The organism is Pseudomonas sp. YQ_6 (genome assembly GCF_043103245.1).
GTDB classification, from domain to species: domain Bacteria; phylum Pseudomonadota; class Gammaproteobacteria; order Pseudomonadales; family Pseudomonadaceae; genus Aquipseudomonas; species Aquipseudomonas alloputida.
This window is the reverse complement of record NZ_JBICJR010000005.1, coordinates 1-210,881: the sequence shown is the minus strand read 5'-3', so window position 1 is coordinate 210,881 and position 210,881 is coordinate 1. Positions and strand designations below refer to the sequence as shown.

The 210,881-nt window shown below is 61.6% G+C and carries 200 protein-coding genes, 5 tRNA genes and 2 pseudogenes; 120 read left to right on the top strand and 87 right to left on the bottom strand.

Going from position 1 to position 210,881, the window contains the following annotated elements; genetic code table 11:
• Positions 1-121: 121 nt before the first annotated feature.
• Positions 122-913: a dienelactone hydrolase family protein gene (locus tag ACF8FG_RS01760; protein ID WP_014589980.1), complete on the bottom strand. Its 792-nt coding sequence runs from the start codon at positions 911-913 to the stop codon at positions 122-124.
• Between the two features lie 129 nt (positions 914-1,042).
• On the opposite strand from ACF8FG_RS01760, the gene ACF8FG_RS01755 reads away from it, so the two are divergent.
• The 4 genes from ACF8FG_RS01755 to ACF8FG_RS01740 all read left to right on the top strand — a co-directional run bounded on the left by ACF8FG_RS01755 (position 1,043) and on the right by ACF8FG_RS01740 (position 5,537).
• Positions 1,043-1,648, top strand: a complete 606-nt coding sequence (locus ACF8FG_RS01755; RefSeq protein ID WP_010952338.1) for an outer membrane beta-barrel protein — start codon at positions 1,043-1,045, stop codon at positions 1,646-1,648.
• A gap of 194 nt (positions 1,649-1,842) precedes the next feature.
• Positions 1,843-2,520: a response regulator gene (locus ACF8FG_RS01750; RefSeq protein ID WP_004576835.1), complete on the top strand. Its 678-nt coding sequence runs from the start codon at positions 1,843-1,845 to the stop codon at positions 2,518-2,520.
• Entirely contained in the window at positions 2,517-3,863 is a 1,347-nt protein-coding gene (locus tag ACF8FG_RS01745; RefSeq protein ID WP_014589982.1) for an ATP-binding protein, read from the top strand. Before ACF8FG_RS01750 ends, ACF8FG_RS01745 begins: the two co-directional genes overlap by 4 nt.
• Positions 3,864-4,214: 351 nt before the next feature.
• On the top strand, positions 4,215-5,537 hold the full coding sequence (locus ACF8FG_RS01740; protein ID WP_010952341.1) for a dicarboxylate/amino acid:cation symporter: 1,323 nt from the start codon (positions 4,215-4,217) through the stop codon (positions 5,535-5,537).
• Between the two features lie 130 nt (positions 5,538-5,667).
• On the opposite strand, the gene tsaA is transcribed toward ACF8FG_RS01740, so the two are convergent.
• From tsaA to rimO, 5 genes are all read right to left on the bottom strand, one after another.
• Positions 5,668-6,360, bottom strand: a complete 693-nt coding sequence (tsaA, locus tag ACF8FG_RS01735) for a tRNA (N6-threonylcarbamoyladenosine(37)-N6)-methyltransferase TrmO (RefSeq protein WP_014589983.1) — start codon at positions 6,358-6,360, stop codon at positions 5,668-5,670.
• 6 nt (positions 6,361-6,366) lie between these two features.
• The gene (locus ACF8FG_RS01730) at positions 6,367-6,828 is read right to left on the bottom strand and encodes a DUF1456 family protein (protein WP_010952343.1); all 462 of its coding nucleotides are present in this window, start codon (positions 6,826-6,828) and stop codon (positions 6,367-6,369) included.
• A gap of 49 nt (positions 6,829-6,877) precedes the next feature.
• Positions 6,878-7,588, bottom strand: a complete 711-nt coding sequence (locus ACF8FG_RS01725) for an rRNA pseudouridine synthase (protein WP_010952344.1) — start codon at positions 7,586-7,588, stop codon at positions 6,878-6,880.
• A 119-nt stretch (positions 7,589-7,707) separates the two neighbouring features.
• A complete protein-coding gene (locus ACF8FG_RS01720) occupies positions 7,708-8,163 on the bottom strand; it encodes a GNAT family N-acetyltransferase (RefSeq protein WP_014589984.1) in 456 nt (151 codons plus the stop codon).
• A gap of 157 nt (positions 8,164-8,320) precedes the next feature.
• A complete protein-coding gene (gene rimO, locus ACF8FG_RS01715) occupies positions 8,321-9,652 on the bottom strand; it encodes a 30S ribosomal protein S12 methylthiotransferase RimO (RefSeq protein WP_004576169.1) in 1,332 nt (443 codons plus the stop codon).
• Between the two features lie 235 nt (positions 9,653-9,887).
• Between rimO and ACF8FG_RS01710 the strand changes: the two genes are divergently transcribed.
• The gene (locus ACF8FG_RS01710; protein ID WP_019438840.1) at positions 9,888-11,798 is read left to right on the top strand and encodes a potassium transporter Kup; all 1,911 of its coding nucleotides are present in this window, start codon (positions 9,888-9,890) and stop codon (positions 11,796-11,798) included.
• Between the two features lie 48 nt (positions 11,799-11,846).
• On the opposite strand, the gene ACF8FG_RS01705 is transcribed toward ACF8FG_RS01710, so the two are convergent.
• The 5 genes from ACF8FG_RS01705 to ACF8FG_RS01685 all read right to left on the bottom strand — a co-directional run bounded on the left by ACF8FG_RS01705 (position 11,847) and on the right by ACF8FG_RS01685 (position 16,540).
• A complete protein-coding gene (locus tag ACF8FG_RS01705; RefSeq protein ID WP_019438839.1) occupies positions 11,847-13,139 on the bottom strand; it encodes a virulence factor family protein in 1,293 nt (430 codons plus the stop codon).
• Positions 13,139-15,781 carry a bifunctional lysylphosphatidylglycerol flippase/synthetase MprF gene (gene mprF / locus ACF8FG_RS01700; protein ID WP_318079004.1) on the bottom strand — a complete coding sequence of 881 codons (2,643 nt, stop codon included), beginning with the start codon at positions 15,779-15,781 and terminating at the stop codon, positions 13,139-13,141. Before mprF ends, ACF8FG_RS01705 begins: the two co-directional genes overlap by 1 nt.
• A gap of 260 nt (positions 15,782-16,041) precedes the next feature.
• Positions 16,042-16,118: transfer RNA gene (locus ACF8FG_RS01695), tRNA-Met, on the bottom strand.
• A gap of 134 nt (positions 16,119-16,252) precedes the next feature.
• Positions 16,253-16,329: transfer RNA gene (locus ACF8FG_RS01690), tRNA-Met, on the bottom strand.
• Between the two features lie 134 nt (positions 16,330-16,463).
• Positions 16,464-16,540 (bottom strand) — tRNA-Met (locus ACF8FG_RS01685).
• Positions 16,541-16,761: 221 nt separating this feature from the next.
• Between ACF8FG_RS01685 and dinB the strand changes: the two genes are divergently transcribed.
• Entirely contained in the window at positions 16,762-17,820 is a 1,059-nt protein-coding gene (gene dinB, locus ACF8FG_RS01680; RefSeq protein ID WP_162470265.1) for a DNA polymerase IV, read from the top strand.
• 26 nt (positions 17,821-17,846) lie between these two features.
• On the opposite strand, the gene ACF8FG_RS01675 is transcribed toward dinB, so the two are convergent.
• The 3 genes from ACF8FG_RS01675 to ACF8FG_RS01665 form a co-directional block, all read right to left on the bottom strand.
• Complete coding sequence (locus ACF8FG_RS01675) at positions 17,847-18,800, bottom strand: hypothetical protein (RefSeq protein WP_014589989.1); 954 nt, start codon at positions 18,798-18,800, stop codon at positions 17,847-17,849.
• A 20-nt stretch (positions 18,801-18,820) separates the two neighbouring features.
• Positions 18,821-20,536 (bottom strand): proline--tRNA ligase, encoded by a 1,716-nt coding sequence (locus ACF8FG_RS01670; RefSeq protein WP_014589990.1) that lies wholly within the window; start codon positions 20,534-20,536, stop codon positions 18,821-18,823.
• A gap of 160 nt (positions 20,537-20,696) precedes the next feature.
• Positions 20,697-21,980, bottom strand: a complete 1,284-nt coding sequence (locus tag ACF8FG_RS01665) for an OprD family porin (protein ID WP_019438836.1) — start codon at positions 21,978-21,980, stop codon at positions 20,697-20,699.
• 691 nt (positions 21,981-22,671) lie between these two features.
• Between ACF8FG_RS01665 and ACF8FG_RS01660 the strand changes: the two genes are divergently transcribed.
• On the top strand, positions 22,672-23,091 hold the full coding sequence (locus tag ACF8FG_RS01660; protein ID WP_014589992.1) for an HIT domain-containing protein: 420 nt from the start codon (positions 22,672-22,674) through the stop codon (positions 23,089-23,091).
• A gap of 1 nt (position 23,092) precedes the next feature.
• Complete coding sequence (locus tag ACF8FG_RS01655) at positions 23,093-23,299, top strand: SlyX family protein (protein WP_012051473.1); 207 nt, start codon at positions 23,093-23,095, stop codon at positions 23,297-23,299.
• A 121-nt stretch (positions 23,300-23,420) separates the two neighbouring features.
• Here the strand turns inward: ACF8FG_RS01655 and ACF8FG_RS01650 are convergent, their stop codons facing one another.
• Positions 23,421-24,014 carry a cold-shock protein gene (locus ACF8FG_RS01650; RefSeq protein WP_014589994.1) on the bottom strand — a complete coding sequence of 198 codons (594 nt, stop codon included), beginning with the start codon at positions 24,012-24,014 and terminating at the stop codon, positions 23,421-23,423.
• A gap of 281 nt (positions 24,015-24,295) precedes the next feature.
• Here ACF8FG_RS01650 and ACF8FG_RS01645 point away from each other — a divergent pair, with 281 nt between their 5' ends.
• From ACF8FG_RS01645 to ACF8FG_RS01560, 18 genes are all read left to right on the top strand, one after another.
• Positions 24,296-24,769 carry a Dps family protein gene (locus tag ACF8FG_RS01645; protein WP_003254783.1) on the top strand — a complete coding sequence of 158 codons (474 nt, stop codon included), beginning with the start codon at positions 24,296-24,298 and terminating at the stop codon, positions 24,767-24,769.
• Positions 24,770-24,980: 211 nt separating this feature from the next.
• Complete coding sequence (locus ACF8FG_RS01640; protein WP_014589995.1) at positions 24,981-25,310, top strand: ribbon-helix-helix domain-containing protein; 330 nt, start codon at positions 24,981-24,983, stop codon at positions 25,308-25,310.
• A 94-nt stretch (positions 25,311-25,404) separates the two neighbouring features.
• Positions 25,405-25,626 (top strand): FmdB family zinc ribbon protein, encoded by a 222-nt coding sequence (locus ACF8FG_RS01635; RefSeq protein WP_003254776.1) that lies wholly within the window; start codon positions 25,405-25,407, stop codon positions 25,624-25,626.
• A gap of 93 nt (positions 25,627-25,719) precedes the next feature.
• Positions 25,720-27,495 (top strand): aspartate--tRNA ligase, encoded by a 1,776-nt coding sequence (gene aspS / locus ACF8FG_RS01630; RefSeq protein WP_004575741.1) that lies wholly within the window; start codon positions 25,720-25,722, stop codon positions 27,493-27,495.
• Positions 27,496-27,609: 114 nt separating this feature from the next.
• On the top strand, positions 27,610-28,356 hold the full coding sequence (locus tag ACF8FG_RS01625) for a YebC/PmpR family DNA-binding transcriptional regulator (protein ID WP_014589996.1): 747 nt from the start codon (positions 27,610-27,612) through the stop codon (positions 28,354-28,356).
• Between the two features lie 185 nt (positions 28,357-28,541).
• Complete coding sequence (ruvC, locus tag ACF8FG_RS01620; protein ID WP_003254769.1) at positions 28,542-29,066, top strand: crossover junction endodeoxyribonuclease RuvC; 525 nt, start codon at positions 28,542-28,544, stop codon at positions 29,064-29,066.
• Between the two features lie 109 nt (positions 29,067-29,175).
• A complete protein-coding gene (gene ruvA, locus ACF8FG_RS01615; protein ID WP_003254768.1) occupies positions 29,176-29,793 on the top strand; it encodes a Holliday junction branch migration protein RuvA in 618 nt (205 codons plus the stop codon).
• A complete protein-coding gene (ruvB, locus tag ACF8FG_RS01610; protein ID WP_003254766.1) occupies positions 29,790-30,836 on the top strand; it encodes a Holliday junction branch migration DNA helicase RuvB in 1,047 nt (348 codons plus the stop codon). Before ruvA ends, ruvB begins: the two co-directional genes overlap by 4 nt.
• 125 nt (positions 30,837-30,961) lie before the next feature.
• Positions 30,962-31,414 (top strand): tol-pal system-associated acyl-CoA thioesterase, encoded by a 453-nt coding sequence (gene ybgC / locus ACF8FG_RS01605; protein ID WP_003254764.1) that lies wholly within the window; start codon positions 30,962-30,964, stop codon positions 31,412-31,414.
• 2 nt (positions 31,415-31,416) lie between these two features.
• On the top strand, positions 31,417-32,112 hold the full coding sequence (tolQ, locus tag ACF8FG_RS01600) for a protein TolQ (protein WP_010952367.1): 696 nt from the start codon (positions 31,417-31,419) through the stop codon (positions 32,110-32,112).
• A gap of 14 nt (positions 32,113-32,126) precedes the next feature.
• Positions 32,127-32,579 (top strand): protein TolR, encoded by a 453-nt coding sequence (gene tolR / locus ACF8FG_RS01595; protein WP_003254760.1) that lies wholly within the window; start codon positions 32,127-32,129, stop codon positions 32,577-32,579.
• On the top strand, positions 32,579-33,697 hold the full coding sequence (gene tolA / locus ACF8FG_RS01590; protein WP_019438834.1) for a cell envelope integrity protein TolA: 1,119 nt from the start codon (positions 32,579-32,581) through the stop codon (positions 33,695-33,697). Before tolR ends, tolA begins: the two co-directional genes overlap by 1 nt.
• 26 nt (positions 33,698-33,723) lie before the next feature.
• Entirely contained in the window at positions 33,724-34,995 is a 1,272-nt protein-coding gene (gene tolB / locus ACF8FG_RS01585) for a Tol-Pal system beta propeller repeat protein TolB (RefSeq protein WP_012051477.1), read from the top strand.
• Between the two features lie 54 nt (positions 34,996-35,049).
• Complete coding sequence (gene pal / locus ACF8FG_RS01580; RefSeq protein WP_003254755.1) at positions 35,050-35,550, top strand: peptidoglycan-associated lipoprotein Pal; 501 nt, start codon at positions 35,050-35,052, stop codon at positions 35,548-35,550.
• Between the two features lie 6 nt (positions 35,551-35,556).
• Positions 35,557-36,363 (top strand): tol-pal system protein YbgF, encoded by an 807-nt coding sequence (gene ybgF, locus ACF8FG_RS01575; RefSeq protein WP_003254754.1) that lies wholly within the window; start codon positions 35,557-35,559, stop codon positions 36,361-36,363.
• Between the two features lie 168 nt (positions 36,364-36,531).
• Complete coding sequence (queE, locus tag ACF8FG_RS01570; protein WP_003254753.1) at positions 36,532-37,179, top strand: 7-carboxy-7-deazaguanine synthase QueE; 648 nt, start codon at positions 36,532-36,534, stop codon at positions 37,177-37,179.
• The gene (queC, locus tag ACF8FG_RS01565) at positions 37,179-37,871 is read left to right on the top strand and encodes a 7-cyano-7-deazaguanine synthase QueC (protein ID WP_076403786.1); all 693 of its coding nucleotides are present in this window, start codon (positions 37,179-37,181) and stop codon (positions 37,869-37,871) included. Before queE ends, queC begins: the two co-directional genes overlap by 1 nt.
• 60 nt (positions 37,872-37,931) lie before the next feature.
• Positions 37,932-38,007 (top strand) — tRNA-Lys (locus tag ACF8FG_RS01560).
• 96 nt (positions 38,008-38,103) lie between these two features.
• Here the strand turns inward: ACF8FG_RS01560 and ACF8FG_RS01555 are convergent.
• From ACF8FG_RS01555 to ACF8FG_RS01540, 4 genes and pseudogenes are all read right to left on the bottom strand, one after another.
• Positions 38,104-39,063 (bottom strand): cation transporter, encoded by a 960-nt coding sequence (locus ACF8FG_RS01555; protein WP_318081934.1) that lies wholly within the window; start codon positions 39,061-39,063, stop codon positions 38,104-38,106.
• Positions 39,064-39,204: 141 nt separating this feature from the next.
• Positions 39,205-39,960, bottom strand: a complete 756-nt coding sequence (locus ACF8FG_RS01550; RefSeq protein ID WP_370688784.1) for a methyl-accepting chemotaxis protein — start codon at positions 39,958-39,960, stop codon at positions 39,205-39,207.
• Positions 39,961-40,062: 102 nt separating this feature from the next.
• A pseudogene (mcpU, locus tag ACF8FG_RS01545) lies at positions 40,063-41,052 on the bottom strand (methyl-accepting chemotaxis protein McpU); the annotation flags it as partial.
• A gap of 285 nt (positions 41,053-41,337) precedes the next feature.
• The gene (locus ACF8FG_RS01540) at positions 41,338-42,690 is read right to left on the bottom strand and encodes an APC family permease (RefSeq protein ID WP_010952372.1); all 1,353 of its coding nucleotides are present in this window, start codon (positions 42,688-42,690) and stop codon (positions 41,338-41,340) included.
• A 446-nt stretch (positions 42,691-43,136) separates the two neighbouring features.
• Here ACF8FG_RS01540 and ACF8FG_RS01535 point away from each other — a divergent pair, with 446 nt between their 5' ends.
• Positions 43,137-44,645 (top strand): YdgA family protein, encoded by a 1,509-nt coding sequence (locus ACF8FG_RS01535; RefSeq protein ID WP_026031963.1) that lies wholly within the window; start codon positions 43,137-43,139, stop codon positions 44,643-44,645.
• A gap of 273 nt (positions 44,646-44,918) precedes the next feature.
• Positions 44,919-45,977, top strand: a complete 1,059-nt coding sequence (nadA, locus tag ACF8FG_RS01530; RefSeq protein ID WP_014590003.1) for a quinolinate synthase NadA — start codon at positions 44,919-44,921, stop codon at positions 45,975-45,977.
• 108 nt (positions 45,978-46,085) lie between these two features.
• On the opposite strand, the gene ACF8FG_RS01525 is transcribed toward nadA, so the two are convergent.
• Positions 46,086-47,522 carry a M48 family metalloprotease gene (locus ACF8FG_RS01525; RefSeq protein ID WP_014590004.1) on the bottom strand — a complete coding sequence of 479 codons (1,437 nt, stop codon included), beginning with the start codon at positions 47,520-47,522 and terminating at the stop codon, positions 46,086-46,088.
• 122 nt (positions 47,523-47,644) lie between these two features.
• Here ACF8FG_RS01525 and ACF8FG_RS01520 point away from each other — a divergent pair, with 122 nt between their 5' ends.
• On the top strand, positions 47,645-47,884 hold the full coding sequence (locus ACF8FG_RS01520; protein WP_003254745.1) for a sulfurtransferase TusA family protein: 240 nt from the start codon (positions 47,645-47,647) through the stop codon (positions 47,882-47,884).
• A 20-nt stretch (positions 47,885-47,904) separates the two neighbouring features.
• Positions 47,905-48,975 (top strand): AI-2E family transporter, encoded by a 1,071-nt coding sequence (locus ACF8FG_RS01515; RefSeq protein WP_003254744.1) that lies wholly within the window; start codon positions 47,905-47,907, stop codon positions 48,973-48,975.
• Positions 48,976-49,092: 117 nt separating this feature from the next.
• On the opposite strand, the gene ACF8FG_RS01510 is transcribed toward ACF8FG_RS01515, so the two are convergent.
• Together ACF8FG_RS01510 and ACF8FG_RS01505 are read right to left on the bottom strand one after the other, a co-directional pair.
• Positions 49,093-49,566 (bottom strand): peroxiredoxin, encoded by a 474-nt coding sequence (locus tag ACF8FG_RS01510; protein WP_003254742.1) that lies wholly within the window; start codon positions 49,564-49,566, stop codon positions 49,093-49,095.
• An 11-nt stretch (positions 49,567-49,577) separates the two neighbouring features.
• Entirely contained in the window at positions 49,578-50,138 is a 561-nt protein-coding gene (locus tag ACF8FG_RS01505; protein WP_003254741.1) for a glycine cleavage system protein R, read from the bottom strand.
• A 259-nt stretch (positions 50,139-50,397) separates the two neighbouring features.
• On the opposite strand from ACF8FG_RS01505, the gene dapA reads away from it, so the two are divergent.
• From dapA to ACF8FG_RS01445, 12 genes are all read left to right on the top strand, one after another.
• Positions 50,398-51,285: a 4-hydroxy-tetrahydrodipicolinate synthase gene (dapA, locus tag ACF8FG_RS01500; RefSeq protein WP_003254739.1), complete on the top strand. Its 888-nt coding sequence runs from the start codon at positions 50,398-50,400 to the stop codon at positions 51,283-51,285.
• A 15-nt stretch (positions 51,286-51,300) separates the two neighbouring features.
• Positions 51,301-52,422: an outer membrane protein assembly factor BamC gene (bamC, locus tag ACF8FG_RS01495; protein WP_076402664.1), complete on the top strand. Its 1,122-nt coding sequence runs from the start codon at positions 51,301-51,303 to the stop codon at positions 52,420-52,422.
• Complete coding sequence (locus tag ACF8FG_RS01490; protein WP_015271459.1) at positions 52,423-53,181, top strand: MBL fold metallo-hydrolase; 759 nt, start codon at positions 52,423-52,425, stop codon at positions 53,179-53,181.
• A 30-nt stretch (positions 53,182-53,211) separates the two neighbouring features.
• The gene (gene purC / locus ACF8FG_RS01485; protein WP_003254733.1) at positions 53,212-53,922 is read left to right on the top strand and encodes a phosphoribosylaminoimidazolesuccinocarboxamide synthase; all 711 of its coding nucleotides are present in this window, start codon (positions 53,212-53,214) and stop codon (positions 53,920-53,922) included.
• Between the two features lie 90 nt (positions 53,923-54,012).
• Positions 54,013-54,102 (top strand) — tRNA-Ser (locus ACF8FG_RS01480).
• 238 nt (positions 54,103-54,340) lie between these two features.
• Positions 54,341-55,009 carry a hypothetical protein gene (locus ACF8FG_RS01475; RefSeq protein ID WP_125922056.1) on the top strand — a complete coding sequence of 223 codons (669 nt, stop codon included), beginning with the start codon at positions 54,341-54,343 and terminating at the stop codon, positions 55,007-55,009.
• 12 nt (positions 55,010-55,021) lie between these two features.
• Entirely contained in the window at positions 55,022-55,465 is a 444-nt protein-coding gene (locus ACF8FG_RS01470; RefSeq protein ID WP_125922055.1) for a DUF488 family protein, read from the top strand.
• Positions 55,462-56,046 (top strand): DUF4326 domain-containing protein, encoded by a 585-nt coding sequence (locus ACF8FG_RS01465; protein WP_392518594.1) that lies wholly within the window; start codon positions 55,462-55,464, stop codon positions 56,044-56,046. The genes ACF8FG_RS01470 and ACF8FG_RS01465 overlap by 4 nt, the downstream gene beginning before the upstream one ends.
• A gap of 695 nt (positions 56,047-56,741) precedes the next feature.
• Positions 56,742-57,752 (top strand): inovirus-type Gp2 protein, encoded by a 1,011-nt coding sequence (locus tag ACF8FG_RS01460; RefSeq protein WP_125922053.1) that lies wholly within the window; start codon positions 56,742-56,744, stop codon positions 57,750-57,752.
• A 180-nt stretch (positions 57,753-57,932) separates the two neighbouring features.
• Positions 57,933-58,568: a hypothetical protein gene (locus ACF8FG_RS01455; protein ID WP_125922052.1), complete on the top strand. Its 636-nt coding sequence runs from the start codon at positions 57,933-57,935 to the stop codon at positions 58,566-58,568.
• On the top strand, positions 58,534-59,664 hold the full coding sequence (locus ACF8FG_RS01450) for an XRE family transcriptional regulator (RefSeq protein WP_219859658.1): 1,131 nt from the start codon (positions 58,534-58,536) through the stop codon (positions 59,662-59,664). The genes ACF8FG_RS01455 and ACF8FG_RS01450 overlap by 35 nt, the downstream gene beginning before the upstream one ends.
• Before the next feature lie 197 nt (positions 59,665-59,861).
• Positions 59,862-60,479, top strand: coding sequence for a recombinase family protein (locus ACF8FG_RS01445; RefSeq protein ID WP_392518593.1), 618 nt, complete (start codon positions 59,862-59,864; stop codon positions 60,477-60,479).
• Positions 60,480-60,598: 119 nt separating this feature from the next.
• Here the strand turns inward: ACF8FG_RS01445 and ACF8FG_RS01440 are convergent, their stop codons facing one another.
• The 6 genes and pseudogenes from ACF8FG_RS01440 to ACF8FG_RS01415 form a co-directional block, all read right to left on the bottom strand.
• A complete protein-coding gene (locus tag ACF8FG_RS01440) occupies positions 60,599-61,366 on the bottom strand; it encodes a tyrosine-type recombinase/integrase (protein ID WP_392518592.1) in 768 nt (255 codons plus the stop codon).
• Positions 61,367-61,527: 161 nt separating this feature from the next.
• Positions 61,528-62,091: a DUF6538 domain-containing protein gene (locus ACF8FG_RS01435; protein ID WP_392518591.1), complete on the bottom strand. Its 564-nt coding sequence runs from the start codon at positions 62,089-62,091 to the stop codon at positions 61,528-61,530.
• A 753-nt stretch (positions 62,092-62,844) separates the two neighbouring features.
• Positions 62,845-63,135, bottom strand: a pseudogene (locus tag ACF8FG_RS01430) (RHS repeat-associated core domain-containing protein); the annotation flags it as partial.
• Positions 63,136-63,343: 208 nt separating this feature from the next.
• Positions 63,344-63,487 (bottom strand): hypothetical protein, encoded by a 144-nt coding sequence (locus ACF8FG_RS01425; protein WP_392518590.1) that lies wholly within the window; start codon positions 63,485-63,487, stop codon positions 63,344-63,346.
• 208 nt (positions 63,488-63,695) lie between these two features.
• Entirely contained in the window at positions 63,696-63,968 is a 273-nt protein-coding gene (locus tag ACF8FG_RS01420; RefSeq protein ID WP_318082214.1) for a DUF3077 domain-containing protein, read from the bottom strand.
• Between the two features lie 136 nt (positions 63,969-64,104).
• Positions 64,105-64,368: a hypothetical protein gene (locus ACF8FG_RS01415; RefSeq protein ID WP_003254728.1), complete on the bottom strand. Its 264-nt coding sequence runs from the start codon at positions 64,366-64,368 to the stop codon at positions 64,105-64,107.
• Positions 64,369-65,010: 642 nt separating this feature from the next.
• Here ACF8FG_RS01415 and ACF8FG_RS01410 point away from each other — a divergent pair.
• Genes ACF8FG_RS01410 through ACF8FG_RS01400 form a run of 3 tightly spaced genes read left to right on the top strand, consistent with a single transcriptional unit; the run spans position 65,011 to position 69,000 of the window.
• Complete coding sequence (locus ACF8FG_RS01410) at positions 65,011-65,871, top strand: SH3 domain-containing protein (RefSeq protein WP_003254727.1); 861 nt, start codon at positions 65,011-65,013, stop codon at positions 65,869-65,871.
• An 8-nt stretch (positions 65,872-65,879) separates the two neighbouring features.
• Positions 65,880-67,781 carry a hypothetical protein gene (locus ACF8FG_RS01405; protein WP_014590010.1) on the top strand — a complete coding sequence of 634 codons (1,902 nt, stop codon included), beginning with the start codon at positions 65,880-65,882 and terminating at the stop codon, positions 67,779-67,781.
• A gap of 10 nt (positions 67,782-67,791) precedes the next feature.
• Complete coding sequence (locus ACF8FG_RS01400) at positions 67,792-69,000, top strand: hypothetical protein (RefSeq protein ID WP_014590011.1); 1,209 nt, start codon at positions 67,792-67,794, stop codon at positions 68,998-69,000.
• 99 nt (positions 69,001-69,099) lie between these two features.
• Here the strand turns inward: ACF8FG_RS01400 and ACF8FG_RS01395 are convergent, their stop codons facing one another.
• Positions 69,100-69,717, bottom strand: a complete 618-nt coding sequence (locus ACF8FG_RS01395; protein WP_019438320.1) for a LysE family transporter — start codon at positions 69,715-69,717, stop codon at positions 69,100-69,102.
• A 190-nt stretch (positions 69,718-69,907) separates the two neighbouring features.
• Here ACF8FG_RS01395 and ACF8FG_RS01390 point away from each other — a divergent pair, with 190 nt between their 5' ends.
• Both ACF8FG_RS01390 and mqo read left to right on the top strand, forming a co-directional pair.
• Positions 69,908-70,099: a YhfL family protein gene (locus ACF8FG_RS01390; RefSeq protein WP_003254720.1), complete on the top strand. Its 192-nt coding sequence runs from the start codon at positions 69,908-69,910 to the stop codon at positions 70,097-70,099.
• A gap of 328 nt (positions 70,100-70,427) precedes the next feature.
• On the top strand, positions 70,428-72,065 hold the full coding sequence (gene mqo, locus ACF8FG_RS01385) for a malate dehydrogenase (quinone) (protein WP_014590013.1): 1,638 nt from the start codon (positions 70,428-70,430) through the stop codon (positions 72,063-72,065).
• Between the two features lie 131 nt (positions 72,066-72,196).
• On the opposite strand, the gene ACF8FG_RS01380 is transcribed toward mqo, so the two are convergent.
• Positions 72,197-72,532 carry a helix-turn-helix transcriptional regulator gene (locus ACF8FG_RS01380; protein WP_041166859.1) on the bottom strand — a complete coding sequence of 112 codons (336 nt, stop codon included), beginning with the start codon at positions 72,530-72,532 and terminating at the stop codon, positions 72,197-72,199.
• A 49-nt stretch (positions 72,533-72,581) separates the two neighbouring features.
• Here ACF8FG_RS01380 and xenA point away from each other — a divergent pair, with 49 nt between their 5' ends.
• A complete protein-coding gene (gene xenA, locus ACF8FG_RS01375; protein WP_010952388.1) occupies positions 72,582-73,673 on the top strand; it encodes a xenobiotic reductase XenA in 1,092 nt (363 codons plus the stop codon).
• Positions 73,674-73,796: 123 nt separating this feature from the next.
• On the opposite strand, the gene ACF8FG_RS01370 is transcribed toward xenA, so the two are convergent.
• The 5 genes from ACF8FG_RS01370 to ACF8FG_RS01350 all read right to left on the bottom strand — a co-directional run bounded on the left by ACF8FG_RS01370 (position 73,797) and on the right by ACF8FG_RS01350 (position 80,333).
• Positions 73,797-75,044, bottom strand: coding sequence for an FAD-binding oxidoreductase (locus tag ACF8FG_RS01370; protein WP_014590015.1), 1,248 nt, complete (start codon positions 75,042-75,044; stop codon positions 73,797-73,799).
• Between the two features lie 2 nt (positions 75,045-75,046).
• The gene (locus ACF8FG_RS01365) at positions 75,047-76,624 is read right to left on the bottom strand and encodes an aldehyde dehydrogenase (NADP(+)) (RefSeq protein WP_014590016.1); all 1,578 of its coding nucleotides are present in this window, start codon (positions 76,622-76,624) and stop codon (positions 75,047-75,049) included.
• 151 nt (positions 76,625-76,775) lie between these two features.
• Positions 76,776-77,723: a dihydrodipicolinate synthase family protein gene (locus tag ACF8FG_RS01360; protein ID WP_003254709.1), complete on the bottom strand. Its 948-nt coding sequence runs from the start codon at positions 77,721-77,723 to the stop codon at positions 76,776-76,778.
• A 46-nt stretch (positions 77,724-77,769) separates the two neighbouring features.
• Complete coding sequence (locus tag ACF8FG_RS01355) at positions 77,770-78,696, bottom strand: 4-hydroxyproline epimerase (RefSeq protein WP_014590017.1); 927 nt, start codon at positions 78,694-78,696, stop codon at positions 77,770-77,772.
• Positions 78,697-78,719: 23 nt separating this feature from the next.
• Positions 78,720-80,333: an APC family permease gene (locus ACF8FG_RS01350; protein ID WP_014590018.1), complete on the bottom strand. Its 1,614-nt coding sequence runs from the start codon at positions 80,331-80,333 to the stop codon at positions 78,720-78,722.
• A 378-nt stretch (positions 80,334-80,711) separates the two neighbouring features.
• On the opposite strand from ACF8FG_RS01350, the gene ACF8FG_RS01345 reads away from it, so the two are divergent.
• Entirely contained in the window at positions 80,712-81,494 is a 783-nt protein-coding gene (locus ACF8FG_RS01345; RefSeq protein ID WP_014590019.1) for an AraC family transcriptional regulator, read from the top strand.
• Here ACF8FG_RS01345 and ACF8FG_RS01340 read toward each other — a convergent pair.
• On the bottom strand, positions 81,482-82,369 hold the full coding sequence (locus ACF8FG_RS01340; RefSeq protein WP_014590020.1) for a LysR family transcriptional regulator: 888 nt from the start codon (positions 82,367-82,369) through the stop codon (positions 81,482-81,484). The two genes, ACF8FG_RS01345 and ACF8FG_RS01340, sit on opposite strands and share 13 nt — an antisense overlap.
• Positions 82,370-82,510: 141 nt before the next feature.
• Between ACF8FG_RS01340 and moaB the strand changes: the two genes are divergently transcribed.
• Positions 82,511-83,029, top strand: coding sequence for a molybdenum cofactor biosynthesis protein B (gene moaB / locus ACF8FG_RS01335; RefSeq protein ID WP_003254698.1), 519 nt, complete (start codon positions 82,511-82,513; stop codon positions 83,027-83,029).
• Positions 83,030-83,075: 46 nt separating this feature from the next.
• Here the strand turns inward: moaB and ACF8FG_RS01330 are convergent, their stop codons facing one another.
• Together ACF8FG_RS01330 and moaA are read right to left on the bottom strand one after the other, a co-directional pair.
• Positions 83,076-83,975 carry a bestrophin family protein gene (locus ACF8FG_RS01330; RefSeq protein WP_119714076.1) on the bottom strand — a complete coding sequence of 300 codons (900 nt, stop codon included), beginning with the start codon at positions 83,973-83,975 and terminating at the stop codon, positions 83,076-83,078.
• A gap of 20 nt (positions 83,976-83,995) precedes the next feature.
• A complete protein-coding gene (gene moaA, locus ACF8FG_RS01325; RefSeq protein WP_014590022.1) occupies positions 83,996-85,000 on the bottom strand; it encodes a GTP 3',8-cyclase MoaA in 1,005 nt (334 codons plus the stop codon).
• 222 nt (positions 85,001-85,222) lie between these two features.
• Here moaA and ACF8FG_RS01320 point away from each other — a divergent pair, with 222 nt between their 5' ends.
• Complete coding sequence (locus ACF8FG_RS01320; RefSeq protein WP_014590023.1) at positions 85,223-87,553, top strand: FdhF/YdeP family oxidoreductase; 2,331 nt, start codon at positions 85,223-85,225, stop codon at positions 87,551-87,553.
• Between the two features lie 104 nt (positions 87,554-87,657).
• Here ACF8FG_RS01320 and ACF8FG_RS01315 read toward each other — a convergent pair whose 3' ends face one another.
• Entirely contained in the window at positions 87,658-88,119 is a 462-nt protein-coding gene (locus ACF8FG_RS01315; RefSeq protein ID WP_014590024.1) for an Lrp/AsnC family transcriptional regulator, read from the bottom strand.
• 92 nt (positions 88,120-88,211) lie between these two features.
• Here ACF8FG_RS01315 and ACF8FG_RS01310 point away from each other — a divergent pair, with 92 nt between their 5' ends.
• Positions 88,212-89,393: a PLP-dependent aspartate aminotransferase family protein gene (locus ACF8FG_RS01310; RefSeq protein ID WP_019436806.1), complete on the top strand. Its 1,182-nt coding sequence runs from the start codon at positions 88,212-88,214 to the stop codon at positions 89,391-89,393.
• A gap of 104 nt (positions 89,394-89,497) precedes the next feature.
• On the opposite strand, the gene ACF8FG_RS01305 is transcribed toward ACF8FG_RS01310, so the two are convergent.
• Positions 89,498-89,734, bottom strand: coding sequence for a YdcH family protein (locus ACF8FG_RS01305; protein ID WP_014590026.1), 237 nt, complete (start codon positions 89,732-89,734; stop codon positions 89,498-89,500).
• A gap of 252 nt (positions 89,735-89,986) precedes the next feature.
• On the opposite strand from ACF8FG_RS01305, the gene ACF8FG_RS01300 reads away from it, so the two are divergent.
• From ACF8FG_RS01300 to ACF8FG_RS01285, 4 genes are all read left to right on the top strand, one after another.
• Positions 89,987-91,624 carry a phosphoethanolamine transferase gene (locus ACF8FG_RS01300; protein WP_119714075.1) on the top strand — a complete coding sequence of 546 codons (1,638 nt, stop codon included), beginning with the start codon at positions 89,987-89,989 and terminating at the stop codon, positions 91,622-91,624.
• A gap of 189 nt (positions 91,625-91,813) precedes the next feature.
• Positions 91,814-92,947 (top strand): ribonuclease D, encoded by a 1,134-nt coding sequence (gene rnd / locus ACF8FG_RS01295; RefSeq protein WP_014590028.1) that lies wholly within the window; start codon positions 91,814-91,816, stop codon positions 92,945-92,947.
• Positions 92,944-93,237: a YcgL domain-containing protein gene (locus ACF8FG_RS01290; RefSeq protein WP_003254683.1), complete on the top strand. Its 294-nt coding sequence runs from the start codon at positions 92,944-92,946 to the stop codon at positions 93,235-93,237. Before rnd ends, ACF8FG_RS01290 begins: the two co-directional genes overlap by 4 nt.
• 2 nt (positions 93,238-93,239) lie before the next feature.
• The gene (locus tag ACF8FG_RS01285; RefSeq protein WP_076402669.1) at positions 93,240-94,172 is read left to right on the top strand and encodes a D-2-hydroxyacid dehydrogenase; all 933 of its coding nucleotides are present in this window, start codon (positions 93,240-93,242) and stop codon (positions 94,170-94,172) included.
• 114 nt (positions 94,173-94,286) lie between these two features.
• On the opposite strand, the gene ACF8FG_RS01280 is transcribed toward ACF8FG_RS01285, so the two are convergent.
• Positions 94,287-94,880: a nitroreductase family protein gene (locus tag ACF8FG_RS01280; RefSeq protein WP_014590030.1), complete on the bottom strand. Its 594-nt coding sequence runs from the start codon at positions 94,878-94,880 to the stop codon at positions 94,287-94,289.
• Between the two features lie 144 nt (positions 94,881-95,024).
• Here ACF8FG_RS01280 and ACF8FG_RS01275 point away from each other — a divergent pair, with 144 nt between their 5' ends.
• Genes ACF8FG_RS01275 through ACF8FG_RS01265 form a run of 3 tightly spaced genes read left to right on the top strand, consistent with a single transcriptional unit; the run spans position 95,025 to position 96,945 of the window.
• The gene (locus tag ACF8FG_RS01275; protein ID WP_070383560.1) at positions 95,025-95,474 is read left to right on the top strand and encodes a YcgN family cysteine cluster protein; all 450 of its coding nucleotides are present in this window, start codon (positions 95,025-95,027) and stop codon (positions 95,472-95,474) included.
• A 41-nt stretch (positions 95,475-95,515) separates the two neighbouring features.
• Positions 95,516-96,724, top strand: coding sequence for a hypothetical protein (locus ACF8FG_RS01270; protein WP_014590032.1), 1,209 nt, complete (start codon positions 95,516-95,518; stop codon positions 96,722-96,724).
• Between the two features lie 2 nt (positions 96,725-96,726).
• Positions 96,727-96,945, top strand: a complete 219-nt coding sequence (locus ACF8FG_RS01265) for an aldehyde dehydrogenase family protein (RefSeq protein ID WP_119714074.1) — start codon at positions 96,727-96,729, stop codon at positions 96,943-96,945.
• 64 nt (positions 96,946-97,009) lie between these two features.
• On the opposite strand, the gene ACF8FG_RS01260 is transcribed toward ACF8FG_RS01265, so the two are convergent.
• A complete protein-coding gene (locus tag ACF8FG_RS01260) occupies positions 97,010-97,480 on the bottom strand; it encodes an RNA methyltransferase (RefSeq protein ID WP_014590033.1) in 471 nt (156 codons plus the stop codon).
• A gap of 71 nt (positions 97,481-97,551) precedes the next feature.
• A complete protein-coding gene (locus ACF8FG_RS01255) occupies positions 97,552-97,923 on the bottom strand; it encodes a YajD family HNH nuclease (RefSeq protein WP_003254676.1) in 372 nt (123 codons plus the stop codon).
• Positions 97,924-98,055: 132 nt separating this feature from the next.
• Between ACF8FG_RS01255 and ACF8FG_RS01250 the strand changes: the two genes are divergently transcribed.
• Positions 98,056-98,334, top strand: a complete 279-nt coding sequence (locus ACF8FG_RS01250) for a hypothetical protein (protein ID WP_014590034.1) — start codon at positions 98,056-98,058, stop codon at positions 98,332-98,334.
• Between the two features lie 196 nt (positions 98,335-98,530).
• Here ACF8FG_RS01250 and ACF8FG_RS01245 read toward each other — a convergent pair whose 3' ends face one another.
• Positions 98,531-100,573 (bottom strand): S9 family peptidase, encoded by a 2,043-nt coding sequence (locus ACF8FG_RS01245; protein WP_119714073.1) that lies wholly within the window; start codon positions 100,571-100,573, stop codon positions 98,531-98,533.
• A 199-nt stretch (positions 100,574-100,772) separates the two neighbouring features.
• Between ACF8FG_RS01245 and ACF8FG_RS01240 the strand changes: the two genes are divergently transcribed.
• From ACF8FG_RS01240 to ACF8FG_RS01230, 3 genes are read left to right on the top strand one after another with little or no spacing between them, the layout of a single operon-like run.
• Positions 100,773-101,270, top strand: coding sequence for a hypothetical protein (locus tag ACF8FG_RS01240; protein ID WP_019436812.1), 498 nt, complete (start codon positions 100,773-100,775; stop codon positions 101,268-101,270).
• A 14-nt stretch (positions 101,271-101,284) separates the two neighbouring features.
• The gene (locus tag ACF8FG_RS01235) at positions 101,285-102,058 is read left to right on the top strand and encodes a class II glutamine amidotransferase (RefSeq protein WP_014590037.1); all 774 of its coding nucleotides are present in this window, start codon (positions 101,285-101,287) and stop codon (positions 102,056-102,058) included.
• Positions 102,059-102,067: 9 nt separating this feature from the next.
• Entirely contained in the window at positions 102,068-102,589 is a 522-nt protein-coding gene (locus ACF8FG_RS01230) for a DUF2937 family protein (protein ID WP_014590038.1), read from the top strand.
• A 134-nt stretch (positions 102,590-102,723) separates the two neighbouring features.
• On the opposite strand, the gene ACF8FG_RS01225 is transcribed toward ACF8FG_RS01230, so the two are convergent.
• On the bottom strand, positions 102,724-103,635 hold the full coding sequence (locus ACF8FG_RS01225) for a LysR family transcriptional regulator (RefSeq protein WP_003254668.1): 912 nt from the start codon (positions 103,633-103,635) through the stop codon (positions 102,724-102,726).
• A gap of 130 nt (positions 103,636-103,765) precedes the next feature.
• On the opposite strand from ACF8FG_RS01225, the gene ACF8FG_RS01220 reads away from it, so the two are divergent.
• Genes ACF8FG_RS01220 through ACF8FG_RS01205 form a run of 4 tightly spaced genes read left to right on the top strand, consistent with a single transcriptional unit; the run spans position 103,766 to position 107,438 of the window.
• Positions 103,766-105,052, top strand: coding sequence for an MFS transporter (locus tag ACF8FG_RS01220; RefSeq protein WP_010955247.1), 1,287 nt, complete (start codon positions 103,766-103,768; stop codon positions 105,050-105,052).
• 9 nt (positions 105,053-105,061) lie between these two features.
• Positions 105,062-105,838: a 5-oxoprolinase subunit PxpA gene (locus ACF8FG_RS01215; RefSeq protein WP_019436814.1), complete on the top strand. Its 777-nt coding sequence runs from the start codon at positions 105,062-105,064 to the stop codon at positions 105,836-105,838.
• Positions 105,838-106,524 carry a 5-oxoprolinase subunit PxpB gene (gene pxpB, locus ACF8FG_RS01210; protein ID WP_014590041.1) on the top strand — a complete coding sequence of 229 codons (687 nt, stop codon included), beginning with the start codon at positions 105,838-105,840 and terminating at the stop codon, positions 106,522-106,524. The genes ACF8FG_RS01215 and pxpB overlap by 1 nt, the downstream gene beginning before the upstream one ends.
• Positions 106,521-107,438 carry a biotin-dependent carboxyltransferase family protein gene (locus ACF8FG_RS01205; RefSeq protein WP_014590042.1) on the top strand — a complete coding sequence of 306 codons (918 nt, stop codon included), beginning with the start codon at positions 106,521-106,523 and terminating at the stop codon, positions 107,436-107,438. Before pxpB ends, ACF8FG_RS01205 begins: the two co-directional genes overlap by 4 nt.
• 66 nt (positions 107,439-107,504) lie before the next feature.
• On the opposite strand, the gene ACF8FG_RS01200 is transcribed toward ACF8FG_RS01205, so the two are convergent.
• The 3 genes from ACF8FG_RS01200 to ACF8FG_RS01190 form a co-directional block, all read right to left on the bottom strand.
• Positions 107,505-108,683, bottom strand: a complete 1,179-nt coding sequence (locus ACF8FG_RS01200) for a VWA domain-containing protein (RefSeq protein WP_010955243.1) — start codon at positions 108,681-108,683, stop codon at positions 107,505-107,507.
• Between the two features lie 13 nt (positions 108,684-108,696).
• Complete coding sequence (locus ACF8FG_RS01195; protein ID WP_003254658.1) at positions 108,697-109,542, bottom strand: MoxR family ATPase; 846 nt, start codon at positions 109,540-109,542, stop codon at positions 108,697-108,699.
• A 201-nt stretch (positions 109,543-109,743) separates the two neighbouring features.
• Positions 109,744-110,817, bottom strand: coding sequence for a DUF748 domain-containing protein (locus ACF8FG_RS01190; RefSeq protein WP_076402671.1), 1,074 nt, complete (start codon positions 110,815-110,817; stop codon positions 109,744-109,746).
• A gap of 133 nt (positions 110,818-110,950) precedes the next feature.
• Here ACF8FG_RS01190 and cysK point away from each other — a divergent pair, with 133 nt between their 5' ends.
• The 4 genes from cysK to ACF8FG_RS01170 all read left to right on the top strand — a co-directional run bounded on the left by cysK (position 110,951) and on the right by ACF8FG_RS01170 (position 114,350).
• The gene (gene cysK, locus ACF8FG_RS01185; protein ID WP_070383563.1) at positions 110,951-111,925 is read left to right on the top strand and encodes a cysteine synthase A; all 975 of its coding nucleotides are present in this window, start codon (positions 110,951-110,953) and stop codon (positions 111,923-111,925) included.
• A gap of 173 nt (positions 111,926-112,098) precedes the next feature.
• Complete coding sequence (locus ACF8FG_RS01180; protein WP_014590045.1) at positions 112,099-113,034, top strand: aspartyl/asparaginyl beta-hydroxylase domain-containing protein; 936 nt, start codon at positions 112,099-112,101, stop codon at positions 113,032-113,034.
• A gap of 156 nt (positions 113,035-113,190) precedes the next feature.
• Positions 113,191-113,352, top strand: coding sequence for a hypothetical protein (locus ACF8FG_RS01175; RefSeq protein WP_154070663.1), 162 nt, complete (start codon positions 113,191-113,193; stop codon positions 113,350-113,352).
• Positions 113,353-113,468: 116 nt separating this feature from the next.
• The gene (locus ACF8FG_RS01170) at positions 113,469-114,350 is read left to right on the top strand and encodes a DMT family transporter (RefSeq protein WP_070383564.1); all 882 of its coding nucleotides are present in this window, start codon (positions 113,469-113,471) and stop codon (positions 114,348-114,350) included.
• A gap of 3 nt (positions 114,351-114,353) precedes the next feature.
• Here ACF8FG_RS01170 and ACF8FG_RS01165 read toward each other — a convergent pair whose 3' ends face one another.
• On the bottom strand, positions 114,354-114,812 hold the full coding sequence (locus ACF8FG_RS01165; RefSeq protein ID WP_019436818.1) for a DUF4265 domain-containing protein: 459 nt from the start codon (positions 114,810-114,812) through the stop codon (positions 114,354-114,356).
• 13 nt (positions 114,813-114,825) lie between these two features.
• Complete coding sequence (locus ACF8FG_RS01160) at positions 114,826-115,701, bottom strand: DMT family transporter (protein ID WP_019436819.1); 876 nt, start codon at positions 115,699-115,701, stop codon at positions 114,826-114,828.
• A 205-nt stretch (positions 115,702-115,906) separates the two neighbouring features.
• On the opposite strand from ACF8FG_RS01160, the gene aceK reads away from it, so the two are divergent.
• A complete protein-coding gene (gene aceK / locus ACF8FG_RS01155; protein WP_010955236.1) occupies positions 115,907-117,622 on the top strand; it encodes a bifunctional isocitrate dehydrogenase kinase/phosphatase in 1,716 nt (571 codons plus the stop codon).
• A gap of 19 nt (positions 117,623-117,641) precedes the next feature.
• Here aceK and ACF8FG_RS01150 read toward each other — a convergent pair whose 3' ends face one another.
• On the bottom strand, positions 117,642-118,502 hold the full coding sequence (locus ACF8FG_RS01150) for a DUF6279 family lipoprotein (RefSeq protein ID WP_070383566.1): 861 nt from the start codon (positions 118,500-118,502) through the stop codon (positions 117,642-117,644).
• A gap of 130 nt (positions 118,503-118,632) precedes the next feature.
• On the opposite strand from ACF8FG_RS01150, the gene ACF8FG_RS01145 reads away from it, so the two are divergent.
• A complete protein-coding gene (locus tag ACF8FG_RS01145; RefSeq protein ID WP_010955234.1) occupies positions 118,633-119,469 on the top strand; it encodes a S1 RNA-binding domain-containing protein in 837 nt (278 codons plus the stop codon).
• A 5-nt stretch (positions 119,470-119,474) separates the two neighbouring features.
• Here ACF8FG_RS01145 and ACF8FG_RS01140 read toward each other — a convergent pair whose 3' ends face one another.
• A complete protein-coding gene (locus tag ACF8FG_RS01140) occupies positions 119,475-119,855 on the bottom strand; it encodes a hypothetical protein (RefSeq protein ID WP_014590048.1) in 381 nt (126 codons plus the stop codon).
• 235 nt (positions 119,856-120,090) lie between these two features.
• On the opposite strand from ACF8FG_RS01140, the gene ACF8FG_RS01135 reads away from it, so the two are divergent.
• From ACF8FG_RS01135 to def, 3 genes are all read left to right on the top strand, one after another.
• Positions 120,091-120,270, top strand: coding sequence for a CsbD family protein (locus ACF8FG_RS01135; RefSeq protein ID WP_012051514.1), 180 nt, complete (start codon positions 120,091-120,093; stop codon positions 120,268-120,270).
• A gap of 152 nt (positions 120,271-120,422) precedes the next feature.
• Complete coding sequence (locus ACF8FG_RS01130; RefSeq protein ID WP_014590049.1) at positions 120,423-121,379, top strand: YihY/virulence factor BrkB family protein; 957 nt, start codon at positions 120,423-120,425, stop codon at positions 121,377-121,379.
• Complete coding sequence (gene def / locus ACF8FG_RS01125; RefSeq protein WP_014590050.1) at positions 121,379-121,915, top strand: peptide deformylase; 537 nt, start codon at positions 121,379-121,381, stop codon at positions 121,913-121,915. Before ACF8FG_RS01130 ends, def begins: the two co-directional genes overlap by 1 nt.
• Here def and ACF8FG_RS01120 read toward each other — a convergent pair.
• The gene (locus ACF8FG_RS01120; RefSeq protein WP_318079846.1) at positions 121,870-122,274 is read right to left on the bottom strand and encodes a GNAT family N-acetyltransferase; all 405 of its coding nucleotides are present in this window, start codon (positions 122,272-122,274) and stop codon (positions 121,870-121,872) included. The genes def and ACF8FG_RS01120 overlap by 46 nt on opposite strands.
• 318 nt (positions 122,275-122,592) lie before the next feature.
• Between ACF8FG_RS01120 and ACF8FG_RS01115 the strand changes: the two genes are divergently transcribed.
• The 5 genes from ACF8FG_RS01115 to ACF8FG_RS01095 all read left to right on the top strand — a co-directional run bounded on the left by ACF8FG_RS01115 (position 122,593) and on the right by ACF8FG_RS01095 (position 125,601).
• Positions 122,593-122,850 (top strand): DUF2790 domain-containing protein, encoded by a 258-nt coding sequence (locus ACF8FG_RS01115; protein ID WP_003254632.1) that lies wholly within the window; start codon positions 122,593-122,595, stop codon positions 122,848-122,850.
• Positions 122,851-123,041: 191 nt separating this feature from the next.
• A complete protein-coding gene (locus ACF8FG_RS01110) occupies positions 123,042-123,467 on the top strand; it encodes a YybH family protein (RefSeq protein ID WP_392518589.1) in 426 nt (141 codons plus the stop codon).
• A 44-nt stretch (positions 123,468-123,511) separates the two neighbouring features.
• On the top strand, positions 123,512-123,856 hold the full coding sequence (locus ACF8FG_RS01105) for a YciI family protein (protein WP_014590052.1): 345 nt from the start codon (positions 123,512-123,514) through the stop codon (positions 123,854-123,856).
• Between the two features lie 21 nt (positions 123,857-123,877).
• On the top strand, positions 123,878-124,363 hold the full coding sequence (locus ACF8FG_RS01100) for an SRPBCC family protein (RefSeq protein ID WP_014590053.1): 486 nt from the start codon (positions 123,878-123,880) through the stop codon (positions 124,361-124,363).
• Positions 124,363-125,601, top strand: a complete 1,239-nt coding sequence (locus ACF8FG_RS01095; protein WP_014590054.1) for an RNA polymerase sigma factor — start codon at positions 124,363-124,365, stop codon at positions 125,599-125,601. Before ACF8FG_RS01100 ends, ACF8FG_RS01095 begins: the two co-directional genes overlap by 1 nt.
• Before the next feature lie 119 nt (positions 125,602-125,720).
• Here ACF8FG_RS01095 and ACF8FG_RS01090 read toward each other — a convergent pair whose 3' ends face one another.
• Entirely contained in the window at positions 125,721-126,191 is a 471-nt protein-coding gene (locus ACF8FG_RS01090) for a MaoC family dehydratase (protein ID WP_003254624.1), read from the bottom strand.
• Between the two features lie 34 nt (positions 126,192-126,225).
• Positions 126,226-127,170: a lysophospholipase gene (locus ACF8FG_RS01085; RefSeq protein ID WP_318081736.1), complete on the bottom strand. Its 945-nt coding sequence runs from the start codon at positions 127,168-127,170 to the stop codon at positions 126,226-126,228.
• A 218-nt stretch (positions 127,171-127,388) separates the two neighbouring features.
• On the opposite strand from ACF8FG_RS01085, the gene fadD2 reads away from it, so the two are divergent.
• Both fadD2 and fadD1 read left to right on the top strand, forming a co-directional pair.
• On the top strand, positions 127,389-129,077 hold the full coding sequence (gene fadD2 / locus ACF8FG_RS01080) for a long-chain-fatty-acid--CoA ligase FadD2 (RefSeq protein ID WP_014590056.1): 1,689 nt from the start codon (positions 127,389-127,391) through the stop codon (positions 129,075-129,077).
• 331 nt (positions 129,078-129,408) lie between these two features.
• Positions 129,409-131,106 (top strand): long-chain-fatty-acid--CoA ligase FadD1, encoded by a 1,698-nt coding sequence (gene fadD1 / locus ACF8FG_RS01075; protein WP_014590057.1) that lies wholly within the window; start codon positions 129,409-129,411, stop codon positions 131,104-131,106.
• Positions 131,107-131,391: 285 nt separating this feature from the next.
• Here the strand turns inward: fadD1 and ACF8FG_RS01070 are convergent, their stop codons facing one another.
• Together ACF8FG_RS01070 and ACF8FG_RS01065 are read right to left on the bottom strand one after the other, a co-directional pair.
• Positions 131,392-132,699 carry an FAD-binding oxidoreductase gene (locus tag ACF8FG_RS01070; protein ID WP_014590058.1) on the bottom strand — a complete coding sequence of 436 codons (1,308 nt, stop codon included), beginning with the start codon at positions 132,697-132,699 and terminating at the stop codon, positions 131,392-131,394.
• Between the two features lie 24 nt (positions 132,700-132,723).
• Positions 132,724-134,088 (bottom strand): glutamine synthetase family protein, encoded by a 1,365-nt coding sequence (locus ACF8FG_RS01065; protein WP_003254618.1) that lies wholly within the window; start codon positions 134,086-134,088, stop codon positions 132,724-132,726.
• Between the two features lie 571 nt (positions 134,089-134,659).
• On the opposite strand from ACF8FG_RS01065, the gene hrpA reads away from it, so the two are divergent.
• Both hrpA and ACF8FG_RS01055 read left to right on the top strand, forming a co-directional pair.
• Positions 134,660-138,565 (top strand): ATP-dependent RNA helicase HrpA, encoded by a 3,906-nt coding sequence (gene hrpA / locus ACF8FG_RS01060; RefSeq protein WP_135198877.1) that lies wholly within the window; start codon positions 134,660-134,662, stop codon positions 138,563-138,565.
• A 174-nt stretch (positions 138,566-138,739) separates the two neighbouring features.
• Positions 138,740-139,861 (top strand): beta-ketoacyl-ACP synthase III, encoded by a 1,122-nt coding sequence (locus tag ACF8FG_RS01055; RefSeq protein ID WP_019436964.1) that lies wholly within the window; start codon positions 138,740-138,742, stop codon positions 139,859-139,861.
• Between the two features lie 198 nt (positions 139,862-140,059).
• Here ACF8FG_RS01055 and ACF8FG_RS01050 read toward each other — a convergent pair whose 3' ends face one another.
• Complete coding sequence (locus ACF8FG_RS01050) at positions 140,060-141,304, bottom strand: putative porin (RefSeq protein ID WP_003254615.1); 1,245 nt, start codon at positions 141,302-141,304, stop codon at positions 140,060-140,062.
• A gap of 262 nt (positions 141,305-141,566) precedes the next feature.
• On the opposite strand from ACF8FG_RS01050, the gene ACF8FG_RS01045 reads away from it, so the two are divergent.
• Entirely contained in the window at positions 141,567-142,694 is a 1,128-nt protein-coding gene (locus ACF8FG_RS01045; protein WP_019439126.1) for a GNAT family N-acetyltransferase, read from the top strand.
• Between the two features lie 105 nt (positions 142,695-142,799).
• On the opposite strand, the gene ACF8FG_RS01040 is transcribed toward ACF8FG_RS01045, so the two are convergent.
• From ACF8FG_RS01040 to ACF8FG_RS01025, 4 genes are all read right to left on the bottom strand, one after another.
• Positions 142,800-144,632: an ABC transporter ATP-binding protein gene (locus ACF8FG_RS01040; RefSeq protein ID WP_020191621.1), complete on the bottom strand. Its 1,833-nt coding sequence runs from the start codon at positions 144,630-144,632 to the stop codon at positions 142,800-142,802.
• A 62-nt stretch (positions 144,633-144,694) separates the two neighbouring features.
• The gene (locus ACF8FG_RS01035; protein WP_318078912.1) at positions 144,695-145,252 is read right to left on the bottom strand and encodes a peptidylprolyl isomerase; all 558 of its coding nucleotides are present in this window, start codon (positions 145,250-145,252) and stop codon (positions 144,695-144,697) included.
• A complete protein-coding gene (locus ACF8FG_RS01030; protein WP_014590064.1) occupies positions 145,246-146,058 on the bottom strand; it encodes an alpha/beta fold hydrolase in 813 nt (270 codons plus the stop codon). The genes ACF8FG_RS01035 and ACF8FG_RS01030 overlap by 7 nt, the downstream gene beginning before the upstream one ends.
• A gap of 13 nt (positions 146,059-146,071) precedes the next feature.
• Positions 146,072-146,995 carry a LysR family transcriptional regulator gene (locus ACF8FG_RS01025; RefSeq protein ID WP_003254610.1) on the bottom strand — a complete coding sequence of 308 codons (924 nt, stop codon included), beginning with the start codon at positions 146,993-146,995 and terminating at the stop codon, positions 146,072-146,074.
• A 48-nt stretch (positions 146,996-147,043) separates the two neighbouring features.
• Between ACF8FG_RS01025 and ACF8FG_RS01020 the strand changes: the two genes are divergently transcribed.
• From ACF8FG_RS01020 to ACF8FG_RS01010, 3 genes are all read left to right on the top strand, one after another.
• Positions 147,044-147,358 (top strand): 3-phosphoglycerate kinase, encoded by a 315-nt coding sequence (locus tag ACF8FG_RS01020; RefSeq protein WP_134697928.1) that lies wholly within the window; start codon positions 147,044-147,046, stop codon positions 147,356-147,358.
• Between the two features lie 110 nt (positions 147,359-147,468).
• A complete protein-coding gene (locus tag ACF8FG_RS01015) occupies positions 147,469-148,068 on the top strand; it encodes an FMN-dependent NADH-azoreductase (RefSeq protein WP_014590065.1) in 600 nt (199 codons plus the stop codon).
• 255 nt (positions 148,069-148,323) lie between these two features.
• On the top strand, positions 148,324-149,199 hold the full coding sequence (locus tag ACF8FG_RS01010; RefSeq protein ID WP_047604239.1) for a carboxylate/amino acid/amine transporter: 876 nt from the start codon (positions 148,324-148,326) through the stop codon (positions 149,197-149,199).
• Positions 149,200-149,240: 41 nt separating this feature from the next.
• On the opposite strand, the gene ACF8FG_RS01005 is transcribed toward ACF8FG_RS01010, so the two are convergent.
• Positions 149,241-150,542 (bottom strand): mechanosensitive ion channel family protein, encoded by a 1,302-nt coding sequence (locus tag ACF8FG_RS01005; protein ID WP_014590066.1) that lies wholly within the window; start codon positions 150,540-150,542, stop codon positions 149,241-149,243.
• Positions 150,543-150,645: 103 nt separating this feature from the next.
• Between ACF8FG_RS01005 and ACF8FG_RS01000 the strand changes: the two genes are divergently transcribed.
• Entirely contained in the window at positions 150,646-152,007 is a 1,362-nt protein-coding gene (locus ACF8FG_RS01000; protein ID WP_019437579.1) for a DEAD/DEAH box helicase, read from the top strand.
• A gap of 71 nt (positions 152,008-152,078) precedes the next feature.
• Here ACF8FG_RS01000 and ACF8FG_RS00995 read toward each other — a convergent pair whose 3' ends face one another.
• Positions 152,079-152,351, bottom strand: coding sequence for a hypothetical protein (locus ACF8FG_RS00995; protein ID WP_076402676.1), 273 nt, complete (start codon positions 152,349-152,351; stop codon positions 152,079-152,081).
• Between the two features lie 215 nt (positions 152,352-152,566).
• On the opposite strand from ACF8FG_RS00995, the gene ACF8FG_RS00990 reads away from it, so the two are divergent.
• The 4 genes from ACF8FG_RS00990 (at position 152,567) to ACF8FG_RS00975 (ending at position 154,581) form a co-directional block, all read left to right on the top strand.
• Positions 152,567-152,845, top strand: a complete 279-nt coding sequence (locus ACF8FG_RS00990) for a BrnT family toxin (protein WP_010955211.1) — start codon at positions 152,567-152,569, stop codon at positions 152,843-152,845.
• A complete protein-coding gene (locus tag ACF8FG_RS00985) occupies positions 152,823-153,077 on the top strand; it encodes a BrnA antitoxin family protein (RefSeq protein WP_004576871.1) in 255 nt (84 codons plus the stop codon). Before ACF8FG_RS00990 ends, ACF8FG_RS00985 begins: the two co-directional genes overlap by 23 nt.
• Before the next feature lie 76 nt (positions 153,078-153,153).
• Complete coding sequence (locus ACF8FG_RS00980; protein ID WP_014590069.1) at positions 153,154-153,549, top strand: hypothetical protein; 396 nt, start codon at positions 153,154-153,156, stop codon at positions 153,547-153,549.
• Positions 153,550-153,654: 105 nt separating this feature from the next.
• Positions 153,655-154,581, top strand: a complete 927-nt coding sequence (locus tag ACF8FG_RS00975) for a DMT family transporter (protein ID WP_076402677.1) — start codon at positions 153,655-153,657, stop codon at positions 154,579-154,581.
• An 18-nt stretch (positions 154,582-154,599) separates the two neighbouring features.
• Here ACF8FG_RS00975 and ACF8FG_RS00970 read toward each other — a convergent pair whose 3' ends face one another.
• Entirely contained in the window at positions 154,600-155,772 is a 1,173-nt protein-coding gene (locus ACF8FG_RS00970) for an MFS transporter (protein ID WP_014590071.1), read from the bottom strand.
• 104 nt (positions 155,773-155,876) lie between these two features.
• Here ACF8FG_RS00970 and ACF8FG_RS00965 point away from each other — a divergent pair, with 104 nt between their 5' ends.
• Positions 155,877-156,770 (top strand): LysR family transcriptional regulator, encoded by an 894-nt coding sequence (locus ACF8FG_RS00965; RefSeq protein WP_076402678.1) that lies wholly within the window; start codon positions 155,877-155,879, stop codon positions 156,768-156,770.
• A gap of 124 nt (positions 156,771-156,894) precedes the next feature.
• The gene (locus ACF8FG_RS00960; protein WP_009683677.1) at positions 156,895-157,023 is read left to right on the top strand and encodes a PA1414 family protein; all 129 of its coding nucleotides are present in this window, start codon (positions 156,895-156,897) and stop codon (positions 157,021-157,023) included.
• Positions 157,024-157,150: 127 nt separating this feature from the next.
• Here ACF8FG_RS00960 and ACF8FG_RS00955 read toward each other — a convergent pair whose 3' ends face one another.
• Together ACF8FG_RS00955 and speB are read right to left on the bottom strand one after the other, a co-directional pair.
• Entirely contained in the window at positions 157,151-158,530 is a 1,380-nt protein-coding gene (locus ACF8FG_RS00955; RefSeq protein ID WP_014590073.1) for a sodium:solute symporter, read from the bottom strand.
• A gap of 132 nt (positions 158,531-158,662) precedes the next feature.
• Complete coding sequence (gene speB / locus ACF8FG_RS00950; protein WP_003254586.1) at positions 158,663-159,613, bottom strand: agmatinase; 951 nt, start codon at positions 159,611-159,613, stop codon at positions 158,663-158,665.
• Positions 159,614-159,838: 225 nt separating this feature from the next.
• On the opposite strand from speB, the gene ACF8FG_RS00945 reads away from it, so the two are divergent.
• The 3 genes from ACF8FG_RS00945 (at position 159,839) to ACF8FG_RS00935 (ending at position 163,179) form a co-directional block, all read left to right on the top strand.
• Positions 159,839-160,732, top strand: coding sequence for a LysR family transcriptional regulator (locus ACF8FG_RS00945; protein ID WP_003254585.1), 894 nt, complete (start codon positions 159,839-159,841; stop codon positions 160,730-160,732).
• A gap of 137 nt (positions 160,733-160,869) precedes the next feature.
• Positions 160,870-162,435 carry a PAS domain-containing methyl-accepting chemotaxis protein gene (locus ACF8FG_RS00940; RefSeq protein ID WP_019437582.1) on the top strand — a complete coding sequence of 522 codons (1,566 nt, stop codon included), beginning with the start codon at positions 160,870-160,872 and terminating at the stop codon, positions 162,433-162,435.
• Positions 162,436-162,579: 144 nt separating this feature from the next.
• The gene (locus ACF8FG_RS00935) at positions 162,580-163,179 is read left to right on the top strand and encodes a tRNA-uridine aminocarboxypropyltransferase (RefSeq protein ID WP_014590075.1); all 600 of its coding nucleotides are present in this window, start codon (positions 162,580-162,582) and stop codon (positions 163,177-163,179) included.
• Between the two features lie 60 nt (positions 163,180-163,239).
• Here ACF8FG_RS00935 and ACF8FG_RS00930 read toward each other — a convergent pair whose 3' ends face one another.
• The 3 genes from ACF8FG_RS00930 to ACF8FG_RS00920 all read right to left on the bottom strand — a co-directional run bounded on the left by ACF8FG_RS00930 (position 163,240) and on the right by ACF8FG_RS00920 (position 165,870).
• Positions 163,240-164,598, bottom strand: a complete 1,359-nt coding sequence (locus tag ACF8FG_RS00930) for a TolC family outer membrane protein (RefSeq protein ID WP_012051559.1) — start codon at positions 164,596-164,598, stop codon at positions 163,240-163,242.
• 311 nt (positions 164,599-164,909) lie between these two features.
• On the bottom strand, positions 164,910-165,275 hold the full coding sequence (locus ACF8FG_RS00925) for a YbaN family protein (protein WP_014590077.1): 366 nt from the start codon (positions 165,273-165,275) through the stop codon (positions 164,910-164,912).
• 7 nt (positions 165,276-165,282) lie between these two features.
• Positions 165,283-165,870: a YecA family protein gene (locus tag ACF8FG_RS00920; protein WP_010955200.1), complete on the bottom strand. Its 588-nt coding sequence runs from the start codon at positions 165,868-165,870 to the stop codon at positions 165,283-165,285.
• A 243-nt stretch (positions 165,871-166,113) separates the two neighbouring features.
• Here ACF8FG_RS00920 and recQ point away from each other — a divergent pair, with 243 nt between their 5' ends.
• Both recQ and ACF8FG_RS00910 read left to right on the top strand, forming a co-directional pair.
• Positions 166,114-168,261, top strand: coding sequence for a DNA helicase RecQ (gene recQ / locus ACF8FG_RS00915; RefSeq protein WP_041166861.1), 2,148 nt, complete (start codon positions 166,114-166,116; stop codon positions 168,259-168,261).
• A 151-nt stretch (positions 168,262-168,412) separates the two neighbouring features.
• On the top strand, positions 168,413-168,850 hold the full coding sequence (locus ACF8FG_RS00910) for a MarR family transcriptional regulator (protein ID WP_010955198.1): 438 nt from the start codon (positions 168,413-168,415) through the stop codon (positions 168,848-168,850).
• 32 nt (positions 168,851-168,882) lie between these two features.
• Here the strand turns inward: ACF8FG_RS00910 and ACF8FG_RS00905 are convergent, their stop codons facing one another.
• Complete coding sequence (locus ACF8FG_RS00905; RefSeq protein WP_076402680.1) at positions 168,883-171,069, bottom strand: patatin-like phospholipase family protein; 2,187 nt, start codon at positions 171,067-171,069, stop codon at positions 168,883-168,885.
• Positions 171,070-171,136: 67 nt separating this feature from the next.
• Between ACF8FG_RS00905 and ACF8FG_RS00900 the strand changes: the two genes are divergently transcribed.
• Complete coding sequence (locus ACF8FG_RS00900; protein ID WP_014590080.1) at positions 171,137-171,418, top strand: SelT/SelW/SelH family protein; 282 nt, start codon at positions 171,137-171,139, stop codon at positions 171,416-171,418.
• On the opposite strand, the gene ACF8FG_RS00895 is transcribed toward ACF8FG_RS00900, so the two are convergent.
• Complete coding sequence (locus ACF8FG_RS00895; protein ID WP_014590081.1) at positions 171,419-172,309, bottom strand: DMT family transporter; 891 nt, start codon at positions 172,307-172,309, stop codon at positions 171,419-171,421.
• Positions 172,310-172,489: 180 nt separating this feature from the next.
• On the bottom strand, positions 172,490-173,257 hold the full coding sequence (locus ACF8FG_RS00890; protein WP_070383569.1) for an AraC family transcriptional regulator: 768 nt from the start codon (positions 173,255-173,257) through the stop codon (positions 172,490-172,492).
• 127 nt (positions 173,258-173,384) lie between these two features.
• Here ACF8FG_RS00890 and ACF8FG_RS00885 point away from each other — a divergent pair, with 127 nt between their 5' ends.
• On the top strand, positions 173,385-174,182 hold the full coding sequence (locus tag ACF8FG_RS00885; protein ID WP_003254566.1) for a UDP-2,3-diacylglucosamine diphosphatase: 798 nt from the start codon (positions 173,385-173,387) through the stop codon (positions 174,180-174,182).
• Between the two features lie 28 nt (positions 174,183-174,210).
• Here the strand turns inward: ACF8FG_RS00885 and ACF8FG_RS00880 are convergent, their stop codons facing one another.
• The gene (locus ACF8FG_RS00880) at positions 174,211-174,522 is read right to left on the bottom strand and encodes a DUF962 domain-containing protein (protein WP_014590083.1); all 312 of its coding nucleotides are present in this window, start codon (positions 174,520-174,522) and stop codon (positions 174,211-174,213) included.
• 153 nt (positions 174,523-174,675) lie between these two features.
• On the opposite strand from ACF8FG_RS00880, the gene ACF8FG_RS00875 reads away from it, so the two are divergent.
• A complete protein-coding gene (locus ACF8FG_RS00875) occupies positions 174,676-175,737 on the top strand; it encodes an AraC family transcriptional regulator (protein ID WP_026031876.1) in 1,062 nt (353 codons plus the stop codon).
• On the opposite strand, the gene ACF8FG_RS00870 is transcribed toward ACF8FG_RS00875, so the two are convergent.
• On the bottom strand, positions 175,694-177,148 hold the full coding sequence (locus ACF8FG_RS00870) for a TrkH family potassium uptake protein (protein ID WP_004576878.1): 1,455 nt from the start codon (positions 177,146-177,148) through the stop codon (positions 175,694-175,696). The genes ACF8FG_RS00875 and ACF8FG_RS00870 overlap by 44 nt on opposite strands.
• 102 nt (positions 177,149-177,250) lie before the next feature.
• Here ACF8FG_RS00870 and ACF8FG_RS00865 point away from each other — a divergent pair, with 102 nt between their 5' ends.
• Positions 177,251-177,808, top strand: a complete 558-nt coding sequence (locus ACF8FG_RS00865; protein ID WP_019437588.1) for an NAD(P)H nitroreductase — start codon at positions 177,251-177,253, stop codon at positions 177,806-177,808.
• Positions 177,809-177,936: 128 nt separating this feature from the next.
• Here ACF8FG_RS00865 and ACF8FG_RS00860 read toward each other — a convergent pair whose 3' ends face one another.
• The 5 genes from ACF8FG_RS00860 to ACF8FG_RS00840 all read right to left on the bottom strand — a co-directional run bounded on the left by ACF8FG_RS00860 (position 177,937) and on the right by ACF8FG_RS00840 (position 181,828).
• Positions 177,937-179,277: a HAMP domain-containing sensor histidine kinase gene (locus tag ACF8FG_RS00860; protein ID WP_019437589.1), complete on the bottom strand. Its 1,341-nt coding sequence runs from the start codon at positions 179,275-179,277 to the stop codon at positions 177,937-177,939.
• Between the two features lie 58 nt (positions 179,278-179,335).
• Positions 179,336-179,752, bottom strand: a complete 417-nt coding sequence (locus tag ACF8FG_RS00855) for a Spy/CpxP family protein refolding chaperone (RefSeq protein WP_014590086.1) — start codon at positions 179,750-179,752, stop codon at positions 179,336-179,338.
• 163 nt (positions 179,753-179,915) lie between these two features.
• Entirely contained in the window at positions 179,916-180,593 is a 678-nt protein-coding gene (locus ACF8FG_RS00850) for a response regulator transcription factor (protein WP_003254551.1), read from the bottom strand.
• Positions 180,594-180,933: 340 nt separating this feature from the next.
• Positions 180,934-181,233 (bottom strand): YciI family protein, encoded by a 300-nt coding sequence (locus tag ACF8FG_RS00845; protein WP_003254549.1) that lies wholly within the window; start codon positions 181,231-181,233, stop codon positions 180,934-180,936.
• Between the two features lies 1 nt (position 181,234).
• On the bottom strand, positions 181,235-181,828 hold the full coding sequence (locus ACF8FG_RS00840; protein ID WP_019437590.1) for a septation protein A: 594 nt from the start codon (positions 181,826-181,828) through the stop codon (positions 181,235-181,237).
• A gap of 67 nt (positions 181,829-181,895) precedes the next feature.
• Here ACF8FG_RS00840 and ACF8FG_RS00835 point away from each other — a divergent pair, with 67 nt between their 5' ends.
• From ACF8FG_RS00835 to ACF8FG_RS00810, 6 genes are all read left to right on the top strand, one after another.
• The gene (locus ACF8FG_RS00835; protein ID WP_019437591.1) at positions 181,896-182,756 is read left to right on the top strand and encodes a PHP domain-containing protein; all 861 of its coding nucleotides are present in this window, start codon (positions 181,896-181,898) and stop codon (positions 182,754-182,756) included.
• Positions 182,757-182,769: 13 nt separating this feature from the next.
• Positions 182,770-183,399, top strand: coding sequence for an L-threonylcarbamoyladenylate synthase (locus ACF8FG_RS00830; protein WP_014590089.1), 630 nt, complete (start codon positions 182,770-182,772; stop codon positions 183,397-183,399).
• 110 nt (positions 183,400-183,509) lie between these two features.
• On the top strand, positions 183,510-184,250 hold the full coding sequence (locus tag ACF8FG_RS00825) for a ScpA family protein (protein ID WP_318080079.1): 741 nt from the start codon (positions 183,510-183,512) through the stop codon (positions 184,248-184,250).
• Entirely contained in the window at positions 184,237-185,004 is a 768-nt protein-coding gene (gene scpB / locus ACF8FG_RS00820) for an SMC-Scp complex subunit ScpB (protein ID WP_014590091.1), read from the top strand. The genes ACF8FG_RS00825 and scpB overlap by 14 nt, the downstream gene beginning before the upstream one ends.
• 265 nt (positions 185,005-185,269) lie before the next feature.
• Positions 185,270-186,337 carry a 23S rRNA pseudouridine(2605) synthase RluB gene (rluB, locus tag ACF8FG_RS00815; protein ID WP_003254539.1) on the top strand — a complete coding sequence of 356 codons (1,068 nt, stop codon included), beginning with the start codon at positions 185,270-185,272 and terminating at the stop codon, positions 186,335-186,337.
• A 641-nt stretch (positions 186,338-186,978) separates the two neighbouring features.
• Positions 186,979-188,397 carry an amino acid permease gene (locus tag ACF8FG_RS00810; protein ID WP_318080071.1) on the top strand — a complete coding sequence of 473 codons (1,419 nt, stop codon included), beginning with the start codon at positions 186,979-186,981 and terminating at the stop codon, positions 188,395-188,397.
• A gap of 138 nt (positions 188,398-188,535) precedes the next feature.
• Here the strand turns inward: ACF8FG_RS00810 and ACF8FG_RS00805 are convergent, their stop codons facing one another.
• Positions 188,536-189,420: a LysR substrate-binding domain-containing protein gene (locus tag ACF8FG_RS00805; protein ID WP_003254537.1), complete on the bottom strand. Its 885-nt coding sequence runs from the start codon at positions 189,418-189,420 to the stop codon at positions 188,536-188,538.
• 152 nt (positions 189,421-189,572) lie between these two features.
• On the opposite strand from ACF8FG_RS00805, the gene ACF8FG_RS00800 reads away from it, so the two are divergent.
• Positions 189,573-192,593 carry an FAD-binding and (Fe-S)-binding domain-containing protein gene (locus ACF8FG_RS00800; protein ID WP_076402683.1) on the top strand — a complete coding sequence of 1,007 codons (3,021 nt, stop codon included), beginning with the start codon at positions 189,573-189,575 and terminating at the stop codon, positions 192,591-192,593.
• A 132-nt stretch (positions 192,594-192,725) separates the two neighbouring features.
• Here ACF8FG_RS00800 and ACF8FG_RS00795 read toward each other — a convergent pair whose 3' ends face one another.
• From ACF8FG_RS00795 to phhA, 5 genes are all read right to left on the bottom strand, one after another.
• Positions 192,726-193,928, bottom strand: coding sequence for an MFS transporter (locus tag ACF8FG_RS00795; RefSeq protein ID WP_014590095.1), 1,203 nt, complete (start codon positions 193,926-193,928; stop codon positions 192,726-192,728).
• Between the two features lie 90 nt (positions 193,929-194,018).
• Positions 194,019-198,218, bottom strand: coding sequence for a deaminase domain-containing protein (locus tag ACF8FG_RS00790; protein WP_318080067.1), 4,200 nt, complete (start codon positions 198,216-198,218; stop codon positions 194,019-194,021).
• Between the two features lie 157 nt (positions 198,219-198,375).
• A complete protein-coding gene (locus tag ACF8FG_RS00785; RefSeq protein WP_003254533.1) occupies positions 198,376-198,504 on the bottom strand; it encodes a hypothetical protein in 129 nt (42 codons plus the stop codon).
• A 189-nt stretch (positions 198,505-198,693) separates the two neighbouring features.
• Positions 198,694-199,050 (bottom strand): 4a-hydroxytetrahydrobiopterin dehydratase, encoded by a 357-nt coding sequence (locus ACF8FG_RS00780; RefSeq protein ID WP_003254532.1) that lies wholly within the window; start codon positions 199,048-199,050, stop codon positions 198,694-198,696.
• A gap of 39 nt (positions 199,051-199,089) precedes the next feature.
• The gene (gene phhA / locus ACF8FG_RS00775) at positions 199,090-199,878 is read right to left on the bottom strand and encodes a phenylalanine 4-monooxygenase (RefSeq protein WP_003254528.1); all 789 of its coding nucleotides are present in this window, start codon (positions 199,876-199,878) and stop codon (positions 199,090-199,092) included.
• A 257-nt stretch (positions 199,879-200,135) separates the two neighbouring features.
• On the opposite strand from phhA, the gene ACF8FG_RS00770 reads away from it, so the two are divergent.
• Positions 200,136-201,695 carry a sigma-54-dependent phenylalanine hydroxylase transcriptional regulator PhhR gene (locus tag ACF8FG_RS00770; RefSeq protein ID WP_014590097.1) on the top strand — a complete coding sequence of 520 codons (1,560 nt, stop codon included), beginning with the start codon at positions 200,136-200,138 and terminating at the stop codon, positions 201,693-201,695.
• Between the two features lie 148 nt (positions 201,696-201,843).
• Here the strand turns inward: ACF8FG_RS00770 and ACF8FG_RS00765 are convergent, their stop codons facing one another.
• The gene (locus tag ACF8FG_RS00765) at positions 201,844-202,098 is read right to left on the bottom strand and encodes a DUF2790 domain-containing protein (protein WP_014590098.1); all 255 of its coding nucleotides are present in this window, start codon (positions 202,096-202,098) and stop codon (positions 201,844-201,846) included.
• Between the two features lie 397 nt (positions 202,099-202,495).
• Here ACF8FG_RS00765 and acs point away from each other — a divergent pair, with 397 nt between their 5' ends.
• The 7 genes from acs to ACF8FG_RS00730 all read left to right on the top strand — a co-directional run bounded on the left by acs (position 202,496) and on the right by ACF8FG_RS00730 (position 210,866).
• Positions 202,496-204,457, top strand: a complete 1,962-nt coding sequence (acs, locus tag ACF8FG_RS00760) for an acetate--CoA ligase (protein ID WP_003254525.1) — start codon at positions 202,496-202,498, stop codon at positions 204,455-204,457.
• A 535-nt stretch (positions 204,458-204,992) separates the two neighbouring features.
• The gene (locus ACF8FG_RS00755; protein ID WP_003254524.1) at positions 204,993-205,778 is read left to right on the top strand and encodes an ABC transporter substrate-binding protein; all 786 of its coding nucleotides are present in this window, start codon (positions 204,993-204,995) and stop codon (positions 205,776-205,778) included.
• An 88-nt stretch (positions 205,779-205,866) separates the two neighbouring features.
• Positions 205,867-206,556 (top strand): ABC transporter permease, encoded by a 690-nt coding sequence (locus tag ACF8FG_RS00750; RefSeq protein ID WP_003254523.1) that lies wholly within the window; start codon positions 205,867-205,869, stop codon positions 206,554-206,556.
• Positions 206,553-207,251 (top strand): ABC transporter permease, encoded by a 699-nt coding sequence (locus tag ACF8FG_RS00745; RefSeq protein WP_014590099.1) that lies wholly within the window; start codon positions 206,553-206,555, stop codon positions 207,249-207,251. Before ACF8FG_RS00750 ends, ACF8FG_RS00745 begins: the two co-directional genes overlap by 4 nt.
• A 22-nt stretch (positions 207,252-207,273) precedes the next feature.
• Positions 207,274-208,038, top strand: coding sequence for an arginine/ornithine transport ATP-binding protein AotP (aotP, locus tag ACF8FG_RS00740; protein ID WP_014590100.1), 765 nt, complete (start codon positions 207,274-207,276; stop codon positions 208,036-208,038).
• Positions 208,039-208,136: 98 nt separating this feature from the next.
• Positions 208,137-209,117 carry a transcriptional regulator ArgR gene (argR, locus tag ACF8FG_RS00735; RefSeq protein WP_014590101.1) on the top strand — a complete coding sequence of 327 codons (981 nt, stop codon included), beginning with the start codon at positions 208,137-208,139 and terminating at the stop codon, positions 209,115-209,117.
• A 528-nt stretch (positions 209,118-209,645) separates the two neighbouring features.
• The gene (locus ACF8FG_RS00730) at positions 209,646-210,866 is read left to right on the top strand and encodes an aspartate aminotransferase family protein (protein WP_014590102.1); all 1,221 of its coding nucleotides are present in this window, start codon (positions 209,646-209,648) and stop codon (positions 210,864-210,866) included.
• Positions 210,867-210,881: the final 15 nt, after the last annotated feature.

Here is a 210,881-nt window from a genome sequence, read left to right as displayed (position 1 = left end):
CAGGGTGGACTGCCCCCAAGAAGTTGGATACCAATCCAACTTCTGGGGGGCAGTCCAGGGATCGCGCCAGCTTTTAGAAATTGAGCAAGACAGTTGCTCCCACAACGATTTGCGCAATCTTTTAATTGAACATCTTCTTGAAGAACGCCTGCATATCCGCCCAGGAACGCTCGTCCGCTGCCTTGTTATAGCCAATGTCCGGCCCCCCATGTTCGCCATGGCTCAGCCGATTGGCATCGGGGTTGGTGAACCCGTGCTTGGCCCCTTCAATACTGACGAACTGGTAGTTGACCTTGGCCGCATCCATCTCGGCCTTGAAGGCCTCTACCTGCTGTGGGGTGACCATGCTGTCCGCCGCACCATGCTCGACCAGGATATCGGCCCGCACCACGCCAGGTTTTGCAGGGGTCTGGGTGGCCAGTGCGCCATGGAAGCTCACCACGCCATCGAGCTTTTCTCCCCGGCGTGCGGCATCGAGCACCACCTTGCCGCCAAAACAGTAGCCGACAGCGCCCAGTTGATGCTTGTTCACATTCGGCTGCTTTTTCAACAACTCCAGGCCCGCGTCGAAGCGCGCTGCTGCTGCGGCCGGGTCCTTCATCGCTGCGGCCATGAATGCCTGGGCATCCTGCGGATGCTCGGTGTGCTTGCCATCGCCGTACATGTCGATGGCCAGCGCTTTATAGCCCAGGGCGGCGAGATCTCTCGCACGACGTTTGGCATAGTCGTTCAGGCCCCACCATTCATGCACCACAACGATGCCTGGGCGTTTGCCGTCCAGCGCGTCATCGTAGGCGTAGTAGCCGACGAGGCGGTTGCCATCGTCGTCCTGATAAGGAATTTCACGGGTCACTACCGCCGCTTGGGCGAGGGCGGCGCTGCACATCAGGGTCAGGGCCAGCAGGGCTCGCATGTTCACAACTCCTTGTTTTGCTATCGGTTCGTTCAGCCGGGGTTCAGCCAGGGTTCAGTCGCGGTTCAGGGTGCCCTGATTACTCTAGCTTCCAGACCGAAACAGCGCACCCAACTGGAGTACCCAGCCATGAAAACCTTCAATACCCTGCTTGCCGCCATGGCCGTCTGTGCCGCTGGCATCACCACCGCCCAGGCCGCGGACGACAACTTCGCCAGCCTCACCTACGGCCAGACCAGCGACAAAGTTCGCAAGTCCGGCCTGCTGCAACGCAACACCGACCACCTCAACGCCGACGGTATCATCGGCAAGGACGATACCTGGGGTGTGCGTTTGGGCAAGATCAACGACCAGGGCCGCTACTACATGACCTATGACAACGTCTCTGGCGACCACAGTGGCCTGAAGTTGCGCCAGGAAAACCTGCTTGGCAGCTACGACTTGTTCCTGCCGGTGGGCGATACCACCAAGCTGTTCGGTGGTGGCAGCCTGGGTGTGACCAAGCTTACCCAGGACTCGCCAGGCGCCAGCCGGGACACTGACTACGGTTATGCCTACGGCTTGCAGGCCGGTGTGATCCAGGACATCACCGACAAGGCCTCGGTCGAACTGGGCTACCGTTACCTGCGCACCAATGCCGCGACCGAGGTGGGCGCGCACGGCGGGCCGAAGGATGGCACCCTGCGCCTGACCAGCAGCGCGCAGACCTACCTGGCAGCAAGTTACAAGTTCTGACGAACGAGCCGCGTTATCCTGTACCGGCCTTCGCGGGCACGCCCGCTCCCACGGGTACTGCACAAACCGCTGAAACTGTGCGGTACCTTTGGCTTCTGCAGGTGCTGCACAAGTTTCAGAGACTGTGCGATTGCTGTGGGAGCGGGCATGCCCGCGAATAGGCCGGTACAGGCAATACACATAAGGAGCTGCACATGAAACTGCTGGTGGTCGAGGACGAAGCCCTGCTTCGCCATCACCTCTACACCCGCCTGGGCGAAAGCGGCCATGTGGTCGAGGCGGTCGCTGATGCCGAAGAGGCGCTGTACCAGGCCGAGCAGTACCATTTCGACCTTGCCATCATCGACCTGGGCCTGCCCGGTATCAGCGGCCTGGAGCTGATCACGCGCCTGCGCAGCCAGGACAAGACCTTCCCCATTCTCATCCTCACAGCCCGTGGCAACTGGCAAGACAAGGTCGAGGGCCTGGCCGCCGGTGCCGACGACTATCTGGTCAAGCCGTTCCAGTTCGAGGAGCTTGAAGCACGGCTCAATGCCCTGTTACGCCGCTCCAGTGGTTTCATCCAGTCGACCATCACCGCTGGCCCCTTGGTGCTTGACCTCAACCGCAAGCAGGCCACCCTCGACGAACATGCCTTGGCCCTGACTGCCTATGAATACCGCATCCTCGAATACCTCATGCGCCATCACCAGCAGGTGGTGGCCAAGGATCGCCTGATGGAACAGTTGTACCCAGGTGACGAAGAGCGCGACCCCAATGTCATCGAAGTGCTGGTTGGCCGCCTACGCCGCAAGCTTGAAGGCGAGCGCGGCTTCAAACCCATCGACACGGTGCGCGGCCTGGGCTACCTGTTCACCGAGCGCTGCCGATGATCCGCTCGCTGCGGGTGCGCCTGATGCTGGCCGCCGCAGTGTTGGCGCTGCTGTTCATGCTGGCGCTGCTGCCGGCCTTGCAGAAGGCCTTCAGCCTGGCCCTGCAGGAATCGATCGAGCAGCGTCTGGCCTCGGATGTGACTACGTTGATTTCCGCTGCGCGTATCGAGCATGGCCAGCTGCAGATGCCGACACTGCTGCCGGACGAGCGTTACAACCTGCCCTACACAGGCCTGCTCGGCTATATCTTTGACCGCGACGGTAAACTGGTCTGGCAGTCGCGTGCCACCGCCGACCGGCACATCAACTACCAGCCGCGCTATGACGGGCGCGGCAACGAGTTCGACCGCATTCACCAGTCCGATGGCGAAGAGTTCTTCGTGTACGACGTCGAGATAAAGCTGCTGGGCGGGCAGAGCGCCGCCTACAGCATTGTCGCTCTACAGCCCGTGAGCGAGTACAAGGCCACCCTCAATGGCCTGCGCGAAAAGCTCTACCTGGGGTTCGGCGCTGCATTGCTGGCGCTCATGGTGTTGTTGTGGGCAGGCCTGACCTGGGGGCTGCGCTCGTTGCGACGCCTCAGCCACGAACTGGATGAAGTGGAATCCGGTGCACGTGACGGCCTGAGCGGCGAGCACCCACGCGAGTTGCTGCGCCTGACCCGCTCGCTTAACCGTCTGTTGCGCAGTGAGCGTGAGCAGCGCACGCGCTACCGTGATTCGCTGGACGACCTGGCGCACAGCCTGAAGACGCCGCTGGCAGTGTTGCAGGGTGTGGGTGAAAGCTTGCAGCAGCGCAGCGGCGAGCGCGAGCAGGCGCGGGTGCTGCAAAGCCAGATCGAGCGCATGAGCCAGCAGATCGACTACCAGCTGCAACGCGCCAGTCTGCGCAAGAGTGGCCTGGTACGCCACAGCGTATTGCTGCGGCCGTTGCTCGACAGCCTGTGCAGCACCTTGGCCAAGGTTTACCGGGAAAAACGTGTGGACGTGGTGCTGGAGTTGCCGGACGCGGCGCAGATACCGATGGAGCAGGGCGCGTTGCTGGAAATGCTCGGCAACCTGCTGGAGAACGCCTACCGGCTGAGCCTGGGCCAAGTGCGGGTGAGCCTGGTGAAGGCGCCGGGGTATCTGACCTTGTGCATCGAGGACGACGGGCCGGGCGTGCCCGTCGACCAGCGTGAACGCATTCTGGAGCGTGGGGAGCGGCTGGACAGCCAGCACCCGGGGCAGGGCATCGGCTTGGCAGTGGTCAAGGATATCGTCGACAGCTATGACGCCGAGCTGAGCCTTGGCGATTCACCGCTGGGGGGCGCTGCGTTCAGGATCACCTTCCACCTGGATTGATTCCTAGCCTGTGCCAGCCCGTTCACAGTTCAATCCGCGAATGGGCCGGCACAGGCAATCCACAAAGGGCGGATTTCCGCCATTCCTCCTTGTACAAATTCCGCCATCGGGCGGAAATCCGCCAATCCGTCCCGGGAATATCGCCCTGTCGTTGGGCATTTACTCCTAGCAAATACGGGCTTTGCACCCTTCATGGGCATTTTGGCACCACCCTTGCTATTGATCCTCGCAGAGGCCTGCCCAGGCAGCTCGAACACAACGACAAATCCCTCCAAGTGCAGGAGGGTTAGCGATTCAGGTGCCCCCATCACCCTGGGAAGGGTGAACCGGCACACTTGAGGAAAATTAGCCATGACGACACGTCAGCCGCTGTACAAATCCCTGTATGTCCAGGTGTTGGTCGCCATCACCATCGGCATCCTGCTCGGCCACTACTACCCGGAAACGGGCGTTGCCCTCAAACCCCTGGGTGATGGCTTCGTCAAACTGATCAAGATGGTCATCGCCCCGATCATCTTCTGTACCGTGGTCAGCGGCATTGCCGGCATGCAGAGCATGAAGTCGGTCGGCAAAACCGGCGGCTACGCGTTGCTGTACTTTGAAATCGTCTCCACCATCGCCCTGATCATCGGCCTCGTCGTCGTCAACGTGGTCAAGCCAGGCGCTGGCATGCACATCGACGTCAGCACCCTGAACGCCAGCAGCGTGGCTGCCTACGCCGCCGCCGGCGCGCAGCAGACTACCGTCGGCTTCCTGCTTAACGTCATCCCCAATACGGTCGTCGGCGCCTTCGCCAACGGCGACATCCTGCAAGTGCTGATGTTCTCGGTGCTGTTCGGCTTCGCCCTGCACCGCCTGGGCAGCTACGGCAAGCCGGTACTGGACATGATCGACCGCTTCGCCCACGTCATGTTCAACATCATCAACATGATCATGAAGCTGGCCCCGATCGGCGCTTTCGGCGCCATGGCCTTCACCATTGGCCAGTACGGTGTTGGCTCGCTGGTGCAGCTGGGCTACCTGATGGCCTGCTTCTACATCACCTGCCTGCTGTTCGTGCTGGTGGTGCTGGGCGGTATCTGCCGCGCCCACGGCTTCAGCGTAATCAAGCTGATCCGCTACATCCGTGAAGAACTGCTGATCGTGCTGGGTACTTCGTCCTCGGAGTCGGCTCTGCCACGCATGCTGGCCAAGATGGAGCGCCTGGGTGCCAAGAAATCGGTAGTGGGCCTGGTTATCCCGACTGGCTACTCGTTCAACCTGGACGGTACCTCGATCTACCTGACCATGGCTGCGGTGTTCATCGCTCAGGCCACTGACACCACCATGGACATCACTCACCAGATCACCCTGCTGCTGGTGCTGCTGGTGGCTTCCAAGGGTGCTGCCGGCGTTACCGGTTCGGGCTTCATCGTGCTGGCCGCGACCCTGTCGGCTGTTGGCCACCTGCCGGTTGCCGGCCTGGCGCTGATCCTCGGCATCGACCGCTTCATGTCCGAAGCCCGCGCCCTGACCAACTTGGTAGGCAACGCCGTTGCCACCGTGGTAGTGGCCAAGTGGGTCAAGGAAATGGACAACGACAAGCTGGCTTCGGAACTGGACTCCGGTGGTGCGCCGCTGATCGATACCCGCCCGACGGACGACCTGGGCGTGGCTGAAGGCCCGGCTCGTTGATAGCTGGCTGAAATGAGAAAGGCGACCAAAAGGTCGCCTTTTTCGTGTCTGCGCGGTCCCTTGTGGGAGCGGCCTTGCGTCGCGAAAGGGCTGCGCAAGGCCGCTCCCACACAGGGCGATGCGGTGGCCCTCAGCCCAGTACCACCTCCAACACCCGGATGACGTCCGGCTGCGGGTAATGCCACCTTACTTGCACATCCCAGAACTTCACCCCGTACACCCGCTCGGCCGGTGGTATCTGGTAGGCCGGCCGTGGGTCCTGCGCCAGGCATTGCTCGATCAGCTCCACCAGCGGCTCGCTCAGGCGCAGCGCATGCTCGCGAGCCTGGAGCAGAGCGTTGTCCGTCCACTGTACGGCAATTGCCACCGGCGCTGCGTTGGCCATCTGGTTGCTGGCGCCAGCGATGCTGTCGGCGTAGGGCACATACGGCTTGATGTCCAGCACCGGCGTGCCGTCGAGCAGGTCGATCCCGGACAGCAGCAGGCGCCCGGGCTCCACGCCCTCCAGGCGTACCACCGACTGGCCGATGCCGTTGGGCCGGTGGGTGGCGCGGGTGGCGAACACCCCCATGCTCTTGTTGCCGCCCAGACGCGGAGGCCGCACTTTCAGGCGCGGCTTTTCTTCCAGGGCCTGGTGGAACAGGAACAGCAGCCACACATGGCTGACCTGTTCCAGGCCCTCGACCGCGTCACCTTGATCAAACGGCGGCAACAGTTCGAGTACGCCACGGGCGGCAGGCGCCAGTTGCGGCTGGCGCGGAATGGCGAACTTTTCCTTGAAACAGGAGTGGACGATGCCGACCGGGACAACCGTATGCTGCATGGCCACTCAGCCGCGCACGCGCAGGGTCAGGCCCTTGAGGAAGTTGCGCATCAACTGGTCGCCACACGGGCGGTAGTTGTCGTGGCCAGCCTTGCGGAACAGCGCGCTGAGCTCAGGTTTGCTGACCGGGAAGTTGACCGACTTGAGAATCGCGTGCAGGTCGTCTTCCTTGAGCTCAAAGGCCACACGCAGCTTCTTGAGGATCAGGTTGTTGGTTACCGGCAGCTCGATCGGCTGCTGCGGGCGGCTCTCGTCTTTGCCACGGCGGTAGATCACCAGGCCGTCAAGGAAGTGCGCCATCACCCGTTCCGGGCAGCGTACGAAGCCTTCCTCTTCTTCTTTTTTCAGGTAGGTGGCCAGCACCAGAGGATGCACTTCAAGGCCAGAGAGCCCGATGATTTCGGCCATCTTGGCGTCGTTCACCTTGAGCATGTAGCGCAGGCTGCGCAGGACGTCGTTGTGGTTCATTGCAGCAGAATCCTGTTCAGGTGCCGCGCGTTCCAGCGCGGCGTATTGCTTAGAAACGTTCGGAGGTAGCCAGGTAGCGCCATTGGCCCAAGGGCAGCTTGCCCATCGACACACCACCCAGGCGAATGCGTCGCATGCCTAAAAGCTCCAGGCGCAGGTAGGCGCATAGCTCGGAAATCTGCCCTGGTTGTGGGTTTTTCAACACCATGCGCAGGTGTGTCTCGTTCTGCCAGCTGGCCTTGGCCTTGGGCAACTCGCGGTCGTTGCGCATGGCCCCACGCGCCAGGCGTTCCAGCGCCTGGGGGGTGGTTTCGCCGCGCACTTCAATGATGAACTCCTGCTCCAGGCGACGCAGGTCGGCCTCGATCTTGCGGGATACCCGCCAGTCCTGGGTAAACACCTGCAGGCCGCTGGCGCCACGCTCCAGCGGTGCCACGCAGGCCTGCCGGGCAAAATGCCCGTGCAGGGCGCGCACGCCTTCGCGATGGGCCTCGCTGAGGCTGCCCATGTTCATGCTGGCGCGGGCGTCTTCACTGTCCATACCGGCTGGCTGGTTCAGCAGCAGGGTCACCGGCTCCAGGGTTTCGGCACGGGCGCCCGGCAGCAGCTCGACGCGCTGCTGCTCAACCTTGAACTGCGGCTGCTCGACCACCACGCCATCGACCGTTACCCAGCCTCCTTCAATGTACTGCTCGGCCTCGCGGCGGGAGCAGCCGAGCTGCTCGATGAGGCGTTTGGACAGGCGGACGGGTTCAGACATGGGGCAATTCGCAAGGCAGGGAAAGACCTCCATTGTACCTGCCTGCAAGCGGTAGATGATGGGAATCTGTGTCAGATGCGCCATTTTGGACACATAGCGCGGCACATTCAGGCGCCGCCTCAAGGCACTGTGCGCATCAGCCTCATGTGCAGCAGAGGAAAGGGCTGGCCCAGGCCGTCGGTTTCCGAGCGGCCGATGACCTCAAAACCTTCATGCAGGTAGAAGCCCAGCGCTTTCGGGTTCTGTTCGTTGACGTCAAGGTACTCGGCATTGAGTTCGCTGATGGCATAGCGCAGCAGGCGCTTGCCTACCCCTTGGCCACGGTAGCCAGGTGCGACGAACAGCATGTCCACCCGCCCGTTGGCGACACCGGCGAAGCCACAGATGCGCTGGCGGTCCTTGCAGCAGATCAGCATAACTGCGTCGAGATACCGGCGCAGCACATGTTCGCGCAGTAGCAGGATATAGCCCTCTGGCAGAAAGTCGTGGGTGGCGCGTACCGAGTCCTCCCACACTTGTACCATCTCGCTGTAGTCGCTCAAGCGCGGAGTTTGTAGCGTCAGTAGCGCAGCCATGCCGGTGTTCCTCTGGGGCCATAGGGAAAACATAGCAGGCCAACCACTCGTCGAGGGGCGTCCTGATGCTGTTCCACGCGTTCTGACAAAAAAGCCCCTGCGCCGGTCATTCCCTATGGAGAACGCCGGGGCAGGGGCTTTGCAGGCTTCAGCCGTTTTAGATGGGTTCAGCCCACATGTCGTACTCGTCGGCATCTACCACACGGCAACGCACTTTGTCGCCTGGCTTGAAACCATGGTCGCCATCGATGAACACGCTGCCGTCGATTTCCGGTGCATCGAAGAAGCTGCGGCCAACCGAACCTTGTTCCTCGACTTCGTCGATCAGCACGTCGATTTCCTTGCCGATGCGCAATTGCAGGCGGGCAGCACTGATGGCCTGCTGGTGGGCCATGAAGCGGTCCCAGCGCTCTTGCTTGACGTCGTCCGGTACTTCGGCCAGGCCCAGGTCGTTGGCCGGGGCGCCTTCCACCGGCGAGTACTGGAAGCAGCCCACGCGGTCGAGCTGGGCTTCGGTCAGCCAGTCCAGCAGGTACTGGAAGTCTTCCTCGGTCTCGCCCGGGAAGCCGACGATGAAGGTGGAGCGGATCACCAGCTCAGGGCACTGCTCGCGCCAGTTCTTGATGCGCGCCAGGGTGCGGTCTTCGAAGGCCGGGCGCTTCATCGACTTGAGCACTTTCGGGCTGGCGTGCTGGAACGGGATGTCCAGGTACGGCAGGATCTTGCCGGCAGCCATCAGCGGGATCACGTCGTCAACGTTCGGGTAAGGGTACACGTAGTGCAGGCGGACCCAGGCGCCCAGGCTGCTCAGTGCTTCGCACAGCTCGAGCATGCGGGTCTTCACCGGGCGGCCGTTCCAGAAGTCGGTCTTGTACTTGACGTCGACGCCGTAGGCGCTGGTGTCCTGGGAAATCACCAGGATTTCCTTCACACCGGCCTTGACCAGGCGCTCGGCCTCGCTCAGCACTTCACCCACCGGGCGGCTGACCAGCTTGCCGCGCATCGACGGGATGATGCAGAAGCTGCAGCTGTGGTTGCAGCCTTCGGAGATCTTCAGGTAGGCATAGTGGCGCGGGGTCAGCTTGACGCCCTGTGGCGGCACCAGGTCGATCAGCGGGTTGTGGTCCTGACGCGGCGGCACCACTTCGTGAACGGCGTTGACTACCTGCTCGTACTGCTGCGGGCCAGTGACCGACAGCACGCTTGGGTGCACGTCACGGATGCTGCCTTCCTCGACGCCCATGCAGCCGGTGACGATCACCTTGCCGTTTTCCTTGATGGCTTCGCCGATCACTTCCAGCGATTCGGCCTTGGCGCTGTCGATGAAGCCGCAGGTGTTGACCACCACCACGTCGGCGTCCTCATAGGTGGGTACGACTTCATAGCCTTCCATGCGCAGCTGGGTCAGGATGCGCTCGGAGTCGACCAGGGCTTTTGGGCAACCCAGGCTTACGAAACCTACCTTGGGGGTGGCGGGCGTGGTGGACATGACTAACCTCGGTATTGAATGCAGGTCGCCCGGCCGGAATCGGGGGCGAACTTGACGGGCGCTTTTGGCGCCTCTGATCAAAAAGTGCGCAATTCTAGCGAGCGCAAGGGCGCTTGACCAGCAGAAATACGACGAACGCTGCGCTATGCTTCGCGCCGTTGCGCCGGGGTACTTTCCAGGGCCCGGTGGCAGAGGGATTACCAAGGGCCGTGATGGCCGTTTGCGGGAGTGGTCGATGGTTCAGGCAAGCAGTCACGCTGAGAGCGGGCACGAGGGGAAGCAGGGGGCGTCGCGGTCGGTGGGCCTGCTGGTGGCGGCGGTCGGGGTGGTTTATGGCGATATCGGCACCAGCCCTTTGTATACCCTCAAGGAGGTCTTTACCGGCGGCTACGGGGTGTCGGTCAACCATGATGGCGTGCTGGGGATCCTGTCGCTGATCCTGTGGTCGCTGCTGTGGGTGGTGTCGTTCAAGTACGTGATGTTCATCTTGCGCGCCGATAACCAGGGGGAGGGCGGCACCATGGCGCTGACCGCACTGGCGCGGCGGGCTACGGCGGCGTACCCGCGGCTGCGCACACTGATGGTGATCTGTGGCTTGATCGGCGCTTCGCTGTTCTATGGCGACAGTATGATCACCCCGGCGGTGTCGGTGCTGTCGGCGGTGGAGGGCATGGGCCTGGCCTTCGACGGCATCGACCATTGGGTGGTGCCAATTTCGCTGGTGGTGCTGGTGGCGCTGTTCCTGGTGCAGCAACATGGCACTGAGAAGATCGGCAAGCTGTTTGGTCCGATCATGGTGACCTGGTTCGTGGCGCTGGGCGCGCTGGGTGTACATGGCATCTCGCAGAGCCCGGAAGTACTCAAGGCTTTCAACCCGGTCTGGGCAGTCAACTTCTTCGTGGTGCACCCCGGTATTGGCGTGGCCATTCTGGGTGCGGTAGTGCTGGCGCTGACCGGTGCCGAGGCGCTGTACGCCGACATGGGGCACTTTGGCCGCAAGCCGATTGCCCGGGCCTGGTTCATCCTGGTGCTCCCGGCGCTGGTGCTCAATTACTTTGGCCAGGGTGCATTGCTGCTGCAAAACCCGGAGGCCGCGCGCAACCCGTTCTACCTGCTGGCGCCGGGCTGGGCGCTGCTGCCCTTGGTCGGGCTGGCCACCATGGCCACGGTTATCGCTTCGCAGGCGGTGATTTCCGGGGCCTTCTCCCTGACCCGTCAGGCCATCCAGCTGGGCTACATCCCGCGTATGCAGATTCAGCACACCTCAAGCGACGAGCAGGGGCAGATCTACATTGGTGCAGTGAACTGGACGCTGATGGTGGGTGTGGTGCTGCTGGTAATCGGCTTCGGGTCCTCGGGCGCTCTGGCGGCAGCCTACGGGGTTGCAGTCACCGGTACCATGCTGATGACCACCATCCTGGTGTCCGCGGTAATGCTGCTGCTGTGGAAGTGGCCGCCGCTGCTTGCAGTGCCGATTCTGGTCGGCTTTCTGTTTGTCGACGGGCTGTTCTTCGCCGCCAATGTGCCGAAAATCGTCCAGGGTGGTGCCTTCCCCGTGTTGGCCGGTGGTGTGCTGTACCTGCTGATGAGCACCTGGAAGCGCGGCAAGCAGATTCTGGTCGAGCGCATCGATGAAGGGGCGCTGCCATTGCCATTGTTCATCAGCAGCATCCGCATTCAGCCACCGCACCGGGTCGAGGGTACGGCGGTGTTTCTGACTGCACGCTCCGATGCCGTGCCGCATGCGCTGTTGCACAACATGTTGCACAACCAGGTGCTGCACAGCCAGGTGGTGCTGCTGACTGTGGTCAGCGAGGACCGGCCCCGTGTGCCGGAACATGAGCGTTTCGAGGTGGAAGCCTATGGCGACGGATTCTTCCGGGTGTTGCTGCACTTTGGGTTCATGGATGAGCCGGACGTGCCTGCCGCGTTGAAGCTGTGTCATCTGGATGGCCTGGACTTCACGCCCATGCGCACCACTTACTTCCTCAGCCGCGAGACGGTGATCGCGTCACGGCTGGAGGGGATGTCGCGCTGGCGGGGCAACCTGTTCGCGTTCTTGCTGAAGAATGCCAACGGCAACTTGCGCTTCTTCAACCTGCCGTTGAACCGGGTGATCGAGCTGGGGACCCAGGTCGAGATCTGAATGGGTTTATGCAGCAGGGTCGGGGCCGCAGAGCGGCCCTGAGCCTTGTCAGTTCTGCTCAGCTACGCTGGACTTGCCTTGGCGCGTCTCGATCTCGCCAATCAACCGCTTGGCGAGTGCCGGGTAGTTCTCGTCGAAGTGGTGCCCGCCAGGCAGTTTCAGGCGCTCACCTACTGCTGTCTTTTCCGTGCAACCGCTCTCGTCGGTTTCCTCGACGCCATATACGCACACGACCTTGGACGCTGGCAGCTTGGCCATTTCCGGCCCGGTTGGCGCTTCCTGGCCTTCCTTGCCCAGCCAACCCTCGACCTCGATCTCGAAGCTGCCACTGCGCGCAAAGGCTAGCAGCATCACCGCATCGATACGCTGCTGGTCCTCGACGGGCAGGCGGTTGTAGATCGCCGGCAGCACGTCGGCGCCGAACGAATAGCCCGTCAATACGAAGCGCTTGGTACCCCACTTCTGCCGGTAGTGATGCATCAGCTCGGAAAGGTCGGCGGCGCTTTGTTCCGGGGTCTTGTGCTGCCAGTAGTAGCGCAGCGTGTCGATGCCCACCACCGGGTAACCCAGCTTGGCCATTTCCCCGGCCACGTCGCGGTCCAGATCGCGCCAGCCGCCATCACCAGAGAGGAACAAGGTAACCGTGTCTGTGGTTTGCCCGGCCGGCACTTCGACCACCGGGATGGCCAGTGCGTTACCGTCGCGGCCGACCAGGGCTTGGGTCAGTTGCGCCTTGAGCACTTGTGGCAAGTGGATGTCGTAGTCGCTGATGCTGGTTTCGGCGTTGGCCTGGTCGCGCACGAAGGCGGCGCTGGCGTCATCCGGGTTGTCGTTCCAGGCGACGTTCCAGTGGCCATGGGCAGCCGATTTGGGCAGCGGTGCCTGGCAGCCAGGCTGTTCGAGGGTGAAGCCCACGGAAATGGCTCGCGCCTTGTCATCGTTCTGGCTGGCCAGCCAGCGCCAGGCCTGGGCGGCACCGGGACCGATACCGGCGACCAAGGTCGGTTTTTCCTGCAGTTGGGTCAGCGCCTGGTCCATGGCCTGTTGCTGCTTGCTGCAATCGCCAGGCGGCAGAATCACCTGCACCAGCTGGGCTTCACCGGCCTGGCTCAGGTCGAGCAGTTGCTTGCCCGTCAGTGCCTGGTCTTGTGGCACGCCGATGGCCACCCGGGCCTTGAGGGGCACGCCAGGGGTAACACGGGTGATGCTGGTGTCATTGATGCTCATTTGCTCCAGGCGTGCCTCGGGGGCCGGGCGCGTCCACAGCCAGAAGGCCAGCGCACCACCCAGGGCGGCCAGCAGCAGGGGAGCCAGCAGATACAACCAAAAGCGTCGGGTCATCAGCGTTTCACCAATCCAGTCAGGCCGCCTGCAATCAGGGCGGCGGTGTCGGCCAGTGCCACCAGCGGGTCGAGCCCGGCTGGCACAGCCATGTAGCGGGGTTCCCAGTCCGGCTGAAACTTGTCCTTGAAGCGTCGAAGCCCCTGGAAGTTGTAAAGCTGTTCACCACGGCGGAACACCAGCGAACCCAAGCGCTGGGTCAAGGGTGCGCCGCGCCTTGGTTGCAGGCCGGACAGCGGTACCATGCCCAGGCTGAAACGCCCGTAGTCATGGCTTTTGTAATGCAGGATCAAGCCGATCATCATGAACTCCATGGTCAGCTTTGGCGCATCGGGGTGCGCACGCATCAGGTCGAGGCTGGCCAGTTCGTTTCCATGGGTTTCCAGCAAGTTGGCGAACGCTACCGGGCGGCCCTGGAAGCGAATCAGGGCTATGCGGAAGTGCTGCAGGTAGTCTGGGCTGAAGCGCCCCAGCGAGAAGCCTTTCTCGCGCACGTTCTTGCCGCCGAGCCAGGCGTCGGAAATTTCCTTCAGCTCAGCCAGCGGGGCGTGGCCGGGCTCATGGATCTCCAGGCTCAGGCCATCGCGTCCGCCGCGGTTCCAGGTGTAGCGCAGGTCTTTCATCTCCTTGCCTTTGGCTTCAAGGTCGAAGCGGCGCAAGTCGACCCGGGCTTCTTCACCGAGCTTCAATGCGGTCAGGCCGATGTCCATGTAGAACGGCAGGTTCTCTGCGCGTACCTGGTAGAACACGGGGCGTGCGTGGTGCAGGTCGCACAGATCGCGGAACTGCCAGATCATCTCGGCGCGTTCCTGGGCCGGGCCTATCGGGTCGTACAGCGCCACCAGGCTGCGGCCGCGCCGGGCGTACATGAGGAACGCGTTACCACGCGGGTGGAACAGCAACGCCTTGTCGCCAGTCAGCGCCAGGCCGCCGTCGGGTTGGTCGGAGGCCTGCAGGATGCGGTTGGCGCGTTGCAACTCTTCTTCGTCAGGCAGGTGGATCACGGGCGGCGCTGTGCGCAGCAGCCACGTCAGTGCCACGGCAGCCAGCAGCAAGGCACTGCCCATGGCGGCGCGCAGGCCCCGTGGCGCGTCGGCATCGAGGGTGAACTGCCACCACAGCTGATGGCTGTAAGGCACATCCTGGTAGGCGAACAGCAGAAGCCACACTGATGCGCCCACCGTACAGGCGCTGGCCACCAGGAACACCGGCGAGAAAGGTAGCTCCAGCAGACGGCTGGGGCGATAGAACGAGCGGCGGAACAGCGCGAGCAGGGCGGCGGTAAAGGTCAGCAGGCAAGCCTCTTCCCAGTCAAAGCCCTTCAATAGCGACAGCAGGGCGCCGACCAGCAACAGCACGGTGGTCAGTAGCCAGGCGGCGGACAGGCGCCGGCGCAGGCCTTGGGCCAGCAGCAGGCATAGCACACCGATCAGGCTGGCGCCGAAATGAGAGGCATCGATCAGCCGGTGTGGCACCAGGAAGCCCATATGCTCCAGACGCGTATCTATCTCGGGCGTGGCACCGGAAAACAGCAGCACTACGCCGGACAGGAACACCAGAATCGACAGGATCGGTGCGGCCAGACCCGAAGCGGCCTTGATGGCCTGTTGCGCAAACAGCAGGCGTCGGGCTTCATTGGCCAGCAGCCACACGCAGGCCAGCAGCAGTGGCAGTACCACATAGATCAGCCGGTACAGCAGCAGGGCCGCCGCCAGCGGTGCGGCACCTAGCTGGTCGGCAAAGGCCGCCAGCAGGATCGCTTCGAACACCCCGACGCCGCCTGGTACGTGGCTGAGCACGCCCGCAGCCAAGGCCAGCAGGTACACCAGCACGAACGCGCCGAAAGGAGGGGCTTCGGGCAGCAACAGGTAGAGCACGGTGGCAGCCGCCGCCACATCCAGCGCGGTAATTAGCAATTGCAGGGCCGCCAGGCGTGCATCCGGCAGGCGAAGTGTGCGCCGGCCCAGTTGAACGAGCAGGTTATTGGCCGCCGGTTGCTCGGCCAGGCGTCGGCGGTACAAGCCAATTGCCAGTAAGGCAGACACCACCAGCACGGCGCTGGCAACAGCTGCCAGCAGACTGGGCGCCAACCCGAGCGCTGTCGAGGCCGCCGGCAGGTTGCTCAATGTCGCCAAGGCGGCCAGGGGCGGCAGCGCGCAGCCCAGTGACAGGCTGGCAAACACGGTCATGCGTGCGACTTCGCCAGCACCAAGCCCTTGCCGTGCGTACAGGCGATAGCGAACCGAGCCGCCAGAGAGCATCGACAGGCCGATGGCGTTGCCGATGGCAAAGGCGCTGAAGCCGCCCAGTGCCAAGCTGCGTGCTGGCAGTTTCACGCCCGCATAGCGGCTGGCCGACCACTCGTAGCCCAACAGGATCACAAAGCCGATCACCGTTGCCAGCAAGGCGCCGAGCAGTGACTGGGTTGGCACGCTGAGCATGGCATCGTGCAAGGCATAAATGTCCAGCTCGCTCAGCAGGTGGCGGCAGGCAATCAAGGCCATCGTGAACAGTAACAGGGTCACCATCAGGCCTATGGGCTGGCGGTAGCGACTCAGGCGTTCGAGTAAGGGCAGGCGCTGCACAGCACCGGGTAGCGCCGTAGCGAGTGGCACCGGAGGTTCGGGATTGTGCGAAGTCATGAGTTGCCCCGGGCATGCAGCGCGAGGTGAAGGAAAGGTGCGGCCAAGTGAGAGTCCCTTAGGAAAACGTATCCAATGTTACTCCGGCCTCAGGCGTTTGCAGCGGCTTGGCAGGGTTAAAGATAGTTCATCCTGGGCACGACACCTCAAGCCTGCGGGTTGGCATGAGGGTAGGGAAAGTCGAGGCGACAAAAATCAGGGAGGCATAAAGCAACAAACCCCGCGCTGCATTACACAGGCGGGGTTTGTTCTGACGAATATGGTTGCGGGAGCCGGATTTGAACCGACGACCTTCGGGTTATGAGCCCGACGAGCTACCAGGCTGCTCCATCCCGCGTCAGTGGGGCGGATTCTACAGTGTGTAGTGTGTATGTCAAGCGCTAGGCTTTGATTTGTCGAAGTTTTTTCGAAAATGCTTATCAGCAGGCAAAGAAAAAGGCCACTGTGTTAACAGTGGCCTTTTCTTGAATCTGGTTGCGGGAGCCGGATTTGAACCGACGACCTTCGGGTTATGAGCCCGACGAGCTACCAGGCTGCTCCATCCCGCGTCAGTGGGGCGGATTCTACAGCGTGTAGTTTATATGTCAAGCGCTAGGCTTTGATTTGTCGATGTTTTTTCGAAAAAGCTTTTTAACGGGCAAAGAAAAAGGCCACTGCGTTAACAGTGGCCTTTTCTCGAATCTGGTTGCGGGAGCCGGATTTGAACCGACGACCTTCGGGTTATGAGCCCGACGAGCTACCAGGCTGCTCCATCCCGCGCCTGTGAGATCGAATTCTACGGATTTACGCACTGATGTCAAGCAATTGTTTTGGAAAAACCTTTTTTGTTCAAACCCTTAGCGCTTCATGGCCGTGTACAGCTCAGTCACGGCGGGGCTTTCAGGCCGATTATCGTGTAGCAAAGCAGGTGAGCTGTTTCAGAGCAGGGCGCATGCGATACTATCTGTATGAATTTACAGTGCTGACGGTCGTCCATGTCCTTGCGCAAGATCATCCACGTCGACTGCGATTGTTTCTACGCTGCGATCGAGATGCGTGACGACCCGCGCCTGGCCGGTCGCCCCATGGCGGTGGGGGGCTCGCCCGACCATCGCGGGGTAATCGCCACCTGCAACTATGAAGCACGTGCCTATGGCGTGCGCTCGGCCATGTCATCGCGGCATGCGCTGAAGCTTTGCCCCGACCTGTTGATCGTCAAGCCGCGCTTCGAGGCCTACCGTGAGGCCTCGCGGGAAATCCACACGATCTTTCGCGACTACACAGAGCTCATCGAGCCTTTGTCCCTGGACGAAGCCTATCTGGATGTAAGCGACAGCCAGTGGTATTCGGGCAGCGCCACGCGCATTGCCGAAGATATTCGCCGGCGTGTTGCCCGCACCCTGCATATCACTGTGTCGGCTGGCGTGGCGCCTAACAAGTTTCTGGCCAAGATCGCCAGTGACTGGCGCAAACCCAATGGGCTGTTCGTGATTACCCCAAATGAAGTGGAAACGTTCGTTGCAGCCTTGCCGGTGGCCAGGTTGCATGGGGTGGGCAAGGTGACGGCCGACAAACTGACGCGGCTGGGCATCGAAACCTGCCTGCATTTGCGTGAGTGGTCACGGCTGGCATTGGTGCGCGAGTTCGGCAGTTTTGGCGAGCGGTTGTGGGGGTTGGCGCGTGGGATCGATGAGCGTGCGGTGCATAACGACAGCCGACGCCAGTCGGTGAGTGTGGAAAACACCTACGACACCGACCTGCCAGACCTGGCCAGTTGCCTGGCGCGGCTGCCAGAGCTGCTGGCTAGCCTGAACGAACGCATCGCCCGAATGGACAGCAGTTACCGGCCAGACAAACCGTTCGTCAAGGTCAAGTTCCATGACTTCAGCCAGACCACCATGGAGCAGGCCGGGGCGGGCCGGGACCTGGAGAGTTATCGGCAATTGCTGGGGCAGGCGTTCGCCCGTGGCGGCAAGCCGGTACGCTTGCTAGGGGTAGGGGTGAGGTTGCGTGACTTGCGGGGCGCGCATGAACAGCTGGAGCTGTTCCCGTCCAAATGAAAGGGGCTGCAATGCAGCCCTTTCTGTCAATGCACGCCTGGATCAGCCACCAACCGGCCAGTGGCCTTGGTCAGCGACTGCAAGAATTCCTGCTGCAGCTCCGGATCGTTGCGGGTCAGCTCGATCAGGCTCTGTTCCATTTCACTGGCTTCCTCTTCAAGGCCCAGTTCGGACAGGCGCTTGACCCGGTGCACCCACTGGCCGACATCATCATCTTCGAGGTCATCGAAGATCAGCTCATGGGCTTCGAGCAGCTTATTGCGCAGGGTGGCGCTGACCAACAGGCTGGCATCGCCTCGTACCGCATTGTCCTCGTCAAGTACTTGCAGGTGCAGGGTGCCGACGTGGTTGAGGTTCTGCTCGGAGAACGGGCTGTCGAGCAGGTTCAGGCGCAGCACGCCGTTGCGGTCGGTGGTCAGCTCGTGGGTCATCTTGCCGGCCTTGACCTCGACCAGGCGCTCGCTCCAGGGCAGGCTGATGGATTCCTCGCGCTTGCCTTTCTGCACTTCGCTGATCCCGGCCAGGTTCTGCTGGGCGCGGCCGTTGGATGGCACGTTCATGAACGGGTTGAGCCCATCCACGCCATAGCTGAGCCAGTCGTGGGTGATACTTTGCGGCAGGTTACCCAAGGCGAAGACGTTGACCACATTGGCGCCGACTCCCGCCACCACGGCCACTGCACCCAGCGGGATCTCATAGATCTCCCGCCAGGGTTGGTAAGGCGTGTAGCGGTCATAGCGACGGGTCACTTCGAATTCGGTGACTTCGAAGCGCTTTTGCTCATGCACGCGCACACGTCGCTGCGGAAGCTCCATCACCTTCGGCTCGCCGACATCGATCTGCAGGGTGTGCTCGAGCAGTTTGCGCTCGACGCGCTCCTCATGGTCGCTGCGCTGGGACATCTGGTTGGCGCAGCCGCTGACGAGCAGGGCGCCGCACAGTGCGGCGCCCCCAAGGGTAAAGGTACTTCGCTTGTACATGATCACTCGTGCATTGGTTATCAGCGGCGAACGCGGGCCTGCAGGAAGGTCAGCACTTCATTGAGCGGCAACGCCTGGGCGTCCTGCTCGGTGCGGTGCTTGTACTCCAGGTTGCCTTCGGCCAGGCCGCGATCGCTGACGACGATGCGGTGCGGGATACCGATCAGCTCCATGTCGGCAAACTTGATGCCTGGGCTGGTCTTCTTGTCGCGGTCGTCCAGCAGCACTTCATAGCCGGCGGCAGTCAGTTCGGCATACAGCTTGTCGGTTGCTTCGCGGACCACGTCGGTTTCGTAGCGCAGTGGGACAAGGGCAATCTGGAATGGCGCCAGGGCGTCGTTCCAGATGATGCCCTTGTCGTCATAGCTCTGCTCGATGGCAGCTGCAACCACACGGGACACGCCAATGCCGTAGCAACCCATCGACAGCACGACCGGCTTGCCGTTCTCGCCCAGCACCTGGCACTTCAGCGCCTCGCTGTACTTGGTACCCAGCTGGAAGATGTGGCCCACTTCGATGCCGCGCTTGATAACCAGGGTGCCCTGGCCGTCAGGGCTCGGGTCGCCCTCGACCACGTTACGCAGGTCGGCGACTTGTGGAACCGGCAGGTCGCGCTCCCAGTTCACACCGAAGTAGTGCTTGTCGTCGATGTTGGCGCCAATGCCGAAGTCGCTCATCAGGGCAACCGAGCGGTCGATGATGATTTCCAGTGGCAGGTTGAGCGGGCCGAGCGAGCCGGCGCCGGCGCCAATGGCGTCGCGCAGTTCGGCTTCGGTGGCCATGACCAGCGGGTCGGCAACCTGTTCCAGCTTGGTGGCCTTGATTTCGTTCAGTTCGTGGTCGCCACGGACGATCAGGGCAATCAGCTTGCCCTCTTCGGCACCGCGTACGATCAGGGTCTTGACGGTCTTTTCGATCGGCAGGCCGTGGTTTTCCACCAACTGGGCGATGGTCTTGGCATTCGGGGTGTCGACCAGGCGCAGCTCCTCGGTAGGGGCAGGGCGTACGGTTTCACGCGGGATGGCTTCGGCCTTCTCGATGTTGGCGGCGTAGTCGGAGCTGTCGCTGAAGATCACGTCATCTTCGCCAGACTCGGCCAGCACGTGGAACTCGTGCGAGTAGCTGCCACCGATCGAGCCGGTATCGGCCTGCACTGGGCGGAAGTCCAGGCCCAGGCGGGTGAACACATTGGTGTACGCCTGGTGCATGCGATCATAGGTTTCCTGCAGGGAAGCCTGGTCGGCATGGAACGAGTAGGCGTCCTTCATGATGAACTCGCGGCCACGCATCAGGCCGAAGCGCGGGCGGATCTCGTCACGGAACTTGGTCTGGATCTGGTACAGGTTGAGCGGCAGCTGTTTATAGCTGGACAGCTCGTTACGGGCCAGGTCGGTGATCACTTCTTCGTGGGTAGGGCCGACGCAGAAGTCACGCTGGTGGCGGTCTTTCAGGCGCAGCAGCTCAGGGCCGTATTGTTCCCAGCGACCGGATTCCTGCCACAGCTCGGCGGGCTGGATGCTCGGCATCAGCACTTCCAGGGCGCCGGCGGCGTTCATTTCCTCACGCACCACGGCTTCGACCTTGCGCATTACCCGCAAGCCCATCGGCAGCCAGGTGTACAGGCCGGAGGCCAGTTTGCGGATCATGCCGGCACGCAGCATGAGCTGATGGCTGATGACCACTGCGTCGGCAGGGGTTTCTTTCTGGGTGGCGAGCAAATATTGACTGGTGCGCATGGTTAGCCGTGTCGATTGCCTAAGACGTTGAAATAGCCCCGTATTGTACGGGGGGGAAACGAAGGCGTACAGGATGCCCCAGGGCGTGACACTTGTCAGCCAAGAAAAAGCCCGGCGTGATTGCCGGGCTTTTTCAGGTGCGGGGCACTGCAAGCCAGGCTTACAGGATGCTCAGCGGGTACTCCACGATCAGGCGCAGTTCGTCGATCGATGGGGAACCGTAGTACACGCCATCGCCCGAACGGTAGGTGGCCTGACGTACGCGGAAGCTCAGGTCCTTGGCCGGGCCGCTCTGCATCACGTACTTGACGTCGATGTCGCGTTCCCATTCCTTGCCGCTGTCGGTGGTGCGGGTGGTGGCACCGGTACCGCTAACGTAGCGGGTCATGAAGGTCAGGCCAGGTACACCGAACTCGGCGAAGTTCAGGTCGTAGCGCGCTTGCCAGGATTTTTCGTCTTCGGCGTTGAAGTCGGAACGGGCAACGGAGTTGGCCAGGAAGACGGTGCCGCCACCGTCCACGCCGTAAGCGTAATCACCGTCGCCGCTGACTTTCTGGTAGGCCAGGGTGAAGGTGTGGGCGCCAACGTTGTAAGCGGCCGACAGGCTGGCTGCGATGTTGTCCAGCTCATTGGTGCCGTCGGACTTGCTGACGTAGGCGCCGGTCAGGTTGTTGCCAATCGACTTGGTGTCATAGATGTTGAAGTCGAACACCAGGCCTTGCTTGTCGCTGATCGGCAGCGCCCAGTTGATGTTGCCGTACCACTTGCGGAAGTGATCTTCGATACGCGAGTAGTAGACGCTGGTGCTGAGGCTGTCGGTAATGGCGTAGGTGCCACCAAAGACGTTGGCTTCAGTCAGGTTCAGGCTGTCGTGGTAGGTCTGAGCCTGGGCGTTGAGTGCGGTGAAGTGACCGGCATGCAGGGTCAGGCCATCGATTTCGTTGCTGGTGATCAGGCCGCCTTCAGCCACTTCCGGCAGCAGTCGGCTGTCGTCGGTAGCCAGTACTGGCAGGGCGGTGAACTGGTCGCCGAACTTGAGCACGGTGTTGGAAATGCGCATTTTCACTGCGCCGCCGCCTTCGGAGTAGTCGTCTTGCGAGCGACCGTCGGCACCTGTCGGGAACAGGCCGGTGCCGGCGCGGCCTTTGCCGCTGTCCAGCTTGAGGCCCAGCATGCCGATGGCGTCGACACCGAAGCCTACGGTGCCTTGGGTGAAGCCCGATTCGAAGGTGCCGAGGAAGCCAAGGCCGGTTTCTTCAACGCGGCTCTGGGAGCCAGGCGCGTTGTTACGGAAGTCACGGCTAAAGTACAGCATGCGGGTCTTGACGCTCAGCTTGCTGTCTTCGATGAAACCTTTGGACTCGTCCTGTGCCGAGGCCATTGCCAACTGCGAGGTCCCTGCCGAAACGGCCAGGGCGATCATGCTCCACTTCATCACGCGCATCGTGATTTGCTCCTTTGGTTTTTAGGAAGAGTACCGCTGCGTCCAAGTCTTTTAGTTATATGGGGCAGCTCTTTCTTTTTATGTCGGCGAAAATGTATAGCACGCAGACTGTTGTTGGCGATATGGCTATAAGCACTCTTTGCGGAACTTTTTCACCGTGTCGCTTTTAAGTATTTCCATGTCGCAAATCACGCCCCGGTTCAGGGGCCGTATAACCTCAGCGCTGTTCCTGGCACCGTAACGAATCTGTAACCGCCGATTCCGGTTGAGGAAACTCCCTGGTAACCCATGTCGCTGTTGTTATTTGTCGCGTACACCTGCTACTGCAGATGTCGTGCCGACTTGGCGTGAAGGGAATGCAACAAGCGTGCTCAAAATTCGCAACAGTTCATGAAATTTTCACAAAACCTGCTACCGAGGGTCGGAAAGTCCCGTAAATGCGGGACGAAGGCTGCTTGTGTGATTTATGCGATCGAGAATCATTAGAAATTAAAAACTTGCCTTTAGAGTCAAAGTGTTACCGCAACTTGTTCATCCAGCATCGTTTGTGGGGTGGTCAGTGTGGGGAAGGCGGGCAGGTGGCCTCATTTTGGTGCGAAAAGTAGCGCTGTGTTACCGGGAGTGTGCAAGGTATCCTTGCTGGCCTGTTTTCCGCCTGAAGCGGGATGGTATTGCCTGAAGGAGATATGCCGTGTTCGTCCTCGATTCGCGTTTGCAGCAGGATTCGCTGGTGTTGGGAGAGTTTCCGCTGTGCCAGTTGCTGCTGAGCAAGGATGCCAATTACCCATGGTTCATTCTGGTGCCCAAGCGCGCTGGTATCAGTGAGCTGTTCGAGCTGGATGTGGCAGAGCAACAGCAGTTGTGGCAGGAAACCACCTTGTTGGCAGAGGCGTTGAAGGCCAGCTATGGGGCCGACAAGATGAACGTGGCTACGTTGGGCAACGTGGTCAGCCAGTTGCACATGCATGTGATTGTGCGCCAGCGCGACGACGCCGCATGGCCGGCACCGGTATGGGGCAAGTGTGCGCCTGTGGGCTACACCGATGATCAACTGCAAGCTGTTCGCCAGCGCCTGCGCGGGCTACAACTTGCTGGATACCAAGAGGCCTGAGATGACACTGGAAATGCGGATGGTCGAACTGGAAACCCGTCAGGCGTTTCAGGATGACGCTATCCAGGCGCTGAATGACGTGGTGGTGGAGCAAGCGCGGGTGATCGAGCGGCTGCAATTGCAGATGGCCGAGCTGATCAAGCGTCATGAAGAGATGGTTGGCCAGTATGGCAGCGAAGGGGAAGAGGCCCCGCCTCCTCATTATTGAGTTGTTCCAGGCTGCTATCGCCGGCAAGCCAGCCCCCACAGGTATGATGCTGCCTTCAGGGGCAGCACGGCCCTTGTGGACGCTGGTTTGCCGTTGATAGCGTCGGCCGGTCAGCCGTTGGTCAACGGCGGTTTACTGCAACCACGTCTTCGGCCTGCAGGCCCTTGTCGCGGTGCATCACCGAAAACTCCACGCGCTGGCCTTCGACCAGAATGCGGTGGCCCTCACCGCGGATGGCCCGAAAGTGCACGAAGATGTCATCGCCCGAGTCTCGGGAGATGAAACCAAAGCCTTTCGATGTGTTGAACCATTTGACGGTGCCGGTATCACGGTTGCCAGCATCTTGTGTCACGTGTTGAGTGCCGCGTGCCTTGCGCGGGCTGCGGGCAAAGCCCACGGCCAGATGCACGGCCACGGCCAGCGCCGCACACACCAGGGCTGCCAGGTTGCCCATTTCGGGGCGGGCCAGTAGCGTCAGGGTCTGCAGCACGACGGCGACTACCAGCAGGGCGCAGGCCAGGTGCTGCAGTTGTTGTCGCGCGCCGCGATGATACAGCGGCACGACCGGGGCCAGCACAAGGTTGAGCAGGCCGAGCAGGGCCAGGTAGACCGCGTCGGGTTGTTGCAGGAAGGGTGTCGCATCGGTTTTCAGGCTGGGTATGAGCGATAGCAGCAAAGCTGCCACGCCCGTCACCAGATGGACGATCTTGAACATGGGGTTGGCTCACTGTTGATAAGGCCGATCACAGGAAGAGCTGGCAGCACGGTGCGCATGAGATATAGGGCGCGAACACGTGGCAGGCCAGCCTATGCACCCGGCAATGACAATCCGCACGGGTGGCACTGTGCCTATTTAACAGTAAAGCTGCAGCCTACTCAAACCGCAGGCCGCCCAGTGGGCGATGTATTGCGCCATGTCACATGCGGCATGCGACAAGTGTTGCTACAGTGGTCGGCGACCGCTTGAGTCTCAAGCCTTATGGAAAGGGGAGCTTCATGGCAATCGATATCGGTATCAGTGAAGAAGATCGCAAGTCCATCGTCGATGGGCTGTCCCGCCTGTTGTCGGATACCTACGTGCTGTATCTGAAAACCCATAACTTTCACTGGAACGTCACCGGCCCGTCGTTCCGCACCTTGCACCTGATGTTCGAAGAGCAGTACAACGAACTGGCGCTGGCAGTCGATTCGATCGCCGAGCGCATCCGTGCCTTGGGCTTCCCTGCACCGGGTTCGTATGCATTCTATGCACGGCACTCGTCGATCAAGGAGGAGGAAGGCGTCCCCCCGGCAGACGAGATGATCCGCCAGTTGGTTCAGGGGCAGGAGGCCGTGGTACGCACTGCGCGCAGCATTTTCCCTGTGGTGGACAAGGTCAGTGACGAGCCGACCGCCGACCTGCTGACGCAGCGCATGCAGGTACACGAGAAAACCGCCTGGATGCTGCGGGTACTGCTCGACGGCAAGTAACCGTTGCTCAAGGCGGAAAGCTTGCGCAACCCCTGTGGGAGCGGGCACGCCCGCGAACACCGGCGTAGCCGGTGCCATTCACCGCATTTTCTGCTCCCACAGGCTCCGCCTGGCAATCTGGTATTTGCGAAGGAACATTTTGCCGCTGCTTTAAGCTCGCCCGTCAGCGCTTCATAGGTCACCTGGTACCTGTGACGAGGAAGTGTGGCGCATGATGCAAGCGAGCAAGCGTAGGGCTGGCCAGGGCAGCTGGCCAGGAAAACAGTGTATTGACCCGTTCAAGGCGGACTTCGACATGTTGCAGACGCAGCCGGTGTCACGTTCCGTGCGGCTCAACGGCTTTTCTACCTGTCTGCGCCTGGAGGCTGTCTACTGGGGTATCCTTGAGCGCATCGCCGCCGCCAACCGTTGCTCGGTCAGTGCCGTGTTGTCCTACGTGGACCGTGAGGTGCACCTGCGCCAGGGCGGAGTGCGCAATTTCAGCGGGCTGATCCGGGTAATCTGCGTGGCGTGGCTGCAGGACCCGCCAAGTGCGCGCTGATCGCCAGGCGGGCTGCGCAGTGCTTGCTAACCATATATAATCCCGCTTTTTGCTGCCCCCCGGCAGCCAGCGTTATGGTTGACGAGAGACACCCATGCCCCTTTATGACTATCAATGTGCGTCCTGCGAGCACCGCATGGAAGTGCTGCAGAAGATCAGCGCCGCGCCGCTGACCGATTGCCCGGCCTGTCAGGCGCCGGCACTGAAAAAGCTGCTGTCGGTGCCAGGCTTTCGCCTGAGCGGTAACGGTTGGTACGAAACCGACTTCAAGACCGGGGCGAAAAAGAATCTGGCAGGCGGCGACAAGGCCGACTGAGTTGAATGCTGTGACCGGGTCTTGCAGTATTAGCCCTCCGGGCGGCCAAGGCCTCCACCGAATACACGAATCACGAGAAGCGAAACCACCATCATGATGCGCAGCCATTATTGCGGCCAACTGAACGAGAGCCTGGACGGCCAGGAAGTCACCCTTTGCGGCTGGGTCCATCGTCGCCGCGACCACGGCGGGGTGATCTTCCTCGACATCCGTGACCGCGAAGGCATGGCCCAGGTCGTGTTCGACCCGGATCGCGCCGAAACCTTCGCTGCCGCCGACCGTGTGCGCAGCGAATACGTCGTGCAGATCACCGGCAAGGTCCGCAAGCGTCCTGAGGGTGCAGTGAATGCCAACATGGCTTCCGGTGCCATCGAGATCCTCGGCTACCAGCTGAACGTGCTCAACGAAGCGGAAACCCCGCCGTTCCCCCTGAACGAATACTCCGACGTCGGCGAGGAGACCCGCCTGCGTTACCGCTTCATCGATCTGCGTCGCCCGGAAATGGCCGACAAGCTGCGCCTGCGCTCGCGCATCACCAGCAGCATCCGTCGCTTCCTCGACGAAAACGGCTTCCTCGACGTCGAAACCCCGATTCTCACCCGTGCCACCCCGGAAGGCGCGCGCGACTACCTGGTGCCAAGCCGTACCCACGCCGGTAGCTTCTTCGCCCTGCCGCAATCGCCACAGCTGTTCAAGCAGCTGCTGATGGTCGCTGGCTTCGACCGTTACTACCAGATCGCCAAGTGCTTCCGTGACGAAGACCTGCGTGCCGACCGTCAGCCGGAATTCACCCAGATCGACATCGAGACCAGTTTCCTCGATGAAAGCGAGATCATGGGCCTGACCGAAAGCATGATCCGCAAGCTGTTCAAGGAAGTGCTCGACCTGGAATTCGGCGAGTTCCCGCACATGACCTTCGAAGAGGCCATGCGCCGCTACGGCTCCGACAAGCCAGACCTGCGTATTCCGCTGGAACTGGTCGACGTTGCCGACCAGTTGAAGGATGTCGACTTCAAGGTGTTCGCCGGCCCGGCCAACGATCCGAAGTGCCGTGTTACCGCCCTGCGTCTGCCAGGTGGTGCCAGCATGCCGCGCAGCAAAATCGACGAGTACACCAAGTTCGTCGGTATCTACGGTGCCAAGGGGCTGGCCTACATCAAGGTCAACGAGCGCGCCAAGGGCGTCGAGGGCCTGCAGTCGCCTATCGTCAAGAACATCCCTGAGGCCAACCTCAACAACATCCTCGACCGCGTTGGCGCCGTAGACGGTGACATCGTGTTCTTCGGTGCCGACAAGTTCAAGGTGGTCAGCGAAGCCCTGGGTGCGCTGCGTATTCGTCTGGGTCACGACTTCGAGCTGCTGACCTGCGAGTGGGCGCCGATGTGGGTCGTCGACTTCCCAATGTTCGAAGAGAACGAGGACGGCAGCTTCACTGCATTGCACCACCCGTTCACCGCGCCGAAGTGCACCCCGGAAGAGCTCGAGGCCAACCCGGCCACTGCCCTGTCCCGTGCCTACGACATGGTGCTGAACGGTACCGAGCTGGGTGGCGGTTCGATCCGTATCCACCGTAAAGAGATGCAACAGGCGGTATTCCGTCTGCTGGGTATCGAGGCGGAAGAACAGGAAGAGAAGTTCGGCTTCCTGCTCGACGCTCTGAAGTTCGGGGCACCGCCTCACGGTGGCCTGGCGTTCGGTCTGGACCGTCTGGTCATGCTGATGACCGGCGCCCAGTCGATCCGTGAAGTGATCGCGTTCCCGAAAACCCAGAGCGCTGCATGCGTCATGACCCAGGCCCCTGGCATGGTCGACGCCAAGGCCCTGCGCGAGCTGCACATCCGACTGCGTGAACAGACCAAGGTCGAGTAAGCAGTCCTCGGGCGCATCCACATGGATGCGCCTTTGCGTTTCAACGCAGGTTTTTTCCCGTCCCGCCCCGTCATGGGGCGGGGCCGTTTGTGATTCAAAGGATTCGGAGTCGTTATGGCTGGTCATTCCAAGTGGGCGAACATCAAGCACCGCAAAGAGCGCCAGGATGCCAAGAGGGGCAAGGTCTTCACCAAGTGGATCCGTGAACTGACGGTCGCTGCCAAGCAGGGTGGCCCTGATCCGGCATCCAACCCACGTCTTCGCCTGGCCCTGGACAAGGCGTTGGGCGCCAACATGAGCCGCGACATCATCGATCGCGCCGTGGCCCGTGGCGCTGGCACCAATGAAAGCGACAATGTCGAAGAGCTTAGCTACGAAGGTTACGGCCCGGGTGGCGTGGCGATCATGGTCGAAGCCATGACCGACAACCGCAACCGTACCGCCGCGGCCGTGCGTCATGCCTTCACCAAGTGTGGCGGCAACCTGGGTACTGACGGTTCGGTGGCCTACCTGTTCGAGCGCAAAGGCCAGATCAGCTTTGCCCCGGGCGTGGAAGAGGACGCGTTGATGGAAGCGGCAATGGAGGCCGATGCCGACGACGTGGTCGCCAACGACGACGGCTCGTTCGACGTGTTCACCTCGTTCAACAGCTTCTATGCCGTGCGTAATGCCTTGGAAGAGGCAGGCTTCAAGGCCGCTGACGCGGAAATCGTCATGCAGCCGACCACCAGTGCCGAGCTCGACCAGGACGGTGCCGAAAAGGTGCTCAAGTTGATCGACATGCTCGAAGACCTGGACGACGTGCAGAACGTCTATTCCAATGCCCAGATTTCCGACGAGATCATGGAAAGCCTCGGCTAAGGTGATTTGGCATTTTGTGCCAACTCTGAGCGTTTGATAGCGCCTGTGCCGGCCCTTTCGCGGGTAAACCCGCTCCTACAGGTATTACGCCCCTTTCAAATGTGGTGCAGTACCTGTAGGAGCGGGTTTACCCGCGAAAGGGCCGGCGCAGTTTGTAGAGATGCATCATTTTTTCGACGGGCTTTATGACTCTGATTCTAGGTATCGACCCCGGCTCGCGCATCACCGGCTATGGCGTGGTACGCCAGACCGCCCGTGGTTGCGAGTACGTGGCGTCGGGCTGCATCCGCACCGGCAGCGGTGAGCTGCACGAGCGGCTGCAGATTGTTTTTCGTGGTGTCAGTGAAATCATTGCCCAGCACGGCCCGGTGACCATGGGCATCGAACGGGTGTTCATGGCCCGCAACGCCGATTCGGCGCTCAAGCTTGGCCAGGCACGTGGCGCGGCTATCGTCGCCGCCGCCGAGGCCGGCCTGGAGATCGCCGAGTACAGCGCCACCCAGGTCAAACAGGCCGTGGCCGGCACGGGCGGGGCCAACAAGGAGCAGGTGATGATGATGGTCATGCACCTGCTGAAATTGACGCAGAAACCGCAGATCGACGCTTCCGATGCCCTGGCCATCGCTCTGTGCCACGCCCACACCCGCTCCAGCCTGGTGCCGCATGGCTTGAGCACAGCGCGGCGACGCGGCGGGCGCTTGCGTCTGTAAGCGCTTCATGCGCTGATACACATTTTGTTCGGGTGATACATTCACCCGCTGCATTTGCTGATAGGGTTGAGCGGTCTTTGACCGGCTCCCCGAGAGGAAGGATCGGAACGTGATTGGACGTTTGCGCGGCACCCTGGCGGAAAAACAACCGCCTCACCTGATTATCGACGTCAACGGCGTGGGTTACGAACTGGAAGTACCCATGACCACGCTGTACCGTCTGCCCAAAGTGGGTGAAACCGTCACGGTGCATACCCACCTGGTCGTGCGCGAAGATGCCCACTTGCTCTACGGCTTTGCCGAAAAGCGCGAGCGCGAGCTGTTCCGCGAGCTGATTCGCCTGAACGGCGTAGGGCCGAAGCTGGCCCTGGCGCTGATGTCCGGGCTGGAAGTGGATGAACTGGTGCGCTGCGTGCAGGCCCAGGACACCTCAGCCTTGGTGCGCGTACCGGGCGTCGGCAAGAAAACCGCCGAGCGCTTGCTGGTCGAGCTCAAGGACCGTTTCAAGGCCTGGGAAACCTCGCCGGCCATGTTCACCCTGGTGTCCGATGGGCCTTTACCGGTCGCCAGCGAGTCCAGTGCCGAGGCCGATGCAGTCAGTGCCCTGGTCTCGCTGGGCTACAAGCCGCAGGAAGCCAGCAAGGCAATCGCCGCGATCAAGGACAAGGCCGGCCTGAGCAGTGAAGAGCTGATCCGCCGCAGCCTGAAAGGGATGATTTCCAAGTGATCGAAGCCGACCGCCTGATCGCCGCCAGTGGCCGCGACCGCGAAGAAGTCCAGGACCGTGCGATTCGCCCGCTGAGCCTGGACGAGTACATCGGCCAGCCGGTGGTGCGCGAGCAGATGGCGCTGTTCATCCAGGCCGCCCGCGGCCGCGGCGAGTCGCTTGACCACACGTTGATCTTCGGCCCGCCCGGCCTGGGCAAGACCACCCTGGCCAACATCATCGCCCATGAAATGGGCGTGTCGGTGAAGAGCACCTCGGGGCCGATTCTCGAGCGCCCCGGCGACTTGGCAGCCATGCTGACCAACCTCGAGCCGCACGACGTGCTGTTCATCGACGAAATCCACCGCCTGTCGCCTGTTGTCGAGGAGGTGCTGTACCCGGCCATGGAGGACTTCCAGCTCGACATCATGATCGGCGAAGGCCCGGCAGCCCGTTCTATCAAGCTCGATCTGCCACCCTTCACCCTGGTGGGGGCTACTACACGTGCTGGCATGCTGACCAACCCGCTGCGTGACCGCTTCGGTATCGTCCAGCGCCTGGAGTTCTACAACGACAAGGATCTGAGCACCATCGTCAGCCGCTCGGCCAACATCCTTGGCCTGGCCATCGAAGACCAGGGTGCCTACGAGATCGCCCGCCGTGCCCGTGGCACGCCGCGCATCGCCAACCGCCTGCTGCGCCGCGTGCGTGACTATGCCGAGGTACGCGGCAAGGGCCAGATCACCAAGGCCGTGGCTGACATGGCGCTGAACCTGCTGGATGTCGACGAGCGTGGTTTCGACCATTCCGACCGTCGCCTGCTGCTGACCATGATCGAGAAGTTCGATGGCGGCCCGGTGGGCGTGGACAACCTGGCTGCAGCCATCAGCGAAGAGCGTCATACCATCGAAGATGTGCTGGAGCCGTACCTGATTCAGCAGGGTTACATCATGCGCACGCCACGCGGCCGCGTGGTCACCCGGCATGCCTACCTGCACTTTGGGCTGAATATCCCCGGGCGCTTGGGGGAGGGGGGCGATTTTTCCGAGCCAGGCGATGAATGACAGATCGAAAGCGACTTTTTGTGGTCCTACCGCTGGCATGCCCCTGGTGCGCTGGCAATAAGACATTAATGAAGAAAAAACAGTTGCCACAGCGGATTGGCAAGCTGAGGAGTAAGCACTAGAGTATGCGCGCGCAAAATCAGCTCGAACCGTTCGCACATCGGTGTCGCGTCTATTACGAAGATACCGATGCGGGCGGCGTGGTGTATTACGTCAACTACCTGAAATTCATGGAGCGCGCGCGCACCGAACGCCTGCGGCACCTGGGCTTTTCCCAGTCGCAACTGGCTGAAGACAACCTGCTGTTCGTGGTCCATTCCAGCGAAGCGCGCTATCACGCGCCGGCGCGGCTGGATGACGAATTGCGGGTGACCGCGCAGGTCCTTGAACTCAATCGCGCCAGCTTGCGTTTCGTACAGCAGGTCTGGCGGGAAAAGGATGAAACGCTGCTTTGCGAAGGGCAATTCCTGGTGGCTGCCGTGCGCGCCGACACTTTCAAACCCCGAGCCCTACCCCCCCAGCTGCGCGACGCCTTTGCGGCGGACGGCTCGGGTAATCAATCGAATGCAGGAGAATAAGCGTGGAAGCTAACGTCGTCGACCATACCTCCATGTGGAGTCTGGTCAGCAATGCCAGCGTGGTGGTACAGCTGGTAATGCTGACCCTGGTGGCCGCCTCGGTCACCTCATGGATCATGATCTTCCAGCGCAGCACCATGCTGCGCGCCGGTCGTCGTGCGCTGGATGCCTTCGAAGAGCGCTTCTGGTCGGGCATCGACCTGTCCAAGCTGTACCGCCAGGCAGGCAGCAACCCAGACCCGGACTCCGGCGTGGAGCAGGTGTTCCGTGCCGGTTTCAAGGAGTTCTCGCGCCTGCGCCAGCAGCCGGGTGTTGACCCGGACGCCGTCATGGAAGGTGTTGGCCGTGCCATGCGTGTGGCCATCTCGCGCGAGGAAGAAAAACTCGAGCAGAGCTTGCCGTTCCTGGCCACCGTTGGTTCGACCAGCCCGTACATCGGCCTGTTCGGCACCGTGTGGGGCATCATGAACTCCTTCCGCGGCCTGGCCAGCGCCCAGCAGGCCACCCTGGCTACCGTTGCTCCGGGCATCGCCGAAGCACTGATCGCTACCGCCATCGGCCTGTTCGCGGCAATCCCGGCTGTTATTGCCTACAACCGTTTCGCCGCGCGCAGTGAAGTACTGATCGGCCGTTACTACACCTTCGCCGACGAGTTCCAGGCGATCCTGCACCGCAAAGTGCACACCAGCGAAGAGTAATCAGGTAGAAGCCCATGGCCCGAGTTCGCCACAAACGCAAGCCCGTCGCCGAGATGAACGTGGTGCCCTACATCGACGTGATGCTGGTGCTGCTGGTCATCTTCATGGTGACGGCGCCCATGCTCAACCAGGGCGTGAAGGTCGACCTGCCCAAGGTTTCCAGCGAAGCCTTGCCGCAGGACAACAACGTCCAGATCCTCACCATCTCCATCAAGGCCGATAAAACCTATTACTGGAACCTCGGCAGCGAAGTCGATACCGACAAGCAGATGGACAAAGCCATGACCTTGCCGGCCATGACCGACGCCGTGACCAAGATCATTGCTGCCGGCCGTGACCAGGGCAAGCAGACCCAGGTGTTCATTCGTGGCGACAAGGCTGTCGACTATGGCGCGGTCATGGGTGCCATGGGCGGGTTGCAGAAGGCCGGTGTCGGTAACGTTGGCCTGATTACCGAGGCGCCCTGATGCAACAGCGAGAGCCATCCGCCTCGGAAAGCTACTTCTGGCCCAGTGTCTGGGCCATCGGCCTGCATGTGCTGGTGTTCGCCCTGCTGTTCGTCAGTTTTGCCATGACGCCGGAGCTGCCGCCTTCCAAGCCGATCGTTCAGGCGACCCTGTACCAGCTCAAGTCCAAGAGCCAGGCAACTACCCAGACCAATCAGAAGATTGCCGGGGAGGCGAAGAAAACCGCTTCGCGCCAGACCGAAGTCGAGCAACTGGAACAGAAGAAGGTCGAGCAGGAGGCCGTGAAGGCCGCGGAACAAAAGAAAGCTGACGCCGCTCAAAAGGCCGAAGAGGCCCGCGAAGCCGCCGAGGCGAAAAAAGCCGAGGATGCTGCCAAGGCCGCTGAAGCCGCCAAGGCCGCCGAGGCCAAGAAAGCCGCCGAAGCCAAGAAGGCCGACGAGGCGAAGAAAGCCGCCGAGAAACAGCAGGCCGACATCGCCAAGAAGAAGGCCGAGGACGAAGCCAAGAAAAAAGCCGAAGAAGAGGCCAAGAAAGAGGCCGCTGAAGAGGCGAAGAAGAAAGCCGCCGAGGACGCCAAGAAAAAGGCAGCCGAAGAGGCCAAGAAGAAAGCAGCCGAGGACGCCAAGAAGAAAGCGGCGGCCGAGGACGCGAAGAAGAAGGCAGCTGAAGAGGCCAAGAAAAAGGCCGCTGCAGATGCCCAGAAGAAGAAGGCACAGGAAGCGGCCCGCAAGGCGGCAGAAGACAAGAAAGCCCAGGCACTGGCCGAGCTGTTGTCCGATACCACCGAGCGGCAGCAGGCGCTGGCCGACGAGCAGGGTGACCAGGTGGCCGGCGATTTCGACGACCTGATCCGCATGCGCGCGGCCGAGGGCTGGGCACGTCCGCCTTCCGCGCGCAAGGGCATGACGGTGGTCCTGCAGATCAACATGTTGCCGGACGGTACCATCACCAGTGTCAGCGTGGCCCGGTCCAGTGGTGACGGCCCGTATGACAGTTCGGCGGTGGCTGCGGTGAAGAACATTGGTCGTTTGACCGAGATGCAGGGTATGAAGCCGAGCGATTTCAACCAATATCGTTCGTTCAAGATGACATTTACACCTGAGGATCTAGCGTTGTGATTAAACGTCTGAGAGGACTGCTGGTCATGCTCTGCTGCGTGGCAGGCATGGCGGTGGCAGAAGAAAAGAACATCCTGGTTACCAGCGGCAGCGACCGGGCCACGCCCATCGCGGTAGTACCGTTCGGTCTGCAGGGCGGTAGCGTGTTGCCTGAAGACATCGCCGACATCATCGGCAACGACCTGCGCAACTCTGGCTACTACTCGCCAATTCCGCGGCAGAACATGATCAGCCAGCCGTCGCAGGCCAGCGAAGTGATCTTCCGTGACTGGAAAGCGCTGGGTGCACAGTACGTGATGGTCGGCAGCATCGTGCCGTCGGGCGGTCGCCTGCAGGTGCAGTACGCGCTGTTCAACGTCGCCACCGAGCAGCAAGTGCTGACCGGCAGCGTGGCGGGCAGCACCGACCAGCTGCGCGATATGGCGCACTACATTGCCGACCAGTCGTTCGAGAAGCTCACCGGCATCAAGGGCGCGTTCTCTACGCGCATGCTGTACGTGACGGCCGAGCGTTTCTCCACCAACAACACCCGCTACACCCTCCAGCGTTCGGACTACGACGGTGCGCGTGCGGTGACCCTGCTGCAATCGCGTGAGCCGATCCTGTCGCCGCGCTTTGCGCCAGATGGCAAACGTATCGCCTACGTCTCGTTCGAGCAGAAGCGCCCACGTATCTTCGTGCAGAACATCGATACTGGCCGCCGCGAGCAGGTGACCAACTTCGAAGGCCTGAACGGTGCGCCGGCCTGGTCGCCGGACGGCTCGCGCCTGGCGTTCGTACTGTCCAAGGACGGCAACCCGGACATCTACGTGATGAACGTGGCCTCGCGCCAGATCAGCCGTGTTACTGCAGGCCCGGGTATCAACACCGAGCCGTTCTGGGGCAAAGATGGCAACACCCTTTACTTCACTTCCGACCGTGGCGGCAAACCGCAGATCTATAAACAGTCGGTCAGTGGTGGTGGTGCCGAGCGCGTAACGTTCGTAGGTAACTACAACGCCAACCCGAAACTTTCGGCGGACGAAAAGACCCTGGTAATGATTCATCGCCAACAGGGCTTTACCAACTTCAAAGTGGCGGCACAGGACTTGCAACGCGGAAGTGTAAAGATTCTGTCTGAAACAAGTCTTGATGAGTCTCCCACTGTTGCGCCAAACGGCACCATGCTAATCTACGCCACCCGCCAGCAGGGCCGGGGAGTCTTGATGCTCGTGTCGCTGAACGGCCGCGTGAGGCTCCCACTTCCTACCGCTCAAGGCGAAGTCAGAGAACCGTCCTGGTCCCCTTACCTGAACTGATTGCGGCGTAATACATTTTGCTTAACACACTGGGGTTTCATTAGGAGTTTCACGATGGAAATGCTGAAGTTTGGTAAATTTGCTGCGCTGGCTCTGGCCATGGCCGTAGCTGTAGGTTGCTCCTCGAAGGGCGGTGACAACGCAGGCGAAGGCGCTGCTGTAGACCCTAACGCTGGCTACGGTGCCAACACTGGCGCTGTTGACGGCTCCCTGAGCGAAGAAGCCGCCCTGCGCGCAATCACCACCTTCTACTTCGAATACGACAGCTCGGACCTGAAGCCAGAAGCCATGCGCGCTCTGGATGTTCACGCCAAGGACCTGAAAGCCAACGGCAACCGTGTTGTTCTGGAAGGTAACACCGACGAGCGCGGCACCCGCGAGTACAACATGGCTCTGGGTGAGCGTCGTGCGAAAGCCGTTCAGCGCTACCTGGTTCTGCAGGGCGTTTCCCCTGCTCAGCTGGAACTGGTTTCCTACGGCGAAGAGCGTCCAGTTGCTACCGGCAACGACGAGCAGTCCTGGGCTCAGAACCGTCGCGTAGAACTGCGTAAGTAAGTTCTTATGCGTATGTGCCGCCGTGTAGTAACCGTCCTCGCACTCAGCCTGCCGCTTGCGGCCTGGGCTGAGGTCCCTGTAGTAGATGACAACGCAGGCAGCTATCCGCCTGCGGGTTATGGCACGAGCGGCGCCTATGCCGGGTCAGGGGCTTCGGCCCCTGCCTCTGCACAGGGCCAGCTGTTCATGCAGCTGCAACAGATGCAGGATCAGCTTTCCCGCCAGCAAGGCATCATCGAAGAGCTGCAAAACGATGTGTCGCGCATGAAGCAGGAAAACCTGGAGCGTTACCAGGACCTGGACCGTCGCATCAACAGTGGCGCTGCGCCTGCCGCAACCCCTGACAATTCCTCCGGTGGTGGTGCGTCCAATGCCGCCCCCGATGCCGCAGCAGGTGCTGCTGCGCAACAACCGGCCGGCAGTAGCCAGCCCGGTGATCCGGCGAAAGAGAAGCTCTATTACGATGCAGCTTTCGATCTGATCAAACAGAAAGACTTCGACAAGGCCAGCCAGGCGTTCAACGCCTTCCTGCGCAAGTACCCCAACAGCCAGTACGCCGGTAATGCCCAATACTGGTTGGGTGAAGTGAACCTGGCCAAGGGTGACCTGCAAGGCGCCAGCCAGGCCTTTGCCCAAGTCAGCCAAAAGTACCCGAAGCACAGCAAGGTGCCAGATTCGCTGTACAAACTGGCTGATGTCGAGCGCCGTATGGGCCATACCGACAAGGTAAAAGGCATCCTTCAGCAGGTCGTCACCCAGTACCCCGGCACCTCTGCCGCTCAACTGGCCCAGCGTGACCTGCAGAAGCTCTAGGCGTTGTCGCTGTACCTCTCGAAAGAAACCCGCGCCAGTCGCGGGTTTTTTCGTTAGAATCACTGCCCTTTTTTCGTAAACACGCTGCTGCGGATAACGCTATGTCGAGTCCGCGACAGTGCCTGACGGAGGCGGACAGCCTGTTTAGCTGTCACGCCCGTGGCGATCATGCAAGACACATTACGCATCACCGAAGTCTTTTACTCTTTGCAGGGTGAGACGCGAACGGCCGGGCTGCCCACGGTATTTGTGCGCCTCACCGGTTGCCCCCTGCGTTGCCAGTACTGCGACAGTGCCTATGCCTTCAGTGGCGGTACCGTACGCACCCTTGATTCGATCCTCGAACAAGTTGCCGGCTTCAAACCGCGCTACGTCTGTGTCACCGGTGGCGAACCACTGGCCCAGCCCAACGCCTTGCCGTTGCTGCAGCGGCTGTGTGATGCCGGTTACGAGGTGTCGCTGGAGACCAGCGGCGCGCTGGATATTGCCGGCACCGACACCCGCGTCAGCCGTGTGGTCGACCTGAAAACCCCTGGCTCCGAAGAGTCGCACCGTAACCGCTACGAGAACATCGAGCAGCTGACACGCAACGACCAGGTCAAGTTCGTCATCTGTTCCCGCGAGGATTATGACTGGGCGGTATCCAAGCTGATCCAGTACAACCTGGCAGAGCGTGCCGGTGAGGTGTTGTTCTCACCCAGCCATCATCAGGTGAACGCCAGTGACCTGGCTGACTGGATCGTTGCTGACAACTTGCCTGTACGCTTCCAACTGCAGCTGCACAAGCTGCTGTGGAACGACGAGCCCGGACGTTGATTGAGGAGCACGTACACATGACAGAAAAACGCGCAGTAATCCTGTTGTCCGGCGGCCTGGACTCGGCCACCGTGGTTGCCATGGCCAAGGCCGAAGGCTACAGCTGCTACACCATGAGCTTCGACTACGGCCAGCGTCATCGCGCCGAGTTGAACGCCGCTGCCCGCGTGGCCCGCGACTTGGGTGTGGTCGAGCACAAGGTGATTGGGCTGAACCTCGACGGCATCGGCGGTTCGGCATTGACCGACAGCAGCATCGACGTGCCGGAAGCCCCGGGTGAAGGCATTCCGGTCACTTACGTGCCGGCGCGCAACACCGTGTTCCTTTCGCTGGCGCTGGGTTGGGCAGAAGTGCTGGAAGCGCGCGACATCTTCATTGGCGTCAACGCCGTCGATTACTCTGGCTACCCGGATTGCCGTCCCGAGTTTGTCGAGGCCTTCGAGCGCATGGCCAACCTGGCGACCAAGGCTGGCGTAGAAGGGCAGGGCTTCCGCATCCAGGCGCCGCTGCAGAACATGAGCAAGGCGCAGATTGTGCAGGCGGGTATGGCCCGTGGTGTGGACTACAGCCTGACCGTTTCCTGCTACCAGGCCGACGATGACGGCCGCGCCTGTGGCAAATGCGACAGCTGCCGCCTGCGCGCCGATGGTTTCAAGGCCGCCGGTATCGAAGACCCGACTCGGTATTTTTGAAAAAATCGTGATTGGGTGTTGAATTCTCGTTAGAAATCAGTATTATACGCGCCATCAAATGGGTCGTTAGCTCAGTTGGTAGAGCAGTTGGCTTTTAACCAATTGGTCGTAGGTTCGAATCCTACACGACCCACCATACGCAGTACGTTAGAGCCCGCTACCAGAAATGGTCGCGGGCTTTTTCGTTTGCGCTACGGGTGTTCGGAAAAAAGGGGCGCAGAGCGCCCACGAATTACTCGGCCCATTCCGGGTCGCCAGTGAACACCACTGTCAGCCAGCGGTCCGGCCCTTCGCCGCCTACCGCGTCGCCAATCTCGTTGCGCCAGGCATCCCATTCATCGATGGTCTTCGCAGCCATGGCTTTGGGCACGATGAAATACAGCTCGATCTCCCTCGAGCGCCCGACCTTGGCGACATAGGCGCGGTAAGATTGCAGGCCGTGGCGAGCGACGAAGGCCTTGGCAACTTCATCTACGTGCAGCTTGAGGTCGCCGGGGGTGACCAGGAAGATTTCAGACAGCGCCTGACGCACCACCGACATCGGCAACGGCACGATCACCAGGCACACCAGCGCCAGCACCGCCGGGTCGATGTACGGTGATACCCATTCCAGCGAAGTGCCCTGTACTGCATAGCCAAAGCAGAAGGCGATCAGCAGCGCGGCAGTGATGCTGGCCGACATCACCCAGCCCTTGACGTCCATGCGCACGAAGTCTGACTTCAGTTTGCGGTTGGCGCGGGCCTCGATGACGGCGATGGTCACGCAGGTGATCACCGTCAGCGCCGCGTAGACCATGGCAATGCCGAACTCCAGGTGGCGCCCGCCTTGCAGCAGGCTGCTGACGGCGTTGATCAGCGCGTAGATGGCCACGCCGCCGAGCAGAATGCCGTTGAGCGCCAGTACCATGGGCTCCAGGTGCCAGAAACCCATGGTGAAGCGCTCGCGCAGCTTGCGCGACATCTGCACGCTGGTGGTGTGCGAAGTGATCAGCTTGACCACCACAAGCGACAGCCCGCTCATGCTGGCGTCGACCAGCGAGTACACACCGTCGAAGACGATGGAGAACGAGCCGGAGGCAAGGCCGAAGGCGATGCCGATGGTGGCGATGAACAGGGTTGCGGCGATCGAGGTGCGTAAAAGCCCTTGTTCGCTGGTGATGTCGAAGAAGGTGGATCGGGTTGGATTAGGCATAAGTTGTGCTCAAAAATAACAATGGTGCGGTGCCTGTCAGGGCCTCTTCGCGGGCACGCCCGCTCCCACAGGAACTCCACAGCCCCTTAGGGCACGCCGAACCTGTGGGAGCGGGCGTGCCCGCGAAGAGGCCCTCACAGGCTAGACGCGAAACTGCTCCATCAGCGCCTGCTGCTGGTTGGCCAGCCGGTTCAAGGCCTGACTGATGCGTGCCGATTCATCGGCCTGCCCGGCCAGTGATTCTGTCACGTCTCGAATGCCGGCCACGTTACGGTTCACTTCCTCGGCCACCGCGCTCTGCTCTTCCGCCGCCGAGGCAATCTGCAGGTTCATGTCGCTGATCACCGCCACGGCCTCGCCAATACGCTGCAGTGCCGGTAATGCCTGCTCCATGCGTGCGGCGCTGTCCTGGGCCTGGCGTTGGCCTGCATGCATGGCCCCCACCACGTCCTGGGTGCCTTGCTGAAGGCCTTCGATGACCTGGCGAATTTCCTCTACCGAAACCTGCGTGCGCTGGGCCAGGCCGCGCACCTCATCGGCAACCACGGCGAAGCCACGCCCGGCTTCGCCTGCGCGGGCCGCTTCGATGGCGGCATTCAGTGCCAGCAGGTTGGTTTGCTCGGCAATGGTGCGGATCACTTCAAGCACCGAGCCGATTTGCCCGCTGCGGTCTTCCAGTGCACGTGCCTCGTCCATGGCAGTGTTCATGCCTGCGGCCAGGCGGTCGATGCCCTGGCGCGTGCTGTCCACCAGTTGCAAGCCTTCCTGGCTGGCCTGATCCGCGGCGCGTGCGGCCTGGGCCGCCTGCGAGGCGTTGTGGGCGACATCAAGTGCGGTGGCGCTCATTTCATTGGCCGCTGTGGCCACCTGTTCGATTTCGCGATGCTGTTGCTGCATGCCGTTGCTGGTCTGACTGGCGATGGCAGCCGATTGGTCGGCGGTATCGCGGGCTTCCTGCAGCGAGCCCTTGACCTGGGCAATGACCGGTTGCAACTTGTCGAGGAAGCGGTTGAACCAGCCGGTGAGCTGGCCCAGTTCATCCTGGCGGGCGTAGTCCAGGCGACGGGTAAGGTCGCCTTCACCACTGGCAATGTCTTCCAGGCGTGCAGCCACGGCCAGGATTGGCCGGGTAACGCCGCGCGCGGTCAGCCACACCAGCAGCAAACCGGCGATAGCCGTGCCAAGGCCTATCAGCAGGCTGGTGAGGTTGGCATTCTGGTTATGGGCGTCAAGGCGCTGGTTGAGGGCTGCGGCGGGGGCCTGCAGCACGCTTTCCGGCAGTTCCAGTACTACCTGCCACGGGGCTGTGTCAGGGATTGGCGTGAAGGGGTGGGCCACGCGCAGCAGGCCGTCGGCTACCGCTTTGTCCATGGGCTTACCGAGCGTGCTGTCGTCGCGGCTGTTGCCCGCCAGCAGGCCGGCGGCGGTGGCGATGCTCACCTGGCCCTGACCGTCGAACAGATCGCGGCGGCCGGCCACGCTCAGTTGCTGCAGGTTGGCCAGGCCGATGTCCAGGCCGACCACGCCGACTACCTTGCCGTGTTCCAGCAATGGCAGAGCGATGCTGGTCATCAGCACCTGACGGCCGTTGACCTCGTCGAGGTACGGTTCGAGCATACAGGCCCTGGCGGTGTCCTGCGGACAGGTCAGCCAGCGATTCTTCGCCGCGCCGTTGCTGCCGATGCTGGTGTCGCCGAGCATCGTTTCCGGCATGGCTTCAAGTTCCAGGGTGCCGGGGCTTGGTTGTGACCAGTACAGCGAGAAACGCCCGCTCTCATTGCTGCCCATGGCGTCCTGGCTTAGGTACTGACTGTCCTGCTGGTCCAGGGCATTGGGCTGGAACACCACGTACAGGCCGATCACGTCCGGGTTGCCGGCCAGGCTGGCACGCGCCTGGCGGGTTAGTTCGGCGCGCAGGTCGCTACCACCACGGTCCTTCAGCACGTGTACCAGGCGGGCAAAGCCATTGCCATACTGGTAGGCGTCCATGAAGTAGCGCTGGATACGCAAGGCCTGGGTTTCGGCGTGGGCCTGCAGGCGCTGGCGGGCGCTGTCTTCGAGCATGGCAGTGTTGGCCTGGTTGACCAGGGCGGCGCTGCGATTAGCCTGGGTCAGCGAGGTGGCTACCAGCAAGGCGACAATGGCCAGCAGGCACAGGCCGGCGAGGAGTGTGATCTTCCACTGGATGGAGAGGCGACGCAGCGGCATGAGGGCTTTCCTTTTCGAACAAATGCAACGCCCGCGATCAGGCGCGGGCGTTGTTGGCAGCGAGGGTCATTCGGCGACGTAGTTGGGCGGTGCCGCGCGGAAGGCTTTGGTCAGCCAGCCCAGGTAGACCAGCCCGAGCGCAGCCCAGATACCGCCAAACATCAGCGAATGTGCGTTCAGGTCCAGCCACAGCGAGACGATGATGCAGAAGCCGATGGTCGGCAGCACCAGGTACTTCAGCTGGTTGGCCAGGCCTTTACGGTTGCCTTCGCGCAGGTAGCAGTGGTTGATCACCGACAGGTTGACGAAGCTGAACGCGACCAGGGCGCCGAAGTTGATGATGGAAGTGGCGGTGACCAGGTCGAAGAAGATCGCCGACAGCGAAATCAGCCCTACCACGGCAATGTTCAGCACTGGCGTCTTGTAGCGCGAATGCAGGCGGGCGAAGACGCTGGCCGGGATCACGTTGTCGCGGCCCATTACATACAGCAGGCGCGACACGCTGGTTTGCGAGGCCAGGCCCGAGGCGATGGTGTTGATCACGGTGCAGGCGATGAAGATCGACTGGAAGAGCTTGCCGCCAACGTACAGGGCAATTTCCGGCAGGGCTGCTTCCTGGTCGTGGAAGCGGGCCATGGTCGGGAAGTAGGCCTGAATGAAGTACGACACGGTGATGAACACCACACCGCCAATCAGTGCGGTGAGGAAGATCGCCCGGGGAATGGTCTTGGCCGGATCGCGGGTTTCCTCGGACAGGCAGGTGACCGCGTCAAAGCCCAGGAACGAGAAGCACAGGATGGTCGCACCGGCGGCCAGGGCGCTGAACTGGGTCTGGCTGTCGGCGAACGGTATCAGGCTCCAGGTGGTACCCAGCCCTTCACCCTGGTCCAGGCCGCGCACGCACAGGTAGATGAACACGGCGATGATCGCCACCTGCACACCCACGAACAGCAGGTTGAAGTGCGCCACCAGGTTCACGCTGCGCATGTTGATCAGGCTGATCAGGGTGACGAAGCCGGCCACCCACATCCACTCAGGCACTTCCGGGAACATGGCCGAAAGGTACAGCTTGGCCAGTAGTGCGTTGACCATCGGTAGCAGCAGGTAGTCCAGTAACGAAGACCAGCCCACCAGGAAGCCCACGTGCGGGTTGATCGCGCGCTGGGTGTAGGTGTAGGCCGAGCCCGACTGCGGGAAGCGTTTTACCAGGGTGCCATAGCTAACTGCGGTGAACAGGATGCCAGCCAATGCCAGGATGTAGGCGCTGGGTACATGCCCGGCAGTAATCCCGCTGACGATGCCGAAGGTATCGAACACGGTCATCGGGGTCAGGTAGGCCAGGCCGATGATGATCACGTGCCAGAGGCGCAGGGTTTTGCGGAGTTGGCCGTTGCCGGAAGCGCTGTGGTCAGGCTGCATGCTGGCATGGCTCCTGCTGCTGGGCGTAAACGACGGGCACGGTGTATTGCGCATGCGGCAAGGGCGAGCGGGTGGGCTCCATGTTGTTCACCTTTTATGTTGGAGCGGCGGAAGGCGCGGAGGGGCGCGCAAAGTGGTGAAAATAAAAAACGATGGCTAGGTGGGTGTCAAGTTAAACATGACAAGATGTTGCAAGATTGAAATATCTATCGATTAAATACGGGGTTTATTCGGTTTTTGCGCGTTTTTTTGCGATTATGATCAATTTGTGTGTTCGTAAAAATTAACGAGCTATTTGCTTGTCTCACCGTGATGTCGGATGTGTCCGAAAAATGGCATTTCTCGACCTGGGCCAGCGCTCGGCCCAATCGGGGGTGGTACTCTTCGATTTCTGCGTGGCCTTTGGCCGCCTTCGAAGCCCTTACGGACAGCAATCGGTTCTATTCATGAAGAAATCAGTTGGCATCCTTTCCGGCCTGGCTATCGCCATTGCCGTCGCAACTACCGCAGGCGCCTGGTACACCGGCAAGCAGCTGCCGGCAGAGCTGGACAACGCCCTTGCACGCAGCAACGCCGAACTCAAAAAGGCCCTGGTCAGTACCGGTGGTAGCATGAGCATCGAGCGTGTGTCGCTGGAGCAGCATCTCTTCAGCAGCACTGCCCAGTACCGGCTCAAGGCTCGCGACATCAACGTGGGTCAGGGCGAGGTGATCAATTTTGACGTGGGCATGACCGACCAGATCGAGCACGGCCCGTTTCCGTGGTCGAGGGTCAGGGCACTGAAGCTGATGCCGGTAATGGCGGTCAGCAACAGCACGCTGCAGAAGGATGACGCCGTCGCGCCATGGTTCGCCGCTGCGGGTGAAAAGGCCCCGATCAGCGCGCAGACCAGCCTGGGTTACGGCGGTAGTGTGGTCAGCCAGGTTCAGCTGGCGCCGCTCAAGTTTGACGAAGCGGATGGCAACAGCCTTGACTTCTCGGGCATGCAGTTCGAAGTGAGTGGGGACAAGGAGGGCAAGGCCTCGAAGTTCCAAGGCCAGGCCGACAGGCTGGTGATGAAATGGGTGCATGACGACCAGCCGCCGGCCACCTTCGAGCTCAAAGGGCTGACGTTTGGCGGTAACCTCGCAGCCACCGCGCACGATGCCATCTATGTCGGCAACGTCGATCTGGCGTTGGCCGAAACCAAGGTCACCCTTGGGCCGAAACAGCAGGTGCTACTGATCAAGGGCCTGGAACAGAACGCCTTGCAAACCCTCGACGGCACGGACACCGTAGGTGGTCGCGCGGAGTACAAGGTCGGCGACATCAGCTGGGATGGCCGCGCGGTGGGCAAGGCGCAGATGGCAGTGAGCGTGACCTCGGTCAACGCCCCGGCGCTGCAGGCATTGTCGAAGTGGTACCAGTCGCACTTGCCGGAGTTCGAGGCCGCCAGTGCTGCTGGCCAGCCGGTGCCGCAGATCCAGATGGACGACGCCGAAAAGGCCCGCTTCCAGGGTGACTTGCAGAAATTGCTGGCCGCCAAGCCCAAGCTGGCGGTAGAAAACCTGTCGTTCAAGACCGCCAATGGCGAGAGCCGCTTCAACCTGTCGATGGACCTCGCCGCGCCGGCCAGCTTCGACTTGCCGCCGGACCAGCTGAGCAAGCAGATTATCACGGAGGTGAAAGGCAAGCTGTCGCTGTCCAAGCCGATGATCGGTGACCTGGCGACCTTGCAGGCGTTGCTGGATGGCCAGACCGACGCCCAAGCGATTGCCATGCAGTCGAGCCAGGCGGGGGAGATGGTCGGCATGATGGCGCTGCAGAGCGGCATGGCTACCGTGCAGGGCGATGATGTGGTCAGCAGCCTGCACTATGCCGATGGCATGGTCGATTTCAATGGCAGAAAAATGACCGTGGAAGAATTTGCCATGTTCATGGCGGCGCATCTGGGGGCCCTGTCGCCGCAGGGGTGATGGTTTCTCCTGTTGCGGCCTCTTCGCGGGTAAACCCGCTCCTACGAGATTTCACAGTGTAGGAGCGGGTTCACCCGCGAAGGGGCCCGCACAAGCACTACAAAAACCCCTTTAGTAATCGCTGGATTGTCTGTAGCCTTCGGCCTCCGATAATAATCCGCGCCCGCAGAGGGCCGTGGCGGTCAGCATGCCGTCCGGCGCCCTTAGCCGATCTGCCAGGGCCGGGTGATACACTCGATTTGACGCGCAAGCGCGCCTGCAGGTCCAGCGATCATGACCCAGATTTCCGAACGCCTATTGGTTCAGGCCCACCTCGACGCCAAGCAGCCCAACCCGCTGACAGCCGAGCAGGAGGCCGAATACCGTGCGGCCATCGCTGCCGAGCTCAAAGCCCAGAATGCCGTGCTGGTTGCCCATTACTACTGCGACCCGGTCATCCAGGCGCTGGCTGAAGAAACCGGCGGCTGTGTCTCCGACTCGTTGGAAATGGCCCGCTTCGGCAAGAACCACCCGGCCAAAACGGTCATCGTGGCCGGTGTGCGCTTCATGGGCGAGACGGCAAAAATCCTCACCCCGGAAAAGCGCGTGCTAATGCCGACACTGGAGGCCACCTGCTCGCTCGACCTGGGCTGCCCGGTGGAAGAGTTCTCGGCCTTCTGCGACCAGCACCCTGAGCGCACCGTGGTGGTCTACGCCAACACGTCCGCAGCGGTGAAGGCACGCGCCGACTGGGTGGTGACTTCAAGCTGTGCACTGGAAATTGTCGAAAGCCTGATGGACAACGGCGAAACCATCATCTGGGGACCAGACCAGCACCTGGGCCGTTACATCCAGAAGCAGACCGGTGCCGACATGCTGCTGTGGGACGGTGCCTGCATCGTTCACGAAGAGTTCAAGTCGCGCCAGTTGGCCGACATGAAGGCGCTGTACCCGGATGCTGCGATCCTGGTGCACCCCGAGTCGCCGGAAGCGGTGATCGAGCTGGCCGACGCGGTGGGCTCCACCAGCCAGCTGATCAAGGCTGCCCAGACCCTGCCGAACAAAACCTTCATTGTCGCCACCGACCGTGGCATCTTCTACAAGATGCAGCAGCTGTGCCCGGACAAGGAATTCGTCGAAGCCCCCACCGCCGGCAACGGCGCGGCATGCCGCAGCTGTGCGCATTGCCCGTGGATGGCGATGAACACCCTGGAGCGGGTGCTGGATTGCCTGCGTAACGGCACCAACGAAATTTTCGTTGACCCGGCGCTGGTGCCCAAGGCGATCAAGCCGCTTAATCGCATGCTGGACTTTACCCAGGCGGCGCGGCTGAAGCTGTCTGGTAATGCCTGACGCCAGACCGCGTCATACTCTTCGCGGGCTCGCCCGCTCCCACAGATATTGCACCGTTTACCAAGGCGGTGGAGTACCTTTGGGAGCGGGCTTGCCCGCGAATCGCCTTCAGCGCCCCATCATTTCCTGAACCATGCGCCGCTGCTCCATGATCTCGCGCTGGCGCTGGTCAATCTGTGAGGCCAGCGGGAAGTTACCGCCCGCCCGACGCTTGGCGTAATCCAGCTGCTGGATTGCCTGATCAAAGTCGCCGACCAGCGTGAAGTATTCGGCACGCGCCCGGTGCAAGCCAATGGTATTGCCCGACAAGCCACGCACCTCGGCCATGTCGTACCACACATCCGGGTCATCCGGCCGACTCTTCACCAGCTCGTTCAACACCTTCTCGGCCTCAGCCGGTTTGTTCTGTTTCACCAGCAGGTCGGCGCGCACCTGTTTCAACGGGTAGTTGCCCGGGTACAGCCCCTGCATCCGTTCGGCGCGCTGCTGGGCGTCGGCAAGACGGTTGTTGGTGATGTCCAGGTCGATCTGCGCCAGGTTGTAGGTGATGTCGTTGGGCGCCTTGGCCAGCAGCGGCTTGAGCATTTCACGGGCCTCGTTCAATTGCCCGCCCTTGATCTGTGCCAAGGCCAGGCCATAACGTGCGGCGTCCAGCTTTGGGTCTTCGTCCAGTTGGGCGCGGAAGCGCTTGGCGGCAAGCCCCGGCGTGCCTTCGTAGGTCAGCGCCACCCGGGCGCGGATCAGCTGGTAGCGCATGCTGTCTTCGATACCACCCTTGGGCGCCTGGTCGGCGCGGTTACGGGTGTCGGCAATACGTGATTCGGTCACCGGGTGGGTCAGCAGGAACTCCGGCGGTTTGGCGTCATAGCGATACTGGCGTGCCAGGCGCTCGAACATGGTCGGCATGTTGCGTGGATCGTAGCCGGCCTTTTCCAGGTTCTGGATACCGATACGGTCGGCTTCCTGTTCATTCTGGCGCGAGAAGCGCCGTTGCTCCTGAATGGCCGCTGCCTGGGTGCCGGCAATCATGCCGATGCCCGCATCGCCGGCGCCACCTGCGGCCAGTACGATGCCGGCCAGCAGCGCCGCCATCATCGGCAACTGCATACGCTGCTGGGCCTCGACACCCCGCGCGAAGTGGCGTTGCGACAAGTGCGCCAGTTCGTGGGCCAGTACCGAGGCATATTCGCCCTCGGTCTGGGCGTTGAGGAACAGCCCACCGTTGACCCCTACAATGCCGCCCGGGGCGGCAAAGGCGTTCAGCTCGCGGCTGTCGATCAGGATGAATTCCAGGCGCCGGTCCTGCAGCTGGCTGGTTTCGGCCAGCTTGTACACGCTGGTTTCGACATAGTCCTTGAGCTGTGGGTCATTGAGCTGATTGACCTGGCCGCGCAGCAGGCTGAGCCAGGCACGGCCCAGTTGGTGCTCCTGTTGCGGCGAGACGATCGCAGAACTGGCATCACCCAGTGATGGCAGGTCGTCAGCATGGCCGGGAAGGGCCATCAGGCAGGCCAGCGTCAGCAGGGTAGGGCGCAGTAGATTCATGCATGAAGCTCGCGTCGGATCAAAGATACCTACTGTAGCGGGCTCACACGTTGGCGACCAGTGGCGCTATCCTAGCCAGCCATGCCAAGAAGCACCCTGGCGATGCCTTTGGAGACCCTGCAATGAGTAACACCCTGACCTGCGACGCCGAACTGGACGCCAGTGGGCTGAATTGCCCTTTGCCACTGCTCAAGGCCAAGATGGAGCTCAATCGCCTGGCCAGTGGCGCGGTGCTCAAGGTAATCGCCACGGACGCAGGCTCCCAGCGCGACTTCCGCACTTTCGCCCAGTTGGCCGGTCATACCCTGCTGCAAGAAACGGCCGAGGCCGGTACCTACACTTACTGGCTGCGCAAGGCCTGAGTCTTTTCCAAGGATCGTCAATGTTCAAAGTGCTTCGCGACTGGGTGCAGCGCTACTTCTCCGATGAGGAAGCGGTGGTGCTGGCGGTCCTGTTGTTCCTGGCTTTTACCGCCGTGCTCACCCTGGGCGGCATGCTCGCGCCGGTGCTGGCGGGCATGGTGCTGGCGTTTCTGATGCAGGGGCTGGTCAACGCCCTGGAGCGCGTGCGCGTACCTACACGGCTGGCAGTGATGCTGGTGTTCGCCTTGTTCATGGGCGCACTGGCGGTGTTCATGCTGGTGCTGGTACCGCTGCTGTGGCACCAGCTGATCACGCTGTTCAACGAGCTGCCGGGCATGCTCGGCAAGTGGCAGTCGTTGTTGCTGCTGCTGCCGGAGCGCTATCCGCACCTGGTGTCGGACGAGCAGGTATTGCATGCCATCGAATCGGTGCGCGGTGAAATAGGCAAGTTTGGTCAATGGGCGCTGACCTTCTCGCTGTCCAGCCTGCCCCTGCTGGTCAATGCCATGATCTATCTGGTGCTGGTGCCGATTCTGGTGTTCTTCTTCCTGAAGGATCGCGAACTCATTGGCCGCTGGGTCAGCGGCTACCTGCCGCGCCAGCGCACCTTGCTGAACCGGGTGGGCAGCGAGATGAACCGGCAGATCGCCAACTACATCCGTGGCAAGGGTATCGAGATTCTGATCTGCGGCATTGCCACTTACATCGCCTTTATCAGCCTGGGCCTCAATTACGCAGCACTATTGGCGTTGCTGGTGGGGTTGTCGGTGGTGGTGCCTTACGTGGGCGCGGTGGTCGTGACCGTGCCGGTGACCCTGATTGCGCTGTTCCAGTGGGGCTGGGGCGACCAGTTCATCTACCTGATGACAGTGTACGCGATCATCCAGGCGCTGGATGGCAATGTGCTGGTACCGCTGCTGTTCTCCGAAGCGGTAAGCCTGCACCCGGTGGCGATTATCTGCGCGGTGCTGCTGTTTGGCGGGCTATGGGGGTTTTGGGGGATATTCTTCGCCATCCCCCTGGCGACGCTGATCAAGGCCGTGCTGGATGCGTGGCCCAAGCAGGAGCCTAGCGTTTCACCGATGCTTTGAATGTAATTGGGGCCGCTCTGCGGCCCTTCGCGGGCACGCCCGCTCCCGCTGGGCTCTGCACAATTCCAGTGGGAGCGGGCGTGCCCGCGAAGGGCTGCAAGGCAGCCCCATTCAATTTCAAGCCTTGTTCAAGGCTTGGGCGGCCGCCAATACGGCATCCACATGCCCGGGCACCTTCACGCCACGCCATTCCTGGCGCAGCACCCCGTCCTTGTCGATCAGGAAAGTGCTGCGGTCAACGCCCATGTATTCCTTGCCATACAGCTTCTTCAGCTTGATCACGTCGAACAGCTGGCACAGGGCCTCGTCCTTGTCGCTGATCAGCTCGAACGGGAAGCCTTGCTTGGCCTTGAAGTTCTCGTGCGACTTGATGCCATCACGCGATACACCGAATACCACGGTGTTGGCCGCGGCGAAGGCGTCGTGCTGGTCGCGGAAGCCCTGGCCCTCAGTGGTGCAGCCTGGGGTGCTGTCCTTGGGGTAGAAGTACACCACCACCTGCTGGCCCTTGAGTTCTGCAAGGCTGACGGTTTGCCCGCTGGTGGCCTGGGCCTGGAAGTCGGCGACAGGTTGGTCGAGTGCTACAGCCATGATCGGTTTCCTTACATTGGGTTCTGGGGACGCCAAGGCTCGATCAGTGCGTCGAGGTTCAGGGCATCGGCAAAGTCCAGGAACTGGTCGCGTAGCCAGCTGATCTGCGTGCCGGCCGGCAGAATCACGGTGAACTGGGCGTTGAGCATGCTGCTACCGGTTTGCGGCGCCAGGTAGGTGTCGCAGGTCATGGCTTCCAGCTCGACGCGGTGGTCAAGGAAGAACTGGCACAGCTCGTTGATGATGTCCGGGCGGTAGGCAGCGCTGACGTAGGCCACATACGGAAGGGCCTGCGGGCGCACTTCCTGGTCCGCGCTGCGGACCACGTCGAGGGTCAGGCCGTGCTTCTTGCCCAAACCTGGCAGGGTGGATTCGAGACGTGCCAGGGCGTCCCAGCTGCCGCCCACCTGCAGCACCAGGGCGCTGGTCTCGCCGTGGCGGCTCAGGCGCGAGGTGACCACCGCGCAGCGGTTTTCGAAGGCAGCGCGGCTGAGGACGTTGGCCAGCTCCATGGGGTTCGGGCCCAGGGCACTGATGACAAGGAATTGTTCGCGGACGGTGGGGGTGGACATGCAGCATTCCTAAAGCGATGAGCGGTCGGCACAGGACGGGCAAAAGCCTCCTGTCGGCAGGGCCCGGGGCTCGCATGCGAGGTCTTGGACGCTGGCGGGGAGCAAGGTCGACGGCCCGGCGGGCCGCGCTGCACCGATCAAAGGGCCAAGGGTAGCGAAATAAGCCGCCGAGGGGAATGCTCCACCCGCCTGCTTCGCTTGTGCAAGGTCGATGCCCCCAGTACCATTACCGCTCTCTTTTTCCGGCAGGAGCAGTTACATGATTGCGGGCAGTATGGTGGCATTGGTCACACCCATGGATGCACAAGGGCGTGTTGACTGGGGCAGCCTCGACAAACTTGTAGACTTCCACCTGGAAAACGGCACCCATGCGATCGTCGCTGTCGGCACCACCGGTGAGTCGGCCACGCTGGATGTCGAAGAACACATCCTGGTCATCAAGCACGTGGTCGAGCGCGTCAAACGCAGCGCCAAACCGATTCCGGTCATCGCCGGCACCGGTGCCAACTCCACCGCCGAAGCCGTGCACCTGACCCAGAACGCCAAGAATGCTGGCGCCGACGCCTGCCTGCTGGTTGTGCCGTACTACAACAAGCCGACGCAAGAAGGCCTGTACCAGCACTTCAAGCACATTGCCGAAGCCGTCGACATCCCGCAGATCCTGTACAACGTTCCCGGCCGTACCTCCTGCGACATGCAGGCCGAGACCGTGATCCGACTGTCGACCGTGCCGAACATCATCGGCATCAAGGAAGCCACGGGCGACCTGGCCCGCGCCAAGGCCATTCTCGATGGCGTCAGCAAGGACTTCATCGTCATGTCCGGCGACGACCCGACTGCCGTCGAGCTGATCCTGATGGGCGGCAAGGGCAACATCTCCGTCACCGCCAACGTCGCTCCGCGCGAAATGGCGGACCTGTGCGAGGCCGCCCTTGAGGGCAATGCCGAGAAGGCCCGCGCAATCAACGAAAAACTCATGCCGCTGCACAAAGACCTGTTCTGCGAGTCCAACCCGATCCCGGTGAAATGGGCGCTCGTCGAAATGGGCCTGATGCAAAAAGGTATTCGCCTGCCCCTGACCTGGCTGAGCGAAGGCTGCCACGAAAAAGTCCGTACTGCCTTGCGCCAGTCCGGCGTACTGGTTTAAGAGGAAGTACACCGCATGAAGCGACTGGCTGGTCTTTCCGCCCTTGCCCTGATTATCTCCAGCACCAGCGGGTGTGGCTGGCTGTGGGGCGAGGATGGCTATTTCCGCGACCGCGGCAGTGACTACCTGCAGGCGCACCCGACCGCGCCGATGCAGCTGCCGCCGGACGCCAGCAACGTCAAGCGCCTTGACCCGCTGCTGCCGATTCCGCGTAACGTCGCTGACGATACCGTCAAGGGTGAGTTCGAAGTGCCTCGCCCGCAACCGCTGACCGGCGGTGCCGCCCAGGTCACCGACTACAGCCTGCAGCGCAGCGGCAGCAGCCGTTGGGTGCTGGCCCAGCATTCGCCAGCCGAGGTGTGGCCGGTAGCCCGGCAATTCTTCGAGGACAACGGCTTCCGCATTGCTGAAGAGCGCCCGCAGACTGGTGAGTTCAATACCACCTGGCAGCGTTTCGATGAACTGTCGGCATCGCTTGGCCAGCGTCTGGCCAGCACTGCCAGCAGCGGTGACAGCGAAGTGCGTGTACGTGTGCGCATGGAGCCTGGCGTGCAGCGCAACACCTCCGAAGTGTATGTGGTCAGCGTCGAGCGCCCGGCGGGCAGCACTGCCGAGCCTGCGTTCCCGTCCACCTCCAGCAATACCGGCACCGATGCCCTGCTGGTCGACGAAATGCTTGCCAGCATGAACCGCAGTGCCGAGAAGGGCGGTTCGGTGTCGCTGCTGGCCGCGCGCGATTTCGACGCACCAAGCCGCGTCAGCCTGAGCGAAGACGGCAGCGGCAACCCGGTGCTGTACCTGGGCTCCGACCTGGACCGCGCCTGGTCTGGCGTGGGCCGTGCCCTGGAGCAGGGTGGCGAATGGCGTGTTGAGGACATCAACCGCAGCCTGGGCCTGTACTACATCAACCTGTCTGAAAAACCTGACGACAAGCAGAACCAGCCTGGCTTCTTCAGCCGCCTGTTCGGCAGCGAGCCGACCAAGGAAGAGCGTGAAGCCCGTGCCGAGCGTTACCAGGTTCGCCTGAGCAAGGTGGGTGAGAGCGTGCAGGTCACGGTCGAGAAAAACATCAACACCGTGGCTCCGGCCGATGTCGCCCGCCGCGTGCTGAGCGCCATTCAGGACCACCTGGGCTAAGTGCGCTTCGCGGTACTCGGAAGCGGCAGCCAAGGGAACGGCACGCTGATCGCCAGTGGTGACACGTTCATCCTGGTCGATTGCGGTTTTTCCCTGCGTGAAACCGAGCGGCGCCTGGCGTTGCTCGGGGTTTCTGCAGCTCAGCTCAGTGCAGTGCTGGTCACCCACGAACATGCCGACCACGTGCATGGGGTCGGCTTGCTGTCGCGGCGCTACAATGTACCGGTCTACCTCAGCCAAGGGACCTTGCGCGGCATGCGCAAGCCGGTAGAGGTGGCCGGTTTTCTCGCGTGTGGCCAAAGCCTGCGCATCGGCAGCCTGGAAGTGACCGCGGCGCGGGTCGAGCACGACGCTTACGAGCCATTGCAGTACGTGGTCAGCGATGGTCAGCGGCGTTTTGGCATGCTCACTGACCTGGGCTCGTACGACGCGCTGCTGTTGGAGCGTTACCAAGGCCTGGATGCATTGCTGATCGAGGCCAACCACTGCCGCGACCTGCTGGCACGCGGTCACTATCCGGCCTTCTTGAAGCAGCGGGTGGGTGGCATGCAAGGGCATTTGAACAATCACCAGGCTGCGCGCCTGGTGCACGAGTTGGGCTGGAGCAACCTGCAACACCTGGTGCTGGCCCACCTCAGCAGCAAGAACAACCTGCCACACTTGGCCCGCCAGTGTTTTGTCGACACCCTTGGGTGCGACCCGGACTGGCTCCAGGTGGCGAATCAGGAACACGGGCTCGACTGGCGCGAAATCGCCTAGCCCAACACCTCAAGCAAGCGGAGCCCAATCATGGAAAAACGCGAAGAACTTTACCGCGGCAAGGCCAAATCGGTTTACAAGACCGACGACGCCGACCGCTTGATCCTGCTGTTCCGTAACGACACTTCGGCGTTCGACGGCAAGCGTATCGAACAACTCGACCGCAAAGGCATGGTGAACAACAAGTTCAACGCCTTCATCATGCAGAAACTGGAAGAAGCCGGCGTGCCGACCCAGTTCGACAAGCTGCTGGGCGACAACGAGTGCCTGGTGAAGAAGCTGGACATGATCCCGGTCGAGTGCGTGGTGCGCAACTACGCTGCCGGCAGCCTGGTCAAGCGCCTGGGCGTGGAGGAGGGCATCAAGCTGGAGCCGTCCACCTTCGAGCTGTTCCTGAAGAACGACGAGAAGGGCGACCCCTTCATCAACGAATCCCACGTTGTTGCGTTCGGCTGGGGCACCGCCGAGCAACTGGTGGAAATGAAGAAGCTGTCGTTGAAGGTCAACGAAGTGCTGAGCAAGCTGTTCGATGACGCCGGCCTGCTGCTGGTCGACTTCAAGCTGGAGTTCGGCGTATTCCACGGCCAGATCGTGCTGGGCGACGAGTTCAGCCCGGACGGCTGCCGCCTGTGGGACAAGGAAACCCGCAAGAAGATGGACAAGGACCGCTTCCGCCAGGGCCTGGGCGACGTGATCGAAGCCTACGAAGAAGTTGCCAAGCGCCTGGGCGTGCCGCTGTAAGCGGCACGTTCACGCAAGCGCCTGATACCACGCGGTTTTTTTTAAAAAAGGTTTGCGTTTTAAAAGAACGCTGGTATGATGCGCGGCATTGGAGAGATGCCGGAGTGGTCGAACGGGACGGATTCGAAATCCGTTGTACTGGCAACAGTACCTAGGGTTCAAATCCCTATCTCTCCGCCATACATCGAGAAGCCCCGCAGATTAAGGTCTGCGGGGCTTTTTCGTTTCTGCGTTGTACTACTCTGTTGTACTACTTGGTCCACGCTGGGTAGGTGTTCTTGGTGGCCCACCATTGCTGATATTTGGCGCAACGTGTTCCGTCGTGGCGGCGGGCACCACGGGGATTTGGTTGGGTAGTGTGATGGCATTCTAAGATCATGTAGACTGAGATTGAATAGCCACCACCAAGGACGGACTCATGCCCTATACCAAATTGTTGCTGTGTCTTGCGTGTTCGCAAAAGCCTGGTGGTTTTTGCGTTGCGGGTAAGGAAATCATTCCCGGTCAAGGCGTTGGATCTTGGGTGCGGCCAGTGAGCACTGGGCCGAAATCGGCGATCACCCTGGAGCAGCGCAAGTATCCAGACGGCTTCTATGCAGTCAAGCTTGACCTGATTCGTATAGAGTTTGACGGAAAGGATAATTCTTGCTTCCAGGCAGAGAACCACTTTGTTGGGGCCACGCGGTGGAGGCTCGAAAAGAAATACGCTGCGGATGTGTTGGATCGTATTGTTGACGCCCCCGATGGGTTATGGTTGAAAGGGTGTGAGCCTACTAAGCATGGACTTAATGATCGAGTACATGGGGGGCGACTGATTCATCCGACCCCATCCCTCTATCTGATCAGTGTCGAAAATCTCACGACGACTGTTGAGACTGACTCGGATTCTGGGAGGAAGAAATTTCGTGGTGAGTTTGTATACAATGGCGTTTCGTATCGTCTGTGGATCAAGGATGTGCAGTGGCATAAGAAATATGCTAATTTTGAAGATGGTGAGTATAAGGATGCCGTCAAATATCTAACCATTAGCCTTGGTCTGCTTCATACTGATGGTTATGCATACAAACTCATAGCGGCAGTTTTCTGACTGGAGTGTTCAATGAAGGTTTTAACAATTGGATTCACAGAAAAGAAAGCTGAGCGTTTTTTCTCGCTGTTAAAACTATCTGGTAGTAAAAAACTGATAGATGTTAGATTGAATAACGTCTCGCAGTTGTCAGGGTTTGCGAAGAAAGATGATCTGAAGTACTTTCTAAACGAGCTTTGTGGTATTGAGTATGTTTATGAGCCTGACTTGGCTCCCACCAAAAATATACTAAAACCCTATCAGCAGAAAGAGATTGGCTGGGATGAATATGCTGATAGGTTTATGGAGCTTATGTCAAAGCGACGCATTGAAAAAGCACTGTCTCCATCTGCATTGGATGGGGCTTGCCTACTATGTAGTGAGCACCTTCCTCATCATTGTCATCGACGGTTAGTTATTGAATACTTAAAAGATCAGTGGCCAGAAATTGATCTTCAAGTACAGCATTTGACATGACTAATAAAGTGTTTGTTATGTATCCGGCTGAGTTTCTTTCATTTGTTAAATTTGAAAGAAAGTTTGGTCGAATCCTGCAGTCTAAGAAATTTGTGGTTCATTGTGCAGAAGATCCCAATGGGTTCGTTGAAAGATTTTGCACAGAAAAGTCTATCGAGTTTCAGGGGTTCGAAACTTGGCAAGAGGCAATTCGTGATTGTACTCATGCCGTCCTGTTTGAAGATAGGGATGACTACTTTCTTGTTAAGCAAGCTATTTGGGATATGGGTATTCCGTACCGGGCTATCGAACTCGAGTTGACTAGAGTGGTCAATAGGGATCGTGGTGATGCGTATGATACCTACATTGGTAGAGGAACAATTTGGGGTAATCCGTACCAAATTGGCGCTGATGGTGATAGGGATGAGGTTATTCGAAAATTTAAGTATGATTTTGATAACGGACTCTTAAAGGTCTCTGCAGATTTTGAAAAACATGTCATGGCGATCAAGGGGCATCGGTTGGCATGCCATTGTAAGCCCGCAGCATGTCATGGTGATATTATCGCTGCCTATCTCAATTCGTTGGATGATGGGAAATAGAATCGGATATTTTGGTTCAGTGATGAGCTGAGTTGTAACGTGATTCACTTAGGTTTATCGTCTGGTCTATACCCATCAGCTGAGCATGGTTTCTGGTATCGTGCCCATGGACCTATCCTTGGTTCAGGATCGTCGCTCTTGCGCGCAGATCTCGCGTTTGAAAGTCTGGGGATGACGTTGACAGGATGCGCCAGCGTGCCTGATTTGCGTTGTGAGAAGCGATCTGCTATGGGCCTATGCACCCCTATACCCTTGGCCTGAACGCCGCTTAAATCGGGCTTTGGTGGCTTTTGGGTTGTGTTCGGCGGTCGATGCCTAAGGGGTAACGATTTGGTCCGATGTGCAAAAAAAATGATTGAATGTTTAGTCCCATCAGATTTTTTGCTAGTCTTTAAGTTCAAGTCCCTTCCTCTCGTACCGTTTTCCGTATCAATTTTTTCAGTAAAGCCCGATGCCTGGTTGGTTCGTGACAGGTATGTGCCTTGCTATATGGTTATATCAAATATCCAGTCTATGGCATCGTAATGCTGGTCTGGGAGTTGTGTCGTTGTCTTCCTGATACTCAGTGAGTGATACGCTTCCCCGGTGCTGTTGAAAGAAAATAGGTTGTGCTAATTCTGATGGTGCAGTATTGGCTGTGATTGGGGGGATGGCTTTCCAGTAATCAGAAATTTTATATAGGTACAAAAATTAGAATGACAATAACCTCGGCTGGCTTGTTTAGAGGCTTGCCGATCCGTGCGTCCGTAAAGCGCAATAAGAAAAGTTACGTTGAAATCCTTGCTAGAATCCATGATCAGCTGTTTTCGCTGATGACCCACCACTCTAGAATTACTGTGATTCGTGTAGATCTCCGGTTTCCTGATGGTCCTCGATTAGGTCATAAAAAAGAAGGTCAGCTATTAAGTGCATATATTGAGGCTGTCAAGATCAGACTAGGATCGTTGAGTGTTTGTCGAGTAGGGAAAGTTATTCATGGTGCAGCCAGGGAAATCGGTCCTAAGAAAGGCAAGCCACATTGTCATGTGTTTTTTGGGTTTAATAGTAGAAAGCGTGATCTCGGTGAAATCAACGGTGCCGGCCATACAGGCTTGTGGCAGTTCATTGACCAAACATGGATTAAATTGGCAGGTGGTACGACTCACATCGTCCCTAAAGTCCATAGGTTCGATTGGTTTGATGTTGATAAGCTGGGAGAATGCTTCAAGCATTTATCCTATCTTGCCAAGGTCGAATCGAAAAACTACGGTACAGGTGAGTCTTACAAGCGATTTACAGCATCGCGTCTAAAGCGTAAAGCTGATATGGTTGCAAGTTGTAGTTGTCGAAATTTGCGTGGTGATTCTAGTCGGTGTCGTGATTGCTTTTTTCAAGCTAATCATCGTTCATTGGCGACGGCTGGGGTTGAGCTTGATATTATTAAAGATAGCGTCGATGGGTTAGAAGAACTCGATGCGCTTTGCAGTGGGCTGGGGTCTGAAGCTCAAGAGTTTGACGAATTCATTAAGTCGATTGAAATGGATGAGACAAATCCAATAGAGGAACTTGATGCGCTTTGCAGTGGGCTGGAGTCTGAAGCTCAAGAGTTTGACGAATTCATTAAGTCGATTGAAGTGGATGAGATAAATCCAATAGAGGAACTTGATGCGCTTTGCAGTGGGCCTGGCCAAGGGATCTTGTCTGTGGAGGTTTATCCGCGACATTGAGTTCGCGAGCCAGAAGCTCTGATCGGATGCGATGGTGAAAACGCCAAGATTAGGCGTAAATGGCGCCAAATTCGAACGGATAGCGAAATCTCGTGGCTAGGAGCGCGCTTGCTTGACAAATTTTTGGTTTGGCACAATTATGGTTTACAAATCACATGAAGGGAACAGTCAGGCGGATCCATGAACAAACCATCCGAAATCTCTTCGAGCTTGACCTCTAGCCGTCTTAGCATCATCGCCAAGCGAATACTCGATGTCCTAGATGATGCCCTTCGCACCGCCAGCACTGATCTCGACTGTTCCTACAGCCGTGGCACGCTGTCTTGGGCCAGAATTAAAAACGCGCTAGTCCAGCTTGCACGCTCGAATGAGCACCCATGGTTGACGATCAAGCATTCCGGAAATGACCTGCTGCTGGGCATTGGCAGCGAAACCGTGCGTTTTTTCCTTGACGATCACGAAAATCCCAAGAAAATGCGCGTGCTGAATCCTACGAACTCCGAAGCAAGGCAATTGCAGTTGTTCGAAGAAGATGCCCATTCCGAATACCTGTGGCGGTTTATCATCGAGCGGGCATTGACGGAGGAAGATGATCATCAAATCTATTTCGTCGGGTATGAAGCTCATGCTGAATATGATGGCACTTTAGTGGCGGAATGGCGTTACAACGCAGAACGCGTTAGGACCCTCGTGGCTGTGGATGATGAAATTCCTGCCGCAGCGGAACTTGAACCAATTGAACTATCTCCGATAGACGAAGATACGGCCGAAGGTAAAGATGATGAAGCCGTTGATAGAAATGGACGGGGTGTTTAAGGGTAGTCAGCTACGCCTGGCCCGCCATTACTGGGGAAAAACCCTAAACGACATCGCTGAAGATATAGGTACGACGCGCCAATATGTGTCACAGCTAGAGAATGGGAAAGGAAAGCTAAAGCTCGACGACCCAACTACCAGAGACCTGGCGCGGTCGCTCCATGTAGCCCCGACGTTTTTCTTTAAGCCCGTCGGGGTTTCTCTATCTGAAGAACAAGCTCACTTCCGTAAGCTGGCAACAACAAAGGCCAGCATGAAACAGAAGGTTTTAGCACGAGGTACCGTATTTGATCAGCTTGTAGAGTTCATCGATACCAAGGTACGTTTGCCAGCTGTGGACTTCCCAGACGAATCAGGAGCTGAAACGACTGAAGAAATTGAACAGGCGGCTGAGCGGTTACGTTCATATTGGGGATTGGGTTTTGGACCAATCTCTCATATGGTTAGAGTTGTAGAGCGTGCCGGTGCGGTTGTGACGCTTTTTCAAGACACTTCAACAGAGGTTGATGCGCTTTCAATCACCTCTCGTAGACCTGTCATTGTAAGGAATGAAGCAAAGCAGAGCCCGTTTCGGTTACGATTCGACATTGCTCACGAACTTGGTCATTTAGTACTACATGAAGGACAAGTCACCGGTGATCGCAAAACAGAGTCCGAAGCCAACCGTTTTGCATCAGCATTTCTGATACCAAGATCAACATTCTTGAAGGCTTTTCCTCGACGAGGAAGTAGACTGGATTGGGTTGGTATTAGCAAAATGAAAATGGACTTCCAGGTAAGCAAGGCAGCGATAATTTACCGTGCAAAAGCGCTGGGTCTCATAGATGACTATCAGTACCGGGGTGCCGTGATTTATTTGAAGAATCAGGGTGAAGGAATAACTGAGAAGGAAGACCCGTTTTGTGTCCGTGAACAACCTGAAATGATCAAAACAGCTCTGAAGGTGTTATACGAACATCACGGCATCACACATGAAGCCCTAGCGGAACAACTCGGTATCACACCAGAGTTTCTGGCAGAGGTTCTACCGACTGGCTTGGACATACAGAAGCCTACCAATTTGACACCTCGCTCAGGGCTCAAATTGGTCAAGTAAAAAAGCCCCGCATTGCGGGGCTTTTGTTTTACGGTTGTAAGAAATACGTAACCAGCACCATTTAAGAACTATCAGAGAAGTCTAGTTCTTTAGTAGTCCGACGCCATCTTGTTTCGATCTATCAAAAGACTATTGCGGATAGCTATGTGATCGAATTATCATAGGTCTATCAAAATTAACTACAAAGGATAATAAAATTGAAAACACATCTGTACCTCCGAGCCAGTACCAAAGACCAAGACGCATTGAGGGCAAAAGCTAGCCTGGATGCATTCGTTATCGAGAAGGGTCTTGTTGTTGCTGGCGTTTATTCAGAAAACGTTAGTGGGACAAGGTTAGATCGCCCTGAGCTGATGCGGTTGTTGAATGAGGCTCAGCCCGGTGAATGCATTGTATGTGAAAGCGTTGACCGCCTAAGCCGTTTGTCCCAGTCGGATTGGGAAACGCTGAAAGCCAAGATCAAAGCAAAGGGTCTGCGATTGGTGATTGCTGATTTACCTACAAGCCACATGTTGATCGAAGACAAGGGGATGACTGGTCAGATAATGGAAGTAATCAACAGCATGCTGTTGGACCTCATGGCGACGATGGCTCGTCTCGACCAAGAAAAACGTGTTGAGCGCATTAAGCAAGGCTTGGAGAACAAACGCCTTGCTGACCCAAGCTGGACGCCAAAGGGAAAGGGCAAAAATGTCGAAAAGTGGACGAAAGTACAGATGCTGATGGCTAGGCACCCAACAATGCCTGCGGAAGACATTGCCAAACTCGCTGAGGTAGGTGTTGCAACGGTCTACCGCATCAAGCGTGAAGCCTAACCCCCCCTAGGGCCGGGGGGACGGGGAATTCAGTTGGTTCCATATATCACTGGTAGCGGCTAGTGGGTACATGTACCCGGTTCCCTTGTTGGGGGAGCGTGTAGCAACCGCTTGGCTGATCAAGCTAGTGAGTTCGTAGTGCTGGTGTTGGCTGGTGCTTTCAGTCGTGGCAATTTGGAAATTGCTTTGAGCTTTTGCAGTGGGCTTGCCCCTTGGCTGTACACGTCAAACGTTACGGTGCCTGTTTCGTGTCCAACAATTTCTGCGATCAATGTGCCAGGTACATTGGCCCTTAGCAGTTGTGTGACCACGGTCCCACGGATGCTGTGGAATACGTGCTGTTTGCCAAATCCATGGGCGGTCTTGAGACGACCGAATGCCTTTGAAAGCGGGTCGGACCTGTTCCCATACTTATTACGACTTTTAGAATGCACCAAGAAGCCATCAACCGAATCCTTCAGAAGCCGTTTCACGACCGTCTTGAGCGCAGGATGGATGGGGACAAAACGAATACCTGCCAACGTTTTGCTGTCAGCAATATCAAAGCATTGAACGTCTTCGATGTTGATAACATTTTCTTTGGTCAATTTGCATAGTTCTTCTATGCGTGCACCTGTATACACCCCTAGTAGGATCAGGTCTGCTAACACTTGCTGCCCGCCTTTCGTGGCAGCGTCGTGCAACATTGCCAGGTTTTCAAGGCTGAAATCTTTCCGTTTACCATCGGCCTTGGCCTTGCCCCGCACCTTGGGCAAATCATGGTTTTCGAATGGGTTCACCCGATCTTTGTAATCAGCCCGCCAGCGTTCGTCGTAACGATTCGCCCATTTCCAAAACACGCTTCCCGCCAATAGATATTGGGTCAGTGTTTTGCTTGCCAATTCCATAGAACTCAACCAAGACGCTACTGTATCGGTGTCCAGGGGGGCTTGATTGCTTGTCAGGTAATCTGACAGCTTTTGCAGCTTCGATTCTTGCTGATCAATCGTTTTCTGAGCGATGTTTTGGCCGAGCCTGTACGCCCGGAATGAAATCAGCCTAGCTTTTGTCAGCGGAGATTTTTTCGATGACTGGCTGGTGATTCGATCAGAGATATCAGTTCCTGCTGTTGATCCAAGGTCAGGCTGTGCTTTGTACTGAATGCACGCTCAAGCATGACTTTAAATCCTGCGCGCAATGCATCTTGTAGGCTCAAATCGCCCACAATGTCGTTGTCCGCCTGCATATCCTCCAATCCTTCAAGCCGAGCGACAAGGCCAGGATTGGCTTGTTTGAATAATTGGACATCTGCATCGGTGACTGCAATAGGGGGCAGAGCCTCGCCAATGGCTGCACGTTTCTGCCTTTGGGTTAGCGCCTCGATTTCGTTCGTCGCAGCAACGATAGCTTCCTGCCACCCTTCAGGGGCTTCCTTCGCCTTGCGCGCATGTTGGATTTGGTTTCGCCAAAGGGCCAGATGCGCATGACTGGCATGCACAGCCTCAGTACGTGACGCAGTCTTCAGAGACTGAACGAAGACCTTTTTTCCAATAGCCTTTTGAACATCAACAGGTACAGCTAGGCGTACATACCAAGTCGATTCGTCCCGCTTTCTGAAGATGAAATCCGCCATAGTGCCGCCAAGATCAAAACCTGAACTGTACTACTCATTTGTACTACTTTTCAGCTGTTTGTCCAGGTTTTATGGGGTTTACTGGGTTGGGTATGGATTGGTTGAGGGTCCCTATCTCTCCGCCATACGCGAAGTAGTCGAAGCCCCCGGAAACGTTGATGTTTTCGGGGGCTTCGTCGTTTCAGGGGTTTAAGTTAGGGCAGATTTGCGATCTTTCTTTACATTCAAACCTTCGGTTCAGAGAGCTGGTAGAGCTGGAACCAAACCTGAGTCTTCAAGTGGCACTCAGTCGTGCTCAAATCGTACACGTCGGATTTTAAGTCCGGACGCCTTCCACCCCTCGAGTTTTTTCAGGTGGCTTTTGACGTAGGCCAAGGTGTCAAAAGGCGTTAGATAATGACCGCTTTCGTTATTTAGCTGAATAACCCCGTCCTTTATTGTAAGCATGCCAGCAGAAATCGTTGTGGGATGCGAAATTTTAGATTTTGCAGCAATGGCCACTATGCTTGAGTGCGACGGGTCAGTACCTGAGGCATCATCGTAGCTGCCGATAATGAATTTATTATCCTTCGTCATTACCCATTTATGCTTCTGCTCCGGGCGGATGTCATTTTTGAAAAAATTCACATGCGTAGGCATATTAATCTGTGCCTTGTTATCGTCCATATAGCCTTTCATTAGCTCGACCTCACTGCTGAGTTTTCCTTGTTTAACATCTGTCAGTGGACGAGGTTTTTTGGGGCTGCCCCAGCTATAGCCGCTAGGGTCAGTTCTGTTCACCGGGTCACAAGCGCAATAGGCGTATGCATTTAAGCCGCCACGATGAAATGGGCTGAGCGGGTCTGGATTTAGAAAGCGCATCAGGACGGGGCTGTAGGCTCGCTTGCCATTGCCGAGTAGATAACAATTGATCCTTGTCAGTATATGTTCGCTATTAAATGCAAGCTGCGTTGAAATTCCAGGCACCAGTGTGTGGTATCCGTAGGGGCTGTAGGTACGATGCAGTAAAAACGACGCTTCCGTGCTGCTTCGAGTGTTGCTCATAACGGATGGCCCCTTTCGATTTTCTCACTGATGGTTGCTGAGGCTATTATGTGTTATCTCTAGTGACTTGCTGAACTGGCAGAAATACCAGGGTTTAGCTGCTTCGGGGTGGGGCCGCTATGCCCCCCAAGGCCAGCATCAACTGCTGCATCGTGGAGCCGCCTGTTTTATCCATTCCCAATTGACGGCTGCACCTTGCGCAAGATATTCATGCCTTGGCTTTCGCCTCTTCACCCAAAGCAAACACTAAGGTTTGAGCGTCATTAGCCTTCGTTGTATCTGCCAGAATAGCCCCGATGGCCTCGGAGCTGTCGAGAAAGCGGCAAGCCTCGAAGCGCTTGGTATTGCTCAAGTCCAGTTCAAGGATGGGCATATCCTCGGGGGTGCATGTGTCGCTCTTAGTTGTTTGCCTCGTAACGCATCAAGAATTTCCTTGGGTCGGTTAGGGGCTCCGATTCGATCCGATTTATCGCTACGGTTGAGCATCAGGTAGCCAGTCAAGCCCGTTCGTACGAAGTATTTCCGATATTCGGCGCAACAAACGGGCTATTGGGTTGACCTTAATTTTTCATCATCCCCAACTCAGCATCATCCAGCAGCGCCTTGGCCATCGCGCTCAGGTAATGCGAGGCCCAGATCAGTTTCTGGTCGCCGTCCATCAGGCCGGTGATGATCAGGTCGCGCACGTAACCCATCAGTTCGGAGGCCTGTTCGCGGGCGTCCTGGCAGGGGATGCCGGGTTCGATGCGGAACAGCGGGTGGGTGTTGTTTTCGCCTTGGTAGAAGCAGGTCTTGCCGACTGTGGTGGGTTCTTTTGTGTTGTCGGTGGGCATTGTTTTGTTTCCCTGGATTCTGGGTTGCCTGGGCTGGCCTCTTCGCGGGCATGCCCGCTCCCACAGGTGCTGTGCAGTGCGTGACGGCTGTGGTGACCCTGTGGGAGCGGGCGTGCCCGCGAAGAGGCCTGACCTGCTAATGCAAGGTGTGAGGCTCTGTGGGTAAATGCGGCCGCATCTGCAACTGCATCAACGCCGACTCGACCAGCCCCTGTACCGCTTCCATTTCATGGATTACGGCCTGCATCACGATCGAGCTGTGGGCGGTAGGTTTGAGTTGCACGGATTGGCGGGCCACGGACAGGGCGCAGAGTACGTACTCTGAGGACTGGACCAGGGTGTCTTGCAGGATCTGGGTGGAATGGGGGGAGTAGGGTGGATCGGGGACTGTCTTGCGCATGTAAGCTCCTTGGGTGGTGGAGCCGCCTGGCAACGCTGTCAAACGAATGGAGGCAGCTATACATGGGTTGACAGACCGGTATACCCAAGGACCCGGCGCACACGAATGTGCCCCATGCACAGCTGCCATTAAGCGCTGCAACGGAAACTTGAGTAGTCGGCCTGTCAAAGCCGGTCGCTGATTTCACAACGACGAGCCGAGACTAGAGCGCGACCGAATCCGTCGCAACCGTTTGAGCGGGTTGGCAGTATGTTTGGGAAACGCCCTACAAGGAAGGGGATAATTCTGAGTGGAAGTTGTAGGACGGATTTCTACTAATCAATCAGACAGGCTTCCTGCAACATTTTGTCTTGAACTGACAATGGCACCTTGGGCTACAATGCGGCGCTCTGATACGCCACTCACGCCCAGGCCACACGCCGTAATGATTACGCGCGCTGGGCGATGAACTCTTCCTGACATGGATTCGTTGGATGCTTTGCGCCGTACTGGTCTCCCCCTGCGCCCCTCGCTGGACGGCTGAATTGTCGTCTGCGGCCAGTGCTGCACACTTTCTGAAAACCCCGCACAACTTTGAATGCTGCCGCCAACCATTGGCTGCGGTACGCGGCTGTGCGCCCCACCGAAAATGGAGTGCTCCACTTGCGTAAGAAATTCGTCGCGTCCCTTCTGGCGGTCGCCATCGCCTCTACCACGGCCTGTGCACAGCTCGGGATCAGCAAAGAGCAAGCGGGCACCGTGATCGGTGGCCTGGCCGGTGTGGCCATCGGCTCGACCATGGGCAGTGGCAACGGCAAGATCGCCGCCGCGCTGATCGCAGGTGGCATTGGCGCCTACGTGGGCAACCGCATCGGCCACATGCTCGATGAAAAGGACCAGCAAGCCCTGGCGCTGCGTACGCAGGAAGTGCTGAGCCAGCAGCAAACCACTGCCAGTGCCCAGCCAGTGACCTGGAAGTCCGACCACTCCGGCGCCACCGCGCAGATCGTGCCGGGCAAGGAATACACCAAGACCAAGCAGGTCGAGGTCAAGCGCGCGCCGAAGATCCAGGCGGTGCCGTCGATGAAGCTGATCAACGAGCCGTATGTGACCATCAGCGACAACCTCAACGTGCGCGCCGCGCCTAACCAGGCTGGCGAGAAGGTCGGCAGCCTGAAGAACCACACCGAATTCACCGCCGTGGGCTCCACCGGTGACTGGATTCTGGTCGGCCGCAAGGGTGTGACCGTGGGCTATGTGCACAAGAACTACGTAGAGCCCAAGGCACAAGCGGTCGCCAAGCGTGTAACGCCAGCCGTCAACCTGGACGAGCTGGACGTTGCCGCCAGCAAGGAAACCCAAGGCTTCGACCTGGACTCGGTGCAGTCGCTGCCGACCCAGACAGTTGCCGCCGAAGCGGCCTGCCGCCCGGTCACCGTCAGCCTGAAATCGCAAAGCGGCCAGACCGAACAAGAGCAGAACACCTTCTGCAAACAAGCCAACGGCACCTGGGAACTGATCTGAGGAACTCCATGAAAAAGCACGCGCTCGCGCTGGCTGTGATCGGCGCTTGTGGTCTGGTACCGCAGGCGTTCGCTCACGAGCTGGCCTTTTCCAAGAAAGACAACATCAAGGTTGAAGTGCCCGGGGATGCCTCCACCTGGTGCAAACCCCAGGTCGACCTGACCATTACCCGCCCGGCCTGGGATAACCAGGAACTGCTGTCAGGCCTGCTGACCAAGCTGCCGTTCGTGTTCGCCAAGGACTGCTCGACCGCCAAGGTGAGCTGGAAGGCGGTCGATGCCAAGGGCAACCTGTACGCCAGCGGCTCGGGCAATGCCAGCAACCTGGGGCTGGTGACCCTGGCTGCTGCGCCCGCCACTGCCGCCCCGGCGCCGGCGGCAGCAGCAGCTGCACCTGCTCCGGCACCTGCGCAGCCAGAAGCACCGGCTGCTGCTGCACCGACACCGGCACCTGCTCCGGCCCCAGCCCCAGCTCCTGCTGCTGCAGCGGCCCCGGCAGTAGTCGAAGCCGCACCTGCGCAGGCAAAACCCGCTCCGGCCCCCGCGCCCGCGCCAGCCGTAGCTGCAGAGCCAGCCCCAACCCCCGAAGCCCCGGCAGCAGCCCCTGTTGTGCCGCCCGCTCCGGCACCTGCCACAGCAGTCGCCGCAGCCCCCACTTCGGACTTTGGTCGCTCGGTGGTCCTGGAAAACCGCAACCTGATGCAGGTAACGGACGGCACCGGCTGCAAATGGGTGCTCAGTACCTCGATCATCGGCGATGGCGACACCCTGTCGTTCGGCACCACCCCGGCCATGCCGTGCCCGGCGTCCGGCTTTGGTGAAGGCAGCTTCGACAAAATCAGCTGGAAGGCTGTGGGTACCTACCGGGGTGATAACTGGACCCGCGTTTATGCTCACCCGAGTGGTTTGATCTTCAACAAGCACCTTGAGCCTGCGGTAAAGGACAAGGCCGTTTCTTATCTCACGCCGCAAGCTGACCAGGCCGCGTTCCTGGTCGGTGAGATCCCAGGCCGGCAGATGAAGGTGTACCTGACGTTCACCCGCTCCAGCTACGGCGTGCTCCGCCCGTTCGGCAGCGACCCTTACTACGTCGCGGTCACCCCGGACGAGTCGTTTGCCCTGGACGCGGTCAAGTACAAGGAAGCTGCGCTGGAAATCTTCGACCTGATCAAGACCACCTCGCCGACCACCACCGATGTGGCCAACCTGTTCATCGTCAAAGACCTGTCGGCGATCTCGAACAACATCTGGGGCAACGACGCGCAGAAGATTACCCGCAACCGCATCGGCATCAACCGCCAAGGCCTGTTTTTCGATGTGCGCGACGGAGCCAACTGGGCGGTACAGCGTGAGCAGCAGCGTGTGCGTGAGCAGCGTCAGCGCCAACAGGAACTGGCCCGCGTGCACACCCGTGTGCTGGAGCGTTACCAGCAGTTGCAGGACGGCATGAGCGACTTCAAGGGGCGTGAAACCGAGGCGTTGGCGCAGATGGCGGGTATCAAGGTGCGCTTCGCTTCGCCACTGGAGCAGCAAAACCCTGCGACCTCGGCCAGCGTGGTGCCAATGATGGTGCACGTCACCGGCAAGAAAGGTGACTTCTACAGCATCGACTTCCCGAGCAACGGCCGCCTGGTTGCGGACGAGGAATACAGCGAAGGCTGGTACGTGACCCAGGTGGCCAACGCCACGCCGTACTACCCGCTGGACGACGGCCGCGCCGTGCCTACCTACCGTGCCTACAGCGCCGGTGAACCCGAGGCCTGCAAGCAGGACCACTGTGCCGACCGCGTGTCGTTCGGCGCCGTGCTGGCCAAGGAATTCCCCAACGCCGGTATCGATTTCAGCTGGACCCCCGAGGTCTCCCAACAGTACGTGAACGACTGGAACAACGCTTCCGCCATGGTCCAGTGAGGCAAACACCATGATCAAACAGATGAACAAGAAGCAGCTGCTGATTGGCGGTGTGGCCACAGCGGTGCTGGTGCTCGGTGGTGGCTATGCGATGGTCTCCAGCTCGGGCAAGAAGGCTGCGCTGGCCTACTACGACGACTTCAAGGAGCGCTATTTCCTTGAGGATGTGCTGTCTGAGGGGGACATTTCCTACTCGGCGTTTTCCGGCAACCTGACGGTAGCCGACCCGGAGATCCGCGTGGCGGCGGCGCAGACCAATGGCGCCCAGCAGTTCATGCGCGGCCTGTCGGGCTTGATGGAGTCCGTACAGGGTGGTTCGGCTGAGGAAGGCCTGGCGGGCTGGGCCAAGTACCAGCTCAATGTCAGCCGCAATGTGGCCGGGGTGTACCTGAAGGCTGATGCGCTGAAGCTGGCCCATGACGGAGACAGCAAGGATGGCAGCATTCATATCCAGTTGCTGGGCATGCAGATGGGCAACCCTTACGTTGCCAGCAAGGGTGCCGAAGTCGTGCTGGTGGCTGATGTCAGCGACGAGGTCCAGCCACGTGCCGAGCTGGCCGCCAATGGTCGGGCCGCCCCGTCGAACTTCACCTGGGGCGCCAACATGGCGGTGCGCCAGCCAGTGACTGGCGCGTTTCTGGTCAGCAGCACCGGTGACTTTGGTACCACGGTCGACCTGGACTTCACCATCAAGCGCTCCAGCGATGGCGAAGGCTCGATGACGTTCGTGGTCACCCACCGCAACGACGGCTCCAAGGTGGGAGAGATCGTGCGCAAGGCCGACTTCCAGACGCTGCCGGAGCTGGACGATGTCGAAACCCAGCTCAAAAGTGCCCTGAGCGCGATGCTGATCGGGGCATACAGCCCGTACTCCGGCCAGGCAGTGTTGGCTGAAGCGGTGAGCGGCTTTGCCCGCAAGGCCAAGGTCGAGAACTACTCGGTGAGCTACAGCGGCTTCAAATCGCTGAAAGAGGCTTTCAGCGAATACCAGCAGCAAGTCCCCAAGGCAAAGTTCGCAGCCTTCTGCCAGGAGGTTGGGCTGTCGTCGTGGAGCAGTGACTTTGGCGCCAAGGCCAAGAACCACAGCGACTCGGAATGCGCCATCGGGCAGAAGCTGGTCGAAGACGGCATGTTCGAAGAGCAGTACACCTTCAAGGAAGGCAAGAGCCTGTTTGCGGCGTTGTTCGTGAGCAAGGCGTATCAGCTGGAAACCAATTGACTGGGTAATGGCTGAGTGAACAAGCCCTCGGGAACCAGGAGTTGCCGGGGCTTTTTTAGGGTTGCTGTCAGGCGTACCCGGACCCTGTCGGGCGTGGGATCAGCGCATCGCCGCCAGTTTGATGCCGAATCCCACCAGGCAAGCCCCCGCCAGCCGCTCGAACATATTGGCAATCCGCGGGCTGGCGCGCATGCGCTCGGCCAGTTGATGGGTCAGCACCACGGCAATCAGCCCATACAGGAAGGTCACCACCGCCACTGTCGCCGCCATGAAACCGAACGTCACCAGCCCTTGGTGCTTCACCGGGTCGACGAACAGCGGGAAAAACGCCATGTAGAACATGATCGCCTTGGGGTTGAGCAGGGTGATCATCATGGTCTGGCGCAGGTACTGGCCGTTGTCCATGCGGCAGGTGTGTGCTGCACCACCGGGTTTGCTCAGCAGCATGCGCAGGCCCAAATAGGCCAGGTATGCAGCCCCCGCCCACTGCACCACATGAAAGGCGGCAGGGTAGGTGGCCAGCAGGGTGGCGACACCGGCTACCGCCAGCCACAGCAGCACCTGGTCACCCACGATCACGCCACAGGTCGCGGCCAGGCCTGCCTTGATACCGCCCTTGCCGGTGGCGGTGATCAGGGCGAAATTGCCCGGGCCGGGGATGGCTAGAAGAATAAGGAAGGCGATGACGAATGCGCCGTAGTCGGTGACGCCAAGCATGGTGAGTTCCTGTTGGGCATTGCGAAGGCAGTGCGCTGAACTATCGTCGCCAAAGGCGCGCTTTTCAACCTGTTGTTGCACAGTTGCAAAGAACCTGTGCCAAGTGCGGCTTGGATCCAATGCCTGGAGTCTGTATGATTCCGCGGCCATCAGACGATGGTCGAAGATGATTCATTTAAAGGACTGAGTAATGAAAAAGCTGTTCAAGGCCACCGTTGCCGTTGCCGTCGTTTCGGGTGTTGCCCTGCTGTCGGGTTGCACTGGCCAGGTTTACAACCAACCGAAAAACTGCACCTACGACTACCTGTTCCACCCTTCGGTTTCCATCTCCAAGATCATCGGTGGCTGCGGCCCGATCGATAAACTGCCTCAGCAGCAGTAATCTTGGCGGTACCCTGATCGCGACGCTTGCGGCGTGATCCAAGGCCCCCGGTCATGCACATGGCCGGGGGTTTTTTGTTTTTGACGTGACAAACTGCCGCTGGGGCAACCGGTCGCCTTGACGCTCCGGCCTGCAATTTGTTTGTGCTGGCATTTCAGATACAATCGGAAAAACGATTCAGCCTTGTCGGTCAATTCGACCAAAGGCCGAGCCGTTTTCTGGTTCTCTGGCTGCTGAACAATGATCAACAAAAAGCCTGCGCTGAAGAACACGCTTTACCGGGGCCAGCCACAGGCCCTCACTCTGTTCTCCTGACTGGAATTGATCAATGTTCAAGAAAGCTGGCAAGACCTTGCTGGGTCTGGCGGTCGCTGCAAGCGTCATGCAAGCGCACGCTACAGAAACCAAGAAAGTAGACGTGCTGCTGGTCGGCGGCGGCATCATGAGCTCCACCCTGGCCGTGTGGCTGCACGAGCTGGAGCCAAGCTGGTCGATGGAAATGGTCGAGCGCCTGGATGGCGTGGCCGAAGAAAGCTCCAACGGCTGGAACAACGCCGGTACCGGCCACTCCGCGCTGGCCGAGCTGAACTACACCCCGGAAGACAAGGACGGCAACGTCAACATCTCCAAGGCCATCGAAATCAACGAAGCCTTCCAGATTTCCCGCCAGTTCTGGTCGTGGCAAGTACGCCAGGGCGTATTGAAGAACCCGCACTCGTTCATCAACACCACCCCGCACATGAGCTTCGTGTGGGGCGATGACAACATCAAGTTCCTCAAGAAGCGCTACGACGCACTGCAGGCCAGCCCGCTGTTCCGCCCGATGCAGTACTCCGAGGACCACGCGCAGATTGCCAAGTGGGTCCCGCTGATGATGGAGGGCCGCGACCCGAACCAGAAGCTGGCCGTGACCTGGACGCCGATCGGCACCGACGTCAACTTTGGTGAGATCACCCGCCAGTTCGTTGGCCACCTGCAGACCCAGAAAGGTTTCGAGCTGAAGCTGTCCAGCGAAGTGCAGGACATCAGCCGCAACAAGGACGGCTCCTGGCACGTCGAATACAAGAACCTGAAGGACGGTACCGAGTCGGCCACCGACGCCAAGTTCCTGTTCATCGGTGCCGGCGGCGGCGCGCTGAAGCTGCTGCAGAAGTCGGGTATTCCGGAAGCCAAGGAATACGCAGGTTTCCCGGTGGGCGGTTCGTTCCTCGTGACCGAGAACCCGACCGTGGCCATGCAGCACATGGCCAAGGCCTACGGCATTGCCTCGACCGGTGCGCCACCCATGTCGGTCCCGCACCTGGACACCCGTGTGCTGGATGGCAAGCGCGTGATCCTGTTTGGCCCGTTCGCCACCTTCTCGACCAAGTTCCTGAAGAACGGCTCGTACCTGGACCTGCTGAGCAGCACCACCACCCACAACGTGTGGCCGATGACCAAGGTCGGTATCGAGCAGTACCCACTGGTCGAGTACCTCGCTGGTCAGCTGATGCTGTCTGACGATGATCGCTTCGAAGCCCTGCGCACCTACTTCCCGAACGCCAAGAAAGAAGAATGGCGCCTGTGGCAGGCCGGTCAGCGTGTGCAGATCATCAAGCGTGATGCCGAGAAGGGCGGTGTGCTGAAGCTGGGCACTGAAGTGGTGGCGTCCGAAGACCGCACCATCGCTGGCCTGCTGGGTGCCTCGCCGGGTGCTTCGACTGCTGCGCCGATCATGCTGCACGTGCTGGAAACAGTGTTCAAGGAGAAGGTCGCTACCCCAGAGTGGCAGGCCAAGATCAAGGAAATCGTGCCGAGCTACGGCACCAAGCTGAACGACTCGGCAGCGGCCACCCAGAAAGAGTGGAACTACACCGCTGAAGTGCTGCAACTGGGTAAACCGCCGGTGATCGACGCCAGCGTTGAATTCGGTGGCGCGGCAAGCAAGCCGGTCGAGAGCAAGCCTGAGAACGACATGGCGCTGTAAACGGCCATTGTTGTGAAAGAAAGCCACGGGGGAGACCTCGTGGCTTTTTTGTTGCCAAACACAGCGCAACCCTCAGGTTTATCGCCATCCCTGTAGGAGCGGGTTCACCCGCGAAGAGGCCTGCCCAGGTATCACTGCTGGCGCAGGATGCACTCCAGCAACCCCGGGAACCGTTTATCCAGCATCTCGCTACGCAGCGAATTCATATGGGTCGTCCCCACATTGCGGGTTTGCACCAGCCCTGCATCACGCAACACACGGAAGTGGTGAGACATGCTCGACTTCGGCCTGCCTCCGTCCAGCTCGCCACAGCTGGCCTCGGCTACACCGGCCAGGTGGCGGACGATTTCCAGGCGCACGGGGTCGCTGAGCGCATAGAGCAGGCGTTCAAGGATGAGGTCTTCGGGGTTGGGATGTTTATAGGCTCGCATGATTGACATGATAACGGGGGTTCCATTAATTGCCATAGTTCGATTATGATCGAACAACAGTATTCAACTGAACCCGGAGTTTCCCATGTCCGCACTGTTCGAACCCTACACCCTCAAAGACGTCACCCTGCGTAACCGTATCGCCATTCCGCCGATGTGCCAGTACATGGCCGAAGACGGCATGATCAACGACTGGCACCACGTACACTTGGCCGGCCTGGCCCGTGGTGGTGCCGGCTTGCTGGTGGTCGAAGCCACTGCTGTGGCCCCGGAAGGGCGTATCACCCCCGGTTGCGCCGGGATCTGGAGCGATGCCCACGCTCAGGCGTTCGTTCCGGTGGTGCAGGCCATCAAGGCTGCCGGTTCGGTGCCGGGTATCCAGATCGCCCACGCCGGGCGCAAGGCCAGCGCCAACCGCCCGTGGGAGGGTGACGACCACATTGCCGCCGACGACGCGCGCGGCTGGGAGACCATTGCCCCGTCTGCCATTGCCTTTGGCGCGCACCTGCCGAAAGTGCCACGGGAAATGACGCTGGACGATATCGCCCGGGTCAAGCAGGACTTCGTCGATGCCGCCCGCCGTGCGCGTGATGCCGGCTTCGAGTGGATAGAACTGCACTTTGCCCATGGCTACCTGGGCCAGAGCTTCTTCTCCGAGCATTCCAACAAGCGCACCGATGCCTACGGTGGCAGCTTCGACAACCGCAGCCGCTTCCTGCTGGAAACACTGGCTGCCGTGCGCGAAGTGTGGCCGGAGAACCTGCCGCTGACCGCGCGCTTTGGTGTGTTGGAATACGATGGCCGCGATGAGCAGACCCTGGAAGAGTCGATCGAACTGGCCCGCCGTTTCAAGGCCGGTGGGCTCGACCTGCTGAGCGTGAGTGTCGGCTTCACCATTCCCGACACCAACATTCCCTGGGGCCCAGCGTTCATGGGGCCGATTGCCGAGCGCGTGCGCCGCGAAGCGAAGCTGCCCGTGACGTCGGCGTGGGGCTTTGGTACGCCGCAGTTGGCGGAGGCCGCATTGCAGGCCAACCAGCTGGATCTGGTTTCGGTAGGGCGCGCGCACCTGGCCGACCCGCACTGGGCTTACTTTGCGGCCAAGGAGCTGGGGGTGGAAAAAGCGTCCTGGACCTTGCCGGCGCCTTATGCGCACTGGCTCGAGCGTTACCGCTGAGGCTTGGAGGGGCTGCTTTGCAGCCCATTCGCGGGCAAGCCCGCTCGCACAGAGACACCACAGATTTCAGATGCTGCTCCCTCTCTGTGGGAGCGGGCTTGCCCGCGAATGGGCCGGTAGAGGCTAAAACCGATCCAGTCGGTATGCACCCATCTCAGGCCCACCAGCCTGCTCAGCCAACCGCCCCACCCATTCCGCCGTCACCGCCGCCTGGGTCAACCCCAGGTGCTGATGCCCAAACGCCAACAGCACCCGCCCATCACACACCCTGTCGATCACTGGCAATGAGTCTGGCAACGAAGGCCTGAAACCCATCCACGGCGTTGCCCCTTCGGCGCTCAAGTCGTGCCGGAACAACCCCTTGCTCAACCGGTGCAACTGCCAAGCCCGCTGCATGCTCGGAGGTGCCCGCAGCCCGGCGAACTCCACTGTGCCAGCCAGGCGCAAGCCTTCGGCCATGGGCGTCATGATGAATTTTCGCTCAAGCGAGGTGACTGCAAACGGCAGGCGCTGGTGCTCACCCGGCAACATCAGGTGATAGCCGCGTTCGGTATCCAGCGGCACCCGCTTGCCTGTCAGCGCGGCGGTCAGTTTCGCAGAATGGGCGCCACAGCTGACAAGCACCTGGCGGGCTTTGAGCGTGCCCCGGTCGCTGGCAAGGCTCACGCCGGCACTGTGCAACTGCCCGCCATCGACCTGCGCCTGGACAAAGCGCACCCCGCAGGCCTTGGCCGCTTCGAACAATTCGCACACCACCCGATAAGGGTCGATGAAGTGCCCCGTGCGCGGGAAGAACAGGCCGCCCAACAGTGACGGGCTGAGTTGCGGCGCCGCTTCGCGCACGGTTTCGGCGGACCAGAAGTCCACCGGCACCGCCTGCTGTTGCATGCGTGTGCGCAACGCCTCCAGCGCCTGGCGTGACTCCGGCTTCTCGAACACCAGCAACGAACCATCCTCTTGAAACAATTCATTGCGCCCGATCGAGCCCAACAGCCGTTGCCAGGCGCCCAGGCTGCCTTCGTTCAACGTGCGGATGCCCGCCACGCTGCGCTGGAAGGGCGCCGGGCGCAGGTTGAGCAGCAGCCGGGTGAACCACGGCATGGCCTTGGGCAGGTATTTCCAGTCCAGGCGCAGCGGGCCCATCGGGTCAAGCAGCATGCGAGGCAGGCGCTTGAGGATCGCCAGGTCGGCAATCGGGAACACTTGCTCGGTTGCCAGGTGCCCGGCATTGCCGAAGGACGCGCCCAGGCCGGGCGCCTGGCGGTCGACCAGCGTTACCCGATGGCCCTGGCGGGCCAATTGCAGGGCACAGGCGACGCCGACAATGCCGGCGCCCACCACGGCGATATCGGTTTCAGCGGTTTCGACCATGCTCAGTCTTCCCGTTTACCATCAAGCAGGCGCCGCAGTTGCAGCGGGTTGCCATGTTTCAATGCCTGCGGCAGCAGCGCATCGGGGAAGTCCTGATAGCAAACCGGGCGCAGGAAACGCAGGATCGCCGCGGTGCCCACCGAGGTGGTGCGGGCATCGGAAGTGGCCGGGAACGGCCCGCCGTGGACCATGGCATCGCACACCTCGACGCCCGTTGGCCAGCCATTGACCAGAATGCGCCCGGCTTTGCGCTCAAGGGTGGGGAGCAGGGCGCGGGCGCTGTCGATGTCGGCCTCGTCCAGTTGCAGGGTGGCGGTCAGCTGACCTTCCAGGTGTTCGGCAACCTGGCGGACCTGCTCATCGTCGGTGCAGGCAACGACCAGCGACGCTGCACCGAACACTTCAGCCTGCAACGCCGGGTCGGCGAGAAACGCTTCGGCCTGGGTCACGAACAGCTGTGCCTGGCACTGATTGGGGCCCTGACCGGCTTGGCCACTGGCGATGGCCTGGGCACAGGGGTTGTCTGCCAGGGCTGAGATACCGGCCTGGTAGGCACTGAAAATGCCAGGGGTGAGCATGGTTTGGGCGGCGGCCTGCTGCACGTACCCGGCGGCTGCGGTGATGAACCGCTGCAGTGCCGGCCCCTGCCGGGCGACTACCAGGCCAGGGTTGGTGCAGAACTGGCCGGCGCCCTGGGTCAGCGAGGCGACGAAACCTTGTGCCAGTGCTTCGGCACGGGCCTGCAGGGCGGCGTCGAACAGGAACACCGGGTTGATCGAACTCATTTCGGCATACACCGGGATGGGCTCCGGGCGCGCCTGGGCGGCTTGGCACAGTGCCATGCCACCGCTGCGCGAGCCGGTGAAACCAACGGCCTTGATGCGCGGGTCGCTGACCAGGGCAATGCCCACTTCACGGCCCGAGCCATAAAGCAGCGAGAACACGCCCTCCGGTAAGCCGCACTGCTTCACTGCTTGCGCCACTGCCTGGCCGACCAGCTCACTGGTGCCGGGGTGGGCACTGTGGGCCTTGACCACCACTGGGCAGCCAGCGGCCAATGCCGACGCGGTGTCACCACCGGCCACCGAGAAGGCCAGCGGGAAATTGCTGGCGCCGAACACGGCGACTGGCCCCAGGGCCACCTGGCGCTGGCGCAGATCAGCGCGGGGGAGGGGCTGGCGCTCAGGCAGGGCGCTGTCGACCCGCACGTCCAGCCATTCGCCGGCCCGCACTACACGGGCAAAGGTGCGTAGCTGGGTGCAGGTACGACCACGCTCACCCTGAATGCGCGCCTTGGGCAGGCCGGTTTCGATCACGGCGCGGTCGACCAGGGCATCGCCGAGGGCCTCGATCTGTGTGGCGATGGCTTCAAGGAAGTCTGCTCGTTGTTCGAGCGAGGTTTCGCGGTAGGCATCGAATGCCGCCCAGGCCAGCGCGCAGGCCTGGGCCACGTGTTCACCTGTGCCGCCGAGGTAGGCCGGCTCCAACGTCTGACCGGTGGTTGGGTCGATGGCATGGACGGCGTCGCGGGTGCCGGTTACCGGCCTCTGGCCGATCAGCAGGTTGCCTGTGAGGGGCATGGAGCCTCCTTGGAAATCTAATGCAGATGCATGGGGGGATTACGACCCCTGTAGGAGCGGGTTCACCCGCGAACATCGGCAAAGCCGGTGCCATGCACCGGGTCGCCTGATTCGCGGGCATGCCCGCTCCCACAGGTAGAGCAGTGGCTGCTCAGGCGATGTTCTGCTCAGCCGACCAGCTGGCGTACCAGCTGCGGAACAGCGCGTACTGCTGTTCGGCATAGTTGCGCTGGGCGTCGGTCAGGACGTCGGTCTCGTTGAAGTGCAGGCTGTACTCGGTGTCGCCGTTCAGCACCATCAAGTGCTTGTAATACAACACCAGGTCGCAGCCTTCATCGAACGACGACAGCACCGCCAGCGCCGCTTCCAGCTCGCGCGCCAGGCGCCGGGCACGGGCGTCGCCTTTGGCGGCCTGTTTGCTCAGGCTCACCAGTTGCAGCACTTCGCGCGGCAGCGCGTTGCCGATACCGGTGATGGCGCCGGTGGCGTTGCAGTTGACGAAGCCATGCACCACCTGGGTGTCGACACCGACCATCAGGGTGACATCGTCATCCTTGGAGGTGATGTGTTCGGCGGCGTAGCGCAGGTCGGCGCCACCGCCGAACTCCTTGAAGCCGATCAGGTTGGGGAACGCGCTGCGCAGTTCGAAGAACAGGTCTGCACGGGTGGCAAAGCCGTAGTAAGGGCTGTTGTAGATCACCGCCGGCAGTTTCGGTGCGGCAGCGAGGATCGCCGAGAAATGGTGCTTCTGGGCGATCAGCGAAGCACCGCGGCTGAGCACGCGGGGGATGACCATCAGGCCGGCGGCGCCAACCTTGGCGGCGTGTGCAGCATGCGAAACTGCCTCACGAGTGTTCACCGCGCCCGTGCCAACGATGGTCGGGATACCGGCCGCCACCAGGCGCGCCACGCCTTCCTGGCGCTCGGCCTCGGTCAGCAGCGGCCAGTCACCCATCGAGCCGCAGTACACCACCGCGCTCATGCCGGCTTCGATCAGTTCGCGGCCCTTGCGCACCAAGGCGTCGAAGTCCGGCTTGCGCTCGGCGGTGCATGGGGTCATCAGGGCGGGCATGGTGCCGGTGAAAATGTTGTTGGTCATTGTTGTTACTCCTGGCGAAATTGGGTTTGGTCAAAAGGCCGGGGGCTCAGATGCCCCAGGCGAACGGGTCCTGTTCGTCGATCAGCAGGGTGCTGTCGGCGGTCATGTGGGCGCGGCCGGTGATGAACGGTCGAATACGCTCGCCTTCGCGCTCGTAATGGCCGTGAAACTGGCTGCCGGTGATGCTGGCCTGCACCCAGGTCTGGCCTTCGGCAAGCTTGCCGTCGGCAGCCAGGCAGGCCAGCTTGGCGCTGGTGCCAGTGCCGCACGGCGAGCGGTCGTAGGCCTTGCCGGGGCACATCACGAAGTTGCGGCTGTCGGCGTTGGCGTCGTCGGCGAACAGCTCGACATGGTCGATGGGCGCGCCGTTCTCGCCGGTGATGCCTTGTGCTTCGAGTGCCTTGAGCATGGCCCAGGTGTACTCGGTCAACACTTCGCGGTTATCCAGCTCGATGCGCTGGCCGTGTTCGGCAACGAGGAAGAACCAGTTGCCGCCCCAGGCGATGTCGCCGTGCACCACGCCATGGCCGGGCACGTCCACCGCAACCTGTTGGCGGTAGCGGTAGGAGTGCACGTTGCCGATGGTGATGGCGCCGTCGTCATGCAGGGTGGCGCTGACCTGGCCGACCGGGGTGTCGATCTTGTGCACACCCGGTGCGATCAGGCCCAGGTACTGCAACGAGGCGACCAGGCCGATGGTGCCGTGGCCGCACATGTTCAGGTAACCGGCGTTGTTGAAGAAGATCACCCCGCAGGTGGCGTTGGCCGACACTGGCGGGCAGTACAGTGCGCCAACCAGCACATCGTTGCCGCGTGGCTCCAGCAGGCAGGCGCGGCGCCACCGGTCGTGCAGTTCGCGCAGTTCGTCACGCTGTTCGGCCATGCTTCGGCCCCGCAGTTGCGGAAACCCCTTCATCACCAGGCGGGTGGGTTCGCCACCCGTGTGGGAGTCGATGACGTGAATCTGTTTCATGGGCTTGTCCCTTGCGTAAAAAATCAGGAAGCGACAGCGACAGGGCGGCCGGTAGTGGTTTCAGCGCAGGCTTCGCTTTCGTCGTCGCCTTCCAGGCGCACCAGGTGGGCAGGCACACCCGTGGCCGCGCCCCAGTAGTAGATGCCCAGTGCACAGGCCGCCACGACCACGGTGTCGAATGGGTGGCCGATGACGCCCAGGCCGCCGAAGCTGCCCAGCCACGACAGCAGGATGGTCACCGCGTAGAAGCCGATCAGCCAGGCCGACGAGCGAACTTGCTGAGCCAGCGACAGGTGCTGGGTGGGTACGAAACGGCTGCACAGCAGGTACAGCACGAACATCACGATCTGCAGGGCCAGCAGCCACGACACGGTTTTCCAGCCCGACCAGTACACGATCAGCGCAGCGATGATGAACGACAGCGGGCCGAGCACGGCCATGCCCTTGACCCGGAACGGGCGCGGCATGTGTGGTGCATTGCGGCGCAGGGCGGCGACGCTCACCGGGGCCACGGCGTAGCTCAGCACCAAGGCGGCGGATACCACGTTGATCAGCGCTTCCCACGACGGGAACGGCAGGGTCCAGAACACCGACAGGCCAAACGTCAGCCACAGGGCTGGGCGCGGGATGCCGGATTCTGCATCGATGCGGGTGAAGTACTTGAAGAAGGTGCCGGTCTGCGCCCAGCCATAGATCACGCGCGGGGTGGCGTTCATGTAGATGTTGCCGCAGCCGCTTGGCGAGATCACTGCGTCGGCCACCACCAGGTAGGCGAGCCAGCCCACACCCAGCGCCAGGGCGATGTCACGGTAGGGCAGGGCCAGTTCCTTGGTCACGTTGGCCCAGCCGTTGGCCAGCATTTCGGTCGGCACGCTGCCGAGGAAGGCCAGTTGCAGCAAGGCGTAGATCGCGGTGGACAGCAACACCGAAAGAATCAGCGCAATCGGAATGGTGCGCTGCGGGTTCTTGACCTCGCTGGCCACCGAGATGATCGGCGTCAGGCCCAGGTAGGCGAAGATGATGCCACCGGCGGATACCGCCATTTCCACCCCGGACAGGCCGAACGGGGCAAAGCCCTGGACCTCGAAGTTTTCCGGTTTGAAGAAGGTGAACAGCACGCCGATCACCAGCAGCGGCACGATGAACTTGAACACGCTGACCAGGTTGTTGGCCTTGGCGAAGGTTTTCACGCTGCGGTAGTTGAGGAAGAAGAACAGCCCCAGCAAGGCGAACTGCACCAGCCAGCCGAGCACGGTCGGGTCGCTGGAGCCGGCCTTGGTGAGCCCGGGAAACCAGGCGGCGGCGTATTGGCGTGAGGCGACTACTTCGATGGCGATCAGGCTGGAAAAGGCGATCAGGGTGATGAAGCCCATCAGGTAGCCCAACAGCGGGCCGTGCGAGTACACCGGGTAGCGCACCACGCCACCGGCGCGGGGCAAGGCGGCGCCCAGCTCGCAGTAGACGATGCCCAGCAGCAGTACGGCGAACCCGCCCAGGAACCAGGAGAGGATGCCGGCCGGGCCGGCGATGGCCGAGACGTGGCTGGCGGCAAACAGCCAACCGGAGCCGAAGATGGCGCCTAGGCCGATGAAGGTGAGGTCCAGCAGTGATAACTGTTTTTTGAATTTGCCTGACATGGGTTCGCCTTTTTGTTGGTTATTGGATAGGCAGGTCTGATGTCACGAGATGCGGCTTTTTGGGCCGCGCTCTTGTAGGACTTGGGCGGCTTGCGTGGGGCATAGAGTGAACCGGTCGGGGCGACGGTTCTTGATGGTTTTCTGCAGAGGGAATGACGAAATCGGCACAGTTGTGAAAAATGCTGGCGGTCAGGGTGGGCTGATGGATAGGCTGTAGGCCACACCGCACAAGGCCTGTAGGGGTGTGTTGATAGTGCCGGCCTCTTCGCGGGCATGCCCGCTCCCACAGGTACGGCGCAGACATTCGAAATGTGTGGAGGACCTGTGGGAGCGGGCGAGCCCGCGAAAGGGCCAGCACAGCCAGCAGAGAACCGACAGATGACCGACGCCCCCCTGGCAACCCTCTACCAGTCCCTGGACCAGCACCGCCCCGCCACCCTCGAGGCCCTGCTCGCCGGTGTATCGCTGCTGCTGCCGATGCTCGACGCCATCCCCAACGCCGCGATCTTCATCAAGGATTCTGCTGCCCGCTATGCGTTGGCCAACAACACACTGGTCCAGCGCTGTGGCCTCAAGCGCCTGCAACCGTTGCTGGGCAAGACCAGTGCCGAGGTGTTTCCGGCACAGTTTGGCCCCGGCTATACCGAGCAGGATCGACGTGTTCTCAAGGAAGGCCTGGTGCTGGAGGACCAGTTGGAGCTGCACCTCTACGGCAGCCGTGAGCCCGGCTGGTGCCTGACCCACAAGCGCCCGCTGTACAACCCTGCCGGCGAAATCATCGGCCTGGTCGGCATCTCGGTCGACTTGCAGTCAGCTGCCGACAGCCACCCCGCCTATCAACGCCTGGCCGCGGTGGACGAGCACATCCGCCAGCATTTCCATCAGCCGATCAGCATGGGCGAGCTGACCCGCATCGCCGGTATTTCCGTGGCCCAGCTGGAGCGCTATTGCAAGCGGGTGTTCCACCTCACGCCCCGGCAGATGATCCACAAGGCACGCCTGGAGCATGCCCATCGCCTGCTGCATTCGGAGCTGCCGATCACTGAAGTGGCGATGCGCTGCGGCTACACTGACCACAGCGCCTTCAGCCGCCAGTTCAAGCAACTGACCGGCTTTACGCCACGCCAGTATCGCCAGGCTACCGCCGATCAGGTGGCCTGAAACAGCCCCCGGGCCTCGGTAAAGCATTGCTCGGCAATCGCCGAGCGTGGCTCGCTGCGGCGCAGCAGCAGCCCGACCGGGCTGTGGATGGCGGCGTCGGCCACCGGTACGATGCGCAGGTGCTCGCTGAGGTCTTCCAGGCCGCAGTTCAGTGGCATGATCGCGCAGCATATGCCGGTGTTGATGGCCTGGATGAGCTGGAAGCTCGAGTCGCTCTCAAGCACCGCATTGGGCTCCAGACCACGGCTGCGGAAGCTCAGGTCCAGCGACTGGCGGTAGTGCATGCCTTTGCTCAGCAGCCCCAGCGGAATATCGCCGAGCTCGTCCCAGCGCAGCCGGTCGCTGGCGAACTGGAAGTGCCGCGTATCGTGCAGCAGGCCCATGGTGGTGGTGCCGAGTTCGATCACTTCGAAGAAGCTGGTGTTGACCTGGTCCAGGTAGCAGATACCCAGGTCGAGCTGGTTGCGGCTGAGGCCGTCGATGACCTGTTCCGAGCTCAGCGAGCTGAGCTGAAAGTGCAGTTCGGGGTATTTTTCGCGCAGGGGCAGCAGCAGGTGCATGGGGTTGAAACTGGCCAGCGGCACCGTGCCCAGGCGCAGGCTGCCGACCACCTGGCCACGGCAACTGGCAGCCTCGGCCTGCAGGCCGTCATGGGCAGCGAGCAGGGTGCGGGCCCAGGCCAGGATGCGCTCGCCGGCCTCGGTGAAACCTTCGAAGCGCTGGCCCCGCTTGACCAGCACCAGGTCCAGTTCGTCTTCCAGGTTGCGCAGGCGCATGGACAGCGTCGGCTGGGTGATATGGCATAGCGCCGCCGCCTGGCCGAAGTGGCGGGTCTGGTCGAGGGCGATGAGGAACTTGAGCTGCTTGATGTCCATGGAAGTGCCTGGCGTCTGGTTATGCAGACCTTAACCCACGTCTGCGATAGATGTCATTGATCGGCCGGTACGTCATATCGATTGGACGCCTCTGGGGGTATGCCTCTAGCGTGGTGAAAATGCCCTTCAAGGAGCTTCACCGTGCGCGTCCAACTTGATGCGGTCTTCGTACCGCTGAACATCGCCGTGCTGACTGTCAGCGACACCCGTACCTACGATAACGATACTTCCGGCGCGCTGCTGGCCAACCGCTCGGTCGAGGTCGGTCACCGGCTGGTGGCGCGAGCGCTGCTCAAGGACGACCTGTACAAGATCCGCGCTCAGGTGGCCAGCTGGATTGCCGATGAACAGGTCCAGGTGGTGCTGATCACTGGCGGTACCGGCTTTACCGGGCGCGACAGCACGCCGGAAGCGGTCGAGTGCCTGCTGGACAAGCGTATCGATGGGTTTGGCGAGTTGTTCCGGGCATTGTCGATTCTCGATATTGGCAGCTCGACCGTGCAGAGCCGGGCGTTGGCCGGGTTGTCCAACCGCACGTTGGTGTGTTGCCTGCCGGGCTCGACCGGGGCCTGCCGCACCGCCTGGGAAGGCATTCTGGCCGAGCAGCTGGATGCACGGCACCGGCCATGCAACTTCGTCAAACACCTGTTGCCGATGTAGGAGCGGGTTTACCCGCGAAGAGGCCAGAACAGGCAACCACCCACCGTCAGCTCAACACATACCCCACCGGCAACAAGGCGGGAGGCAGCTGCTGTTCCCCCAATCCGGCCAGCACATCGCGCTCCACAGTCCGCACCATGGCATCGGTCGGCAGGTCGTTTTCATCGCGCCCGAACGGGTCTTCCAGCTCGTTGCCGATCGCATCCAGCCCGAAGAACGTGTACCCCACGATGGTGGTGAACAGCGGTGCCAGCCAGCCCAGTGGCTCGGCCAGGGCAAACGGGAGCAGCAGGCAGAAAATGTAGATGGTACGGTGCAGCAGCAGCGTGTAGGGGAACGGCAAGGGTGTGCCCTTGATCCGCTCGCAGGTGGCTTGCACTTCGGTCAGGCCCACCAGGCGTTGCTCCAGCAGGTTGTAGCGCCATTCACTGATCTTTTGCTGTGCGGCCAACCGTGAACAGTGTTCGCCGATTTCACGCAGGATGCCGTCGCACACATTGTGCGGGCTGATCGCATCGGGCCGGGCCAGCCACGGTCTGGCAGCTGCCCGTTCGTCCTCGTTACGGAGCCGGGCATTGAGTGCATGAGCGAAACCACACAGGTTGCGCAGCAGTTCGGTGCGCAGTGTTTCGTCGGCAATCGCCACGCTTTCCCGCACGAACGAGCGGATTTCGATAATCAGTTTGCCCCAGGCCTTGCGCCCCTCCCACCAACGGTCATAGCACGCGTTGTTGCGAAAGCTCATGAAGATCGACAGCGACAGGCCCAGCAAGGTGAATGGTGTGGCGCTGACCGGGTAGAAATACGCCGGAAAATGTCGCTCGACCAGCACGATCAGCGCGGCCAGCAGTGTCACCATCAGGCACCGCAGGGCAATGCGTTTGACGATCGACCCCTTGAGGGTGAACAGCACGCGCAACACATCGGGGGAGGGGGGGACGATCATGGAAATCCAGAGACGGCTGCTCAGCCGCCGGTCATGTTCATGAAACGCAGGATCTGCACATCGCCACCGACTTCGAAGTGATGGCGATAGGGCTTGAGGTGCAGCGAGTCGCGAATGGCCTTTTCCAGGCGTTCGGGGTTGCCAGGGTGAGCGCGCAGTACGTGCTTGAGGTCGACCGAGTGTTCGTTGCCCAGGCACAGCAGCAGGCGGCCTTCGACGGTAAGGCGCACGCGGTTGCAGGTGGCGCAGAAGTTGTGGCTGTGCGGGGAAATGAAGCCGACCCGGGTGTTCGCGGCTTCGGCCAGGCGCCAGTAGCGGGCCGGGCCTTGGGAAGACTCGGTCGACTCGATCAGGGTGAACTGCTCGTCCAGCAACGCACGTACCTCATCACTGGAGCAGAACGACTCGCCGCGTTCATGCTCGCTGATCACGCCCAGCGGCATTTCTTCGATGAAGGTGATGTCCAGCTCGCGGTCGATGGCGAAGCGCACCAGGTCGACCAGCTCATGGTCGTTGCGGCCTTTGAGCACCACGCAGTTTAGCTTGGTACGCTTGAACCCGGCCTGGCGGGCGGCATCGATGCCGGCGATGACCTGGCGCAGGTCGCCGGTGCGGGTCAGTTGTTTGAAGCGCTCGGCGTCGAGGCTGTCGAGGCTGATGTTCAGGCGTGTCACGCCAGCGTCGAACAACGGTTGGGCCAGGCGGCCAAGTTGCGAGCCGTTGCTGGTCAGGCACAGCTCACGCAGGCCGGGCAGGGCGGCGATGCGCCCACACAGGTCGACGATGCCCTGGCGTACCAGCGGCTCGCCGCCGGTCAGGCGGATCTTGCGGGTGCCGAGGGCGACGAAGCGCTCGGCCACCTGGAACAGTTCTTCGAGGCTGAGGATTTGCTGGCGCGGCAGAAACTGCATGTCTTCGGCCATGCAGTACACGCAACGGAAGTCACAGCGGTCGGTGACCGACATCCGCAGGTAGTCGATTTTCCGGTTGAAGCCGTCGATCAGGGCCCGGCTGTTCTGTTCCACGTTCGCACTCGAATGGGTTGGGACATGACTCCAAGCTATAACCTGGCCGCAAGGGCGTCAAATTGCTTTGCCTGACCGGTTGATCGATGGCCTCTATCGCTTGGTGCAGCATCTGGCAGCCATGATCGAAACCGCTTATCACGCCGTAAGATCTTTCGATTGGACGCCCCTTCTCACGCTCCATAGGCTGGAAAAAAGCATCGAAGCGTGAGGATTCATCGCATGAGCCAGGACGAACACATCAGGGACTACAAGGGCGCCGCTGCCGGCTGGGGGGCGCTCAAAAGCGTGACCAAGAGCTGGCTGGGCAGCGACAACGCCTTCAAGAACCTGCGGGCCATGCTCAAGACCAACCAGAACGGCGGTTTCGACTGCCCCGGCTGTGCCTGGGGCGAGTCGCCGGAAAGCGACATGGTCAAGTTCTGCGAAAACGGCGCCAAGGCGGTCAACTGGGAAGCCACCGGCCGCTCGGTCGACCCGGCTTTCTTCGCCAGATACAGCGTCAGCGCGCTGAAGGAGCAGACTGACTACTGGCTTGAATACCAGGGCCGCCTCACCCACCCGATGCGCTACGACGCCGCCACCGACCACTATGTCGAAACTACCTGGCAGGAGGCCTTCGAGCTGGTCGCCAGGCACCTGCGTGCGCTGCGGTCGCCGGATGAGGCCGAATTCTACACCTCGGGCCGGGCCAGCAACGAGGCGGCGTTCCTTTACCAGCTGTTCGTACGTGCCTACGGCACCAACAACTTTCCGGATTGCTCGAACATGTGCCATGAAGCCAGCGGCGCGGGCATGTCGGAAACCCTCGGGGTGGGCAAGGGCACCGTGGTGTTCCACGATCTGGAGCTGGCCGACGCGATATTCGTCATCGGGCAGAACCCCGGCACCAACCACCCGCGCATGCTCGAACCGCTGCGCGAAGCGGTCAAGCGTGGTGCTCAGGTCGTCTGCTTCAACCCGCTGAAAGAGCGAGGCCTCGAGCGCTTCCAGCACCCGCAGCACCCGTTCGAAATGCTCAGCAATGGCTCCGAGCCGACCTCCAGCGCCTACTTCCGCCCGGCCTTGGGTGGGGACATGGCGGCAATGCGCGGTATTGCCAAGTACTTGTTGCAATGGGAGCGCGAGGCACAGGCCAAAGGCGAGCCGGCGGTATTCGACCATGCCTTCATCGCCGAGCACACCAGCGGCGTCGACGATTACCTGGCGGCGGTGGACGCCACGTCCTGGGAGCACATCGTCAAACAGTCGGGCTTGACCCTGGCCGAGATCGAGCTGGCCGCACGCATGTATCGCAAGGCCGAGCGGGTCATCATGTGCTGGGCCATGGGCGTCACCCAGCACCGCCATTCGGTGCCGACCGTGCAGGAAATCGTCAACCTGCAGCTGCTGCGCGGCAACGTCGGCAAACCCGGCGCAGGCCTGTCGCCGGTGCGTGGCCACAGCAACGTGCAGGGTGACCGTACCATGGGCATTGACGAGAAGCCGTCGGCGGCGCTACTCGATGCCATCGAACAACGCTTCCAGTTCAGTGTGCCGCGTACCCATGGGCACAACGCGGTATTGGCGATCAAGGCTATGGAAGAGGGGCGGGCCAAGGTGTTCATCGGCCTGGGCGGCAACTTTGCCCAAGCCACCCCGGACACCGCGCGCACGCACGCGGCGCTGCAGAACTGTGCGTTGACCGTGCAAATTTCCACCAAGCTCAACCGCTCGCACCTGGTCACCGGCCGCGATGCGCTGATCCTGCCGTGCCTGGGCCGTACCGAAATCGACCTGCAGGCCGAAGGGCCGCAAGGCGTGACCGTGGAGGACACGTTCAGCATGGTGCACATCTCCCACGGCCAGTTGCGCCCGCGCTCGCCGCATATGCGCTCGGAACCGTGGATCATTGCCGGTATGGCCAAGGCGACGCTGGGCAACCAGCCGATCGATTGGGAGTACGCGGTGGCCGATTACAACCGCATTCGCGACATGATCGCTGACGTGATTCCGGGCTTTACCGGTTTCAATGAACGCTTGAACAGCCCCGGCGGGTTCCACCTTGGCAACAATGCCGCCGATCGCAACTTCCGCACGGCCACGGGCAAAGCCCGCTTCATGCCCCACGCGCTGCCCGAGGAACTGGTCAACGCCAAGGTACTGGCCCGTGGTGACAAGCCCGACCTGATTTTGCAGACCCTGCGTTCGCACGACCAGTACAACACCACCCTGTATGGCCTGGACGACCGTTACCGTGGGGTGTTCGGCCTGCGTGAAGTGGTGTTCGTCAATGAGGCGGACATCCGTCGCCTGGGCTTCGAACCGGGTGAGCAGGTGGACCTTGTGTCGCTGTGGGAGGATGGCGTGGAGCGGCGGGTGTCGGGCTTCCGCCTGGTGGCGTATGACGTGCCCGAGGGGCAGGCGGCGGCGTATTACCCGGAAACCAACCCGTTGGTACCGCTGGAAAGTTATGGTGAGGGGACCTATACCCCGACCTCGAAATTTGTCGCGATCAAGGTCGTGAAAGCCAAGGTGGGAAACCGCATTGCGGCGGTGTTGGCCTCGGATTGATGGGGGGCCTGTACGGGCCCCTTCGCGGGTGAACCCGCTCCTACGGGACCTCACAGCGCTTGAGGTTGAGGTGATCCTGGGGGGCGCGAAGAATCCAGCACCAGTCAGGCGCGATGCACCGGGTAAGCCGTGGTGTACTTCATCTGCTCCATGGCAAAACTGGAGGTGATGTTCGATAGCCCATCGGTACGGGTAATCAGCTTTTTGTAGAACCGGTCATACGCCGCAATATCACCTACCACCACCCGCAGCATGTAGTCCCAGTCCCCGGACATGCGGTAGCACTCCATCACTTCCTCGAACCCGGTCACGGTCGCAGCAAACTGCTCCAGCCATGCGCTGTCGTGGCGCTGGGTCTTGAGCTGGACGAACACGGTAAGCCCCAACCCCAGCCGTTCGGGGTCCAGCAGGGCGACGCGGCCGAGGATGTAGCCCTCTTCCTCCAGGCGCTTGACCCGCTTCCAGCACGGTGTGGTGGACAGGTTGACGGCCTCGGCCAGGTCCTTCAGCGAGATCGAGGCATCACGCTGTAGCAGGGTAAGAATGTGCTGGTCGAAACTGTCCATATCGCGCGCTGGCCGTGCAGAAAAATATTTCACAGATTACCCCAAGGCCAGACGATTTGGGTTGTGCGATAGTTGCAGCTTTCATTCTGCCAATGGGCCTGACCATGTCCGACAAGCCGCGCAATTTCGCCACCCGTACCATTCACGCCGGCGAGCAGTTCAGCGTTGCCGATAACGCCATTTTTCCGGCCATCGTCACCGCCAGTTCGTTCACCAAGCGCAGCCTGGACGATAAGCCGGAATATTCCTACAGCCGCGTCGGCAACCCCACCCGGCATGCCTACGAAACCTGTGTCGCTGCCCTGGAAGAAGGCGTGGGCGCTGTGGCCTGCGCCTCGGGAGTCAATGCCACCGCAACCGTGCTTGAGCTGCTGCCCAAGGATGCCCACGTGGTGGTGATGAACGGCGTGTACGGTGGCACATTCCGCATCATGGAAGATTACCGCAGCCGCACCTCTGGCCTGACCACCACCTATGTCGATCTCAACGACCTTGAAGCCGTAGCGGCTGCGATCAAGCCGGAAACCCAGCTGATCTGGATCGAGTCGCCGACCAACCCGTTGCTGCACCTGGTCGACATCAAGGCGGTGTGCGACCTGGCCAAGGCCAAGGGCATCCTCACCTGCATCGACAACACCTTCTGCTCGCCGTGGAACCAGCGCCCGATCACCCTGGGCGTGGACTTGGTGATGCACTCGGCCAGCAAGTACATAGGTGGCCACTCCGACCTCACCGGCGGTGTGGTGGTGGCGGCCAACGATGCGTTGCTGGCACGCCTGCGCCGTATCAGCATGGCGATTGGTGCAGTGCAGGGGCCGTTCGACTGCTACCTGGCTCTGCGCGGTCTGAAGACCCTGGATGTGCGCATGGAGCGCCAGTGTGCCAATGCCCTGCAGGTGGCGCGCTTCCTCGAAAACCACGCGCAGGTCGAGCAGGTGTATTACCCGGGCCTGGAAAGCCACCCGCAGCATGAACTGTGCAAACGCCAGATGCGCAGTGGCGGGGCGGTGGTGGCGATGAAAGTAAAAGGCGACCGGGCCGCGCTCAACCGCCTGGTGGAGGCGCTGCAGATTTTTGTGCTGGCCGACTCGCTGGGCGGGGTGGAGAGCATGATCAACCACTCCTGGAGCATGTCGCACTGCTCACTGAGCCCAGAGCAGAAAGGGGTGATGGGGATCAGCGAAAACCTGCTGCGGTTGTCGGTAGGGATCGAGGATTACCGTGACCTGGTCGAGGACCTGGATGGGGCGTTGAAAGCGCTGGTTGCTGTGTAAGGGCTGTTGGCCTCTTCGCGGGCTCGCCCGCTCCTGCAGGTGTCGCAGTTCAATGTAGGAGCGGGCTTGCCCGCAAAGAGGCCGGTGGATTCAATAGATGCCTGTCAGGATTTGGGCGGATGAATGATCCGTTCGATCTTGTCCTTGATCAGCAACCTTTCCTTGCGCAGGCGGTTGACGGCTTCGTCGTTGGTGCCGTTGCCTTCGGCGGCTACCACCTCCTTGTCCTTGGCGTTGTACTCCTTGTGCAGTTTGTGCAGGTCCTGATCCTTCTCCATGAGTGCCTGGAATGCATCAGCGGTAACGTGCAGGTCAGCGAGCAGATCGTGCGGAACTGGCATTTCTTCACCTCTGTCAGGGTTGTCGGTAAGGTCCTGACCATTGAGGATAGCTGTCTTTGCGCAGGCTTGTGACGGCGGTCCGGGCTGAATGGCAGCTGAATGGTTTTGAGATAATTGGTAAAAGACGCGCCCTCACGAAATTGTTACCAACTTTTTCACAAAAAATTGATGACGTACTTTCTAGAGTTCGGCCAACTTTCCCACAGTGCCATCTGGTCTGGGGTTGATAATCACTCTTGATTGCGAACGCTAATGCTCAACTTCAAATCCCTGCGGACTGAATGGGTCACGCTGCTGGCCAGTCTTTACCTGCTGATCGGCTTCAACATGTTCCTCTGGGAGCATCTGCAAGCGGCGGTTCCTGCCGGCCTGTCGGGGTTGTGGCTGAGTCTGGCGTTTGCTGTGCTGATGCTCTTCGCCTTCAATCTCATACTCACGTTACTTGCCTTCCGGTATGTATTGAAGCCAGTACTTATCGTGTTGTTCATAAGTGGCGCGGGCGTGGCTTACTTCATGAACCAGTACGGCGTACTTATTGACGCCGCCATGTTCCGCAATATGGCCGAGACCAATGTTGCGGAAGTGCGCGACTTGATGTCGTTCAAGTTTGCCGCGTATATCCTGCTGCTGGGTGTGCTGCCATCGGTGCTGCTGTGGAAGGCGCAGATCGCCTACCGCCCTTGGCACCGCGAGCTGCTGGGCAAGTTGGTGGTCAGTGGTGCCTGTGTAGTGACCATCGGCTCGGTCGCGTTGGTCAATTATCAAGGGCTGTCGTCGCTGTTTCGCAATCACCATGAACTGCGTCTGATGCTCACCCCCAGCAATATCGTCGGGGCCTCCATCAGTTATGTCGACGAGCGTGTCGGTACGGCCTCGCGCCCGTTCCAGCATTATGGCGAAGATGCCAAGCGTGATGCGGCCTGGCAAAAACATGAGCGCAAGTCGCTGACCGTGCTGGTGGTCGGGGAAAGTGCCCGGGCAGACCATTTCGGTCTGCTGGGCTATGACCGCGATACCACGCCCAATCTCGCCAGGGAGCAGGGCCTGCTGGCGTTTTCCGACGTGCACTCGTGCGGTACGGAAACGGCGGTTTCGGTGCCTTGCATGTTCTCGGGCATGAAGCGCAAGGACTACGACGCCCGCGTAGCGAAGAACCGTGAAGGGCTGTTGGACATCCTCCAGCGTGCCGGCCTGGCCGTGCAGTGGCGTGACAACCAGTCGGGCTGCAAAGGCACCTGCGATCGCGTGCAGTTCATCGACGTCAGCAACCTCAAGGACCCGCAGCTGTGCGCCGATGGCGAATGCCATGACCAGATCCTGCTGCAAGGTCTGGACGCGTTGATCGACAACCTCGACAAGGACACCGTGCTGGTGCTGCACCAGATGGGCAGCCACGGCCCCGAGTACTTCAAGCGCTACCCCAGTGATGGCGAGCGCTTCGCCCCGGTTTGCCAGAGCAACGCGTTGAACCAGTGCAGCAAGGAGCAAATCATCAACGGATACGACAACACCCTTGCCTATACCGACAAGGTGCTGGCCTCGCTGATCGATACCCTGCGCAGCAAGCAAGACAAGGTCGACACGGCGATGATCTACCTGTCCGACCACGGCGAGTCGCTGGGCGAGTACAACCTGTTCCTGCACGGCACGCCCTACGCCATCGCTCCCGAGCCGCAGAAGCACGTGCCGCTGCTGACCTGGTTCTCCGACAGCTACAAGGAGGACTTCGGCGTCGATACCGACTGCCTGGCACGGCTCAGCGATGCCCCGCTGTCCCAGGACAACCTGTTCCACTCGATGCTTGGCCTGTTGCAGGTACATACCGAGCTCTACCAACAGTCGCTGGACATGTTCGCCAGTTGCCGGCCTTGGCTGGCGGCCAAGCGCTGAAGCCAGTCGGGTGTCATGCAAGCTTGCGCGATCCCTGTGGGAGCGGGCAAGCCCGGGCCTTACACCGTGTTGCCTTCATTCGCGGGTGCGCCCGCTCCCACAGGGTGGACTGCCCCCGAAAAGCGGGACAGTTTCACCCGTAGTGCCCGCGCCGTATATACTGCGCGCCAATGTTAGTGGGAGAGCCTTGTGGCCATCGAAATTCACTGGATCCGTGACGACCAGAGCCTGGCCGAACACTGCCGCGACTGGCACCAGCTGCCCTTCGTCGCCGTCGACACCGAATTCATGCGGGTCGACACCTTCTACCCGAAAGCCGGGCTGATTCAGATCGGCGACGGCCAACGCGCCTTTCTGATCGACCCGCTGCTGATCGGCAACTGGCAACCCTTGGCCGACCTGCTGGAAGACAGCGGTGTGGTCAAGGTGCTGCACGCCTGCAGCGAAGACCTTGAAGTGCTGCTGCGCCTGACCGGCAAGCTGCCTCAGCCGCTGTTCGACACTCAGCTGGCCGCCGGTTACCTGAATCTGGGCTTCTCCATGGGCTATTCGCGGCTGGTGCAGGAAGTGCTGGGCATCGAATTGCCCAAAGGCGAAACCCGCTCCGACTGGCTGCAACGCCCGCTCTCGGAAACCCAGGTCAGCTACGCTGCCGAAGATGCCGTGCACCTGGCCGAGCTGTTCAGCGTGCTGCGTCCGCGGTTGAGTGACGACAAGTATGCCTGGGTGCTGGAAGACGGCGCCGAGCTGGTGGCTGCGTTGCGCCGTGAAGTCGAGCCTGAAAGCCTTTACCGCGACGTCAAGCTGGCCTGGAAGCTGGCGCCTCAACAACTGGCAGTGCTACGTGAGCTGTGCGCCTGGCGCGAGCGCGAAGCGCGCAACCGCGATGTGCCGCGTAATCGTATCCTCAAGGAGCACTCGCTGTGGCCAATGGCCAAAAGCCAGCCGAACAACCTGTCGGCCTTGGCCAAGATCGACGAGATGCACCCGCGCACCATTCGTCAGGACGGTGAGTTCCTCATTCAGCTGATCAAGCGCGCCGCCAGCCTGCCGGCCGAGCAATGGCCAGCGCCCTTGCCCGAGCCGCTGCCGATCGAGGCTGCCGGCCTTCTCAAGCAGCTGCGTGCCATCGGCCAGGCCGAAGGCGAGCGCTTGGGGATTGCGCCCGAGCTGATGCTGCGCAAGAAAGCCCTGGAGGCGCTGCTCAAGAGCGGATACCCCAATGGCCCTTATCAACTGCCCGATTCGCTGCGCGGCTGGCGCCGCGAGCGCATGGGCCAGGCCCTGCTGGACAACCTGGCAGGCGCCGGAGAAACCCGATGAAACGCATTTGCTCGATCTACAAGAGCCCACGCAAGAACGAAATGTACCTGTATGTGCTCAAGGCTGACGGCCTGGAGCGCGTGCCTGAAGGCCTGCTGCCGTTCTTCGGCACCCCCGTGCACGCTTTCGACCTGGTGCTCAGCCCTGAGCGCAAGCTGGCCCGCGAGGACATCACCAAGGTGCTGGAGAACCTCGAAAGCCAAGGCTACCACCTGCAGATGCCGCCGCTGGAAGATGAGTACATCGAGCACCTGCCCGAAGAGCTGCTGCGCCGTAACGACCCCGTCTGACCATGCGTGTACTGATCGCTGAGCATGACCATGCTCGATACGCCGGGCTTTTGCGCGCAGCCGCGCCAGAAGTGGAAGTGCTGACCAGCGGCGACTCTGCCGAACTGGCCCGCCAGGCACCGCAGTGCCCGGTGTGGCTGGGCCAGCCGGACTTGCTGGCCAGTCTGCTGCGCCAAGGCCACAAGCCTGGCTGGATACAGTCGACATGGGCCGGTATCACGCCGTTGCTGGCCGATGGCCTGCCGCGTGATTACCGCCTGAGCCGCGCAGTAGGCATCTTTGGGCAGGTAATGGCTGAGTACATGCTCACCTATATGCTAGGCCATGAGCGTGAGGTGCTGTCACGCCTGGTCAGCCAGGTCGAGCGGCGCTGGGATGAACGCCCGGGGCGCAGCCTGGAAGGGCGCAAGGTCCTCATTGTGGGTGTAGGCGACATTGGTCAGCGTGTGGCCGAGTTCCTGCAGCCGTTTGGTGTGGAGCTGTACGGGGTTGCCAGCAGCGCCCGTGAACAGGCCCCGTTCGTCGAGGTGGCGGCGCTGGCCGACCTGCCGCGCATGGTCGGCCAGGTCGACTATGTGCTGAATCTGCTGCCGGATACCCCGGCGACTCATGACCTGTATGACGCCGCGCTGTTCAAATGCTTCCAGCCCTCGGCCTTGTTCATCAATGCCGGACGTGGTGTGGCGGTGGTCGATGCCGACCTGGTCGAGGCGTTGAAAGAGGGCCATCTGGCCGGTGCGGTGATCGATGTGTGCCGCCAGGAGCCGTTGCCCAAGCAACACCCGTTCTGGACCGCCTGGGGCTTGCTGCTGACCGGGCACAGCTCGGCGCCCACTTCGCCGACAGCGATGGTGCGCTTGTTTGTCGAGAATCTGCGGGCTTATGAAGCGGGGCAGGGGTTGCGGGGTGAAGTCGATTTCGCCCGGGGCTACTGATCGCTGTAGCCTGTACCGGCCTCTTCGCGGGTAAGCCCGCTCCAGCTCAGGGTGGTGATACCCCCCGTAGGAGCGGGCTTGCCCGCGAAGAGGCCAGCACTGCCAACACAAACCTTACAGACTGAAATCGCCTTCAGCAGCCAGCTCGCTCAGCGGCTTGCGCGGGCTCGGCACTTCACGCGCCTGCAGGGCTTCATCCAGGCTGGCCTTGTCCCCCAGCTTGCCGATCGCCACCATGGCATGCAGTACGTAACCCTCGGGAATCTTCAGTTCCTGACGTGCCAGGTCCTGATCGAAGCCGGCCATGCCATGGGTATGCCAGCCGCTGATGCTGGCCTGCAGGGCCAGGTGCCCCCAGGCAGAGCCCGTGTCGAAGGTGTGCCACAGCGCCGGTTTTTCTTCCGTAGCGCCCGGGGCCGCGAACGTGGTCTTGGAAATGACCAGCACCAGCGCCGACGCCTGTTGCGCCCAGCTGCGATTGAAGGGCACCAGCAGGCTCAGGTAACGCTCCCAGTTCGGCGTGTCGCGGCGGGCATACAGGAAGCGCCAAGGCTGAGAGTTATAGGCCGAAGGTGCCCAGCGGGCGGCTTCGAGGAAGCTCAGCAGGGTTTCTTCGCTGATCGGCTCGGCGGTGAAGGCGCGTGGCGACCAGCGGTTGATGAACTGCTCGTTGATGGCGTAATCGGCAATGCGGGGGTTGGCGCTCATGGCGGCTCCTGCAAACGGACGGGAAAAGCGCACGCTACTGCGTGCCGTCGCGACTGACAAGCGGTCTGGATTTGCCGAAGGCCAGGCTCTAGACTGGCGCCGCCGCGCGCCGTGGCCCCAAGATGAAGGCAGGAACCCTGTGTGATGATCGCTGAAAACGCGCCGTTCTGGCGGCGCAAGACCCTCGAAGAGCTCAGCCAGCAAGAGTGGGAGTCGCTGTGCGATGGCTGCGGCCTGTGCTGCCTGCAAAAGCTCGAGGACGAAGACGACAACAGCGTCTATTACACGCGCATCGCCTGCAAATTGCTGGACCTTGATACGTGCCAGTGCAGCGACTACCCCAACCGCTTCGCCCAAGTGCCAGACTGCATCCAGCTTACCCCGGGCAAGGCCGACCAGTTCAAGTGGCTGCCGAGTACCTGCGGTTACCGTCTGGTCAGTGAGGGCAAGGATTTGCCGGCTTGGCATCACCTGGTCTGTGGCGACCGGCAACAGGTTCATGAACAGCGCATTTCCCAGTCGGGGCGTATGCTCAGTGAACACGATGTGCACGAAGACGACTGGGAAGACCACCTGATCTTTCGCGCCAGCTGACCGGCGCGGCCCGCTGCCTCGGGGAAACAAGGAGTTTCTGTATGCGTTGCCAGCTGTTGTTGCTGTTGGGCCTGATGGCCAGTTCGCCGGCCTGGGCGAAAAAGGTCGACCTCGACTACCAGGTGCGCCTTCTGCCTGCCAGTGGCCAGGCCGAGGTCCGCGTTACATTGGCTGAAGGCAGCGCCGTGCGCAGCCTGGACTTCGACCTGGGCAAGGCTGGGGCCTACAGCGGCTTCCAGGCTGATGGGCAATGGCAGCTGAAGGGGCAGCGTGGCATATGGCAGCCAGCGGCCGGCAAGACCAGCCTTAGCTACCGCGTGCAGCTGGACCAGAAGCTGGCCAGCGGCGCCTATTCATCACGTGTCACCCCGCACTGGGCACTGTTCCTCGGCGACCAGCTGATACCCCCTGCGCGCCTCGACCAGCAGGATGGTACCGAGCTGGTGGCGCGCCTGGCTTTCGACCTGCCCGAGGGCTGGAAGAGCATCGAAACGTCCTGGCCGCGCATCGGCAAGGGGAAGTTTCGCATCGACAACGTGTCGCGCCTGTTCGATCGCCCGACCGGCTGGATGCTTGCCGGCGACCTGGGCAGCCGCCGCGCCCGCCTGGGCGAGACCGAAGTGACCGTGGCCGCGCCGGTGGGGCAGGGCATGCGGCGCATGGACAGCCTGACCTTGCTCACATTCGTCTGGCCACAACTACAAGCTGTGTTCCCGCGTAACCCGCCCAAGCTGCTGTTGGTCGGGGCGCGTGACGGCATGTGGCGAGGGGCTATGGCTGCGCAGGGCTCGTTGTACCTGAACAGTGCCCGGCCCATGGTCAGCGAAAACGGCAATAGCCCGTTGCTGCGCGAATTGGTGCAACTGTTCGCGCAGATTCACGGGCGTGACGGCAGTGACTGGCTGGTAGAGAGCCTGACCGATTATTACGCCAACGAATTGCTACGCCGCTCGGGCGGGATGAGTGATGACCGCTACCAGGTCTGGCAGGCGCGTCTGAGCAAGCAGGGCGCCAAGGTCAACCGGCTCAAGGGTGAACGCGCAAGCCCGGCCCAGGTGGCCCGCGGCGTGATGCTGTTGCAAGCGCTGGACAAGGAAATCCGCATTCACACCCAGGCCAAACGTTCGTTGGACGATGTGGTACGTGGGCTGATGCGCCTGCCCAGCGTCAGTACTGAAGACTTCGTACAGATCAGCGAGAACGTGCTGGGGCGGCGTTCCGATGTGCTGCAGAGCAAGGTGCTGCACTAGGCATCCCTGCGCCTGACAATCGGCAGGGCGGCATCGTCTGCAAGTCGCATTTCAAGCGTATCAAGTCGTACCTGGAATACACCGCGGAGCAGAAACTCAGCATTGTTCACGGGGCGAAACCGAGGAGGGGGAGCGTGCAGCCAACCATCCTCGGCAACGTTGATTGCGACAACCCATGGTTTGTCGAGGCAATGTTCGGCCCGGTTTCGGTGCTGTTCTGACGGAGCTCAGCACTCGGTCGCCCTGTGTTGGCAGGTCTGTCCTGTTGCCGCAGTGGCGGCCTTTCTATTTGAACTTGGGCCCCGAACGGGTATTCAGCCCCTTGGCCATGCGGTCATACAGCACCACATTCACCGTCGCTGCCAGGTTCATGCAGCCCTCGGTCGGGATGTAGATAGTCTCTTCACACCATCCCCGCACCTCTTCGCTCAACGAACCATCCTCTGGCCCGAAGATGTAAATGGCCCGGTCCGGATGGGTGTAATCCGGCAATGGTCGCGCTCCCTCCACCAGTTCTACCGCCACGGGCGTGCAGCCCAGCGGGATAATGCGCTGTAGGTCGTCGATGCCGATCAGCGGGATGTCGTAGTGCACGCGCTTGGTGTCGGTGACGAAGTCACGTGCGCGTTCATAGCGTTTGCCCGTGTAGAACACCGAATTGACGCCATAGCAGCCCGCTGCGCGCATCACAGAGCCGACGTTTTCTGCCGACTTGGGGTTGAACAGGCCGATGCAGCTGTATCGTTTGTTTGCCACGTACCGGGGCCCTTCGCGAAAAAAGCGCGATTATACGGGCTGCCCGGTAGCAGCGGGGGGCGAATCGATGGTCAGTCTTTCTTCAGCATGCCCGCCAGCCCGGCAAACGGGTTGTGCGTAGCCTTGGCAATGCTCGGGGTGCTGGTGGAGCCTTCACTGAAGTACTGCTGGTCGGTGTAGCGCGAGTGTTCGTTGTCGTGGCAGTACAGGCACAGCAGCTCCCAGTTGGAGCCGTCCTGAGGATTGTTGTCGTGGTTGTGGTCACGGTGATGCACGGTCAGCTCGCTCAGGCGCTTGCCAGCGAACTCGCGGGCGCAGCGACCGCACACGTGCGGGTACATTCTCAGGGCCTTGTCGCGGTAGCCCATTTCCTTGTCGCGCTTGGCATCGGCCAGGATGCGGTCGAGGCGCGCGGTAGCGGCGGCAGAAGAGGTGGAGCTCATGGTGTTTCCTTTGTTCTGATCAGGCAGGTGACGGTTATGCCATTGAGTCTAGCGCGCTTGCAGGTCCGGCGGACAGGCGAAAGCGTTGATTTAGGCGTAGCCTGTAGAAAGGTTCCCGACAGGAGGTTGCTGATGTTTCACGCGATCCTCGCCGCTCTGGTGATGGCTGGCCTGCCCCTGGCAGAAGCTGCCAGCCCGCCACCCAGGCTCACGCCGCCAGTACCCGGCGCGCCCGGTACGCCGACGCCTACGCCATACCCGCAGATTACCCCGAGTACGCCGCCCAAGGCTTATGACAGCCAGCCGGGGGCGCCCTTGTTGCCGCCGATGCCAGTGCCCGGCCCGCCGAAGGATCAGCCATTGCCCGGGTTGCGGCAGGACCCGCCGAAGCCGGTTGTGGAGGATGATTGACGGGCGGTAGCTGGGGGCGTTTGGGGCTGCTTTGCAGCCCATCGCGACGCAAGGCCGCTCCCACAGGTTGGACTGGATTCCGCGCTGTGGACTGCACCCCAGAAGATGGACAGATGTCCAACATCTGGGGTGTAGTCCACTGTCCTGTGGGAGCGGCCTTGTGTCGCGAAAGGGGCGCAACGCGCCCCCAGCTCTCTCAAAGGATACCCAGCTCGCCAAACACGAACGCATACTCCAGGGCCACATCCTTCAACCCTTGGTACCGCCCGCTCATCCCGCCATGCCCAGCCCCCATCTCGGTCTTGAGCAGCAGCAGGTTGTTGTCAGTCTTGAGTGTGCGCAACTTCGCCACCCATTTGGCTGCCTCCCAATACTGCACGCGGCTGTCGTTGTAGCCCGCCACCACCAGCATCGCCGGGTAGGCCTGCGCTTTCAGATTCTCGTACGGCGCATAAGCCTTGATCCGTTCATACACCTCCGGCTCCTCAGGGTTGCCCCATTCGTCGTACTCGGTCACGGTCAGCGGCAGCTCCGGGTCGAGCATGGTGTTGAGCACGTCGACGAATGGCACTTCGGCAATGGCGCAGCGGAACAGCTCAGGGCGCAGGTTGAGCACCGCGCCGATCAGCAGGCCGCCGGCGCTGCCACCACTGATGGCCAGGCGGTCGGCGGCAGTCACGCCCTGGCTGATCAGGTGCTCGGCGCAGGCGATGAAGTCGCTGAACGTGTTGTGCTTGTGCTCCTGCTTGCCGGCACGGTACCAGGCCTCCCCCAGTTCGCCACCACCACGCACGTGGGCGATGGCGAAGGCCACGCCGAGCTCCAGCAGGCTCAGGCGCGCATGTGAGAACCAGGGATCGAGGCTTTCGCCATAGGCGCCATAGCCGTACAGGTACAGTGGCACCGTCTTGCCCAGGTCCTGGCGGCGGCGTACCAGGCTGATCGGCACCTGGGTGCCGTCCGCTGCGGTTGCCCACAGGCGCTCACTGACATAGTCATCGGCATCGAATGCACCCAGCACCGGGGTTTGCTTGAGCACCACCTGGGCGCCCGTGGGCAACGCCAGCTGGCGCACCTGGGCCGGGCGGTTGAGTGCTTCGTAGCGCAAGCGTATGCGAGTGCTGGCAAATTCCAGGCTGTCCTGCACGTAAAGGTTGTAGGCGGCGTCTGGCAAGTCGACGCGGTAGGCCGGCAAGCCCTGCGGGCGTACTTCGATGATCGGCAGGCCGCCTTCGCGCAGGCTCAGGGTGAGGGCGCCGGTGTTCAGGCTGAGGCCTTCGAGCATGACCGCATCGCGGTGCGCCACCAGCACCTGCCACTGTTCGCGGCTTGGCACTGGCGCGACTGGTGCGTGGTACAGGGCGAAGTTGATGCCATCCTGGTTGGTGCGGATGAACCAGCGCCACTGGCCGTCGAGTTGGCCGTGGTCGGGGAAGTATTCGTGGCCTTCGACGCGCGGCGCCAGGCAGGTGAACGGCGCCTGCGGGGTTTCGGCGTCCAGTACCCAGGCCTCACTGGTGGTCTTGCTGTTCAGCAGCAGCACCAGCTGGCGCTCGGAACTGGTGCGGTAGCAGTGCAGAAAGAAACGCCCGTCCGGCTCTTCGAACACGGTGTGTGCGGCGTCTGTGCCCAAGGTGTGGCGACGCAGGCGCCATGGGCGGTGGGTGTCGTCCAGTTCTGCGAAGAATAGCGTCTGGCTGTCGTTGGCCCAGGTCAGGCTACCGTCGCAGTCGTCGAAGGGCAGGGTAGTGACACGGCCACTGGTCAGGTCTTTGACGTACAGGGTATAGATTTCGTCGCCGCTGGTGTCGAGGCTGTAGGCCAGCAGGCGGTGGTCAGGGCTGATGTTGAACGCGCCGAGGGAGAGGAAGCCGCCGTTGGCCAGGACGTTGGGGTCGAGCAGCAGTTGCTCCTGGCTTTCATCGACGGTGTTCGAGTCGTCGGCCGGACGTGGGCAGCGGTAGTGACGCGGGTATTCGTCACCGGCGGTGGTACGGGTGTAGTACAGGTAGGGGCCCCAAGGCGCCGGCAATGACAGGTCGGTCTCCAGGATGCGGCCCTTGATTTCTTCGAACAGTCGCTCACGCAACGGTGCCTGGTCGGCCAGGCAGGCTTCCTGGTAGGCGTTTTCAGCTTGCAGGTAAGCGAGTACCTCGGGGGTATCGCGCTGTTGCAGCCAGGCATACGGGTCGGTGGCCTGGTCGGCTTGGGCAATCGGGGGTTGGGGCTTGGTTGGCATTGAAGGTCTCTTGATTGGAGTTGCCTGTGCCGGCCTCTTCGCGGGTAAACCCGCTCCTACAGGGTCGCACCGTTCCCAAGTCCGTCGCAGATCGTGTAGGAGCGGGTTTACCCGCGAAGAGGCCGGCACAGGCAAACACTGTCTGCGCCCGGAAAAGTGTTTATCATAGGCATCTCTTTGCCTGGCTTGCACGAACACCATGACCGAGAACGACTACACCTTCGCCTGGGGCTTGTACGCAGTAGCCGCCTTAGGGTGCCTGCTGGTGGGCTTCAAGCTCACCGGCTGGATGTGGCGCTGGCTGCGCGAACCGCTACGGGTGGTGCTGGCGGTGCTGCTGCTGACCCCGACCATCGTCGACCCGGTCAAGGACAGCTTCGCCCCTGCAATCGCCATCACTGCGCTGGATGTCGCTTTCAAGGTCGGCAACAACGCCTGGCGCGCTGTGTCCGACTTCGCCATGTACGGCATGATCGCCTTCGGCCTTTACTTCCTCTTCGTGCTGCTGCGCTGGCCGCTGGAAAAGCGCGCGCACGCACGCCGTGAGCAGGCCGAAGCCGCCGCCAGGCGTCAGCGGGCCGAGGATGACCAGCTCGGCACCCAGGCGCCGCTGGCTGCCGAGCGTAGCGACCGTTACCGTGACGACTTGCCGCCAGCCGCTGCGCGTGGCACAGGCCGGGTCGAGCCTCGTCTGTAAACGGAGACACGCCTATGTGCGAACTGCTGGGCATGAGTGCCAACGTCCCTACCGACATCGTTTTCAGCTTCACCGGCCTGATGCAGCGGGGCGGGCGTACCGGCCCGCACCGTGACGGCTGGGGGATTGGCTTTTACGAAGGCCGCGGCCTGCGCCTGTTCCAGGACCCGGCCGCGAGCAGCGAGTCGGAAGTGGCCAACCTCGTGCAGCGCTACCCGATCAAAAGCGAAGTGGTGATCGGTCATATCCGTCAGGCCAACGTCGGCAGGGTGTGCCTGTCCAATACCCACCCGTTCGTGCGGGAAATGTGGGGCCGCAACTGGTGCTTCGCGCACAACGGCCAGTTGGGTGACTTCAAGGGCCTGGCCAGTTTCTACCGGCCAGTGGGCGACACCGACAGCGAAGCGGCCTTCTGCGACCTGCTCAACCGCATCCGCAGCGCCTTCCCCGAACCGGTGCCGGTGGAACAGCTGCTGCCAGTGCTGGTCGATGCCTGTGCCGGCTACCGTGGTCAGGGCGTGTTCAACTGCATGCTCAGCGATGGCGACTGGCTGTTCTGCTTTTGCTCGACCAAGCTGGTGCACATTACCCGCCGTGCGCCATTCGGTGCCGCACGGTTGAAGGATGTCGACCTGATCGTCGATTTTCATACCGAAACCACCCCCAACGACGTGGTCACGGTGATTGCCACCGAGGCCCTGACCGAGAACGAGACCTGGCACCGCTACGCGCCGGGTCAGTGGGCCCTGTGGCGGCACGGAGAGTGCGTGGCGCACGGCCAGAGCTAAGGACGCTGCATGTTCAGAAGTTACCTGCGATTGCTGTTGTTCACCTTCGGCCTGCTGGCCGGTATCCAGGTCCCGGGGCTGGTCAAGGACTATAGCCTGCGGGTCGAGGCGCACCTGTTCGAATCGCGCGAGGCGCTCGATGGGTTCCGGCAAACGGCCGAGCGCTTTTTCAAGGGCGACTTGCAGGCGCTGCTGCAGCACTACCGCAGCAGCGACGATCCGGTGTTCAACAGTGACGCCAACAGCATCGAAAGCCTGATGATCCGCAACGAATTGCTGGAAAACGAATGGCAGGTGCTGCAAGGGTCATGGGCCGAGCGTACCTGGCATGTGCTGGTACAGGCCGACCCGCAGTTACGTGAAGAAACCCTCAATGGCTACAGCTACCAGATTCTGCTGGTGCCCGAGGCGATTGGCTGGGGTGTGGGTGCCGGTTTTGTGCTGGCCTTTGTGGTCGAAAGCCTGTTGTTGGGGATTGGCTGGCTGATCCTGGGCGGGCGGCGCAGGGTGGTGAAAGAGAGCTGGCGCTAAGTTCTGCTGTACCTGTACCGGCCCTTTCGCGGGCTTGCCCGCTCCCCCAGGTACAACCTGGCCCGCCAGGCCTGTGATGATCCTGTGGGAGCGGGCGAGCCCGCGAAAGGGCCGGTACAGGCAAAGACTGTTGGTCAGACCAGCACAATCCGCTGCCCCCCCACATCCCGCGCATACCGCTCCAACACCTGCCGGCAAACCCCAACCACCTCATCGACCAACGCCACCCCGGTCTGCCACGCCACCACCAGCTCAAGGCTCGGCGGCGGCTGCAACCCTTCCAGCAGCACCAGCTCGCCCCGGCCCAACTCGGCATCCACCAGCGCCGGCGGTAGCGCGCCAATGCCAAAGCCGTCGCGCAACAGCCGGGTAATCGCCGCCACCGAGTTCACACAATTCAACCGTGGTGCCTCTGCCCCCGCAGCCTGCAGCAAGCTCAGCACCTCCTGGTGCGGCCGTGAATTCTTCGAGAAGGTGATGATGCGCTCGCGCCCAAGTTCGGCCAGCGACGCATAGTCCCGGTGCTGGTGGGCGCCTGCGGCCACCACCCAGCCCATTGGGTAGCGCGCCAGGTCTAGGCTGCGGATCGATTGCTCGCGCAGCAAGTCGGTCTGCAAAATCACGTCCAGAAAGCCCTTCTGCAGCTGCTCGCGCAAGTTCAGCGCGGTGTCGGCCACCAGTTCGATTTCCACCTGCGGGTAGCGCTCGGTCAGCTCCGCCACCAGCGCGCTCATCCAGGTGTGGATCACAGTATCCATCACCCCGATGCGAATGCGCCCGACCTTGGCCCGGTCGCTGTCCAGCGACTGCTTCATGGCCTTGGCGGTTTCCAGCATGCGTTCGGCGTATTCCAGCACCTTGCCGCCTTCCGGGGTCAGGCTGACGCCGCGGGAGTCGCGCAGCAGCAGTTTCACGCCCAGGTCGGCCTCCAGTGCGGCAATGCGGCTGGATACCGAAGCCTGGGTGGTGAACAGCTTTTCTGCCGTCAGGCGGAAGCTCTTCAGCCGGGCGACCCAGACGAAGGTTTCGAGGAAGCGAAGGTTCATGATCAGTTTTTCTTGTTCCAGACCGGCGGTTTTTTTCGTTGGACGCAGGCGAGGCGGCCTCTGAACAATGGCGCCCAGGCCGCGACGCTTCATGTCGCCCATAAAACAATACCAACAAGCCGAGGCATCCATGAACCCCACCGGCGTGCAGCAGCAGGTCAGTACCCTCCCTTCGTCCGGGCCTTTCGCCTGGTACCGCGACATCGACAAACAGCAACGACGTACCTTCTGGAGTTGCAAGATTGGCTATGGCCTGGACGGCATGGACACACAGATGCTCAGTTTCGTCATCCCTACGCTGATCATGCTGTGGGGTATCACCACCACTGAAGCCGGGTTGATCCACACCAGCACGCTGATCGCCTCGGCTGTAGGAGGCTGGGTGGCCGGTATCCTCTCCGACCGCATCGGCCGGGTGCGTACCCTGCAACTGACGGTGTTGTGGTTCGCCTTCTTCACCTTCCTGTGTGGCTTCGCTCAGAACTACGAGCAATTGCTGATTGCCCGAACCCTGATGGGCTTTGGCTTCGGTGGCGAGTGGACCGCCGGTGCAGTGTTGATCGGCGAGGTGATCCGCGCCCAGGACCGCGGCAAGGCGGTGGGCATGGTGCAGTCCGGCTGGGCAATCGGCTGGGGCCTCACGGCCATCCTCTATGCGCTGCTGTTCTCCTGGCTGCCGGCAGAGCAGGCCTGGCGTGCGTTGTTCCTGCTGGGGCTGGTACCGGCAATCTTCGTGATCTTCGTTCGCCGCCTGGTCAAGGACCCTGAGGTCTATCGTAAGGCCAAGGCAGTGGAAAACGCCGAGGCACCTTCGCGCTTCTACGAAATCTTCGCCCCGGGCATGCTCTGGACCACCGTGCGGGCATCCCTGCTGACCACCGGCGCGCTCGGCGGTTACTACGCCATCACCTCGTGGCTGCCAACCTTCCTGAAGAACGAACGCGGCCTGAGTGTGCTGGGCACGGGTGGCTATCTGGCCATGGTGATCGTCGGCTCGTACATGGGCTATGTGGTCAGTGCTTATCTGTCCGACCTGCTGGGGCGCAAGAAGAACTTCATCCTGTTCGCCGTGGGCTCTTTCGTCATTGTGCTGTTGTACACGCAGATGCCGGTCAGCGATGGCGTGATGCTGTGGCTGGGCCTCCCGTTGGGCTTCTTCGCCTCGGGTATCTTCAGCGGCATGGGGGCGTTTCTGACCGAACTGTTCCCCACGCGCATTCGGGGTTCGGGGCAGGGCTTCTGTTACAACATCGGCAAGGTCATTGCCGCGCTGTTTCCGTTGATGATTGGCATGCTCGGCCAGAACGTTCCGCTGGGTTTGGGCATCGGCGTGTTTTCTGCGGTGTCCTACGGCATTGTGATCGTGGCGGCCTTGAGCTTGCCGGAAACACGCGGCAAACAGCTGCAGGCGCGGTAAGGTAGGCATATGCACAACGACAAGGGAGATTGCGTGGTGGAACGCCTGCTACTCAATTGCGACATGGGCGAGAGTTTTGGCAGCTGGCGCATGGGCCTGGATGCCGAGGTCATGCCTTACATCGATTGCGCCAACATCGCCTGCGGCTACCACGCCGGCGACCCCGGCATCATGCGCCGCACCGTGGCCCTGGCGCTGGAGCACGGGGTGACTATCGGCGCTCATCCGGCCTACCCGGACCTGGTCGGCTTCGGCCGCCGCTCCATGGCCTGCAGCCCGGAAGAAGTCCGTGACCTGCTGCATTATCAGATCGGTGCGCTGGATGGCATCTGCAAAGTGCTGGGTGGTCGCGTGGCCTATGTGAAGCCGCATGGCGCGCTGTACAACGACATGATGGCCGACCCGCTCAAGTTGCGTACCGTGCTGGAGGCCGTAGCGGCCTATGACAGCAACCTGCCATTGATGCTGATGGCCACCGCCGACAACCGTGCCGCCCAGGCACTGGGCGATGAAATCGGCGTGCCGCTGTGGTTCGAGGCGTTCGCAGACCGCGCATACACCGCCAGCGGCCATCTGCTGTCGCGGCGCCTGCCGGGTGCGGTGCATCACGACCCGGCGCGGGTGGTGGAGCAGGCGGTGCGTCTGGCCCGAGGCGAAACGCTATTGGCTGACGATGGCAGTGCCTTGCAGCTTGCCGCCAGCACCCTCTGCGTGCATGGCGACAACGACAGTTCGGTGGCGGCGGTGCGGCAGATTCGCCAAGCCCTCGATGGGCTGGAGGTGTGATGAAGCCGCGAATCGAAGTGGTCGCCATCGACAGCCTGATGGTACGCCTGTTCGACCGTATCGATGAGGCCAACATGCCATGGATGCTCGCCGCCAGCCGGTGCTTGAGCGCGGCGTTCGGCGAGCATTTGCTGGACCTGGTGCCGTCCTATACCACGCTGATGGTGCAGTCTGCCCTGCCGCCAGGCGAAGCCAGGGCGCGAATCGCTCAGGCGCTGGAGGGCTTGCAGCCTGACACCGGCAGTGGCGGCCGCCGACACGAGATCCCGGTGTGGTATGACGTCAGTGTCGGCCCCGAGCTGCCTGTGCTGGCGGCACGCAGCGGCTTGAGTGAAGCCGAGATTGTTCGCTTGCACGGTGAACGTGATTACCCGGTGTTTGCCCTGGGCTTCGCGCCTGGTTTCGGCTTCATGGGCCTGGTCGACGAGCGCCTGGCCAGCCCTCGTCTGAGTACCCCGCGCAAGCGCGTGGCGGCGGGCAGCGTGGGTATTGCCGAGCGCCAGACGGCGGCCTACCCGGCAGTATCGCCGGGTGGCTGGAACCTGATCGGGCGCACCCCGGTGCGGTTGTTCGACCGTGAACGTGAGGGTTACAGCCTCTTGCAACCCGGTGACCGTGTGCGCTTCGTGCCGGTTTCGCGCAGCGAATTCCTGGCCATGGGTGGTGATGTGGAGGCGCAGGGATGAAGCAGTTGATGATCGAGGCCAGTACGCCGTTGTGCCAGTTACAGGATGCCGGGCGCTTTGGCGTGCGCCACCTTGGCGTGACCCAGGGCGGGGCGCTGGACTGGGTGGCGATGCACTGGGCCAACTGGCTGCTGGGCAACCCGTTGGGGGCGCCGGTGGTCGAGGTGGCGCTGGGTGGTTTTTGCGTGGTGGCCGAACAGGATTGCGTGCTGGCCCTGGCCGGTGCCGACCTGGATGCGTGTGTCGATGATCAGCCCCTGGCGCCATGGCGCAGCTTTGCCCTGGCCAAGGGGCAGCGCTTGACCCTGAAGCAGCCCAAAGTCGGTGTGCGGGCGTATTTGGCGGCACCGGGTGGGTTTCTGGGCGAGGATGTACTGGGCAGCTGTGCCACCGTGGTACGTGAAGCACTGGGTGGCATCGATGGCCAGGGTGCTGCGCTGGCTAAACACCAGGCATTGGCTTTTACCGGTGGCAATGCCCCCCTGCGCGAAGTGCCGCAAGCGTTGTGCCCGCAGTTCGCCCAAAAGCCGGTGCTGGACCTGGTGATGGGCGCGCAGATCGGTGAATTCAGCGGTACCAGCTTGTTCGAGGCATTCAACCGGGAGTGGACGCTGGACAGCCGGGCCGACCGCATGGGCATCCGGTTGTTAGGGCCGCAGCTGGTGTACCAAGGCGCGCCGATGATCTCCGAAGGGATCCCGCTGGGGGCGGTACAGGTGCCGCCGGACGGGCAGCCGATCGTATTGCTCAATGACCGGCAGACCATTGGTGGGTACCCGCGGCTGGGCGCGCTGACGCCGCTGGCGCTGGCGCAACTGGCGCAGTGCATGCCGGGGGCGGTGGTGCGGTTCAGGGCGGTGGTGCAGGACGAGGCCTGGCGAGAGCAGCAGGATTACCTGAACCGTTGGCGGTAGAGCGGGCGGCCTCTTCGCGGGTGAACCCGCTCCTACACACGTGCTGTGCATGCCTTGACGGCGATGTTACTTGGACAGGTAGCGCATCCCGTCCTCCAACCCTTGCAGGGTCAGCGGATACATCTTGTCCTCGATCAGGTCGCGCACCAGATGGGTCGAGGCGGTGTACTCCCAGGCCTGCTTGGGGTACGGGTTGATCCAGATGACCTTCCTGAACTTTTCCATGAAACGCTGGATCCACACATACCCGGCTTCTTCGTTCCAGTGCTCCACGCTGCCACCCGGCTGGGTGATCTCGTAGGGCGCCATGGCCGCGTCACCGACGAACACCACCTTGTAGTCATCGCCGTACTTGTGCAGCAGGTCGAAGGTGGAAAAACGTTCGGACGTGCGGCGCAGGTTGTTCTTCCACACCGACTCATAAACGCAATTGTGGAAATAGTAATACTCCAGGTGCTTGAACTCGGTCTTGCAGGCCGAGAACAGCTCTTCGCAGACTTTGACGTGGGCATCCATCGAACCGCCAATGTCGAACAGCAACAGCAGCTTCACGGTGTTGCGCCGCTCGGGGCGCATCTGGATGTTCAGCAACCCGGCATCACGCGCGGTGTGGTCGATGGTGCCGTCGATGTCCAGCTCTTCGGCGGCGCCTTCGCGGGCGAACTTGCGCAGCCGGCGCAGGGCCAGCTTGATGTTGCGGGTGCCAAGCTCGACCTGGTCGTCGAGGTTCTTGTACTCGCGTTGGTCCCAGACTTTTACCGCCTTGCCCTGGCGCTTGCCGGCCTCACCAACGCGGATGCCCTCGGGGTTGAAGCCGCCCGAGCCGAATGGGCTGGTGCCGCCGGTACCAATCCACTTGTTGCCGCCAGCGTGGCGTTCCTTCTGCTCTTCGAGGCGCTGCTTGAAGGCCTCGATAAGCTTGTCCAGGCCGCCGAGCGACTGGATCTGCGCGCGTTCTTCATCGGTCAGCGAGCGCTCGAATTCCTTGCGCAGCCAGTCTTCTGGGATCAGTGCCTCAATGTGCCGGTCAAGGTTTTCCAGGCCCTTGAAATAGGCTGCGAAGGCACGGTCGAACTTGTCGAAGTGGCGTTCATCCTTCACCAGGATGGCGCGGGCGAGGTAGTAGAACTCGTCCATGTCGGCGAACACCACGCGCTTTTGCAAGGCCTGGTGCAGGTCGAGCAGTTCACGCACCGAAACCGGCACCTTGGCCGCACGCATCTCATTGAACAGATTGAGCAGCATGGCCCTGCTCCTGTCAGCGGTTGCCGCGCCGGCTCATGAAGGCCAGGCGCTCGAGCAGTTGTACATCCTGCTCGTTTTTTACCAGCGCACCGGCCAGCGGCGGGATGGCCTTGGTCGGATCGCGTTCGCGCAGCACCGCTTCACCGATGTTGTCGGCCATCAGCAGCTTGAGCCAGTCGACCAGCTCGGAGGTGGACGGCTTTTTCTTCAGGCCCGGCACCTTGCGCACGTCGAAGAATACATCCAGCGCCTCGCTGACCAGCGACTGGCTGATGTTCGGGTAGTGCACGTCGACAATCTGCTGCAGGGTAGTGCGGTCGGGGAAGGCGATGTAGTGGAAGAAGCAGCGGCGCAGGAAGGCGTCCGGCAGCTCTTTTTCGTTGTTCGAGGTAATGATGATGATCGGACGCTGTTTGGCCTTGATGGTCTCGTCGATTTCGTAGACGTAGAACTCCATCTTGTCGAGTTCTTGCAGCAGGTCGTTGGGGAATTCGATATCGGCCTTGTCGATTTCGTCGATCAGCAGGATGACCCGCTCGTCGGCCTCGAAGGCCTCCCAGAGCTTGCCCTTTTTCAGGTAGTTGCGCACATCGTGCACCTTGTCCACGCCCAGCTGCGAGTCGCGCAGGCGGCTGACCGCGTCGTACTCATAGAGCCCCTGGTGGGCCTTGGTGGTGGATTTGATGTGCCAGGTGATCAGGCGCGCCCCGAACGAGGCCGCCAACTGCTCGGCGAGCATGGTTTTGCCGGTGCCCGGTTCGCCCTTGACCAACAGCGGGCGTTCGAGGGTAATGGCCGCGTTTACCGCCAGTTTCAGGTCGTCTGTGGCGACGTAGTCGCGGGTGCCTTCGAACTTCATGGGGGGTTGTCCTCTGTTTAGGGCTTTGCGGGCCTCTTCGCGGGTAAACCCGCGCCTAATTAGGTTGTAGGAGCGGGTTTACCCGCGAAGAGGCCCGAACAGGCAGCACATAATCTGGATTTGTTTCCGACTATAACGCGGGGCCAGGCGGCTGCAAACGCAGACCGGGTATTCAGTCCCTGAATGCCCCGTCACGCTGTCTCAGTCAGACTTCGGGGCTGGTTGCTCATAGCGCGCATTGAATGCCTGGACAAACCCGTTGCGCAGGATCTGCAAGAATGCCTCGAAGGCACTGACATCCTGCTTGCGCACACTGCCGCTGAGTTCCACCCGAGTGGCGAACTGGTTTTTCGGCTGGTTCTTCAGCACCGTCTCGGTCGCACCCACCAGTGCCTCCCACACCGAGCGGAAGAAACCCTTGTCCTTTTCCTCGACGTCCTGTTGCCAGTCGAACACGTCGACATCGCGCAGCAGCGGTTTTATGTAGCCGTTCAGCCGGCCGTTTTCTGCCTGGGCCTCGATGACCACGTCACCGTGCCCAGCATTGAAGTCGAATTTGCCGTAGGCGCTGGCAAAGTCATTCAGTTTGCGCAGCTCGATGCCGGTGGCGCGAAGCCTGAATTCGAAGTCGTCGAAATCACTGAAAGGGTCGAAGGTGGCACGGCTTTCTACCTTCGCATCCCCCGCGATGAGCGCCGTACCCTCGAAACTTGCATCGCGACGGCCTTGCTGGTCGCGCACGTTGGTCAGGTTGCGGATGCTGGCGTTCAACCGGGTGGCCTTGAGGTCGACCGGTGGCTTGGAATTGAAGTTGCGGAACGTCAGCACACCATTGTCGATACGCACTTCGTTGAGGGTGATGGGCAGGAGTTTTTCCAGCTGCTGGCGCCAGTCGGTCCCTTGGCCGGTCTGCGACGCCTGTTTGCTACCACCGTCGACAAAATTCAGCTCGGGATGCACGAAGGTCACCTCCGCCACCACTGCCTTGTCGTACCACAACGAATGCCAGCTCACCGAGAGGTCGATCAGTGGTGCGTCGAGAAACGGTACGGGCACCTTGCCGGTGGTCTTGACGATTTTCAGCCCGTTTATCTGATAGGCACCGCGCCACCAGGCCAGGTCCACGTCGGCTACCTGGCCGCGGTAGTCACCCATGTCGGCCAGCTTGTCGTTGAGGTAGTCGCGCACCAGGTAGGGCAGGGCCAGGTGCAGCGCCACCAGCAGCACGATCAGGCTGGCCATGCCGACCAGCGGCCAGCGATAGCGGGCTTTCATGAGGCTGTCTCCAAGGGCGGGATGTGCGGTTGACCGCAACGTGCCGGGCTGAGTTCGAACAGGCTTTACGGGCCACCCCCGCAGGCTTACCCTTGAGGCATTTCCCTGCTTTTTCATGCCAAGGACCCCTGCCATGAGCCGTATCTTTGCAGACAACGCCCACTCCATCGGTAACACGCCGCTGGTGCAGATCAACCGCATCGCCCCGCGCGGTGTGACCATTCTGGCCAAGATCGAAGGGCGCAACCCCGGGTACTCGGTCAAATGCCGCATTGGCGCGAACATGGTCTGGGACGCCGAGAGCAGCGGCAAGCTCAAACCGGGCATGACCATCGTCGAGCCCACCTCGGGCAACACCGGTATCGGCCTGGCTTTCGTCGCCGCCGCCCGCGGCTACAAGCTGATGCTGACCATGCCTGCCTCGATGAGCCTGGAGCGCCGCAAGGTGCTGAAGGCACTAGGCGCCGAGCTGGTATTGACCGATCCGGCCAAGGGCATGAAGGGCGCCATCGAGAAGGCCAACGAAATCGTTGCCTCCGACCCGGAGCAGTACTTCCTGCCGGGCCAGTTCGAAAACCCGGCCAACCCGGCCATTCACGAGAAAACCACCGGCCCTGAGATCTGGAACGACACGGACGGCACCATCGACGTGCTGGTGGCGGGCGTCGGCACTGGCGGTACCATTACTGGCGTGTCGCGTTACATCAAACATACCCAGGGCAAGGCCATCCTGTCGGTGGCAGTGGAGCCTGTGGCATCGCCGCTGATCAGCCAGACCCTGGCCGGCGAAGAACTCAAGCCCAGCCCGCACAAAATCCAGGGCATCGGCGCTGGCTTCGTGCCGAAAAACCTCGACCTGTCGATCGTCGACCAAGTGGTGACGGTGACCGACGAAGAGTCCAAGGCCATGGCGATTCGCCTGATGCAGGAAGAGGGCATCCTTTGTGGTATTTCCTGCGGTGCGGCAATGGCGGCAGCTGTGCGCCTGGCCGAAAAACCGGAAATGCAGGGTAAGACCATCGTCGTAATCCTGCCCGATTCGGGCGAGCGATATTTGTCGAGCATGCTGTTCAGCGACATGTTCAGCGAGCAGGAAAACCAGCAGTAATCGGCCTTGCCGCTGATCCGGCGCAACAATCGGCGGCCTGGTTTATTGCAAAATCTTCATGAATGCGATCCCGCCCGGGTTGTTTTTACCGCGGCGGGATCGGTTTATGATGGCAGGATGATTTTCTGGAGAGCAGGCAGCGCAGCCCTGACTCTTCCTCAAGGAGTGAAAGCATGACCTTTTCCTTTGCAGCCAAGGCGGGTGTCTTGCTGGTGTTTTTCGGCAGCGTGCTGTTCGTGCACTTGCGTGGCAAGGCCCGCTTGCCGGTGTTGCGCCAGTTCGTCAACCATTCGGCGCTGTTCGCCCCCTACAACGCGTTGATGTACCTGTTTTCCGGCGTGCCGTCCAAGCCCTACCTGGATCGCCAGCGCTTCCCCGAGCTGGACGTATTGAAGGACAACTGGCAGGAAATCCGCGAAGAGGCCATGCGCCTGTTCGACGAAGGCTATATCCGTGCCGCTGAGAAAGATAACGACGCCGGCTTCGGTTCGTTCTTCAAGAAGGGCTGGAAGCGCTTTTACCTGAAGTGGTACGACAAACCTCTGCCTTCGGCGCAAACCCTGTGCCCGCGCACTGTCGAGCTGGTCAGCCGCATCCCCAATGTCAAGGGCGCAATGTTTGCCCTGCTGCCCGGCGGCAGCCACCTGAACCCGCACCGCGACCCGTTCGCAGGCTCGCTGCGTTATCACCTGGGGCTGTCCACGCCCAACTCCGACGCATGCCGCATCTACGTGGACGGTGAGCAGTACGCCTGGCGTGATGGCGAAGACGTGATGTTCGACGAAACCTACGTGCACTGGGTCAAGAACGAAACCGACGTTACCCGCGTGATCCTGTTCTGCGACATCGAGCGCCCGCTGAGTAGCCCGCTGATGACGCGCATCAACCGTAAGGTCAGTGCCTTCCTCGGCCGCGCCACCGCGCCGCAGAACACCGACGACGAGCGCGTGGGCGGGATCAACCAGGCGTACGCCTGGAGCAAGCGCTTCAGCAACAGGATCAGCAACCACGTGAAGCAGTTCAAGCGCGCCAACCCCAAGGCTTACCGCGTGCTGCGGCCGGTACTGGCGGTGGTGGTGGCGTATCTGTTGTATCGCTGGTTGTTCTGATTTTTTCTGGTCTAACCGGCATCTTTGCGGGGCCAGCCCGCTGCCACCTGTGCGCCTCATCCTTCAAGGACGAGGGCGCGCGCGTGGAAGCGGGGTTGTGCTGCGAAGAATCACTCGCTATATTCCAGAACATTCACTTCTGCAAAGAACCCTGTCATGCCCGCCATCCCTTCCACCACACGCTTTGCCATCGCGCCAGTCGCGGGCATGGTCGTGCGTGGTAGCCAGCAGCCGGTCATGATCTGTCACTCCCCACCACCTGTCAGTGGCGTCGTAGGCGGCGTAGCTCCGCCTCATTGCGTGGTCGTGCTGGGCTGATCGGCTTCTTGCCGTACCCCTTCACACGCGCAACCTACTGAACACGGTCGGCCACTGCTCACGTTGAAGCGCACGCCGTCCGTTTGGCTTATCTGCCTACTATCAGGTGGCAATTCATGTCTGTCTTTACCAAAACGTCCGTGGCCTCTGCGGCCACTACCTGCCTGTTCGTCCTGCTGTGGAGCAGCGGGGCGATCGTCTCCAAGCTCGGCCTGGCGCATGCCAGCCCGTTCGCCTTCCTGCTGTTGCGCTCGGCGCTGGCCCTGGCTGGCCTGTTGCTGATCGGCCCGTTGCTAGGGCTGCGCTGGCCGCGTACTCGCGGGAGCATTCTGCGCGCCCTTGGTACAGGGTGTGTGCTGCTCGGTGCCTATCAGATCTTTTATCTGTTGGCGCTTGATACCCATGTCACCCCCGGTGTCATGGCCACGGTGATGGGGGTACAACCGATCCTCACCGTGGTGCTGATGGAACGCCAGCGCTCCTGGAGCCGTTTGTTCGGCCTGGGTTTGGGGTTGGGCGGCTTGATCATGGTGGTCTACCAGGGCATCAACCTGGGCGGGGTATCGCTGGCGGGCATGCTGTTCGCCCTGCTGGCGCTGGTCAGCATGACCTTTGGCTCGATCCTGCAGAAGCGCATTACCGACAACCCCATGGGCACACTGCCGCTGCAGTACCTGGCCGGCTTTGCCATGTGCGCGCTGTTCGCACCTCTGCAACCGCTTCATGTCGAGTGGACCGGCAGCTTCGTCGGTGCGCTGCTGTGGATGGGCCTGGTGGTCTCGCTGCTGGCAACCTTGCTGCTGTACCGGCTGATCGCCAAGGGCAACCTGGTCAATGTCACCAGCCTGTTCTACCTGGTGCCGGCAGTGACTGCGGTGATGGACTTGCTGATCTTCGGTAACCGCCTGGCACCGCTCAGCCTGCTGGGCATGGGGCTGATCGTGGTAGGGCTGCTGTTCGTGTTTCGCAAGCCCGCCGCGGGCCTGGCGGAAGCGTAGGCCCTAGCGGAACTCTTCGGGGATGGCGTGGCGCAACACGCCTTCCTCGAAGTCCAGCAGGCCGGCTTCGCGCTGGGTGAGCAGGTAGTAGAGCAGGGTATCGAGCGAGCGTTGCGGCGGGACCTCGACCGCCAACATCTTCACTGCTTGTTCGGTTTCACAGGCGCAGCCGAAATCCAGCAATGCTGCGCGTACCTGGTCGAGGGTTTCCGGTGGTTTGACGACCACCCGGAACACCGAGCTGCCGCTGCTGTGGCGCAGTTCTGCGAACCAGGTTTCGCCTGCTTCCTCGCGAGTGTCGATCACGTCGCCCGGGGCGATGCCATAGACATGGAAGGGTATGTTGTCGATGGCATAGCCGCCTTCCACAGCCTTGGCCCACAGGCCCTCGACCGAGGCCGGTGGGTAGCCGTTCTCGTCCTGTTCCAGGCGGAACAGGACCTTTTTGTACGCGCTGTTCATGCCGTACTCCGCTTCAGCTGCGCGCCGGGCGCAGCACCAGCCACAAGGCCAGGCCAATCAGCAGGCCGCCGTATAGGTGCGCCATCGACAACGGCTCATCCAGCAGCCATGCCCCCCACAATACGCCGAATACCGGGATCAGGAAGGTCACGGTACTGGCTTTGACCGGTCCGATCTCGGCCAGTAGGCGGAAGTACAGGATGTAGGCAAAGGCGGTGCACAGCAAACCCAGCCCCAGCAACGACAACCACACCTCCCAGCCCCCCCAGCTGGCGGGTGGTTGGGTGAGTGCGCTCCAGCCGAACAGCGGGGTCAGCATGAGCGTTGCGCCGAGCATGCTGCCCAGCGCGGAAAGACGGCTGTCCAGGCCACTGATCCAGCGGCGGGCGAGGAACCCGGCAAAGCCGTAGCAGGTGGTGGCCGCCAGGCAGGCGAGGGCGCCTTGCAGCAGGGCCATGTCCAGTGCCACCGGGCCGGCGCCGCTAAGGATGCCGACGCCGAACAGGCCAAGGAAGATGCCGCAGAGTTTGGCCAGGGTCATTGGCTCGCGGAAGAACAGTACGCCGACCAGCACGCCCATCAACGGGGTGGTGGCGTTGAAGATTGCCGAATAGCCGGCCGGCAGCACCTGGGCCGCCACCGAGTAGAAGGTGGCGGGGATGCCGGAGTTGATCATGCCCAGCACCAGGCACGCGCCGAGCTTGCCCTGGAAGTCCCAGCGCACACGGGCGGCGGCCAGTATCACGATCAGGCCCAGGCAGGCGATGGAGACCCGGAAGAACGCGGTCGGCACCGTACCCAGTTCGGGGGCGATGATGCGCATGAACAGGAAACTCGCTCCCCAGACGGCGGCAAGGGTCAGCAGGCGGGCTAGGGCGATGGGGCTCACAACGGTCTCCGGAGGTAAGGCAGGGGCGCGAGTGTACGCCAGGGGGCGGGGGGATTCTTGTGCTTTCTTGCTGTGTAATTCCTCTTGGGGCTGCGGGGCTCTGGGCAAGGCAGCTGCAACTACAGCTCTGGCCTTCAATGGCAGTAACCCATGAAGCCAAGGGCGGCTAAGCTCTGTACTCAATCCCAGCTCCGAGGCACCACGCATGTCCCAGCCCTGGCCCGCTGTCGAAATCGCCCGGATGATCCTCGCCGGCTTCGACGACTACCGCGATCATTTCCAGCGCATCACCCTTGGTGCTCGCCAGCGCTTCGAGCAGGCGCGTTGGCAGGATATTCAGCAGGCCGCCGCTGCCCGCATCAATCTCTATGAAGAGAAAGTCGCCGAAGTCAACGGTTGGCTGCGCCAGGCCTTTGCCGCAGAGGTGCTGCTGGACGTGGAACAGTGGCCTCTGGTGAAAAACGCCTATATCCACCTGATTGACCCCCGCCTGGACGACGAGTTGGCAGAGACCTGGTACAACTCGCTGTTTTGCAGCCTGTTCAGCCATGACCTGATCAGCGACGGCTGCATGTTCATCCACACTACCCGGCCTTCCATGCGCGGCCGCGAGCGCGCCGCGCAAACCCGTACCTATCGGCTTGACGGCAGTCTCAGGAACTTGCTGCGTGCGGTGTTCGCCGATTACCCGTTCGACATGCCTTATGGCGACCTGGAAGGCGACCTGGCGCGGCTGGAAGAACAACTGCGCGAATGCCTGCCCGACTGGGTGTGCAAGGACCCGGCGCTGGCCGTGGAGCTGTTTGTACCCGTGCTTTACCGCAACAAGGGGGCCTATCTGGTCGGCCGCCTGTACAACAGCGATGAGCAGTGGCCGTTGGTGATTCCCTTGTTGCACCGCGAGGGCCACGGCATCGAGGCCGATGCACTGATCACCGACGAGGCCGAGGTGTCGATCATCTTTTCGTTCACCCGCTCTTACTTCATGGCCGATGTCCCGGTGCCCGCCGAGTTCGTCAATTTCCTCAAGCGCATCCTGCCGGGCAAGCACATTGCCGAGCTGTATACCTCGATCGGGTTCTACAAGCAGGGCAAGTCGGAGTTCTACCGCGCACTGATCAACCACCTGGCCAGCAGTGATGACCGCTTTGTCATGGCGCCAGGGGTGCGGGGCATGGTCATGAGCGTGTTCACCTTGCCCGGCTTCAATACCGTGTTCAAGATCATCAAGGACCGCTTCTCGCCATCGAAAACCGTGGACCGCGCCACGGTGATCGACAAGTACCGGCTGGTGAAGAGCGTCGACCGGGTGGGGCGTATGGCCGACACCCAGGAGTTTGCCGATTTTCGCTTTCCGCGCAGCAAGTTCGAGCCGGATTGCCTGGCCGAGTTGCTGGAGGTGGCACCGTCGACGGTGGCGCTGGAGGGCGACACGGTGCTGATTCGCCACTGTTGGACCGAGCGGCGCATGACGCCGTTGAACCTGTACCTGGAGCAGGCCACCGAGGGCCAGGTGCTGGAGGCGCTGGAGGACTACGGCCTGGCCATCAAGCAGTTGGCGGCGGCGAACATCTTCCCCGGCGACATGTTGCTGAAGAACTTTGGTGTGACCCGTCATGGCCGGGTAGTGTTTTACGACTATGACGAAATCAGCTTTCTGACCGAGGTGAATTTCCGCCACATCCCGCCACCGCGTTACCCGGAGGACGAAATGTCGGGCGAGCCGTGGTACTCGATCGGGCCGCATGATGTGTTTCCCGAAGAGTTTCCGCCGTTTCTGTTTGCCGATATGGGCCAGCGGCGGTTGTTCAGCCGCTTGCATGGGGAACTGTATGACGCGGATTACTGGAAGGGGCTGCAGGCGGCGATACGTGAAGGGAAAGTGATCGATGTGTTTCCGTATCGGCGCAAGGCCCGGTGAATCAGCTCGAACAGGCCTGTCACTCCTTCAAACACTTCATCTCGCTCAAATGGGTCCGCACCTTGCCCAGCCGTTCCTGCAGGAATCTCCGCTGCTGCGGGGTGCTTTGTCGCACCAGGTCCACCAGCAGGCTGCGCGCCTGCTGCTCGGCATTCTGATATGCCGCCCGGTATTCGGGTGTCCACAAACTCTCCTTGCGTTGCAACAAGGTCGCCAGGCGCGGTTGGAAGCTGGAGTCGTTGCGCTGGTTCATTGCCAACAGTAATTGCTGCTGCCAGTGGGCACGGTTGGCGATCCATTCACGGTTCTGGTCACCCAGCGCTTGAGACCAGGTCTGGATGCGTTGCTTCTGTACCGCCGTCAACTCGCCAAACCATGGCGTCAGGCGTTTTTCCATGCGTTCGCTACGGCGGGCCATCTGCTTCGGCAATGGCGTATCCACATACTGCTTCTGCCGTTCACTGATGTCATCGCGGAAGGCTTCACGCATCTGCGCTACCTGGTTGTCGCTCATGCCGCGCAGCAGTTCGGTGGCCGAAGGGGTGATTTCCTCGGCCACTCGACCAATTGCCTCACGGACCTCGCGGGTGCTCTGCTGCAGGGCCTGGTCGGTGACCTGGTCGTCGGCGACCATCTCACGTAGCCGGTCGAGCCAGTCGAGGTAGCCGGGCAGTTGAGTCTTGCAATGCCAGGCCAGGTGCTCGCGCAACCGATCGTCCAGCAGCGCCCTTTGCTCGCGGTTCATGTCCAGATAGTCGCTCAGCGACCACGGCACCAGGCGGTCGAGGTTGCGATAGGCCAGGTCGATGCGGCTGCAGGCGGCCAAGGCCAGGGCGAAGCCGATGGCGATAAGCAGGGCTTTGGGCAGGCGTAGCGGCATGTGCTGTTCCTTCCTCAGGCTGGCCAGAAGGTAGATGCAAGTGCGGCCTGGCGGTTCCACTGCATGAGTGGTCGGGCCATGTGGTGGCTTCAGGTGTAGAATAGCCGCCTTGTCTTGAGGATCATCGGAAATGGCTCTGCTTGGGCGTTACAACAGTTTGCAAATCGTGAAACACGTGGACTTCGGTCTGTACCTGGACGGCGGCGCCGATGGCGAAATACTGCTGCCCGGGCGCTATATCCCGAAAAACGCCGAGACCGAAGTCGATGACTGGTTGAACGTGTTCATCTACCTGGACAGCGAAGACCAGCTGATCGCCACCACCGAGAAGCCCAAGGTGCAGGTTGGCGAGTTCGCCAGCCTGAAGGTCAAGGACATCAACGGTGCCGGTATCTTCCTGGACTGGGGCCTGTCCAAGGACCTGCTGATGCCGTACTCGGAAGAGGCAAGGCCTCTGAAGATCGGTGATTACTGCGTGGTGCACGTGTACCTCGACAAGCGCACCCGCCGGATCACTGCCACGTCGCGCCTGGACCGCTACCTCGATGTCACCCCGGCCGACTACAAGGTTGGCCAGCCGGTCGAGCTGCTGGTGGCCGGCGAAACGCCGATGGGCTTCAAGGCCATCATCAACAACCGCCACTGGGGCCTGATCCACAAGAACGAGGTGTTCAAGTTCTTGCGCTCGGGCATGCACGAGAAGGGCTTCATCAAGGAAGTGCGCCAGGACGGCAAGATTTCACTGAGCCTGCAGCCGGTAGGCGCCGCCCTGGCGGACACCCTGCAAGAGCAGATCATGGCGCGCCTGGAAGCCGAAGGCGGGGTGTTGGGGGTGTGCGACAAGAGTGACCCTGCGTTGATCAGCAAACTGTTCAACGTCAGCAAGGGCAACTTCAAGAAGGCCATTGGCGGGTTGTTCAAGCAGGGCCTGATCGTCATCCATGACGATCGCATCGAGAAAGCCTGACGGCCTTACGCCTGTACGAAGTTGCGGAAGTCCAGCTGCTCGCCACCCGGACGGGTGTCGCGCAGCAGCGAGTCACGGTCGGCGCTGAGGGCCAGGCTGATGGTGGAGCGGCGCTTGCCAGGCTTGCGCACTTCCATTTGCTCAAGGTGAGCCTTGAGGAAATTGGTGGGCACCTTCAGGTGCTGCAGCTCATCGCTTTCCGGCGTGTGCAGCAGCAGGTTGACCCAGTCGGCCTGGCCCTTGCCCAGCAGTGCCACTGGCACTTCGAACCACCACAGGTTGCGTTTGCTGTCCAGAGTGGCGAACAGAGTATTGCTGCTGGTCAGCACCGGCCGTGCCAGTGCTTCGTTGCGCCGGGCGATGGCGGCGGGTTTGTCGAGTTTCATGCAGGTTCCTGCGCGTTGACGCTATGAAGGCCTGCATTGTGAGGGGTGGCACGGGGCGGAGCAAGGTTTGTGACTTGCGGTGCCAGTGCCGGCCTCTTCGCGGGCTTGGACGGTATTCGCCTGCAGTTTTACCGTTCGGCTTCTGGCCGGGAAATCCGTTGAAACTCCTGGCCCAGGCGTTGGGTCAACCTTCTGTCGACACGGTTCACGTGTCTCCATTTGCAGGAGTTTTGCCATGAGCGGTACTAAAGACAAAGCGAAAGGCTTGGCCAACGAAGCGATCGGCAACGTGAAACAGGGTGTTGGCAAGGTGACCGACAACGACAAGCTGCGGGCCGAAGGCAAGGCGCAGGAGCTCAAAGGCGAGGCGCAGCAGGTCAAGGGCAATGTGAAGGATGCGGTGAAGAAACCTTGACTTGAGGCGGTGCGGGTCTCTTCTCGGGCGAACCCGCGAAGAGACCCGCACTATTGGCAAGCAAATTCTTCAACCACGGCCGGGAGCAGCACAGCACGGACAGGGTCTATTAGACTTGCCTGTGTAACGATCAAGCGGCGAAAGGAGACGCTATGATTTTCCCCGACCTGCGCGGCTTGCCCCTGCACCGCGTGCTGGTTCGCACCGTCAAGGAATTCCTCGACGACGAGATGTCCACCTATGCCTCAGCGCTGGCCTACCAGGCGCTGTTCTCGCTATTTCCCTTCCTGTTGTTCCTGATTGCCCTGATCGGTTTCCTGCACTTGCCGGACTTTTTCTCCTGGCTGCGTCTGCAATCGGAACTGGTATTGCCGCCCCAGGCGCTGGAGCAGGTGAATCCGGTGATCGACCAGTTGCAACAATCCAAGGGTGGGCTGCTGTCGGTGGGTATCGTGATCGCCCTGTGGACCGCCTCCGCCGGCGTGCGCCTGATGATGAGCGCCATGAACGCCGCTTACGATGTGCCCGAAGGTCGCCCGGTGTGGAAGCGTATCCCGCTTTCCATTTTCTACACCGTGGGCCTGGCTGGCATGCTGCTGGCGGCCGCAGCGCTGATGGTGCTCGGCCCGCAGGTGATGGAATGGATAGCTGCCCAGATCGGCATGCAGGAGTTCATCGTCACACTGTGGACCATCCTGCGCTGGCCGGTGATCATCATTCTGCTGATGGTGGCAGTGGCCCTGATCTATTACGTGATGCCTGATGTGGAACAGCAGTTTCGCTTCATCACCCCGGGCTCGGTGCTGGCGGTTGTAGTGTGGATCGTGGCCTCACTGGGCTTTGCCTACTACGTGAAGACCTTTGCCGACTACAACGCCATGTACGGCAGCATTGGTGCAATCATCGTGCTGTTGCTGTATTTCTATATTTCGGCTGCCGTGCTGCTGCTCGGCGCCGAAATGAATGCGGTGATCGAGCACATGTCAGCCGAAGGCAAGAACCCGGGCGAGAAAGACTTCGACGGGGAAAAACCCAAGGAAACCTTGACTGTACTGGGTCACGAGCACCCGAACCCGAGCAAGCCTCATAGCGTCGAGCCGAACCCCTGATGATCCGTGACATTCTCAAGATGGGCGACGAACGCCTGCTGCGCATCGCTCCGCCAGTGCCCGAGCACATGCTTGGCAGTGCCGAACTGCAGCAATTGATCGACGACATGTTCGAAACCATGCGTCACGTCGGCGGTGTGGGCCTGGCCGCCCCGCAGGTCGGCATCGACCTGCAGTTGGTGATCTTCGGCTTCGAGCGCAGCGAGCGATACCCCGATGCCGAGGCGGTGCCGCAGACCATTCTGCTGAATCCGGTCATCACCCCGACCTCCAGCGAGGTCGAGGACGGCTGGGAGGGGTGTCTGTCGGTGCCTGGTTTGCGCGGCGTGGTGCCGCGCTTCAAGCATATCTGCTACCAAGGGATCGACCCCCAGGGCAGCCCGATCAACCGCTTTGCCGATGGCTTCCATGCGCGGGTGGTGCAACACGAGTGCGACCACTTGATCGGCCGGCTATACCCCTCGCGCATCCAGGACTTTGCCAGGTTCGGCTACACCGAGGTGCTGTTCCCTGGGCTTGAGGCCAGCGACGACTGACCTCGCTGCAGGGCTACCAGGCGTTTGTTGCGCTGATAGCGTTGCAGGCGGCTGGCCAGGGGTTCTGGCAGCTGTTGGGCCAGGTCGAAACCCAGGCGCTGGTAGAAGGGCGTCAGGTCGGGATGACAGAACAGCCAGACGGGCCCGTCAACCTGCGCCAGCGCTGCCTCGACCAACCGTGCAGCCACCCCTTGGTTGCGCCGCTGCGGGGCGACGAACAGGCCCGTCAGCCAGAATCCCTCACCCACCGCACTCAGGCTCAGTCCGGCGATGATGCCAGGGGCCCGTGCTACCCAAAGTGCGGCGTCGCTTGCAGCGCGCATGCGTGAGCTGTGCTGGCGGTAGAAGTGGTCCAGCAAACGGCGTTCTGTGTCCGAAAGCCTCGAACAGGACAATTTTTCAGAAATGGCGAGTCCTACCCTGAAACGTGGCCAGAGGCTCTGGCCTAATGATTTGCGGCCACTTTGTCGCAGATTGTTGCAAAACCGGCAAGGGTGAATATCCGACTCCGGGGTTCAACTATTACTGGCCGGGAGTAGAATTTTGTTCATCCCCCCTGGCAGTACGAAGCGGGATCGGTACTTCGTGCCATCTAGACCCTAGATGACAACTTCTCCGCGCCGGATACGGCAATAGAAGTCAATCGATCAGCTTGAACGCTCAAAAGGCAAAACCACATGAAACCATTACTGATTCTTGCATTGGTCGGTATGTCCTCGTTCGCCCTCGCCGATGAGGCCAAACCCGTCTCCAGCGAGCCTGTGGCTCAGCAGTATGACTACTCGATGAACCTGGACATCAAGCGGGTGATCAACCTGTCGACCATCCCCAATGTCTGCGAAGTGGTACCTGCGACCATGACCTATGAAGACCATCAGGGCCAGGTGCACACCATTCAGTACCGGGCCATGGGTGAAGGTTGCCAGCAGGGTTGACTGGCGGTGCCCGCCACAGGGTCTGAAAACGCTGTGGCGGGCACTTGCTAACCCTGATGCGATCTCACAGGTGCTCCGCCAATACAGAATAATTTCCCCCGCCTGTCGAATCCTCCGCTTACCGTTCGACCATAGCTGAAGGCACGCTTCACACCGTGCCCCACCCCCTATGATCTTTCGGAGGTACCCCGATGAGCACCGCAGCCGAATCCGAAATCCGTCAATTGATCGAGCGCTGGATGCAAGCCGTGCGCGATCGCGACATCCCGGGCATCATCGCCCCCTACGCCGACGATATCGTCGCCTTCGATGCCATCCAGGCTCTGCAATTCAAAGGCAAGTCAGCCTACACGGCGCACTGGGAAACGTGCATGGGCATGTGTCCCGGCCCCATGGTGTTCGAACTTGCCCAACTCACCGTGCACGCCGCTGGCGATCTGGCCCTGGCCCATTGGCTGAACCGCTGCGGCCCGGGCGACGACGAAAGCCAGTGCGGCTTCATGCGCGCCACGGTGGGCTATCGTCGTCAAGGCGGCCAGTGGCAGGTAATTCACGAACACTGGTCGGCGCCTTTCGATATGGAAACGCAAAAAGCCCTGTTCGATCTCAAGCCCTGAGCCGTTATCGCCAAACGCACTTTGCCAATACCCTGGAGGCGACCATGAAATACCTGTGCCTGGTCTATTGTGACGAGGGGCTGTTGCACAGCCTGCCCGACAGCCCGGCAGACGCCGAATGCATGGCCTACGCCGAAGCCATTCAGGGTTCCGGGCGCATGCTGGCGGCCGAGGCGCTGAAGCCGGTGCAGACGGCCACCACGGTACGCATGCGCAACGGACACATGAGCCTGACCGACGGCCCGTTCGCCGAAACCAAGGAGCAACTGGCCGGCTTTTACCTGGTGGAGGCCCGCGACCTAAACGAAGCGCTGAATATCGCCAAAGGCATCCCTGCCGCGCGGGTCGGCAGTGTCGAGGTGCGACCGGTGCGTGAGCTGCAACCCTGACAGCCAAGGAGAACAATCAGCATGAGCCTTGCCCCCATTGCCCAGGCGCAACACGAGTTATCCATCAGCCGCCTGATCGACGCCCCACCGGCCAAGGTATTTCGCGCCTGGACCGAACCCCAGTGGCTGATGCAGTGGTGGGGGCCGCACGGCATGACCACCCCGGAGTGTGAAATGCAGCTGTGGGCCGGTGGCCTGTTTCGCACCTTGATGCGGGCGCCGGATGGCAGCGAGTACCCCAACCAGGGCGTTTTTCTGGAAATTGCCGCGCCACGCCGGCTGGTGTTCACTGATGCCTTCGGCCCCGGTTGGGTGCCATCGGACAAGGCCTTCATGACCGCCGTGATCAGCTTTGACGAGGAACAGGGCAAAACCCGCTACACCGCCCGGGCCTGGCACTGGAATGCCACCGACTGCCGGGCCCATGAAGAAATGGGCTTCCACCAAGGCTGGGGAGAAAGCCTGGACCGCCTGGTGGAGGTGGTGACCCAGCGGATGCCCGACTGATGGCCGCAATGGCCCAGGTGCGCGCCGAAGTCGAGGCTGTGTATCGGCAGGAGTCGCGGCGCATACTGGCGACACTGATCCGCTTGCTGGGTGATTTCGACCTGGCCGAGGAGGCCATGCATGATGCCTTCTTCATTGCCGTCGAACGCTGGCAACGCGACGGTATTCCCGCCAACCCGCGAGCGTGGCTGGTTTCTGTCGGGCGCTTCAAGGCCATCGACGCGCTGCGCCGGCGCGTCCGCTTCGACCGCTCCCAGGCGGACTTGAGCATGCTGCTGGATGACCAGGCGCAGGATCCCAGTGAAGAAGAGCTGCTGGTGGATGACCGCCTGCGGCTGATCTTCACCTGTTGCCATCCGGCCCTGTCGGCCGACGCTCAGGTGCCATTGACGCTTCGCGAAGTCTGCGACCTGACGACCGAGCAGATCGCCCGCGCCTTTCTGCAAAGCCCGGCCACCATCGCCCAGCGTATTGTGCGCGCCAAGGCCAAGATCCGTGACGCGGGCATACCGTACCAGGTACCGGAGCTGAGTGAACTGCCCGAGCGCCTGGAAAGTGTGTTGCGGGTGATCTACCTGGTGTTCAACGAGGGCTATTCGGCGTCATCGGGCGAGACACTGCTGCAGCAGGCGCTGAGCGATGAAGCCATTCGCCTGGCGCGGTTGCTGGTGCAGTTGCTGCCCGACCCGGAGGCGGTCGGCCTGCTGGCGTTGATGTTGTTGCAGGCGTCCCGGCAGCGGGCGCGCATCGATGGCAAAGGCGATTTGGTGGTTCTGGAGCAGCAGGACCGTAGCTTGTGGGACCGGCAGTTCATTGCCGAGGGCTGTGCTCTGGTGCGCCAGGCCCTGCAGAGCCGTGCATTCGGGGCCTATACCATCCAGGCGGCGATTGCTGCCGTGCATGCCGAAGCGGTGACGGCTGAAGAGACGGACTGGGGAGAGATCGTCGGGCTGTATGACGTGTTGCAGCGGTATTGGCCATCAGCGGTGGTGGCGCTTAACCGGGCGGTGGCGCTGGCGAAGCGGGATGGGCCGGAGGCTGGCTTGCGGGAAGTCGAAGGGATTCTGGCACGGGGGGAGTTGCTGGACTATCACCTGGCACATGCGGCACGCGCCGAGTTGCATTGCCAGCTGGGACAGGTGGAAGAGGCGCGGGCGGCCTGGCGGCAGGCGCTGGCCTTGACCCGGCAGGCGCCTGAGCGGCGGTATATCGAGCGGCGTTTGCAGGCTATCGAATGATGTGAGGTGTGCCGGCCTCTTGGCGGGCAAGCCCGCTCCCACAGGATGCCTGCCAAATCAACGCGTTAGCGGGTTACCCAGGAGAGCAGCCTTGAAGAAGATGCTGGCTGCATCACACCTCAGCTCGCCACGAAATTCGGCGGCGACACCAGCTCGACGGTCTGCTGCTTGCGCGGCGCCAGGATCTCGGCTTCACCCGCGACCACCAGCTCGTCGTTCTGGTTGTACACATTGGTGGCGATGCGCACCTTGAACTTGGGCAGCTTCTCGAGGATTTCCAGGCGCACGGTCAGGGTGTCGCCGATTTTCACCGGTTTCTGGAAGCTCATCTGCTGGCCCAGGTAGATGGTGCCAGGGCCAGGGAGGGTGCAGGCCACTGCAGCACTGATCAGCGCGCCGCTGAACATGCCATGGGCAATACGTTCGCGGAACATGCTCTTGGCGGCGAACTCGGCATCCAGATGAACCGGGTTGTGGTCACCGGACATCGCAGCGAACAGTTGGATGTCGCGTTCTTCAACGGACTTCTTGTACTCGGCCTTCTGGCCGACTTCGAGGGCTTCGTAAGGCGTGTTGGTGACCTGGGACATCGATGCTTCCTTAAGCGTTGGGCGAGGGCGGCTATCATTCACTGCGCGCAGGGCGGCCAAGGGCCAGCGCCTGTTCCAGCCAGCCGAGAATATCGGCGATGACCTCGCCACGGTTGGTTTCGTTGAGTACTTCATGCCGCGCCTCAGGATAGATGCGCAGCTGTACATGTCGGTTGCCGGTCGCGCGCAGGGCGTCGGCCAGATGGGTGAGACGCTTGCCGGCACTGACCGGATCACATTCACCGCCGATCACCAGCATCGGCAGGTTGGGATCGATCTGCGCGAGGTTACCCGGCTGACTGATCTGCGCCAAGCCTTGCAGCAGATCGAGCCACAACTGGTTGGTGCAGCGAAAGCCGCACAACGGGTCATTCACGTACTGATCGACCTCGCCCGGGTCGCGGCTGAGCCAGTCGAAGGCCGTGCGGTTGGGCTTGAAGGCGTTGTTGAACGAACCGAAGGACAACCATTCGATCAGTGCACTCTTGCCCAGTGGCCCCTGGCGCCAGGACTCCAGCCGGGCAATCAGCCGCGCAAAGCGGTACAGCACGGCCGGTTGATAGTTGGAGCCGCTGAGGATCGCCCCGTGCAGGCTGCCACTGTGATGCAGCAGGTAAGCCTGGGCGATGTAGCTGCCCATGCTGTGGCCGAACAGGAACAGCGGCGTGCACGGGAACTGCTGGCCGATGTGCTGGGCCACACACCCCAGGTCATTGATCACGGCATTCCAGCCATGATGACGGGCAAACAGGCCGAGACTGCCCAGTTCGGCAGTGCGCCCGTGGCCACGCTGATCGGCAGCGAACAGGGCAAAGCCGGCCTCGCTCAGGGCCTGGCCCAGACGGTGGTAGCGCCCGGCATGCTCGGCCATGCCATGGGCCAGCAGCACCACGGCCTTTACCGGTGTGGCCGGCAGCCATTGGTGTACGTACAGGCTGCAGTGCTCACTGGCGGGCAGCCAGAAGGCATCGTGAGGCATGGCGGGTCCTTGTGCGCGCGGTTACCCGAACAGTGTATGCACAACCGGCCGGATTGCAGGAGGGGCACAAATAAGATTCACAATGTTAATGGCGGCACTTGGCGTATATGCCACCTTGGGTTTACCTGCTAACGTCGAATCAACGCCTTTTCGCCAGCAGGCGGTCAGGTAAAGGACTAAAGGACGCAGTGCAGGTCCAGGCAGAGGAACAATAATAAATGCAAGCCGACTTCTGGAATGACAAGCGCCCGGCAGGCGTGCCTTCCACCATCGACATCAATGCCTACGCCTCGGTCGTCGAGGTGTTCGAGCGCTCCTGCAAGCGCTTTGCCGACCGCCCGGCGTTCAGCAACCTGGGCGTGACCCTCAGCTACGCGGAACTGGAACGCCATTCGGCAGCATTCGCTGCCTGGTTGCAGCAGCACACCGACCTCAAACCGGGTGAGCGCATTGCCGTGCAGATGCCCAATGTGCTGCAGTACCCCATCGCCGTATTCGGTGCCATGCGCGCCGGGCTGATCGTGGTCAATACCAATCCGCTGTACACCGAGCGCGAGATGCGCCACCAGTTCAAGGACAGTGGCGCGCGTGCGCTGGTGTACCTGAACATGTTCGGCAAGCGCGTGCAGGAGGTGCTGCCCGATACCGGTATCGAGTACCTGATCGAGGCAAAGATGGGCGACCTGCTGCCGGCCGCCAAGGGCTGGCTGGTCAACACCGTGGTCGACAAGTTGAAGAAGATGGTGCCGGCCTACCAGTTGCCCCAGGCGGTGCCGTTCAAGCAGGTGCTGCGCGAGGGCCGCGGGCTGTCGCCCAAACCGGTGTCGCTGAACCTCGATGACATCGCCGTGCTGCAGTACACCGGCGGCACCACCGGCCTGGCCAAGGGCGCCATGCTCACCCATGGCAACCTGGTGGCCAACATGCTGCAGGTGCTGGCCTGCTTCTCGCAGCACGGCCCCGATGGGCAGAAGCTGCTGAAGGACGGCCAGGAAGTGATGATCGCGCCGCTGCCGCTGTACCACATCTATGCCTTCACCGCGAATTGCATGTGCATGATGGTCACCGGCAACCATAACGTGCTGATTACCAACCCGCGGGATATTCCCGGCTTCATCAAGGAACTGGGCAAGTGGCGTTTCTCTGCCTTGCTGGGCCTCAATACCCTGTTTGTCGCACTGATGGACCACCCGGGTTTCCGTCAGCTGGACTTCTCGGCGCTGAAGGTCACCAACTCTGGTGGCACAGCGCTGGTCAAAGCGACCGCCGAGCGTTGGGAAAACCTTACCGGGTGCCGTATCGTTGAAGGCTACGGCCTGACAGAAACCTCGCCGGTAGCCAGCACCAACCCATACGGCCAGCTGGCGCGTCTGGGGACGGTGGGCATCCCCGTGGCGGGTACTGCGTTCAAGGTCATCGATGATGACGGCAACGAACTGCCGCTGGGCGAGCGGGGCGAGCTTTGCATCAAAGGCCCGCAGGTCATGAAGGGGTACTGGCAGCAGCCCGAGGCAACGGCCCAGGCACTGGATGCAGAAGGCTGGTTCAAGACCGGTGATATCGCGGTGATCGACCCGGACGGCTTCACCCGCATTGTCGACCGCAAGAAGGACATGATCATCGTCTCGGGCTTCAATGTTTACCCCAACGAAATCGAGGATGTGGTGATGGGGCACCCCAAGGTCGCCAACTGTGCGGCTATCGGCGTGCCGGACGAGCGTTCCGGCGAGGCGGTCAAGCTGTTCGTGGTGCCGCGCGAGGGGGGGCTGAGCGTTGATGAGCTGAAGGCCTACTGCAAGGCCAACTTCACTGGCTACAAAGTACCCAAGCACATCGTGCTGCGTGAATCGTTGCCCATGACGCCGGTGGGCAAGATTTTGCGGCGGGAGTTGCGCGATATAGCGTGATACCGGGATGGCTTCTTCGCGGGTAAACCCGCTCCTACACCGCCCAATGTAGGAGCGGGTTTACCCGCGAATGCCTCAAACCGCTCTAACAGGCCATATACAGCCTTATCTGCGACATTTTGGATAATTACTCTAAAAATGACCTGTATTGTTCATTGAGTCATTTTTGTGACCGAGAGGCCTGTTTTGGCCTCTAGGCGACCCCAGACAAAGCTGTTACTCTCGGCCCGCTTCCAGATGATCCGGTTTGCAACGAACCGTCATCTCATATCAATAATAAGCGCATCGACGCGTGAATCGAACTTCGCTGTTGCTGAAGGAGTGGGCTTCCATGATCGAAAATTTTTGGAAGGATAAGTACCCAGCCGGGATTACGGCGGAAATCAATCCTGACGAATTCCCCAATATCCAGGCAGTACTCAAGCAATCCTGCCAACGCTTTGCCGACAAACCGGCCTTTAGCAACCTGGGCAAGACTATCACTTATGGCGAGTTGTATGCGTTGTCGGGGGCGTTTGCCGCCTGGCTGCAGCAGCATACCGACCTCAAGCCGGGTGACCGCATTGCCGTGCAACTGCCCAATGTCCTGCAATACCCGGTCGCGGTCTTCGGTGCCATGCGTGCCGGGCTGATCGTGGTCAACACCAACCCGCTGTACACCGCGCGGGAGATGGAACACCAGTTCAACGACTCGGGTGCCAAGGCCCTGGTGTGCCTGGCCAACATGGCCCACCTGGCCGAGAAAGTGGTGCCCAAAACCAAGGTCAGGCACGTTATCGTCACTGAAGTGGCCGACCTGCTGCCGCCACTCAAGCGCCTGCTGATCAACAGCGTGATCAAGTACGTGAAGAAGATGGTGCCGGCCTACAACCTGCCACAGGCTGTGCGTTTCAATGACGCCCTGGCGCTGGGCAAGGGCCAGCCAGTGACCGAAGCCAACCCGCAGGCCAACGACGTGGCGGTGCTGCAGTACACCGGCGGTACCACCGGTGTGGCCAAAGGCGCCATGCTGACCCACCGCAACCTGGTGGCCAACATGCTGCAGTGCCGGGCACTGATGGGCTCCAACCTGCACGAAGGCTGCGAAATCCTCATCACCCCGCTGCCGCTGTACCACATCTATGCGTTTACCTTCCATTGCATGGCGATGATGCTGATCGGCAACCACAACGTGCTGATCAGCAACCCGCGAGACTTGCCGGCGATGGTCAAGGAACTGGGCAAGTGGAAGTTCAGCGGCTTTGTGGGCCTCAACACCCTGTTCGTTGCCCTGTGCAATAACGAGGCGTTCCGAGCCCTGGATTTCTCGGCGCTGAAAATCACCCTGTCGGGCGGCATGGCCTTGCAGCTAAGCGTGGCCGAGCGCTGGAAGGCCGTTACCGGTTGCGCCATCTGCGAAGGCTACGGCATGACCGAAACCAGCCCGGTGGCGGCGGTGAACCCGTCGGAAGCGAACCAGGTGGGCACCATCGGTATTCCGGTGCCGTCGACCCTGTGCAAGGTCATCGACGATGCCGGCAATGAGCTGCCGCTTGGCGAAGTGGGCGAGCTGTGTGTCAAGGGCCCGCAGGTGATGAAGGGCTACTGGCAGCGTGAAGACGCCACGGCCGAGATTCTCGACAGCGAAGGCTGGCTGAAGACCGGTGACATCGCCGTGATCCAGGCGGACGGCTACATGCGCATCGTCGACCGCAAGAAAGACATGATCCTGGTCTCGGGCTTCAACGTGTACCCCAACGAGCTGGAAGACGTGTTGGCGGCCTTGCCGGGCGTGCTGCAGTGCGCAGCCATCGGTGTGCCGGACGAGAAGTCGGGTGAAGTGATCAAGGTCTTCATCGTGGTCAAGCCGGGCATGACCGTGACCAAGGAGCAGGTGATGGAGCACATGCGCGCCAACGTTACCGGCTACAAGGTACCGCGCCACATCGAGTTCCGCGATTCGCTGCCTACCACCAACGTGGGCAAGATCCTGCGCCGCGAACTGCGTGATGAAGAGCTCAAGAAGCAAGGCTTGAAGAAGATCGCCTGACCACAAGCCTGCACGCTCAGTGTGGGGGCGGCCTCGTGTCGCGAAAGGGCCGCGACGCGGCCCTGGATTTCGGCGGTAATGCAACGATGGCTGGGGGCGCTATGCGCCCCTTTCGCGACATAAGGCCCCACAATAAGATGCGGCGCCGTCTTCAGACATTGTGAGCCCCTGTAGGCGCGGGTTTACCCGCGAATACGGTAGTGGCGAAAACGGTGAATGGCGGGTGGAGATCGGTCAGCAGGGCCGGCCCTTTCGCGGGTAAACCCGCTCCTACATCCGCGCAACTCAGCGCAGCTTCTCGAGCATCTGGTAATACCACATCCCCGCCGCCAGCAGCGGGTTCCCCAGCAAGTCTCCCATCGGCACCCGCACATGCTTGCACTGGGCGAAGGTGTCGAACTTCTCCAGCGTCCCGGTCAACGCTTCGGCCATGATCTCGCCCATGATGTGGCTGGTGGCAATGCCGTGCCCCGAGTAACCCTGGCAGTACCACACGTTGTCCGACAGCTTGCCCAGCTGCGGGATGCGGTTGACCACGATGCCCATGGCGCAGCTCCACTGGAACTCGATCGGCACCCCCTTCAATGCCGGGAAGGTGCGTTCGATGCAGGGGCGCAATTCGCCTTCGATGTCGCGTGAATCCTTGCCTGAGTAGTTGGCGCCGCCGCCGAACAGCAGGCGCTTGTCGGCCGTCAGTCGGTAGTAGTCGAGGACGAAGCGGCAGTCGTACACCGCCAGGTCCTGCGGGTTGATCTGCTCGGCCAGCTCACCCAGCGGCGCGGTGGTGACGATACCGCCCATGGCCGGGAAGATCTTGCCCTTGAGCTGGCGCTTTTCGAGCTTGTGATACACATCGCCGGCCAACATCACCTGGCGTGCCTCGACCCGGCCGTGGGCGGTAACCACCGCCGGGCGCGGGCCATGGACGATGTCCAGCACTTCGGAATTTTCGAATATCAGTGCACCCAGGCCATGCGCGGCACGGGCTTCCCCCAGGCACAGGTTGAGTGGGTGCAGGTGCAGGTTGCGCAGGTTCTTCAACGCACCCAGATAAAGCGGGCTTTGCAGATGCTCGGCCACTGCAGCGCGATCGAGCAGTTGCACCTGCTCGCCCATGCCGCGGCGCTGTGCTTCGGCCTCGAACGCACGCAGTTCGTTCATGTGCGAAGGCTTCATGGCTGCATGCAGATGGCCACGCTTGAGGTCGCAATCGATGCCATAGCGCGCCACGCGCTGTTCGATCACCTGGTGCCCGCGCCAGCGCAAGTGCCAGATGAAATCGTCCACTTCGGCGCCCAAGTGGTTGCGCATCTGCGAGCGCATGGCCTCGTCGCCCGACAGGCTGCCGGTGACCTGGCCGCCGTTGCGACCGCTGGCGCCCCAGCCGATACGGTTGGTTTCGACGATGGCGACCTTCAGGCCGCGCTCGGCCAGTTCAACCGCCGTGGCCACGCCCGTAAAGCCACCGCCGATGATCGCCACATCCACCTGCACCGTGCCTTTGAGTTGCGGGTACTCGCTGTGGTCGTTGAGGGTGGCGCTGTAATAGGACGGCGCGCGCTTTGCCGGGCCGTTGTTCAATGCTGCGTTCATGGGTGTTCCTTGTTTTGTAGGGGCTCAGGCCTGGTGCAGGTACCAGCGCCAGTCCTGTTCGCTGACTTCAGCCATGAACTGGCGGTACTCGGCGCGCTTGACCTTCAGGTACACGCCAAGGAAGTCTTCGCCCAATGCTTCACGGGCCCATTCGGAATGTTGCAGGGCGTCGAGGGTGGTCAGCCAGTCGGTGGGCAGGTGTTCGGTGGCCTGAGCGTAACCGTTGCCTTCAACGGGGGCACCTGGGTCAAGCTGTTCGCGGATGCCGCGGTGGCTGGCAGCAAGGATCGCCGCTGCAGCCAGGTAAGGGTTGGCATCTGCGCCACAGATGCGGTGCTCCACATGGCGACTGTTGGCAGGGCCTCCTGGCACACGCAGGCTCACGGTGCGGTTGTCCACGCCCCAGGTTGGCGCCAGGGGCGCATAGCTGTTGGCCTGGAAACGTCGGTACGAGTTGGCGTTGGGGCAGAACAGCAACAGCGAGTCGCGCAGGTGCCGCAGCATGCCGGCCACGGCCTGGCGCAGCAGCGGGGTACCGGCCTTGTCTTCGCTGGCGAACAGGTTGTTGCCGGCGCTGTCGGCCAGGCTCAGGTGCATGTGCATGCCGGTGCCGGCCAGTTGGGCAAATGGCTTGGCCATGAAGCAGGCCTGCATGCCGTGGGCATGGGCCACACCTTTTACCAGGCGCTTGTAGCGCACCGCCTGGTCCATCGCCTGCAGCGCATCGCCATGCTCCAGGGTGATTTCCACCTGGCCCGGGGCGTACTCGGAAATGGCCGTGCGCGCCGGGATGCCCTGGGCCTTGCAGGCAGCGTACAGGTCGGCGAGGAACGGTTCGATCTGCTCCAGTTCGCGCAGGCCATAGACCTGGGTGCTGCGTGGGCGACCGCCATCGTTGTCCAGTGCCGGTTGCGGGCGGCCCTGGGCATCACGCTGCTGGTCAAGCAGGTAGAACTCCAGCTCGCAGGCCATCACCGGGTGGTAACCATCGGCCTTCAACGCTTCGATGGTGCGCAGCAGCACATGGCGTGGGTCAGCGATGCTGGCCGGCAGCCCCTCGCTGGGGTGCATGCTCACCTGCACTGCAGCGGTTGGCACCCGTCGCCAGGGCAGCCGCACCAGGCTGCCGTCAAGCGGGTAGGCACGGCAGTCGATATCGCCTACGTCCCACACCAGGCCGGAGTTTTCCACGTCGTCGCCATTGAGGGTCAGGCCAAGGATGGTGCTGGGCAGTGGCCGGCCTGTCTGGTACACGGCCAGCAGTTCCTCGCGGTGCAACAGCTTGCCGCGTGGCACACCGTTGGCGTCGAGGATGAACAGTTCGAACAGCTCGATATCGGGGTTGTCGGCCAGAAAACGGGTAGCCTGCTCTACAGGGGCAAAGTGCATGATCAATTCGCTCATAGGCGCGCAGGGCCACCGCGCAAGCAGGCGGCCCAGTTGAGTCAAACGGCCAGACGGTGGCCGGGTTTGGTCACAATGGCGTGAGCGAGGTGTCCGGTGGGCGCGCGTGACGGCAGTGCCACAAGGCCCAGAAGGCGAGGATGATGTGGACCAGCGGATTTTCCCCGGCACGGCTCCGGGCCTTCGGCAGCGAAGGGCGGGACGACGGTGGGGCGATGGGCTGGGCGGGAGTCATGCCTTTGATACTCACATGCGGCGTAAGGTTGATTAAAGCAGTGAATGGCAACCTTTACATCGCACTTGGCTAAACATTCGTGTTGAAAGCATCACGGTCAATGTGGAGTGGCCTTGCGTCGCGAAAGGGCCGCGTAGCGGACCCCGGCCATCAGCGACCACTCAGAAATTGCTGGGGCCGCTTTGCGGCCCTATCGCGACACAAGGCCGCTCCCACAGTGAGCGTGCAAGCAGCAGAGAATCCGCAAATCTGCGACAATCGCCCGACTTTCCGAATGCCGATCATGAAAAAGCAGGCTCACCTGCATCATTAAAAAGCCCCATGACTGACCACGCCATCGACAAACTGCTGCAAAACCTCGACCACGCCATGATTGCCGACCGCCATCGCCTGCGCCGGCAACTGCACGAACTGCGCAAGCGCCCCGACGAGGCGAAGCTGGCGCAGTGGGTGGAGAAGGTCCAGGCCTCCTGCGCCCAGGTCACCGCGCGTCAGCAGAGCGTGCCGACCGTACGCTACGACGACAACCTGCCCATCGCCGCCAAGCGTGACGAAATCAAGAAGGCCCTGGCCGAAAACCAGGTGTTGGTGATCGCCGGCGAGACCGGCTCTGGCAAGACGACCCAGTTGCCGAAAATCTGCCTGGAACTTGGCCGTGGCAGCCATGGGTTGATCGCCCATACCCAGCCACGCAGGATCGCAGCGCGTAGCGTGGCCGCGCGAGTCGCCGAAGAGCTGGGCACGCCCTTGGGCGCGCTGGTCGGCTATCAGGTGCGTTTCGAAGACCAGAGCGATTCCAATACCTTGGTCAAGCTGATGACCGACGGCATCCTCCTGGCCGAAACCCAGCACGACCGCTTCCTTGAACGCTACGACACGATCATCGTCGACGAAGCGCACGAGCGCAGCCTGAACATCGACTTTCTGCTCGGCTACCTGAAAACGTTGCTGCATCGTCGACCGGACCTGAAGCTGATCATCACCTCGGCCACCATCGACCTGGAGCGCTTCTCCAGGCACTTCGACGGTGCGCCGATCATCGAGGTGTCCGGGCGCACCTTCCCGGTGGACACCTGGTACCGCCCGCTGACCAGCGAACAGGACGAAGAGGGCAACCAGATCGAGGACGACCTCACCGTCGATCAGGCCATCCTTGCCACCCTCGACGAGCTGGCGCAGCACGAGCGTAGCGAGGGCAAGGGGCCGGGCGATGTGCTGATCTTCCTGCCGGGCGAGCGGGAAATCCGTGATGCCGCCGAGATCCTGCGCAAGGCGCAACTGCGCCATACCGAGATTTTGCCGCTGTACGCGCGCCTGTCGCCGGCTGAGCAGCAGCGTATCTTCCAACCGCACACCGGGCGCCGCGTGGTGCTGGCCACCAACGTCGCCGAAACCTCGCTGACCGTGCCTGGCATCCGCTATGTGATTGACACCGGGACCGCGCGCATCAGCCGCTACAGCTACCGCGCCAAGGTCCAGCGCCTGCCGATCGAGGCGGTGTCACAGGCCAGTGCCAACCAGCGTAAAGGCCGTTGCGGCCGGGTCGAACCGGGCATTTGCGTGCGTCTCTACAGCGAAGAGGACTTCAACAGCCGGCCAGCGTTTACCGACCCGGAGATTCTGCGCACCAACCTGGCGGCGGTGATCCTGCAGATGTTGCACCTGCGCCTGGGCGCAATCGATGCCTTCCCGTTCATCGAGCCGCCGGATGGCAAAGCCATCAGCGACGGCTTCAACCTGTTGCAGGAGCTTTCGGCGGTTAACCGCGAGAACCAGCTGACGCCAATTGGCCGCCAGCTGGCGCGCTTGCCGATCGACCCGCGGCTGGGCCGCATGCTGCTTGAAGGCGCGCGCCTGGGCAGCCTGCAGGAAGTGCTGATCGTCACCAGTGCGCTGTCGGTGCAGGACCCGCGTGAACGCCCTCCAGAACGCCAGCAGGCCGCCGATCAGGCGCACGCACAGTGGAAGGACGTGGACTCGGACTTCGCTGCGTTGGTCAACCTGTGGCGCGGCTTCGAGGAACAACGTCAGGCGCTGACTGCCAACCCGCTGCGCAACTGGTGCCGCAAGCAGTTCCTGAACTACTTGCGGCTGCGCGAGTGGCGCGATGCTCATCGTCAGTTGGCGCTGATTTGCCGTGACCTGCAGCTGACGGTGAACAAGGAACCGACCGATTACCAGAAGATGCACAAGGCAATCCTCAGCGGGCTGCTCAGCCAGATTGGCCAGAAGACCGAAGAGGGCGACTACCAGGGCGCCCGCCAGCGGCGTTTCTGGGTGCATCCATCGTCGGGCCTGGGGCGCAAGCGCCCGCAGTGGGTCATGGCTGCCGAGCTGGTCGAAACCAGCAAGCTGTATGCGCGCATGGTGGCCAAGATCGAGCCGGACTGGATCGAGCCGCTGGCCGGCCACCTGATCAAGAAAAACCATTTCGAGCCGCACTGGGAGAAGAAGCGCGGGCAGGTGGTGGCCTACGAGCAGATCACGCTCTACGGGCTGATCCTGGTCGGCCGTCGGCCGGTGCACTACGGCCCGATCGACCCGGCAACCTCGCGCGAGCTGTTTATCCGTGAAGGCCTGGTGGGTGGCGAAATCCAGTCGCGGGCCAAGTGCCTGGCGGCCAACAAACGCCTGCTTGAAGAGCTGGACGAGCTGGAAGCCAAGGCTCGCCGGCGTGACATTCTGGCTGACGAAGAAACGCTGTACGCTTTCTACGAAGCGCGCCTGCCGGCGGAAATCCACCAGACGGCGACCTTCGACAGTTGGTACCGCATGGGCAGCCAGAAGGACGCCAACCTGCTGATCATGCGCGAGGAGGACGTGCTGGCCCGCGAGGCCAGCGAAGTGACCGCCGCACAGTACCCCGACAGTATGCAGGTGGGCGATTTGCGCCTGCCGCTGAGCTACCACTTCGAGCCCGGCCACCCCCGCGATGGTGTGACGGTGCGGGTGCCGGCGCCGCTGTTGCCGAGCCTGCCGGGCGAGCGCCTGGAGTGGCTGGTGCCGGGCCTGCTGGAGGCCAAGTGCGTGGCGCTGGTGCGCAACCTGCCCAAGGCCCTGCGCAAGAACTTTGTCCCGGTGCCAGACTTCGTCAAGGCTTCGCTGGCGCGCATGACCTTCGGCCAAGGGGCGCTGCCACAGGCCCTGGGCCAGGAACTGCTGCGCATGACCGGTGCACGTGTGTCGGACGAGGCCTGGGACGAGTCGGTCAACCAGGTCGAGGGCCACCTGCGCATGAACATCGAAGTGGTCGATGGCCAGGGCAAGTTCCTTGGCGAAGGCCGCGACCTGGCGGAGCTGACCGCGCGCTTTGCTGCCGCCAGCCAGGCTGCCCTGGCCGTGCCACGTGACGCCAAGGGTGAGCAGCCGGTGCAGGCCAAGGCCTTCAGCGAAGTGAAGCAGACCGCCCAGCAGAAGATCGCCGGCCTGTCGATGACCGTGTACCCGGCACTGGTGGAAGACAACGGCACTGTGCGTGAAGGGCGCTTCTCGACCCAGGCCGAAGCCGAGTTTCAGCACCGCCGCGCCTTGCAACGGCTGTTGCTGCAGCAACTGGCCGAGCCGGCCAAGTTCCTGCGCGGCAAGCTGCCGGGGCTGACCGAGCTGGGCCTGCTGTACCGTGAAATGGGGCGGGTCGAGGCGCTGGTCGAAGACATTCTGCTGGCCAGCCTGGACAGTTGCATCCTTGAAGGCGAACAACCGTTGCCACGTGATGGCGCGGCCTTGGCCGCGCTGGCTGAACGCAAGCGCGGCAGCTGGGCCGAGCATGCCGAGCGCCTGGCAAGGCAGACCCTGGAAGTGCTGAAGCTGTGGCATGGTCTGCAGAAACGCTTCAAGGGCAAGATCGACCTGAGCCAAGCGGTGGCACTGAACGACATCAAGCAGCAGCTAGGCAACCTGGTGTACCCGGGCTTCGTACGCGAAACGCCTGGGGTGTGGTTCAAGGAGTTGCCGCGTTACCTCAAGGCGGTTGAGTTGCGCCTCGAGAAACTCGGCTCGCAAGTACAGAAGGACCGGGTGTGGAGCGGCGAGCTGGCCAATTTGTGGGCGCAGTACAAGGCCCGTGCCGACAAGCATGCCCAGGAAGGCAAGCGCGATGAGCAACTGACTGTGTACCGCTGGTGGCTGGAAGAATATCGCGTATCGCTGTTTGCCCAGCAGTTGGGGACCAAGGTGCCGATTTCTGACAAGCGATTGAGCAAACAATGGAGTCAGGTGGAAGGCTAACCTCCATTATTTGTGGCAAACTTTGGGGCGTTTGGGGCCGCTTTGCGGCCCTTGGCGGATAAGCCCGCCGCGCAGGGGTAAACGTATGCCCCTGAATTGGCACTAAAGTGCCATTAACCTGTCATGTTTCCAGCCAGCGCCCTGTGGCGATGGCCTTTGACCAGAGGAACGACCGTGCATAACGTCGTGATCAGCGGCACCGGCCTGTACACCCCGGCCCAGAGCATTTCCAACGAAGAGCTGGTGGCTTCCTTCAACGCCTGGTCGCAGCAGTTCAACCAGGACAACGCTGCCGCCATCGAGCGCGGTGAAGTCGAGGCGGCGCCGCTCTCCGACGCGGCGTTTATCGAAAAGGCCTCGGGCATCAAGAGCCGCTTTGTCATGGACAAGGCCGGTATCCTCGACCCGCAGCGCATGAAGCCGCGCTTGCCTGAGCGCAGCAACGATGAACCGTCGGTGCTGTGTGAAATGGCCGTGGCCGCTGCCCGCCAGGCCCTGGAGCGCGCAGGCCGAACGGCGGCCGATGTCGACGGGGTGATCGTCGCCTGCTCCAACTTGCAGCGCCCGTACCCGGCCATCGCCATCGAAGTGCAACAGGCACTGGGTGTCCAGGGCTTTGCCTTCGACATGAACGTGGCCTGCTCGTCGGCCACCTTCGGTATCCAGACCGCCGCCAACAGCGTAGCGCTGGGCCAGGCGCGGGCGGTGCTGATGGTCAACCCCGAAGTGTGCACCGGCCACCTCAACTTCCGTGACCGTGACAGCCATTTCATTTTTGGCGATGCCGCCACCGCCGTGTTGCTGGAGCGTGCCGACCAGGCCACTTCGGCGCACCAGTTCGACATCGTCAGCAGCAAGCTTTGGACCGAGTTCTCCAACAACATCCGCAACAACTTCGGCTTCCTCAACCGTGCGGCGGAAGAGGGCGAAGGCGCTGCGGACAAGCTGTTCATCCAGGAAGGCCGCAAGGTGTTCCGCGAGGTGTGCCCGAAGGTGGCCGAGCTGATCGGTGAGCACCTGCAGGAGAACGGGTTGCAACCGGGCGACGTGAAGCGCTTCTGGCTGCACCAGGCCAACCTCAGCATGAACCAGCTGATCGTCAAGAAACTGTTGGGGCATGAAGTGGCCGAGGAAGAGGCACCGGTTATTCTGGACCGTTACGCCAATACCAGCTCGGCGGGGTCGGTGATTGCCTTCCACCTGTACCAGGATGACCTGGCCAAGGGCTCGTTGGGCGTGTTGAGCTCGTTTGGTGCGGGGTATTCGATTGGTAGTGTGATTCTGCGCAAGCGCTGATTCATCAGGCGCCTGTTACGGCCTCTTCGCGGGCTTGCCCGCTCCCACAGGTACAGCACAGTTCTCAAGGTCTGTGGTGATTCTGTGGGAGCGGGCAAGCCCGCGAAGGGGCCGGCGCATTTCACACAGGCAAAAAAGCGGGAAACGCCGGATGGGGTCGGCGTTTCCCGCTTCAGGTGAAGCAGAGCAGGGTGTCGCTTAGAACTTGGCTTCCAGATCTACCTGCAGGGTGTCGACGTCAGCATTGCTGTTCGGCAACTGCGACAGGTCGGTCTTGGCCATCAGGTAGGCAGCACCCAGGGAGAAGTTCTTGTCGATTTCGTAACCGACCTTGAACTTGTGACCACGCGAACCGGTGTAGCCGTTGCCGAAGTCCGAATCGGTGAACAGGCTGACCACCGCGTTACGCTGCACATCGCGGTAGTTGTAGTCCAGGCTCCAGGCACCCATTTTGGTTTTCAGGCCAGCCAGCCAGGCCTGATCTTCGCCGTCGGTGCTGTCGGTGTTCTTAACGTACTGGCCATAGGCCGACAACGGAATGGCCAAGCCAGTGAAGTCGATCTGGCCAAAGCCTTCCACCAGATTGAACTCGTTGGTGGTGTTGCCGAACGACTGCAGGATGGCTGCTTCCTTGTCGTTGTCGTAACCATAGATGCTGGCACCCACGGTGAGCTTGAGCACGTCGGCCGGCGCGAACTTGGCACCCAATTGGCCGTGGTAGACCTGTGCATCGTGCTTGTACTGGACGCCGTCACCATCGACGTTGTCCTTCAAGGTGTACTGACCGGCGCTGGCAAACACTTCGGCCCCGCCCAGGTCAGCCTTGTAAGTGGCCGCCACACCTTCCGGGTTGATGTCGCTATCCCAGATGATGTCGCCCATGCTCACCCAAGGCTGTTGCATCTTGCCGCCAATCAGGTGCAGGTTTGGGACTGCAGTCGGGTGCCAGTCGAGGTAGGCCAGGTCGACCCACAGCGACTTCTTGTCGAAGTAGTTGTCGAAGCTCTGGTTGGTCGAACGTCGGTCAGCGCTGCTGCCAGTGGCGATACGGACCCCAGCGTCGACCTGCGGGTTGATCTCGCTGTAGAAACCGACACGGGCACGTACTCGCTGGCGGTCCTGGTTGCCGCTGCTGCTGTTCGGATCGTCGACGTTGACGTCTTCGTAACGCAGGCGCACGTCACCCTTGATCTGGGTCTTGGCGGCCCATGCCACTTTTTGTTCAAAGGAGCTCATGCGTTCGGACTGAGCTTTCTGGTCGGCCTTTTCCTTGGTTTCTTTTGCCAGGTCGCCCTGCAGTTCGTTGTACTGCGCCTGATTGATCGAGCCATTGGCGCGGAGCATTTCGAGCAGCTTGGCGTCGACAGCAGCACTGGCCGGGGCACTCAGGGCCAGCATCATGCCGGTGAGGCTTACTCCGGTAAGTGTGGAAACAAGACGCATAAGGTTCTCCCTACTGAAAAAAATGGGGGAGGCTCAAGCGCCTGCCCCTGCGTTGGCATGTCTTCGGAAAGGGCCTGAATAGACAGGTTCTAGGGTTCCGGAAAACAGGCGCAAGTATTGCGGGGGCCAATGACAGATTAATGTCTGATTAGTGGCACTGTTGTTAAGTAATTGAGTATTGAAGGACCCACCCGGCGTTCGTCATTTGAGCGACGGGCCTTCCTTGGGGATACTGACGGTCTTCAGACAGCGAGCCGAAAACGTGACCAGCCTGTACAGCCTTGCCCACCTGCGTGATCTTTCGACGGCCACCTGGGATGCCCTTGTGCCAGCCGGCCAACCCTTCCTGCGCCATGCTTTTCTCAGTGCAATGGAGGACAGCGGCAGCGTGGCGCGCAACACTGGCTGGGCCGCCGAGCACCTGGTGCTGGAGCGTGACGGACAGGTACGAGCGCTGTTGCCCGCGTACCGCAAGTGGCACTCGTTTGGCGAGTATGTGTTCGATCATGGTTGGGCCGATGCTTGTGAGCGGGCTGGTATCGCCTACTACCCAAAACTGCTTGGCGCTGTGCCGTTCAGTCCGGTCAGCGGCCCACGGCTGCTGGCGGCCGATCCGGCTGACGGTTTGTTGATGCTGCAGGCCCTGCCGGAGTATCTGGGCAAGGGTGGGCTTTCCGGAGCGCACATCAACTTCACCGACCCGGCGCTGGACGCCCAGTTGGCGGGTCTGCCTGGGTGGATGGAGCGCCTGGGCTGCCAGTTTCACTGGCAAAACCGGGGGTATCGCGACTTCCAGGACTTTCTCGACAGCCTCAGCTCGCGCAAGCGCAAGCAGATGCGCAAGGAGCGCGAGCAGGTGGCGGGGCAGGGTATCGACTTCCGCTGGTACCGCGGTGATGAACTGGACGAGGCACAGTGGGATTTCGTCTTTCTGTGCTATGCCAACACCTATGCGGTGCGCCGTCGTGCCCCTTACCTGACGCGCGATTTTTTCAGTCTGCTGGCCGAGCGCATGCCCGAGGCGGTGCGCGTGGTAATGGCTCGCCAGGGTGGTCGAGATGTGGCCATGGCCTTGAGCCTGGTGGGGGGCGACAGCCTGTTTGGCCGCTACTGGGGCTGCCTGGATGAGTTCGACCGGCTGCATTTCGAGACGTGTTTCTACCAGGGCATGGACTTTGCCATTGCCGAGGGTTACCAGCGTTTCGATGCCGGGGCACAGGGCGAGCACAAATTGATACGCGGGTTCGAGCCGGTGTTGACGCGGTCGTGGCATTACCTGCTGCACCCGGGGTTGCGGCGGGCGGTGGAGGATTTTCTGCTGCAGGAACGGGAAGGGGTCAAGGGGTATGCCGAGGAGGCGCGGGGGATGTTGCCCTACCGCCGGGACTGAGAGATCTGTGTTGCCTGTGCTGGCCTTTTCGCGGGTAAACCCGCTCCTACACAGGTTCGCTATCGTTGTAGGAGCGGGTTTACCCGCGAAAAGGCCGCGCAGGTGTCAATCGACCCCGACAAAACCTCCGGTCTGGTGGTGCCACAACCGGGCATACAGCCCTTGCTGCTCCAGCAACTCACTGTGGCTGCCACTTTCGACAATTCGTCCCTTGTCCAGCACCACCAGCCGGTCCATACGGGCAATGGTGGAAAGCCGGTGGGCAATGGCGATTACCGTCTTGCCCTGCATCAGCGTCTCCAGGCTTTCCTGGATCGCCGCTTCCACTTCCGAATCCAGCGCCGAGGTGGCCTCGTCCATGATCAGGATTGGCGCGTTCTTCAGCAGCACCCGTGCAATGGCGATACGCTGACGCTGGCCACCCGACAGCTTGACCCCGCGTTCGCCCACATGGGCATCGAAACCGGTGCGGCCCTGGGCATCCGAAAGCTGAGGGATGAACTCGTCAGCCCGCGCGCGGCGCACAGCTTCGTGCAGTTCTGCATCGCTGGCACCGGGGCGGCCGTACAGCAGGTTTTCGCGAATCGAACGGTGCAGCAGCGACGTATCCTGGGTGATCATGCCGATCTGTGCACGCAGGCTGGCCTGGCTCACCTTGGCAATGTCCTGGCCGTCGATGAGGATGCGCCCACCCTGCACGTCGTACAGGCGCAACAGCAGGTTGACCAGGGTCGACTTGCCTGCCCCGGACGGGCCAATCAAACCGATTTTCTCGCCCGGGCGGATGTCCAGGTTGAGCCCTTCTATGACATTGGTGGCCTTGCCGTAATGGAAGTCGACGTCATCGAAACGCACCGCGCCGCGGCTGACCTTCAGGGCCGGCGCATTGGGCAGGTCGGTGACGGTGACCGGCTGGGCGATGGTCTGCAGGCCGTCCTGCACCATGCCGATGTTCTCGAAGATGCCGTTGACCACCCACATGATCCAGCCCGACATGTTGACGATGCGGATCACCAGGCCAGTGGCCAGGGCGATGGCACCCACGGTGATCAGCGATTGGCTCCACAGCCACAGGGCAAGGCCGGTGGTGGCGACCACCAGCAGGCCATTGAGGGTGGTGATGACCACGTCCATGCTGGTGATCACCCGGGAGGCCAGCTGGGTTTTCTCGGTCTGCTCGCGGATTGCCTCACGCGCGTACTGCTGTTCGTAGTCGGTGTGGGCAAACAGCTTCAGCGTTGCGATGTTGGTGTAGCCGTCGACGATACGCCCCATCAGCTTGGAACGTGCGTCCGAAGACACTACCGAGCGCTCCTTGACCCGTGGCACGAAGTAGAACAGTGCGGCAATGTAGCTGACGATCCACGCCAGCAGCGGCAGCATCAGGCGCCAGTCGGCCTCGGCGAACAGCACCAGCGAGGTGATGGCGTAGATCAGCACATGCCATAACGCGTCCACCGCCTGCACGGCGGAATCGCGCAGCGAGTTGCCGGTCTGCATGATGCGCTGGGCAATACGCCCGGCGAAGTCGCTCTGAAAGAAGTTCAGGCTCTGTTTGAGCACATAGGTATGGTTTTGCCAGCGGATCAGGCTGGTCATGCCGGGGTTGATGGTCTGGTGCACCAGCAGGTCGTGCAGGCCGAAGAACAATGGCCGCAGCAGCAGAATTACAACCAGCATCCAGATCAGCTCGCCGCTGTGCTGGCTGAAGAAATTGGCATTGGGCGTACCCTGGGCCAGGTCGATGATCCGGCTGAGGTAGCTGAACATCGCCACCTCGATCAGCGAGGCGACCAGGCCGACCACCAGCAGGGCCACGAAGCTGGGCCACACCTGGCGCAGGTAATACAGGTAGAACGGCCACACCGTACTCGGGGGGGCTTCGCTCGGTGCCTCGCGGAAAATATCGATCAGTCTTTCGAAACGGCGGTACAGCATGGGCGACAACACTCCTGTTCGTCCGACCCTCAGGCGGTTTCACATCCCTGTGAAGCCTGCGGTCAATCGATACGTTTGGCGGACTTGATATAGACCGGATCGGCCGGTACGTCGCGCATGCCTTTTTTGATGGTGGTCGGCGAGTTGACGATCTGATCGACCACGTCCATGCCTTTTGTCACTTTGCCGAACACGGCATAACCGGCGTCGCGACCTGGGTTGAGGAAGTCGTTGTCGGCAACGTTGATGAAGAACTGGCTGGTGGCCGAGTTCGGGTTGGACGTGCGTGCCATCGACAGGGTGCCGCGGGTGTTCTGCAGGCCGTTGCTGGCCTCGTTCTTGATCGGGGCCTGGGTATCTTTTTGCACCATCTGGTCAGTGAACCCACCGCCCTGGACCATGAAGCCCGGGATCACTCGGTGGAAAATGGTGTTGTTGTAGAAGCCGCTGTCGACGTATTGCAGGAAATTCTTGGTGCTGACAGGCGCCTTCTCGGCGTTCAGTTCGATTTCGACTTGGCCGAAGCTGGTGTCCAGCAGAACGTGCGGGGTCTTGTCGGACGCCATGACACTGGTGGCAAAGGCGACCGAGCAGGCGGTGAGCAGGAGTTTTTTCAGCATGGGCTCAAAGATCCTTGAGAGGTGGAAGCGGCTGCGAGGAACTGCAGCAGGGTCTGGTTGAAGACCTCGGGTTGATCGAGGGGGGTAGCGTGCCGGGAATCGTCGACGACAACCAGCCTGGCGTTGGGTATGAGGGCGACATAGCGCTGTTTCAGTTGTATCGGCGTGTAATCGTGGTCGGCGGCGATCACCAGGGTAGGACAGTGAATCTGCCCGATGCGTTCCTGCACGCCCCAGTCGACGATGGCGTCGAAGCTCTTGAGATAGGCGCGTTTGTCGTTGCGCGCCCAGCGCTGGGCCATCTTCTGCCGCAGGTCTGCTTGTTGTGGTTTGGGGAACAGCCGCTCGGCCAGCCCCTTGCCGACGGTTTCGACACTGAGCACGCGCGCCAGGCTCCAGCGTTTGAACCACCATAGCCAGTCACTGCGGGTGCGACGCTTGACCTCGGGGGCGCTGTTGACGATGCACAGGCTGCGCAACCATTGTGGGTGGTCGACGGCAAACTGGAAGCCGACCATGCCGCCCATGGACAGGCCGACGAAATGCACCGGGCCTGTGTGCAAGTGTTCGAGCAGGGCCAGCAGGTCGGCACTGAAGGTGGCGATCTGGTAACCGTCAGCGGGTTTGTCGGAGCGACCGTGGCCGCGGATGTCCATGAGTATCACCCGGTAGTGGCCGCTGAGCACCGGCACCTGCAACTCCCAGTCCTGGCAACTGGAGCCCAGGCCGTGCAGCAGCACCAAGGGTTCGCCCTGGCCATATTCCTCGTAATGCAGCGTGCATCCTTCATGTTCGAAATAGGCCATGGGCGCGGTCCTCTCAGGCTTGTGGGGGGGCTGCGAAGGGCACGTCCAGTGGCGCGGTGTCGAAATTGCGCAGCAGGTCGATGAGAATCTGCGTGGCCGGGCCCAGGGTCTTCTCTTTGCTCGAATAAAGGTAGAACAGTGGGTGGCGGCTGCCACCCTGATCCAGCGGCAATGGCTTGAGCACGCCCTCGCGCAGCTCGCGCTCGATCATGTGACGGGGCAGCCAGGCAAAACCCAGGCCGCTGCTGACGAAAGTGGCGGCGGTGCCCAGGCTGCCGACGGTCCAGCGCTGCTCGGCGCCCAGCCAGCCCACGTCGCGCGGTTGGGCGCGCCCGGAGTCACGAATCACAACCTGCAGCTGGCTTTCCAGGTCCTGGAAGGTCAGTTCGCGTCCCAGGCGGTGCAGGCTGTGTTCGGGGTGGGCGACGGCGATGAACTCCACTGCGCTCAACTCGGCGCCCAGGTAGCCGCCGATGCTGTAGCTGCTGATGGCCAGGTCGGCGATGCCTTCGTGCATCACTTCCTCCACGCCAGACAGCACTTCTTCACGCAGGCGCACCCGACAGCCGCGGCTTTGTGGCATGAACGCAGCCAGTGCGCGTACCAGACGGGCGCTGGGGTAGGCGGCATCGACCACCAGGCGCACCTCGGCTTCCCAGCCCTGTTCCATGTGGTGGGCCAGGTCTTCGAGCTGGCTGGCCTGCTTGACCAGGTGGCGCGAGCGGCGCAGCAGCACATTGCCGGCCTCGGTCAGCACCGCCTTGCGGCCATCGATGCGCAACAGCGGGACGCCCAGCTGCTCCTGCATGCGGGCCACGGTGTAGCTGACCGATGACTGCGAGCGGTGCAAGGCCTCGGCGGCCTGGGCAAACCCGCCGTGATCGACCACTGCTTGCAGGGTTCGCCACTGGTCAAGGGTTACGCGCGGCGCTTTCATCTTTCGCTCCTGTTGTCCTAAGCTGCGCTCTTTCAAGGAGAGCGGCCCATGAAGAAATGTTGTGCGGCAATACTGATGTGCCTGCCCCTCGGGGCCATGGCTTATCCCATCGAGGTGGAGAAGGAGCTGACCGGGGTCAAGCTCGACTACACCGCCTATGACACGGCCTATGACATTGGCGCCATCACCCTCAACAACTATGGGCAGGTCCCGGCGGCGTGCAAGGTGACCTTCCGCAATGGCCCAGAGGCACCACGGGTGCGCCGGGTGAACGTACCGGCGGGTAAAAGCGTCGATGTCACCGCGAAATTCAATCGGCAAATCATCAAACTGCGGATCGCCTTGAACTGCAGTGCAGAATAAACTGATTAATCGATAGATTGGACCCACTTTTTACGCTTTTTTATCGATAGGTCAAGCCTTAATCTCACCTCCATCGAATCGCACCCTTTTTTGCCGATGGAGGCACCCCCATGTCCCGCGTACTGATCATCGAAAGCAGCGCCCGCCAGCAGGATTCCGTTTCCCGTCAGCTGACCAAGGACTTCATTCAGCAATGGCAGGCCGCTCACCCGGCCGATCAGATCACTGTGCGCGACCTGGCAGTAAGCCCGGTTCCCCACCTGGACGCGAACCTGCTGGGTGGCTGGATGAAGCCCGAAGAACAGCGCAGCGCCGCCGAGCTGGAAGCCTTGGCCCGTTCCAACGAACTGACGAATGAGTTGTTGGCTGCCGACGTACTGGTGATGGCTGCGCCCATGTACAACTTCACCATCCCCAGCACCCTGAAAGCCTGGCTGGACCATGTGCTGCGTGCCGGCATCACCTTCAAATACACCCCGACCGGCCCGCAAGGCCTGCTGACCGGCAAGCGCGCCATCGTCCTGACTGCGCGCGGCGGCATCCATGCGGGTGCCAGCAGTGACCATCAGGAACCGTACCTGCGCCAGGTGATGGCTTTCATCGGCATCCACGATGTCGACTTCATCCATGCCGAAGGCCTGAACATGAGCGGCGAGTTCCACGAGAAGGGCGTCAACCAGGCCAAGGCCAAGTTGGCAGCGGTGGCCTGAGGCTTCACGAATTCCCAACCCTGACACCTGTTTTTGCTCCTTTGGGTGTACCTGCCCGGCTTGTATGGCCGGGCTTTTTTATGCCTGGGGTTTTTTGGTGGTCAGTGCCGGCCTATTCGCTCGCCGGAAGATATGCAGGTCCCTGTGGGAGCGGGCGTGCCCGCGAAGAGGCCGGTACAGCCCCTACATTCCTCATGGTTGAACTCATTCGCCGCAACCCGCTAAGGTCGCCGCCTTGATTCACGAGAGGCAACCATGGGCTACCTGATAATCGTCGCGCTGATCCAGGCGTTTTCCTTCAGCCTGATCGGCGAGTACCTGGCCGGGCACGTCGACAGCTATTTCGCAGTGCTCGCCAGGGTGCTGCTGGCCGGCCTGGTCTTCCTGCCGTTGACCCGCTGGCGTCACGTCGAGCCGCGCTTCATGCGCTGGATGCTGCTGATCGGCGCGTTGCAGTACGGCATTACCTACGTCTGCCTGTACCTGAGTTTCCGCGTGCTCACGGTGCCAGAGGTGCTGCTGTTTACCATCCTCACGCCGCTGCACGTGACGCTGATCGAAGACGCCCTGAACCGTCGCTTCAACCCGTGGGCGCTGCTGGCCGCGCTGGTTGCGGTAGCGGGCGCCGCCGTGATCCGCTTCGACAGCATCAGCGGCGAGTTCTTCATCGGCTTCCTGCTGCTGCAATTGGCCAACTTCACCTACGCTGCCGGCCAGGTGCTGTACCGTCACCTGGTCGCTCGCCATCCCAGCGACCTGCCACACTACGCGCGCTTTGGGTACTTTTACCTCGGCGCGTTGCTGGTGGTGCTGCCGGCTTTCTTGCTGTTCGGCAACACTCAGCACCTGCCGAGCACTGATGTGCAATGGCTGGTGCTGTTGTTCCTGGGGCTGTGTCCGACGGCGCTGGGGCTGTACTGGTGGAACAAAGGTGCATGCCTGGTTTCTGGCGGTACGCTGGCGGTGATGAACAACCTGCATGTGCCGGTAGGGCTGTTGCTGAACCTGTTGATCTGGAACCAGCACGAGCCGCTAGGGCGGCTGTTCATCGGCGGGGGGATCATCCTGGCGTCGGTGTGGCTGAGCCGCCTGGGTGGGCGCGCACAGGCGCCGCTGGCCGGCAAGGCCTGACGCGCCCTTTGATCCGGGGCTGCTAGGCAGCCCCGGCAATCTCAGGCCTCGTTCATCTCTTCAAGTCGACGCGGCATCGGCTCTGCCGCCGTGCGCCCCGCCAATCCCACGCGCATGTCATTGCCACTCGGCTGCTGATACAGGCTCAAGCCGAACTCCGGCAATACCGCCAGCAGGTAGTCGAAGATATCTCCCTGGATCCGTTCGTAATCCGCCCACACCGTGGTGGTGGTGAAGCAGTAGATCTCCAGCGGCACGCCTTCGGCGGTGGTCTGCATCTGCCGCACCATACAGGTCATGTTCGGGTGAATATTGGGGTGGTTCTTCAGGTAAGCCAGGGCGAACGCGCGGAAGGTGCCAATGTTGGTCAGCTTGCGGCGGTTGGCCGACAGGTCCGCCACCGGCCCCAGCGCCTCGTTCCAGTTTTGCAGTTCCTGGCGCTTGCCCGCCAGGTAGTCACTCAGTAGCTGCACCTGGCTCAGGCGCTGTTCTTCTTCGCGGGTGAGGAAGCGCACGCCGGCGGCGTCGATGAACAGGCTGCGCTTGATGCGCCGGCCACCGGACTGCTGCATGCCGCGGTAATTGCGGAATGACTCGCTCATCAGGCGCCAGGTGGGGATGGAGACGATGGTCTTGTCGAAGTTCTGCACTTTAACCGTGTGCAAGGTGATGTCCACCACGTCGCCATCGGCGCCTACCTGCGGCATTTCGATCCAGTCACCCACATGCAGCATGTCGTTGCTGGTCAACTGCACGCTGGCGACGAACGACAGCAGGGTGTCCTTGTACACCAACAGCAGCACCGCCGACATCGCACCCAGGCCGGACAGCAGCAACAGCGGCGAGCGGTCGATCAGGGTAGCGACGATGACGATCGAGGCGAAGATCCACAGCATCATCTTGGCCAGTTGCACGTAGCCCTTGATCGAGCGGGTGCGGGCATGTTCGGTACGGGCATAGATGTCGAGCAGGGCATCCAGCAGGCATGACAGCGCCATGGTCATGAACAGCAGGGTAAAGGCCAGGGCGACATTGCCGAGGAAGTGCTGGGCGGTGTCGGACAGCTCAGGCACCAGCTTCAGGCCGAATTGCAGCACCAGTGACGGGGTCGTTTGCGCCAGGCGGTGGAACACCTTGTTGTGGCGCAGGTCGTCCAGCCACTTCAGCGCAGGCTGGCGGGCCAGCAGGCGCGCGCCGTGCAGTATCAGGAAGCGCGCCAGGCGGCCGACTACCAGGGAGATGAGCAGCAGTACCGCCAGACCGATGGCGGCGTGCAGCATGGGATGTTGGTCGAGGGTGCCCCACAGGTCGAGGGAGTCACGCCAGATTCGTTGGATATCCATGGGCTTGCGTACAGTCTTGTTGCGAAACGAAGCCGTATTAGAGCGCGGATAGCGACAAAGTTGCCAAAAGAAATTCGGCTAAGGCGGCAGAAAACGTTACCCTATGCAACTGAATTTCCCGCACTTGTCTGAGGTTACCTCCGTGTTCTCCCAATTCGCCCTGCATGAACGCCTGCTTAAAGCCGTGGCCGAGCTTAAATTTGTCGAGCCAACCCCGGTGCAGGCCGCGGCCATCCCCTTGGCCCTGCAAGGGCGTGATCTGCGTGTGACTGCGCAGACCGGCAGCGGCAAGACCGCGGCGTTCGTCCTGCCGCTGCTCAACCGCCTGGTCGACCTGAAAGGCGGGCGCGTCGAGATCCGCTCGCTGATCCTGCTGCCGACCCGCGAGCTGGCCCAGCAGACCCTCAAGCAAGTGCAGCTGTTCTCGCAGTTCACCTACGTCAAGGCGGGCCTGGTCACCGGCGGTGAAGACTTCAAGGAACAGGCCGCCATGCTGCGCAAGGTGCCCGACGTGCTGATCGGCACCCCGGGTCGCCTGCTCGAGCAGCTCAATGCCGGCAACCTCGACCTGTCCCACGTGCAGGTCCTGATCCTGGACGAAGCCGACCGCATGCTCGACATGGGCTTTGCTGAAGACATGGAGCGCCTGTGCAAAGAGTGCGAGAACCGCGAGCAGACCTTGCTGTTCTCGGCTACTACCGGTGGCGCGGCCCTGCGCGACATCATCGGCAAGGTGCTGAAAGACCCTGAACACCTGATGCTCAACAGTGTCTCGCAACTGGCTGAAGGCACCCGCCAGCAGATTATCACCGCCGACCACGACCAGCATAAAGAGCAGATCGCGCAGTGGTTGCTGGCCAACGAAACCTTCGACAAGGCGATCATCTTCACCAATACCCGCGCCATGGCCGACCGCATCTACGGTCACCTGGTGGCCAAGGATGTGAAGGCCTTCGTGCTGCATGGCGAAAAGGACCAGAAGGACCGCAAGCTGGCTATCGAGCGCTTCAAGCAGGGCAGCTCCAAAGTGCTGGTGGCTACCGACGTGGCAGCCCGTGGCCTGGATATCGACGGCCTGGACCTGGTGATCAACTTCGACATGCCACGCAGCGGTGACGAGTACGTCCACCGTGTGGGCCGTACCGGCCGTGCCGGTGGCGAAGGCCTGGCGATCTCGCTGATCACCCACAACGACTGGAACCTGATGTCGAGCATCGAGCGCTACCTCAAGCAGCAGTTCGAGCGCCGGGTCATCAAGGAAGTGAAGGGCACCTACAACGGGCCGAAGAAGGTCAAGGCCTCGGGCAAGGCGGCTGGTAGCAAGAAGAAAAAGGTCGAGAAGAAGACTGGCGACAAGAAAGCCGCAGCCAAGCGCAAGCCTACTGCCAAGCCGAAGGCCAACGCGCCTCTGGCCAGTGCTGACGGCCTGGCACCGCTGAAGAAGCGCAAGCCTGCTGCTGAATAAGACTCACGCAGGCCCTTTGCAGAAGCGACGCAAGTTCGCATCTGCGAAGGGCGTGCGCAGGCGACGAACGATCACTCCGCCTTTTTCTCTGCCTGTTTCAACTCCTTGATCCGTTGGTCGATCAGCTGACACTTGTCGGGCAAGTCCTTGCTCGCCGTCCCCAGATCCATCCCCTGAAGCTCATCATTGATCTCCTTGGCCTTTTGCGGGTTCTGCTCGGTCAACTGAGTAACCAGCCCGGCCAGCTTCTCACGTTTTTGCGTTGCTTCTTCAGGTGTGCAGGCCCAAGCGGGCAGGGCGCAGACCAGGGCAGTGGCACAGGCTATGGGCAGTAGCGGTTTCATCCTTCCAACCTCCGGCGGTGGTGATGCCCGGTGGAGGGCTGTGGGTGCAGGGAAGTTCAGGGCTTGCGACCGATGGAAGATTTCTTTGGTGGTGGTAGTCCGTTTCTGAAACGCTCCCGTATCCCTCCAGCGCCGTTGAGCAGCACGCTACATCGCTCTAGTCTCGAAGGAAAAGAGGGGGTATTGTATGTACAGCTGTAAATACAGGTCGTCCCATGTTCTTTGAATGGGACGAAGGGAAAAACCAGAGCAATATCCGCAAGCACGGCATCGACTTTGCCGACGTTCCTGACATGTTCAACCATCCCATGTTGATCCGGCGTGATGAGGATGTGGAATGTGCTGAAGAACGTTGGGTCAGCCTAGGATGGCTAAAGGCGCTGATAGGTGTCGTCGTGTACACGGAGAGGCGGGGTGAGGTGATACGCATCATTTCTGCAAGAAAAGCCACCAAACGGGAGGCCAGGTACTATGACCAAATCATCGAGAACTGACTGGAGCCGCCTGGCCCGACAGGACGACAAGGATATCGACACATCAGATATCCCTGAACTGGACCAGGACTTTTTCCGCCAGGCCGAGCTGCGCGTTCCCGCCAAGCAGACGGTGACCATTCGACTGGACTCAGATGTCCTCGCCTGGTTCAAGGAGCAGGGCAGCGGCTACCAGACCCGCATCAATCAGTTGCTGCGCCAGTACATGCAAGCGCAACAACGCCAGCGCTAAGCGCTTTGGAACGCTTGGCAACCTTGGCAGGTCCCAACCTGTGTACCCCTTTCGTCCACAGCAGGAGCCCGTAGCCATGAGCATCGCCTACGACTGGGACCTGATCGAACGCTTGCTGCACGAAGTGCAGAACGGCGCCGGTCACAGCTTCACGCCCCGCCCCTATGCCGAGCAGCATGCTGCTGCACTGGCCGCCAAGGGTGAGCCGGTGGGTGACGTGGATCACCTGAAAACCCGTGCATGCGAGTATGAAAAGCTGCTATTTGAGCGCGGATTCATTGAATGCCGGCCTGAAGAGGACGGCGGCAATGGCGAAAACTTCGTCCTGACCGAACGCGGCTCGCGCTTGATGAGCCTGATCGACAGCAGCATCCCCGGCTTCGAGCACCCGCGCCAGGTGCTGGATGAGCAGGAGGATGCGCTGGACGAAACGACGTTCGAACGGGTATCTGCGAAGGCACAGATTGCTTGAGGTCGTTTTAAGGCTGGCAAGTGCAGCATTCAAAACCCGATAATCGGTAGCCTCTGAACGCTGCCGAGCCTTGCCCATGCCTACGATCACCCCAGAGGCCCGCTTATGAGCGCGGTCCGCAAGAACCCTGACGCCTTTGCCTTCCAGGTAATGCTGGGCCTTTGCCTGATCTGGGGCTGCCAGCAGGTACTGATCAAGACCGCCGCCGTCGATATCGCGCCGGTGATGCAGGCAGCACTGCGCAATGGCATTGCCGCTGTGCTGGTAGGCCTGATGCTGTGCTGGCGGGGAGGCTGGGAGCAGGTCGGTAGCACCTGGCGCGCAGGGCTGGTGGCGGGCGGGCTGTTCGGGGTGGAGTTTCTGTTCATTGCCGAAGGGCTGAAACTGACCTCGGCGGCGCACATGTCGGTATTCCTCTATACCGCGCCGGTATTTACCGCCTTGGGCCTGCATTTTCGGCTACCCAGTGAACGCTTGCGGCTGCTGCAGTGGCTGGGCATTCTGCTGGCCTTCGGCGGCATTGCCATGGCCTTTGCCGGTGGCACTTCGTTCGAGCACATGGACGGCCGCACCTTGCTGGGTGATGCCTTTGGCGTGATCGCCGGGCTGGCCTGGGGCGCGACCACGGTGGTGGTGCGCTGCTCGCGGTTGTCGGAGGCGCCAGCGACCTTGACCCTGTTCTATCAGCTGGCGGTCGGTTTTGCCGGGCTGTTGCTGATCGCCCTGCTCAGCGGGCAGATCGGCGCGGTGTCGCTGACGCCGCTGGCGATGGGCAGTGTATTGTTCCAGGGGATTGTGGTGTCGTTCATCAGCTACCTCACTTGGTTCTGGTTGCTGCGCAAATACCTGGCGTCGAACCTCGCGGTGTTTTCCTTCATTACCCCATTGTTTGGGGTGACTTTTGGCGTTTTGCTGCTGGATGAGCCGCTCAGTGCGAATTTCGTGGTGGGGGCGTTGATGGTGTTGTTGGGTGTGATCCTGGTCAGTGCCGAGCCTTGGGTGAAACAACAATTGCGGCGGTTGGTAGGGTGATGTGTTGCCTGTACCGGCTCAGGATGCAACCTTGGCCTGACAGGCGCTTCCTTGTTGTGCATCACCCGGCAACTGGACCAACCCGCCAGCCACCACCAACCCGCCCGCCGCCAGCATCAATGCGGGTTGCAGCCCACCGCTGTAGTGGCTGCTGAGCGCCGCCAACAGCGGCCCACTCAACTGCCCCAAGGCAAAGCATGCGGTCAGCAGCCCGGCATTGCGCTGTGTGGCCTGTGGCGCCAACTCGCGCGAGCGTTGCATGACCAGTTGCATGCATGCCAGGAACGGCCCGCCACACAGCGCGACACCCAGCGCCAGCCCGATACCCCCACCCATCAGGCAGGCCACCACACCCAGCCCTTGCAACCACAGGGTGGCGGTCAACCAGGTTGACGTGCGGCCACCACGGCGCACGCTCACCAGCAACACGCCCAGCGCCGCCGCAAGGCCAAACGCCGGCCAGAACAGGTCCGCCAGCCACTGTCCGCGAAACTGCTGATTGGCCATCTGTGACAGAAAGGTGGCCGGCAGGATGTAGCCCATGCCATACAGGCCATACACCAACCCCAGGCGGCCAGTGCCGACATTGCGCGTCGGGCCTTGCCGTACTGGCGACTGAGTCGGTGCCGCTTGCAATGCCCGTGGCAACCACGGCAGCACTGCCAGCAGCATCACCAGCGCAGCCATGGCATAGATCAGCCACAGGGCTGCCGAGCCAAGCCCCAGCACATGCGCAACCAGTGCCAGTAGCCCGGTCACGGCGATACCGAGGCCGGGCCCGGCGAATACCAGCGCTCCCAGGCGTTGGCGGTTGTGCGCAGTGGCTACTTGCTGGCTGAGGCTGGTGATCATCACCAGCACCCAGGCGCTGGCTACGCCTGTGCCAAAGCGCAGCAGCAGGTGCCCCCAGAAGCCGTTGGCAGCCCAGGAGGCCAGGGTCAGCAGCACACACAGCCACAGCCCCCCATGCAGGCGCAGCCGTACCTGGCCTGGCGAGCGGGCGAACATGGCGTCCACCGCACCCACGAAATAGCCCAGGTAATTGGCCGCCGCGACCAGCCCGGCGACTGTCAGGTCGAACTGGCCTTCGGCAATCAGTTGCGGCAGTTGCGGGGTGAGGGCGAAACGGCCGATGCCCATGGCCATCATCAGCGCCACGGCGCTGGCGAGCAGTTGAATGAGTGGCGACATGACAGGTCTCCTGCGCAGGTAAGCGATAGATGGCAGGTTAAGGCGCTTTGTTTTTCAATAAAATTGAATAATGATGATCAAGTTGTTCTGTTTTGGAGAATGCTGTGGAATTCAGCCAACTGCGTATCTTCCAGGCCGTGGCCGAGGAAAGTTCGGTTACCCGCGCCGCAGAGCGTCTGCATCGAGTGCCATCAAACCTTTCCACGCGCCTGCGCCAACTCGAGGAGCAGCTGGGCGTCGAACTGTTCCTGCGCGAACGCCAGCGCCTGCAACTGTCGCCAGCAGGCAAGGTGCTGCTGGACTATGCCAACCGTATGTCCGCCTTGCGCGACGAAGCGCTGGGCGCCGTGCGTGGCGGTCAGCCGGCTGGGGACTTCGTGCTGGGGACCATGTACAGCACGGCGGCGACCCACCTGCCGGCGTTGCTGGCGCGCTATCATCAGGCTTACCCGCAGGTGAACCTGCAAGTGCGTGCAGCACCCAGCGGCGAGTTGCTTGAAGGGCTGTTGAACCACACCCTGGATGCTGCTCTTGTGGACGGGCCACCGAGCCTTGCCGGGCTGGATGGCGTGCCGCTGTGCGATGAGCAACTGGTACTGATCACCAGCCCTGAGCACCCGGCGGTCTTCACAGCCAAGGACGTGGCGGGCAAGGCGGTGTTCACCTTCCGCCAGGGCTGCTCGTACCGCATGCGCCTGGAGGCCTGGTATGCCCATGCCCATACGCCGATGGGGCGTGTGATGGAGATCGAGTCGTACCAGAGCATGCTGGCCTGTGTGATCGCGGGTGCGGGTGTGGCAATGATGGCCCAGTCGATGCTCGACAGCCTGCCTGGACGTGATCGGGTGAGGGTGCACCCGCTGCAGGCACCTTTCGATCAGGCGGTCACCTGGCTGATGTGGCGCCAGGGTATGCGTGGGGCTAATCTGCAGGCATGGATCGACCTGCAACAAAGCGAAACGATTAACCAGTCGTCGGAATGCGCCGCCACGGCTTGATCCGCGTCAAAATCGCCCTTATCTGTAGGAACAGAGGCATGCGTAATACAGGACATCGGGCTATGATCTGTATGAAACATCGCAGGATTGATTTGCCGTGAGGCTGACCCGTCAAGGGGGCATTATGAATAAACCACTGTCAAACTGGCTCCATGACCTTGCTGTCGCCTTGGGGCTGATTCCACCACCCTTGCAGCCGGTGCCGATCCCGACTGATGAAGAGCAGCGCAAACGTCAACCGCGTCGGCGCTGATTAACGACAAAGGCCGCTTCACCCGGTTGGGTGCAGCGGCCTTTTTGTGTCTGCTGATTGTCTATTGCCTGTGCCGGCCCTTTCGCGGGCAAGCCCGCTCCTACAAGCGAAAGGGCCGGTACAGCAGTCAGGCCAGCTTTACCGCTGCCACCGACTTGCGTGACGCCAGGCTCACCCCCACAAAGCTCACCAGCCCTACTGCCAGGCTGTAGTAGATCGGCGTATTGGCCTCCAGCCCGTCCAGGAACATGAACAGCAGGGCGGTAGCAAAGCCCAGCGACATGCTGGCAATCGCGCCTGCGGTGGTCGCACGCTTCCAGAAGATCGCCCCGATCAGCGGGATCAGCATACCGCCGACCAGCAGGTTATAAGCCAGGGTCAGGGCGTTGATCACATCATTTACCACCAGCGCGATGCCCAGCACCACCAGGCCGGTGAGCAGGGTGAACAGGCGGCTGGTACCCAGGCTCGACTGCTTGCCACCACGCAACTTGGGCAGCAGGTCTTCGGTCACGGTGGTCGAGGCAGCCAGCAGACCGGCGCTGGCGGTGGACATCATGGCCGCCAGCGCTGCTGCCATCAGCAGGCCACGGATGCCATCGGGCAGGGTGGTCTTGATCATCTCGGCAAAGGCGTTGTTCGGGTTGGCCAGGTCGGGCATCAGCACATGCGCAGCCATGCCGATCGCAGCACAGGCCAGGCCATACAGCACGCAGTACACACCAGCGGTGGTACCGGCACGCTGACAGACCTTTTCGTCACGGGCGGTGAACACCCGCTGCCAGATGTCCTGGCCGATGAGGATGCCGAAGAAGTAGATCAGGAAGTAAGTGATGATGGTGTCCCAGCCAATGGTAGTCAGCTGGAAGCTGGCCGCTGGCAATTTGGCCACCAGGGTGTCCCAGCCACCGGCCTTGTACAGGCACACCGGCAGCAGGATGAACATCAGGCCGACGGTCTTGATCACGAACTGGACGATATCGGTCAGTGTCAGCGACCACATGCCGCCAATGGTGGAGTACAGCACTACCACACCGCCGCCGAGCATCAGTGAAGCCCAGAACGGCAGGTCCAGCAGCACCTGCAGGACGGTGGCCATGGCCAGGGTCGAGGTGACACCGATCATCAGCGCGTAAGCCAGCATGATGACGGCGCTGGCCTGGCGTGCGGTCGGGTTGTAGCGCTGTTCCAGTACCTGGGTCACGGTGAAGATGCGCAGGCGCAGCAGCGGTTTGGCGAGGAACAGGTTGATGGCGATGATGCCCAGGCCCAGGGCTGCGCACAGCCAGAAACCGGAAATGCCGTGGACGTAGCCCAGGCGCACGGTGCCGACGGTGGAAGCACCACCGAGCACGGTGGTGGCCATGGTGCCCATGTACAGCACCGGGCCGAGATTGCGCCCGGCCACCAGGTAGTCTTCATGGGTTTTCGCGCGCCGCATGCCATACCAGCCAAGCCCGAGCATGCCGGCGGTGTAGATCATTACAACAATGATGTCCAAGGCCATTGGGGGTCTCCCGATTATCTTTATTATGGCGAGATCGACCATGCGGGCGGGTTCACCGCGCCCGGCGGTCTTGTCGTGTGTTGGCGGGCCTCAGTGGCCCTCCCTCATGGCTCCTGCCGGGGTGTAGCGGTATTAACGACGCACCACGCCCGGTAGCACGCAGAGCATCTCGAACAGCAGGTTGGCACCGAGCAGCGAGGTGTTGCCGGTGGTGTCGTAAGGCGGGGAGACTTCGACAAGGTCACAGCCGATCAGGTCCAGGCCGTGGCAGCCGCGAATGATCTCCATCGCCTGGATGGTGGTCAAGCCGCCGATTTCCGGGGTACCGGTACCGGGCGCCCAGGCCGGGTCGATGCCATCGATGTCGAACGACAGGTAAACCGGGCCGCCGCCGACTTTTTCCCGCACTTCGGCCATCAGTGGCTCCAGCGACTTATGCCAGCACTCTTCGGCCTGGACCACGCGGAAGCCTTGGCGACGGCTCCAGTTGAAGTCATCGGCTGTGTAGCCCTGGGCGCGCAGGCCGATCTGCACCACACGGTCACAATCGAGCAGGCCTTCTTCCACTGCGCGGCGGAAGGTGGTGCCGTGGGCGATCTTCTCGCCGAACATGTGGTCGTTGACGTCGGCGTGGGCATCGATGTGCACCAGGCCGATCTTGCCGTGCTTCTTGTGCAGCGCACGCAGGATCGGCAGGGTGATGGTGTGATCGCCACCCAGGGTCATGGGGATGACGTTGTGCTCGACGATCTCGTCATACGCTTCTTCGATGATGCGCACGGCGTCCAGCAGATTGAAGGTGTTGATTGCCACATCACCGATATCGGCTACCGACAGCGAGTCGAACGGGGCTGCACCGGTCGCCATGTTGTACGGGCGGATCATCACCGATTCGGCGCGGATCTGCCGCGGGCCGAAGCGTGTGCCGGAGCGTAGCGAGGTACCGATATCCAGCGGTACGCCAATGAAGGCAGCATCCAGGCCTTCGGCGCTTTGCAGGTGGGGGAGGCGGAGCATGGTGGCGATGCCGCCGAAACGCGGCATTTCGTTGCCGCCCAGTGGTTGGTGGAGAGTCTTGTCCACGGTGGGCCTCATCAGTCGGTCGATTGTTGTGTTTGTTCGAACCTGTGCCGCCGCGAGCCATTCACGTGGGTTTTGCCGGCGGGTAGGGACATTTCGGCCAAGTCTGCTCAAGGGAGTGCCGGGGAAGAATCGCTACCGACAAATACTTAGTTCAGGATTTTCTGAACTAAAGCCGGGTGGAGCAGTTAGACTGCGCGCACATACCCTTTGTGGAACCGTTGCACCATGGCCTCGACCTTGCCCGACCTGAAACTGCTGCGCATCTTCATCAGCGTGGTGCGCCACCAGGGCTTTGCCAACGCCCAGCGCGAGCTGAACCTGTCGACCTCGGCCATCAGTACCTACATGAGCCAGCTGGAGGGCGCCTTGGGTATCGTGCTGTGCCACCGGGGGCGGGGTGGCTTCAGCCTGACCAGCAAGGGCGAGCTGTTCCATCAGGAAACCCTGCGCCTGCTGGCCGAGCTGGACGGTTTCGAGCAGTATGCCGCCGCCCTCAAGGGTGAATTGCGTGGCACCCTCAACCTTGGGGTGATCGACTCCACGGTCGGTGACCGCGCCTTGCCGCTGGCCGAAGCCATCGGCGCCTACAGCCAGGAGCACCCGGCGGTGCACCTGCACCTGTCGGTGTCCAGCCCCTACGAGCTGCAACTGGGTGTGCAGGACAACCGCCTGGACCTGGCCATAGGCGCGTTTTCTTCGCGGATGAGCGGTCTGCTCTACCAGCCGTTGTACCGCGAGCAGCATTGGCTGTACTGCAGCAGCCGCCACCCGTTGTATGCCGAGCGGCGCATTCCCGAGCAGGTGGTGACCCAGCAGCGCATGGTCGGCCGTGGTTATTGGAGCCAGGCCGAACTGGCCCGGCATGGCTTCAAGCACAGTGCTGCGACAGTTGAAAGTATGGAGGCGCAGCTGATCCTGATCCTTTCCGGGGCCTATATTGGCTACTTGCCCGAGCACTACGCCCAAGCCTGGGTCGACAAAGGTGACTTGCGCGTACTGTCGCCGTCGACCTTTGGTTACCAGGCCCCGTTCTCGCTGATCATTCGCCGCGGGCGCAGCCGCGAACCGTTGATCCAGACCTTCCGTGACCTGTTGAAAAGCCAGCTCAACGTGGGCTGAGATGCGACGCATTCATGCATTCCGTCGGGAGGGGGTTAAATTCCGGTAAACGCTGGCCGCTAACCTGATAGCGCTCTGCTACATATCAACTTGCGCTGATGATTTCCCCTTATTTCATCCTGCAAGGATCGCCCAAGATGCGCATGAATTTGCCCGTCACTGAGCACGAAAGAACCTTCTCCGGCGATCAACGCCTGATTTCCACGACTGACCTCAACAGCCGCATCACCTACTGCAACGACGCCTTTGTGGCGATCAGCGGGTTTACCTACGACGAACTGATCGGTCAACCGCACAACCTGGTGCGCCACCCGGACATGCCGCCGGCGGTGTTTGGCCATATGTGGGAAACCATCAAGCAGGGCAAACCCTGGATGGGCATCGTCAAGAACCGGGCGAAGAACGGCGATTACTACTGGGTAAGCGCCTACGTCACGGCGATATACGAACAGGGGCGGATCAGTGGCTACGAGTCGGTGCGCTCGGTGCCCACCCGTGAGCAGATCCGCCGTGCCGAGGCACTGTATGCGCGCTTGCGCGATGGCCGCAGCCCGGTGCCCTGGGCTGCTCGTCTGGGGCACGGCCTGGGCCATGGCTGGCCGCTGATCGGCGCCGGCCTGCTGTCGGCGGCGGGTTACCTGTGGTTGCCGCCTTACGCGGCGCTTGGGGTGCTGATGGCGAGCCTGCTGCTGGCCTGGTACCTGGTCGAGCACCGGCAGAACCAGGCCGTCCGCCGCACGCTGGCCGAGCACCCCAAGGCCTTCACCAGCCCGCTGGTGGCGCTGACCTACAGCGACAACCCGGGCCTGCGGGGCCAGCTCGATCTGGCCATCATCAGCGAAGAAGCCCGTCTGCAAACGGCCCTGACCCGACTGGTGGATGCCGGGGTCGGGGTAAAATCGCGGGCTGCGCAATCCTCTGACCTGTCCGATGCGCAGGCGCAGATGCTCGACCGCCAGCGCAGCGAGACCGACCAGTCCGCCACGGCTATCGCGCAGATGGCGGCTACCATCCAGCAGGTCACCCACAACGTGCAAAGCACGGCGCACGCGGCAGGTGATGCCGACCAGCTGGCGCAGCAGGGCAGCGAGCTGGCCCTGAAGAGCCTGCAAGCCATGGGCAGCATGAGTGATGCGGTCAATGACATTGGTCAGGCAGTCAACGCCTTGGCCGAGCAGACCCAGTCGATTGGTAGTGTGGTCGACGTGATCACTTCGATTGCCGAGCAGACCAACCTGCTGGCGCTTAACGCTGCCATTGAAGCAGCGCGCGCCGGTGAGCAAGGGCGTGGGTTCGCCGTGGTGGCTGATGAAGTGCGGTCTTTGGCGCAGCGTACCCGCGCGTCGACCGAAGAGATCCACCATATCATTGCCTCGTTGAGGGCCGGGGCGGAGCGAGCGGTGAGCACTGCCAGCCGGGGCGAGCAGATTTCCCGGGACAGTGTGCACAGTGTCGAGGCGGTGCAGGCGGCGCTGAGCGGGATTGCCGTGGCGGTCAGCCGCATCACCGGCATGAGCCAGCAGATGGCCACGGCATCGGAGCAGCAGAGCCATGTGGCTGAAGACATCAACCAGCAGATCGTGAGGATTGCCCAACTGTGCGACCAGAGTGCCGGGCAAGCCAGGCAAGGCGCGGAAATCAGCCAGGACCTCGAGCGCATGGCGGAGTACCTGCACAGCCTGGCGGAAAGGTTCAACCGCTGAAATCGCTGGGGCCGCGAAGCAGGCCACGCGGAGGCAGGCACGGGCTTCGCCCGTGTTCGCGGGCAAGCCCGCTCCTACAGGAGCGAATGGCCCGCAAAGCGGGCCCCGGTTATGTGGCAAACTGTCCCCGCCAAGGAGACCGCCATGCCCAGACCCCGCTGCGAGCGCTGCCAGCGCCCGTTCGACCATTGCCTATGCCCACTGATCCCCGCGCTCGACAGCCGCACCCGTGTGATCCTGCTGCAGCACCCCAGTGAAACTGCCCATGCCCTGAACACGGCGCGCCTGGCTGCCCTTGGCCTGAACAATGCCGAGCTGCGGATTGGAGAGGTGTTCGATGACCTGCATGACCTGCTCGCCACCCCTGAATACCAGCCGGTGCTGCTGTTCCCGGGGGATGACGCCCAGGTGCTGACAGCCTATGGCGAGGCGGGCGACAAACCTTTGCTGCTGATCGTGCCCGACGGCACCTGGCGCAAGGCGCGCAAGCTGCTGTACCTGAACCCGTTGCTTGGGGGGCTGCCACGGGTGACGCTGGGGCAGGTGGCCGCTTCACGCTATCGGTTGCGCAAAGCGCCGGAGGCGGGAGCATTGTCGACGATCGAGGCTGTGGTCGGGGCATTGAATACGCTGGAACAACCGGCCTGCTTCGATGCACTGCTGGCGCCGTTCGAGGCGTTGATCGAGGGGCAGATCAGGGCCATGGGCGTAGAGACTTTTCAGCGTAATCATGGCCGCGAATGAGGGTTGAGGGCTGCTTTGCACCATTCGCAACACAAAGCAGCCCCGCTACCTAAAACCCGCTCAACGCATCTCAGGCAGACGCGCCTCGGTGCGGACTTCGGTGGTCGCCAGCGCCTCTGGTGGCAACGAAATATGCTGTTTGCTCAGCAATTCACCCATGGTCGCCAGTACGCGGTAGCGCGAGAACTCTTCGGTGTAACGCACCTCGGTGTAGCGGCGGTCGGCGTTGTACAGCTCGTTCTCACTGTCGAGTACGTCCAGCAGGGTGCGCTGGCCCAGGCCGAACTGGTCCTGGTAGGCCGCACGCACACGCTTGGTGGTCTCGGCGTATTCACGCGCGGTCGGCAGCTGCTTGCTGGCGTTGTTCATGGCGTTCCACGCCAGGCTCAGGTTCTCGGTCAACTCACGCAGGGCGTTGTTGCGAATGTCCAGTGCCTGGTTGATCTTGTGCGCGTCGGACTGCAGGCGAGCCTTGTCGCTGCCACCGCGGAACAGGTTGTAGTTCATCTCCACGCCAGCTTGCCAGTCGTTGTTGTTGTGGCCTTTCTCGCCGCCGGTGTTGTTGTTGGCTCCGGTTGCCAGAATGGCGTCGAAGCGTGGGTAGAAGGTCGACTTGCCCACTTCGTACTGCTTCTCGGCGGCGTTGACGTCAGCCTGGGCAGACTTGATGTACGGGTTGTTCTGACGCATGCCATCGCGGGCTTCGTCGAGGGTGCCTGGCACCTCGCCCTTGATGCTCTGCGGGCTTTCCAGCTCGTCCGGGGCGCGACCGATCACGCTGAAGAAGTTGGCCTCGGCATCGGCCAGGTCGACTTCGGCGGTGTCCAGGTTGTTTTCCGCCAGGGCACGACGGGCGCGGGACTGGTCGAGGTCGGCGGTGCTGCCGACGCCGCGCTCGTTGCGCAGGCCAATCTGGTCGTTGACGCGCAGGTGAGCTTGCAGGTTGTTCTTGGCCAGGGTCACCAGTTCACGGCGTTTGAGCACTTCCAGGTAGACCTCGACTGCACGCAGGGCGACATCCTGGGCAACGGCCTGAGTGTAATAGGCGCGGGAGGTAGAGACCGCCTCGGTGCGGCCTACTTCATTCGAGGTGTTGAAGCCGTCGAAGATCATCTGCCGCAGGCGCAGTTCGGACTGGGTGTAGTTGAGGGTTTCCTTGTTGTGGTTTCCCTCGGCGCGGGTAGTGGCGTTGTCCGAGCGCTGGCGGCCGTAACCGGCAACCAGGTCCACGGAAGGGTAGTAGCCACCACGCGCGAACTTCACGTCTTCATCGGCCGACAGCTTGCTGTTACGGTTGGAGCTGACTTGTGGGTGGTAGTCCACGGCGCTTTGGACAGCCTCGGTAATCGACATCGCCTGTACGTTGGCACTCGCCAGGGCCAACAGTAAAGCACTGGTGATGGGGTTCAAAACGCGCATGGTACATCTCCCTGATCCTGGAATTGATCCTGCTGTTCGCCAAAAAAATGACGATAAACTTATCGCGTATAGTGTTGCAGGTTTTTAACAACACAGCTAAGTACATTCAACGCGATAGATAAGAAGATTTATTCATATCAAATTGCCATATAAGATCTTTGTTGTCTAATAAGTGTGCATTCCAGCGCACGAAATGAACGCAAGAAGTGCCTTGAAAACCAATGGATACAAGGGCTATGCGTAGTTCCAGAACTAATTTGGATAAATAGGTTGTTGATTAGGCGAAAGCGATATTTGGCGACAAAATATTGTCACCTTGGCTTGTGCAGGGTCTTCAGGCTGAGAATGTACAGGGTGACCAATACGGCACTGGTCAACATGAAGGTGCGCGCCCAGAATAGCGGCACCAGATAGCACGACAGGCCAATGCTGGCCCACATCAGGCCGATGGCGTAGACCTTGCCCTTGAGGGGGATGCCTTCACCACTGAGGTAGTCACGGATCCATGGCCCCAGCTTGGGATGATGGACCAGCCAGTGATGGAAGCGCGGCGAGCTGCGGGCAAAGCAGGCCGCCGCCAAAAGCAGGAATGGGGTGGTGGGCAATACCGGCAAAAATATCCCCAGCACCCCCAGCGCGACGCTGAGCCAGCCAGTGGCCAGCAGCAGGTAGCGCACAGGTTGCTCAGTGGTGGCGTGGCTTGAGCAGCGCCGGTTTTTCGTCAGGGGCGTGCAGCAGCAGGAACAATGCGCTCAATGCCTCGGGGATTTGCACGATCATGTCATCCTGCAGGTTGGCGTTGCTGGCGATATCGGCGAACTCTGGTTGCTCGTCGAACAAGCCCGAACCCACCATGATCGGCAGCAGCATCTCGCTGACTTCTTCCTCGGCGTTCTCGAACCACGCCTCTTCCCGCAGGAACACGCCTTCCATGAAGCCGATGCACCAGCCGCGCAGGTCGGAATCGTCCGGCTCATCGGTCAGGTCGAGGTCGCAGGGCAGGTCGAATTCTTCGTCGCTGGCCAGCTGGCGGGCAATGTGCGCCTTGAGCGCCACCAGGGTGGCTTCGATCTCGGTGCGCTGGGCTTCGCTGGCGTAGTGCGGCTCCTCGGCGAACAGGGCGTCGATCCATTCGCGCTCGGGCACGTCCTCGGCGTTGATCGAAAGAGCGGTGAGGTAGCCGTGTGCGGCGACATAGTCCAGCGCTTCTTCGTGCAGCTCGTCGGCGTCGAGGAAGGCTTGCAGGCGGGTCAGTTGCTCGGCGAAGGACATTACAGGGCTACCTTGGGGAATAAACGATAACGAATTCTAGCACCTTGCAGCGGCAGCGGGGCAAAGGGAACGTCTATCGCCGCGGTGCATGTGCAGCACGGTGCTGCGGTATACTCCGCGATTTTTCATCCAGGGGCAGGTTTTAACGGCTGCCTGGCAAAAACCGCTTACGCATTTGGCGTGTGCGGGGCGGGTTTTTCGTCCAGCCTTTATCCAGGATGGTACGGCGATTTGGAGTTGCACATGCTCGAACAGGCTCAGCGCGTTCTCAAGGACATCTTCGGCTACGACAGTTTCCGTGGGCGCCAGGCAGCGATCATCGAATGCGTGGCCAATGGCGGCGATGCCTTGGTACTGATGCCCACCGGTGGCGGCAAATCGCTGTGTTTCCAGGTGCCGGGGCTGCTGCGCCCGGGCCTGACGGTGGTGGTATCGCCACTGATCGCGCTGATGGACGACCAGGTCGCCACCCTTGACGAGCTGGGTGTATCTGCGGCCGCCCTGAACTCTACCCTGACGGCGGAGCAGCAGCGTGAACTGGCCGGGCGCTTGCGCCGTGGTGAAGTCAAGATGCTGTATCTTGCGCCGGAACGCCTGGTGCAGCCGCGCATGCTCGACTTCCTGCGCGATCTGGACATCTCGCTGTTCGCTATTGACGAGGCCCACTGTGTATCGCAATGGGGGCACGATTTCCGCCCAGAGTACCTGCAGCTGGGCCAGCTGGCCGAACTGTTTCCGCATGTACCGCGCATTGCGCTTACCGCTACAGCCGACATGCGAACCCGCGAGGAGATCGTTCAGCGCCTGCACCTGCAAGGCGCCGAGCGCTTCCTGTCGAGTTTCGACCGGCCCAACATCTTCTACCGCATCGTGCCCAAGGAGGCACCGCGCAAGCAGTTGATGGCCTTCCTCGGCGAACGTCGTGGCAACGCAGGCATCGTCTACTGCCTGTCGCGCAAGAAGGTCGACGAAACCGCCGCCTTCCTCTGCAGTCAGGGTTTCCCTGCGCTGCCGTATCACGCCGGCCTGGCCGCCGAGACACGTGCGGCCAACCAGCACCGCTTTCTCAACGAGGAAGGGCTGATCATGGTCGCTACCATTGCTTTCGGCATGGGTATCGACAAGCCCAACGTGCGTTTCGTTGCTCACCTCGACCTGCCCAAGTCGCTTGAAGCCTACTACCAGGAAACCGGCCGGGCCGGCCGTGACGGCCTGCCCTCCGATGCCTGGATGGCCTACGGGCTGCAGGACATGGTGATGCTCAAGCAGATGCTGCAGAACTCCGAAGGCGACGAGCGCCACAAGCGCATCGAGCAGCACAAGCTGGACGCCATGCTGGCGCTGTGCGAAGAAACGCGCTGCCGCCGCCAGACGCTGCTGGCCTACTTCGACGAAACCCTCGAACAACCGTGCGGGCACTGCGACAACTGTGTCGACAACATCCAGACCTGGGACGCCACCGAGCCGGCCCGCCAGGCGCTGTCGGCGGTGTTCCGCACCGGCCAGCGCTATGGTGTTGGCCACCTGGTCGATGTGCTGTTGGGCAAGGACACCGAGAAGGTGCGCAATTTCGGCCACGAGAAGCTGTCGGTATTCGGCGTTGGCAAAGGCTTGGCCGAGGTGGAGTGGCGCTCGCTGTTCCGTCAGTTGGTGGCGCGCGGGCTGGTCGATATCGACCTGGAAGGCTACGGCGGACTGCGCCTGTCCGACAGCTGCCGGCCGCTGCTGCGCGGCGAGGTGACCTTGCAACTGCGCCGTGACCTCAAACCGCAGACCACGGCCAAAACCTCGTCGTCCAGCGGCGGCAGCCCGGCCAGCCAGCTGGTGCGTGCCGAAGAGCGCGATCTGTGGGAAGCGCTGCGTACCCTGCGCCGCAAGCTGGCCGAAGAACACAGTGTGCCGCCCTACGTCATCTTCCCCGACTCGACACTGCTGGAGATGCTGCGCAGCCAGCCGGTCAGCCTCAGCGACATGGCCCAGGTCAGCGGTGTGGGGGCGCGCAAGCTGGAGCGCTACGGCCAGGCGTTCCTCGAAGTGCTGAACAACAGCGGTGGCACCGACGAGGCACCGAAAGTGGTGCTCGACCTGCGCCATGAACTGGTCAGCCTGGCCCGTGCCGGCATGACCCCGGCGCAGATCGCCGGGCAGCTCAATTGCAGCGAGAAGAACGTGTATAGCCTGCTGGCCGAGGCGCTGGGCCGCCAGGAACTGAGTCTGGACCAGGCCATCGACCTGCCGGAAGACCTGATGATGGAGGTGCAGGACGCCTTTCTTGATGGTGAGGGTGAGCTGCCACCGGTGTCGGCCATTGCCCCGCAATTCGGGGCGCGGGTGCCGGAGGGCGTACTCTATTGCGTGCGCGCAGCGCTGGCGGCGGAATTCGAATTGTAAACGCATGCAGGATCGAAGGCAGAAGCGCCATCTGCTGACCTTTGTCATGCTTTTTGACGATTATCGAACGCGTAACCATGGCCGAGCCTTGCCTCGTGGGGCAGGGCATGGTTAGCTGCCTAATAATTAGATCTACTCCAATGAGTTCCTTATGCCCCTGAACGACAACCAACACCGCTTTGGCATGCAATTGGCTCAGATGTCCCGAGGTTGGCGTGCCGAGCTGGACCGCCGCCTGGCCGGGCTCAACCTGTCCCAGGCGCGCTGGCTGGTGTTGCTGCACCTGGCGCGCTTCGAAGAAGCCCCGACACAGCGTGAGCTGGCCCAGAGCGTAGGCGTCGAAGGCCCGACCCTGGCGCGTCTGCTTGACAGCCTGGAAGCGCAAGGGCTGGTGCGCCGGCAGGCGGTGCTGGAGGATCGGCGGGCGAAGAAGATTGTGCTGTGCCCGCCGGCCAAGCCGTTGATCGATCAGATCGAGACCATCGCCAACCAGCTGCGGGTAGAGCTGTTTACCGGCGTGGACGAGGCGGACTTGCAGGTCTGTATGCGCGTGCATGCCAAGATCTTGGCCAACCTCGAAAAGTCCTGAGCTCACCCATCGATGCAGGTGCAGTGCAAGCCTCAGAAGGTGTGCCCAAGGTTCAGGTACACCGCTTGCTCATGCGCACTGTTGGCGCCGTAGCTGAAGTTCAGCGGCCCTAGAGGCGTATCCAGCCCCAGGAAGATGCTCGCCGCATTGATGTACCCACTGTCGAATTCGTTGTCGTTGTTCCACGCCCGACCACGCTCCAGCGAGCCGCCGATGTACAGCGGGAAGTCCAGCGGCACATAGGCCCGCGGCGTCAGCCGGCGGTAATAGACCATGCGCACCAGGCTCGCGTTCTGCCCCGATACCGAGTCCTCGCGGAAGCCTGACAGCTGTCGCGCCCCGCCCATCACGAAGCTCGACGTCACCACTTCGGTATCGTCCAGCGTGCGCCCGTAGCTCCCACCCAGCACGAACGTGTTCGGCCCGCTGCTGATGGCCTTGTCCAGGGTGAACAGCCACTGCCGGTAATCCTGGTCGGAGTCCAGCGACTTGTCGTATTTGCGCAGGGTCAGGCCGATGTCCTCGCCATGGTGCGGGAAGTACACGTTATCGAGGGTGTCGAACGAGTACTTCAGCTCGTAGAAACCTTCGTTGAAACTGACTTTGGGCAGATCCTGGTCGCCGATGCGCACCTCGGCCTCGCCCCAGGCCTTGCCCACGCCCAGACGCACTTCACCGCTGTTGCCGATCTGCCGGCCTACGTTCAGGCCAAAACCGTAGCGCTCCAGGCGATACTCGGCGACGGGGTCGTTGTCCAGGGTGGCTTCGATGTTCTGAGAGCCCAGGTCCAGGTATGGCGCGATGAAGTAGCGTGAGCCCACATCCAGGGGTTGGTAGAACTCACTGTACAGCGCTTGCTGGTCACCGATCTGGCCGCGGGTCAGCCATTCGGCGCCAAGGCTGTTGATGCCGTTGACCCGGTAGCTGGCGCCCAGGTTGAATGCGCTGTCGCCGCGCAGGTCATCGGACAGGTTCAGGCCCAGGCGCAGGTAGTCGGTGCCGCCGCGTCGGCCGCGGGCGTTGATCACCAAGGTATTGTCGTTGCCCTTGTGCACCACGCGGTACTGCACCCTGTCGAAATAGTCCAGGCCATACAGCGTACCCATGTCGGTCTGCAGGCGGTCCAGTTCCAGCGGCGCGTCGATCGGCTGGCGGATGTACGAGCGGATCACATCATCGCTGACCTTGGAGTCGTTTTCGATCCGGATTGCGGTGATTACCGGCGTGCGCTGGCGCGGCGAGCGGGCCACGGCCAGGCTGGCGTCGCCCTCGAGCTGGCGCAGGGCGGCCAGGCGCGGGTCAAGCAGGCGAGTGGCGCGGTAACCGGCGTCGATCATGTCGCGGGCACGGCCGAAATCTGTCACGCCGAAGGCAGTCAGCGATGGCTGGATGAGGATGTCGTCGCGGTGCAGGCTGGCCAGTTGTTCTTCGGAGTTGCGCCGGGTCATCAAAGTGATCGACTGATTCAGCACGTCGACCACCGTCAGTAATTGCTTGCGATCGCGCAGCGGGGTGCCGATGTCGACCACGATGGCCAGGTCCACGCCCATTTCGCGGGCCACATCCACCGGGATGTTGTCGACCATCCCGCCGTCCACCAGCAGGCGGCCGTCCAGTTCGACCGGGGCGAACACCGCGGGGATCGACATGCTGGCGCGGATTACCTGGGGCAGGTGACCACGGCGGAATACGACTTTTTCGCCACTGGCGATGTCGGTAGCCACCGCGCGGAAGGGGATGGGCAGCTTGTCGAAGTCGCGGGTGTCGGCGGTATGCGCCAGTTTGCTTTCCAGCAGCAGTGACAAGTTCTGGCCCTGGATCACACCCAGCGGCAGGCCCAGGCTGCCGTCGTCGCGAAAGCTGAGCTTCTGCTTGACCAGAAAGTCACGGTCATCCTGCTTGCGCCGGAACGGCACATCCTTGCGCGGCGGGGCGTCGGAGAGTGCCTGTTGCCAGTCAAGGGTGGTCGCAAGTTTTTCCAGTTCTTCGACACTGTAGCCCGAGGCATACAGGCCGCCGACCACCGCGCCCATGCTGGTGCCGGCGATGGCGTCGATGCGCACACCCTGTTCCTCCAGCGCCTTGAGTACGCCGATGTGGGCCAGGCCACGGGCCGCACCGCCAGACAACACCAGGCCAACCTTGGGCCTGGCGGGTTCCGCAGCGATTGCCGTAAGCGAGGTAAGGACGAGCAGAAAACAGAACAGCAAACGGCGCATCGTGAGTCTCAAACCGTGGGCTAAAGACCGCTAGTATAAGCGGCCCCTTACCTGGAGATGTTTCACCATGGCTGATCACAAGCCGGAAATCGTCATCACCTATTGCACCCAGTGCCAGTGGCTGCTGCGTGCTGCCTGGCTGGCACAGGAACTGCTCAGCACCTTTTCCGACGACCTTGGCCGGGTAGCGCTGGAGCCGGGTACCGGGGGTATCTTCCGCATCACCTGCAATGGTGTGCAGATCTGGGAGCGCAAGGCCGACGGTGGTTTCCCCGAAGCGAAGGTACTGAAGCAGCGGGTGCGCGACCAGGTCGACCCGCAGCGTGATCTTGGTCACAACGACCGCTGATCAGGCGCCCTCGGTCAGTGGCCGCTGCCTGGGCGGCTGCTCGGCAGCCAGGCGGCTGGACAGTACGATGGCGAAGATGATCAGCGCGCCGCCCAGCAGCATGCGCACGGTCGGGGTTTCGGCGAACACTGCCCAGGCCACGGCAATGCCGTAGACCGGCTCCATGCCGAACACGACGGCGGCGGTGCGCGCCTTGATCACCGCCAGGCTGGCGACGAACAGGCTGTGCGCCACACCCGTGCAGAAGATGCCGAGCAGGGCGATCCACAGCCAGTCCGGGGCCGCAACGTCGGTCAGGCCGGGCGCTGCGAACGGCAGCAGGCACAGGCCCACCACCAGGTTTTGCCATAGAGCGGCCTGTACCGCAGGCAAACGGCCGGAGCCGGCCCGGTTGGTCAGTGACAGCAGCGAGAACAGCAGGCCCGAGAGCAGTGCCCAGAGCAGGCCGCCGGTGGCTTCGCTGGCCAGGTCGAATGCCGGTGTGACCAGTATCAGGCCGATGCTGACCAGCACGACCAAGACGGCTTCGTTACGGTGGATACGCTCGCGGAACAGCAGGCTTTCGAGGATCACCGTAAAGGCCGGGAAGCTGGCGAAGCCGAGGGTGGCGATGGCTACGCCGCCCACTTTGACGGCGATGAAGAAGCTGACCCAGTGGCCGGCCAGCAGCACACCACCGAGCAGCAGGCGGCGCGCATCCTGGCTGCTCAGGCGTTGCCAGCCCGGACCGGCCAGGCTGGCGAACAGGGCCAGGGCGAGTACGGCGAAGGCGGCGCGACCGAAGACGATGATCGCCGGGCTGGCACTGGTGGCCAGTTTGCCGAAGACGCCGGTAAGGCCGAAGAACAGCGCGCCAATGTGCAGGGCGCCGAGGGCGGTGCGGTGGTTCATGGTAGTCCTTGATGAAGATCTCTACAGGCAGTGCCGGTCCTTTCGCGGGTAAACCCGCTCCTAGGTGTGCACAACCTTCAGGACCGCGGGAAATCCTGTAGGAGCGGGTTTACCCGCGAAGGGGCCGGCAAAGGCAAAGTGTAAAGCCTCAGGCAAACACATTCTGTCGCAAGACTGCTGTCAGTTATCGCCAGACTCTCGCCGCAAAGCCAAAGGTGTACACCCGAACGCCCGCAGCATCGCCGCTGAAAAGGCACTTTGCGAGCTATACCCAACCTGCGCCGCAACTTCGCCCATCGGCAGTACGGTCTGCACGATTAGCCGCCGCGCCTTGAGCAACCGCCGCTGGCGAATGTAGTCCATCGGAGTCATCCCGCACTCCGCGGTAAATCGCGCATGCAGCCGGGCAATGGACAGCCCGGCGATGCGTGCCAGGTCGGCAACCTGCAGCGGGTAGGCAGCATGCTGTTCGATATGCGCATCGAAGGCGCTGTAGGGCAGGCGCTGGCTGGCGTGCACGCTGGCTGCCGCCGTGGCGTTGAGGCTGGCCAGCAGCAGGGCCGCGCCTTGCCTGGCGATCAACGGGTCGTGCACGGGGCTGGTCGCCAGCCAGTCCACCAGTTGCTGTTGGCGCTCATCCAGGCATACGGCGGCGGGGCGGTCGAGCAGGCGGCGGCTGGCATCGGCATGCTCGCCCAGGTGCTCGCGCAGCCAAGGCTCCCCAGGCACATCAAGCACCAGGCAATCACTGCCGGCATCGCTGGCGCACGTGTGATGAGCACCCGCCGGGACCACGATCAGCCCCTGGCGATCGATGCCGGCGCCATGCCCCTGGACCTCGAACTCCAGGCGGCCGCGCAGGCCGAACACCAGTTGCGGGTGTTCGTGGCTGTGGGCGATCAGGCTGTCGCGGTAATGGCGCAGCGAGAGGATCGGGCCGGCGGTCATGGGGGCTTCCTCGCAGGGCAGGCGACCATTGTGCCTCAATCCCTGCACGCCATCACTCGTCACTGTTTTGCCATGGCGCTGTCATGTACGCCTGCCAGTCTCCAGCAAACTGCGCCGGAGCCTGCCCATGAGCCATGCCGAACTGTCCCGCCCCTCGCGCAAGCAACGCGTGCGTACCCTGTGGATCTCCGACGTGCACCTGGGTACCCGCGACTGCCAGGCCGAACACCTGTCGCAATTTCTCAAGGGCTACCAGGCTGATCGTGTCTACCTGGTGGGCGATATCATCGATGGCTGGAAACTGCGCGGCGGAATTTACTGGCCGCAAGCCCACACCAACGTGATTCGCCGGCTGTTGACCATGAGCAAGCGCGGCACCGAAGTGATCTACGTCACCGGCAACCATGACGAATTCCTGCGCCGCTACTCGAAGCTGATTCTGGGTAACATTCAGCTGGTAGACGAGGCAGAGCACCTGACAGCCGATGGCCGCCGACTGCTGGTGGTCCATGGCGATCAGTTCGATGTGATTACCCGTTACCACCGCTGGCTGGCGTTTCTGGGTGACCGCGCCTACGAATTCACCTTGGTGCTCAACCGCTGGCTCAACCACTGGCGTGCGCGGTATGGCTATGGTTACTGGTCGCTGTCGGCGTACCTCAAGCACAAGGTGAAAGGCGCGGTGAACTTCATCAGCGACTTCGAGAACGCCATTGCCCATGAGTGCACCCGCCGTGGGTTTCATGGGGTCGTGTGCGGGCATATCCATCATGCCGAAATCCGCAAGGTGGGTGAGGTGGACTACCTCAATTGCGGGGACTGGGTGGAGTCGTGCACGGCGTTGATCGAGCATTGGGACGGCAGTGTCGAACTGTATCGGCTGGCCGAAGCGCAGGCCGTGGCGGCGTTGCGCGAGCCGGCTTAGGGGCGAGCCGCCAAGAGGCCTCGGATGCTTACAGCCTGAGCTTGCCCAGCAGGATATCCCGGAACATCACGAAATCCCCGGCCAGGCTGTACAGCGGATAGGTAAAGGTCGCTGGCCGATTTTTCTCGAAAAAGAAGTGCCCGACCCAGGCAAAGCCATAGCCGAACACCGGCACGGCCAGCAGCAGCAACCATTTGCCACTGCCAATGGTGTAGGCCAGCAGCGCTATCACCAGGCTGGTGCCGACGAAGTGCAGGCGGCGGCAGGTGGGGTTGCTGTGCTCCCCCAGGTAGTACGGATAGAACTCGGCAAAACTGCGAAACTGCGCTTTGCTGTTCATGGCAGTGCTCCGGGATTAATACTTCTGGACAAGATACACGGCGTGGAGCCTGATTCGAGTCTAGAGTGACTGACGGGGCCTACCAGTGACAATAGGCGCCAAATGAGTATCCTTGGGGTTCACCGCAGGAGCGGTTGGTAAAAGAAGCCTGTCATGAGCGAAAGAACAACGTCAGCCAGTTGGGCATCAGGGATCGTGAAGGCACTTGAACTGGAAGGGCTGGATTGCAGAGCCATGTTCAAGCAATTAGGGTTGGACTTTGCCGCCCTCGACGACCCCGATGCACGCTTTCCGCAAGACTCCATGACCCGCCTCTGGCAACTGGCGGTGGAGCTGTCGGGCAATCAGGCCATCGGCCTGAACATGGCACGGGTGGTCCGCCCGGCGTCGTTCCATGTAGTGGGCTATGCGTTGATGTCCAGCCGCACCCTGGCCGAGGGCTTCGAGCGCCTGGTGCGCTACCAGCGCATCATCGCCGAAAGCTCCGACCTCAGTTTCGTCCTCGGCCCCGAGGGTTATTCGCTGATTCTGACCGTGCACGGCGACCACCTGCCGCCAACCCGGCATAGCGCCGAAGCGTCGCTGGCCTGTGCGCTGGCGCTGTGTAAATGGCTCAGTGGCCGGCCGGTCCAGCCGCGGCGGGTACTGGTGCAGGGGCCGCAGCCGAAGAATGTCGAGCCTTACAAGGTGGCGTTCCATTCGCCGCTGGTGTTCGGCGCCCCACATGATGCGCTGGTGTTCGAGCGGGCCGACATGGAGGCGCCGCTGCCGACCGCCAACGAGGCCATGGCGGTGCTGCACGACCGGTTTGCCGGCGAGTACCTGGCACGCTTCTCCGAAAGCCGGGTCAGCCACCGCGTACGCCAGGTGTTGTGCCGAATCCTGCCGCAGGGTGAGCCCAAGCGCGAAACCCTGGCCCAGGCCCTGCACCTGTCGCAGCGCACCTTGCAACGGCGGCTGCAGGAGGAAGGCACCAGCTTCCAGACCTTGCTTGACGACACCCGCCGCGAACTGGCCGAACAATACCTGGCCCAGCCGGGCATGACCTTGCTGGAAACCGCCTACCTGTTGGGCTTTGCCGACCCCAGCAACTTCTATCGGGCGTTCCGCCGCTGGTTTGATGCCACGCCCAGCGAGTACCGCGCCCGCCTGGGCGCGGAAGGCGAAGTGCTCAGTGACGCCAGAACGCCGGCATGCACAACACCAGCACCGTGATGATTTCCAGGCGGCCCAGCAGCATGCCGGCCGCCAGAATCCATTTGGCCGCGTCAGGCAGCGTGGCGTAGTTGCCCGACGGGCCGATCACTTCACCCAGGCCTGGGCCTACACCCGAAACCGTGCCGGCGGCACCGGTCAGCGCAGTCATCCAGTCAACGCCCAGCAGCGACAGCAGCAGCGCCAAGACACAAATGGTGATGGCGAAGAAGAACGAGAACGTCAGGATCGAACGCACGATGTCTTCATCGAGGCGATGACCGTTGTATTTTTGCTTGATCACCGCGCGCGGGTGAATCAGCTGGTTGAGGCTGGCCTTTAGCAGGATGTAGGCCACCTGGAAGCGGAAAATCTTGATACCGCCGGCGGTCGAGCCAGAGCAGCCGCCAACGAAACCCAGGTAAAAGAACAGCATCAGCGAGAAGTTGCCCCACAGGCTGTAGTCCCCCAGGGCGAAACCAGTGGTGGTGACCACAGAGGTCACATTCAGCGCTACGTGGCGCAGGGCGTCGAGCCAGTGCAGGTTGGTGCTGTACCAGTACCAGGTGCCCAACACCAGCCAGGTGACCACCAGCATGCCTAGCAAGCCTTGCACCTGCTGGTCGCGGATCAGCGCCTTGCGGTTGCCGCGCAGGGTGGCTACGTAGAGGGTGAACGGCAGGCTGCCCATGATCATCACCACCACCGCCACCCAGTGCACGGCCGGGATATCCCATTTTGCCAATGACTGGTCGGAGGTGGAGAACCCACCCGTAGAGATAGCCGACATGGCGTGGTTGATCGCATCGAACGGGCTCATGCCCGCCCACCAGAAGGCCAACGCACCAAGTATGGAGAAACCGACGTAAACCGCCACGATCGACTTGGCGACCATGTGCGAACGCGGCATGACCTTTTCCGAGCGGTCGGACGATTCGGTCTGGAACAGGCGCATGCCACCGATGCGCAGCAGCGGCAGGATAGCCACCGCCATGGCGATGAAGCCGATACCGCCAAGCCAGTGGAGCATCGAGCGCCACATGAGGATGCCCGGCGACATGTTATCGAGCCCGCTGAGCACGGTGGCTCCAGTGGCGGTGATGCCTGACATGCTTTCGAAGAAGGCGTCGGTGTAGCTGATGTGCTGGGTCAGCAGGAACGGTAGCGCGGCGAACACGCACACGACCAGCCAGCTGCTGACGGTCAGCAGGTACATGTCGCGCGGGCGCAGGTGTACATGCTCCGGGCGCCCCTGCACCACCAGGGCCAGGCCGGCGATGAAGGTGATCAGGCTCGACCAGAGAAACGACGGCATGTCACCGGTGCGCTCGAAGATCACCAGGGTCGCCATGGGCACGGCCATGCCGACGGCCAGGGTAATCAGGAAGATGCCGATGATGAAACCAATGATCCTTAAGGTCGGCAACGCCATGTGATCTGCTCAGACTCGAAACGGAAGGGCGCCATTCTACCTATGGGTCTGGTGATGTAAACGCTAGAATGGCCACACATTCAACTGCCAGGAGGGTAGCCGATGGAGGCTCTCGACGCATTGCTCAACCGTGTTTCCGTGCCGCGCCTGACCGAACCGGCGCCCAATGCCGCCCAGCGCGAGGCGCTGTTCCAGGCTGCCCTGCGCGCCCCGGACCACGGCCAGCTGCGGCCGTGGCGTTTTCTTACCATTGAAGGCCAGGGCCGCGAGAAGCTGGGTGAGCTGTTCGCCGAAGCCGTGCAGCACAAGGGCGCTGCCAGCCAGGCTGCATTGGACAAGGCCCGTGCGATGCCGCTGCGGGCGCCGTTGCTGATCGTGGTGGTGGCCAGGTTGCAGGACCACTTCAAGGTGCCCAAGTCCGAGCAGCGCCTGGCAGCAGGCTGTGCGGCGCACGCTATTCTGATTGCTGCGCACGCGCAAGGGATCGGCGCGGTGTGGCGTACCGGTGACATGGCTTTCGATGCCCATGTGCACAAGGGGTTGGGGTTGGCCGAGAACGAAGAGCTGATCGGCTACCTGTACATCGGCACGCCGCTGACCGAGCCGCGGACGGCGCCGGTGCTGGAAACGGCTGATTTCGTCAGTGGCTGGGGTGAGTAACCTGGGCTTGGGCTGATTCATGTATCGAGGCTTCCGGCCTCTTCGCGGGTGAACCCGCTCCTACAACAGCAACCACATCCCCGTAGGAGCGGGTTTACCCGCGAAGAGGCCAGGCGCCTTTACACCCATCAACTGCCTGTCGCTTCAGCCAAGGGCAACTCCAGCCTGGCCACAAACCCACCCTGTGGATGATTCTCCAGCACCAGGCTACCGCCATGGCGCTCCGCGGCCTTGCGTGCAATCGCCAGCCCCAAGCCATGCCCCGGTGCTGCTTGCCCCGGCGCGCGGAAGAACGGCTCACCCAGTTGCGCCAGGTGCTCCGCTGCCGCGCCAGGCCCATGGTCACGCACGCTGATCACGATGCGGTCCTGCTCGCGTGCGGCGCTGACCTCGACCGGCTGGCCCACCGGGTTGAAGCGCAGGGCATTGCGCAGCAGGTTGTCCACGGCACGCTCGATCAGCGTTGGCCAACCCTGCAAGCTCAACCCCGGCTGCGCCTCCAGGCGCACGTCCTGCTCCGGCGCGCTCAGCAGGGCGTCCTTGCGTACGCTGCCGAGCAAGGCATTGATGTCGACGGGTTCGGCATGAGCCTGTTCGGCATCCACTCGGGCCAGGGCGAGGATTTCGCTGATCAGGTCTTCCAGGCGGTCGCACTCGCGGGTCAGGCGTGGCCACAGCGCTTGCCGCTGCTCAGGCTCGGCGCGTTCGGCCAGGGCCAGGGCGATACGCAGCCTGGCCAGCGGCGAGCGCAGTTCATGTGACACATCGCGTAGCAGCTGGCGCTGGCTGCCAATGGTGCTTTGCAGGCGCGCGCCCATCTTGTTGAAGTCCTTGGCCAGCACGCCAAACTCGTCGCGCCGCGCTGCCAGCCGTGCCAGGCTGTTCTGCTGATAGGTGGTCTGGCCCAGATCGTGTACGGCGCTGCGCAGTCGGCTTAACGGGCGGGTGATGGACAGCGTCACCAGCAGGCTGAACAGGGTCAGCACGACCAAGGCAATGCCCAGGGCGCTGAGTGGCCACAGCAGGCTTTCACGGTGCCAGGCATCCAGCGCCGGGTGGGGGATACGGTAGATCAGCAAGTAGGTTTCGCCGGTGTCGGGGCTGGTGTATTCCTCGGTCAGCCGGCGCCATGGCAAGCGCCGCTGGTCATTGTGCTGGCGCGCTTCGAAGGCTGCCGCACGGCGAGGGAAGGTACCGGGCACCACGGCCTCACCGCTATCGTCGAGCACCTGCACGTCGATCTTGTAGCGGTCCTTGCGTCGTTCCAGAAAGTGCTGGGCCGCTTCCAGGCCTTCCTGCTCATAGTGCTTGGCCCACTTGCTGGCCAGGGTGTTCAGGCCCGGGTGGCGGCTGAGGATCCAGGCGTCCTGGTTGAGCATGTGCCCCAGCAGGATCGACAGGCCTGCGACCAGGGTGATGGCCAGCCAGAAACTGGCCAGGATGCGCCAGAACAGTGAACGCAAGTGCACCTCCTAAACGGGAAAAGCCCGGCCCGCAGTGATGCGGGCCGGGCACGGGGCGGACAGCTTACTGGGCCTTGGCGCCTTTTTCAGCTTTCCAGGCCTGGAACTCCTGCCACTCGGCTTTCTTGGCGGCGCGTTCTTTTTGCAGTTCATCGAACTTCTTCTGCTGGTCAGGCGTGAGCAACTTGCGCACTGCGCTGTCGGTCTTGTCGCGGCTGGCTTGCAGTTCATCCTTCATGGCTTTCTGGTCGGCGGCCGGCAGCTTGGACAGGTAGCGCTCGGTAATGTCGCGGCGCTGCTGCATTTGCTCGCCCATCAGCTTGCCGATCTGCTGGCGCTGATCGCGGCTCAGGTCCAGTTGGTGGAAAGGCGCATCACCGCGATGATGCGGGCCGTCGTGGCGCGGGCCGCCGTCAGGCATTGCCATGGCCACGGTCGGCAAGGCGGCAGCGAACATCAGGGCGATAAGGGTCTTGCGCATGGTGTCTCTCCTTTCATAGGCCGGTGATTACCGGATGAACACAGTCTAGGGAGATCACCGTCAAGCGCAGTCAGGGGATGGTAAAGGCAAAGTAAAGATGATGGGGCGGTGCAGCCGCGGCCTTGTGCCGCGCAGGGGGGGGCGCACAGCGGCCCCGGTGTGTTTACAGGCAGTAGTAATAGCCACGGCTACGCAACGCCACAATGCGTGGCCGGCCATCGGCGTGGGGGCCGATCTTCTTGCGCAGGTTGCTGACATGCATGTCCAGGCTGCGGTCGTACAGGGTCAGCTTGCGGCCCAGGCCGATCTGCGCCAGTTCCTGTTTGTCCAGAGGTTCGCCGGGCTGACGCAGCAGCGCTTCAAGAATACGGCTTTCGGACAGGGTCAGGGTCATTTCCCGGCCATCGATGCTGGCCACGCCCCGCGCAGGGCTGTAGACCAGGTCACCCAGCTCCATCTGGCTGGTTGTGGCGGTGGGGTGGCTGCGGCGCAGTACTGCGCGCAGTCGGGCAGTGAGCTCACGCGGGTCGCAGGGTTTGGCCAGGTAGTCGTCGGCGCCCAGTTCCAGGCCGAGAATGCGGTCCAGCGGCTCGCCGCGGGCTGACAGCATCAGCACCGGCAGCTCGGCATGTTCGCTGCGCAGCTGCTTGAGAAGCTCCAGGCCGCTGCCGTCGGGCAACATCACATCCAGTACCACGGCAGCAGGGGCATGCTCAGCCAGGGCCAGGCGTGCGCTCTGCCCATCGTGGCAGGCACGCACGGAAAACCCTTCCTGGGTCAGCCAGCTGCCGAGCAGCTCGCACAGTTCCTGGTCATCATCAATCAGTAACAGCTCGCTCATGACTCACTCAATTCAACCATTGACGGCGGTGATTCGGTCCGCCAGTGGCAAAGATACCGCAGACTGATGGCCTGAGTATAACTGCTGGTAACGCGTGGCCCTCTTCGCGGGTAAACCCGCTCCTACAGCGGTCTGTGTCCAACCACCGAGATGTGTCTACCACCAATCTGTGTAGGAGCGGGTTTACCCGCGAATACGGTAGCGGCGGCAACGGTGAACGGCGGATGGAGATTGGCCAGCAGGCCCGGCCTCTTCGCGGGTGAACCCGCTCCTACGGGCGATCGCACAGATCCGAAGGTTTGTGGGTATCTTGTAGCGAAGAGGGCCGTGCCGTCTCAGGTCAAGGCAGTACTTGCTTGAACGGCTTGACCACAACCTTGTCGTACACGCCGGCAGCGATGTACGGGTCGGCATCGGCCCAGGTCTGCGCGGCTGCCAGCGACTCGAATTCGGCAACGATCAAGCTACCGCTGAAACCCGCTTCGCCCGGGTCGTTGCTGTCGATGGCCGGGTGTGGGCCCGCCAGCACCACGCGGCCTTCGGCCTTGAGCTGCTGCAGGCGTTCGATGTGCGCCGGGCGGGCAGCCAGGCGCTTTTCCAGGGAGTTTGCGACGTCGCTGGCGATAATGGCGTAGAGCATGTCAATCCTTGGGTTTGGAGATAGAAGGGTCATCGTGCAGGTGGCGCGACAGGTACACGCCTTGCGCCACCAGGAAGATCACGGTCATGCCCAGGCTGCCGAACACCTTGAAGTCCACCCAGAAGTCCTGGAAGGTGAAGGCGACGAACAGGTTGGCCGCGCCGCAGAACAGGAAGAAAGCGATCCAGGCCAGGTTCAGGCGCGTCCAGATGGCATCAGGCAGGGTCAGGGCGTGGCCCATGATGCGCTTGATCAGCACCCGATCGCCGATGAAGTGGCTGCCGGCAAAACCCAGGGCGAACAGCCAGTTCACGACGGGAGCTTTCCATTTGAGGAAGGTTTCGCTGTGAAAGGTCAGGGTCAGGCCACCGAACACCAGGCAGGCGATCAGCGTCAGCCACTGGCCCTTTTCCAGCTTGCGCTGGCGCAGGAACAGTGCGCCGTACACGACCAGCGAGCTGATGATCAGCATGGCCGTGGCGCTGTAGATGCCGCCAAATTCGAAGTGATGGCCGGCGACTTCCATGGGGCGCGGGTCGAGCTTGTAGACGATGAAGAACAGCAGCAGCGGGATGAAATCGATGAATTGTTTCACAATGGCAGCCAGAATCGGGATGTGACGGCATAATAACAAACATCGATTCCAGCGAAAGCGCTCCTCTATGAATGTTGATCTGCACTGTCACAGCACGGCCTCCGACGGCGCCCTGTCGCCTTCGGTACTGGTTGCCCGGGCTCATGAGCACGGGGTGCAAGCGCTGGCACTGACCGACCATGACACCCTCGAAGGCCTGCCTGAAGCGCGCCAGGCCTGCGTTGACCTGGGTATGCGCTGGGTCAGCGGGGTGGAGCTGTCCTGCACGTGGGGCGGCGCGACCATCCATGTGCTGGGTTATGACTTCCCGCTCGACGCACCGCCATTGCTGGCGGCGATTCAAGCGCTGCACCACGGCCGCTGGCTGCGTGCCGAAGAAATCGACAAACGGCTGGCGGCCAAGGGCATGCCCGGCACACTCGAAGGCGCGCGCGCCGTGCAGCACGAGCTAGGTGACAGCGGCAATGCCCCGGCGCGGCCGCATTTTGCCGAATATCTGGTGCGGGCCGGGCACGTCAAGGACCGTGGTGAAGCGTTTCGCAAGTGGCTGGGCGCCGGCAAGCTGGGCGACGTCAAGCAGCACTGGCCGACGCTCGACGAAACCGTTGCCACGCTGAGAGAGTCCAACGCCTGGGTGAGCCTGGCGCATCCCATGCATTACGACCTGACCCGCAGCAAGCGCAGGCGGCTGATTGCCGACTATATTCAGGCAGGAGGGCAGGCGCTTGAAGTGGTAAACGGGATGATGCCTGCCGAGCAAGTGGGCACCATGTCCATTCTTGCCCGTGAGTTCGGCCTGCTGGCAAGCGCTGGCAGTGACTTCCACGGCCCCGGCACCTGGGGCGAGATCGGTGCCTATCGGCCTTTGCCCGAGGATCTGCCACCTTTGTGGCGTCGATTCAGCCATGAACAGCCTTTGGCGCTATGAACAGGACGATTACGTGAGCCAATTTTTCCAGATTCATCCGGAGAACCCACAAGCGCGCCTGATAAAACAGGCCGTCGAGATCATCCGCAAGGGGGGCGTGGTGGTGTATCCGACGGATTCGGCGTATGCGCTGGGTTGCCAGATAGGCGACAAGTCGGCAATCGAGCGGGTGCGGCGCCTACGCGGGCTGGACAAGACGCACAACTTTACCCTGATGTGCTGCGACATGTCGCAGCTGGGGTTGTACGCCAAGGTCGACACCGGCACCTTCCGCTTGCTGAAGGCGCATGTGCCGGGGCCTTACACCTTCATCCTCAACGGCACGCGTGAAGTGCCGCGCCTGCTGTTGCACGATAAGCGTCGCACCATCGGGCTGCGTGTGCCGGACCACGCCATCACCCTGGCCTTGCTGGCCGAGTTGGGCGAGCCACTGATGAGCGTAAGCCTGATCCTGCCGGGCGACAGCGAGCCGATGACCGACCCTTACGAGATCCGTGAACGGCTGGAGCACCATGTCGACCTGGTGATCGATGGCGGGTTCGGCGACCTCAAGGCGTCGACCATCATCGACCTCTCCGGCGACGAACCGGAACTGATCCGCGAAGGTTGTGGCGACCCCACGCCGTTCCTGGTCAACGCGTGAGCCAGCTGGAAGCGCCTGAGGCGCCGGCCGAACGGGTCGAGGAGCCTCGGCAACTGCAGTTGGCGCTGGTCTATGGTGAAGCCCTGACCGAGCTGCCGCTGGACCTGTACATCCCGCCGGATGCCCTTGAAGTCATCCTCGAAGCTTTCGAAGGCCCGCTGGACCTGTTGCTGTACCTGATCCGCAAGCAGAATATCGATATCCTCGACATCCCTGTGGCCGAGATCACCCGGCAGTACATGGGCTATGTGGAGCTGATGAAAAGCGTACGCCTTGAGCTGGCCGCCGAATACCTGGTGATGGCTGCCATGCTGGCCGAGATCAAGTCACGCATGCTGCTGCCGCGTTCCGCCGACGTCGAGGAGGAGGAGGGTGACCCACGCGCCGAACTGATCCGCCGCCTGCAGGCGTACGAGCGCTTCAAGGCTGCCGCCGAGGGCATCGACGAATTGCCACGGGTCGGGCGCGAGGTGGTGGTGCCGCGCCTGGAAGCGCCGCAGGCCAAGGTACGCAAGCTGTTGCCTCAGGTCAGCCTGGAAGAGCTGCTGATGTCCATGGCCGAGGTGATGCGCCGCAACGACCTGTTCGAAAGCCATCAGATCACCCGTGAGACCTTGTCCACCCGCGAGCGCATGAGCCAGGTGCTGGAGCGTCTCAAGGGCGGTGCCTTTGTGCCGTTCATCGCGCTGTTCGCTGCCGAGGAGGGCAAGCTGGGCGTGGTGGTGACCTTCATGGCCATTCTCGAGCTGGTGAAGGAATCGCTGATCGAACTTGTGCAGAATGAACCTTTCGCCGCCATTCACGTGCGGCTTCGCCCAGCGCCAGTTGAAGAACCCGATGAACCTGAATGAACCCCGCGACCTGGCGTCGCTGATCGAAGCCTTCTTGCTCGCTTCGGGCAAGCCGCAATCCCTGGAGCACCTGTACGAGCTGTTCGAGGAGGCCGAGCGCCCTGAGCCCAAGGTGTTCAAGCGGGCCCTGGAGGTGCTGGGCAAGTCGTGCGATGGGCGTGCGTTCGAGCTCAAGGAGGTGGCCAGCGGCTATCGCCTGCAGATTCGCGAGGATTATGCCCCTTGGGTCGGGCGCCTGTGGGAAGAGCGCCCGCAGCGCTATTCGCGTGCGCTGCTTGAGACATTGGCCCTGATTGCCTACCGCCAGCCGATCACCCGGGGTGAAATCGAGGATGTGCGGGGCGTTGCGGTGAACAGCAATATCATCAAGACCATGATGGAGCGCGAGTGGATTCGCGTGGTCGGCTACCGCGAAGTGCCCGGGCGGCCGGCGATGTTCGCCACCACCAAGGCGTTTCTCGACCATTTCAACCTCAAGAGCCTTGAGGACCTGCCGGCCTTGGCCGAGCTGCGCGAAATGGAACCAGAGCCGCAACTTGATCCGGATGATGCGCCGGTGCCTGCGCACCTGCAGGCGTTGGCGGATGCCAGCCTTGGGGAAGAGGAGGTTGGTGAGCCGAGAGAGGAGACCAGCTTCCGTAGCCTGTTGGTGGAACTGGATGCCATGGAAGACGGTTTGAAAACCGATTTTGATGATCTACGGGGAGAAGAGCCTGAGCCTCCGGTGGAGGAGGAGATCAAGGCACAGCCCTGATTGATCTGTTGCCTGTGCTGGCCTCTTCGCCGGCAAGCCCGCTCCCACAGTGGTATCACAGGTTCCGAAGGTTGCGCGTACCTGTAGGGGCGGGCCTGCCCGCGAAGAGGCCAGCACAAAGCCCACTGGGCAGAAAATCATGCCCATCCCCACAAAACCCTCTACCCTGCAGTGCGTTCCCCTGATGAACCGCGTATGATGCGCGGCCTTTTGGCGCGTTCGTCGCCAGAAACCTGTTTTCATTCCTACACCGGGAGGTGCCCAGATGAGTGAGCAAGACCTGAAAGAAACCGAAATCACCCCGCCATCCGGCGAAAAGCTGCAGAAAGTGCTGGCGCGCATTGGCGTGGGCTCGCGGCGTGATGTCGAGGCCTGGATCAGCCAGGGTCGCATCAAGGTCAACGGCGTCGAGGCCACCCTTGGCCAGCGCGTAGACCTGCACGACGCCATCGCCGTGGACGGCAAGCTGATCAAGCGCGAGGAGGCCGCCGAGGCCACTCGCCGGGTGATCATGTACAACAAGCCCGACGGCGAAATCTGCACCCGTGACGACCCGGAAGGCCGTCCGACCGTGTTCGACCGCTTGCCACGGCCAAAAGAAGGCCGCTGGATCAACATCGGCCGCCTCGACATCAACACCACTGGCTTGCTGCTGTTCACCACCGACGGTGAGCTGGCCAACCGCCTGATGCACCCGTCCTACGAGATGGACCGTGAGTACGCGGTACGTGTGCGTGGTGAAGTCGACGACGAGATGATCGAGCGCCTGAAAGCCGGCGTAATGCTGGAAGACGGCCCGGCCAAGTTCACCGATATCCAGAAGGCACCGGGTGGCGAAGGCTTCAACCACTGGTACCACTGCGTGGTGATGGAAGGTCGTAACCGTGAGGTGCGTCGCCTGTGGGAATCCCAGGGCATGGTGGTCAGCCGCCTGAAGCGTGTGCGTTTCGGCCCGGTGTTCCTCAACTCCGACCTGCCGATGGGCCGCTGGCGCGAAATGACCCAGGGCGAAATCGACATCCTCGCCGCCGAAGTCGGCCTGCAGCCGGTCGCGCTGCCAGCCATGAAGCTCAAGGCCAAGGACAAGATGGAGCGCCTGCAGCGCAAGTCGACCCGCCCGCTGGGCCGTGGCGAGCGCGTGCGCAACCTGCGCCCGGCCCACGAGGGTGCCGCTACCGGCGAACGCCCGGCGCGTCAGCCGCGTGAGGAAGCGCCGCGTAAACCCACCCGTGGCAGCACGGTGGCTGAGCGCCCGAGCGAGATGCGCAAGCGTCCGGGCAAGCCTGATGGTGACAAGCCGGCAGGCCGTGGTCGCGGCAAGCCGCGTGGCTGATAAGCCAGCGTGGTAATCAAGGAACCAGCCTTCGGGCTGGTTTTTTTATGCCTGCGGGAATGCGCGCCAAGCGGCCCAAGATATTGAGCAGAAAGAATTTTTCGGACGACTGGCAAGTTCTTGAGCCGCCCTGTAAAGAAAACTGTACGAATATGGCCGTTTTCAGTCCGCATTTCAGATCATGCCCGATCGTGTAAACAAACCTTGCCGGCGCTCCTGTGCCAAAGCCGTCACCATGGCGCCAGCCACCCTTGCCCAAACCCCCGTCCCCACGGTGTTATAGCAGCCATTGCCTTGTGCAGAAGCCCGCCCATAGAGCCGGGCTGACAAAACAACAAATGGAGGCGCCATGTACGCCGATCACTTCGCCTTTGAAGGCCTAAACCACAGGAACGCTGCGTTTTTTCCCGAGGAAACGATGCAACGCGTTGACGCCTGCGCGTTTGCAGGGGTATACAGTGCGCCGCGTTTTACCTGTGACCCTCTTGCGTACCGCGCACTCTTGATCACGCCTGGTTGACCCGCTCCGGCGGCACCTGAGGTCAAGAAACCCAAGGTAACCACCTTGCCCATTCCGCTGCGCCACGAGCGCGGTGGGTCCGATTCCGTCACAGATAAAAACAATGCAGGTGACTTCGTTCATGAGTGGACAAAACATGCATTCAGGCGAGCTAAAGCGGGGCCTGAAGAACCGCCACATCCAGTTGATCGCCCTCGGCGGTGCGATTGGTACAGGCCTGTTCCTCGGCTCGGCTGGCGTGATGAAATCCGCCGGCCCTTCGATGATTCTTGGCTACGCCATCTGCGGCTTCATCGCCTTCATGATCATGCGCCAGCTGGGTGAAATGATCGTCGAAGAGCCGGTGGCCGGCTCGTTCAGCCATTTCGCCCACACCTACTGGGGTGGTTTCGCCGGCTTCCTGTCGGGCTGGAACTGCTGGGTGCTGTATATCCTGGTGGGTATGTCGGAGCTTTCGGCGGTCGGCAAGTATGTCCACTACTGGTGGCCGGAGATCCCCACCTGGGTCACGGCGGCAGCATTCTTCGTGCTGATCAACGCCATCAACCTGATGAACGTGAAGTTCTTCGGTGAAACCGAATTCTGGTTCGCCATCATCAAGGTGGTGGCCATCGTCAGCATGATCGGCCTGGGTGCCTACCTGCTGACCAGCGGCAGCGGCGGCCCTGAAGCCACCGTGGCCAACCTGTGGTCACACGGCGGTTTCTTCCCCAACGGCGTCAGCGGGCTGGTAATGGCCTTGGCTTTCATCATGTTTTCCTTTGGTGGCCTGGAAATGCTCGGCTTCACTGCCGCCGAGGCCGACAAGCCAAAGACCGTGATCCCCAAAGCGATCAACCAGGTCATCTACCGTATCCTGATCTTCTATGTCGGTGCCCTGGTGGTGCTGCTGTCGCTGACCCCGTGGGACAACCTGGTCGCCAGCATCGACGCCTCGGGTGGCAGCTATGGCAGCAGCCCGTTCGTGCAAGTGTTCTCGCTGCTGGGCAGTGACGTGGCTGCCCACCTGCTGAACTTCGTGGTGCTGACTGCGGCGCTGTCGGTGTATAACAGCGGCACCTACTGCAACGCCCGCATGCTGCTGGGTATGGCCGAGCAGGGTGATGCCCCGGCGTCGCTGGCCAAGGTCGACAAGCGGGGCGTGCCAGTGCGTTCGATCCTGGTGTCGGCTGCCGTGACCTTGGTCGCCGTGCTGCTGAACTACCTGATGCCGCAAGACGCTCTGGAGCTGCTGATGTCGCTGGTCGTGGCCACCCTGGTGATCAACTGGGCGATGATCAGCTACTCGCACCTGAAGTTCCGTCAGCACCTCGACCGTACCGGCCAGAAGCCGCTGTTCAAGGCACTGTGGTACCCGTACGGCAACTATGTGGTGCTGGCCTTCGTGGTGCTGATTCTGGGCATCATGCTGATGATCCCGGGCATCCAGGTGTCGGTGTATGCGATCCCGGTGTGGCTGCTTGCGATGTTCGTGGTGTACGTGGTCAAGTCGCGGCGCCAGGTGAATGCGGGCGGTGCTGTTGAGACTGTGGCCAAGTAAGGCGCCATAGGCGGTATGCGAAAACCCGGAGTCAGGTGACTGGCTTCGGGTTTTTTGTTGCCTGTGCCGGCCTCTTCGCGGGTAAACCCGCTCCTACAGGTACAGCGTTGCCCTCAGGTCAGGTGATCCCGGCAAAAATCAGATCTGCTCCAGCAACCACCCCCTGAATGCCCGCAGCGACGGCAGTGCCTCATTCCTCGGCGGGTAGATCAGGTAATAACTACGCTGGCTGGCAAACGCCACACCTGGGCTGTACAGCTCACCCTTGGCCAGTTCTTCCTCCACCAATATGCGCGGCACCAGCCCGATCCCGATCCCGGCACGTACCGCCTGGATCAGGTGCGAGGTCAGCTCGAAGCTCGGCCCCAGCCGCATCGCCCGGTGCGGCAGGCCATGATGGGAAAACCACTCGCCCCACGCATGCGGGTTGTTGGCCACATTCAGCAGCACCTCTTCACTGATCCGCGCCGGGCTCCAGCCTTGGCTGCCGACGCCGGCCTCCGGCGGCAAGATCACCACCAGCTCCTCGGCATGCAGGCGATGGCAGACAAGCCCCGGCAAGTCGTGGCTGGCCACGCCGATGGCGGCATCGATTTCGCTGGTGTCGAAGTTGATGGTTTCAATGCGTGAATGAATGTGCACCAGCATGCCTGGGTGAGCGCTGTAGAACGCATGCAGCCTCGGCAACAGCCATTTCGAGCCGAAGGTTGGCAGAGTAGCCAGGCGCAAGGTGCCTACCCCCGATTGATAGGCCAGTGCCTGCAAGGTGGCGCTGCGGATGCGCCCCAGTGCCTCGCTGAGCTCGCGCTGGTACAGGCGGCCGACATCGGTCAGCTGCACCTGGCGCCCCTCGCGGCGGAATAGGGTCAGGCCCAACTGCTGCTCCAGGGCCTGTACCTGGCGGCTGACCGCGCTTTGGGTCAGCGACAGTTCGGCGGCGGCGCGGGTGTAGCTTTCATGCCGGGCGGCGGCCTCGAAGGCCAGCAGCAGTGACATGGATGGGGTCAGGTGGCGGTAATTCATTCATAAAAGTCATTGATAGCGGCAGGATTATCCGTTTGCCCCTGAGGCGAAACTACAGGAACATTGGCCTATACGTCATCCCTGCATGCCTCAACCCATGCTGGGGCGACAGGGATCCCGTGATTTAGCCAATATCAAGAGGCCATCCTTCGATGATCGCCCAGCTGTCCACCGTTGCACCGAGCGCCAATTACCCCGAATTCCTCGAAGCCCTGCGCAACAGCGGCTTCCGTGGCCAGATCAGTGCCGACTACGCAACCCGCACGGTACTGGCCACCGACAACTCGATCTACCAGCGCTTGCCGCAGGCGGCGGTGTTCCCGCTGGATGCCGATGATGTGGCGCGGGTCGCCACGCTGATGGGCGAACCGCGCTTCCAGCAGGTCAGGCTGACCCCCCGCGGTGGTGGCACCGGCACCAACGGCCAGTCGCTGACCGACGGTATCGTCGTCGACCTGTCGCGGCACATGAACAAGATCCTCGAAATCAACGTGGAAGAGCGCTGGGTGCGGGTACAGGCCGGTACGGTCAAGGACCAGCTCAATGCTGCGCTCAAGCCGCACGGGCTGTTCTTCGCCCCTGAGCTGTCCACCTCCAACCGCGCCACGGTCGGCGGCATGATCAACACGGATGCCAGTGGCCAGGGCAGTTGCACCTACGGCAAAACCCGCGACCACGTGCTGGAGCTGCACAGCGTGCTGCTCGGTGGCGAACGCCTGCACAGTCTGCCGATCGACGATGCTGCGCTGGAGCAGGCCTGCGCCGCGCCGGGCCGGGTCGGCGAGGTGTACCGCATGGCCCGGGAAATTCAGGAAACCCAGGCCGAACTGATTGAAACCACCTTCCCCAAGCTCAACCGTTGCCTGACCGGCTACGACCTGGCTCACCTGCGCGACGAGCAGGGCCGTTTCAACCTCAACAGCGTGCTGTGCGGCGCCGAGGGCTCACTGGGCTACGTGGTCGAAGCCAAGCTCAACGTGCTGCCGATTCCCAAGTATGCGGTGCTGGTCAACGTACGCTACACCAGCTTCATGGATGCGCTGCGTGATGCCAATGCGCTGATGGCGCACAAGCCGCTGTCGATCGAGACGGTCGACTCCAAGGTGCTGATGCTGGCGATGAAAGACATCGTCTGGCACAGCGTTGCCGAGTACTTCCCGGCGGACCCCGAGCGCCCCACGCTGGGCATCAACCTGGTGGAGTTCTGCGGCGACGAGCCGGCCGAGGTCAACGCCAAGGTGCAGGCGTTCATCCAGCACCTGCAAAGCGACACCAGCGTCGAGCGCCTGGGCCACACCTTGGCCGAAGGCGCCGAGGCAGTCACCCGCGTCTATACCATGCGCAAGCGTTCGGTGGGCCTGCTGGGCAACGTCGAAGGCGAAGTGCGCCCGCAGCCGTTCGTGGAGGACACCGCAGTACCACCAGAGCAGTTGGCCGACTACATCGCCGACTTCCGCGCACTGCTCGACGGCTACGGCCTGGCCTACGGCATGTTTGGCCACGTCGATGCCGGCGTGCTGCACGTGCGCCCGGCACTGGACATGAAGGACCCGGCGCAGGCCGCACTGGTCAAGCCGATTTCCGATGCAGTTGCCGCGCTGACCAAACGCTATGGCGGGTTGCTGTGGGGTGAGCACGGCAAAGGCTTGCGCTCGGAATACGTGCCCGAGTACTTCGGCGAGCTGTACCCGGCGTTGCAGCGTCTGAAGGGCGCCTTTGACCCCCACAACCAGCTCAACCCGGGCAAGATCTGCACACCACTGGGCAGCGCCGAGGGGCTGACCCCGGTCGATGGCGTGACCCTGCGCGGCGACCTTGACCGTACCATTGACGAGCGCGTATGGCAGGACTTCCCCAGCGCCGTGCACTGCAACGGCAATGGCGCCTGTTACAACTATGACCCCAACGACGCCATGTGCCCGTCGTGGAAAGCTACCCGCGAACGCCAGCATTCGCCCAAGGGCCGCGCCTCGCTGATGCGCGAGTGGTTGCGCCTGCAGGGCGAGGCGAACATCGATGTGCTGGCTGCGGCGCGCAACAAGGTGTCGTGGCTCAAGGGCCTGCCGGCGCGTCTGCGCAACAACCGCGCGCGCAGCCAAGGCCAGGAAGACTTCTCCCATGAAGTGTACGACGCCATGGCCGGCTGCCTGGCGTGCAAGTCGTGCGCCGGGCAGTGCCCGATCAAGGTCAATGTGCCGGATTTCCGCTCGCGCTTCCTCGAGCTGTACCACGGTCGCTACCAGCGCCCGCTGCGTGACTACCTGATCGGCTCGCTCGAGTTCACCATTCCCTACCTGGCGCACGCGCCGGGGCTGTACAACGCGGTGATGGGCTCGAAGTGGGTGAGCCAGCTGCTGGCCGACAAGGTGGGCATGGTCGACAGCCCGCTGATCAGCCGCTTCAACTTCCAGGCTACCCTGACCCGTTGCCGCGTCGGCGTGGCCACGGTGCCGGCCCTGCGCGAGCTGACCCCGGCCCAGCGCGAGCGCAGCATCGTGCTGGTGCAGGACGCCTTCACCCGCTACTTCGAAACGCCGCTGCTGTCGGCCTTCATCGACCTTGCCCACCGCCTGGGCCACCGGGTATTCCTGGCGCCGTACAGCGCCAACGGCAAGCCGTTGCACGTACAGGGTTTCCTTGGCGCATTTGCCAAGGCAGCGATCCGCAACGCCACGCAGCTCAGGGCCCTGGCCGATTGCGGTGTGCCGCTGGTGGGGTTGGACCCAGCGATGACGCTTGTGTATCGCCAGGAGTACCAGAAGGTGCCAGGCCTGGAGGGTTGCCCGCAGGTGCTGCTGCCGCAGGAATGGTTGATGGATGTGCTGCCCGAGCAGGCGCCTACCGCACCGGGCAGCTTCCGCCTGATGGCGCACTGCACCGAGAAGACCAACGTGCCGGCCAGCACCCGGCAGTGGGAGCAGGTGTTCGCCCGTCTGGGGCTGAAGCTGGTGACCGAGGCCACGGGTTGCTGCGGTATGTCCGGTACCTATGGGCATGAAGCCCGCAACCAGGAAACCTCGCGGACCATATTCGAGCAGAGCTGGGCGACCAAGCTGGACAAGGAAGGGGAGCCGCTGGCGACCGGTTACTCGTGCCGTAGCCAGGTCAAGCGCATGACCGAGCGGAAGATGCGTCACCCGCTTGAGGTGGTGTTGCAGTACGCTCAGCGCTAAGGTTCAGGGCCTTTGGGGGCTGCTTTGCAGCCCTTCGCGGGTAAACCCGCTCCTACGGGGGAGCGTGCAAGCCAGGCTGGCGCGTCAACCCTGCAGGCCCAGGGTTACCCGCGAAGAGGCCGGCACCGGCTTTCAGGCTTCTGTTGTACGGTCCCTGTCCCGACGCCCCTGGCGGTACAAATAGAGGCTCAATACCAACCCACACGCTGCCGCAGCCGCCGCGAACAGAAACATCGAAGCAAAGCCGAAGCCCGCCGCCACCGCACCGACCAAGGGCCCAGTGACCCCCAGTGACAGGTCAATGAACAGCGAATACGCCCCCACCGCCGCCCCGCGGTTAGCTGCCGACACTTGGTTTACTGCCTCCACACCCAATGCCGGAAACACCAGCGAGAAACCAAAACCGCTCAATGCAGCCCCCGCCAAGGCCAGTTCGGCGTTGGGTGCCAGCCACAGCATCAACAGCCCGAGCGTTTCCACCGACAGGCAGGCGATCGCCACCCTGAATCCCCCGATGCGATTGATCAGGTTGCCAAAGAGCAGCCGTGCACTGATGAAACTGGCGCCGAACAGGCTAAGGGTCAGCGCCGCATTGGCCCACCCTCGGCTTGCATAGTAAAGGGTGATGAAGGTGGCGATGGTGCCAAAGCCGATCGAACCCAGGGCAAGCCCCGAGCCATGCGGGAATACCTTGCCCAGCACCCGCAGGAACGGCAGGCGTACACCAATGACGATGGGTGCGGCTTGCTTGGGCCAGGCCAGCAGCAAACCGAGTACGCACAGCAGGATGATGCCCACACCCATGCTCCACAGCCCGAGACCCTTGACCATCAGTACGCCCAGTGGGGCGCCGATGGCCAGCGCACCATAGCTGGCGATGCCGTTCCAGGAGATGACCTTGGCCGTGTTTGCAGCACCCACCCGGCCAATGCCCCAGCCGATCGCACCCGAGCCCACCAGGCTTTCTGCGCTACCCAGCACCAGGCGGCCGACCAGCAGGCAAGCCAGGCTCAGCCAGGGCAGGTGAGTGAGGAAGGCGCAGGCCAGCATGAATACCCCGCTAAGCCCGCAACCGGCCAGGCCGTACATGACCGCCTTCTTGCTGCCGTGGTTGTCGATGATACGGCTGGCGCCAGGGCGGCTGAGCAACGTCGCGAGGTACTGCACGCTGATAGCCAGGCCGGCGACCACGGCACTGAAACCCAGGTCGTTGTGCACATAGCCGGGCAAAACGGCCAGGGGGATGCCGATGTTCAGGTAGCCGATGAAGGTGAACAGGACGATGGAGACGACTTGCCCAGTGACGGCAAGGGACGTGGGACTGCGTGCTGGCATTGGGGATCCGTTGCTGCGGTAAGGATGGCGGTGTGTGCCGCCATCTTAACCACAGCAAGGGTATTTGCGGGCGAAGCTGTCAGCCTGTAGTCAGTTGGTGTAATCGAGCATCCAGGTCACACTGAACTCGGCTTGCGGGTAATCCAGCCGCAAGCGCGGCAGGACGAAGCCGCCACAGGAGCGACAGGAGTCGAGCATTGTGAAGACATCGATACGCTCGACCTCGGTGTGGCGGTGAAGCAGTCTGCGGTTCAGCGCGCTGGCGATGTGTCGTTCGGCATCGAGATGTCGCTTATGGACGCGCGTCCACAGGAAATCTGCGCGCCGCAGGATTGGCAGCTCGGTAAACCGCGGGTCTGGCGGGAAAGACTGGTTAACCTGACGTGCATCGACATATTCCACTGCCGGTGTGAGGCGGGGCGTCGGGGTGATATCCAATGCGCGGCGGCCAGGGCTGCCTGACAGGGCGAAGAACACCACGCGGCTATGGTCCTTCAGCGTGACGCTGGCAAAGGCCAGGTTGACTGGGTAGAGGTGCTGACGCAAGGCAGCCATCGCGTTGTCGTCGAGCGACTGTGCACCTGCTGCCGGTGTGTAAGGGGTAGTGGCGCCGCGCGCAGGTAGCAGATCGTCCAGTACGCCAAGGATGTGTTGGCGGTCTGCGGCGCTGGTGCTGTGGAACTGCCTCCAGATCGGGATTATCTCCCGGTTCAACGCTGCAATGCCGCGACTGGCGGGGCCCGCCAAAGCGTCCTGGGCCGTGCTCTGCGTGAGGATGTTGCGCGCGTATGCCGGGAGCAGGCGCGACTCCATGGCTTCGATGAACTGCAGGTAGGGCGAGGGGCGGCGGGGCTGCCATGTTCGCCCTTGTTCTATCCAGTCGCGCAGCAATCTGGCCACGTTATCGATATCGCGCTGCAGGTTGGGACGCTCGGCGACGATGCGGTAGGTTTCGCTGATTTCCAGGTACCGTTCGATGGCCTCGTGGTCGGTGATTCTCTCGAACTTGCGACGCAGCCCTCTGGGCGGATGTGGCAGCGAAGCTGGCAGGGCCGGGGCATCCAGCAGCCTTGTCTGCCACGCCCAGGGCTGATGGGGGGCGCCATAGAATACCCCCAGATCGGCCTCGACGATCAACCACTGCTCACCGCGCCAGTCGATCAATGCGCCGCGCAGGGTGCGGCGGTCGGGGATGGTCCGCGCCAGCCCGCCCAGGCGCACGGGAGGGCAGTAGTCGGTAATCTGCCTGACTTGCTCGATCGGCATGTCCGCAGGCAAGCCAAAGCGTAGTTCAGGCGATGGGTCGACCACGATGCGCCTGTGGTACACGGGAGGCGAGATGACGCCAAGGCGTAACTGGTTTTCTTCGGCGGGCAAGGGCTTCAATCGCTTGGGGTTATTAGGGGCGTGTACGACGACCTTGCCCTCGCGCACCATGACCTGCGCCCAGATGTCGAAGCGCGTGTGCTGGGGGCGGTAACGAATCGGTACCGGCTCGATTCGCACGGTTTGGAAGGCGTGACTGACCTGTTGTCCGAATGCGGGTGTGCCGGCGTCATTGGGCAAAGGCGAGAAGCTCAGGGCCATTCGCGCTTCGCCGCCGGGGTAAGGCGGCGGCACCATGGTGGGCGGCTGGCCGAGTAGCGGCTCATGCGCAACCCGACGTAGCAGCCCCGAGGTGTTCGGTGTTTGAAGGCGATAGGCGGCGCCATGAATGATTGCATCGACCGTGGCATTGTCGCGGGGGATCAGTGTGGCTGTCTCGGGCAGCTCGCGTGGCACCGGACCATGGCTGCCGGGTATCTGGTCAAGTAGTACGGCATCGGGCGTCTGGCCCGGGAGTACCCTTCGCTGCGTCATGAGTTCCCGGGATTCGGGGGCGACCATCGTCAGTTCGGGCGCGCTGCGCCAGCGCTTGGGCGGGGTAATGCGCTCGCTGAAGTCGGGCGTGATGGGGATGCTGCTCCAGCGTCGGGCGGCACGCGCGGCGTTCAGGCGTGCGGTGTTGGCGCTTTGGCCCAGCACGCCGGGAAGCTTGGCCAATGGTTTGAAGGCCCGTCCACCGAGCGTGACTGCCGCGCCTTTCAGCGCGGCGATGTCCAGGACGCAAGCCAGGGCATCGCTGCCATCCTCTGGGTTCAGGCAACTCAAGCCCGGTATCAGGTTGGAAAACAACCGTTGCAAGTAGCGCCCAGTGCTCACGGACTGGCGCCTGGCCAGGAATTGTTCATGCGGGGTAGCGCCTTTGCCCAGTGCATGCAAAGCATCCCGATTGCCCAAGGCGATATCGCTGGCGTAATGCCTGGCCAGTGAGTCGAGGCGATCTTGCGTGGGGGCGATGAGCACGGGTCGCAAGGCAGGAAAGTCAGCAGCGATCCACGGCAGTCGTGATTGGTTGTATTCGCTGTAGAGCAGCGTCAATTGCTCGGCCAGGCGCGTCGGCGCTGTGTGGGTAACGAAGTGGGCTTGCCAGTGCAGCCGTTCGGGGAACAGCTCGTAAAGCCAATCGCCCTCTGTGCCGGGGGCATGTACGACGAAACCCTGGGTCGCCGTCTGCATGTGCCAGTCCGCTCTGGGGCTGGAGCCGTACTCAGGTCGGTTATCAGGGCCCACGTAGATCGGCCAGGTCACGGCATAGGCGGTCCAGTGGCCATCACGCAGGCGGTCCTTGATATCTTCCGGCAGGTGGCTCAAGCAGCGGTGCAGGATAGCTTGATAGACGTTGATGGCACGCTGTTCCCAAGCGCCGAAGGCCACTTCATACCAGGCGGTCACGTCCGGCAAGCGGGGATTGCCTCGGTAGCCTGCGCCATGGTCAAGGTACATCAGCAGGTGCACCTGGCCATCCGCATTGCGCGACTCTGGCGCTATCCGGCTCTGGAGCAACTGACGACGCGCCTCCTCGAAGCGGTCCGGGAGATCATTGAGGCTTTCAACGTCCCTGACCGCCAGGTAGCGATGCAACGCCAATTGCCATTGCTGGTGCGACCAGGGCGGGGGGAGTTCGAATGATCCGCGCAAGGGGGCCCACACCGCCAGCGTCTGGCGCAGTGCTTCTTCGGGAACGGGGTCATTCTCTTGCAGGGCCTGGCGCATGACCTCTTCTGCGTTGTCGAAGGTCATCGGTTGCTGGCGGGCGCTGAGTATCAGGGCTCCCTGACGGACGCTGGCCCAGCGCAGGTCGGGCTCGAAGCTGAAATCGGCCGGGTAGCCACTGAGCAGTAGTTCGGGCGCGAAGCGGCGCATCAGCAGCTCACCGGCCAGTTGCGCAATCGCCGGGGTGCAGGCGAGACGGATTTGCACACTGTTGATCAGGTCAAGGCGGATTTCCTCAACGGGGAGCGTGGCATTGTCCGGGCTGAACAGATCGAAAGCCATGATCAGCCCCGGCTGGCGGTCATCGGGTGGGTACAACACGTCGATCAAGGTTTGTTCGGCCAAGGCCAAGTGATCGGAGCTGGCATCCCATTCTGCCGAGGCGGCCAGTTCGCCGGCCCATCGGCTGAACATGGACGAATGCAGCAGGGCGTCGAGCGCTTGAGCCGCTGGCGCATTCAAGGCCGGGCCTGGGAGAAACGCCTTTCCATTTTGATCAGGGGTTATGCCTGCCTCCCGTTCGCGGGCAGTGGGCGGGCGGTAACGCCTGCCTTGTGCATAGACTGTCGCACCGAGGGCGTTGAACAGGTGTACGGCAAGGTGAACACCGGCTGGAGGCTTCAGCAGGTGTCTGGCCAGTGTGGGCAGGTCCAGGTAGTTGTCCAGCACCAGTGGACGGGAGGCCGATCGAGGGGGTTGGGGGGTAGTTGGCAAACTGGGGTACAGCAGCAAGGCGGCCGCTACGAAGCAGTCACGCTGGGTCAGGCATACCCGGCGAGCCCAGAGTGCCTGGGCAAGGCTGCAACTGGCATAGGGCCATGGGTAGGGCAGGCCTTCGTTCAACCCGGCGATCAGTGAGGCATCGGTTGCCGTGATCACGATATGGGCCAGTTTTGCCTGCAAGGTCGCCACCAGGTTCGCCTCTACTTGGCTGTCGGCGGGGCGTCGCAGGGTGCGGTTGAAGTGCTCACGCGCCGGTTCACTGGCGAAAGCTGCGGTCAGTTGTTGGCGCAGGTCATGATCGCTCAGGTCGACGGGGAACAGGTCCGTGAAGCCCAGGGCCTGGTTGAAATGTTCGCGCAGCGATGTGGCCAGGTCCATTGGACCGGACAGGTCGCTGTGCAGGCGCACGCTCTCGGCGTCCAGCGTGTCTATCCGGGCGAGTAGGTCGGCGGCGTCAGTGATGGATGACATGGCTCTGCCTCTTTGCGGTTGGAGGCACGAGTCTGTGTGGGGGAGGGGCGGGGTAGGTGGTAGTGGGTTGTTACAACGTTGATTTTAGACGGTGTGAAAACGTGATGACGGGGGTAGCCCGCAGGTCAGCCGTTTTCACACAATCGGGGATGCGCAGTTATTCCTGGTCAGCGCTGGATTGATCGTCACCATCCTGCTCGGCGGCAGCTGCCGGTTCGGCGTGAACGGTCACGGATGGCTCTTCTGGGTTCAGGCTTGGGAAGGGAAGATTCGGGATTTCATGCATCTCGTCGTTCCTCGCAAGTGTGAGTGAAAAGTCTGCGCCAGGCGCGTTTGTAGCTTCAAAAAGCTGGGGCAGGATACACAAGTCTGGATGACAGTTTGGTTTTTTTCCCGGTCGTTTGTCGGTTTTGCGGGCGAACAGCGCACATATGCCCCATGAAAAAAGGGGCCTCTGGCCCCTTCTTTCTGGTGTTTACTTCCGGCCTTCAGCCGTTTCCGCCACTTTGTCAGTGCGTGCGCACATGATGAAGTCGTTGCGGTGCAGGCCTTTGATCGAGTGGCTCCACCAGGTCACGGTGACCTTGCCCCATTCAGTCAGCAGCCCTGGGTGGTGGCCTTCGGCTTCGGCGATTTCGCCCACGGCATTGGTGAACGCAAGGGCGTGCTTGAAGTTCTTGAACAGGAACACGCGCTCCAGCTCCATGTGGCCGTCACGTACTTCGATGTTCCAGTCCGGGATTTCGCGGATCAGCTCGGCCAGCTCTTCGTCGGTGACCTTCGGTGCATCGGCGCGGCAGGCTTCGCAATGGGCTTGGTTCAAGGCATTCATGAGGTGTTTTCCGGTTCGAGTTGTTATCGGCAAGATCGCTCAGGCAGCGACCTTGGGTGGAAACTTCGGTGCGTGCAGACCCAGCTGCATGGCTTTGTGGACCATACCCATGATGTCCTCGTGGGCCAGGTCGAACAGGCGCTTCATGTTCGGCAGCACGAAATACACCGGTTGCAGAATGTCGATGCGGTAGGGCGTACGCATGGCCTCGATCGGGTCGAAGGCCTGGTGCTCGGGCTCGTCAGACAGACTGTAGACGGTCTCTTTCGGCGACGAGAGGATGCCGCCGCCATAGATTTTGCGGCCTTGCGCGGTTTCCATCAGGCCAAACTCGATGGTCATCCAGTACAGGCGCGCCAGGTACACGCGTTGTTCCTTGGTCGCGGCGAGGCCGAGCTTGCCGTAGGTGTGAGTGAACTCGGCGAACCAGGGATTGGTCAGCAGCGGGCAGTGGCCGAAGATTTCGTGGAAGATATCCGGCTCTTGCAGGTAGTCCAGCTCTTCCGGGGTGCGGATGAAGGTGGCAACCGGAAAGCGCTTGCTGGCCAGCAATTCGAAGAAGGTCTGGAAGGGGATCAGCGCCGGAACCCGGGCAACCTGCCAGCCGGTGGTGGCACCCAGCACCTTGTTGATCTCGCCCAGTTGCGGAATGCGGTCATGCGGCAATTTCAGCTGGTCGATGCCGTCCAGGTACTCTTGGCACGCACGGCCTTCGATCACTTTCAGCTGGCGGGTGATCAAGGTGTTCCAAACCGCATGCTCTTGCTGCGGGTAATCGATAAAACCATGCGCATCGGGCTCGCGTGCCACGTATTGCGTCTGTTTCATGAGGCTCTCCTGGTGAGGGCTTTTCTTGTTATGTACAGGACATGCCTAAAGGAATATCCCTTCGCCAGCGGTTTTGCACGGGGGCGGGGCTCGGCCGCGGAGGGGGCCGATGCGGCTTTTCGTAACGATAATTTTACAAAACGCGGCAAGTGTCGGAAAATTCGAGGCATCTGGCTGGCGTAAACGCAGTTTTTGTCAGCTTATCTTTACGACTTTTCTGCGCGGTGTTGAAAAACATCAGCGCTTCGAGAGCCCTCATGCGTATCAAAGTCCATTGCCAGAACCGCATTGGCATCCTGCGCGACATCCTCAACCTGCTGGTGGAGTACGGCATCAACGTGCTGCGCGGTGAGGTCGGCGGTGATCATGGCAACGCCATCTACCTGCACTGCCCGAACCTGATCAACCTGCAATTTCAGGCCCTGCGGCCGAAGTTCGAGGCGATCGCCGGGGTATTCGGCGTAAAGCGTGTGGGCCTGATGCCCAGCGAACGCCGGCACATGGAGCTGAATGCGTTGCTGGGGGCGCTGGATTTTCCGGTGTTGTCGATCGACATGGGCGGCAGCATCGTTGCCGCCAACCGTGCAGCCGCGCAGTTGCTTGGCGTGCGGGTTGATGAGGTGCCGGGCATGCCGCTGGCGCGCTACGTGGAAGACTTCGATCTACCAGAGCTGGTGCGGGCCAACAAGTCGCGCATCAACGGCTTGCGCATCAAAGTCAAAGGCGATGTGTTCCTGGCCGATATCGCACCGCTGCAGTCCGAGCACGATGACAGCGAGGCGCTGGCCGGCGCGGTGCTTACCCTGCACCGCGCCGACCGGATCGGCGAGCGTATCTACAATGTGCGCAAGCAAGAGCTGCGTGGCTTCGACAGCATCTTCCAGAGCTCGCGGGTGATGGCTGCCGTGGTGCGTGAAGCGCGGCGCATGGCGCCGCTGGATGCACCGTTGTTGATCGAGGGCGAAACCGGTACCGGCAAGGAGTTGCTGGCGCGTGCCTGCCACCTGGCCAGCCCCCGTGGACAGTCGCCGCTGATGGCGCTCAACTGCGCCGGGTTGCCCGAGTCGATGGCCGAGACCGAGCTGTTCGGTTACGGCCCTGGGGCATTCGAAGGGGCACGGGCCGAAGGCAAGCTGGGGCTGCTGGAGTTGACTGCAGGCGGCACGCTGTTCCTTGACGGGGTAGGGGAGATGAGCCCGCGCTTGCAGGTGAAGCTGCTGCGCTTTCTGCAGGACGGCTGCTTTCGTCGGGTAGGTAGCGATGAAGAGGTCTACCTGGATGTGCGGGTGATTTGTGCAACCCAGGTTGATTTGTCCGAGTTGTGTGCCCGTGGCGAGTTTCGCCAGGACCTGTATCACCGGCTCAATGTACTGTCGCTGCACATTCCGCCTTTGCGCGAATGCATGGATGGTCTGGAGGGGTTGGTGCAGCATTTTCTCGATCAGGCCAGTCGGCAGATTGGCTGCGCCATGCCGCGCCTGGCACCGGCGGCAATGGACAAACTTGGGCAGTATCACTGGCCAGGTAATGTAAGGCAGTTGGAAAACGTTTTGTTCCAGGCGGTTTCGTTATGTGACGGCGGCGTAGTTAAAAGCGAGCATATTCGTTTGCCGGATTATGGCGTGCGGCAACCGTTGGGCGAGTTTTCGCTGGAAGGGGATCTTTCGCAGATAGTAGGGCGCTTTGAAAAGGCGGTGCTGGAAAGTTTGATGGGGGAGTTTCCCAGTAGTCGGGCCTTGGGCAAAAGACTGGGTGTTTCGCATACCACGATTGCCAACAAGTTGAGGGATTATTCGTTGGGCAAGTCGACTGATTAAATGGCTGTAAGTTAATAGCCTGTTAATCAGGTGGTGAATGCTTCGCGGGTGAACCCGCTGGTACCGCGCCACATTCATGGTTTGCGTGGTACCCGTAGGAGCGGGTTCACCCGCGAAGGGGCCCGCAGGGCCCCCAATTCACAAGGTATCAGCCGTTAGAGCAGCCGTTCCCCATCACGCGGTATTCGAGAATGTGCGTTTGGCCCTTGGAGTCCTCGTAGGTCATGCGGGCGGGCACGACTTCGCACACATTAGGCACTTCGCTCATGGAAATGACGCGAGCAATGTCCAGGTGCTGCGAGTAACTGTACTGTTCAACCGGAATCTGCTCGGCATCTTTGGCTTCGCCGGCCATCGCCGCGCCGCAAAGACTGCCAAGTACCAATACCAGTAAAGCTTTCATTTTCTATTTACCTGTCTAAGGTCGTGAGGGGGCACGCGGCGCTTATGGCGCCGCGAGTACAGCGAGTTTTAACTATCGGGATTAGAGGGGGATTAACGCTTGCCTTCGTGGGGGCTGTTACCAGTTGTTAATCGCCTTGCCGTTGCTGGCGAGGTGAATTTTATGGCGGTGGCCGATGCTGAAACAGTGGGTGTTTTGATAAAGTGTTTTGACAGAATCTGTAACAATCCTGTGGCAAACCCCTCATTTTTTCGTCGGCAAGGCTGTAATGCCCGCGCCAGAGCGTTTTGCCGGAACGGGTGTACCAAATTACTACCAACGTCGAATGGCTTTTGTCGCTCTGGTACAGTTACAAACGGTTCCATACAAAAACAACTATTACACCGAGGTAACACAGATGAGTGCGGCTCCACTGTATCCCGTTCGTCCCGAGGTTGCGGCCACTACCCTGACCGACGAGGCCACCTACAAGGCCATGTACCAGCAATCGGTGATCAACCCGGACGGCTTCTGGCGCGAGCAGGCCCAGCGTATCGACTGGATCAAGCCGTTCACCAAGGTCAAACAGACCTCCTTCGACGACCACCATGTCGATATCAAATGGTTCGCCGACGGCACTCTGAACGTTTCCTCCAACTGCCTGGACCGCCACCTTGAAGAGCGCGGTGACCAGTTGGCCATCATCTGGGAAGGTGACGACCCTTCCGAGCACCGCAACATCACTTACCGCGAGTTGCACGAGCAGGTCTGCAAGTTCGCCAACGCCCTGCGTGGCCAGGATGTGCACCGCGGTGACGTGGTCACCATCTATATGCCGATGATCCCCGAAGCGGTGGTCGCCATGCTGGCCTGTGCACGCATTGGTGCGATTCACTCGGTGGTGTTCGGCGGCTTCTCGCCCGAGGCGCTGGCTGGCCGTATCATCGACTGCAAGTCCAAGGTGGTGATCACTGCCGACGAAGGCGTGCGTGGTGGCCGCCGTACCCCGCTCAAGGCCAACGTCGACCTGGCGCTGACCAACCCTGAAACCAGCAGCGTTCAGAAAATCATCGTGTGCAAGCGCACCGGTGGCGACATTGCCTGGCACCAGCACCGCGACATCTGGTACGAAGACCTGATGAAGGTGGCCTCCAGCCACTGTGCACCCAAAGAAATGGGCGCTGAAGAGGCGCTGTTCATCCTTTATACCTCCGGCTCCACCGGCAAGCCGAAGGGCGTGCTGCACACCACAGGCGGTTACCTGGTTTACGCCGCGCTGACCCATGAACGCGTGTTCGATTACCGCCCGGGGGAGGTGTACTGGTGCACCGCGGACGTCGGTTGGGTCACAGGCCACAGCTATATCGTCTACGGCCCGCTGGCCAACGGCGCCACCACCTTGCTGTTCGAAGGCGTGCCCAACTACCCTGACATTACCCGCGTATCGAAGATCGTCGACAAGCACAAGGTCAACATCCTCTACACGGCGCCAACTGCCATTCGCGCCATGATGGCTGAAGGGCAGGCAGCTGTTGAGGGCGCCGACGGTTCCAGTCTGCGTCTGCTGGGATCGGTGGGTGAGCCGATCAACCCTGAAGCCTGGAACTGGTACTACAAAACCGTCGGCAAGGAGCGTTGCCCGATCGTCGACACCTGGTGGCAGACCGAGACCGGCGGCATCCTGATCAGCCCGCTGCCTGGTGCCACCGGCCTCAAGCCGGGTTCGGCAACCCGCCCGTTCTTCGGTGTGGTGCCTGCACTGGTCGATAACCTGGGCAACCTGATCGACGGTGCTGCCGAAGGCAACCTGGTAATCCTCGACTCCTGGCCGGGCCAGTCGCGTTCGCTGTACGGCGACCATGACCGCTTCGTCGACACCTACTTCAAGACCTTCCGTGGCATGTACTTCACCGGCGACGGTGCGCGCCGCGACGAGGACGGTTACTACTGGATCACCGGCCGTGTGGATGACGTGCTCAACGTGTCCGGCCACCGCATGGGCACTGCCGAGATTGAAAGCGCCATGGTCGCGCACTCGAAGGTTGCCGAGGCTGCAGTGGTTGGCGTGCCGCATGACATCAAAGGGCAGGGCATTTATGTGTATGTCACCCTCAATGCCGGCATCGAGGCCAGCGAGCAATTGCGCCTGGAGCTGAAGAACTGGGTGCGCAAGGAGATCGGCCCGATTGCTTCGCCGGATGTGATCCAGTGGGCGCCGGGGCTGCCGAAGACCCGCTCGGGCAAGATCATGCGCCGCATCCTGCGCAAGATCGCCACCGGTGAGTACGACGCCCTGGGCGATATCTCGACCTTGGCCGACCCAGGTGTGGTGCAGCACCTGATCGATACCCACAAGGCGATGAACCTGGCTTCGGCCTAACCCCTTCCCGGCAATACCCCCTGTAGGAGCGGGCTTGCCCGCGAATGCGCCAGTTCAGGCTAAGCTGTCCCCTGACCTCACGCATTCGCGGGCAAGCCCGCTCTTGCATTGTTACCCGACAATCATCGGTTACCGTTCTGTCACCGGTCCTGCACAGGTTCGGGGCGCCAGGAAACAATTCCGGCCCGTTTCGGTGCATAGGAGTCAGCATTTTGTGCATCAAAGCACGCTGCACTTGCCGTCGTACAAGGCTTTGCCAATAATAGGCCCAGGAATTGCTAGGTCTATAGGTTCTATTTCTTGCGCCATTGCATATTCTGCATTGGCTGTCAACATCGCCCGCGGCGGTTTCAGGCGCTTCTATAAGTAGTTGTCGCTTTGAAGAAATATCGACTACCGGGCTGTCGTTAAAATGCCACTCACTCGCTCGTGGTATGCGGCCTTGGTCGAACCCTGCGCGGCTCGCGTTGTACTCATTCGCATATCGGGCAGCCGTTACCTGCCTTGTATTGCCCCGTACCGATGGAGTTACCTGATGAAGAAGCTCGCACTGCTTGGCGCCCTGGCGCTGTCTGTGTTTTCCCTGGTGTCGCAGGCTGCTGAAAAACCGCTGAAAATCGGCATCGAAGCTGCCTACCCACCCTTCGCCTTCAAGCAACCTGACGGCAGCATTGCCGGCTTTGACTACGATATCGGCAACGCGCTGTGCGAAGAGATGAAAACCAAGTGTACCTGGGTCGAGCAGGAGTTCGACGGCCTGATCCCGGCGCTGAAAGTGCGCAAGATCGACGCCATCCTGTCGTCCATGTCGATCACCGATGACCGCAAGAAGTCGGTCGACTTCACCAAGCGCTACTACCTGACTCCGGCGCGCCTGGTCATGAAGGACGGCACCACCGTCAGCGACAGCCTGGACGAACTGAAAGGCAAGAAGATCGGCGTGCAGCGCGGCTCCATTCACGACCGCTTCGCCAAGGAAGTGCTGGGCGCCAAAGGTGCCACCGTGGTGCCTTACGGCACCCAGAACGAAATCTACCTGGACGTCGCAGCTGGCCGCCTCGACGGCACCGTGGCTGATGCCACCCTGCTGGAAGACGGCTTCCTCAAGACTGACGCCGGCAAGGGCTTCGCGTTCGTAGGCCCGGCCTTCACCGACGCCAAGTACTTCGGTGACGGTATCGGTATTGCCGTACGCAAGGGTGACAAGGCCAATGTCGACCGCATCAACGCGGCGATCGACGCCATCCGTGCCAACGGCAAGTACAAAGAAATCGAAAGCAAGTACTTCAATTTCGACATCTACGGTCCAGACTCGAAGTAAGACGTCGGGTTTCACCTGTGCAATGGTGCAAACAGCAGAGGCTCTGAGGTTTGCACCATTTTTCATTCTCTAGGTCGAGGACCTCATCATGTTGAAAGGCTACGGGGCAGTCATCCTCGACGGGGCGTGGCTGACGCTACAGCTCGCCCTGTCGTCGATGGCCCTGGCCATCGTGCTCGGCCTGATCGGTGTGGCGCTGCGTTTGTCGCCAGTGCGCTGGTTGGCCTGGCTGGGCGATCTGTATTCCACGGTGATCCGTGGTATTCCGGACCTGGTCCTGATCCTGCTGATCTTCTACGGCGGGCAAGACATCATCAACCGGGTGGCGCCGCTGCTCGGCTACGAAGACTATATCGATCTGAACCCGCTGATTGCAGGTATCGGTACCCTGGGCTTCATCTTTGGCGCCTACCTCTCGGAAACCTTCCGCGGGGCCTTCCTGGGCATTCCCAAAGGCCAGGCCGAGGCGGGCGTGGCGTATGGCATGAGCCCCCGCCAAGTGTTCTTCCGCATCCAGGTGCCGCAAATGATTCGCCTGGCCATTCCGGGCTTCACCAACAACTGGCTGGTGCTGACCAAGGCTACTGCGCTGATTTCGGTCGTTGGCCTGCAGGACATGATGTTCAAGGCCAAGCAGGCGGCTGACGCCACCCGCGAACCCTTCACCTTCTTCCTGGCAGTGGCGGCGCTGTACCTGGTGCTGACCAGTGTTTCGCTGCTGGCCCTGAAGTATCTGGAGCGCCGCTACTCGGTGGGCGTCAAGGTGGCTGAACTATGATCTTCGACTACAACGTCGTCTGGGAAGCGCTGCCGATGTACTTCGGCGGTTTGCTGACCACCCTGAAGCTGCTGGCGATTTCGCTTTTCTTCGGCCTGTTGGCAGCCATTCCGCTGGGCCTGATGCGGGTATCCAGGCAGCCGGTGATCAACCTTGCTGCATGGCTGTACACCTACGTCATCCGTGGCACACCGATGCTGGTGCAGCTGTTCCTGATCTACTACGGCCTGGCCCAGTTCGAGGCGGTGCGCGAGAGTATCTTCTGGCCGCTGCTGTCCAGCGCCACCTTCTGCGCCTGCCTGGCGTTCGGCATCAATACCAGTGCCTATACCGCCGAAATCATTGCCGGCAGCCTCAAGGCGACGCCGCATGGCGAGATCGAGGCCGCCAAGGCCATGGGGATGTCGCGCATGAAAATGTACCGCCGCATCCTGCTGCCTTCGGCATTGCGTCGGGCACTGCCGCAGTACAGCAATGAAGTGATCATGATGCTGCAGACCACCAGCCTGGCGTCGATCGTCACCCTGATCGACATCACCGGTGCTGCGCGCACGGTCAATGCCCAGTACTACCTGCCTTTCGAGGCCTATATCACGGCGGGCGTGTTCTACCTGTGCCTGACCTTCATCCTGGTGCGCCTATTCAAGATGGCCGAACGCCGCTGGCTCGGCTACCTGGCGCCGCGCAAGCACTGACCGCTTTGTGAGAATCGACAGCATGTACAAACTCGAAGTCCAAGACCTGCACAAGCGCTACGGCAGCCACGAAGTGCTCAAGGGCGTGTCGCTGGCGGCCAAGGCCGGCGACGTCATCAGCATCATCGGCTCCAGCGGTTCGGGCAAGTCGACCTTCCTGCGCTGCATCAACCTGCTGGAGCAGCCGCACGCCGGCAAGATCCTGCTCAACAACGAAGAACTGAAGCTGGTCCCCGGCAAGGATGGCGCGTTGAAGGCCGCCGACCCGCGTCAATTGCAACGCATGCGCTCGCGCCTGTCGATGGTGTTCCAGCACTTCAACCTGTGGTCGCACATGACTGCGCTTGAGAACATCATCGAAGCGCCAGTGCACGTGCTGGGCGTGAACAAGAAGGAAGCCCTGGAAAAGGCCGAGCACTACCTGGCCAAGGTGGGGGTTGCTCATCGCAAGGATGCCTTCCCCGGGCATATGTCGGGGGGGGAGCAACAACGTGTGGCAATTGCCCGGGCGCTGGCCATGGAGCCGGAGGTCATGCTGTTCGACGAGCCGACCTCGGCGCTTGACCCTGAGCTGGTGGGTGATGTGCTGAAGGTGATGCAGGCGCTGGCCCAGGAAGGTCGGACCATGGTGGTGGTGACCCACGAAATGGGCTTTGCCCGCGAGGTGTCCAACCAGTTGGTGTTCCTGCACAAAGGCCTGGTGGAAGAAACCGGCTGCCCACGTGAAGTGCTGGCCAACCCGCAGTCGGAGCGCTTGAAGCAGTTCCTCTCCGGCAGCCTGAAGTAAAAGCTGCATTTTTGCACCAGAATAGGGCATGCTGCGCGGCGAGCGCAGCCTGACCCGGCGCACAGACTCGAACGACCTCAGGTTTCGGACCGCACCCTATGACCACCCAGCGAATCGGTTTTCTCATCTGGCCCAGCACCAGGCCTTTGACCCTGGCGTTGGCCGAGGAAGTGTTGCTGGTGGCGCAGCGTGTGCATCCGGATGTGGTCTACGAGTTGGTCTTCCTGCAGGCCGAGCCTGCGCAGGAAGGCGTCTGGCGGCTGCCTGGCGAGCCGTGGACCGGCCGCCTGGAGGGCTGCCACAAGCTATTTCTGCTGGCCGACGAGCCGCCTGCGGCGATGGGGGCTGCCTTTTCAGCGGCGCTCAAGCAACTGGCGCGCAGTGGTTGCCTGATCGGTGGTCTGTCGGCCGGGGTGTATCCGCTGGCCATGCTGGGCCTGCTCGATGGGTACCGGGCAGCCGTGCACTGGCGCTGGCAGGATGACTTTGCCGAACGCTTCCCCAAGGTGATTGCCACCAGCCACCTGTTCGATTGGGATCGCGACCGTCTGACCGCCTGCGGCGGTATGGCCGTGACCGACCTGCTGCTGGCGGTGCTGGCGCGGGATCACGGGGCGGAGTTGGCCGGGGCGGTGTCGGAAGAGCTGGTGGTAGAGCGCATCCGCGAGGGTGGCGAGCGCCAGCGTATTCCGCTGCAGAACCGCCTGGGCTCGAGTCACCCCAAGCTGACTCAGGCCGTTTTGCTGATGGAAGCCAACATCGAAGAGCCGCTGACCACCGACGAAATTGCCCAGCATGTGTGTGTGTCGCGTCGGCAGTTGGAGCGAATCTTCAAGCAGTACCTGAACCGCGTGCCCAGCCAGTACTACCTGGAGTTGCGGTTGAACAAGGCCCGGCAGATGCTGATGCAGACCAGCAAGTCGATCATCCAGATCGGGCTGTCTTGTGGTTTCTCGTCGGGGCCGCATTTTTCCAGTGCCTACCGTAACTTCTTTGGTGCAACGCCGCGGGAAGACCGGAACCAGCGTCGCAGCAGCAGCCCGTTTGAATTGAGCTCGGCGCCGGCTGAAAAGGGCTGAGATTTCGGGTGGGTTCGGGGTGTATGCCTTGAGGTTGATGTTGGGGCGCAAATCGAGCGCCGCCCGCGCGGCGCTTCGCGGGTAAACCCGCTCCTACGTTTGTTTCGAGCCAGTCCATCCTGTGCCAGGCGCGCGCGATGGCCTTGTTTGTACGACGCGATATCGAGCCATGCGCCAGGGCGTTCGCGCGCAAATCCCACAGGCATAATTGGCCCGAAACAAACGTAGGAGCGGGTTTACCCGCGAAGCGCCGCGCGGGCGGCGCTCGATCTCCCCGCCAACACATCAACATCGCCGTACATCCTGTCCCCTCACAATCCTGTGTGAACACCCGTTCACCCAGCCCCCCTCTCTCCCGTACACTGCGCGATTGCGACAGTGTTTGTCGCATTGCCGAAAGCCTTGTCAAAACTGGGTTTTGCGCTGTAACAAGTTGTCGCTTGGCCGCAAGGACAGGCGCGGATCAGTCCTTACAATCCCCCCATCGCTCGCCACTTCCAGGCCAGCGTTCCTCTTCAGGAGACTCAGATGTCCGTTGAGCAAGCCCCGGTGCAACGTGCCGATTTCGACCAGGTGATGGTCCCCAACTATTCTCCGGCGGCCTTCATTCCTGTGCGAGGCGAGGGTTCCCGTGTCTGGGACCAGTCGGGTCGCGAGCTGATCGACTTTGCCGGCGGCATCGCGGTCAATGCCCTGGGCCACTGCCACCCGGCACTGGTCAAGGCCCTGACCGAACAGGCCAACACCCTCTGGCACGTTTCCAACGTGTTCACCAACGAGCCGGCCCTGCGCCTGGCCCACAAGCTGGTGGACGCCACCTTTGCCGACCGCGCGTTCTTCTGCAACTCTGGCGCCGAGGCCAACGAGGCCGCTTTCAAGCTGGCCCGTCGTGTGGCGCATGACCGCTTCGGTCCGCAAAAGCACGAAATCATCGCCACCCTGAACAGCTTCCACGGTCGCACCCTGTTTACCGTCAGCGTGGGCGGCCAGCCGAAGTACTCCGATGGCTTTGGCCCGAAGATCACCGGTATCAGCCATGTGCCGTACAACGACCTGGAAGCGTTGAAGGCACAGATTTCCGACAAGACCTGCGCCGTGGTGATCGAGCCGATCCAGGGCGAGAGCGGCGTGGTGCCGGCCGACAAGGCCTACCTGGAAGGCGCGCGCAAGCTGTGTGACGAGCACAACGCTCTGCTGATCTTCGACGAAGTGCAGACTGGCGTGGGCCGTACCGGCTCGCTGTATGCCTACCAGCACTACGGCGTGACCCCGGACATTCTGACCAGTGCCAAGAGCCTGGGCGGCGGTTTCCCGATTGGCGCCATGCTGACCACCACCGAGCTGGCCACGCACCTGGCCGTTGGCACCCACGGCACCACCTATGGCGGCAACCCGCTGGGCTGCGCCGTTGCCTGCGCGGTGCTGGATGTGGTCAATACCCCGGAAACCCTGGCCGGTATCAAGGCTAAGCACGAGCGCTTCAAAACCCGCCTGGAACAGATCGGCCAGCAGTACAACCTGTTCAGCCAGGTGCGTGGCGTCGGCTTGCTGCTGGGCTGTGTCCTGACCGAGGCCTGGAAAGGCAAGGCCAAGGACGTGCTCAATGCTGCCGAGAAAGAAGGCGTGATGGTGCTGCAGGCCGGCCCGGACGTGGTCCGCTTCGCGCCAAGCCTGGTGGTTGAGGACGCCGACATCGACGAAGGCCTGGACCGCTTCGAACGCGCTGTGGCCACACTGACCAAAGGCTGATCCGCCAGTGGTCTT

Excerpts from the sequence above, each read along its gene's own strand:
- ACF8FG_RS01760 (WP_014589980.1), bottom strand. The coding sequence starts at position 913 with ATGCGAGCCCTGCTGGCCCTGACCCTGATGTGCAGCGCCGCCCTCGCC.
- ACF8FG_RS01755 (WP_010952338.1), top strand. The coding sequence starts at position 1,043 with ATGAAAACCTTCAATACCCTGCTTGCCGCCATGGCCGTCTGTGCCGCT.
- ACF8FG_RS01750 (WP_004576835.1), top strand. The coding sequence starts at position 1,843 with ATGAAACTGCTGGTGGTCGAGGACGAAGCCCTGCTTCGCCATCACCTC.
- ACF8FG_RS01745 (WP_014589982.1), top strand. The coding sequence starts at position 2,517 with ATGATCCGCTCGCTGCGGGTGCGCCTGATGCTGGCCGCCGCAGTGTTG.
- ACF8FG_RS01740 (WP_010952341.1), top strand. The coding sequence starts at position 4,215 with ATGACGACACGTCAGCCGCTGTACAAATCCCTGTATGTCCAGGTGTTG.
- tsaA (WP_014589983.1), bottom strand. The coding sequence starts at position 6,360 with ATGCAGCATACGGTTGTCCCGGTCGGCATCGTCCACTCCTGTTTCAAG.
- ACF8FG_RS01730 (WP_010952343.1), bottom strand. The coding sequence starts at position 6,828 with ATGAACCACAACGACGTCCTGCGCAGCCTGCGCTACATGCTCAAGGTG.
- ACF8FG_RS01725 (WP_010952344.1), bottom strand. The coding sequence starts at position 7,588 with ATGTCTGAACCCGTCCGCCTGTCCAAACGCCTCATCGAGCAGCTCGGC.
- ACF8FG_RS01720 (WP_014589984.1), bottom strand. The coding sequence starts at position 8,163 with ATGGCTGCGCTACTGACGCTACAAACTCCGCGCTTGAGCGACTACAGC.
- rimO (WP_004576169.1), bottom strand. The coding sequence starts at position 9,652 with ATGTCCACCACGCCCGCCACCCCCAAGGTAGGTTTCGTAAGCCTGGGT.
- ACF8FG_RS01710 (WP_019438840.1), top strand. The coding sequence starts at position 9,888 with ATGGTTCAGGCAAGCAGTCACGCTGAGAGCGGGCACGAGGGGAAGCAG.
- ACF8FG_RS01705 (WP_019438839.1), bottom strand. The coding sequence starts at position 13,139 with ATGACCCGACGCTTTTGGTTGTATCTGCTGGCTCCCCTGCTGCTGGCC.
- mprF (WP_318079004.1), bottom strand. The coding sequence starts at position 15,781 with ATGACTTCGCACAATCCCGAACCTCCGGTGCCACTCGCTACGGCGCTA.
- ACF8FG_RS01675 (WP_014589989.1), bottom strand. The coding sequence starts at position 18,800 with ATGTACAAGCGAAGTACCTTTACCCTTGGGGGCGCCGCACTGTGCGGC.
- ACF8FG_RS01670 (WP_014589990.1), bottom strand. The coding sequence starts at position 20,536 with ATGCGCACCAGTCAATATTTGCTCGCCACCCAGAAAGAAACCCCTGCC.
- ACF8FG_RS01665 (WP_019438836.1), bottom strand. The coding sequence starts at position 21,980 with ATGCGCGTGATGAAGTGGAGCATGATCGCCCTGGCCGTTTCGGCAGGG.
- ACF8FG_RS01655 (WP_012051473.1), top strand. The coding sequence starts at position 23,093 with ATGACACTGGAAATGCGGATGGTCGAACTGGAAACCCGTCAGGCGTTT.
- ACF8FG_RS01650 (WP_014589994.1), bottom strand. The coding sequence starts at position 24,014 with ATGTTCAAGATCGTCCATCTGGTGACGGGCGTGGCAGCTTTGCTGCTA.
- ACF8FG_RS01645 (WP_003254783.1), top strand. The coding sequence starts at position 24,296 with ATGGCAATCGATATCGGTATCAGTGAAGAAGATCGCAAGTCCATCGTC.
- ACF8FG_RS01640 (WP_014589995.1), top strand. The coding sequence starts at position 24,981 with ATGATGCAAGCGAGCAAGCGTAGGGCTGGCCAGGGCAGCTGGCCAGGA.
- ACF8FG_RS01635 (WP_003254776.1), top strand. The coding sequence starts at position 25,405 with ATGCCCCTTTATGACTATCAATGTGCGTCCTGCGAGCACCGCATGGAA.
- aspS (WP_004575741.1), top strand. The coding sequence starts at position 25,720 with ATGATGCGCAGCCATTATTGCGGCCAACTGAACGAGAGCCTGGACGGC.
- ACF8FG_RS01625 (WP_014589996.1), top strand. The coding sequence starts at position 27,610 with ATGGCTGGTCATTCCAAGTGGGCGAACATCAAGCACCGCAAAGAGCGC.
- ruvC (WP_003254769.1), top strand. The coding sequence starts at position 28,542 with ATGACTCTGATTCTAGGTATCGACCCCGGCTCGCGCATCACCGGCTAT.
- ybgC (WP_003254764.1), top strand. The coding sequence starts at position 30,962 with ATGCGCGCGCAAAATCAGCTCGAACCGTTCGCACATCGGTGTCGCGTC.
- tolR (WP_003254760.1), top strand. The coding sequence starts at position 32,127 with ATGGCCCGAGTTCGCCACAAACGCAAGCCCGTCGCCGAGATGAACGTG.
- tolA (WP_019438834.1), top strand. The coding sequence starts at position 32,579 with ATGCAACAGCGAGAGCCATCCGCCTCGGAAAGCTACTTCTGGCCCAGT.
- tolB (WP_012051477.1), top strand. The coding sequence starts at position 33,724 with ATGCTCTGCTGCGTGGCAGGCATGGCGGTGGCAGAAGAAAAGAACATC.
- pal (WP_003254755.1), top strand. The coding sequence starts at position 35,050 with ATGGAAATGCTGAAGTTTGGTAAATTTGCTGCGCTGGCTCTGGCCATG.
- ybgF (WP_003254754.1), top strand. The coding sequence starts at position 35,557 with ATGCGTATGTGCCGCCGTGTAGTAACCGTCCTCGCACTCAGCCTGCCG.
- queE (WP_003254753.1), top strand. The coding sequence starts at position 36,532 with ATGCAAGACACATTACGCATCACCGAAGTCTTTTACTCTTTGCAGGGT.
- ACF8FG_RS01555 (WP_318081934.1), bottom strand. The coding sequence starts at position 39,063 with ATGCCTAATCCAACCCGATCCACCTTCTTCGACATCACCAGCGAACAA.
- ACF8FG_RS01550 (WP_370688784.1), bottom strand. The coding sequence starts at position 39,960 with ATGCAGCAACAGCATCGCGAAATCGAACAGGTGGCCACAGCGGCCAAT.
- ACF8FG_RS01540 (WP_010952372.1), bottom strand. The coding sequence starts at position 42,690 with ATGCAGCCTGACCACAGCGCTTCCGGCAACGGCCAACTCCGCAAAACC.
- ACF8FG_RS01535 (WP_026031963.1), top strand. The coding sequence starts at position 43,137 with ATGAAGAAATCAGTTGGCATCCTTTCCGGCCTGGCTATCGCCATTGCC.
- nadA (WP_014590003.1), top strand. The coding sequence starts at position 44,919 with ATGACCCAGATTTCCGAACGCCTATTGGTTCAGGCCCACCTCGACGCC.
- ACF8FG_RS01525 (WP_014590004.1), bottom strand. The coding sequence starts at position 47,522 with ATGAATCTACTGCGCCCTACCCTGCTGACGCTGGCCTGCCTGATGGCC.
- ACF8FG_RS01520 (WP_003254745.1), top strand. The coding sequence starts at position 47,645 with ATGAGTAACACCCTGACCTGCGACGCCGAACTGGACGCCAGTGGGCTG.
- ACF8FG_RS01515 (WP_003254744.1), top strand. The coding sequence starts at position 47,905 with ATGTTCAAAGTGCTTCGCGACTGGGTGCAGCGCTACTTCTCCGATGAG.
- ACF8FG_RS01510 (WP_003254742.1), bottom strand. The coding sequence starts at position 49,566 with ATGGCTGTAGCACTCGACCAACCTGTCGCCGACTTCCAGGCCCAGGCC.
- ACF8FG_RS01505 (WP_003254741.1), bottom strand. The coding sequence starts at position 50,138 with ATGTCCACCCCCACCGTCCGCGAACAATTCCTTGTCATCAGTGCCCTG.
- dapA (WP_003254739.1), top strand. The coding sequence starts at position 50,398 with ATGATTGCGGGCAGTATGGTGGCATTGGTCACACCCATGGATGCACAA.
- bamC (WP_076402664.1), top strand. The coding sequence starts at position 51,301 with ATGAAGCGACTGGCTGGTCTTTCCGCCCTTGCCCTGATTATCTCCAGC.
- purC (WP_003254733.1), top strand. The coding sequence starts at position 53,212 with ATGGAAAAACGCGAAGAACTTTACCGCGGCAAGGCCAAATCGGTTTAC.
- ACF8FG_RS01475 (WP_125922056.1), top strand. The coding sequence starts at position 54,341 with ATGCCCTATACCAAATTGTTGCTGTGTCTTGCGTGTTCGCAAAAGCCT.
- ACF8FG_RS01470 (WP_125922055.1), top strand. The coding sequence starts at position 55,022 with ATGAAGGTTTTAACAATTGGATTCACAGAAAAGAAAGCTGAGCGTTTT.
- ACF8FG_RS01465 (WP_392518594.1), top strand. The coding sequence starts at position 55,462 with ATGACTAATAAAGTGTTTGTTATGTATCCGGCTGAGTTTCTTTCATTT.
- ACF8FG_RS01460 (WP_125922053.1), top strand. The coding sequence starts at position 56,742 with ATGACAATAACCTCGGCTGGCTTGTTTAGAGGCTTGCCGATCCGTGCG.
- ACF8FG_RS01455 (WP_125922052.1), top strand. The coding sequence starts at position 57,933 with ATGAACAAACCATCCGAAATCTCTTCGAGCTTGACCTCTAGCCGTCTT.
- ACF8FG_RS01450 (WP_219859658.1), top strand. The coding sequence starts at position 58,534 with ATGAAGCCGTTGATAGAAATGGACGGGGTGTTTAAGGGTAGTCAGCTA.
- ACF8FG_RS01440 (WP_392518592.1), bottom strand. The coding sequence starts at position 61,366 with ATGGAATTGGCAAGCAAAACACTGACCCAATATCTATTGGCGGGAAGC.
- ACF8FG_RS01435 (WP_392518591.1), bottom strand. The coding sequence starts at position 62,091 with ATGGCGGATTTCATCTTCAGAAAGCGGGACGAATCGACTTGGTATGTA.
- ACF8FG_RS01420 (WP_318082214.1), bottom strand. The coding sequence starts at position 63,968 with ATGCCCACCGACAACACAAAAGAACCCACCACAGTCGGCAAGACCTGC.
- ACF8FG_RS01415 (WP_003254728.1), bottom strand. The coding sequence starts at position 64,368 with ATGCGCAAGACAGTCCCCGATCCACCCTACTCCCCCCATTCCACCCAG.
- ACF8FG_RS01405 (WP_014590010.1), top strand. The coding sequence starts at position 65,880 with ATGAAAAAGCACGCGCTCGCGCTGGCTGTGATCGGCGCTTGTGGTCTG.
- ACF8FG_RS01400 (WP_014590011.1), top strand. The coding sequence starts at position 67,792 with ATGATCAAACAGATGAACAAGAAGCAGCTGCTGATTGGCGGTGTGGCC.
- ACF8FG_RS01395 (WP_019438320.1), bottom strand. The coding sequence starts at position 69,717 with ATGCTTGGCGTCACCGACTACGGCGCATTCGTCATCGCCTTCCTTATT.
- ACF8FG_RS01390 (WP_003254720.1), top strand. The coding sequence starts at position 69,908 with ATGAAAAAGCTGTTCAAGGCCACCGTTGCCGTTGCCGTCGTTTCGGGT.
- mqo (WP_014590013.1), top strand. The coding sequence starts at position 70,428 with ATGTTCAAGAAAGCTGGCAAGACCTTGCTGGGTCTGGCGGTCGCTGCA.
- ACF8FG_RS01380 (WP_041166859.1), bottom strand. The coding sequence starts at position 72,532 with ATGGCAATTAATGGAACCCCCGTTATCATGTCAATCATGCGAGCCTAT.
- xenA (WP_010952388.1), top strand. The coding sequence starts at position 72,582 with ATGTCCGCACTGTTCGAACCCTACACCCTCAAAGACGTCACCCTGCGT.
- ACF8FG_RS01370 (WP_014590015.1), bottom strand. The coding sequence starts at position 75,044 with ATGGTCGAAACCGCTGAAACCGATATCGCCGTGGTGGGCGCCGGCATT.
- ACF8FG_RS01365 (WP_014590016.1), bottom strand. The coding sequence starts at position 76,624 with ATGCCCCTCACAGGCAACCTGCTGATCGGCCAGAGGCCGGTAACCGGC.
- ACF8FG_RS01360 (WP_003254709.1), bottom strand. The coding sequence starts at position 77,723 with ATGACCAACAACATTTTCACCGGCACCATGCCCGCCCTGATGACCCCA.
- ACF8FG_RS01355 (WP_014590017.1), bottom strand. The coding sequence starts at position 78,696 with ATGAAACAGATTCACGTCATCGACTCCCACACGGGTGGCGAACCCACC.
- ACF8FG_RS01350 (WP_014590018.1), bottom strand. The coding sequence starts at position 80,333 with ATGTCAGGCAAATTCAAAAAACAGTTATCACTGCTGGACCTCACCTTC.
- ACF8FG_RS01345 (WP_014590019.1), top strand. The coding sequence starts at position 80,712 with ATGACCGACGCCCCCCTGGCAACCCTCTACCAGTCCCTGGACCAGCAC.
- ACF8FG_RS01340 (WP_014590020.1), bottom strand. The coding sequence starts at position 82,369 with ATGGACATCAAGCAGCTCAAGTTCCTCATCGCCCTCGACCAGACCCGC.
- ACF8FG_RS01330 (WP_119714076.1), bottom strand. The coding sequence starts at position 83,975 with ATGATCGTCCCCCCCTCCCCCGATGTGTTGCGCGTGCTGTTCACCCTC.
- ACF8FG_RS01320 (WP_014590023.1), top strand. The coding sequence starts at position 85,223 with ATGAGCCAGGACGAACACATCAGGGACTACAAGGGCGCCGCTGCCGGC.
- ACF8FG_RS01315 (WP_014590024.1), bottom strand. The coding sequence starts at position 88,119 with ATGGACAGTTTCGACCAGCACATTCTTACCCTGCTACAGCGTGATGCC.
- ACF8FG_RS01310 (WP_019436806.1), top strand. The coding sequence starts at position 88,212 with ATGGGCCTGACCATGTCCGACAAGCCGCGCAATTTCGCCACCCGTACC.
- ACF8FG_RS01305 (WP_014590026.1), bottom strand. The coding sequence starts at position 89,734 with ATGCCAGTTCCGCACGATCTGCTCGCTGACCTGCACGTTACCGCTGAT.
- ACF8FG_RS01300 (WP_119714075.1), top strand. The coding sequence starts at position 89,987 with ATGCTCAACTTCAAATCCCTGCGGACTGAATGGGTCACGCTGCTGGCC.
- ACF8FG_RS01290 (WP_003254683.1), top strand. The coding sequence starts at position 92,944 with ATGAAACGCATTTGCTCGATCTACAAGAGCCCACGCAAGAACGAAATG.
- ACF8FG_RS01285 (WP_076402669.1), top strand. The coding sequence starts at position 93,240 with ATGCGTGTACTGATCGCTGAGCATGACCATGCTCGATACGCCGGGCTT.
- ACF8FG_RS01280 (WP_014590030.1), bottom strand. The coding sequence starts at position 94,880 with ATGAGCGCCAACCCCCGCATTGCCGATTACGCCATCAACGAGCAGTTC.
- ACF8FG_RS01275 (WP_070383560.1), top strand. The coding sequence starts at position 95,025 with ATGATCGCTGAAAACGCGCCGTTCTGGCGGCGCAAGACCCTCGAAGAG.
- ACF8FG_RS01270 (WP_014590032.1), top strand. The coding sequence starts at position 95,516 with ATGCGTTGCCAGCTGTTGTTGCTGTTGGGCCTGATGGCCAGTTCGCCG.
- ACF8FG_RS01255 (WP_003254676.1), bottom strand. The coding sequence starts at position 97,923 with ATGAGCTCCACCTCTTCTGCCGCCGCTACCGCGCGCCTCGACCGCATC.
- ACF8FG_RS01250 (WP_014590034.1), top strand. The coding sequence starts at position 98,056 with ATGTTTCACGCGATCCTCGCCGCTCTGGTGATGGCTGGCCTGCCCCTG.
- ACF8FG_RS01245 (WP_119714073.1), bottom strand. The coding sequence starts at position 100,573 with ATGCCAACCAAGCCCCAACCCCCGATTGCCCAAGCCGACCAGGCCACC.
- ACF8FG_RS01240 (WP_019436812.1), top strand. The coding sequence starts at position 100,773 with ATGACCGAGAACGACTACACCTTCGCCTGGGGCTTGTACGCAGTAGCC.
- ACF8FG_RS01235 (WP_014590037.1), top strand. The coding sequence starts at position 101,285 with ATGTGCGAACTGCTGGGCATGAGTGCCAACGTCCCTACCGACATCGTT.
- ACF8FG_RS01230 (WP_014590038.1), top strand. The coding sequence starts at position 102,068 with ATGTTCAGAAGTTACCTGCGATTGCTGTTGTTCACCTTCGGCCTGCTG.
- ACF8FG_RS01225 (WP_003254668.1), bottom strand. The coding sequence starts at position 103,635 with ATGAACCTTCGCTTCCTCGAAACCTTCGTCTGGGTCGCCCGGCTGAAG.
- ACF8FG_RS01220 (WP_010955247.1), top strand. The coding sequence starts at position 103,766 with ATGAACCCCACCGGCGTGCAGCAGCAGGTCAGTACCCTCCCTTCGTCC.
- ACF8FG_RS01215 (WP_019436814.1), top strand. The coding sequence starts at position 105,062 with ATGCACAACGACAAGGGAGATTGCGTGGTGGAACGCCTGCTACTCAAT.
- pxpB (WP_014590041.1), top strand. The coding sequence starts at position 105,838 with ATGAAGCCGCGAATCGAAGTGGTCGCCATCGACAGCCTGATGGTACGC.
- ACF8FG_RS01205 (WP_014590042.1), top strand. The coding sequence starts at position 106,521 with ATGAAGCAGTTGATGATCGAGGCCAGTACGCCGTTGTGCCAGTTACAG.
- ACF8FG_RS01200 (WP_010955243.1), bottom strand. The coding sequence starts at position 108,683 with ATGCTGCTCAATCTGTTCAATGAGATGCGTGCGGCCAAGGTGCCGGTT.
- ACF8FG_RS01195 (WP_003254658.1), bottom strand. The coding sequence starts at position 109,542 with ATGAAGTTCGAAGGCACCCGCGACTACGTCGCCACAGACGACCTGAAA.
- ACF8FG_RS01190 (WP_076402671.1), bottom strand. The coding sequence starts at position 110,817 with ATGAAAGCCCGCTATCGCTGGCCGCTGGTCGGCATGGCCAGCCTGATC.
- cysK (WP_070383563.1), top strand. The coding sequence starts at position 110,951 with ATGAGCCGTATCTTTGCAGACAACGCCCACTCCATCGGTAACACGCCG.
- ACF8FG_RS01180 (WP_014590045.1), top strand. The coding sequence starts at position 112,099 with ATGACCTTTTCCTTTGCAGCCAAGGCGGGTGTCTTGCTGGTGTTTTTC.
- ACF8FG_RS01175 (WP_154070663.1), top strand. The coding sequence starts at position 113,191 with ATGCCCGCCATCCCTTCCACCACACGCTTTGCCATCGCGCCAGTCGCG.
- ACF8FG_RS01170 (WP_070383564.1), top strand. The coding sequence starts at position 113,469 with ATGTCTGTCTTTACCAAAACGTCCGTGGCCTCTGCGGCCACTACCTGC.
- ACF8FG_RS01165 (WP_019436818.1), bottom strand. The coding sequence starts at position 114,812 with ATGAACAGCGCGTACAAAAAGGTCCTGTTCCGCCTGGAACAGGACGAG.
- aceK (WP_010955236.1), top strand. The coding sequence starts at position 115,907 with ATGTCCCAGCCCTGGCCCGCTGTCGAAATCGCCCGGATGATCCTCGCC.
- ACF8FG_RS01150 (WP_070383566.1), bottom strand. The coding sequence starts at position 118,502 with ATGCCGCTACGCCTGCCCAAAGCCCTGCTTATCGCCATCGGCTTCGCC.
- ACF8FG_RS01145 (WP_010955234.1), top strand. The coding sequence starts at position 118,633 with ATGGCTCTGCTTGGGCGTTACAACAGTTTGCAAATCGTGAAACACGTG.
- ACF8FG_RS01140 (WP_014590048.1), bottom strand. The coding sequence starts at position 119,855 with ATGAAACTCGACAAACCCGCCGCCATCGCCCGGCGCAACGAAGCACTG.
- ACF8FG_RS01135 (WP_012051514.1), top strand. The coding sequence starts at position 120,091 with ATGAGCGGTACTAAAGACAAAGCGAAAGGCTTGGCCAACGAAGCGATC.
- ACF8FG_RS01130 (WP_014590049.1), top strand. The coding sequence starts at position 120,423 with ATGATTTTCCCCGACCTGCGCGGCTTGCCCCTGCACCGCGTGCTGGTT.
- def (WP_014590050.1), top strand. The coding sequence starts at position 121,379 with ATGATCCGTGACATTCTCAAGATGGGCGACGAACGCCTGCTGCGCATC.
- ACF8FG_RS01115 (WP_003254632.1), top strand. The coding sequence starts at position 122,593 with ATGAAACCATTACTGATTCTTGCATTGGTCGGTATGTCCTCGTTCGCC.
- ACF8FG_RS01110 (WP_392518589.1), top strand. The coding sequence starts at position 123,042 with ATGAGCACCGCAGCCGAATCCGAAATCCGTCAATTGATCGAGCGCTGG.
- ACF8FG_RS01105 (WP_014590052.1), top strand. The coding sequence starts at position 123,512 with ATGAAATACCTGTGCCTGGTCTATTGTGACGAGGGGCTGTTGCACAGC.
- ACF8FG_RS01100 (WP_014590053.1), top strand. The coding sequence starts at position 123,878 with ATGAGCCTTGCCCCCATTGCCCAGGCGCAACACGAGTTATCCATCAGC.
- ACF8FG_RS01095 (WP_014590054.1), top strand. The coding sequence starts at position 124,363 with ATGGCCGCAATGGCCCAGGTGCGCGCCGAAGTCGAGGCTGTGTATCGG.
- ACF8FG_RS01090 (WP_003254624.1), bottom strand. The coding sequence starts at position 126,191 with ATGTCCCAGGTCACCAACACGCCTTACGAAGCCCTCGAAGTCGGCCAG.
- ACF8FG_RS01085 (WP_318081736.1), bottom strand. The coding sequence starts at position 127,170 with ATGCCTCACGATGCCTTCTGGCTGCCCGCCAGTGAGCACTGCAGCCTG.
- fadD2 (WP_014590056.1), top strand. The coding sequence starts at position 127,389 with ATGCAAGCCGACTTCTGGAATGACAAGCGCCCGGCAGGCGTGCCTTCC.
- fadD1 (WP_014590057.1), top strand. The coding sequence starts at position 129,409 with ATGATCGAAAATTTTTGGAAGGATAAGTACCCAGCCGGGATTACGGCG.
- ACF8FG_RS01070 (WP_014590058.1), bottom strand. The coding sequence starts at position 132,699 with ATGAACGCAGCATTGAACAACGGCCCGGCAAAGCGCGCGCCGTCCTAT.
- ACF8FG_RS01065 (WP_003254618.1), bottom strand. The coding sequence starts at position 134,088 with ATGCACTTTGCCCCTGTAGAGCAGGCTACCCGTTTTCTGGCCGACAAC.
- hrpA (WP_135198877.1), top strand. The coding sequence starts at position 134,660 with ATGACTGACCACGCCATCGACAAACTGCTGCAAAACCTCGACCACGCC.
- ACF8FG_RS01050 (WP_003254615.1), bottom strand. The coding sequence starts at position 141,304 with ATGCGTCTTGTTTCCACACTTACCGGAGTAAGCCTCACCGGCATGATG.
- ACF8FG_RS01040 (WP_020191621.1), bottom strand. The coding sequence starts at position 144,632 with ATGCTGTACCGCCGTTTCGAAAGACTGATCGATATTTTCCGCGAGGCA.
- ACF8FG_RS01035 (WP_318078912.1), bottom strand. The coding sequence starts at position 145,252 with ATGCTGAAAAAACTCCTGCTCACCGCCTGCTCGGTCGCCTTTGCCACC.
- ACF8FG_RS01030 (WP_014590064.1), bottom strand. The coding sequence starts at position 146,058 with ATGGCCTATTTCGAACATGAAGGATGCACGCTGCATTACGAGGAATAT.
- ACF8FG_RS01025 (WP_003254610.1), bottom strand. The coding sequence starts at position 146,995 with ATGAAAGCGCCGCGCGTAACCCTTGACCAGTGGCGAACCCTGCAAGCA.
- ACF8FG_RS01020 (WP_134697928.1), top strand. The coding sequence starts at position 147,044 with ATGAAGAAATGTTGTGCGGCAATACTGATGTGCCTGCCCCTCGGGGCC.
- ACF8FG_RS01015 (WP_014590065.1), top strand. The coding sequence starts at position 147,469 with ATGTCCCGCGTACTGATCATCGAAAGCAGCGCCCGCCAGCAGGATTCC.
- ACF8FG_RS01010 (WP_047604239.1), top strand. The coding sequence starts at position 148,324 with ATGGGCTACCTGATAATCGTCGCGCTGATCCAGGCGTTTTCCTTCAGC.
- ACF8FG_RS01005 (WP_014590066.1), bottom strand. The coding sequence starts at position 150,542 with ATGGATATCCAACGAATCTGGCGTGACTCCCTCGACCTGTGGGGCACC.
- ACF8FG_RS01000 (WP_019437579.1), top strand. The coding sequence starts at position 150,646 with ATGCAACTGAATTTCCCGCACTTGTCTGAGGTTACCTCCGTGTTCTCC.
- ACF8FG_RS00995 (WP_076402676.1), bottom strand. The coding sequence starts at position 152,351 with ATGAAACCGCTACTGCCCATAGCCTGTGCCACTGCCCTGGTCTGCGCC.
- ACF8FG_RS00990 (WP_010955211.1), top strand. The coding sequence starts at position 152,567 with ATGTTCTTTGAATGGGACGAAGGGAAAAACCAGAGCAATATCCGCAAG.
- ACF8FG_RS00985 (WP_004576871.1), top strand. The coding sequence starts at position 152,823 with ATGACCAAATCATCGAGAACTGACTGGAGCCGCCTGGCCCGACAGGAC.
- ACF8FG_RS00980 (WP_014590069.1), top strand. The coding sequence starts at position 153,154 with ATGAGCATCGCCTACGACTGGGACCTGATCGAACGCTTGCTGCACGAA.
- ACF8FG_RS00975 (WP_076402677.1), top strand. The coding sequence starts at position 153,655 with ATGAGCGCGGTCCGCAAGAACCCTGACGCCTTTGCCTTCCAGGTAATG.
- ACF8FG_RS00970 (WP_014590071.1), bottom strand. The coding sequence starts at position 155,772 with ATGTCGCCACTCATTCAACTGCTCGCCAGCGCCGTGGCGCTGATGATG.
- ACF8FG_RS00960 (WP_009683677.1), top strand. The coding sequence starts at position 156,895 with ATGAATAAACCACTGTCAAACTGGCTCCATGACCTTGCTGTCGCCTTG.
- ACF8FG_RS00955 (WP_014590073.1), bottom strand. The coding sequence starts at position 158,530 with ATGGCCTTGGACATCATTGTTGTAATGATCTACACCGCCGGCATGCTC.
- ACF8FG_RS00945 (WP_003254585.1), top strand. The coding sequence starts at position 159,839 with ATGGCCTCGACCTTGCCCGACCTGAAACTGCTGCGCATCTTCATCAGC.
- ACF8FG_RS00940 (WP_019437582.1), top strand. The coding sequence starts at position 160,870 with ATGCGCATGAATTTGCCCGTCACTGAGCACGAAAGAACCTTCTCCGGC.
- ACF8FG_RS00935 (WP_014590075.1), top strand. The coding sequence starts at position 162,580 with ATGCCCAGACCCCGCTGCGAGCGCTGCCAGCGCCCGTTCGACCATTGC.
- ACF8FG_RS00930 (WP_012051559.1), bottom strand. The coding sequence starts at position 164,598 with ATGCGCGTTTTGAACCCCATCACCAGTGCTTTACTGTTGGCCCTGGCG.
- ACF8FG_RS00920 (WP_010955200.1), bottom strand. The coding sequence starts at position 165,870 with ATGTCCTTCGCCGAGCAACTGACCCGCCTGCAAGCCTTCCTCGACGCC.
- recQ (WP_041166861.1), top strand. The coding sequence starts at position 166,114 with ATGCTCGAACAGGCTCAGCGCGTTCTCAAGGACATCTTCGGCTACGAC.
- ACF8FG_RS00910 (WP_010955198.1), top strand. The coding sequence starts at position 168,413 with ATGCCCCTGAACGACAACCAACACCGCTTTGGCATGCAATTGGCTCAG.
- ACF8FG_RS00905 (WP_076402680.1), bottom strand. The coding sequence starts at position 171,069 with ATGCGCCGTTTGCTGTTCTGTTTTCTGCTCGTCCTTACCTCGCTTACG.
- ACF8FG_RS00900 (WP_014590080.1), top strand. The coding sequence starts at position 171,137 with ATGGCTGATCACAAGCCGGAAATCGTCATCACCTATTGCACCCAGTGC.
- ACF8FG_RS00895 (WP_014590081.1), bottom strand. The coding sequence starts at position 172,309 with ATGAACCACCGCACCGCCCTCGGCGCCCTGCACATTGGCGCGCTGTTC.
- ACF8FG_RS00890 (WP_070383569.1), bottom strand. The coding sequence starts at position 173,257 with ATGACCGCCGGCCCGATCCTCTCGCTGCGCCATTACCGCGACAGCCTG.
- ACF8FG_RS00885 (WP_003254566.1), top strand. The coding sequence starts at position 173,385 with ATGAGCCATGCCGAACTGTCCCGCCCCTCGCGCAAGCAACGCGTGCGT.
- ACF8FG_RS00880 (WP_014590083.1), bottom strand. The coding sequence starts at position 174,522 with ATGAACAGCAAAGCGCAGTTTCGCAGTTTTGCCGAGTTCTATCCGTAC.
- ACF8FG_RS00875 (WP_026031876.1), top strand. The coding sequence starts at position 174,676 with ATGAGCGAAAGAACAACGTCAGCCAGTTGGGCATCAGGGATCGTGAAG.
- ACF8FG_RS00870 (WP_004576878.1), bottom strand. The coding sequence starts at position 177,148 with ATGGCGTTGCCGACCTTAAGGATCATTGGTTTCATCATCGGCATCTTC.
- ACF8FG_RS00865 (WP_019437588.1), top strand. The coding sequence starts at position 177,251 with ATGGAGGCTCTCGACGCATTGCTCAACCGTGTTTCCGTGCCGCGCCTG.
- ACF8FG_RS00855 (WP_014590086.1), bottom strand. The coding sequence starts at position 179,752 with ATGCGCAAGACCCTTATCGCCCTGATGTTCGCTGCCGCCTTGCCGACC.
- ACF8FG_RS00850 (WP_003254551.1), bottom strand. The coding sequence starts at position 180,593 with ATGAGCGAGCTGTTACTGATTGATGATGACCAGGAACTGTGCGAGCTG.
- ACF8FG_RS00845 (WP_003254549.1), bottom strand. The coding sequence starts at position 181,233 with ATGCTCTACGCCATTATCGCCAGCGACGTCGCAAACTCCCTGGAAAAG.
- ACF8FG_RS00835 (WP_019437591.1), top strand. The coding sequence starts at position 181,896 with ATGAATGTTGATCTGCACTGTCACAGCACGGCCTCCGACGGCGCCCTG.
- scpB (WP_014590091.1), top strand. The coding sequence starts at position 184,237 with ATGAACCTGAATGAACCCCGCGACCTGGCGTCGCTGATCGAAGCCTTC.
- rluB (WP_003254539.1), top strand. The coding sequence starts at position 185,270 with ATGAGTGAGCAAGACCTGAAAGAAACCGAAATCACCCCGCCATCCGGC.
- ACF8FG_RS00810 (WP_318080071.1), top strand. The coding sequence starts at position 186,979 with ATGAGTGGACAAAACATGCATTCAGGCGAGCTAAAGCGGGGCCTGAAG.
- ACF8FG_RS00805 (WP_003254537.1), bottom strand. The coding sequence starts at position 189,420 with ATGAATTACCGCCACCTGACCCCATCCATGTCACTGCTGCTGGCCTTC.
- ACF8FG_RS00800 (WP_076402683.1), top strand. The coding sequence starts at position 189,573 with ATGATCGCCCAGCTGTCCACCGTTGCACCGAGCGCCAATTACCCCGAA.
- ACF8FG_RS00795 (WP_014590095.1), bottom strand. The coding sequence starts at position 193,928 with ATGCCAGCACGCAGTCCCACGTCCCTTGCCGTCACTGGGCAAGTCGTC.
- ACF8FG_RS00790 (WP_318080067.1), bottom strand. The coding sequence starts at position 198,218 with ATGTCATCCATCACTGACGCCGCCGACCTACTCGCCCGGATAGACACG.
- ACF8FG_RS00785 (WP_003254533.1), bottom strand. The coding sequence starts at position 198,504 with ATGCATGAAATCCCGAATCTTCCCTTCCCAAGCCTGAACCCAGAAGAG.
- ACF8FG_RS00780 (WP_003254532.1), bottom strand. The coding sequence starts at position 199,050 with ATGAATGCCTTGAACCAAGCCCATTGCGAAGCCTGCCGCGCCGATGCA.
- phhA (WP_003254528.1), bottom strand. The coding sequence starts at position 199,878 with ATGAAACAGACGCAATACGTGGCACGCGAGCCCGATGCGCATGGTTTT.
- ACF8FG_RS00770 (WP_014590097.1), top strand. The coding sequence starts at position 200,136 with ATGCGTATCAAAGTCCATTGCCAGAACCGCATTGGCATCCTGCGCGAC.
- ACF8FG_RS00765 (WP_014590098.1), bottom strand. The coding sequence starts at position 202,098 with ATGAAAGCTTTACTGGTATTGGTACTTGGCAGTCTTTGCGGCGCGGCG.
- acs (WP_003254525.1), top strand. The coding sequence starts at position 202,496 with ATGAGTGCGGCTCCACTGTATCCCGTTCGTCCCGAGGTTGCGGCCACT.
- ACF8FG_RS00755 (WP_003254524.1), top strand. The coding sequence starts at position 204,993 with ATGAAGAAGCTCGCACTGCTTGGCGCCCTGGCGCTGTCTGTGTTTTCC.
- ACF8FG_RS00750 (WP_003254523.1), top strand. The coding sequence starts at position 205,867 with ATGTTGAAAGGCTACGGGGCAGTCATCCTCGACGGGGCGTGGCTGACG.
- ACF8FG_RS00745 (WP_014590099.1), top strand. The coding sequence starts at position 206,553 with ATGATCTTCGACTACAACGTCGTCTGGGAAGCGCTGCCGATGTACTTC.
- aotP (WP_014590100.1), top strand. The coding sequence starts at position 207,274 with ATGTACAAACTCGAAGTCCAAGACCTGCACAAGCGCTACGGCAGCCAC.
- argR (WP_014590101.1), top strand. The coding sequence starts at position 208,137 with ATGACCACCCAGCGAATCGGTTTTCTCATCTGGCCCAGCACCAGGCCT.
- ACF8FG_RS00730 (WP_014590102.1), top strand. The coding sequence starts at position 209,646 with ATGTCCGTTGAGCAAGCCCCGGTGCAACGTGCCGATTTCGACCAGGTG.